This window comes from Qipengyuania polymorpha (assembly GCF_019711435.1).
GTDB lineage: Bacteria > Pseudomonadota > Alphaproteobacteria > Sphingomonadales > Sphingomonadaceae > Qipengyuania > Qipengyuania polymorpha.
This window is the reverse complement of record NZ_JAIGNK010000003.1, coordinates 496075-679837: the sequence shown is the minus strand read 5'-3', so window position 1 is coordinate 679837 and position 183763 is coordinate 496075. Positions and strand designations below refer to the sequence as shown.

Annotated in this window: 181 protein-coding genes and 2 tRNA genes; 85 read left to right on the top strand and 98 right to left on the bottom strand. The window is 63.8% G+C overall.

The features are described 5' to 3' along the window. Positions 1-5226: VCBS domain-containing protein (locus tag K3152_RS12170; protein ID WP_221574356.1), on the bottom strand; the 5226-nt coding region annotated here is incomplete at its 3' end. A 1037-nt stretch (positions 5227-6263) separates the two neighbouring features. Here K3152_RS12170 and K3152_RS12165 point away from each other — a divergent pair. The 14 genes from K3152_RS12165 (at position 6264) to K3152_RS12100 (ending at position 18437) form a co-directional block, all read left to right on the top strand. Next, a complete protein-coding gene (locus K3152_RS12165; protein WP_221574355.1) occupies positions 6264-6449 on the top strand; it encodes a Flp family type IVb pilin in 186 nt (61 codons plus the stop codon). A 129-nt stretch (positions 6450-6578) separates the two neighbouring features. After that, the gene (gene cpaB, locus K3152_RS12160) at positions 6579-7505 is read left to right on the top strand and encodes a Flp pilus assembly protein CpaB (RefSeq protein WP_221574354.1); all 927 of its coding nucleotides are present in this window, start codon (positions 6579-6581) and stop codon (positions 7503-7505) included. A gap of 1 nt (position 7506) precedes the next feature. Continuing rightward, complete coding sequence (locus K3152_RS12155) at positions 7507-8964, top strand: type II and III secretion system protein family protein (protein WP_221574353.1); 1458 nt, start codon at positions 7507-7509, stop codon at positions 8962-8964. Then, positions 8954-9247, top strand: a complete 294-nt coding sequence (locus K3152_RS12150; RefSeq protein WP_221574352.1) for a hypothetical protein — start codon at positions 8954-8956, stop codon at positions 9245-9247. Before K3152_RS12155 ends, K3152_RS12150 begins: the two co-directional genes overlap by 11 nt. 22 nt (positions 9248-9269) lie before the next feature. Next, positions 9270-10835: a TadE/TadG family type IV pilus assembly protein gene (locus K3152_RS12145; RefSeq protein WP_221574351.1), complete on the top strand. Its 1566-nt coding sequence runs from the start codon at positions 9270-9272 to the stop codon at positions 10833-10835. Beyond that, positions 10832-11326 (top strand): TadE/TadG family type IV pilus assembly protein, encoded by a 495-nt coding sequence (locus K3152_RS12140; protein ID WP_221574350.1) that lies wholly within the window; start codon positions 10832-10834, stop codon positions 11324-11326. Before K3152_RS12145 ends, K3152_RS12140 begins: the two co-directional genes overlap by 4 nt. Beyond that, complete coding sequence (locus K3152_RS12135; protein WP_221574349.1) at positions 11323-11928, top strand: TadE/TadG family type IV pilus assembly protein; 606 nt, start codon at positions 11323-11325, stop codon at positions 11926-11928. The genes K3152_RS12140 and K3152_RS12135 overlap by 4 nt, the downstream gene beginning before the upstream one ends. A 7-nt stretch (positions 11929-11935) precedes the next feature. Then, positions 11936-13120, top strand: a complete 1185-nt coding sequence (locus K3152_RS12130; protein ID WP_221574348.1) for a CpaE/TadZ family protein — start codon at positions 11936-11938, stop codon at positions 13118-13120. Positions 13121-13124: 4 nt separating this feature from the next. After that, a complete protein-coding gene (locus K3152_RS12125) occupies positions 13125-14513 on the top strand; it encodes a TadA family conjugal transfer-associated ATPase (RefSeq protein WP_221574347.1) in 1389 nt (462 codons plus the stop codon). Between the two features lies 1 nt (position 14514). Next, positions 14515-15516, top strand: a complete 1002-nt coding sequence (locus K3152_RS12120) for a type II secretion system F family protein (protein ID WP_221574346.1) — start codon at positions 14515-14517, stop codon at positions 15514-15516. A gap of 1 nt (position 15517) precedes the next feature. Beyond that, the gene (locus tag K3152_RS12115; protein WP_221574345.1) at positions 15518-16489 is read left to right on the top strand and encodes a type II secretion system F family protein; all 972 of its coding nucleotides are present in this window, start codon (positions 15518-15520) and stop codon (positions 16487-16489) included. 2 nt (positions 16490-16491) lie between these two features. Next, positions 16492-17271 (top strand): hypothetical protein, encoded by a 780-nt coding sequence (locus tag K3152_RS12110; protein ID WP_221574344.1) that lies wholly within the window; start codon positions 16492-16494, stop codon positions 17269-17271. A 6-nt stretch (positions 17272-17277) separates the two neighbouring features. Next, the gene (locus K3152_RS12105; protein ID WP_221574343.1) at positions 17278-17739 is read left to right on the top strand and encodes an A24 family peptidase; all 462 of its coding nucleotides are present in this window, start codon (positions 17278-17280) and stop codon (positions 17737-17739) included. 5 nt (positions 17740-17744) lie between these two features. After that, positions 17745-18437, top strand: a complete 693-nt coding sequence (locus K3152_RS12100; RefSeq protein WP_221574342.1) for a hypothetical protein — start codon at positions 17745-17747, stop codon at positions 18435-18437. A 25-nt stretch (positions 18438-18462) separates the two neighbouring features. On the opposite strand, the gene K3152_RS12095 is transcribed toward K3152_RS12100, so the two are convergent. Then, positions 18463-19149, bottom strand: coding sequence for a PilZ domain-containing protein (locus K3152_RS12095; protein WP_221574341.1), 687 nt, complete (start codon positions 19147-19149; stop codon positions 18463-18465). Positions 19150-19402: 253 nt separating this feature from the next. Here K3152_RS12095 and K3152_RS12090 point away from each other — a divergent pair, with 253 nt between their 5' ends. From K3152_RS12090 to groL, 4 genes are all read left to right on the top strand, one after another. Beyond that, positions 19403-19768: a hypothetical protein gene (locus tag K3152_RS12090; protein ID WP_221574340.1), complete on the top strand. Its 366-nt coding sequence runs from the start codon at positions 19403-19405 to the stop codon at positions 19766-19768. 124 nt (positions 19769-19892) lie between these two features. Then, on the top strand, positions 19893-21317 hold the full coding sequence (locus tag K3152_RS12085; RefSeq protein WP_221574339.1) for an MATE family efflux transporter: 1425 nt from the start codon (positions 19893-19895) through the stop codon (positions 21315-21317). Positions 21318-21458: 141 nt separating this feature from the next. Continuing rightward, positions 21459-21746, top strand: coding sequence for a co-chaperone GroES (groES, locus tag K3152_RS12080; RefSeq protein ID WP_040966275.1), 288 nt, complete (start codon positions 21459-21461; stop codon positions 21744-21746). 54 nt (positions 21747-21800) lie between these two features. After that, the gene (gene groL, locus K3152_RS12075) at positions 21801-23450 is read left to right on the top strand and encodes a chaperonin GroEL (protein WP_221574338.1); all 1650 of its coding nucleotides are present in this window, start codon (positions 21801-21803) and stop codon (positions 23448-23450) included. 111 nt (positions 23451-23561) lie between these two features. On the opposite strand, the gene K3152_RS12070 is transcribed toward groL, so the two are convergent. From K3152_RS12070 to K3152_RS12060, 3 genes are all read right to left on the bottom strand, one after another. Then, a complete protein-coding gene (locus K3152_RS12070) occupies positions 23562-25421 on the bottom strand; it encodes a hypothetical protein (protein ID WP_221574337.1) in 1860 nt (619 codons plus the stop codon). 129 nt (positions 25422-25550) lie between these two features. Continuing rightward, positions 25551-26111, bottom strand: a complete 561-nt coding sequence (locus K3152_RS12065; protein ID WP_247713365.1) for a DUF305 domain-containing protein — start codon at positions 26109-26111, stop codon at positions 25551-25553. 18 nt (positions 26112-26129) lie between these two features. Continuing rightward, positions 26130-26741: a DUF2231 domain-containing protein gene (locus K3152_RS12060; protein WP_221574336.1), complete on the bottom strand. Its 612-nt coding sequence runs from the start codon at positions 26739-26741 to the stop codon at positions 26130-26132. A gap of 58 nt (positions 26742-26799) precedes the next feature. Here K3152_RS12060 and K3152_RS12055 point away from each other — a divergent pair, with 58 nt between their 5' ends. Further along, a complete protein-coding gene (locus tag K3152_RS12055; RefSeq protein ID WP_247713364.1) occupies positions 26800-28608 on the top strand; it encodes a copper resistance system multicopper oxidase in 1809 nt (602 codons plus the stop codon). Then, on the top strand, positions 28605-29561 hold the full coding sequence (locus K3152_RS12050; protein ID WP_221574335.1) for a copper resistance protein B: 957 nt from the start codon (positions 28605-28607) through the stop codon (positions 29559-29561). The genes K3152_RS12055 and K3152_RS12050 overlap by 4 nt, the downstream gene beginning before the upstream one ends. A 3-nt stretch (positions 29562-29564) precedes the next feature. Here K3152_RS12050 and K3152_RS12045 read toward each other — a convergent pair whose 3' ends face one another. The 3 genes from K3152_RS12045 to K3152_RS12035 all read right to left on the bottom strand — a co-directional run bounded on the left by K3152_RS12045 (position 29565) and on the right by K3152_RS12035 (position 34502). Further along, positions 29565-31760: a DUF305 domain-containing protein gene (locus tag K3152_RS12045; protein ID WP_221574334.1), complete on the bottom strand. Its 2196-nt coding sequence runs from the start codon at positions 31758-31760 to the stop codon at positions 29565-29567. Positions 31761-31851: 91 nt separating this feature from the next. Then, positions 31852-33144, bottom strand: coding sequence for an acyl-CoA dehydrogenase family protein (locus K3152_RS12040; protein WP_221574333.1), 1293 nt, complete (start codon positions 33142-33144; stop codon positions 31852-31854). Between the two features lie 5 nt (positions 33145-33149). Then, on the bottom strand, positions 33150-34502 hold the full coding sequence (locus K3152_RS12035; RefSeq protein ID WP_221574332.1) for a phosphotransferase: 1353 nt from the start codon (positions 34500-34502) through the stop codon (positions 33150-33152). Positions 34503-34605: 103 nt separating this feature from the next. Between K3152_RS12035 and K3152_RS12030 the strand changes: the two genes are divergently transcribed. Next, entirely contained in the window at positions 34606-35013 is a 408-nt protein-coding gene (locus K3152_RS12030; protein WP_221574331.1) for a host attachment protein, read from the top strand. 132 nt (positions 35014-35145) lie between these two features. Further along, positions 35146-36180 carry a serine hydrolase gene (locus K3152_RS12025; protein WP_221574330.1) on the top strand — a complete coding sequence of 345 codons (1035 nt, stop codon included), beginning with the start codon at positions 35146-35148 and terminating at the stop codon, positions 36178-36180. A gap of 96 nt (positions 36181-36276) precedes the next feature. Here K3152_RS12025 and K3152_RS12020 read toward each other — a convergent pair whose 3' ends face one another. Then, positions 36277-36516, bottom strand: a complete 240-nt coding sequence (locus K3152_RS12020; RefSeq protein WP_221574329.1) for a hypothetical protein — start codon at positions 36514-36516, stop codon at positions 36277-36279. Positions 36517-36761: 245 nt separating this feature from the next. Between K3152_RS12020 and polA the strand changes: the two genes are divergently transcribed. Genes polA through K3152_RS12005 form a run of 3 tightly spaced genes read left to right on the top strand, consistent with a single transcriptional unit; the run spans position 36762 to position 41994 of the window. Further along, a complete protein-coding gene (gene polA, locus K3152_RS12015; RefSeq protein WP_221574328.1) occupies positions 36762-39596 on the top strand; it encodes a DNA polymerase I in 2835 nt (944 codons plus the stop codon). Positions 39597-39598: 2 nt separating this feature from the next. Then, a complete protein-coding gene (locus tag K3152_RS12010; protein ID WP_221574327.1) occupies positions 39599-40903 on the top strand; it encodes a sensor histidine kinase in 1305 nt (434 codons plus the stop codon). An 11-nt stretch (positions 40904-40914) separates the two neighbouring features. Continuing rightward, complete coding sequence (locus K3152_RS12005) at positions 40915-41994, top strand: mechanosensitive ion channel family protein (RefSeq protein ID WP_221574326.1); 1080 nt, start codon at positions 40915-40917, stop codon at positions 41992-41994. Positions 41995-42020: 26 nt separating this feature from the next. Here K3152_RS12005 and K3152_RS12000 read toward each other — a convergent pair whose 3' ends face one another. Next, on the bottom strand, positions 42021-44345 hold the full coding sequence (locus K3152_RS12000) for a CDC48 family AAA ATPase (protein ID WP_221574325.1): 2325 nt from the start codon (positions 44343-44345) through the stop codon (positions 42021-42023). A 294-nt stretch (positions 44346-44639) separates the two neighbouring features. Next, on the bottom strand, positions 44640-45092 hold the full coding sequence (locus K3152_RS11995; RefSeq protein WP_221574324.1) for a hypothetical protein: 453 nt from the start codon (positions 45090-45092) through the stop codon (positions 44640-44642). A gap of 72 nt (positions 45093-45164) precedes the next feature. On the opposite strand from K3152_RS11995, the gene K3152_RS11990 reads away from it, so the two are divergent. From K3152_RS11990 to K3152_RS11975, 4 genes are read left to right on the top strand one after another with little or no spacing between them, the layout of a single operon-like run. Continuing rightward, positions 45165-45872, top strand: coding sequence for a CoA transferase subunit A (locus K3152_RS11990; protein ID WP_221574323.1), 708 nt, complete (start codon positions 45165-45167; stop codon positions 45870-45872). Further along, a complete protein-coding gene (locus tag K3152_RS11985) occupies positions 45872-46771 on the top strand; it encodes a 5'-nucleotidase, lipoprotein e(P4) family (protein ID WP_221574322.1) in 900 nt (299 codons plus the stop codon). The genes K3152_RS11990 and K3152_RS11985 overlap by 1 nt, the downstream gene beginning before the upstream one ends. Before the next feature lies 1 nt (position 46772). Then, on the top strand, positions 46773-47438 hold the full coding sequence (locus tag K3152_RS11980) for a 3-oxoacid CoA-transferase subunit B (RefSeq protein ID WP_221574321.1): 666 nt from the start codon (positions 46773-46775) through the stop codon (positions 47436-47438). Positions 47439-47445: 7 nt separating this feature from the next. Beyond that, entirely contained in the window at positions 47446-48597 is a 1152-nt protein-coding gene (locus K3152_RS11975) for a CaiB/BaiF CoA transferase family protein (protein ID WP_221574320.1), read from the top strand. Here K3152_RS11975 and metK read toward each other — a convergent pair whose 3' ends face one another. The 6 genes from metK to hisS form a co-directional block, all read right to left on the bottom strand. Beyond that, the gene (metK, locus tag K3152_RS11970) at positions 48598-49836 is read right to left on the bottom strand and encodes a methionine adenosyltransferase (protein WP_221574319.1); all 1239 of its coding nucleotides are present in this window, start codon (positions 49834-49836) and stop codon (positions 48598-48600) included. 33 nt (positions 49837-49869) lie between these two features. Then, positions 49870-51465, bottom strand: coding sequence for an apolipoprotein N-acyltransferase (lnt, locus tag K3152_RS11965; RefSeq protein WP_221574318.1), 1596 nt, complete (start codon positions 51463-51465; stop codon positions 49870-49872). 64 nt (positions 51466-51529) lie between these two features. After that, positions 51530-52189 (bottom strand): DUF4167 domain-containing protein, encoded by a 660-nt coding sequence (locus K3152_RS11960; RefSeq protein WP_221574317.1) that lies wholly within the window; start codon positions 52187-52189, stop codon positions 51530-51532. 239 nt (positions 52190-52428) lie between these two features. Next, positions 52429-53247 (bottom strand): peptide chain release factor N(5)-glutamine methyltransferase, encoded by an 819-nt coding sequence (gene prmC, locus K3152_RS11955; RefSeq protein WP_221574316.1) that lies wholly within the window; start codon positions 53245-53247, stop codon positions 52429-52431. Then, positions 53244-54311: a peptide chain release factor 1 gene (prfA, locus tag K3152_RS11950; protein ID WP_221574315.1), complete on the bottom strand. Its 1068-nt coding sequence runs from the start codon at positions 54309-54311 to the stop codon at positions 53244-53246. Before prfA ends, prmC begins: the two co-directional genes overlap by 4 nt. A gap of 4 nt (positions 54312-54315) precedes the next feature. Continuing rightward, complete coding sequence (gene hisS / locus K3152_RS11945) at positions 54316-55551, bottom strand: histidine--tRNA ligase (RefSeq protein WP_221574314.1); 1236 nt, start codon at positions 55549-55551, stop codon at positions 54316-54318. 221 nt (positions 55552-55772) lie between these two features. Here hisS and ppa point away from each other — a divergent pair, with 221 nt between their 5' ends. Further along, complete coding sequence (ppa, locus tag K3152_RS11940; RefSeq protein WP_221574313.1) at positions 55773-56312, top strand: inorganic diphosphatase; 540 nt, start codon at positions 55773-55775, stop codon at positions 56310-56312. Positions 56313-56357: 45 nt separating this feature from the next. Here ppa and K3152_RS11935 read toward each other — a convergent pair whose 3' ends face one another. From K3152_RS11935 to K3152_RS11925, 3 genes are all read right to left on the bottom strand, one after another. Beyond that, positions 56358-57746 (bottom strand): mechanosensitive ion channel family protein, encoded by a 1389-nt coding sequence (locus tag K3152_RS11935; RefSeq protein WP_221574312.1) that lies wholly within the window; start codon positions 57744-57746, stop codon positions 56358-56360. Then, a complete protein-coding gene (locus tag K3152_RS11930; protein WP_221574311.1) occupies positions 57743-59089 on the bottom strand; it encodes a TldD/PmbA family protein in 1347 nt (448 codons plus the stop codon). Before K3152_RS11930 ends, K3152_RS11935 begins: the two co-directional genes overlap by 4 nt. 67 nt (positions 59090-59156) lie before the next feature. Next, complete coding sequence (locus K3152_RS11925) at positions 59157-59540, bottom strand: hypothetical protein (RefSeq protein WP_221574310.1); 384 nt, start codon at positions 59538-59540, stop codon at positions 59157-59159. Between the two features lie 176 nt (positions 59541-59716). Between K3152_RS11925 and lptB the strand changes: the two genes are divergently transcribed. From lptB to K3152_RS11890, 7 genes are all read left to right on the top strand, one after another. Continuing rightward, entirely contained in the window at positions 59717-60502 is a 786-nt protein-coding gene (lptB, locus tag K3152_RS11920; RefSeq protein ID WP_040966310.1) for an LPS export ABC transporter ATP-binding protein, read from the top strand. 159 nt (positions 60503-60661) lie between these two features. After that, positions 60662-62116: an RNA polymerase factor sigma-54 gene (gene rpoN / locus K3152_RS11915; protein WP_221574309.1), complete on the top strand. Its 1455-nt coding sequence runs from the start codon at positions 60662-60664 to the stop codon at positions 62114-62116. A 143-nt stretch (positions 62117-62259) separates the two neighbouring features. Continuing rightward, positions 62260-62955 carry a response regulator transcription factor CtrA gene (gene ctrA / locus K3152_RS11910; RefSeq protein ID WP_006833027.1) on the top strand — a complete coding sequence of 232 codons (696 nt, stop codon included), beginning with the start codon at positions 62260-62262 and terminating at the stop codon, positions 62953-62955. A gap of 293 nt (positions 62956-63248) precedes the next feature. After that, positions 63249-63659 (top strand): response regulator, encoded by a 411-nt coding sequence (locus tag K3152_RS11905; RefSeq protein WP_221574308.1) that lies wholly within the window; start codon positions 63249-63251, stop codon positions 63657-63659. A 65-nt stretch (positions 63660-63724) separates the two neighbouring features. Next, positions 63725-64426: a tRNA (guanine(46)-N(7))-methyltransferase TrmB gene (gene trmB, locus K3152_RS11900; RefSeq protein WP_221574307.1), complete on the top strand. Its 702-nt coding sequence runs from the start codon at positions 63725-63727 to the stop codon at positions 64424-64426. 62 nt (positions 64427-64488) lie between these two features. Continuing rightward, entirely contained in the window at positions 64489-65856 is a 1368-nt protein-coding gene (locus K3152_RS11895) for an NAD-dependent succinate-semialdehyde dehydrogenase (RefSeq protein WP_221574306.1), read from the top strand. Positions 65857-65882: 26 nt separating this feature from the next. Further along, positions 65883-66530: an SDR family NAD(P)-dependent oxidoreductase gene (locus tag K3152_RS11890; protein WP_221574305.1), complete on the top strand. Its 648-nt coding sequence runs from the start codon at positions 65883-65885 to the stop codon at positions 66528-66530. Between the two features lie 12 nt (positions 66531-66542). Here the strand turns inward: K3152_RS11890 and K3152_RS11885 are convergent, their stop codons facing one another. The 3 genes from K3152_RS11885 to K3152_RS11875 form a co-directional block, all read right to left on the bottom strand. Next, positions 66543-67148 (bottom strand): outer membrane protein, encoded by a 606-nt coding sequence (locus K3152_RS11885; protein WP_221574304.1) that lies wholly within the window; start codon positions 67146-67148, stop codon positions 66543-66545. A 115-nt stretch (positions 67149-67263) separates the two neighbouring features. After that, positions 67264-68403, bottom strand: a complete 1140-nt coding sequence (locus K3152_RS11880) for an aminotransferase class V-fold PLP-dependent enzyme (RefSeq protein ID WP_221574303.1) — start codon at positions 68401-68403, stop codon at positions 67264-67266. 7 nt (positions 68404-68410) lie between these two features. Continuing rightward, positions 68411-70675 carry an NADP-dependent malic enzyme gene (locus K3152_RS11875; protein WP_221574302.1) on the bottom strand — a complete coding sequence of 755 codons (2265 nt, stop codon included), beginning with the start codon at positions 70673-70675 and terminating at the stop codon, positions 68411-68413. 129 nt (positions 70676-70804) lie between these two features. Between K3152_RS11875 and mutS the strand changes: the two genes are divergently transcribed. Then, positions 70805-73423, top strand: coding sequence for a DNA mismatch repair protein MutS (mutS, locus tag K3152_RS11870; RefSeq protein WP_221574301.1), 2619 nt, complete (start codon positions 70805-70807; stop codon positions 73421-73423). A 32-nt stretch (positions 73424-73455) separates the two neighbouring features. After that, entirely contained in the window at positions 73456-73830 is a 375-nt protein-coding gene (locus K3152_RS11865) for a hypothetical protein (protein ID WP_221574300.1), read from the top strand. Between the two features lie 18 nt (positions 73831-73848). Here K3152_RS11865 and K3152_RS11860 read toward each other — a convergent pair whose 3' ends face one another. From K3152_RS11860 to gluQRS, 5 genes are read right to left on the bottom strand one after another with little or no spacing between them, the layout of a single operon-like run. Further along, a complete protein-coding gene (locus K3152_RS11860; RefSeq protein WP_221574299.1) occupies positions 73849-74196 on the bottom strand; it encodes a hypothetical protein in 348 nt (115 codons plus the stop codon). A 50-nt stretch (positions 74197-74246) separates the two neighbouring features. Further along, positions 74247-75119 carry a 3-hydroxyacyl-CoA dehydrogenase NAD-binding domain-containing protein gene (locus tag K3152_RS11855; RefSeq protein WP_221574298.1) on the bottom strand — a complete coding sequence of 291 codons (873 nt, stop codon included), beginning with the start codon at positions 75117-75119 and terminating at the stop codon, positions 74247-74249. Positions 75120-75178: 59 nt separating this feature from the next. After that, on the bottom strand, positions 75179-75757 hold the full coding sequence (locus tag K3152_RS11850) for a cob(I)yrinic acid a,c-diamide adenosyltransferase (RefSeq protein ID WP_221574297.1): 579 nt from the start codon (positions 75755-75757) through the stop codon (positions 75179-75181). Positions 75758-75769: 12 nt separating this feature from the next. Continuing rightward, positions 75770-76000: an HIG1 domain-containing protein gene (locus tag K3152_RS11845; protein WP_221574296.1), complete on the bottom strand. Its 231-nt coding sequence runs from the start codon at positions 75998-76000 to the stop codon at positions 75770-75772. Positions 76001-76009: 9 nt separating this feature from the next. Beyond that, positions 76010-76840, bottom strand: a complete 831-nt coding sequence (gluQRS, locus tag K3152_RS11840) for a tRNA glutamyl-Q(34) synthetase GluQRS (protein WP_221574295.1) — start codon at positions 76838-76840, stop codon at positions 76010-76012. 129 nt (positions 76841-76969) lie between these two features. On the opposite strand from gluQRS, the gene K3152_RS11835 reads away from it, so the two are divergent. Together K3152_RS11835 and K3152_RS11830 are read left to right on the top strand one after the other, a co-directional pair. Continuing rightward, entirely contained in the window at positions 76970-77578 is a 609-nt protein-coding gene (locus K3152_RS11835; protein WP_221574294.1) for an HNH endonuclease, read from the top strand. A 33-nt stretch (positions 77579-77611) separates the two neighbouring features. After that, a complete protein-coding gene (locus K3152_RS11830) occupies positions 77612-78091 on the top strand; it encodes a hypothetical protein (protein ID WP_221574293.1) in 480 nt (159 codons plus the stop codon). Positions 78092-78112: 21 nt separating this feature from the next. Here the strand turns inward: K3152_RS11830 and kynU are convergent, their stop codons facing one another. The 7 genes from kynU to dksA form a co-directional block, all read right to left on the bottom strand. Then, entirely contained in the window at positions 78113-79330 is a 1218-nt protein-coding gene (gene kynU, locus K3152_RS11825; protein WP_221574292.1) for a kynureninase, read from the bottom strand. Continuing rightward, entirely contained in the window at positions 79323-79970 is a 648-nt protein-coding gene (gene kynB / locus K3152_RS11820) for an arylformamidase (protein ID WP_221574291.1), read from the bottom strand. The genes kynU and kynB overlap by 8 nt, the downstream gene beginning before the upstream one ends. After that, complete coding sequence (locus K3152_RS11815) at positions 79967-80758, bottom strand: tryptophan 2,3-dioxygenase (RefSeq protein ID WP_221574290.1); 792 nt, start codon at positions 80756-80758, stop codon at positions 79967-79969. Before K3152_RS11815 ends, kynB begins: the two co-directional genes overlap by 4 nt. A gap of 36 nt (positions 80759-80794) precedes the next feature. Beyond that, positions 80795-81277, bottom strand: a complete 483-nt coding sequence (locus K3152_RS11810; RefSeq protein ID WP_221574289.1) for a DUF4112 domain-containing protein — start codon at positions 81275-81277, stop codon at positions 80795-80797. 5 nt (positions 81278-81282) lie between these two features. Then, complete coding sequence (locus K3152_RS11805) at positions 81283-82746, bottom strand: ABC transporter substrate-binding protein (protein ID WP_221574288.1); 1464 nt, start codon at positions 82744-82746, stop codon at positions 81283-81285. A gap of 47 nt (positions 82747-82793) precedes the next feature. Then, the gene (locus K3152_RS11800) at positions 82794-83162 is read right to left on the bottom strand and encodes a PilZ domain-containing protein (protein WP_221574287.1); all 369 of its coding nucleotides are present in this window, start codon (positions 83160-83162) and stop codon (positions 82794-82796) included. Positions 83163-83282: 120 nt separating this feature from the next. Beyond that, positions 83283-83741, bottom strand: coding sequence for an RNA polymerase-binding protein DksA (dksA, locus tag K3152_RS11795; protein ID WP_221574286.1), 459 nt, complete (start codon positions 83739-83741; stop codon positions 83283-83285). Positions 83742-84038: 297 nt separating this feature from the next. Between dksA and K3152_RS11790 the strand changes: the two genes are divergently transcribed. Next, on the top strand, positions 84039-84368 hold the full coding sequence (locus tag K3152_RS11790) for an SEL1-like repeat protein (RefSeq protein WP_221574285.1): 330 nt from the start codon (positions 84039-84041) through the stop codon (positions 84366-84368). A 1-nt stretch (position 84369) separates the two neighbouring features. Here K3152_RS11790 and K3152_RS11785 read toward each other — a convergent pair whose 3' ends face one another. From K3152_RS11785 to K3152_RS11765, 5 genes are all read right to left on the bottom strand, one after another. Next, positions 84370-85506 (bottom strand): GNAT family N-acetyltransferase, encoded by a 1137-nt coding sequence (locus K3152_RS11785; protein ID WP_221574284.1) that lies wholly within the window; start codon positions 85504-85506, stop codon positions 84370-84372. Further along, entirely contained in the window at positions 85503-86270 is a 768-nt protein-coding gene (locus K3152_RS11780) for a glycerophosphodiester phosphodiesterase family protein (RefSeq protein ID WP_221574283.1), read from the bottom strand. Before K3152_RS11780 ends, K3152_RS11785 begins: the two co-directional genes overlap by 4 nt. A gap of 88 nt (positions 86271-86358) precedes the next feature. Beyond that, positions 86359-86814: a RidA family protein gene (locus tag K3152_RS11775; RefSeq protein ID WP_221574282.1), complete on the bottom strand. Its 456-nt coding sequence runs from the start codon at positions 86812-86814 to the stop codon at positions 86359-86361. Next, positions 86811-87440: an HAD family hydrolase gene (locus tag K3152_RS11770; RefSeq protein WP_221574281.1), complete on the bottom strand. Its 630-nt coding sequence runs from the start codon at positions 87438-87440 to the stop codon at positions 86811-86813. The genes K3152_RS11775 and K3152_RS11770 overlap by 4 nt, the downstream gene beginning before the upstream one ends. After that, a complete protein-coding gene (locus K3152_RS11765) occupies positions 87437-87673 on the bottom strand; it encodes a DUF3572 family protein (RefSeq protein WP_425594678.1) in 237 nt (78 codons plus the stop codon). The genes K3152_RS11770 and K3152_RS11765 overlap by 4 nt, the downstream gene beginning before the upstream one ends. A gap of 108 nt (positions 87674-87781) precedes the next feature. On the opposite strand from K3152_RS11765, the gene K3152_RS11760 reads away from it, so the two are divergent. The 5 genes from K3152_RS11760 (at position 87782) to K3152_RS11740 (ending at position 91921) form a co-directional block, all read left to right on the top strand. Then, positions 87782-88150 (top strand): response regulator, encoded by a 369-nt coding sequence (locus K3152_RS11760; RefSeq protein WP_221574280.1) that lies wholly within the window; start codon positions 87782-87784, stop codon positions 88148-88150. Positions 88151-88260: 110 nt separating this feature from the next. Further along, the gene (locus tag K3152_RS11755; protein WP_221574279.1) at positions 88261-88506 is read left to right on the top strand and encodes an acyl carrier protein; all 246 of its coding nucleotides are present in this window, start codon (positions 88261-88263) and stop codon (positions 88504-88506) included. Beyond that, the gene (spt, locus tag K3152_RS11750; protein WP_221574278.1) at positions 88503-89759 is read left to right on the top strand and encodes a serine palmitoyltransferase; all 1257 of its coding nucleotides are present in this window, start codon (positions 88503-88505) and stop codon (positions 89757-89759) included. The genes K3152_RS11755 and spt overlap by 4 nt, the downstream gene beginning before the upstream one ends. 45 nt (positions 89760-89804) lie before the next feature. Next, entirely contained in the window at positions 89805-91427 is a 1623-nt protein-coding gene (locus K3152_RS11745; protein ID WP_221574277.1) for a hypothetical protein, read from the top strand. A gap of 62 nt (positions 91428-91489) precedes the next feature. Further along, positions 91490-91921: an OsmC family protein gene (locus K3152_RS11740; RefSeq protein WP_221574276.1), complete on the top strand. Its 432-nt coding sequence runs from the start codon at positions 91490-91492 to the stop codon at positions 91919-91921. A 13-nt stretch (positions 91922-91934) separates the two neighbouring features. Here K3152_RS11740 and K3152_RS11735 read toward each other — a convergent pair whose 3' ends face one another. Together K3152_RS11735 and K3152_RS11730 are read right to left on the bottom strand one after the other, a co-directional pair. Further along, on the bottom strand, positions 91935-93569 hold the full coding sequence (locus tag K3152_RS11735; RefSeq protein ID WP_221574275.1) for a hypothetical protein: 1635 nt from the start codon (positions 93567-93569) through the stop codon (positions 91935-91937). A gap of 89 nt (positions 93570-93658) precedes the next feature. Continuing rightward, positions 93659-94309, bottom strand: a complete 651-nt coding sequence (locus tag K3152_RS11730) for a YqaA family protein (protein ID WP_221574274.1) — start codon at positions 94307-94309, stop codon at positions 93659-93661. Between the two features lie 353 nt (positions 94310-94662). Here K3152_RS11730 and K3152_RS11725 point away from each other — a divergent pair, with 353 nt between their 5' ends. Both K3152_RS11725 and K3152_RS11720 read left to right on the top strand, forming a co-directional pair. Next, complete coding sequence (locus tag K3152_RS11725) at positions 94663-95148, top strand: hypothetical protein (protein WP_221574273.1); 486 nt, start codon at positions 94663-94665, stop codon at positions 95146-95148. Beyond that, on the top strand, positions 95132-96469 hold the full coding sequence (locus K3152_RS11720; RefSeq protein ID WP_221574272.1) for a DNA-packaging protein: 1338 nt from the start codon (positions 95132-95134) through the stop codon (positions 96467-96469). Before K3152_RS11725 ends, K3152_RS11720 begins: the two co-directional genes overlap by 17 nt. A 5-nt stretch (positions 96470-96474) precedes the next feature. Here K3152_RS11720 and K3152_RS11715 read toward each other — a convergent pair whose 3' ends face one another. Beyond that, a complete protein-coding gene (locus K3152_RS11715) occupies positions 96475-96879 on the bottom strand; it encodes a hypothetical protein (RefSeq protein ID WP_221574271.1) in 405 nt (134 codons plus the stop codon). A 149-nt stretch (positions 96880-97028) separates the two neighbouring features. On the opposite strand from K3152_RS11715, the gene K3152_RS11710 reads away from it, so the two are divergent. The 17 genes from K3152_RS11710 to K3152_RS11630 all read left to right on the top strand — a co-directional run bounded on the left by K3152_RS11710 (position 97029) and on the right by K3152_RS11630 (position 110873). Beyond that, positions 97029-98183, top strand: a complete 1155-nt coding sequence (locus K3152_RS11710) for a phage portal protein (protein ID WP_221574270.1) — start codon at positions 97029-97031, stop codon at positions 98181-98183. Continuing rightward, positions 98180-98488 (top strand): DUF6127 family protein, encoded by a 309-nt coding sequence (locus K3152_RS11705; protein ID WP_221574269.1) that lies wholly within the window; start codon positions 98180-98182, stop codon positions 98486-98488. Before K3152_RS11710 ends, K3152_RS11705 begins: the two co-directional genes overlap by 4 nt. Further along, on the top strand, positions 98485-98886 hold the full coding sequence (locus K3152_RS11700) for an HK97 family phage prohead protease (RefSeq protein ID WP_247713362.1): 402 nt from the start codon (positions 98485-98487) through the stop codon (positions 98884-98886). Before K3152_RS11705 ends, K3152_RS11700 begins: the two co-directional genes overlap by 4 nt. A gap of 78 nt (positions 98887-98964) precedes the next feature. Beyond that, complete coding sequence (locus K3152_RS11695) at positions 98965-100101, top strand: phage major capsid protein (RefSeq protein ID WP_221574267.1); 1137 nt, start codon at positions 98965-98967, stop codon at positions 100099-100101. 76 nt (positions 100102-100177) lie between these two features. Next, complete coding sequence (locus K3152_RS11690) at positions 100178-100717, top strand: head-tail connector protein (protein ID WP_345719807.1); 540 nt, start codon at positions 100178-100180, stop codon at positions 100715-100717. A 163-nt stretch (positions 100718-100880) separates the two neighbouring features. Further along, a complete protein-coding gene (locus K3152_RS11685) occupies positions 100881-101279 on the top strand; it encodes a DUF3168 domain-containing protein (RefSeq protein WP_221574265.1) in 399 nt (132 codons plus the stop codon). Between the two features lie 6 nt (positions 101280-101285). Continuing rightward, on the top strand, positions 101286-101693 hold the full coding sequence (locus K3152_RS11680) for a phage major tail protein, TP901-1 family (RefSeq protein WP_040966375.1): 408 nt from the start codon (positions 101286-101288) through the stop codon (positions 101691-101693). Then, entirely contained in the window at positions 101690-101995 is a 306-nt protein-coding gene (locus tag K3152_RS11675; protein ID WP_221574264.1) for a gene transfer agent family protein, read from the top strand. The genes K3152_RS11680 and K3152_RS11675 overlap by 4 nt, the downstream gene beginning before the upstream one ends. 1 nt (position 101996) lies before the next feature. After that, the gene (locus tag K3152_RS11670) at positions 101997-102191 is read left to right on the top strand and encodes a phage tail assembly chaperone (RefSeq protein WP_221574263.1); all 195 of its coding nucleotides are present in this window, start codon (positions 101997-101999) and stop codon (positions 102189-102191) included. Further along, positions 102181-102753 (top strand): tail tape measure protein, encoded by a 573-nt coding sequence (locus tag K3152_RS11665; protein ID WP_221574262.1) that lies wholly within the window; start codon positions 102181-102183, stop codon positions 102751-102753. The genes K3152_RS11670 and K3152_RS11665 overlap by 11 nt, the downstream gene beginning before the upstream one ends. Before the next feature lie 11 nt (positions 102754-102764). Next, the gene (locus K3152_RS11660) at positions 102765-105071 is read left to right on the top strand and encodes a DUF2460 domain-containing protein (RefSeq protein WP_221574261.1); all 2307 of its coding nucleotides are present in this window, start codon (positions 102765-102767) and stop codon (positions 105069-105071) included. Continuing rightward, positions 105068-105883, top strand: coding sequence for a DUF2163 domain-containing protein (locus tag K3152_RS11655; protein ID WP_221574260.1), 816 nt, complete (start codon positions 105068-105070; stop codon positions 105881-105883). Before K3152_RS11660 ends, K3152_RS11655 begins: the two co-directional genes overlap by 4 nt. Then, complete coding sequence (locus K3152_RS11650) at positions 105880-106296, top strand: NlpC/P60 family protein (RefSeq protein WP_221574259.1); 417 nt, start codon at positions 105880-105882, stop codon at positions 106294-106296. Before K3152_RS11655 ends, K3152_RS11650 begins: the two co-directional genes overlap by 4 nt. 3 nt (positions 106297-106299) lie before the next feature. Beyond that, positions 106300-108474: a GTA baseplate fiber-binding domain-containing protein gene (locus K3152_RS11645; RefSeq protein ID WP_221574258.1), complete on the top strand. Its 2175-nt coding sequence runs from the start codon at positions 106300-106302 to the stop codon at positions 108472-108474. Positions 108475-108497: 23 nt separating this feature from the next. After that, positions 108498-108950, top strand: a complete 453-nt coding sequence (locus K3152_RS11640) for a DUF2793 domain-containing protein (RefSeq protein ID WP_221574257.1) — start codon at positions 108498-108500, stop codon at positions 108948-108950. Positions 108951-109149: 199 nt separating this feature from the next. Then, positions 109150-110256, top strand: coding sequence for an OmpA family protein (locus K3152_RS11635; RefSeq protein ID WP_221574256.1), 1107 nt, complete (start codon positions 109150-109152; stop codon positions 110254-110256). Positions 110257-110345: 89 nt separating this feature from the next. Further along, entirely contained in the window at positions 110346-110873 is a 528-nt protein-coding gene (locus K3152_RS11630) for a superoxide dismutase family protein (protein WP_221574255.1), read from the top strand. A gap of 10 nt (positions 110874-110883) precedes the next feature. Here the strand turns inward: K3152_RS11630 and K3152_RS11625 are convergent, their stop codons facing one another. From K3152_RS11625 to K3152_RS14310, 7 genes are all read right to left on the bottom strand, one after another. Continuing rightward, positions 110884-112497, bottom strand: a complete 1614-nt coding sequence (locus K3152_RS11625) for a spinster family MFS transporter (RefSeq protein WP_247713361.1) — start codon at positions 112495-112497, stop codon at positions 110884-110886. A 4-nt stretch (positions 112498-112501) separates the two neighbouring features. Beyond that, positions 112502-113218, bottom strand: a complete 717-nt coding sequence (gene queC, locus K3152_RS11620; protein ID WP_221574254.1) for a 7-cyano-7-deazaguanine synthase QueC — start codon at positions 113216-113218, stop codon at positions 112502-112504. A gap of 37 nt (positions 113219-113255) precedes the next feature. Continuing rightward, positions 113256-113672: a hypothetical protein gene (locus tag K3152_RS11615; RefSeq protein ID WP_221574253.1), complete on the bottom strand. Its 417-nt coding sequence runs from the start codon at positions 113670-113672 to the stop codon at positions 113256-113258. 108 nt (positions 113673-113780) lie between these two features. After that, positions 113781-114674: an Hsp33 family molecular chaperone HslO gene (gene hslO / locus K3152_RS11610; RefSeq protein WP_221574252.1), complete on the bottom strand. Its 894-nt coding sequence runs from the start codon at positions 114672-114674 to the stop codon at positions 113781-113783. A 45-nt stretch (positions 114675-114719) separates the two neighbouring features. Further along, positions 114720-115685 carry an ornithine carbamoyltransferase gene (gene argF, locus K3152_RS11605; RefSeq protein ID WP_221574251.1) on the bottom strand — a complete coding sequence of 322 codons (966 nt, stop codon included), beginning with the start codon at positions 115683-115685 and terminating at the stop codon, positions 114720-114722. Continuing rightward, positions 115685-116875: an aspartate aminotransferase family protein gene (locus K3152_RS11600; protein WP_221574250.1), complete on the bottom strand. Its 1191-nt coding sequence runs from the start codon at positions 116873-116875 to the stop codon at positions 115685-115687. Before K3152_RS11600 ends, argF begins: the two co-directional genes overlap by 1 nt. Positions 116876-117010: 135 nt before the next feature. Beyond that, entirely contained in the window at positions 117011-117787 is a 777-nt protein-coding gene (locus tag K3152_RS14310; RefSeq protein ID WP_221574249.1) for a cold-shock protein, read from the bottom strand. A gap of 258 nt (positions 117788-118045) precedes the next feature. Between K3152_RS14310 and K3152_RS11590 the strand changes: the two genes are divergently transcribed. Genes K3152_RS11590 through K3152_RS11565 form a run of 6 tightly spaced genes read left to right on the top strand, consistent with a single transcriptional unit; the run spans position 118046 to position 122735 of the window. Further along, the gene (locus K3152_RS11590; RefSeq protein ID WP_221574248.1) at positions 118046-118858 is read left to right on the top strand and encodes a TerC family protein; all 813 of its coding nucleotides are present in this window, start codon (positions 118046-118048) and stop codon (positions 118856-118858) included. Continuing rightward, positions 118855-119289 (top strand): protein tyrosine phosphatase family protein, encoded by a 435-nt coding sequence (locus tag K3152_RS11585; protein ID WP_221574247.1) that lies wholly within the window; start codon positions 118855-118857, stop codon positions 119287-119289. Before K3152_RS11590 ends, K3152_RS11585 begins: the two co-directional genes overlap by 4 nt. 33 nt (positions 119290-119322) lie before the next feature. Next, positions 119323-119793: a hypothetical protein gene (locus K3152_RS11580; protein WP_345719806.1), complete on the top strand. Its 471-nt coding sequence runs from the start codon at positions 119323-119325 to the stop codon at positions 119791-119793. Positions 119794-119800: 7 nt separating this feature from the next. Then, the gene (locus K3152_RS11575) at positions 119801-120757 is read left to right on the top strand and encodes a sterol desaturase family protein (RefSeq protein ID WP_221574246.1); all 957 of its coding nucleotides are present in this window, start codon (positions 119801-119803) and stop codon (positions 120755-120757) included. Positions 120758-120784: 27 nt separating this feature from the next. Next, the gene (locus K3152_RS11570; RefSeq protein WP_221574245.1) at positions 120785-122371 is read left to right on the top strand and encodes a GMC family oxidoreductase; all 1587 of its coding nucleotides are present in this window, start codon (positions 120785-120787) and stop codon (positions 122369-122371) included. Further along, a complete protein-coding gene (locus tag K3152_RS11565) occupies positions 122325-122735 on the top strand; it encodes a YkvA family protein (protein ID WP_221574244.1) in 411 nt (136 codons plus the stop codon). Before K3152_RS11570 ends, K3152_RS11565 begins: the two co-directional genes overlap by 47 nt. Here the strand turns inward: K3152_RS11565 and K3152_RS11560 are convergent. From K3152_RS11560 to K3152_RS11470, 19 genes are all read right to left on the bottom strand, one after another. Beyond that, on the bottom strand, positions 122732-123202 hold the full coding sequence (locus K3152_RS11560) for a GNAT family N-acetyltransferase (protein ID WP_221574406.1): 471 nt from the start codon (positions 123200-123202) through the stop codon (positions 122732-122734). The genes K3152_RS11565 and K3152_RS11560 overlap by 4 nt on opposite strands. A gap of 125 nt (positions 123203-123327) precedes the next feature. After that, positions 123328-126135 carry a TonB-dependent receptor plug domain-containing protein gene (locus K3152_RS11555; RefSeq protein WP_221574243.1) on the bottom strand — a complete coding sequence of 936 codons (2808 nt, stop codon included), beginning with the start codon at positions 126133-126135 and terminating at the stop codon, positions 123328-123330. Positions 126136-126384: 249 nt separating this feature from the next. Beyond that, positions 126385-127725 (bottom strand): ammonium transporter, encoded by a 1341-nt coding sequence (locus tag K3152_RS11550; protein WP_221574242.1) that lies wholly within the window; start codon positions 127723-127725, stop codon positions 126385-126387. A gap of 17 nt (positions 127726-127742) precedes the next feature. Further along, positions 127743-128081, bottom strand: coding sequence for a P-II family nitrogen regulator (locus K3152_RS11545; RefSeq protein ID WP_221574241.1), 339 nt, complete (start codon positions 128079-128081; stop codon positions 127743-127745). Positions 128082-128224: 143 nt separating this feature from the next. Next, a complete protein-coding gene (locus K3152_RS11540) occupies positions 128225-128926 on the bottom strand; it encodes an endonuclease/exonuclease/phosphatase family protein (protein WP_221574240.1) in 702 nt (233 codons plus the stop codon). A 42-nt stretch (positions 128927-128968) separates the two neighbouring features. Continuing rightward, positions 128969-129838 carry an alpha/beta fold hydrolase gene (locus K3152_RS11535; protein WP_221574239.1) on the bottom strand — a complete coding sequence of 290 codons (870 nt, stop codon included), beginning with the start codon at positions 129836-129838 and terminating at the stop codon, positions 128969-128971. 37 nt (positions 129839-129875) lie between these two features. Further along, the gene (locus K3152_RS11530; protein WP_221574238.1) at positions 129876-131399 is read right to left on the bottom strand and encodes a peptide chain release factor 3; all 1524 of its coding nucleotides are present in this window, start codon (positions 131397-131399) and stop codon (positions 129876-129878) included. Between the two features lie 7 nt (positions 131400-131406). Continuing rightward, on the bottom strand, positions 131407-132150 hold the full coding sequence (locus K3152_RS11525; protein WP_221574237.1) for an SDR family NAD(P)-dependent oxidoreductase: 744 nt from the start codon (positions 132148-132150) through the stop codon (positions 131407-131409). Further along, positions 132147-134537, bottom strand: coding sequence for a phenylalanine--tRNA ligase subunit beta (gene pheT / locus K3152_RS11520; RefSeq protein ID WP_221574236.1), 2391 nt, complete (start codon positions 134535-134537; stop codon positions 132147-132149). The genes K3152_RS11525 and pheT overlap by 4 nt, the downstream gene beginning before the upstream one ends. Beyond that, positions 134534-135634 (bottom strand): phenylalanine--tRNA ligase subunit alpha, encoded by a 1101-nt coding sequence (gene pheS / locus K3152_RS11515; RefSeq protein ID WP_221574235.1) that lies wholly within the window; start codon positions 135632-135634, stop codon positions 134534-134536. Before pheS ends, pheT begins: the two co-directional genes overlap by 4 nt. 57 nt (positions 135635-135691) lie before the next feature. Then, a complete protein-coding gene (locus K3152_RS11510) occupies positions 135692-136615 on the bottom strand; it encodes a helix-turn-helix domain-containing protein (protein WP_221574234.1) in 924 nt (307 codons plus the stop codon). A gap of 49 nt (positions 136616-136664) precedes the next feature. Further along, positions 136665-137564 carry a helix-turn-helix domain-containing protein gene (locus tag K3152_RS11505; protein WP_221574233.1) on the bottom strand — a complete coding sequence of 300 codons (900 nt, stop codon included), beginning with the start codon at positions 137562-137564 and terminating at the stop codon, positions 136665-136667. Then, positions 137561-138478, bottom strand: a complete 918-nt coding sequence (locus tag K3152_RS11500) for a helix-turn-helix domain-containing protein (protein WP_221574232.1) — start codon at positions 138476-138478, stop codon at positions 137561-137563. The genes K3152_RS11505 and K3152_RS11500 overlap by 4 nt, the downstream gene beginning before the upstream one ends. Before the next feature lie 106 nt (positions 138479-138584). Further along, positions 138585-138944 carry a 50S ribosomal protein L20 gene (gene rplT / locus K3152_RS11495; RefSeq protein WP_221574231.1) on the bottom strand — a complete coding sequence of 120 codons (360 nt, stop codon included), beginning with the start codon at positions 138942-138944 and terminating at the stop codon, positions 138585-138587. Positions 138945-138967: 23 nt separating this feature from the next. Next, positions 138968-139171 carry a 50S ribosomal protein L35 gene (gene rpmI / locus K3152_RS11490; protein WP_221574230.1) on the bottom strand — a complete coding sequence of 68 codons (204 nt, stop codon included), beginning with the start codon at positions 139169-139171 and terminating at the stop codon, positions 138968-138970. 118 nt (positions 139172-139289) lie between these two features. Beyond that, positions 139290-140036 carry an SDR family oxidoreductase gene (locus K3152_RS11485; RefSeq protein ID WP_221574229.1) on the bottom strand — a complete coding sequence of 249 codons (747 nt, stop codon included), beginning with the start codon at positions 140034-140036 and terminating at the stop codon, positions 139290-139292. Between the two features lies 1 nt (position 140037). Next, positions 140038-140802, bottom strand: a complete 765-nt coding sequence (locus K3152_RS11480) for an SDR family NAD(P)-dependent oxidoreductase (RefSeq protein ID WP_221574228.1) — start codon at positions 140800-140802, stop codon at positions 140038-140040. Positions 140803-140913: 111 nt separating this feature from the next. Further along, positions 140914-141573, bottom strand: coding sequence for an outer membrane protein (locus tag K3152_RS11475; RefSeq protein ID WP_221574227.1), 660 nt, complete (start codon positions 141571-141573; stop codon positions 140914-140916). Positions 141574-141700: 127 nt separating this feature from the next. Continuing rightward, positions 141701-142480, bottom strand: coding sequence for an inositol monophosphatase family protein (locus tag K3152_RS11470; protein WP_221574226.1), 780 nt, complete (start codon positions 142478-142480; stop codon positions 141701-141703). Positions 142481-142565: 85 nt separating this feature from the next. On the opposite strand from K3152_RS11470, the gene K3152_RS11465 reads away from it, so the two are divergent. Next, on the top strand, positions 142566-143576 hold the full coding sequence (locus tag K3152_RS11465) for a helix-turn-helix transcriptional regulator (RefSeq protein WP_221574225.1): 1011 nt from the start codon (positions 142566-142568) through the stop codon (positions 143574-143576). On the opposite strand, the gene K3152_RS11460 is transcribed toward K3152_RS11465, so the two are convergent. Both K3152_RS11460 and glpX read right to left on the bottom strand, forming a co-directional pair. Further along, a complete protein-coding gene (locus K3152_RS11460; RefSeq protein ID WP_221574224.1) occupies positions 143573-144508 on the bottom strand; it encodes a ribose-phosphate pyrophosphokinase in 936 nt (311 codons plus the stop codon). The two genes, K3152_RS11465 and K3152_RS11460, sit on opposite strands and share 4 nt — an antisense overlap. Before the next feature lie 126 nt (positions 144509-144634). After that, on the bottom strand, positions 144635-145606 hold the full coding sequence (gene glpX / locus K3152_RS11455; protein WP_221574223.1) for a class II fructose-bisphosphatase: 972 nt from the start codon (positions 145604-145606) through the stop codon (positions 144635-144637). Between the two features lie 119 nt (positions 145607-145725). Between glpX and K3152_RS11450 the strand changes: the two genes are divergently transcribed. Next, the gene (locus tag K3152_RS11450) at positions 145726-146325 is read left to right on the top strand and encodes a hypothetical protein (protein WP_221574222.1); all 600 of its coding nucleotides are present in this window, start codon (positions 145726-145728) and stop codon (positions 146323-146325) included. Here K3152_RS11450 and K3152_RS11445 read toward each other — a convergent pair. From K3152_RS11445 to K3152_RS11435, 3 genes are all read right to left on the bottom strand, one after another. Then, complete coding sequence (locus K3152_RS11445) at positions 146279-147586, bottom strand: homoserine dehydrogenase (protein WP_221574221.1); 1308 nt, start codon at positions 147584-147586, stop codon at positions 146279-146281. The genes K3152_RS11450 and K3152_RS11445 overlap by 47 nt on opposite strands. Continuing rightward, on the bottom strand, positions 147579-147995 hold the full coding sequence (locus K3152_RS11440) for an acyl-CoA thioesterase (protein WP_221574220.1): 417 nt from the start codon (positions 147993-147995) through the stop codon (positions 147579-147581). Before K3152_RS11440 ends, K3152_RS11445 begins: the two co-directional genes overlap by 8 nt. An 83-nt stretch (positions 147996-148078) precedes the next feature. Further along, positions 148079-148900 carry a hypothetical protein gene (locus tag K3152_RS11435; RefSeq protein WP_221574219.1) on the bottom strand — a complete coding sequence of 274 codons (822 nt, stop codon included), beginning with the start codon at positions 148898-148900 and terminating at the stop codon, positions 148079-148081. A 385-nt stretch (positions 148901-149285) separates the two neighbouring features. On the opposite strand from K3152_RS11435, the gene K3152_RS11430 reads away from it, so the two are divergent. The 6 genes from K3152_RS11430 to K3152_RS11405 all read left to right on the top strand — a co-directional run bounded on the left by K3152_RS11430 (position 149286) and on the right by K3152_RS11405 (position 153129). Then, positions 149286-150011 carry an energy transducer TonB gene (locus K3152_RS11430; protein WP_247713359.1) on the top strand — a complete coding sequence of 242 codons (726 nt, stop codon included), beginning with the start codon at positions 149286-149288 and terminating at the stop codon, positions 150009-150011. Between the two features lie 48 nt (positions 150012-150059). Continuing rightward, entirely contained in the window at positions 150060-150863 is an 804-nt protein-coding gene (locus K3152_RS11425) for a MotA/TolQ/ExbB proton channel family protein (RefSeq protein WP_221574217.1), read from the top strand. An 88-nt stretch (positions 150864-150951) separates the two neighbouring features. After that, the gene (locus K3152_RS11420; protein ID WP_221574216.1) at positions 150952-151482 is read left to right on the top strand and encodes an ExbD/TolR family protein; all 531 of its coding nucleotides are present in this window, start codon (positions 150952-150954) and stop codon (positions 151480-151482) included. 52 nt (positions 151483-151534) lie between these two features. Beyond that, positions 151535-151978 (top strand): ExbD/TolR family protein, encoded by a 444-nt coding sequence (locus K3152_RS11415; protein ID WP_221574215.1) that lies wholly within the window; start codon positions 151535-151537, stop codon positions 151976-151978. A gap of 165 nt (positions 151979-152143) precedes the next feature. Then, a complete protein-coding gene (locus K3152_RS11410) occupies positions 152144-152578 on the top strand; it encodes an ExbD/TolR family protein (RefSeq protein ID WP_247713358.1) in 435 nt (144 codons plus the stop codon). A 92-nt stretch (positions 152579-152670) separates the two neighbouring features. Continuing rightward, positions 152671-153129, top strand: coding sequence for an ExbD/TolR family protein (locus tag K3152_RS11405; protein ID WP_221574214.1), 459 nt, complete (start codon positions 152671-152673; stop codon positions 153127-153129). Between the two features lie 7 nt (positions 153130-153136). Here K3152_RS11405 and K3152_RS11400 read toward each other — a convergent pair whose 3' ends face one another. From K3152_RS11400 to K3152_RS11390, 3 genes are read right to left on the bottom strand one after another with little or no spacing between them, the layout of a single operon-like run. After that, positions 153137-155596, bottom strand: coding sequence for a ligase-associated DNA damage response DEXH box helicase (locus K3152_RS11400; protein ID WP_221574213.1), 2460 nt, complete (start codon positions 155594-155596; stop codon positions 153137-153139). Between the two features lie 43 nt (positions 155597-155639). Next, on the bottom strand, positions 155640-157262 hold the full coding sequence (locus K3152_RS11395) for a hypothetical protein (RefSeq protein ID WP_221574212.1): 1623 nt from the start codon (positions 157260-157262) through the stop codon (positions 155640-155642). After that, complete coding sequence (locus K3152_RS11390) at positions 157259-158965, bottom strand: Hsp70 family protein (RefSeq protein WP_221574211.1); 1707 nt, start codon at positions 158963-158965, stop codon at positions 157259-157261. The genes K3152_RS11395 and K3152_RS11390 overlap by 4 nt, the downstream gene beginning before the upstream one ends. Positions 158966-159158: 193 nt before the next feature. On the opposite strand from K3152_RS11390, the gene K3152_RS11385 reads away from it, so the two are divergent. Next, a complete protein-coding gene (locus K3152_RS11385; RefSeq protein ID WP_221574210.1) occupies positions 159159-159416 on the top strand; it encodes a hypothetical protein in 258 nt (85 codons plus the stop codon). On the opposite strand, the gene K3152_RS11380 is transcribed toward K3152_RS11385, so the two are convergent. The 4 genes from K3152_RS11380 to K3152_RS11365 are packed head-to-tail and all read right to left on the bottom strand — an operon-like array spanning position 159413 to position 163295. After that, on the bottom strand, positions 159413-160771 hold the full coding sequence (locus K3152_RS11380) for a hypothetical protein (protein ID WP_221574209.1): 1359 nt from the start codon (positions 160769-160771) through the stop codon (positions 159413-159415). The two genes, K3152_RS11385 and K3152_RS11380, sit on opposite strands and share 4 nt — an antisense overlap. Positions 160772-160774: 3 nt before the next feature. After that, the gene (gene pgmG / locus K3152_RS11375) at positions 160775-162178 is read right to left on the bottom strand and encodes a phosphoglucomutase/phosphomannomutase PgmG (protein WP_221574208.1); all 1404 of its coding nucleotides are present in this window, start codon (positions 162176-162178) and stop codon (positions 160775-160777) included. Next, a complete protein-coding gene (locus K3152_RS11370; protein WP_221574207.1) occupies positions 162175-162477 on the bottom strand; it encodes a J domain-containing protein in 303 nt (100 codons plus the stop codon). The genes pgmG and K3152_RS11370 overlap by 4 nt, the downstream gene beginning before the upstream one ends. After that, the gene (locus tag K3152_RS11365; protein WP_221574206.1) at positions 162474-163295 is read right to left on the bottom strand and encodes a division plane positioning ATPase MipZ; all 822 of its coding nucleotides are present in this window, start codon (positions 163293-163295) and stop codon (positions 162474-162476) included. The genes K3152_RS11370 and K3152_RS11365 overlap by 4 nt, the downstream gene beginning before the upstream one ends. Before the next feature lie 85 nt (positions 163296-163380). Here K3152_RS11365 and panC point away from each other — a divergent pair, with 85 nt between their 5' ends. Then, positions 163381-164235 carry a pantoate--beta-alanine ligase gene (gene panC, locus K3152_RS11360; protein WP_221574205.1) on the top strand — a complete coding sequence of 285 codons (855 nt, stop codon included), beginning with the start codon at positions 163381-163383 and terminating at the stop codon, positions 164233-164235. 3 nt (positions 164236-164238) lie between these two features. On the opposite strand, the gene K3152_RS11355 is transcribed toward panC, so the two are convergent. The 11 genes from K3152_RS11355 to pepN all read right to left on the bottom strand — a co-directional run bounded on the left by K3152_RS11355 (position 164239) and on the right by pepN (position 176677). Next, complete coding sequence (locus K3152_RS11355) at positions 164239-165624, bottom strand: nicotinate phosphoribosyltransferase (RefSeq protein WP_221574204.1); 1386 nt, start codon at positions 165622-165624, stop codon at positions 164239-164241. Positions 165625-165689: 65 nt separating this feature from the next. Continuing rightward, positions 165690-166757, bottom strand: a complete 1068-nt coding sequence (locus tag K3152_RS11350; protein WP_221574203.1) for a bifunctional nicotinamide-nucleotide adenylyltransferase/Nudix hydroxylase — start codon at positions 166755-166757, stop codon at positions 165690-165692. A gap of 314 nt (positions 166758-167071) precedes the next feature. Continuing rightward, positions 167072-167145, bottom strand: a tRNA-Gly gene (locus tag K3152_RS11345). A gap of 49 nt (positions 167146-167194) precedes the next feature. Further along, a complete protein-coding gene (locus K3152_RS11340; protein WP_221574202.1) occupies positions 167195-167830 on the bottom strand; it encodes an OmpA family protein in 636 nt (211 codons plus the stop codon). Then, the gene (locus K3152_RS11335; RefSeq protein WP_221574201.1) at positions 167827-169683 is read right to left on the bottom strand and encodes a cation:proton antiporter; all 1857 of its coding nucleotides are present in this window, start codon (positions 169681-169683) and stop codon (positions 167827-167829) included. Before K3152_RS11335 ends, K3152_RS11340 begins: the two co-directional genes overlap by 4 nt. A gap of 89 nt (positions 169684-169772) precedes the next feature. Then, positions 169773-170309 carry an adenine phosphoribosyltransferase gene (locus K3152_RS11330; RefSeq protein ID WP_221574404.1) on the bottom strand — a complete coding sequence of 179 codons (537 nt, stop codon included), beginning with the start codon at positions 170307-170309 and terminating at the stop codon, positions 169773-169775. A 79-nt stretch (positions 170310-170388) separates the two neighbouring features. Further along, a complete protein-coding gene (locus K3152_RS11325; RefSeq protein ID WP_221574200.1) occupies positions 170389-171237 on the bottom strand; it encodes a cytochrome c1 in 849 nt (282 codons plus the stop codon). A gap of 18 nt (positions 171238-171255) precedes the next feature. After that, on the bottom strand, positions 171256-172551 hold the full coding sequence (locus K3152_RS11320) for a cytochrome b (protein WP_221574199.1): 1296 nt from the start codon (positions 172549-172551) through the stop codon (positions 171256-171258). A 23-nt stretch (positions 172552-172574) separates the two neighbouring features. Next, a complete protein-coding gene (petA, locus tag K3152_RS11315) occupies positions 172575-173144 on the bottom strand; it encodes a ubiquinol-cytochrome c reductase iron-sulfur subunit (protein ID WP_221574198.1) in 570 nt (189 codons plus the stop codon). Between the two features lie 220 nt (positions 173145-173364). Further along, positions 173365-174033 carry a peptidoglycan editing factor PgeF gene (gene pgeF / locus K3152_RS11310; RefSeq protein WP_221574197.1) on the bottom strand — a complete coding sequence of 223 codons (669 nt, stop codon included), beginning with the start codon at positions 174031-174033 and terminating at the stop codon, positions 173365-173367. Next, positions 174026-176677, bottom strand: coding sequence for an aminopeptidase N (gene pepN, locus K3152_RS11305; protein WP_221574196.1), 2652 nt, complete (start codon positions 176675-176677; stop codon positions 174026-174028). Before pepN ends, pgeF begins: the two co-directional genes overlap by 8 nt. 42 nt (positions 176678-176719) lie before the next feature. On the opposite strand from pepN, the gene K3152_RS11300 reads away from it, so the two are divergent. Further along, entirely contained in the window at positions 176720-177511 is a 792-nt protein-coding gene (locus tag K3152_RS11300) for a Rossmann-fold NAD(P)-binding domain-containing protein (protein WP_221574195.1), read from the top strand. Here the strand turns inward: K3152_RS11300 and K3152_RS11295 are convergent. Both K3152_RS11295 and K3152_RS11290 read right to left on the bottom strand, forming a co-directional pair. Beyond that, entirely contained in the window at positions 177495-178439 is a 945-nt protein-coding gene (locus K3152_RS11295; RefSeq protein ID WP_221574194.1) for a DMT family transporter, read from the bottom strand. The two genes, K3152_RS11300 and K3152_RS11295, sit on opposite strands and share 17 nt — an antisense overlap. Beyond that, on the bottom strand, positions 178436-179431 hold the full coding sequence (locus K3152_RS11290; protein ID WP_221574193.1) for a threonine aldolase family protein: 996 nt from the start codon (positions 179429-179431) through the stop codon (positions 178436-178438). The genes K3152_RS11295 and K3152_RS11290 overlap by 4 nt, the downstream gene beginning before the upstream one ends. 54 nt (positions 179432-179485) lie before the next feature. Between K3152_RS11290 and K3152_RS11285 the strand changes: the two genes are divergently transcribed. Beyond that, positions 179486-179782 carry a GNAT family N-acetyltransferase gene (locus tag K3152_RS11285; protein ID WP_221574192.1) on the top strand — a complete coding sequence of 99 codons (297 nt, stop codon included), beginning with the start codon at positions 179486-179488 and terminating at the stop codon, positions 179780-179782. Here K3152_RS11285 and K3152_RS11280 read toward each other — a convergent pair. From K3152_RS11280 to K3152_RS11265, 4 genes are all read right to left on the bottom strand, one after another. Continuing rightward, positions 179779-181296, bottom strand: coding sequence for a PH domain-containing protein (locus K3152_RS11280; protein WP_221574191.1), 1518 nt, complete (start codon positions 181294-181296; stop codon positions 179779-179781). The genes K3152_RS11285 and K3152_RS11280 overlap by 4 nt on opposite strands. Further along, complete coding sequence (locus K3152_RS11275) at positions 181293-181787, bottom strand: PH domain-containing protein (RefSeq protein ID WP_247713356.1); 495 nt, start codon at positions 181785-181787, stop codon at positions 181293-181295. The genes K3152_RS11280 and K3152_RS11275 overlap by 4 nt, the downstream gene beginning before the upstream one ends. A 31-nt stretch (positions 181788-181818) precedes the next feature. Then, positions 181819-182988, bottom strand: a complete 1170-nt coding sequence (locus tag K3152_RS11270) for an acyl-CoA dehydrogenase family protein (RefSeq protein WP_221574190.1) — start codon at positions 182986-182988, stop codon at positions 181819-181821. Positions 182989-183320: 332 nt separating this feature from the next. Further along, positions 183321-183395 (bottom strand) — tRNA-Thr (locus K3152_RS11265). Between the two features lie 114 nt (positions 183396-183509). Here K3152_RS11265 and K3152_RS11260 point away from each other — a divergent pair. Next, positions 183510-183653 (top strand): hypothetical protein, encoded by a 144-nt coding sequence (locus tag K3152_RS11260; RefSeq protein WP_221574189.1) that lies wholly within the window; start codon positions 183510-183512, stop codon positions 183651-183653. Positions 183654-183763 lie beyond the last annotated feature (110 nt).

The window sequence follows — 183763 nt, the reverse complement described above, 5'->3', positions numbered from 1 at the left end:
ATCGCCATCGGTGATGGTCGCCGTCCCGCTCAGCGAGATCACGCCATTGGCGAGCGCTTCAAGCTGGCTGTCGTAATCGCTGTCCGAACCCGGCAGATCGTGATCGATCTCTTCATACTGGGTGAGCGTCACGACACCCGTCGTGTCGTTCACTTCGACGGTGAAGACGAGAACGCCGTTGGCGCGGCCTTCGACGACGTCGCCGTTCATCGAAAGCGTAACCGGAACACCATCGCTGGTGAGACCCGAAGTCGCATTGTCGATGACCAGGCCGTAATCCCAGGCGATCGTGCCTGCGCCGTCGGCGCCGTAGTCGCTCGAGGCAACCGAGAAGGCATCGCTGAAGTTGGCCGTCGACACAGCCACGCTCGTGCCGCCGACGGTCTCCGCGTCGAAGGTCGTCAGCGTAACTGCGTCGCCATCGACAACCGCAGCGTCGATCGAGGGCACGTCATCGATAATGCTGACAGCAATGGTGCCGCTGCCGATGAAATTGCCGAGGTCGTCATAGACCTCATAAGTGAAGCTTTCCTGGCCGGTAACGGTATTGGTGCCATTGTCGCCGCCTTGGCTGGGGACGAGGCTGTCGCCGTCGACATTGCTGGTCAGCGTGTAGGTGTAGGTCCCCGTGTCTTCATTGAGGTCCAGAGTGCCGTATGTGCCGGTGGCCGGGCTCGTCAGGACATAGGTGAAGGTACCGGTGGCGTTGAGGACGGTGATCTGGCCATCGTCATCGCGCTCGCTGTCGCTGTCGGCATCGCTGCCGAAGGAGAGGCCGGCCTCGTTCACCGTCGCGCCATCATCCTCGACCGCGCCCGCGACATTGGTGATGTCGATGTCGAGCGTGGCTTCGGCAACGTCGCCATCGGCATCGACGATGCGATAGGTGAAGCTGTCGGTGACATCCATGTTCGTGGCGTTGGCGAAGCTCTGGTAGGTGTAGTTGCCGTCTGCCTGGACGGTGAGTTCGCCGTAAGTGCCGGTGACCACGAAGGGCGCGCCATCGTCGCTCGAGCCACTGCCGGTGACGTCGAGGATGGTGAGCGAACCGTCGGCTCCGTTCACGTCGACGCCGAAGCCGTCATCGTCGGTCAGCAGATTGCCACCCACGCTGTCGCCCTCGGTCACCGCATTGGTGTTGTCGGTCGCGGTCGGTGCGTCGTCGTCGAAGGTAATGTCGAGTGTGGCGGTAGCTTCTTCGCCTTCGCTGTCGGAAACGGTGAAATCGATGCTGGCGAAGGCGTCGTTCTCGTCGCCGCCGTCCGTGTGCAGGACGTTCTGCAGCAGGGTCACGGTGTAGGCACCGGTTTCGCTGTCGGTGATCTCGACCGTGAAGATATCGCCACGTCCGCTGGATGCGGTCAGCGTGTTGCCGGTGACCGAGTAGGTCACCATCTCGCTGCCCAGCATGACGCTCGATCCGTCGAGCGAGGCATCGAAGCTGACAGTCGCAGGCGTGTCGTTGCCGACATCGAAGCTCAGCGTACCGCTGAAGACGGTCTCATCGGCATTGCCGGTGTCGAGATCGCCCGTGTTCGAAGCCGGGTTCCCGCCGGCAAGTCCGTCGTCGTCGACCGCCGCAGCGACAGTCGCGCCGCTCGGCTCGCTGTCGGGCTGGAGGCTCACGGTGACCGTTGCGGTCGAGCTGTCGCCGTCCTGGTCGGTGATGGTGTAGGTGAAGCTGTCGGTTAGGTTGCCGTCGCTGCCTGCACCCGCGTCCGGCGTGTAGGTGAACAGGCCGGTCGCCGGATCATAGGTGGCGGTGCCCTGCGAACCCTGGGTCGTCACCACGACCTCGACATCTTCCGGGTTGCCGATGGTGACCACCCCGTCTGCGCCAAACACGTCGTTTTCAAGCGCATTGATGACGATCGGGGTGTTCTCGGTCGCCTGACCGGCGGTGTCGTCATTCGCGGTCGGCACGTCGTCGATGACATCGATATCGAGCGTGGCGTTGGCGGGCGAACCGTCGGTATCCGAAGCAACGACAGCGAAGCTTTCCGACACGCCGTCCTGGCCGGCCGCATCGTGGTCGAGCGTGTTGCCTGCCAACACGTATTCGTAATCGATGATCGCTTCGACCACGTCGCCATTGGCGTCGAGGACTTCGGTCACATCGGTGATGCGGACCGTGCCATATGTTCCGGGGATTTCGAGCGGATAGGTTTCGCCAGCGCCCCAGACCTGCACGCCGCCGACCGACAGCGTCGCGAGCCCGTCGGGGCTGTCGACCGTGAACTGGCCGCTCTGGGTCAGCGCAGCCGCATCCGGCGAGGAGCCATCGGCCAGGTCGTCTTCGTCGACCACGAGGTCGGGTCCTTCGGCGGTCAGGCCGTTGATGGTGACACCGTCATCGGCACCATTGACCGTGATCGTCAGCGTCGCGGTGTCGGCATCCTGGTCGCCATCGGTCAGCGTGTAGGTGAAGACCTCGGTCAGGCTCTCGGTCGCATCGAGGCCCTGGACAAACTCGTTCGAATTGTCGAGCCGGTAGACATATTCGCCGTTCGCGAAGATGGTCAGGAAACCGAATTCGGTCGCGAATTCGATGCCCGGATCATAGCTCGTGCCGTCGAAATCGACCGCCGTCACCGCCGCGCCGTCCGCGCCGGTAACATCCTCGCCGCCATTGCCCTCGCGATCGGTGATGACGTTGCCGTCGGCCACAAGCGGACCGTCCTCGGTCACGCTGTCGACATCGTCATTCGCGGTCGGCACGTCGTCGATGACATCGATATCGAGCGTGGCGTTGGCGGGCGAACCGTCGGTATCCGAAGCAACGACAGCGAAGCTTTCCGACACGCCGTCCTGGCCGGCCGCATCGTGGTCGAGCGTGTTGCCTGCCAACACGTATTCGTAATCGATGATCGCTTCGACCACGTCGCCATTGGCGTCGAGGACTTCGGTCACATCGGTGATGCGGACCGTGCCATATGTTCCGGGGATTTCGAGCGGATAGGTTTCGCCAGCGCCCCAGACCTGCACGCCGCCGACCGACAGCGTCGCGAGCCCGTCGGGGCTGTCGACCGTGAACTGGCCGCTCTGGGTCAGCGCAGCCGCATCCGGCGAGGAGCCATCGGCCAGGTCGTCTTCGTCGACCACGAGGTCGGGTCCTTCGGCGGTCAGGCCGTTGATGGTGACACCGTCATCGGCACCATTGACCGTGATCGTCAGCGTCGCGGTGTCGGCATCCTGGTCGCCATCGGTCAGCGTGTAGGTGAAGACCTCGGTCAGGCTCTCGGTCGCATCGAGGCCCTGGACAAACTCGTTCGAATTGTCGAGCCGGTAGACATATTCGCCGTTCGCGAAGATGGTCAGGAAACCGAATTCGGTCGCGAATTCGATGCCCGGATCATAGCTCGTGCCGTCGAAATCGACCGCCGTCACCGCCGCGCCGTCCGCGCCGGTAACATCCTCGCCGCCATTGCCCTCGCGATCGGTGATGACGTTGCCGTCGGCCACAAGCGGACCGTCCTCGGTCACGCTGTCGACATCGTCATTCGCGGTCGGCACGTCGTCGATGATCGTGATGACCAGGTCCTCGGACTCGACATTGGGCTCGCCGTCGAGATCGACGATCTCGATCGGGAAGGTGACAACCGTCCTATCGGGGTCGCCGGTGTTGTCGGTCAGTTCGTAGACATAGGTGATCGTGCCATCGCCGGTCTGATCGTCATAGGTGTAGCCGGTGATCGTCAGCGTACCGGTGTCATCCGCGATGACGACGAGGGGGAGATTCGTGGGATCGAGCAGCGTGGCCGGATCGAACTCGACGCCGCCGATGCTGACTGTCTGCACGCCGTCGAGCGACGTGAACTCGATGACGCCGGTGGCGGTCTCGTCGTTGCCGTCGAATGAAGACCCTTCAGGCTCATCGTCGCGCGTTCCGGTCGTCGGGGGAAGCTGGCCCTCTTCGACGACGGTTTCGTCTTCACCGGTCGGGACGGTCGTGATGCTGGGCCGCGCATTGCCGATATTGATCGTCAGCGTGGCAGTGCTCGGCGTGTCGTCACCATCGACGATGGTGTAAGTGAACTCCTCGCTCACATTGCCGGGGGTGTTGTGGAAACGGGTGTACTCATAGTCCCCGTTGGCAAAGATGGTCAGCTCGCCATAGGTCCCGACAAGGACTTCGCCGGGGTCGGCCGAGCCGCCGTCGTTGGCAAAGCCGGTAACCCTGTCCTCTCCCTGGAAGCCGTCGGCTCCGGGCTCGTCGTTGCTGAGGACCACATTGCCATAGATCGGGCCGAACGTCCCGCCCTCGACTTCGGCGGTATCGTCGCGTGCGATCGGGTTGTCGTCGATGATGTTGATCTGCAGCGTCGCCACCGAGCTGTCGCCGTCAATGTCGGTCACGGTCATCTCGAACGAGCCGTCGACGGTCTCGAACAGGAGGTTGTCGGTGAGAGTGAAGGTAAAGCCGATTTCGCCAGCCGCGACATTGATGCTGGTGATGGTCAGGAAGCCGACGTCTCCGGTGATGGTACCCCCCAGCGTGAACGCGGGTTCGCCATTCGCAATGATATTGACACCGTTGACGCTGACGATGTCGACGCCATCGGGTGCGCTGAAGACGATGGTACCGGAGGAAACTTCGGAGGCGGTTTCCTCGCGCGTACCTTCGGGTTCGTCCGTGCCATCGACGTTGCGCGCGGGCAGGCCGTCTTCATCGACGGTGGCGATGGCATTGATCGCGCCGGCCGGGTTGTCGGGCGTTTCGATGACGATGACGGGATCTTCCTCGACATCGTAAGGAATGATTTCGCGCTCTTCGGGCTGCGGGAACTGCAGCTCGGTATAGGGCAGCAGGTTGCCGATCGCGTAGGCATCCTGGATGTTGCCGGGGTCGACTTCGAAATTGCCGCCCGAGCTCTGCGGGTCGCCAGCAGCCGGCTGCGGCTCGTTGCCGGTCAGCAGCGCGGCGAGGTTGGCGGCAGGAACGGTCACGCCATCGACGACGATCTGCGGGACGATGATGGCACCTTCGGGAATGATGACACGCGAGCCGTCGTCCAGGACGATGACGAGGTCGCGACCTTCGGCGCTCATGTTCTCGAGGCTGGCACCTTCGGGAAGTACCACGACGCCATTGGCATCGGGCTGCAGGATGACATCCCCGGGACGAACCGCCATTGCCGGGGCCGCATTGCCCTGCGCTTCACCCATATCGGCATTGCCGCTGTCCTGGGCGTCGGCGAATTCGTTGTTCGTGTCGAAGCTGTCCATGTCGTCCGTCCTTGCTTTGCCGGGCTGGAAGGGCTGGCCTTCCGGTGCGAGCAGGTGACGGATGGTCGGGCCGGTTGGGCCGGTCTGGTGCCCCAGGTGATTGTCAGGCCGTGGCCTGGCCCCGGGGCTGTTCCGTTCTGTCTCGCGGTCCCGACTTCTTAATTCCCGCCCTCCGACGACTCGTGCCGGAGGAAAGATGTGTCGTTGCACGGAAAGAAACCATTCTCTCGCCCTATATGCAATCGAATTAACTTGCGCGTAGCTCGTGCGAGACACACCTACGCGCAGTTCAGGGGACCAAGAAGGCCACAAGCTACGGAAACGATGAGATAAAACCCTCAAGTCCTGAATTGGGACAACTCCAGATCCGAGAGCGTGCTGCGCGGCTCGGCCAGAAAGGCTTGAAGCGCCGAATCGCGCCGGAGGACTCGTATTTACGCGAGTCGCGGCCCCTTCACCCCTCGCGCGGGACTGGCTGAACAGGATTTTCTCGCAGAAAGTGGGCTTTAGCCCGCAACGAGCGGCGATGCGGAAGGTAGGAATGCGCCCGCTCCCGCGCGCAGGAGTCATCCCAAGACCCCGGCACGAGAAGCAGGGGACGCGCCCGCTCCAGCACCCCGCCAGGCGCCCCGCGAATCACTAAGTCACTAGAAAAAAAGGGCCAATTGTAAAAAACCGTCAAATCGGCCGCACGAATTGCGATTCATCACTGCGCCAAACTGGCAACAGGCGCCCCCGTTAACCGGAAATCTTAAAGCCAAAACTTTTCAACTGACTGTTTTTTCGACATAAAAAAATAGCGTTGCATGAAAGTTGACCGCAAGCTGCATTTGAGGGAAGTTTATTGGGCTTCGAAGGGAGCCAGCGTGAAACGAATTGGCGTGAGCCAGTTAGACAAAAACAGGGTCGCGCCGGTTCCAACACTACCCCCTTCGAGCGGCGGCTATCCGGAAATAGAGGCCGGAGCCATCGACCAAATGAGACGCGGCTTCCCATGGTGGGTGGCAGGGTCTGAATTTAAACTTGGGGTAAATACTATGATCAAGAACTTCCTTCGTGACGAGTCGGGTGCTTCGGCAGCTGAGTACGCTCTCATCCTCGCCATCGTCGGCGCAGCCATCGCAACTGCAATGCTCCTGCTCGGCGGCGAAATCCGCGACTCGATCGTGAACGCAGAAGCACAGATCGAAGCTGGCCAGGGCGACCTCGCACCGGCTGACTAAGATCAGACTTCGGAATCCGCCCCTCCCCACTTTCGGGCGAGGGGCGGTTTTCGGCTGCAAATACAGAATAATTAGTGTATTGGTGGCCCGGGCGCAGACGAGTTCTATTGCTCAAAGGGGGGCGGAACGATGCGAGGACGTAATCTCGTAATTCTCGGAATTGCCGTAGTCATCGGACTAGTGGCGGTCTTCTTGGCCAATTCCTATTTCAGCGGCATCCAGGAGCGTGAAGAACGCAGGGCCGACGAATTGCGCATGGCGCGCATTGTCGTTGCCACACAGGACGTGGCATTCGGAACCCGGATAACCGACACCAATACCAGGCTGGTCAACTGGCCAGGAGACTCGGTGCCGCAAGGCGCCTTCACCAGCATTCAGGAAGCAGCGGCCGGCGGCCGTGTCGCACTCCGCCCCATGACTGTGGGCGAGCCTGTCCTTGCCAGCAAGGTCAGCGGTGCGGACGGGCGGGCCACGCTTGCTTCCAACCTTCCCGAAGACATGCGCGCGGTCGCCATTCCGATCGATAGCGTCGCAGGCGTGGGCGGCTTCGTTCGCCCCGGCGACGTGGTCGACGTGATCCTGACCCGCCAAATCCCCGGAGAAGGTGCGGCCGCGCAGGACAAGATGTCCACCGTGGTCCTCGAAAACGTGCTCGTTCTGGCGACCGGACTTGTTGCCGACGAGCAGAATACCGAACCCGCCGTCAATCCCACCGCCACGCTGCAGACCGATCTGTTCGGCGCGCAGAAACTGGCGCTGGCACGCGAGGTCGGGACGTTCACTCTCGCACTACGCAATGTCGAAAACCAGGAAGTCGGCGCGACCGAAACGGTCGTGGCGCGCGACCTCGGCGGCGAGAACCTGCGCATCTACGGTCGCCGCGGTGGCGGCAATGCCGTCGCGCCGCAGTCGCAGCCGGTCATCAACCTCACGCCCGCCATGCTCGGCGGCCAGTCGCAGGCAACTCGCCGGACGAGCACGCCCAGCCGCCCTCGCGGCCCTACGATGAGCATCGTACGCGGCACCGAGGCCCAATCCTATGAAGTGGAGCGTTAAGATGAAACAGCTCAAAACGCCCATCACCGCCCTCGCCCTCGCACTTGCCGGAACCGCCTTGGTCCCGACTGCAGTGCAGGCCCAGGTCTCTGGCGACAACGGCATGTCGATGCACGCCGGAACCGTGGAAATCGCCGTCAACAAGAGTCAGGTGCTCACCGCCGATACGGCCATTGACCGTGCAATGATCGGCAATGACGAAATTGCCGACATCCTCCCGGTCTCCACCAATTCGATCTACGTTCTCGGCAAGGAAGTCGGCACGACTTCGCTTACGCTTTACGACCGTAACAATCGCGTAATCGCGGTAATGGACATCTCGGTCGGTCCCGATGTCGCAGGCCTGCGCGAACAGATGACGCAGCTGATGCCCGGCCAGCCGGTGCAGACGCGCGTATCGAATGGCGCCATCGTCCTCTCGGGGACGGTCAGCGACGCCGGCGTGGCAGACCGCGCGGTGCAACTTGCCCGCGCATATGCTCCGGACGAGAAAATCGTCAATCTGATGCAGCTTGGTGGCAGCCAGCAGGTCATGCTGGAAGTGCGCTTCGCGGAAGTTTCGCGCAGCGTGGGCAAAGACCTTGGTGTCAGCAGCTTCATCACCGGCGGCCGCGTTGCCGGCGCGACCGGTAATGGCGCAGGCCTCCCGGGAGGTGGCTACAGCATTGGCGGAGGCAACAACCCGTTCCAGATCGACAGCATCCAGGGCGGCTTCGGCATCGTCGGCCGCGCGTTCAGCGACGTGCTCGGTGTCGATATCGACCTGTTCATCGATGCGCTGGAAGAAAAGGGCATGGCCAAGACCTTGGCCGAGCCGACCCTGATCGCCTTGTCGGGCGAGACGGCTTCCTTCCTTGCCGGTGGCGAATTCCCCATCCCCGTCGTCCAGAATGGCGGTGGTGGCGGCCAGGACGGCGGCAATTCGGTTACGGTCGAATTCAAGCCCTTCGGCGTCAGCCTCGGCTTCACGCCGACGGTCCTGTCGGACAAGGTGATCAACCTTGTCGTCCAGCCCGAAGTGTCCTCGATCGACCCGACGGCTTCGATCAACATCAACGGCCTGCAGATCCCCGGGCTCCAGACCCGCAGGGCAAATACGGTCCTCGAGCTGCGCGATGGTGAAAGCTTCGCGATTGCCGGTCTCCTGCAGCGCGATTTCAAGACCACGGTCAACCAGGTACCGCTGCTGGGCTCGATCCCGATCATCGGTTCGCTGTTTCGCTCGACTTCGTTCCAGCGCGGAGAAACCGAGCTTCTCATCGTGGTGACGCCGCGTCTGGTGGCTCCGATCAAGCCCGAACAGGTTCGCCTGCCGACCGACCGGGTCTACGACCCCAGCGAGGCCGATGTCCTGCTTCTCGATGGCGAAGGCTACAAGCCCCGCCCGCTCGATCCCATCACCGGCGACGTGCCGGCGGATGCCACTCCCGCTACGGAAGGTGACGATTATGACTATTGAGCCCAAACGCCTTGCCCTGCTCGGCCTCGCGGCCATGTCGGTCAGCGCCTGCATGAACAACGATGGTCGTCTCGACCTCACGCAGGCCGACCCTTCCTGGGGTGAAGCCAATCGTGCAACCATGGCAGCGCAGGTCGTGAACCCGTCGCCAGAGTACGAAAACCCCATTCCGCCCACTTCGGCCAGCAACGCCGTGCGCGCAGCAGATGCCTATCGCGCAGGCGAAGTCGAGGAGGTCCAGGAACTCAGCACGACCGAGACCATCAGCGAAGGCGGAAACTAAGCTAGTTCAGCGAGCATGTATCATGAAAGCGGCACCCCTTAGGCATTTCAGGAGCGACGAGAGCGGCGCGGTGGCAGCCACCTATGCGCTTGCTCTGATTCCGCTGATTGCCTTTGCGGGTCTCGCTTTCGATTACGCCCGATTGATGGGCGTCGACAGCGAGTTGCAGAACGGGGCCGACCAGGCCGCGCTGGCAGGAGCTACCCAGCTCGACGGGCAGGCAGGCGCTTGCGAGCGCGCGGCCAATGCGGCCTCGGGCATGCTCCAGAACCTCGTCATGATGGCGGCAGAGAGCAACCTCGTCACGCTGACGAGCGAAACCGCCTGCGATGCCGCCGGCCAGATCCGGTTCTACCAGGACAAGGAAAAAGCCACCCCGGCGACCACCGACGCCAATGCGCGCTTTATCGAGGTGATCGTCGATACCCGCTCGGTCGATTATGCGCTCATCCCGATAACCGGTCGCCTTGCCTCCGGCCAGATCGGCGGCGTTGCTTTTGCGGGCCTTGGCTCGGCCATCTGCAAGGTGCCGCCGGTCATGATGTGCAACCCGAACGAAGGCGATGACCCGCAGTTCACTACTGCCAATTACATTGGCAAGGGCATCCGCCTCATCACGCAGGATGGCGGCGGGACCTATGGCGAAGGCGTCTTCGGCTATCTCGAGACCGATTCAGGCTCGGGCGCGAATGTCACCAAGGAACTGATCGGTTCGCGCGAGATACCGGGCAACTGCGTCCCCACCGACGGCGCCGACATCAAGCCCGGGCTCCAGGTCGTCGTGATGGATTTCTTCAACACGCGCTTCGACATTTACGCCAGCGGCCTCAATGTCGTGTGCGGAACGGGCAACACCAATTGCCCGCCGTCCGCCAATTCCAAGAACGATTTCCTTAAGGGCAGCGGTGCCGGCTGCGGTATCGTGAACGGAGGCGGTTCCAACGGCTGGGTGCAAGGCGCGGTGCCTTATCGTCCGACCTCGAAGGACGTGCCGCTAGACCCGACCGTAGCTGCCGGCCTTTCGCCGATGGGCTACCCGCGTGACATGTGCCACGCGGTCAGCAAGCTGGGGCAATGCGCAGGTGACAAGATCGGCGACGGCAACTGGGACCGGCGCGCCTACTTCCTGTCGAACTCGGCAAACTGGAGCTGGCCGTTCAGCATGTCGTCGGTTTTCGGAACCGAGACGCCGACGCGCTATCAGGTCTATAAATATGAAGCGGAAAATCCGACCACGAGGATGCAGCAACAGTCGGATGTTGGAACGTCTGCGCTGACGGCGCACAGCGCACCTGTCTGCGTAACTCCGGGTGTCGAGGTTGCAGGCGCCGTCCCCGACCGCCGTGTACTCTCGGTCGCTGTCATCAATTGTGTGAGCAACAATGTCGGTCCCAGCACCGACGACGCTCCCATCCAGAAATATGTCGACGTCTTCCTCGTTGAACCCAGCGCCAACCGCGGAAGCGGCGCGAATGCCATCACCGAAAAGAGCGACGTCTATGTCGAAGTCATCGGCGAAACCTCGCTCGGTGGCGGGGCAACCGAAGGGCAGAACATCAAGAAAGATGTTCCGTACCTGATCGAATGAGGAGCTTCTTCGCCTTTCTCCGCGACACGCGCGGCGCAGCAGCGGCCGAGATGGCCATGCTGATACCCTTTCTGGTGTTGCTGATGTACGGCGCCTTCGAGGCAGGACATTTCTTCTACACCGAACAGAAGGTCATCAAGGCGGTGCGCGAAGGTGCGCGCTTTGCCGGGCGCCTGCCTTTCTCCAGCTTCCCCTGTGGCGGGGCTGCCGACACCACGGCCGTGGGTCAGGTGCAGACCGTCACCCGGACAGGAACGCTGACCGGGACCGTATCGCGCGTTCCCAACATGGTCGATGCAGACGTGACGGTGACCCATCGCTGCGATGCGAGCTGGGACGGCCAGGGCATTTACAAGGGCACTTCCGGAGGCGCGCCAATCGTCCGCGTACAGGCGCGTGCCGACTACGCCTCGCTCTTCAACACGCTTGGCTTCATCGACAGCACCTCCAGCGTCTACGCGAGCGCCGAAGCAGCGGTGAACGGCATATGACGCGTTTTGCATCATACATGTGCGACACGCGCGGTGCCGCCGCTGCCGAGTTCGCCCTCATCGTGCCGCTGATGGTCATTTTCCTGCTCGGCATCATGGATGTCGGCTTTTACGCCTGGACCATCAATCGTGCGGAAAAGGCCACCCAGATGGGCGCGCGCTGGGCCGTTGCGACCGACATGGTTCCGCAGGATCTCTACAGTTACAGCTACGCCGTCAGCGGAGGCGTCCCGCAGGGGACCACTGTACCGGCAGACAAATTTCCCGGCGTGACCTGCACGGATACGTCCTGCACCTGCAAGGCGGGGGGCACCTGCTCCTTCGGCCTTACCCGCGATGCTGCGGCATTCACCAGCATCGTCGAGCGCATGCAGACCTTCCAGAACGGCATCAACGCCGACAACGTCCAGATCGACTACGATTGGTCCGGACTAGGATATTCAGGAGACCCCAACGGTCCCGACGTCGCACCCATCGTCACCGTACGCCTTACCGGCATGCAGCACACACCAATCTTCACGCTGCTGGTGGGCACGGTCGACCTTCCCGAATTTGCCTATTCGCTGACCTCTGAAGACAGCAACGGCACCTTTTCGAATTGATAACAACATGAGCAATTTCCAGAACATCAACTCCATGGGGACGGACAACATGACCGGAACACCGGAACAGGTCTTTGTCTTTGCACGCCCGGGAGCTTTGAGCGGGCTTGAACAGCTCGCCGACACGGTCACGCTGGTCGAAATCGGCCCCGCGCGCGACCTGCCTGCCGAACTGGTATCGCGCGCTCGCATTGCCGTCATCGAGGTAGACCCTGCCGACAGCCGCTCGCTCGCGCGCCTCGATACGCTGCGCGCGGCTCGGCCGAACCTGGCAATCATCGCCGGCCTTCCGGAAGTCGATCTCAAGATTACCCGCCTCATGCTGCGCAAGGGCATTGGCGACGTCGTAGCGATGCCCTTCACTTCGGACGAACTGCTGACCGCCATTCTCGAAGTCGACCGTGAGCTTGTCGGCACGGCAGAAGACGTGGCTGTCGAACTCGCGCCTACCTTTGCAGTGCAGAAGTGCTCGGGCGGTGCAGGCGCGACCACCCTCGCCACCCATCTTGCCGACGCCATGGCTCGTGATTTCGGAGAGGGTTGCAGAGCCTGCCTGATCGATCTCGACCTGCAGAGCGGGGACGCCTCGTCCTACCTCGACCAGCCATCGCGCAAGTCGCTGGTCGATTTGCTCGAGGCCGGAAACCGCCTCGACGATGAGCTTTTTCGCGCGGTTGCGACCGAGTTCAACGACCGCGTCGACGTGATTGCCGCCCCAACCGATATTATGCCGATCGAGGAGGTCGAACTGGCCTCGCTCAAGAGCGTCATTGCACTTGCCCAGCGCAAGTATGACCTCGTCATCTTCGACATGCCGTCATCGCTGACCAATTGGGCGATGTCGGTCATGCTGGCCGCCGACGCAGTCCTTCTGGTTTCGCAAAATTCAATTGGCGCTCTCAGGCAAGTCAAAAGACGCCTGCAGCTGCTGCGCAGTTTCGATTATCACCCCCGCAAGGTCGCGATTGCGCTCAACAGGGTGCAGGGCGGCATGTTCAAGAAAGTGGACCGCTCGGGTATCGAGGATGCACTGCATCATCCCATCGCAGGCCTGGTCCATTCTGAAACACAGCTAATCCAGGAAGCGCAGGCGCAGGGCGTTTTGTCTACAACACTCGAGCGCCGGAGCCGGTTTGCTTCGGATATCGAAGCGCTTGCAGACCACCTGCTCGCGCTGGCCGAGGAGGGTTGAAGCCATGTGGAAGATCCGCAATTCGGAAGAGCATGAAGGCCACCAGGAAATAGAGCCGACCCAGATCGTCGACGAAGACGAACAGGAGCGCATCCTTTTCGGCGAGAAGGACAAGCAGCGCGAAGCGATGCTCGACCTCAAGGTCTCGATCCACAAGGCGCTGCTCGACCGGCTCAATCTGGGCATGCTCGACAAGACGCCTGTCGACCAGATCAAGAGCCAGATCGCGGCCATCATGCCTGAACTGGTGGCCGACTACGACCACCCGCTCAACCGCCAGGAACGCGAAAACCTGATCCAGCAGGTCGTCGATGAACTGCTCGGCCTCGGCCCGCTCGAGCCGCTGCTGCAGGACGACACGATTACCGATATCCTGGTGAACGGCCATGATACGGTGTTCATCGAGCGCCGCGGCCAGCTCACCCGCGTGCCGACCCGCTTCCAGGATGAAAAACACCTGATGCGTGTGATCCAGAAGATCGTCAGCGCGGTCGGGCGCCGTGTCGACGAGAGCTCCCCTTTCGTAGACGCTCGACTTGCCGATGGCAGCCGCGTGAACGCCATCGTTGCGCCGCTCGCCATCGACGGTTCGCTGCTGTCCATTCGTAAATTCGCCAAGCAGCCCATCAGCATCCGCAAGATGATCGACCTCGGCTCGATCCCGGAGGATATGGCGCAGGTTCTCGAGGCGATCGTGGCATCGCGCCGCAATGTCCTGATTTCGGGCGGTACGGGTTCCGGTAAGACGACGCTGCTCAACGCCATGTCGACTTTCATCGACGAAAAAGAGCGTATCGTTACCATCGAGGACTCGGCCGAACTCCAGCTCCAGCAGAGCCACGTCGCCCGTCTCGAGACACGCCCGCCCAATATCGAGGGCAAGGGCGAAGTCACCCAGCGCGACCTCGTGAAGAACGCGCTGCGTATGCGCCCCGACCGCATCATCGTGGGCGAAGTCCGCGCCGGCGAGGCGTTCGACATGCTGCAGGCAATGAACACGGGCCACGATGGTTCGATGACCACCGTTCACGCCAACACCCCGCGCGATGCCTTGAGCCGTGTCGAACAGATGATCGGCATGAGCGGCATCGACATCACCTCCAAATCGTCGCGCGCCCAGATTGCCGCTGCCATCAATGTCGTGGTCCAGGTCGGACGTCTCTCGGACGGTCGCCGCAAGGTGAAGAGCCTGTCGGAAATCACCGGGATGGAAGGTGAAACCATCACGATGCAGGAAATTTTCCGCTTCAAGATGACCGGCCGCGAGGAAGACGGCAGCGTCAAGGGCCATTTCGAAGCAACGGGCATCCGCCCCAAGTTCCTCCAGGAAGCCGAAGCGCATGGCATCATCCTGCCTTCCGAGCTGTTCCGCCCGGAAGTGAGGATCGGATAAGATGACCGAAGCCGCGATCCGCATCATGTTCCTGGTGGCCGTGTTCGTTGCGGTCTTCCTGCTGGCGCAGACATTCGCTCGCTCCGCGGCCCAGAAACGCTCATATTCAACCGCCGTGAACCGGCGTATGTCGCTCATCCAGTCGGGTGCCGACCGCGACGAACTGGTTGCACAACTCCTCAAGAACAGCCCGACCGAGCACACCCATTTGCCGCCGATCATCCGCGGCATCGTCGAAGGTTTCCAGCGCACGATCTTCGCTGCGGCGGTCCCCTACACCGTGGGACAGGTCGCATTGGTCATGGCCGTCGCAGGCGTGGTCATCTTCGGCCTGGTGCTCCTGACAGCAGCCAGCCTCGGCGCTGCAATCGGTTTCGGGGTCATCCAGCTTGCGCTGATATTCTCCGTCGCGGTGGCGTTCGGCCTGCCCTACCTCTTCCTCCAGCGAAGTGCTGCGAAGCGCCGCGCGAAGGTGGAAAAGCAGTTCCCGGTGGCTCTCGACATCTTCGTGCGCGCCCTGCGCTCGGGCCATCCGGTCGCATCGGGCATCGAACTGCTCACACGCGAGATGGAAGATCCGATCGGCACCGAGTTCGGCATCGTCGCGGACGAGGTCACTTACGGCGCCGACCTGGTTTCCGCGCTGAATGCCATGGCCGACCGCTGGGACCTCGAGGACATGCGGATGTTCGTGGTCTCGCTCGCCGTACAAAGCGAGACGGGCGGCAACCTTGCGGAAATCCTCGAAAACCTCGCCAATGTCATTCGCGAGCGTCACTCGATGTACATGAAGGTGCGCGCGCTCTCCTCCGAGGGCAGGATGACCGGATGGATGCTCACTGTGCTGCCGGTCTTTGCCTTCGTGATGACATTCCTGGGCGGCCCGAGCTTCTATCTCGACGTGATCGAGGACCCGATTTTCATCTTCGGCTCGATTACCCTCGTCGTGCTCTATTTCATCGGTGTTTTCACCATTCGCAAAATGATCGACATCAAGGTCTGACATGCTCGAACTAGCCATCTCGAACTGGGTCGTCCGCCTGCTGGTCCTTGGCCTGATATTCGCCCTCGCCGTAGGCATCGTCTTTTTCGTGTCGAGTTGGGCGGCGCGCAAGCGGCTCTCGCAATCGCAGCTTGCCAAGCTGGGTCGCGATGGGTCGAGCGGTTACTCGGGCAGCGTTCTCGAGGAAGAGCGCGAGAGCCGCTGGGCGCAGATTGCAAAGTCGATCGAGTCCTCCGGCATCAAGCTGACGGACATCAACGACGACAAATTGGTCAAGCGTTTGAAAGCGGCCGGCTATCGCAAGGCGTCGGCGCCGCGCGTCTACACGCTGGTTCGCGTCGTGATGGTATTTGCCCTGCCGGTTTTTTATCTTCTCGTAGCTTCCGCCTCGGCTGAACCGCCGGGACCGCTGCAACTGTATCTCTTCTCCGCACTGGCGGCGATTTTCGGTTTTATTCTTCCGGCGGTATTCGTTCGCGCCAAGGCAGACCGGCGCCAGAATGACATCATCAACGGCTTCCCCGATGCGCTCGACCTGCTGCTGGTGTGCGTGGAAGCCGGTCTTGGCCTCGAAGCCGCGATGGAACGTGTCGGACGCGAACTGGCAACAACCCACCCACTCGTGGCAGAACTGTTCAGCGAAACCACGCTCATGATGCGCGCCGGTGCTTCGCGTGAAGAGGCCATGCGCCGGATGGGCGAAACCTCGGCAGTGGACGAGATCCGCTCTTTCGCAACGCTGATGATCCAGTCGGACAAGCTCGGGACCAGCATCGCGAGCACGCTGCGGGTCTACGCGGCCGAGATGCGCGAGGCACGTCGCATGCGGGCCGAGGAAAAAGCCTATCGACTGCCCGTCCTGATTTCTATCCCGCTGGTGGCCTGCATGTTGCCCACCATGATCGGCGTGCTGGTGCTGCCAGCCGCAGTCCGCACGATACGGGACGTGCTACCCGCTCTTGGAGGAGGATGACCATGAAACCTGCAACCACACTCGCGCTTGTAGCGCTGGCGACCAGTCTCGGAGGCTGCAAGAGCTTCGTACAGGCGTTCGACTTCTCGAAGCATTCCAACACGCCGCAATACGCGATTGGCCCTGCCGACCTCGAAGAAGGCCGCGCGCAGTTGAAGGCGGGCAATCCCGGGAACGCCATCGCCCCGCTCCACCGCGCAGCTCTCGACCCCGCCCTGCGCGGCGAGGCACTCAATGCCCTGGGCGTCGCTTACGCCAAGCTTGGGCGTGCCGACCTGGCAGAGCGCTATTTCGTGTCGGCTACGAGGATCAACCCCGAGCGTTTCGCAGCCAATCTCGACCGTTTCTATCGCAGCGATCTGGCGCAGAGCGCGCGTTTCGCCTTCCATCAGCGCCAGCAGGCGGCCGAGCAATATGCCGAGTTCGCCCGCAGCGAAGAGGCCTTGGCAGAAGACGCCGCCCCTGACCGCCGTGTGGTGATGAGTGGCGGCGAAAAGCGGACGATTACGCTTTCGCAGGCAACCCCTTCGCGGCGTGTCTCGGTCGGCAAACTCGCACCGGTCGAGGCCGATGCGCCGGCGCCTGCGAAACCGCGCGTCCAGCTTTCGAGTGGCCAGCCGTTGACTGCTCCGCAGATCACCGCGCGGCCAGCTGAAATCCGCCTGCAATCGCGCACTCCCGAACCTGCAGCGCGTGTTCGCGTCGGCGAGGCGGGGAATGCACTCTCTTACCCGCTCCGCGTGAGGCTTGCCCCCCGCAAGGCGCCTTCCAGCAAGGACTGACGACCCATGGCAATTGCCACGCTGTGGCTTGGTGCACTTGGATTGTTCACCAGCACGGGCGCCTTGCTCGACATTTTCACGAGGCGCCTGCCGAACATCCTGTGCGGCGTGATGCTGCTGGCCGGGTTCGGCCTTGCCTTTGCCAGCGGTGGCTGGACTGCGCTCGGCTTGCACGCCGCACATTCAGTGCTCGCTCTTGTCGTGGGTTACCTGCTGTTCCTTGCCGGCGTGTTCGGCGGAGGGGACGGCAAGTTCTACGCCGCTGCTGCTTCCTTTTTCCCGCTGTCGGGCATGCTGATGCTGTTTGTTGCCATTACGGCGGCAGGACTTTTGCTCTATATTTTCTGGTCTCTCCTCACGCGCATCATGCCCAGCCGCATTGGCAAGGGAGGAGACTTCGGGAAGCTGCCATACGGCGTTGCCATCGGCGGCGGCGCGCTGGCCTATGCAGGTTTTCTCTTCCTATGATCGTGATGCGTCGCAGCAAGGAGCGCTGGGCTCCGGTAGCCACGCGCGATTATGCGCGGGCAGCTGTTGTCATCATCACGCTCGTCGCGATCGCGGCCTTTTCGCTCGCCATGCGTCCCGCGCATGAAAACCGTGCTGTCGTGCGCGTATCGCTCGACCGCATCCCCGAAGAGCGGGTGGTCGAATTCGGCCATGAGATGCCCCGCATCACCCTGATGTCGCCAGTCGAGCCCGAAGTGCCGCTGGCCGAGGTGACGATACCGTCCACCGGTACGGCCCCCGCTGCAGCCCCTTCGGCCCCTCCCAGGCCTGCGCTGGCGGCGGCAGCGCCTCGCCGGCCTGCTGCCAGGCGCGCCGAAAGGCCGGATCTGGTGCCCGATGCCAACGGAGTGCTGCCGATCGATTTCAGCCTGCCCGAGGGTGTTTCCGCGCGCGATGGCGGGGTCGGCGTGGCCAAGACGCTCGCTTCTGAAGGCGGTGCGGCAACCGGGCTTACGATTTTCCTGATCGGCGGTTCGCTGATCGAAGTGGACCGGGCGGAACTGCTCGCAGCCCTCGCGCAGCTTGGTGCAGCGGACAAGGCTGGCAGGGTTCCGCCGGCGGGGGAAAGCGGACGGCTCTCGCTCGATCGGGTACGCACCGCGGGGCTCGACCTGCGCTATGATGCCATCCACGACCGCCTCGTCCTGCGCCCCTGAGAGAGCAGGACCGCGGCAGCGCTGCCTAATTGCTGTCCCAGTTGATGTTGATTTCGACGCAGGCCTCGTCGACCCCTGCCGCACGGGCAATGCGCTTGCGGCTGGCACGCACGATATCGGCGAGCGAGCCGGTTGCCGCGTCCTCTTCGGCGATCATCGCCGCCTCGCCGAGGCCAGGGGCGCCATAGACGAGTTCGAGTTCGCTCACGTCGAGCTCTTCGGCAAGGCGCTGCATGGTTTCGTGGCGCGGGCGGACCTGGTCCCCTTCCCACTTCCACAAGGTCGGCTTGCTGACCCCGACATTCTCCGCCAGCCCGCGCATGGTGAAGCCGCGCGCAGTGCGCAGGCGCTTGATGCGGCTGCCGAGCGTTTCATGGTCGACGCCGAAGCGCTTGCCGTCCTCGGGTTCTTCCTTGGCAAGGTCGTTGGCGGCCTGCAGCTCGTCTTCGGAAATCGTTTCCGCAAAGCTGCAGCCATACATGCCGTCGGCCGACCACACGACAGTCGCCTGCACGGCCCCGCTTTGGGGCAAAACGACTTCGATCGGTTCTTCGATGGTCAGCTCGGCCTGCGTTCGCACCAGCATGCCATCGCGCGACAAATTCATGATTTCCGCGTCGAATGCCTGACCGCCCTGCCCGACACCGGTATTCAGTTGCAGGACGAGGCGCGGCTCGCGGCGCTCGATGCCGTTTTTTTCTTCCATTCGCATAATGCGAACAATCCCTCTCTCGCGCCCTGACCGTACTTTAGACAATTCTACTGGAAAAGAAAGACATGCACGCGATTACAGGGCTGGTGGCGTGGCGTGGCCAAATTACCACACCTTGTGGGGCTGAAACCCGATATTAACCCAAAACCACCGGAATTCGCGAAATATCCAGATTCCGCTAGCATCCTGTTTACCTCTAGGTGGCACTACTGATGCCGGACTTAAACAATAAGTCGCTTAACGGGATCGTCCAATGAACACTGCACTTCTTGCGGTGCCAGCCTACCTGCTCGGCACCTTCATCCTGAGCGCACTGATGGTGCGGATCGCGCCCAAGGCGCACAGCTCGCGCCAGGTTCGCAAGCACCTGAGCCTGTTCATGGTCCTGCCCCTGTTGCTGGTAGTGGACGCCCTCATGTCGATCGATGCCATTCGCCGCTTCGGCATGCGCATCGCACGCGGCACCTTCGAGTTCATCTCGGGCCGTCGCCTCCACTCGTCGGAAGAATACGCCTATGCCTATTTCGGCTACAGCCGTCGGCGACAGAACCGTCGGCGCAGCGACCGCCGTGCACGCGCGCTCGGGAACAAGGGCAAGGTGGCCTCGGTCAAGGGCTGAGCCCGGTCTGCCCGGCATGGCGCCTGTCGGAGGGCGCCGCCGGGTTCTTACATTCCCGTTTGAGCCGAAGAGCCGATCCGCCTAAGCGGGTCGGCTCTTTCCGATTCGGGGGGAGCGTGATGCCATGAGTGAAGCAGCTCCCTCGACGCCCCTGCCGCAATCCGGCAGCGATGGCTGGCGCGACGAATTCGCGGCCACCATGAAGCTCAGCTGGCCGCTGGCGGCTGCCAACCTGCTGCAGATGCTGACCTATGCCATCGACGTGATTTTCATCGCGCGGCTGGGCGAGGCGCAACTGGCCGCTTCGGCGCTTGCCATCGCCTTGTTCGGGCTGGTCATGTGGGCTCTGTCCGGGCTGACGGGTGCGGTTGCCCCGGTCGCCGCGGCAGAACTCGGCGAGCGCGCACCCGCCCTGCGACCGGTCCGCCGCGCGGTCCGCATGGCCTTGTGGCTGGCGTCGATTTCAGGCGTGATGGGAATGGGCCTCTGCCTCCTCCTCGGCCCGCTGATGCGCGCCACGGGGCAGGAGGCGGCCATCATCGGCATGGCCTTGGAATACAACACCATCCTCGTTTTCTCGATGGTGCCGATGTTGTTCAACAACGTCCTGAGGAGCTTCGTCTCGACGCTCGACCGGCCCATCTTCGCCACCGCCATCACGGCGGGCGGCATCTTCGTGAACGCCTTGGCAAATTACGCCTTCATCTTCGGCAATTTCGGCGCACCCGAGCTTGGCCTGCGCGGCGCGGCGGTGGCGACCATCATCACCTCGCTGGTGACACTGGCCGCTTACGTCATCGCCATCAGGCTCGACCCGAAGCTCCACCGTTATCGGATTTTCGGCCGCTGGTGGTCGCCCGACTGGCCGCGTTTCTGGCACATAACCCGCGTCGGCACGCCGATTGCGCTCACCATTACGGCAGAGGCAGGCATCTTCGGTGCAGCCGCCTTCCTGATGGGCAATATCGGCGCGACCCAGCTCGCGGCCCACACGGTCGCACTGCAGATTGCCGCGCTGGCTTTCCAGGTTCCGTTCGGAGTCGGGCAGGCAGCCACCATCCGCGTGGGCTATTTCTACGGCGCGCGCGATACCGAGGGCATGAAGCGCGCGGGCTGGACGGGCATCGCCATCGGGACGGGCTTCATGGCCGCCACCGCCCTCGCAATGGTGCTCATCCCAAAGCCCCTGCTCGCCATCTACATCGACCCGTGGGACCCGAAGAACGCCGTGCTGGTGAGCTTCGCGCTCAAATACATCGTCGTGGCCGCCGCTTTCCAGCTGGCCGACGGAATGCAGGCAGTGGCCGCTGGCGCGCTGCGCGGATTGCAGGATACGCGCATCCCGATGTGGATTGCCGCTTTCGCCTATTGGGTGCCGGGCATCGGCACGGCGGTATGGCTGGGCTTCTATACCAGCCTCGAAGGCGTGGGCGTCTGGATCGGCCTAGCCACCGGCCTTGTTGTGGCCGCCGTCCTGCTTACCTACCGCTGGGCAAGGCGCGAGAAACTGCAGCTTACCAGCCGTCCGGCACGCGCTGCCCAGACCTAGCCACGCCTCGGCGAAATTTGCGGAAATTTTTTCGCTTCGCACCCGTTGACTTAGCGCAAGCGCATCAACATATCCGCGCCACTGGCACTCTCACCCCGGGAGTGCCAACGAACATTTCAACCTAACTGAAAGGTCATCATCATGGCATTTCGTCCGCTGCACGACCGTGTACTCGTGCGCCGCATCGAAGCAGAAGAAAAGACCGCCGGCGGGATCATCATTCCCGACAGCGCCAAGGAAAAGCCGAGCGAAGGCGAAGTCGTCGCCGTCGGCGCAGGTGCGAAGGCCGAAGACGGCACTGTCACCCCGCTCGACGTCAAGGCTGGCGACCGCGTTCTGTTCGGCAAGTGGTCGGGCACCGAGATCAAGCTCGACGGCGAAGACCTGCTGATCATGAAGGAAAGCGACATCATGGGGATCATGGGCTGAGCCCTGACCACCTCACGCTTTCACTAACCACAAAGAATTCCAGGAGAAACACCAATGGCAGCCAAGGACGTTAAGTTCGGCCGCGACGCGCGCGAAGGCATCCTGCGCGGCGTCGACACCCTCGCCAATGCCGTCAAGGTTACGCTCGGCCCCAAGGGCCGCAACGTCGTGATCGACAAGAGCTTCGGCGCACCCCGCATCACCAAGGACGGCGTTTCCGTCGCCAAGGAAATCGAACTGAAAGACAAGTTCGAGAACATGGGCGCGCAGATGCTCAAGGAAGTCGCTTCGAAGTCGAACGACGCCGCCGGTGACGGCACCACCACTGCAACCGTTCTTGCCCAGTCGATCGTGACCGAAGGCATGAAGTCGGTTGCTGCGGGCATGAACCCGATGGATTTGAAGCGCGGTATCGACCTCGCTGTCGAGAAGGTCGTCGCAGACCTCGCCGGCCGTTCGAAAGAAGTGTCGGGCAGCGAAGAAATCGCGCAGGTCGGCATCATCTCGGCCAATGGCGACCGTGAAGTCGGCGAGAAGATCGCCGAAGCCATGGAAAAGGTCGGCAAGGAAGGCGTGATCACCGTCGACGAGAGCAAGGGTCTCGAATTCGAGCTCGAAACCGTCGAAGGCATGCAGTTCGATCGCGGCTACCTCAGCCCGTACTTCATCACCAACCCGGAAAAGATGACGGTCGAACTCGAAAACCCGTACATCCTGATCCACGAAAAGAAGCTCTCGAACCTGCAGGCGATGCTCCCGGTTCTCGAAGCGGCTGTCCAGTCGGGCCGCCCGCTTCTGATCATCGCGGAAGACATCGAAGGCGAAGCGTTGGCGACCCTCGTGGTCAACAAGCTGCGCGGCGGCCTCAAGGTTGCAGCGGTCAAGGCACCGGGCTTCGGCGATCGCCGCAAGGCCATGCTGCAGGACATCTCGATCCTGACCAAGGGCGAGATGATTTCCGAAGACCTCGGCATCAAGCTGGAAAACGTCACGCTCGGCATGCTCGGTGAAGCCAAGCGCGTCACCATCGACAAGGACAACACCACCATCGTCGACGGTGCCGGCTCGGAAGACGACATCAAGGCCCGCGTTTCGGAAATCCGCACGCAGATCGACAACACCTCGAGCGACTATGACCGCGAGAAGCTGCAGGAACGCCTTGCCAAGCTCGCTGGCGGCGTGGCCGTCATCAAGGTCGGCGGTGCAACCGAAGTCGAAGTGAAGGAACGCAAGGACCGCGTCGACGACGCGCTCCACGCCACCCGCGCAGCCGTTGAAGAAGGCATCGTCCCGGGCGGCGGTACCGCGCTGCTCTATGCTTCGAAGGCTCTCGAAGGCCTGACCGGCGGCAACGACGACCAGACCCGCGGCATCGACATCGTCCGCCGCGCGCTGACCGCTCCGGTCCGCCAGATTGCCACCAACGCCGGCCATGACGGTGCGGTCGTTTCGGGCAAGCTGTTCGACAGCAATGACGAAACCCTCGGCTTCAACGCAGCTAACGACACCTACGAGAACCTCGTGGCTGCCGGCGTCATCGACCCGACCAAGGTCGTGCGCACCGCGCTGCAGAACGCTGCCTCGGTCGCCGGCCTGCTGATCACGACGGAAGCTGCCGTCGTCGACAAGCCGGAAGACAAGGCTGCAGCCCCTGCGATGCCCGACATGGGCGGCATGGGCGGTATGGGCGGCATGGGCTTCTAAGCCTTACCGACCAGCCGACAGGCACATACAAAGAGGCCCGGCAGGAGCGATCCTGCCGGGCCTTTTGTCGTTCGAGGGCAGGAGCGCGAGGCCCCTGCTGTCCCGTAATCGTCAGCGCTGCTTGCGCGCTTCCTTCTTTGCGAAATACTCGTCGAAGCGCGGCATGAGATTGGCCTCGATATCCGACGCGAGGATGATACGCTCGGGCGTGCTCGCAAACAGTGCGGGCGGGTTGGCGCTGTCGATGAGCTGGATACGCGCCTGCGATTCAAAGCCGGAGTCGCTGGTCCAGCTGCCCCCGTAATAGGAGGTGGTCGTCGTGTACCGCTTGAAGGTGCGGTTCGACAGGATGACGAAGCCATCCTTGCCCTTGTCGCGCGCGATACCCGCAGCAGCAATGAGGAGCATTTCCTCCATCATCGGCTTGCTGCCCTTGGTCGTTTCGTAGCGCACCGTCATGATGTCGGTGCCCTTCTCTTCCGCCTTGGACCAGCCCGAGTTGCCGCCGAACAGCCACTTGCTCGCGGTCGAGGAGAAGTCCGGGACGGCATTGAGGAATTCGGTCGTCGGGAGCATCGCGCCAAATTGCGCAGGCTTGATCTCCGACCCTACGCGGATGAAGCGAGCAACCAGCGCATCGGCCCGTTTGGCGGCCATCTCAGCGTCGTCGTCACCTGCAAGGCGCAGCTGCTCGACGAGGACCGGAAGCAGGACATTCATGCCGCCCAGCTCCCTCAGGTTCGACGCGATCTCGTCGAACGGTTTGCCCTTGTTGGTTTCGCGAACCGGAACCGCCGACATGATCGTGGCGAGGTCTGCCGTGACCTTGGACGCCGTCTCGGCCCGTGCGAGGTATTCTCTGACCTTCTTCTTGCGGATCTTGCGAGCGTCTGATTCACGCGGGTCGGGTCCGCGGTAATCGTCGATCATCATGCGCGTCTCGGCAAGGATCGCCTCGCTCTTTTCGGCATTGCCAAGCACGGCCGCGGTATAGGCGCGCAGTCCCTGGAAGGTCACTTCGACGTCGAGCTTTTCCCAGGGCTGGGCATCGCCCTGGACCGTCCAGCCACCGCGCATCTTGGGCTTGGTGAAGCTCATCGCGTCGCCGAGGCTGTCGGCATCTTCAAGACGGCCGGACATGAGGTCCATCAGGAAGGCCATCTGCTGCACATCGGGGTCGAGCGGGATGCGCGCATAAAGCTGCTCGCGCTGGACTTCGAGGTCGTCCTTGTTGAGCGCCGACTGCAGGTTGTTGGCGACAATCGCGATGCTGGTGGAATAGGGACGCGCCGCGCGCAGCGCATCGATGGCCGCTTGCGCCTTGTCCTGTTCGCCCAGCCGGACCAGCGCGTAGGCGCGGATCATCTGGTTGGCGAGCCCGCCGCTCAGCTCGTAGAGCGAGTTGTTGGCTTGCACGCCCCATTCATCCGCCTCATCGGCAGCAGCAATGGCGAGGCGGTTGGCATCGAGCGCGAGCAATGCGAGCGCACGGCCTTGGAGCAACTCGGCGCGGGCTGCGGCAGCCTCGTTCTCGTCGAGCGCACGGTCGACCGAGAGGAAGCCGCGCGTGGTCGGAGCGTCCTCCGGCTCCGGCCCGCCGAGCAGCGCGTCACAGGCAGCAAGTTTCTTCTCTGCAAGGCTCCATATGACGTTGTCGCGCTTGGTGCAGATGCTGCGCTGGCTCTCACGCTCGCGGCGGAAAGCCTTCACTTGCTTCTTGTCGGCAGGCCAGACGCCCGAATAGGTCGGCGTTGCGCCAAACTCTGCCACTTCCGCCTCCAGCGAGGGGAAGCCGCTCACGCGCACCATGGGGGCCGGCGGCGGAATGGTCGGCAAACGCGGCGGCGACGGCACGGCGCGGACGGGCGGCGGTACAGGCGGGCGCACCTGCTGCACCTCTTCGGCCTGTTCCTGCGCGATGGCAGGCATGGCCAGACCCAGCGCAATGGCGCTCACCAACAACTTCTTCATGTAATACGACCCCTGTTTCGATCCGCCTTCGATATATTCCAAAGGCCAAATCCAGCGCAACGTCCATTTGCGCTGTTACAGGGTCATCATCGCCGATTTTCTTAAATTATTCGTTGCGACGACTGGCGCTTATGGTGTCGCGCCACCGTCCTCGTTGAGGAAGCCTTCGAACTTGGGCACGGGCCGCGCGGCTGCCTCTTCCTCGGTGGTGGCAGTGCCGTTCTTCTCGATATCGTCGATCAGCCATTTCATCTCGGCGATTTCCTTGCGCTGCGCCTTGATGATGGAATTGGCGAGTTCCTGCACCCGCTTGTCCTCGATATGCGCGCGTTCACTGGTCATCACGGCAATCGAATGGTGCGGTATCATCGCCGACATCCATTCATTGTCGTAAACCGTCTCCTGGCTGCGCACGAGCCACAGGGCGAGCACGAAGGTCACCACCGACACACCGATGATGATCCAGTTCTTCTTCGTGTTCTTGTACATGCCCCACATGAAAAGCAGCATCACCACCGCCATCACCGCGCCCATGACAAAGGTCATCCAGAAGCGCGTCTCGCTCCACATGACGTGATCGAGCGCATAGGTGTTGAGATACATGAGGCCGAACATGATGGCGGTCGATGTGCCGACCATCGCCATGAACTTCTTGTAGTTGCCTTCGTGCCCCTTGTGAGCGTCTGCCATCGGTAATTCTCCCCTGATTTACTGCCACAAATGCCCGGCGCCATGGCCGAGTTCCGCGCCGAGCCAGCCCTGGGCGAGGAGAATGAGGGCAGAGAGCGCGAGCAGGACGCGAAGCGCGCCGCGCCGCTCGCCCGCAGAAAGCGCGACCCAGGCTATGAGCGGGCCGGCAATGCCGAGACCCGTCCCGAGCCAGCGGTGCCATTGCATCGCGCCGTCGCCGCCGAGCCAAATCCCGGTGTGTATCCAGCCGAACAGCGCCGCGAGGCTGGCGGTAATGCCGCCAGCGATTGCCGCGATTTCCGCAGCGTGACGCATGCGCTGGGTGCCTCTTGCGGCGAAGAGAAGCTCCGCAAGAGCAGCGAACAGCAGCAGGGCGATAGGAAAGTGAACAGTCGCCGGGTGGAGATTATTGAGCAGGTTTGCATATTCGGGCGAATGCGCCGCCGGACCGGGTTCCGACGGTTCGGCTGGGGCGACATCTGGCGATGCATCTTCCTTCGCTTCAGCCACAAGCTCGGCCGCTGCCGGTTTCTCCTCCTCGTGCGATTCCGGCCCATGCGCCAAGGCTGTGGCAGGTTGGACGAGCAGGGCTATGGCGGCGAGCAGGAGGGTGAATGCAGATTTCGTCATGATGCCTTCTTGCCTTTTCGCCCTTTGAATGCACGCGCGCGTTTCCTATAATCGGGGCATGATTTCCAGACAGATGGGCCTCGGGCCGGTTTCCCGCCGCAACTTCATGCTCGGCACCGCCGGTGTCGCAGCGAGCGGATTGGCTATGCCCGCATGGGCGAAGGGCGAGAGCCTGACCCATGCGAAACAGGGCTACGGCGAGGTGTCGGGCGAGCGTATCGCGCTGACCGTCGACAACCACCATTTCACCGTCGGCGGGCGCAAGGGCCATGCCATCGCCGTCAACGGGACCGTCCCCGGCCCGCTGGTGCGTCTGCGCGAGGGTCAGAACGTCCGCATTGACGTGACCAACAACCTCGCCGAGGACACTTCCATCCACTGGCACGGGTTGCTGCTGCCGTTCCAGTTCGACGGCGTTCCGGGGGTGAGCTTTCCGGGCATCCGGCCGGGCGAGACCTTCACCTATGAATTCCCCATTCGCCAGAGCGGCACCTACTGGTGGCACTCGCACTCGGGCCTGCAGGAGCAGGAAGGGCATTACGGCCCCATCGTCATCGAAAGCGCGACACCCGACCCGCGCTACGACCGCGACTATGTCGTCCTGCTGAGCGAGTTCACCCCGCGCCACCCGCATGAAATCGCGCGCCTGCTCAAGGTCGGCGAGCACTATTTCAACCGCCAGATGCAGACCGCTACCGAGGGCGACATGCCGCTGAAGGAGCGGCTGATGTGGGGCGGGATGCGGATGAACCCGCGCGACATTTCGGACGTGACGGGCGACACCTATACCTTCCTCGTCAACGGGCACGGGCCGATGGACGGGCTCGAATATCTCTTCACCCCCGGCGAGCGCGTGCGGCTGCGGGTCATCAACGGCTCGGCAATGACCTTCTTCAATATCCGCATTCCCGGCGTGCCGATGACGGTGATTGCCGCCGACGGGATGGATGTGTCACCGGTCGACGTGGATGAATTCCAGATCGGAACGGCGGAGACCTATGATGTCATCGTGACCCCGCCAGCGGGCAGCCATGCGCTGGTGGCCGAGGCGATGGACCGGAGCGGCATGGGCCTTGCCTCGCTCACCTCGCACAAGGGCCACCGCGCAACACCCCCGCCCCTGCGCGAGCCGGTCACGCTGACCATGGCCGATATGGGCATGGGCTCGATGGACGGCGCAAGCGGCGGGGCGATGAACCACGATGCGCATGGCGGCGGTCATGGCGGGATGGACCATTCGGGCATGAACCACGGCGGCGGTGATGCGATGGCGGGGATGGACCACGGTTCGATGGACCACTCGATGCGCGATACCTCGAAGCTACCGCCCGATGTGAAGGTCGGACCCGGTATCGACATGGTCTCGCCCATGCCGATGGACCGGATGGGCTACCCGGGCCTCGGCCTCGACAATGTGGACCACCGCGTGCTGCGCTACACCGACCTCAAGGCCGCGCGCATGAACCCGCACCGCATGCCCACGCGCCAGATGACAATCCACCTGACCGGCAACATGGAACGCTACATGTGGAGCTTCGACGGCAAGAAGTTCTCGGCCGTCACCGACGATCCCATCCGCTTCGCCTATGACGAGCGCGTGCGGGTGAAGCTGGTCAACGACACGATGATGGCGCACCCCATCCACCTGCACGGCCACTTCTTCGAGCTGGTCAATGGCGCAGGGATGATGAACCAGCCGCTGAAGCATACGGTCGTGGTCCAGCCGGGCAGCACCGCAACCTTCGACGTCACCGCCAACGAGCCGGGTGACTGGGCCTTCCACTGCCACCTGCTCTACCACATGCATGCAGGCATGATGCAGACCGTGACCGTGCGGCCCTTCCCGGAAGCCGAGGTGGAGGCATGAGCGCGCGCCTGTTCCTCGCCGCGCCGCTGATGCTGGCCGCTCTCCCTGCCGCCGCGCAGGATCATTCGCGACACGCGCAGCCTGAGACCGAGAAGCCCGCCGAAGACCATTCGCAGCACGCCCCCAGGAAGAAGCCCGCGCCGCTGGTGCTGCCGCCCAAATCCGACCCGGCGCCGATGGATCATTCGCTGCACTCCGTACCGGAGCTTCCCGAAGGACCGCCGCCGCCCGAGGCTCTCGAAGGCCCCGAGCACGCCGCCGACGAAATCTATGGCGCAGACCGGATGGCAAAGGCGCGCGCGACCAACCACGCCACGCATGGCGACATGCTGACGGGCACGCTCATGGCCGAGCGTCTCGAACTGCGCATTGCCGACGGGCACGAGGCCTATCTGTGGGACCTGCAGGGTTGGTACGGCGGCGATATCGACAAATTCGTCATCAAGTCGGAAGGCGAAGGCGAATTCGGAGAGGGTCTGGAGGACGCTGAGGTGCAGGCGCTATGGGGTCACGCCATCGGCCCCTTCTTCGACTTGCAGGCGGGCGTGCGGCTCGACCTCGAGCCGGAAACGCGCAGCCATCTCGTGCTGGGCGTGCAGGGCCTCGCGCCCTATATGTGGCATGTCGACGGCGCCGTCTTCCTCTCCGACCGCGGCGATTTAACCGCGCGGCTGGAAGGCGAATACGACCAGAAGATAACGCAGCGCCTCATCCTGCAGCCGCGCATGGAGCTTGAACTGTCGGCGCAGGATATTCCCGAGCGCGAGATTGGCGCTGGTCTCACCAAGATCGAGACCGGCCTGCGCCTGCGCTACGAAATCGCCCGCGAATTCGCGCCCTATGTCGGCGTGGGATACGAGGCCATGATCGGCCAGACGGCAGATATGGCAAAGGCCGCCGGAGAGGACCCCGACGGCCTTGCATTTCTTCTCGGCATTCGCGCCTGGTTCTAGGCCTTAACCGCCCTTGCGGCTGTCTTCAGCCGCGCGGACCACTTCGTCGGGCCAGGTGACCTGCGTCTGGGTCTGCGGATTGAAGACATTGCCTTCATAGGTCGCCGCTTCTGCCGCCGCGATTTCCTCTGCGGTGAGGAATTCGCTCGGCTCCAATGCAAATACATCGAGCCCGCGCGCGATTTCGGTCGCGTAGATGCGGCCATTGTACCAATAGGCCGACCAGTAACCGCCGGTAATCAGCTGGTCCTCGTCCACCGGTCCGCGGTCGAAATAGGCGATTTCGAACGGGTTGGTCGCATCGGTGAAATCGATGACCGAGATGCCGCCTTGGTACCATGCCTGCACGAAGATATCGCGTCCCGGCACGGGGATGATGGAGCCGTTGTGCGCGACGCAATTCTCCTTGTCGCCTTGCGGCGCGGGGAGCTTGTACATGCCGCGATATTCGAGCTTGCCGTCCTCGATGGCGTAGAACGCATCCGCGCCCCAGTTCTTGGGGTCGCCTGCCTGGCAACGCGGACGTCCGCCCCCGCCCCATTCGTCGGTGAAGAGGACCTTGGTGCCGTCATTGTTGAAGGTCGCCGAGTGCCAATAGGCGAAGCCCTTGTCGGTCACATCGTCGATGCGCTTGGGCTTCATCGGGTCGGAAATGTCGAGGATGATGCCATTGCCCGAACAGGCCCCTGCGGCAAGGTTCTTTGCCGGGAAGACGGTGATGTCGTGGCACATGTTGGTGATGTAAGTGTCCTGCGTGCCCTCACCGTGGTCGCCGCCCTTCCACAGGCCGGCAATCTGGCCGTCGGCGGCAAAGATGCGCGGACTGTCGATGATGCGTGAGGCCGCCGGATTGGCGACGGGGATTTCGACCACGTCGATGCTGAACAGCGCGGTCTCGTCACCCGCGCTGTCGAAACAGCCTTCCAGTTCCGCATTGTCGCGCACGTAGCTGGTGCCCGAATTGTAGACCACGATGCGGTCCGCATCGGCGCTGACGATGGAATGCGTGTGGCTGCCGCGGCAGGTCTGCACCTGCCCGACCTGGCGCGGGCGGGTGATGTCGGAAATGTCGAAGATGCGCAGGCCACGGAAGCGCTCGGCGTTGACCTTGCCGGCCACGCCCTGGAGGCCGCAGTCGACGCGCGCGCGGCTGTCCTGAACGCTCATGACAAGGAGGTCGCCGACAATCGAGACGTCGCCCTGCCCGCCGGGGCAGACGGTCGAGCTAAGCAGGACCGGCACGCCGTCCTCGCCGAGGCGGTATGCGTTGAAGCCGTGATAGCTGCCCGCCACCATCAGGTCGCCCGAGAAAGCGATGTCGGTGTTGGCGAAGTCGAGCAGCGAGCCGCGCTGGCCGAATTGCGGCTCGTCTTCCTCGTCTTCCTCGCGCTTGGCGGAGGTGTCCTTGTCTTCCTCGTCCTTCTCGATGAGCGGCTGCAGCTGGGCGGGGTTTTCGGGATCGAAGAAACCGGCCGGCTTGGGCTGCGCGACCACGAGGCGCAGGTTGGAAATCGCCTCGCCCGCATCGCGGAAACCGGCGGCCAGCGTCGCGCGCGGGTCGGTCGAAAGGGCGGCAAGCACCGCGTTCATGCGGTCGATTTCGGCCTGCTGGTCGCTCACCACCTCATTGGTGAATTCGAACATCACCGGGTCGTAGGCGCTGCCCGGCGAATTGTGCAATTCTTCGACCATGTCGAGCGCGCCCTGGTGGTGCGCCACCATTAGCATCAGGAACTGGCGGTCAAATTCGGTGCCATTGGCAGCGGCCAGCGCCTTCATCTGTTCAGGGCTCGCCATGCCCTTCATCGCGCCGTGGCCATGCGCACCGTGATGCATCGAATGCGGCATGGCGGTCTTCTCGCCACGCGCCTCGAGCCATTCGCGCATGAATTTCATCTCGTCCTTCTGGCCGGCCTCGATACGGTCGGCGGTCTTGAGGACAGCGTCGTTATTGGTGCGCGCCTTGACCAGCTTGGCCATGTCGACCGCCTGCTGGTGGTGGACGATCATGCTTTGCATGAAATTGACGTCGGCGGGCGAATAGCGCGTGTCAGACAGGGCAATCGCCTCGGCCTCGCCAATCACGCGCGGCGCTTCTCCCGGTGCGCCCGGAAGCACGATGGGCACCTCCTGCGCCAGAGCTGCGGTGGAAGTGGTCGCAAGCAAGCCGGTTGCGGCAAGGCGGAAGAAATTCGTCATGTTCTCAGTCCCCAACAGTAATCGTGGCGAATGAGACGCATGCGAGGGCCGAGGTCAAGCATTCACTCGACCAACGACTTCTCTTTAGGGTTCAGGGGTAAGCGAACTTGCCCTTTCGCGGGCCGAGATAGCCGAAGAGATAGGCGCCCACCTTGCGCATCTGGATTTCCTCGGCGCCCTCGGTGATGCGATAGCGGCGGTGGTGGCGGTAGATATGTTCGAAGGGCTTGTGGCGCGAATAGCCGATGCCGCCGTGCACCTGCATTGCGCGGTCGGCGGCTTCGCAAACGAGCCGGTTCGCCTGGTAATTGCACATGGAGACCCTGTCCGAGATGGTCTTTTCGATGTCCTCATGGGCCATGTTGTCCATCTCCCACGCGGTTTTGTAGATGAGCAGACGCAGCATCTCGCACTGGGTGGCAAGCTCGACCAGCGGGAACTGGATGGCCTGGTTGCGTGCCAGTTCCTGCCCAAAGGGTTTGCGCGCGCGTGCATATTTCACGCTCTCCTCGACACAATAGGTCGCCGCGCCAAGGCTGCTCGCCGCCTGCCTTATGCGGTTCTGGTGGACGAAGCTCTGCGCCAGCGCGAGCCCGCGTCCCTCGCTGCCGAGGATGGCGCTGTCGGGCACCCAGACATTGTTGAAGGACAGGCGCGGATGGTCGGTGGGCATGTTGAAGGTCCACATCCATTCCTCGATTTCGAGGCCGTCCGTGGGGTTGGGCACGAGGAAACAACTGATGCCCCTCGCATCGCCCGCCTCGCCGCTGGTGCGGGCGAAGGTCGCGCAGTGCGTCGCGACATGCATGCCGGTGATCCACATCTTCTCGCCGTGGATGCGCCAGCCGTCCACGCCATCGCGCGTCTCGCGGACCGCGGTGGTTTCCATGTGAGTGGCGTCGGAGCCGTGGTCGGGCTCGGTCAGGCCGAAAGCGACGCGGCGGCTCCCTTCGAAGCCGCCGAGGATGAATTCCTGTTTCTGCTCCTCGGTCCCGAAGGTCTCGAACATGGCGACGAAGGGGAAGTTGCCGACAATCGAATGCTCGTTCTGCAAGTCGTTGTGGAGACCCAGCCCCCTTTGCGCAAACCGGTCGCGGATGACGGCCATCCAGAGGTTCGAGCCGTCCTTTCCGCCATACTTCTTCGGCGCGGAAAACCGCCAGTGACCCGCCTTGTCCGCAGCCTTGCGCGCCTGTCGCAGCAGGTCTTCCCATTCGTGATTGGGCAGCCCGCCGCGCTCCCAATCGGTCCGCGCATTCTCGCGGCGGTGGTCGAAGAAACGGATGTTGTCGTCTTTCGCGACCAGCGGCTCGATTTCTGCCTCGATGAAGGAGACGAGTTCGGCGTAATAATCCTCGAGGTCCTGCGGGATTGTGAAGTCCATGCGAGCTATCCCATCCATCTTGCGCGGGCGATCGGAATCGAAGGGTATTTGGGCGAATCCACCCGGCACTTTTCCAGAGCGTTGTGCCTAATAAGCCGCAGCCGCTCGCCACTTGAGAAAATATCGGTCTCGCCGGCGAGGATGGATTCCGAATAGCCCACGTCGGCGGCATACCTCGGACAGACGAGGTCACGGGTCACGATAGCGAGCGCATTTCTCGCAACAGCCAATTGAAACCGGTCGTGCCCCTCGACCTTGTCCTTGAGCGTGGCAAGCCATTCGGCAACGGCCTCTACGATTTCGCGGTCGAGTGCCTCGCCCTCGGCCTTGCTCTCGGGCATGCTCCATTTCGGAAGAGCGTCGGGCCATTTGATTGTGACGCCCTTCGCCTCTTCGATCAGCAGCAGCAAATCCAGCTCCTGCTCACTGGTCCGCCGCGAAATCACGACCCGCTCGAGCATCCGGTCCTGTCCCTCGCGCCAGACCCTTGCATTCTTCAGGCACCCCAGCGCCCACCAGACGGTCCGGTAGATCGTCCAGAAGCGGAAGCGAGCGGGGTCGACCGGCCTTCCCCCAGCCGCCTCGTAGGCAGAAAAATATTCCTCCAGCGACCCCAGCCCCAGCGCTGGCTTGTCATAGGCGCCGAAGCGCCAGACCGGCATGCAGCCGAAGGCGAGGTCTTCGTGCCAGTCGCCGAAATGGGCGAGCTCCCAATCGAGCACTCCGGTCAGTTCGGAATCCTCGACCAGCAAGTTGCCAAGCCGATAGTCGCCATGGTTGAGCACCGGATCGACCGGCTCAGGCACATTGTCCACCAGCCAGCGAAGACCCAGCGCGATGATGGGCCGGTCGCCACCTGCCTCCTCGAATTGCTCGCGCAGTTTCTCGATGCCCTCGCGGTATTCGAGAGTCGGAATCTCGTCGGGCAAGTCGGCGGCGTCGAGGGAATGAATGCGTGCCAAGTCCTTTGCGGCCTGTTGAACCGATTGTGCAGGCGATGCGCTGGCCAAAATCGCGCGCGGGTCGGGAGTGCCGGGAAGAGCGCGCATCACGAAGCCGCTGCCGATACCGTCGGCCTCTTCCAGTTCGACCACCACCTCGGGCGCAGTAACGCCTGCAGCCCGCGCGGCCCTGATGATGGCTGCTTCGGTAGGATGTCCAAAGGGACGGTCCTCCATCATCGCAAGGCTCGGCGCGCGGCGCAGGACGCAATCCTCACCGTCCGCCGAGAAGCGCCAGCTCTCCATGGTCGCCCCGCCGGTCAGGCGCACCAGCCCCGCCGCCTCGCCGAGCCCCGCCCGGCCAAGCGCCCTGTTCAACCCGGCCTGCAATTGGCTCGCGCCGTCGTTCTCTCCCATGCCCGGCACTGTGACGCATGGCGATGCGGCTCACAAGTCCGGACCCCTTCGCGCTCTCGCCCGTTGGTTTGGCAAGTAGACAATTCATACAGGAGACCAGCCCATGAAGCTGCCGCACAAGGCCCATGTCGCAATCGTCGACGGAGAACATTTCACCGTCATGCAGAACACCGGCCAGCCGTTCGAACCCAAACTCGGCAATGCGCAAAAGCCCGACCTCACCGCGACCAATTTCAGTGCGGGGGTCAAACATCAGGACGACATCGGCCAGGAGCGCGGGCGCACCGACCTCAACGAACTGGCCCATGGTGCAGCGGCGACCGAATGGCTGAACGCCAAAGCCATATCCGGCGAACTCACCGATGTGCTGGTGATCGCCGACCCAAAGACTCTTGGCGAAATGCGGCGGCACTATCATTCCGAACTCGAACGGCGCCTTGTCGGCGAAATCGACAAGACCGTGACGGGAGAGCCGACCGCGAAGATCGAGCAGGTCATCGCGTCGGCATGACGGCCTAAGGAAATTTCATTGCCGCGAAAGCCTCTGGCGCAGGCGCGACACATTTCGTCGCGCCTGCGCTTGCGTATGATTCGTGCTTAACGTTAATGTTCCGACAACCATAAATGTGGTATCGGGAGAACCATGCGGATCATGAAACTTACGAGTGTGCTGGCAGCGGGCGCAATGGCGCTGGGCTTGCCGGTCGGGGTGCAGGCCCAAAGTGCGGGCAGTCAGGACGCAGGCTACACGGCGCAATTCGACCAGCTGCTCGGCACCGAGGTGCGCGCTCCCCAGAGCTTCGACGCCGTTTACGACAGCCATCTCGAGAAGACCCTGGCTTCGCTGGCAGATGGCTCGCGCGGGCGCATCGGCGTCTATGCGATAGACCTGACGACCGGGCGTGAAGTCGGTGTGCTCGAAGACCAGCGCTTTCCGATGGCGAGCACCAGCAAGGTCGCCGTCGCAGCCGTTTATCTCGCCGGAGTCGATGCCGGCAAATGGAGCCTGACGAGCGAGTGGCGCCTACCCCGTCGTGGCGGCGCCTACCTCACCGGGCTCGAACATCTGAATCTGATGATTTCCAAGAGCTGCAATGCCTGCACCGACGCCCTGCTCGATGCGGTCGGCGGTCCGGCGGCGGTCAACAAGTGGATGCGCGACGCAGGTATCAGCGAATTCCAGCTGACCCGCGATATCGCGACGCTGGTGCGCGAGGACGGCCGGATCGATCCGGCCTCTTCGGTCGACGTAAGGGATAGCGCCACTCCGCGTGCCATGGGCCAGCTGCTCGCCGGGATTTACCAGGGCAAATGGTTGAGCCAATCCTCGCGCGCTGTCCTGATGGACGCAATGCGGGCGACGACGACCGGCAAGAAGCGCATGCGCTCGGCCCTTCCGACCAGCGCGGGGCTTGCTCACAAGACCGGCACGCTCAGCCGCACGGCCAGCGACATCGGCATTTTCCATACGCCCGACGGCCGCCCGATTGCCGTGGCGATCTATGTCACCGGACAAAGCAGCTCGATGGCGGCGGAAAACGGCAACCGCGCACGCAAGCTCGAAGCCCGCCAGATGCGCGATGCGCGTATCTCGACCATTACCGGCGCGCTTTATCGCGGCTTTTCTAACCCGGACGACAATCGCCGTGTCTGGGCCGACGCCGATTACGGCGGTTGAACCTGCGCCATCGCTCGAAGGCATAAGAAAAGGGCGGCGCCTCGCGGCACCGCCCTTTCCTGTTTCGAACGTAACGCGTCCGAAGCGTGCGACTAATTAGTCAGCAGCAGCTTCGTCGACGGTTTCGCCTTCGACTTCAGCTTCGACTTCAGCCATTTCGCCGTCGACTTCAGCAGCAGCTTCTTCAGCACCAGCTTCGACAGCTTCAGCGTTTGCTTCTGCGTCGGCTTCAGCCGATTCAACGGTTTCTTCAGCTGCGTCTTCGGTAGCTTCCGAGCAAGCAGCGAGCGAGAGAGCAGCGGCCGAAGCGGCGGCGACGAGTGCGATCTTGCGCATAATAATAATCCTTAAACAGCGAGTTTTGAGTGCGGTCGGAAACCCGAAGGCTCTTCCCACGCAAGGTCCGGCAATTCCGGCCTTACAGTGTCTAAATAGTGGCAGGATTGTGACCTAGCAAGCAGATTCGCCACAATTCGCGGCTCATTGCCCTCAATTCGCCGCATTTCCGCCACTTTTTCGGCCACATTTTTTGCGCTGCAAACGCTCCCCTTGGCCGCGACTCGCTGCTAGTGCGGTCAATAATGGCCGACAAAAAGCACCTCTACCTCGTCGATGGCTCCGCCTATATCTTCCGGGCCTACCATCGCCTCCCCCCCCTCACCAATCCCGAGGGCACACCGGTGGGCGCGGTTTACGGCTACACGACCATGCTGTGGAAGCTGGCCGACGACCTCGACAAGGCGGATGGCCCGACGCATCTCGCGGTGGTCCTGGACAAGTCGAGCCATTCTTTCCGCAACGAGATTTACGACCAGTACAAGGCCAACCGGCCCGACCCGCCAGAGGACCTGGTCCCGCAATTCCCTCTCATCCGCGATGCGACGCGCGCCTTTAGTCTCCCCATGATCGAGGAAGAGGGCGTCGAGGCCGACGACATGATTGCCTCCTATGCGCGCGCTGCGCAGGCGGAAGGGTGGGATGTCACCATAGTCTCCTCCGACAAGGATTTGATGCAGCTGGTGGGCGAGAAAGACGGCGGGCGCATCGACATGCTCGACACGATGAAGAGCGCACGCATCTATATCGAGGAAGTCGAGGAGAAGTTCGGCGTGCCGCCCGAAAAGGTGGGCGACGTCCTCGCGCTGATGGGCGATTCGGTCGACAACATCCCCGGCATCTTCGGCGTCGGACCGAAGACAGCGAGCAAGCTGATTGCCGAACATGGCGACCTCACCGCCGCGCTCGATTCGGCAGAGGACATGAAGAAGAGCAAGCTCAAGGAACGCCTGCTCGAACACCGCGAGGATGCCGAACTCAGCCGCGTGCTCGTGACGCTCAAGGAAGATTGCCCGCTTCCCATCGACCTCGAGGACATGAAACTCGATGGCGTGCCGAGCGAGCCGCTCGCCGCCTTCCTCGAAAAGCACGGTTTCACCAGCCTGCTGCGCCGGCTCGATGCCGGGACCGGTAGCCCGAACCGCGCGACCGACCTCAACCCGCCCAAGCAGCAGACCGCCAGTGCGGACGCGATCGACGAGGGCAATGCCCAGCCGCTGCCCGAAATGCCCGCGATCGACCGCTCGGCCTATGAATGCGTACAGACGCTCGAACGGCTGCAGGAATGGGTGGCGCGTGCGCAGGCTGCGCGGCTGGTCGCGGTCGACACCGAGACCGACAGCCTCGATTCAATCCGCGCGCGGCTTGTCGGAGTGAGCCTTGCGCTTGGCCCCAACGATGCCTGCTACATCCCGCTCGCCCATGGTGGCAGCGACATGTTTGCCGAGAAGCCCGACCAGATCGACAAGCAGGCCGCGCTCGATGCGCTGAAGCCGATGCTGGAGGACGAGGCGGTCCTCAAGGTCTTCCAGAACGGCAAGTACGACCTCAACGTGCTGGCGCGCGAGGGCATTGCGGTTTCGCCGATCGACGACACGATGATCATCAGCTTCGCGCTCGATGCCGGACGCAGCGAAGCGGGCATCGGCGGCGGGCACGGCATGGACGAGCTGTCCGAACGCCACCTCGGCCACACCTGCCTCAGCTTCAAGGAAGTCTGCGGGACGGGCAAGAAGGCCATCCCCTTCCCCGAAGTCCCGCTCGACAAGGCGACCGAATATGCCGCCGAGGATGCCGACGTCACCTGGCGGCTTCACGCGCATCTGAAGCGCCGCCTGCCCATCGAGGGTGGCACGAAAATCTACGAACGGGTCGATCGCCCGCTGGTCCCCGTGGTTGCCGGGATGGAGCGCCACGGCATCAAGGTCGACCGTGCACGGCTGGCGAAACTGTCGGAAGAGTTCGCGACCGAGACCAAGCGCCTCGAAGGCGAAATCCATGAAATCGCCGGGCAGGAATTCACTGTCGGCAGCCCCAAGCAGCTTGGCGAAATCCTGTTCGACAAGATGGGATACAAGGGCGGCAAGAAGGGCAAGAGCGGGCAATATTCGACCGACCAGTCGGTGCTCGAACGCCTCTCTGGCGACGGCGCGGAGATTGCCGACAAGGTGCTCGAGTGGCGCCAGCTCGCCAAGCTGAAGTCGACCTATACCGACGCGCTGCAGGAAGCCATCAATCCGGAAACGGGCCGCGTCCATACCAGCTACAGCCTCGTCGGCGCGCAAACCGGACGCTTGTCTTCGACCGACCCGAACCTGCAGAACATCCCCATCCGCACCGAAATCGGCCGCCAGATCCGCGATGCCTTCGTGGCGGAAGAGGGCAATGTCCTGCTCGCCGCCGACTACTCGCAGATCGAGCTGCGCCTCGCCGCGCATATGGCCGATGTCGCCCCCTTGCGCGAAGCCTTCGAGCATGGCGAGGACATCCATGCGCGCACCGCGACCGAAATGTTCGGCGAGGTGACGCGCGACACCCGCGCTCGGGCAAAGACCATCAACTTCGCGATCCTCTACGGCATTTCGCGCTGGGGGCTTGCCGGGCGGCTCAAGGTCGAGCCGGACGAGGCGCAGGCCATGATCGACACCTATTTCCAGCGCTTCCCCGGCATCCAGAAATACATCCTCCACACGCTCGAAAGCGTGCGCGAGAAGGGCTTTTCGGAAACGCTCTTCGGCCGCAAGACGTGGTTCCCGCGCATCAACTCCAAGAACCAGGGCGAACGGCAGGGAAGCGAGCGCGCGGCTATCAATGCGCCGATCCAGGGCACCAGCGCCGACATCATCAAGCGTGCGATGGTGCGGATGAACCCCGCGCTGGAAGAGGCAGGGCTCGACCATGTCCGCATGCTGCTGCAGGTGCATGACGAACTCGTCTTCGAACTGCCCGAAGGCGATGTCGAGGCGGCATCGAAAGTCATCGAAAACGTCATGGCGACCGCCGCTCGGCCCGCGGTCGAACTGTCGGTCCCGCTAGGCGTCGACATCGGCACGGGCAAGAGCTGGGGAGCCGCGCACTAGCCATGGAGGCGAAGCGCCCCCTCCTCGGCCTCAGGCTGTCCAATGCCGCGGTGCTTTTGTTCATCGGCGCGGCGATGCTGGGGCTCATCTTCCTCGTCTACCAGACGGTGGAAGCCGAGCGCCTCCAGCGCGAACGCTCGCAGCTGACCGCGCAAATCATCGAGGAGCTCGAGCGCGTCGATACCGCTGCGCTCAACGGCGAGACCGGCCAGCGCGGCTATCTCATCACGCTCGACCGCCGTTATCTCGAACCCTACCGGCAGGGCCGCGAACAGATCGAGCCGGCCTTGCGCCGCCTGCGCGAATTGATCGGCAATGGCGCCACGACGCGGCAGGAGGAGCTGCTCGACCAGATCGATTCGCTCGCCCGCGCGAAGTTCTCCGAAATGGAAGGCACGGTGATCCTCCTCGAAGACGGCCGCCTGCTCGATGCCCGCCGCGCGGTGCTGACCGACGAGGGACAGGAAACGATGGAGCGCCTGCGCCGTGCGCTCGACGAGATGGAAGAGATCGAGCGCGAATTGCTGGCCGAACAGGCCGAGGAAACCGCGCGCATCGAAGGACGCGTGCTGCCGCTGCTGGGCACGCTCATCATGCTGCTGCTGCTTGCGATCCTGCTGGGTTCGCGTCTCGTCTCGCGCGCGGCCCGGCATGAGGCCGAAGCGGCTCAGGCTGCCGCCGTGGGCGAAGCGCGCGACCGGGCCGACCTGCTGGCGCGCGAGCTCAACCACCGGGTCAAGAACATCTTCGCCGTGGTCCTTGCCATCGTCCAGATGAGCGCGCGCGACAAGCCGGAGGCCAAGCCGGTTACCGACGCCATCGCCCAGCGTGTGCGCGCGCTGCTTACGGCGCATGAGGTGAGCCAGGGCGAGCTCGACCGCGAACTGGCCTCGCTCGAAACGCTTATCGAGACGACGCTCGCACCCTATCGTTCGCAGAAGCAGACCGCGACGATCGCGGGACCGGAAGTGCTGCTGCCGGCAAAGCGCATCACGCCGCTCGGCCTCGTTTTCCACGAACTGACCACCAATGCGGTCAAGTACGGTGCCTGGGCCAAGGGCGGGACCATCGATGTCTCGTGGAAATGGGTCGGGGATAGCGTGCACCTGACCTGGCGCGAGGAAGGCGTCCCGCTCGACGGACCGCCCGAACGCAAGGGCTTCGGCAGCCTGCTGATGGAGAGCGCCGCGCGGCAATTCGGCGGCAGCGTCACGCGCGATTTCACGCCCGACGGGCTCGTCGTGACTATCGACCTGCCACAAGCGAAAAGCGCCACAAAACTTGCCAGCGAACCTCCCGCCGCATAGAGCGCGCGCCAATGTTCGATCGCTATCATCCGAGCAACTGGCCGGTTTCCTATGAGGGCCTGATCCACACGGGAGTGGCTCTTGGCGGCGCTATCCTTGTTGCCCTTGTCGCGCATTGGGCCATCTTCAAGGTCCTGCGCAAGATAACGAGCAAATCATCCAGCCAGATGGACGATGTGGTGGTCGCCAAGGTGCGCAAGCCCGTTCGCTGGGCGATGATTGCGTTTGCCGTTTCCATCGCAGCGGAACATGACGCGCTGGTCGGCGATGGCTGGGACCTCTTCGTCAGCTTCCTCACCCCCGCCGTCATCGGCTGGGTCGCGTTCGCGTTCGTGAAGGGCCTTGCTGCGGGCTACGAACACCAGCTCCAGGTCGAAGGCGAAGACGTCGGCAATCGCGGGCACCGTACGCGTATTGCCATCCTCTCGCGTACGGCCCGCGTGGCGATCATCATTATCGCGGTCTCGCTGATCATGCTCAACATCCCGGGCGTACGCGACATCGGCACGACCATGTTGGCCTCGGCCGGTCTGGCCGCCCTCGCCGTGGGTGCGGCCGCGCAGCCAGCCTTGAAATCGCTCATCGCGGGGCTCCAGATGGCGCTCACCCAGCCGCTGCGCATCGGCGACCTCGTCAAGGTCGACGGACAGGCGGGCCGCGTCGAGGAAATCCGCATGAGCTTCGTGACCGTGCGCACCTGGGACGAGCGCGTGCTCGTCGTGCCGACCAGCCGCTTCCTCGACCAGAGCTTCGAGAACTGGTCGCGCGTCAGTGAGAAGCTGACAGGCCCGGTCATGCTCCACCTTGACCCAATCGCCGAAGTCGAGCCGATCCGCGAAGAATTCGAGCGGTTCGTGAAGGGCCACGAATTGTGGGACGGGCGCAACCTCGCGCTGCTGATGACCGAGGCTTACCCCGAAAGCATCGAACTGCGCCTTTCGATGAGCGCCGACACCATCGGCGACCTCTGGACCCTGCGCTGCGCGGTGCGCGAGCACATGCTGGCGTGGCTCAAGGAAAACCAGCCCGACGCGCTGATCCGCCATCGCCTCGAGGTCGAGGCAGCGAACCAGCGCGCCAAGGGTGGCTAAGGCTCGTAGCTAGCCAATGCGGCTAGCTAGCTCTCGACATTGCCGTGCTTGCGGTCGCGCGTGGGCTCGACCATGCCTTCGTGGATGAAGCCGATAGGCTGGACCTCGGCCGCACGCTTTTTCAGCTCGCCGCGCATCTTCTTGTATTCGGCTTCCATCTTGCTGGTTACCGTCGCGCGGCTGTCCTTCAGCGCCTCGGCAAAGTCGGCAGCGGTCACTTCCTGCACATCGCCGCCCGCACGTTGCAGCGCGTTGAGACCGGCGCGGCGGACCACGTCTTCGAGATCGGCACCGGTGAAACGCTCGGTCTTGCCCGCGATGTCCGCAAGGCTGACATCTTCGGCGAGCGGCATGTTCGCCGTGTGGATGCCGAGGATTTGCTCGCGCCCCGGCTTGTCCGGCGTGCCGACATAGACCAGTTCGTCGAATCGACCCGGACGCAGGAGCGCGGGGTCGACCAGCGTCGGACGATTGGTCGCGCCGATGACGACGACCGACTGCAGCTCTTCGAGCCCGTCCATCTCGGCGAGGATGGTGTTGACCACCCTGCCCGTCACCTGCGGTTCGCCCTGCCCTGACCCGCGTGCAGGCACGAGGCTGTCGATTTCGTCGATGAAGATGACGCAAGGCGCGACCGCACGGGCACGCTTGAACATCCTGGCAATCTGCTGCTCGCTCTCGCCATACCATTTCGAGAGGAGGTCCGAGCTTTTCATCGAGATGAAGTTCGCCTCGGCCTCCTTGGCGACGGCCTTGGCCAGCAGCGTCTTGCCGGTGCCGGGAGGGCCATAGAGCAGGAAGCCCTTGGCCGGACGGATCCCGAGCCGGTGGAAGGCGTCGGGGTTCTTCATCGGAAGCTCGATGCCTTCCTTCAGTTTCTCGATCGCATCGCCCACGCCGCCGATATCGGACCAGCCGACATTGGGGACCTGCACCATCACTTCGCGCATGGCGCTGGGCTGGATGCGCTTGAGGGCGGAGAGGAAGTCTTCGCGGCCCACATACAGATCGTCGAGAACACCGGGCGGAATGGTCCGCTCGTCGAGATCGATTTTCGGCATGATACGGCGCACGGCATCGATGGCCGCCTCGCGCGCGAGGGCGGCGATGTCCGCGCCGACGAAGCCGTAGGTCGCCTTGGCCAGTTCGGTAAGGTCGACCTTGTCGCCCAGCGGCATGCCGCGGGTGTGGATGCCGAGGATTTCGCGGCGACCTTTCTCATCGGGTACGCCGACCACGATTTCGCGGTCGAAGCGGCCCGGACGGCGCAGCGCCTCGTCGATGGCATCGGGGCGATTGGTGGCCGCGATCACGACGAGGTTCGAGCGCGCCTCGAGGCCATCCATCAAGGTCAACAGTTGCGCGACAAGACGCTTTTCAGCCTCGCCCGGCACACGGTCACGCTTGGGGGCGATGGAGTCGATTTCGTCGATGAAGATGATGGCGGGCGCAGACTTGCCTGCCTTCTCGAACACCTCGCGCAACGCCTTCTCGCTCTCGCCATAGCCCGAGCCCATGATTTCCGGGCCGTTGATGGTGAAGAACTCGGCATCACTTTCATTGGCCACCGCCTGCGCAAGGCGGGTCTTCCCGGTCCCCGGCGGGCCATGGAGAAGCACGCCCTTGGGCGGATCGACGCCGAGGCGGGTGAACAGTTCGGGATAGCGTAGCGGCAGTTCGACCATCTCGCGCAAGGCCTGGATGGTATCGTCGATGCCGCCGACATCGTCGTAATTGACCACCGCACGCGCATCGCGCGGGGCTTCGAATTCGGCGCGCAATTCGACTTCGGTGTTCTCGTCGATATGGACGATGCCTTTCGGCGTGGTCGAAACAACCGAGAGGCGGATTTGCGTGAGTGCATAGGCAGGCGCGTTGAACATACGGCGCACTTCGGGCGGCATATTCTGCACCGGCTGCTGGCCGGTGGTGGCGACGAGGTCGCCTGCCGTGAGCGGCTTGCCGGCGAAATTGCGCTTCAGCGCTTGCGCGGGCCCTTGCAAACGCATGTCGCGATTGGCGGGCGCGAAGACGACGCGTGTCGCAGGGCGGCTTTCGGCGGCGCGCACGATCACATGCTCGCCCGAACCGACCTCGGCATTGCCACGCTGGAGCCCGTCGAGCCGGACCACTTCGAGCGACTGGTCCTCGTCATAGGCGGACATGGCGATCGCCACCGTGGCGCGCTTGCCGGTGATTTCGACAGTATCACCTTCGGTAATGCCGAGCGCCTGGAAGGCAGATCGGGGCATGCGGGCGATGCCCTGACCGCTTTCTTCCTGCCGTGCTGCGGCGACCTGAAGCCTGACTGTGTTCTCTTCTACCGGCGTTGCAGTTTCCGCATCGGCCATATGGGCTTGGCTCCCTCGCAATATCGTCTTCAGTGCTCCCGCAGATGGGGACACATGTCAGTGATGCAATGAGCGAGGGAGGCGAGAGGTCCGCGCGACAAGGATTTCGGGCAAGAAAAAAGCCCGGCTGGAAAACCAACCGGGCTGGAAAAGTCTTGGGAGAGGATGCCTGAAAGGCAGGGAGACATATGCTCGCGACCAGCTTTTTGTGCAAGTGCGAAAAGAACAAGGTTTGTTGCGTGAGGCGCAACCTGTCCGTTTAAATGCTTGATTAACCTTGGTGCAGGTTCGGCGTTACCTCGCAGGTGCAGCACAGGACTGCAGGCGGCGCGGCTCTGCATCGGTGCCGAGCCAGGCCGTGTATTGGGTCCTCTCGCCGGAAAAGGAATCGCGGCAGGCCTTGGGCGCGATGGTGAGCACGAAGGGGGCCTCGCCTGCGTTCAGTCCCTCCTTTGCGCGAAAGACATAGCCCTTGCCCTCTTGCGTCCGTGTCGACGAGACGACCTTGTAGCCGCCCGATTGCGAGATGCCGATTTTCTCCCCGCGCACGTCGAGCGACATGAAAGGCTCCCCGAAGCGGACATCGAAATCGCCCTTTTTCGCCACATCTCCGAACATCTCGCGCCGATCGACTTCGGCCTTCACCACCACCGGGTCGGCCGTCGCGCGCGGGGTCGGCTGCGGCGCAGGCTCTGCTTCGCAGGCCGCGAGCAAGGACAGCAGAGCCAGCAGGGACAGGGCGCGCATCGGGTATCTCCTTGTTGCGGGGGTGACTTATCGCAAACTCGGCGCTAGCAGCCAAGCCGTAACGGAGGTTCGATGAACAAGCTTTATCCCGATGCCGCTGCCGCCCTCGACGGGCTGCTGAAAGACGACATGCTGATTGCCAGCGGGGGTTTCGGCCTTTGCGGCATCCCCGAGCGGCTGTTGTCCGCCATTCGCGACAGCGGGGTGAAGAACCTCACCTTTGCCAGCAACAATGCCGGGATCGACAATGAAGGCATCGGCATGCTGCTGCGCACGCAGCAGGTGAAGAAGATGATTTCGTCCTATGTGGGCGAGAACAAGGAATTCGAACGCCAATTCCTTTCCGGCGAGCTTGAAGTCGAGTTCTGCCCGCAAGGCACGCTGGCCGAGCGCATGCGCGCAGGCGGAGCGGGCATTACCGGCTTCTACACCAAGACCGGCGTCGGCACGCAGGTGGCCGAGGGCAAGGAAGTGAAGAATTTCGACGGGGAAGACTACATCCTCGAGCGCGGCATCTTCGCCGACCTCGCCATCGTCAAGGCGTGGAAGGCGGACGAGACGGGCAACCTCGTCTTCCGCAAGACCGCGCGCAACTTCAACCAGCCTGCCGCAACCTGCGGCAAGGTCTGCGTCGTCGAGGTCGAGGAAGTGGTGCCGACCGGCAGCCTCGACCCCGACTGCATCCACCTGCCCGGCGTCTACGTCCAGCGCATGATTGTCGGCGCGCCCTACGACAAGAAGATCGAATTCGTGACCACCCGTAAGCGGGAGGAGGCGTGATGCGCGCGGCTCTCGTTTCGCTCGCTGCCCTCGCGCTCGCCGCCTGCCAGACTACGCCCACAGCAGAAGCGCCGGTCGCATCGGCCGATGCGCCCGACACCATGCAGTGGCTCTATGGCTCTGGCGAGGCCGCCGGTGCCTCGATCCAGGCGTGGCGCGGCCTTGCCGATTACGCCATCGCCCGCAGCCGCGAGCGCAAGGTGCCGACTTCGGTCGCCATGGGTATCGGCGGCGAAGTGGCCGAGCCGCAGTCCTGTGCCATCGGTGACAGCTGGAAGCCGCTCGCCGTGGTTTTCGATGTCGACGAGACCGTCTTGCTCAACCTTGGCTACGAGTATTGGTCGGCCAAGACGGGCAACAGCTATTCGCGCGAGACCTGGAAGCTCTGGGAAGAAACCGGCGCCTCCTATGTGAAGCCCGTCCCCGGCGCGGTCACGGGGCTGCGCCGCCTGCGCGAAGCAGGCATCACGCCCGTCTTCAACACCAATCGCCAGTACAGCCCCGAAGGCGCGGCCAAGGCGATTGCAGCAGCAGGCCTCGGCGAGACGGTCCACCGCGACACGCTGTACCTGCGCGGTGACGACGGCACGACCAACGGGGGCAAGGATGGTCGCCGCGCGCTTATTGCCGACCGTTACTGCGTCGTCGCACTCGCCGGAGACAACCTCGGCGACTTCGCCGACATCTTCAACGACGACGAACTGCCCGCTGCCGAGCGCCGCGAACTGGCAGCGCGCGGCGATTTGGCGCAGCTGTGGGGCAATGGCTGGTTCGTCCTGCCCAACCCGGTTTACGGCGATTCGCTCAAAGGCACGGTGGACGAGGTCTTCCCCGAGGGCACCCGCTGGTCTCCTGAAACCGCCCCCGCCGCGCCCGCAATCATGAATGAAGGCAACTGACATGACCGACACGACCGCCCGCACCGGCTGGGACCGCAACCAGATGGCCGCCCGCGCCGCGCAGGAGCTGGAGGACGGCTATTACGTCAATCTCGGCATCGGCATCCCGACGCTGGTCGCCAACCATATTCCCGAGGGCATGCATGTCACGCTGCAGAGCGAGAACGGCATGCTCGGCATCGGTCCCTTCCCTTATGAGGGCGAGGAGGATGCCGACCTCATCAATGCGGGCAAGCAGACCATCAGCGAGCTTGCCCACAGCGCCTATTTCGACAGCGCGCAGAGCTTTGCCATGATCCGCGGAGGGCATATCGACCTCACCGTGCTGGGCGCGATGGAAGTGGCCGAGAATGGCGACATCGCCAACTGGATGATCCCGGGCAAGATGATCAAGGGCATGGGCGGCGCGATGGACCTCGTCGCAGGCGTGAAGAAAATCATCGTCGTCATGGACCACAATGCCAAGGACGGCAGCGCAAAGTTCATTCCCAGCTGCACCCTGCCGCTGACGGGCCAGAACGTGGTCGACATGATCATCACCAACTTGGGCGTGTTCCGCCGCAAGGACCACGAAAGCCCCTTCCAGCTCATCGAACTGGCGCCGGGCGTGAGCGAGCAGGACATCGCCGACAGCACGACGGCAAATTACGAGGTCGCGCTCGGCTGATCCGACCATGGCCGACTGGCTCGAAAACCCGCGCAACGAGAATAGCCCGCTCGCCGGGCTGAAGGTGCTCGAGCTTGCCCGTGTCTTGGCAGGACCATGGGCGGGACAAATCCTTGCCGACCTCGGCGCGGACGTCATCAAGGTCGAAAGCCCCGAAGGCGACAACACACGCATCTGGGGGCCGCCATGGGTCGAGCATGGCGGCGAGACAACCAGCGCCTATTACCACGCCTGTAATCGTGGCAAGCGCGGCATCGTCGCCGATTTCCGGGACGAAGCGGACCTTGCACGCGTTGCGGAACTGGCCGCTGGGGCGGACGTGGTGCTGGAAAATTTCAAGCCGGGCGGACTGGCGAAGTTCGGGCTCGATTACGAAACGCTGGCCAAGGCCAACCCTGCCCTCGTTTATTGCTCCATCACCGGCTTCGGCCAGGACGGTCCGCGCCGCAACGAACCGGGGTATGATTTCGTAGTGCAGGCTATGAGTGGCTTCATGGCGCTGACCGGCGAGCCCGATGGCGACCCCATGAAGATGGGAGTATCGATCAGCGATCTGTCCTGCGGTCTATGGGCAGCCAACGCCGTGCAGGCCGCGCTGCTGATGCGCTATCGGACCGGCAAGGGCCAGTGGATCGACATGAGCCTGCTCGACAGCTCGGTCGCGCTGCTCGCCAACCAGGCGATGAGCTACCTCACCACCGGCGAGAACCCGCCGCGGATGGGGAACGCCCACGCTCAGGTCAGCGCTTATGGCGTGTTCCCGACAAGCGACGGCAAGGTCGTGCTCGCGCCCGCAAACGACGCCCTCTTCCGCAAGCTGCTGACCCTTCTCGAACGCACCGACCTGCTTGAGGACGAGCGCTATGCGACCAATGCAAGCCGCGTGGCGAACCGCGCCGAAGTGGACGGAATGATAGCCGAAGCAACTTCCAGCTGGTCACGCGAAGCGCTGCTCGACGCTTGCGCCAAGGCCGGTATTCCAGCCGGCCCCATCAACGAACTGGACGAGGTCTTCGCCGACCCACAGGTCAAGGCGCGCGGTCTGCAGTTGGACATCGATGGCATGCCATCGGTGCGCAGCCCCTTCGTATTTTCCGATGCCGAACTGGCGATCCGGAAAGCCTCGCCTGCCAAGGGCCAGGACGACCTCTCCGGATAATCAGCCGATAGCGGCTTTCAGGTCATCGACGAGGTCGGTGCGCTCCCACGGGAAGTCGTCGCCGTCCGCCTGCCGCCCGAAGTGACCATAGGCCGCGCTCTTGCGATAGATGGGCTTGTTGAGGCCGAGATGCGTGCGGATGCCGCGCGGGGTCAGGCCGCCCAGCTTCTCGATGCCGCGGATGGCATCTTCCAGCGCCTCGTCGGTCACGCCGTCGGCGCAAGTGCCGTGCGTGTCGACATACAGCGAGAGCGGCTTCGAAACGCCGATGGCGTAGCTGAGCTGAATGGTGCAGCGCCGTGCGAGACCGGCCGCGACGATGTTCTTCGCAAGGTATCGGGTAATGTAGGCGGCAGAGCGGTCGACTTTGGTCGGGTCCTTGCCGCTGAAAGCCCCGCCGCCATGCGGGGCAGCACCGCCATAGGTATCGACGATAATCTTGCGGCCCGTGAGACCCGCATCGCCATCGGGACCACCAATCTCGAAGGCACCGGTGGGATTGATGTGCCATTCGGTCGCATCCGAAACCCAGCCGTCGGGCAGGATATCGGTGACCACGCCCTTCACATAGGCCTTGAGCTCGGCTTCCTTCTCGCCCTCGTGATAGCCCTTGGCGTGCTGGGTCGAGACCACGATGGCTGTGCAGGCCACCGGCTTGCCGTCTTCATAGCGAAGCGAGAGCTGGCTCTTGGCATCGGGCTCGAGGAAGGGCGCCGCACCGCTCTTGCGGTCTGCAGCGAGCCGTTCGAGGATCTTGTGGCTGTAGTCGAGCGTCGCCGGCATGAGGTCTGGCGTCTCGTCGCAAGCGAAGCCGAACATGATGCCCTGGTCGCCGGCGCCCTCGTCCTTGTTGCCGCTGGCATCGACGCCCTGCGCGATTTCGGAAGACTGGCCGTGAAGGTGGTTTTCGAAGGTCAGCGTCTTCCAGTGGAAGCCGGTCTGCTCGTAGCCGATATCCTTCACCGTCTTGCGGACGGCCTGCTCGATTTCGTCCTTCGCACCCGGTGCCCAGCCGCCGTTCACGGCCCACTCGGGATTGTTCATGTCGTACATGGGCGCGCAGCGGATTTCGCCCGAGAGGATGACGCGCTGGGTGGTGGTCATCGTTTCGCAAGCGACGCGCGATTCCGGGTCCTTGGCCAGCATCAAATCGACGATGGCGTCGGAGATCTGGTCGGAAACCTTGTCCGGATGCCCTTCGGAAACGCTCTCGGACGTGAACAGGTAATTGGTGCGCATGAAGGACCCCGATAGAAAGATATAAAGAAGACTTTATGTGTTGTCCGACACGTAACGGGGCCGCAGGCGCATGGCAACCAGCGATACACCCAGAAGAACTATCGCCCAGACAAGCGTGAGCCAGTGTCCGGCCCGCGAGAACAGCGTGGCCGAGCGGGCTGGCGGGACGAGCGTGTCGATGCGGTCGGCCTCTCCGCGCCCGATATGGTCGCGCACCACGCCGCGCGCGTCGATGATGGCGCTGATGCCGGTCGTGGTGGCGCGCAGGACCGGCAGGCCCTCCTCGATGGCGCGCATGCGTGCCTGCGCGAGGTGTTGTGGCGGGCCCCATGCCCCGAACCAGCCGTCGTTCGAAGGATTGAAGATGTAGTCCGGCCTGTTGCCACGTTCGGCCACCTCGCCGGAGAAGACGATTTCGTAGCAAATCTGCATGCCCGCCTTGCCGTGCTGTCCAAGATCGATCGTCTGCGGCCCCGGACCCGGGATGAAATCGATGGAGCCTGCTACCAGTCGCGACAGGCCAAGCGGCTCGAGGATGTCGCGCATCGGCAGGTACTCGCCATAGGGGACGAGATGAGCCTTGGCGTAGCGCTGGCCGAGATTGCCCTCGGCATCGATTGGCGTGACAGTATTATAGGCCCCGACGGCCCGCTCGCGTCCGTCCACCGTGCCGATTTCGAGGTCGGTCGCACCGGTCAGCAGCAAGCTGCCTTCGCCGATGGTCTGGCCGATGCGATAACGCGCAAATGCCGGGTCGGCTGCGGCTGTCATCTGGAAATAATAGCGCTGCGGATAGCCGTCGCGCAGATAGTCGGGGACGCCGCTTTCCGGCCAGAGCACCAGGCGGCGCGAGAGCGGGCGCTCGGGCTTACTTAACGCGGCGATGCGCTGGAACTGCTCTTCGAACTTGGTCGGATCGGCGAGTTCCTCCTGCCGCAGGTTCGGCTGGACGAGAGTGACGGGCAGGAAGCCCTTTTCTTTCGCACCAGCGGGCCAAAACATCCCGGCCAATGTGATCGCTATCAAAGCACCTGTTGGAAGCCAGCGCTTGGCGGCGACGAGCGCCGCCAGAATGCCAGCGAGGGCGACTGCGATCCCGGACAGGGCGTAGGTTCCGATCCACGGCAGGACGAGCGCAGCGCCCGGCCGCGACCAGTCGCCCAGCAGCATCATCGAGAAGGGGCCCCAGGCATAGCCGGTGAAGACCCAGCTCTTGAACCACTCCGCGGCAATCCAGAATGCACCAAGTGCGAGCGCAAACGGCACCAGCCCGCGCCCGCGCGCCAGCTTCCACGCTGCGAGTACGGCCAGCCCGGGCCAGACAGCGAGATAAAGGGAGAGAAGCGGGACCGCCGCCCAGCCGAGCGCGGGCGGCATCTCGGCCTGGAAGGTGAAGGCCGTCGCAATCCAGTTGTTGGTCAGCGTGAAATGCGCGACGCCGAACAGCCAGCCGGTGAGGAAGGCGCTCTTGCTGCTATCCTGCCGGGCAGCCAGCCATACGAATACGGCCATGGCGGCGAGACCAATGGGCCAGAGATGCAGCGGCTGGAAGCCGGTCGCCGCAAGCGCGCCGAGCAGCAATGCGCTCCATCGCGGATGTGAGGCGAGAATTGCTGCGATACGATCCATCGCCTGCGCCTGTTAAATCAGGGCGCGGCGATGGCAAGGAAAAGTGAGGCTTTGCAAGCGCGTGTCAGCCGACAGCGCTTGCATCCTCGGCATCCTCGGCCTTGCGGCGACGACGGCGCGGTGCGGGCTTTTCATCATCCGCGCCAATTGCCGGCGGCAGGACCGCCACGTCGATTTCGCCCTCATTGCCGGGCACGCCTTCTTCGCCCTTCTTCGCCTTGCGCGGCGCACGGCGCTTCTTAGGCGCTTCGTCCTCGTCATCCTTGCGGGTGAAGGGGTTGTCGTCCGGCTCGAAATCGCCAGATTCGCCGTCGTCGTTCGAAGAGCGACGCGGCTTGCGGGCACGCTTTTCCTGCTGGCCGTCGTTGTCGTCGCGGCGGCCGCGGGGCTTGCGGCCCTTGCGGTTGTCGTCGCCGTCATCGTCCGAATTGTCGTCGTCCGACTGGTTGCCGCGTTCTTCCTGGCGCTTGGCCTTGGCTTCTTCCTGGCGCGCCTTGTTGTCGGCGATGACGCGGAAATAGTGGTCGGCGAACTGGAGATAGTATTCGGCTTGCACTCGGTCGCCATTGTGCTGGGCGTCCTGTGCGAGCTTCTTGTACTTGTCGAGCAGCTGCGGCGCATTGCCGCGTGCCCGGCTGTCGATCCGGTTAGCCGAGTTGCCGCCACCCTGGTTCCGGTTGTTGTTCCGGCCGCGACGGCGGTTGTTGTTACGGTTATTGTTCAAGGAAATTCCTTACCTTTATGGCGCGGCGCGAACCCGCGGTCCGCCTGATGCCTGCGTAATCCATCGATCATGCTGCGCCCTCCCGCAGTATGAATGCCCCGGTCTGTGCATGGTATGCGGGGCCTATAGCCTCGCACCGTAACTGCCATGTCGGAGCTGCAGACCCTTGGGGCAGACACTGCCGCGCACCACTGGCCTGAGGCCAGAGTTAAAGCCTCCAGCCCGCTTTGCCAACCCCCTTATGTCAGAATTAGGGCACGTGGCCGCTTTGCGAGGTCTTTTCGCAAGCTTACGTCGAAGCCTTCGCTCTGCGCAATTTCACTCACAGGCACCGATTGCTCATGTCCGATTTCGAGAATCACCATGCCTCTATCCGTCAGCAACTTACGCAGCTGAGGAATAATGATGCGATAGTCGTCTAGCCCCTCCGGCCCTGAAAACAGCGCGGAGTGCGGCTCGTGATCCCGGACATCGACATCGAGCGCGGCGTCTTCCTCGACATAAGGTGGGTTGCAAAGAATGAGGTCGAACTGGCCCAAGCCATCCGCCCAGCCCTTCTCGCGCCAATCCAGAAGGTGGAAACGCACTCGGTCCTCCACGGCGAGGCGATCGGCATTGTCATGCGCAACCGCGAGGACCGCAGGCGAGCAATCCGTTCCAACCCCGGTGGCCCGCGTCTCGGCAATCACGCTGAGCAGCAGGGCCCCGGTCCCCGTACCCATGTCGAGCACGCGGGCCGCATCCGGCTTGAGTTCGAGCGCCGCCTCGACCAGCACTTCACTGTCGCCGCGCGGGATAAGGGTGTCCGGGGTAACCTTGAAGTCGCGTCCGAAGAATTCCTGTCGCCCAAGGATATGAGCGACAGGCTCGTGCCGGGCACGCCGCTCCACCAGCCCGTCGAAACTTTCGGGCGCAGGGTCCCGCATCGAGCGTAGCAGCATGGCGGACCGTTCCGTCCCCAGCGCATGCGCCATCAGGAGTTCGGCATCGAGCCGCGCCGTCCCGCTGGTGGCGGTAAGGCGCTCGGTCGCGGCGCGAATGGCCTCGGCGACGGTCACTCGCTCATCGCGGCGAGCCGCTTGGCCTCGTCCTCGGCAATCAGTGCGTCGACCAGTTCGGCGAGACCCGGTCCGGCGATGATTTGCGGCAGCTTCTGCAAGGTCAGCCCAATGCGGTGGTCGGTCACGCGGCCTTGCGGGTAATTATAGGTGCGAATGCGTTCGGAGCGGTCGCCCGTACCCACCATCGCCTTGCGCGCCTCGGCCTCCGCACCCTGCGTCGCCTCGCGCTGCGCGTCGTAAAGGCGCGTGCGCAGGACCTGCATCGCCTTTTCCTTGTTCTTGTGCTGGCTGCGCCCGTCCTGGCAGGTGACGACCGTATTGGTCGGCAGGTGCGTGATGCGGATCGCGCTATCGGTGGTGTTGACGTGCTGGCCGCCTGCCCCGCTTGCGCGATAAGTGTCTATCTTCAATTCGGTCGGGTCGAGCTGGATATCGACCTCGTCCGGCTCGGGCAGCACCGCTACCGTCGCCGCCGAGGTATGGATGCGCCCGCCGCTCTCGGTCTCCGGCACGCGCTGGACGCGGTGGACCCCGCTTTCGAACTTCAGCTTGGCGAAGACATTGGGGCCGGTCACGCTGGCGACGATTTCCTTGAAGCCGCCGACCTCGCTCGCATTCATGCTGACGGGCTCGACTTTCCAGCCCTGCTCGGCGGCATAGCGTTCGTACATGCGGAAGAGATCACCGGCGAACAGCGCCGCCTCGTCACCGCCCGTGCCGGCGCGGATTTCGAGCATGGCGGGCTTGTTGTCGGCACTGTCGCGCGGGAGCATGGCGACGGCGAGCTTGCGCTCGGCCTCGGGCAGCCGCTTCTGGAGCTCGGCAAGCTCCTCCTCTGCCATCGCTTTCATTTCGGGGTCGGCGAGCATTTCTTCGAGGCTCGCGATTTCCTCGCGCGCTGCCTTCACCTCGGCGGCGACTTTCGCCACCGGTTCGAGCTCGGCATAGTCGCGGCTCGCCTTGACGAACTCGTCACCTTCGAGCGTGCCCGAAGCCATCCGCGCCTCGAGTTCGGCGAAGCGATGGGCAATCTGGTCGAGGCGTTCGGCAGGGACCTGCATTGTCTCAGCCGAGCACTTCTTCGATGCGTGCCTGACCAGCCTCGTCGGCCTTGATGCGGCGGTTCTCTTCGCCATCGCGGATGTCGAAGGCGACGATGGCATTCGAGCCCGCCTTCACCGCCTTGTCGAACCGCTTGCGCGGGCTTCCCGACGCAAACAGCTCCGCCGACAAGCCCGCAGCGCGCAGCTTGCCGAGCGCCTGGATGGCCGAGGTCATTGCATCGTCATTCTCGACCACGACAATGGCATCGGCCTGCGGTTCGCCCTTCTCGCCGACCAGCATAGCCAGCCGCTCGATACCGGCGGCCCAGCCTACCGCAGGTGTAGCCGTGCCGCCGAGACTTTCCATGAGGCCATCGTAACGACCGCCGCCGAGGATAGTGCTCTGGCTGCCGAGCTTGCCTGCCGCCTCGCTGCCCTCGTCGGGAATGAATTCGAAGGCGGTGTGGCGGTAATAGTCGAGACCGCGCACAAGGCTTTCCGCGCGGGTCCATTTCACGCCCGCCGCGTCGAGGCCACTGGTGACCGCGTCGAAGAAGGCGCGCGCATCGTCGGAAAGGAACTGGTCGATTTTAGGTGCGTCGGCGACGAAACGCTGGTCGCGGCGGTCCTTGGAATCGAGGATGCGCAGCGGGTTCTTCTCCAGCCGCTCCTGCGAATCTTCCGAAAGCTCGTCCTTCACCGCGCGGAAATGCTCGACTAGCGCCGCGCGCCAGGCCTCGCGGCTGTCGCCATCGCCCAGCGTGTTGAGGTGCAGCGTCACGCCTTCGATGCCGAGCTCCTTCAAGAGCTGGTCGGCCATGGCGAGCAGTTCGACATCGGCCTGCGGCTCGGCGGCACCGATGATTTCGGCGTCGATCTGGTGGAACTGGCGATAGCGGCCCTTTTGCGGGCGCTCGTAGCGAAACAGGGGGCCATGCGTCGCGAGCTTTACAGGCGCATATTGCTGCCAGCCGTTCGAGAGATAGGCGCGTGCGATGCCGGCGGTAAATTCAGGCCGCAGGGTGAGCGATTCGCCGCCGCGGTCGTCGAAGCTGTACATTTCCTTCGACACGATATCGGTCGTCTCGCCGATCGAGCGGGCGAAAACCTCGGTCTTTTCGAATACCGGCATTTCGGCCCGGCGGAAGCGATAGAGCTTGCGCACGCGCTCGAAGGTTTCGACGACGAAGGCGAAAGCCTCGGCGTCGGGTCCGAAAATGTCCTGCGTTCCACGGATTGCTTGCGGTGTCTTGGCCATAGGCCGCGCGCTTAGTCGAGAGAACAGGTTGCCGCAATATCGCTGGGGCGCTATCGGGCCGCCAAGTCTTTCTGGGGAGAGGGGCTAACATCCTTTTCCGCCTCACGGCGGGACGGTTCCAGCCCACTCCCCCTCCCAGCCACCCGATACGCTATCAGGGCATGATCGGGTGGCTGGGAGGGGGAGTGGGCTGGAACCGCCAACCACTAACGAGAGCATCTATGCGCATCGACATGATCCCCGTGGGCGACAATCCGCCCGAAAGCCTCAACGTCATCATCGAAGTCCCCACCGGCGGCGAACCGGTGAAGTACGAATTCGACAAGGAATCGGGCGCGCTGTTCGTCGACCGCATCCTGCACACGCCGATGCGCTATCCGGCGAACTACGGCTTCGTGCCGCATACGCTGTCGGACGACGGCGACCCGCTCGATGCGCTGGTCATCTCGCGCTCGCCCTTCATCCCGGGCTGCGTGGTCCGCGCCCGTCCCATCGGCGTGCTCAACCTCGAAGACGAGCACGGCGGCGACGAGAAGCTCATCTGCGTGCCCGTCGACACCACCTTCCCCTATTATTCCGACGTCGGCCAGACGAAGGACCTGCCCTCGATCATCTTCCAGCAGATCGAGCACTTCTTCACCCACTACAAGGACCTCGAAGCCGAGAAGTGGGTGCGCATCGGCAATTGGGGCGACGCCGACGATGCCAAGCGCATCGTACGCGAATGCATCGAACGCTACGAAGCGAACAAGAAGAAGTAAGGACGAGGGGGCGCTGCGAGGCGCCCCTTCTTCTATCTCGCGAGATTATTCGACCGGGCGCGAGTGGTCGAGAAGGTCCTTTTCCTGCTCGCCGCCGGTCTGGCGCCGTTCCTTTTCGACCATGTCGGCAATCTCGTTGACCGGGCGCACGTCTTCGTCCGCTTCGGTGACGGTGATTTGCGGGGCTTTCTTCGGCGTCTCAGCAGCGCCCGCATCCCCCCGTTTGCCCTCGGCAATATTTTCGAACGGCAACGTCGCCGACCGCGGGTCGAAGCGCAGGCGGTAGATGGGTTCGGGCAGGCCGAAGCCGGCATGTTCCAGCGCTTCCTTGACCGCCGGGATGGCCTGGCTCTGCGCCTTCCACCAGTCGGTCTCGTTCTGGTTTATCCAGCCAAGGAAGCGGATCACGACGTTGGAATCGCCCACTTCCATGATGCGCGCCTCGGGCGGCGGGTCATTCAGGATGAAGTCGAGCGACGCCAGCGTATCGCGCCCGAGCTTGCGCGCGGCGCGGGCATCGTCGTCGGCATCGACACCCAATTCGAATTCGAAGCGGCGCTGGGGATTGCGGGTGAAATTGGTGATGATGGCCTTGAACACCTGACTGTTGGGAATGCGCAGGTGATTGCCGTCGAGCGTCATCATCACCGTGGCGCGGCTGGTCAGGCGAATGACGCGGCCTTCGAGGTTGTCGATCTGTACCCAGTCGTTGGCACGGAAGGGCTGGCGCAGGCTCAGCATCAGCGAGGCGACATAGTTCTCGATTGTCTCGCGCAAGGCAAAACCCAGCGCGAGGCCGATGACCCCCGCCCCACCCAGCACCGCGCCGAGCAAGGCGCTCGCCCCGATAATGTCGAGCGCGACCACCAGCCCGCCTACCACGAAGGCGAAACGGATGGCGCTGGCGATCAGTTCGGCGAGGAAGCTGTTGGGGGCAAGGCGGTGCCAGAGCGCGCCGAGACCTGCGATGAGATAGCCGACGAGCGAAATCCCTGCCCACACCAGGAACGCCAGCCCGATGAGCGGGAGCATCGCGACGAACCCGCTCCACTTGTCGGCAAGGCTGGCGATGCCGGTTCCTTCGGCGGAAATCGAGACGTCGCGTTCGAGGCCGTTCTCGACCGTGACCACGCCGCTCACGCGGCCCGCAATCGCTTCGGCGCGGGCGATGTCTTCCCTCTGCGGGACCACTCCCGAGAGCGTGACCACGCCCTGGCTGACAGCCACCTCGACCGCCTCGAATGCGGGCAATTCGGCGAAAATGCCTTCGATGCGTTCGCGCATGCGTTCGTCCGCGCCGGCGTCCTGCGTGTCCTCGATAGTCTGCGCAGGGGCGGCGGGTTCGGGCGGGGCCTCGGTCTCCGGCGCGCTCGGCAAGAGGGCGGCAGCGGGAACTGCGGCCATCAGGGCGAGTGCGGCGAAGAGCTGCTTCATTCGCCGGCCACCGTCATTCCGTCGATGCGAAGGGTCGGCACGTTGATGGAGCGTATCATCTCGAGGTCGTCGGCAGGGGTGAGTGCGCGGAACATCTCGAGCAGGTTACCGGCAATCGTTATCTCCGCAACCGGCTCGGCGATCTCGCCCTTGCGGATACGGAAACCCGTCGCCCCGCGGCTGTAATCGCCCGTGACCGTATTGACGCCCTGCCCGAACAGCGAGGTGACATAGAGGCCGTCCTCGATATCCCCCATCAGGGCTTCGGGGCTGACGCTTCCCGGCTCCATGTGCACATTGCTCGCCGAAACGCCCGGCGATCCGCCGCCGCTGCGCGACGCATGGCCGGTAAGGCCCAGGCCGAGCTGGTCGGCCGAAGCGACATTGGTCAGCCAGCCGAAAATGCGGCCATTCTCGACCAGCGTGCGGTTGGTGCAGGCAAGGCCTTCGCCGTCGAAGGGCCGCGAGCGCTGTCCGCGTTTGCGCAAGGGTTCTTCGACGACACGGATGGCCGGATCGAACAGTTCATCGTCTTCGTGGCCGAGCAGGAAGCTGGCCTTGCGCGCAATCGCTGGCCCCGACATCGCGCCGAGAAGATGGCCGACGAGCCCGCCCGCGATGCGCGGCTCGAACACGACCGGCAGCTTGCGGCTCGGCATCGAGACCGGGTTCAGCCGCGCAACTGCACGCCGACCGGCCTCGCTACCGACCATTTCGGGTGACGGAAGGTCGGCGCGGAAACGGGCGCTGCGCGAGGCATAATCGGTCTGCATGCCCCCTCCTTCACCGGCAATCACGCTCGCCGACAGCGAAAACCCGCTTCCAGCATAGCCGCGGCCGAAACCGGTGGAGGTGGCCAGTGCGACCACTGCCCGGCTGGCGCTGGCACTGCCACCATTGCTGTTGGTAACGCCAGCAACGCCCCGCGCTGCATCCTCGGTCGCCAGCGCCGCTTCGCGCAGGTACTCGGGAGAAGGCTGGTCCGGATCGTCGAGTTCGAGTTCGGGCAATTCACCGGTGAACAGGGCCTCTTCGGGAGCCAGCCCGGCGTGGCGATCTTCCGGCGCATGACCCGCCATCTGCACCGCACGTTCGGCCAGCGCCTTGAGGCCGTCTTCGGCGAAATCGCTGGTGTTGATGGAGGCGGAGCGCTTGCCCACGAAGACGCGCAGGCCGATTTCCTCGCTTTCGGAGCGCTCGACCTCTTCGAGCTGGCCGAGCCGCATGCTGACCGATTCCGAAGCATTGGCGCGCGCCACGGCATCGGCCGCATCGGCCCCCATCCTGCCAGCAAGCGCGACGAGGTCCTGGCAGCGCGCCAGAGCGGTTTCTTTGTCAATCATGCAGCAATACTACTCCGCAAACCCGGTGAAGGGTCCGGCTAGGGAGCCTAAGCTGCGGACGCAAGTCTCAGGAGAAGGCGAAGAAGAGCGCCTTGAACAGGCCGGTGAAAACCAGCGGCAGGCCGATGGCAGCTACCCACAAGACGGCCTGGTCACGCCGGAACTGCCATTTCAGGGTTTCGTCGCACGACTCTTCGGCCGACAAGTCCTTCCACCGTTGTTCGGCCCAGCGGCACGCCGGGATGATCGCTGCCACGAGGATAATGAGGGCGAAATAGGGAAGCGTCGAGGATACGCCCTGACGCAGCGCCTCCACCGTGACGAAAATCTGCAGGCCGGTATAGACCACCAGCGCGAGCGCCACATTGTCGCTCATCGCCTTGCACCAATTGCGCTTGTGCTCATGCTGCGCCGAAGCGAGCTTGTGCCCCTTGCCGATAGCCTCACCCATGGTGTGTCTCCCCAGACATCCTCAAGCCTTTATAGTTTCAAAATTATTGCCTCTTGGCAAGCCACGCACCGGGAATTACCCAAGTCCATGTTGTCTATGCAGGAATCTTGCCAATTCATCGAAATTGGGCGCGCATCGGGGGTTTTCCTCGCGCATTCGCATGCTATGGCCCCCGCATGGCCGAAGACGTACTGAGCCCCGATAACGAAGCGGTGCACGACGCTGCACCGCCCATCCCGCAGGGCGGGCTGGAAGTCATTTCCATCGCCAAGAGCTACGACAAGCGGCAGGTGCTGACCGACATCTCGCTGACCGTCGGCAAGGGCGAAGTGCTCGGCCTGCTCGGCCCCAATGGTGCGGGCAAGACGACTTGCTTCTATTCGATCATGGGCCTCGTACGCCCCGATGCCGGCCGCATCCTTATGGACGGCGAAGATGTCACCAAGCTACCGATGTACCGCCGCGCCATCCTCGGCCTTGGTTACCTGCCGCAGGAAACCAGCATCTTTCGCGGCATGACCGTCGAACAGAATATCAACTGCGTGCTCGAAATGGTCGAGCCCGACAAGGAAACGCGCGCTGCGGAACTTGATCGGCTGCTCGACGAGTTCGGCCTCACCCGCCTGCGCGAAAGCCCCGCGATGGCACTGTCGGGCGGTGAACGCCGCCGCGCGGAAATTGCCCGCGCGCTGGCCGCCAAGCCATCGATCATGCTGCTCGACGAACCCTTTGCCGGCATCGACCCGCTTTCCATCAGCGACATTCGCGACCTCGTTAAGGACCTGAAGACACGCGGCATCGGTGTGCTCATCACCGACCACAATGTGCGCGAGACGCTCGAGATCGTCGACCGCGCCTGCATCATCTATGGCGGACAGGTGCTCTTCGCCGGAACGCCCGAAGCTCTGGTGGCCGACGAGAACGTCAAGCGGCTCTACCTCGGCGAGAACTTCACATTATGATTATCCGGCGGGCGGAAACCTGATGTTCGTTGGCGGATTCCGGTCCGCCGGGGCCGCTCCGGCCCACACCCCCTCCCGGCCAACCCAGCAGCATAATCCCATGGGTTGGCCGGGAGGGGGTGTGGGCTGGCACCGACCGAACGTGAGCGAGCAAGAATAGTGGCGCTGACACCGCGCCTCGACCTACGGCAAACCCAATCGCTGGTGATGACGCCGCAGCTGCAGCAGGCGATCAAGCTGCTGGCGCTGTCCAATCTCGAAATCGAAAGCTTCGTTGCCGAGGCGCTGGAGAGCAATCCGTTGCTCGAAGTCGGCGAGCTAAGCCGCGAGAAGGGGGAAGACGCTCCCGATACGCCGCCCGCCGAACACGAGGCGACGCCGGACTTCGACGGCGATGGCGCACTCGATATTGCCGAGTATGCCAAGGACCCCGAAGCCGCGCCGGGCGACCGCGGCGACTGGTCCGAGGCAGGCGGAACGGGGCTGGGCGGTGAAGATCTTCCCGACCTCGAAAACCGCTCGAGCGAAGGTGTAACGCTTCCCGAACACCTCTCGGCGCAGATAGGCGCGCTGGCCCATGATCCCCGCGAAGCCGTGATTGCAGCACGCATTGTCCACGAGCTCGACGAGGCCGGATACCTTCATACCGACCTGCGCGAGCTCGCCGACGATTTGGGCGCCCCGCTGGCCGAGGTCGAGCGCGCGCTGGCCCTCGTCCAGTCCCTCGACCCCACAGGCGTGGGGGCACGCAGTCTCTCGGAATGCCTCGCGCTGCAGGCGAAGGAAGCCGACCGCTACGATCCCTGCATGGCGCGCCTCATCGACCACCTCGACCTGCTGGCTGGTGGTGAAATCGCGCGGCTCAGGCGCTTGTGCGATGTCGACGAGGAGGACTTCGCCGACATGCTGGCCGAACTACGCAGCTACGACCCCAAGCCCGGCTGCGCCTATGGCGGGTCGAGCGAAGCGGCGATCGTGCCGGACGTTCTCGTCACTCCAGGCAAGGGCGGCGGATGGGAAATTCGTATCAACGAGACGAGCCTGCCACGCCTCGTCGTGAACCGTGAGTATTATGTCGAACTGGAATCGGGCGCGCGCGACAAGGCCAGTCGCGCATGGCTGAACGAACAGCTGGGAGAGGCCGACTGGCTCATCCGCGCGCTCGACCAGCGGCAGAAGACCATCCTCAAGACCGCGAGCGAAATCGTGACGTTGCAGGAAGGCTTCTTCCGCGAAGGCGTCTCCGCGATGCGTCCACTCACCTTGCGCGAAGTGGCCGAGCGAATCGAAATGCACGAATCGACCGTCAGCCGCGTGACGAGTAACAAATACCTTTCCTGCCCGCGCGGAACCTTCGAAATGAAGTATTTCTTTTCCAGCGGCGTGGCGGCCGCCGACGGCGAAGGCGCCAGCAGCGAGGCTATAAAGGCTCGCATCCGGGCACTCTGCGATGCGGAAGACCCGAAGAAAGTCCTGTCCGACCAGAAGCTTGCGGACATGCTCAACGAAGAGGGCTTCGATCTCGCCCGCCGCACGGTAGCCAAGTATCGCGAGGCCATCGGTATCGGCTCCAGCGCCCAGCGCCGCCGCCAGAAGAAGCTCAGCAGTCTTTGATGCAAAGCTGCCACAGGAAAAAGTGTTAACGGTTTTTACCTCACGTTAACCTTTTCCGTTCAGACCCTAAATGGTTAACAAAGGGACATCGCCTTTTTCTCAGGGGGAGAGGGCATCGGAAACCAGGGCTAGGGGGACGACCCATGCGTGTACTGCTAATTGAAGACGAGCCGACAACCGCGAAAGCGATCGAGCTCATGCTGACCACCGAAGGCTTCAACGTCTACTCGACCGATTTGGGCGAGGAAGGCCTGGATCTGGGCAAGCTGTATGATTACGATATCATCCTGCTCGACCTGAACCTGCCCGACATGCACGGCTATGACGTGCTCAAGAAGCTGCGTGTCGCCAAGGTGCAGACGCCGGTTCTCATCCTCTCGGGCGTTGCCGAGATGGACAGCAAGATCCGCAGCTTCGGCTTCGGCGCCGACGATTACGTCACCAAGCCGTTCCACCGTGAAGAACTCATCGCCCGCATCCACGCCGTGGTGCGCCGTTCGAAGGGCCACAGCCAGTCGATCATCCGCACCGGCAAGCTGGCCGTGAACCTCGATGCCAAGACCGTCGAAGTCGACGGCGCCCGCGTCCACCTCACCGGCAAGGAATATGCGATGCTGGAGCTGCTCTCGCTTCGCAAGGGCACCACGCTGACGAAGGAAATGTTCCTCAACCACCTTTATGGCGGCATGGACGAGCCCGAACTCAAGATCATCGACGTCTTCATCTGCAAGCTGCGCAAGAAATTGAGCCATGCATGCGGCGGCGAGAATTACATTGAAACCGTCTGGGGCCGCGGCTACGTGCTGCGCGACCCGAACGAAGAGGCCGAAGCGGCTTAATTTGTTTGCCTCAAGCGCCGGCGGGGCTATCCGGCCCCTAAGGCTTCCGCGCTAACCGCGCGACGGCCGGTCGGCTTTGCGGACCGCAAGCGGCCCGAAAAACAAATCCTCCTTGGATGGGACAGCGAGACGCCCGGATGCTTCGGCTTCCGGGCGTTTTGCGTATCCCTAAGCGCGCAGGATCAAGGGGCTTTTGGTTCCCGCCTAGGTATTCGTCCGGAGGGCAAAATCGCGCCATTTCGGGCTAGGGAATCGCAAGCGGGACTGGACCGCACGGGAACCCGGGGGCACTGATGACGAACAACGAATTTCCGACTGTCTGCATCGTCGAAGATGACCCGGTCCTGTGCTTCCTCATGCGCGAAATCTGCAAGGCCGCAGGTTTCAAGGTCCTGGCGACCGCAAGCGATATCGCAGGCGCGTCCTGCATGCTCGACAACCGCCTGCCCGACATCCTTCTGCTCGATTACTCGCTCGACGGCGGGGACGACGGCATGGAACTCCTCTCCCGCATAAAGCGCGACTATCCCGGATTGGCCACTGTCCTCGTCACCGGGTGGGACCTTCAAAAACTCGCGGCACGGCTCGATTACGTCGCGCCCGATTACCATATGCAAAAGCCGGTACTGCCGCGGGAATTGTCCCGCTTGCTGATACAAATTGACGAAGCAAAGCTGCAGCCGGAGCTAGCCGAAGCGGCCTGAAGCGGGCCACGAAGCCTTTTTGGATACTGGACACGCGACCCGCTTTTCGCCTAGCGGCCCTGCCCATGTCAGCATTCAAGGAAGGCGACCCGACCACGTTGAGCCGGCTCTATGGCCGTAGCCAGGGCAAGCCCCTGCGCGCCGCCCAGCAGGAGCTGGTCGACAAGCTGTTGCCGCAGATTGCCGTCCCCGCAGAGGGGCCGGTCACGGCAGAGACGCTGTTCGGCTTCGACCGACCGCTTCATTTCGAAATCGGTTTCGGCGGCGGCGAGCACATGGCCTATCGCGCCGACATGCTGCCCGACCACGGCTTCATCGGCGCCGAGCCGTTCCTCAACGGTGTCGCACAGGCGCTCACCCATGTGCGCGACGGGGGGCTTGCCAATATCCGCATCCACCATGGTGATGCGCTCGATGCCCTTACCCGCGTGCCCGATGGCGCGCTGACCATGCTCTACCTGCTCCATCCTGACCCCTGGCCCAAGAACAAGCACGCCAAGCGCCGGATGATGAACGACGGGCCGGTGCGCATGTTCGCCGATAAGCTCAAGCCCGGCGGCGAGTTCCGCTTCGGCACCGACCACCCGGTCTACCTGCGCCACGCGCTGATGGTCATGCGCCGCTTCACCGATGTGTTCGAATGGGTGGTCGAGGACCGACACAGCTGGGAAAACCGTCCCTCGGGCTGGTGCGAGACCCGCTACGAGCACAAGGCGCGCAACACCTATGGCCACGAGGTCTGGTATTTCCGTTTTCGCCGAAAGTAGCCTTGCGGAACGCATCGACTAGCTTCGCGCTTGAAGGGTAGACCTTCATCCGGAGCCAGCGTTTGATTACCACCACCAACCCCGCGACCGGCGAGACCATCGCCACCTACGAAACACTCGACGAAAACGGCATCGACCGGAAACTGGAAGCAGCCACCCGCACCTATCGCGAATGGCGCACCTCCCCGCTCCATCAGCGCGCTAAACTGCTCAGCGCGCTCGGCGGCCTTTACGAGGCTAAAAAGGAAGACCTCGCCCGCCTCGCAGTGACCGAGATGGGCAAGCCCATCACGCAGGCGCGCGCCGAGGTCGAGAAGTGTGCGAGCCTGCTACATTATTACGCCGAGCATGGCCCGCCGATGCTGGAGTCGAAATTCTGGGATCTCTCGGACGGCGGACGGGCCGAAGGGCGCTGGCTATCGCAGGGTCCGGTCCTCGCGGTGATGCCGTGGAACTTCCCCTATTGGCAGGTCATCCGCTTCCTCGCGCCGACCATCCTTGCGGGCAATGTCGGTGTGCTCAAACACGCGAGCATCGTGCAGGGCGTCGCCGCGCGGATGGAGGAACTGGTGCTCGAGGCCGGCGGTCCCAAAGGCCTGTTCCAGAACCTATGCGTTTCCTCCGACCCCATCGGCAAGGTCATCGACGACCCCCGCATCGTCGCCGCCACCCTGACCGGCAGCGAGGGCGCCGGCAGCGCCGTGGCCGAGCGCGCGGGCAAGAATTTGAAGAAGGTCGTGCTCGAGCTGGGCGGGAGCGACCCGTTCATCGTGATGCCCTCGGCCGATATTGAAGAGGCGGTGAAGGACGCTGTCACCGCGCGCATCCAGAACAACGGCCAGTCCTGCATCTGCGGCAAACGGACCATCGTCCATGCCGACATCTACGACGATTTCGCGGAGCGTTTCACCGCCGCGCTCAAGGACGTGAAGCTGGGCGACCCGATGGATGACGATACCGAACTCGGCCCGCTTTCCAGCGAGGGCCAGCGCGACACCGTACTCGAACAGGTTGAGAAGGCGAAAGAGGAAGGCTGCACCCTGCTCTTCGGTGCGGAGAAACTCGACCAACCCGGCGCCTGGATGACGGCGGGCCTTCTGACCGACGTCCCCCTCGCCAGCGAAACCGGAACGGATGAAATCTTCGGCCCAGTAGGCCAGCTCTACAAGGCGAAGGATATCGAGCACGCGACCACCATCGCCAATGCCATTCCTTATGGCCTCGGCTCGGCGGTGTGGACCAATGACGAGGACGAGAAAGAGCATTTCGCCAATTCCATCGAGGCAGGCATGACCACCTTCAACGCGGTCAACGGCTCGAAAATCGAAGCGCCGTTCGGCGGCATCAAGCGCTCGGGTCACGGGCGCGAACTGGCCGAGTTCGGCCTCCACGAATTCATGAACCTCAAGACGCTGGTCCACCCGGCTTAGGGTCAGGACCCTTAGGAGAACCCCACATGTCCAAGCACATTCTCATCGTCGGCGCATCGCGCGGTATTGGTCTCGGCCTGGCCGAGGAATTTAAATCGCGCGGCTGGCAGGTCACCGGGACCGAGCGCTCGCAAAGCGACGAACTTCACGCACTCGAGGGGGTGGATGTGGCGACACTCGACGTCACCGACCCGTCCACTTTCGATATCGAGGGCGAGTTCGATGCGGTCATCGTCAATGCCGGGATTACCGGCGCGAAGCATCAGTCGAGCGAAAAGGCAACTTCGGACGAGGTCGCCAAGGTCATGATGACCAACGCTTTCGGCCCCGCCCATCTTGGCAAGAAACTACTGCCTCAAATCAAGGAAGGCGGCTCGCTGTCCTTCATGAGCTCGCTGATGGGCTCTATCGAAGACAGCTCGGGCGGTTATGAACTCTACCGCACCAGCAAGACCGCGCAGAACATGCTCGCCAAGGGCATCGCCGAACAGGATGCGAAGGAGCGCGGCGTGGCTGTCCTCTCGCTCCATCCCGGCTGGGTGCAGACCGACATGGGCGGCCCCAATGCCAAGATTACGGTCGAGGAAAGTGCAAAGGGCCTCGCCGATGTGGTCGAGAATGCGAGCGCTGGCTACGCATATGTCGACTACACCGGCAAGGCCCTGCCGTTCTAGCGTTGTGCGCGCTTAGAAGCGCAGGCCGACCCCGGCCACGACCTGGTCGGTCGTCACTTCGCCGAATTCGCCCGAGGCGGAATCGTCATAGTTCGAGCGGCGGTATTCGAGGCGCGCTTCGAGCGGTCCGGGAAGCTGGAACTGGAGACCGCCGCCGAAGCGGAAGCCGCTGCTGTTTTCGTCCAGTTCGTCGAGCGAACCGGCCGATGTGAAGGCGCTGGTGTCGAGCGAGGTGTAGCCCGCCTTGCCGTAAGCGGCGATGCCCGAGGTCAGCGCGAGACCGGCGCGCGCGCCGATGTAATACTGGCCGCCGGCCTTGAGGCCGTCATAGGCAGCGCCGGCGCTGTCCGGGAATTCAGCCGAGTTGTCGCTGGTCGAAAGCTCGCCCTCGACGCCGACGAAGGCGCCGCCGAGCGACAGGTCGTAACCGACTGCCACGCCGTAGACCGCAGCGTCGCTGTCGAGCGTGACGGTGGAACCGGCGGTCTCGACACTGGCGCCTTCATAGCCAGCGAGCGCGCCGATATAGAGGCCGCCCGGGGCTTCCTTTTCCTGCGCCATGGCGGGGGTTGCTGCGAGGCCGGCGCCAAGCGCGGCCAGTACGATGATTTTCTTCATGGATTGTCCTTTGCTGTGTGCGATCCCTTGCACGCGGGAAGGCCTAGACACAGCGCGGGCTTGCCAAGGAATTAACCGGCGGCGGCGCGGTCGATGAAGCGTTGCGGAGGCCCGCTCAGGCGAGGCAGTCGCGCAGTGTCTGGACGAGCGCATCGCTGTCGGACGGAGTGTTGTAGAGGTGCGGCGTGACCCTCAGGGAAGTCCCGCGCAGCGAGACATGCACCTGCCGTTCGGCAAGCTTTTCGGTGAGGCCGTCCGGCACGCCTTCGGGGAAACCAAGCGCAAGGAAATGCGGCGCGCGCGTACCGATTTCGGCAGAGGTGAGGCCCAGCGCCTGCGCTTCTCTCGCCAGCGCCTCGGTACGTCGGCCAAGCTCTCCGGAAACCGTTTCGATCCCGAATTCGAGCAGGAAGTCGATGCCGGCGCCTGCCCCTTTCAGCAGCGGCGCGTTGGATTTCTCACCCATGTCGAAGCGCCGCGCACCGGGCTGGAAATCGCTACGATAATCGACCAGTCGCGCAAAATCTTCCGAGCCTGCGCGGTTGATCCAATTGTGTTCGATCGGCTCGCCCTCGTGGTATTTCGGGTCCACGTAGAGCATGCCGATACCATAGGGCCCCATGAGCCATTTGTAGCACGCCGCGACCGCGAAATCGGGTTTCACGGCGTCGAAATCGAGCGGCATTGCGCCCAGCGACTGCGTGAGGTCGAGCACGAGCGCAGCGCCATGCTGGCGCGCCTTTTCGCCGACCGCGACGAGGTCGACCAGCCGCCCGTCGGCCCAGTGGTTATGCGGCACGGCGACGACGGCGGTTTCCGGCCCGATGGCACTCAGCACCGCCTCACTCCAGCAGCTTTGCGAGGGGCGCTCGACGGCAATAACCTTGCCACCGCACCGCGCCGCCTTCTCCTGCCAGACGTAGACATTGGAGGGGAACTGGTCGCCCAGCGTCACCACCGTCTGGCCCCCTTCCATCGGGATATTCTTCGCGGCAATCGCGAGGCCATAACTGACCGAGGGGACCACCGCGATGCAGTCAGCTGGCACTCCCGCCAGCTGTGCGGCTTTCCCGCGGAATTCCTCGGTCACGGCGAAGAAGTCCGCCGGGCGGAAGTCCCACGGCTGTTCCTTCAGCCGCGCGCCTGCGACCATTGCCGCGCTCACTTCGCGCGACAGCGGCGCCATATAGGCGCAGTTGAGGTAGTGAACCTCCGCCGGGATTGCGAAACGTGCGCGCTGGTCGGCGATGGTCATGCCTGCCTCAGCCGACCACCCCTGCACTTGCGAGCACCGCCAGCGTCAGCAGGTCGGGCGCAATCGCGGTCATCGGGGCAATCTGCACCGGCTTTTCACTGCCAATCATCATCGGGCCGACCATGGTCTCGCCGCCCAGTTCGCGCAGCAGTTTGGCCGAGAGGTTGGCCGATTGGAGGCCGGGCATGATGAGGACATTGGCGGGGCCGGACAGGCGGCTGAAGGGATAAAGCTCCATCACCTTGCGATTGAGCGCAGCGTCTGGCGCCATTTCGCCTTCGTATTCGAAATCGACCGTATCGTCGGCATCGAGCAGTGCCACGGCATCGCGCAGGTTTCCGAGCCACTGGCCCGACGGGTTGCCGAAGGTCGAATAGGACATGAAAGCAACGCGCGGTTCATGACCCATGCGGCGCGCGACGGCAGCGGTTTCCTTGGCAATATGCGCCAGCTCGGCCGCGCTCGGGCGCTCGTTGATGGTCGTATCGGCGAGGAAGGTCGTCTGGTTCTTGCCGATCATCATGTGGATGCCGAAAGGCGTTGCGCCGGGTTTCGGGTCCAGTACGCGGGCAATTTCGCGCGCCGTCTGCGCATAGGTCCGAGTGAGACCCGTTATCATGCCCTCGCCATGGCCAAGAGCGACCAAGAGCGCAGCGAAGACGTTGCGTTCCTGGTTGACCATGCGGCCCACGTCGCGCTCGGTATAACCGCGGCGCTGCAGGCGCTTGTAGAGATAGTCGTTCATGGCCGGCACCTTGTCCGACACGTTCGAATTCTCGATGATCCAGTCGTCCGGATCGTCCACGCCCAGCTCCTTGAGCTTGGCAAGCACCTTGTCGGTGCGACCGACGAGGATGGGCTCGCCATAGCCGTAGTCGCGATACTGGATGGCGGCGCGCAGGGCGACGTCTTCCTCGGCCTCGGCAAAGACCATGCGCTTGGGATTGGCCTTGGCCTGCTCGTAGATATTGGTGAGCGCGCCGGTCGTCGGGTTGAGGCGGGCCTTCAGCTGGTGGCGATAGGCCTCCATGTCCTCGATGCGCGCCTGCGCGACACCGCTGTCCATCGCCGCCTGCGCCACGGCGGAGGAGACCACCTCCATCAGGCGCGGGTCGAAGGGGGCGGGGATGATATATTCCTCGCCGAACTGGTGGGTCACACCGTAAGCTGCCGCCACTTCCTCGGGCACGCGTTCGCGGGCGAGTTCAGCGATGGCGCGGGCGGCGGCAATCTTCATTTCCTCGTTGATGGCAGTAGCCTGCACGTCGAGTGCGCCGCGGAAGATGAAGGGGAAGCCGAGCACGTTGTTGACCTGGTTCGGATAGTCCGAGCGGCCCGTGGCGATGATGGCGTCAGGCCGCACGGCCTTGGCATCCTCGGGCATGATTTCGGGCACCGGGTTGGCCATGGCGAAGATGATGGGCTTATCGGCCATCTTCGCGACCCACTCGGGCTTCAGCGCACCTGCCGCCGACAGGCCGAGGAAGACGTCGGCGCCCTCCAGAGCTTCTTCGAGGCTGCGATGCGGCGTCTCGACCGCATGCGCGCTCTTCCACTGGTCGACATTGTCGCGGCCCGGGTAAATCGGCCCTGCGCGGTCGCAGACGATGACGTTTTCGTGCCGCACGCCCATCGCCTTGATGAGCGCGGTACAGGCCAGCGCCGACGCGCCCGCCCCGTTGACCACCATCTTGACTTTGTCGAGGTCACGCCCCGTCAAGTGGCAGGCGTTGATGAGGCCGGCAGCCGAGATGATGGCGGTGCCGTGCTGGTCGTCATGCATCACCGGGATATTCATCTTCTCGCGCAGCGCCTGCTCGATGATGAAACATTCAGGGGCGGCAATATCCTCGAGGTTGATGCCGCCGAAGCTCGGCTCCATCAGCGCGACCGCATTGATGAAGGCTTCGGGATCTTCGGTATCGAGTTCAAGGTCGATGGAATCGACGTCGGCGAAGCGTTTGAACAGCACCGCCTTACCCTCCATCACCGGTTTGGAAGCCAGTGCACCAAGGTTGCCGAGGCCGAGAATGGCGGTTCCGTTGGAAATGACCGCGACGAGGTTGGAGCGGGCAGTATAACGCGCCGCATCCTGCGGGTTTTCGGCAATCGCCTCGACCGGGGCGGCGACGCCGGGGGAATAGGCAAGCGCGAGGTCGCGCTGGGTCGCCATGGGCTTGCTGGCGATGATCTCGATTTTACCCGGACGGATGGTCTCGTGGTAGAAGAGCGCCTCGCGCGTGTTGAAACCGGTCTGCTTTTCTTCGGCCATGTGGGTCCCTTGGATTGGTCCTCTGCTGTCTTGGTCAAAGCCCCTAAGAGCATTTTGCGCCAAGTCATAGGGGAAAGGCTGGCCCGCCCGACTCCCGAATCGCCCGCGCCCTCGCTAGGCGGGAGGGGCATGGCCGACAAACCCACCCCGATGATGCAGCAGTACCTTGCCCTCAAGGAAGAGGCAGGCGACGCGCTGCTGTTCTACCGGATGGGCGATTTCTTCGAGCTGTTCTTCGACGATGCGAAGGTGGCGGCGCAGGTGCTCGACATCGCGCTGACCACGCGCGGCGAGCATGGGGGCGAGCCGGTGCCGATGTGCGGCGTGCCGGTGCATTCGGCAGAAGGGTATCTCGCGCGGCTCATCAAGGGCGGCTGCCGCGTGGCGATTGCCGAGCAGACCGAAACGCCCGACGAGGCGAAAGAGCGCACCAGGCGCGAGGGCAAGCCGGTGTCGAAAGCGCTGGTCTCGCGCGACATCGTGCGTTTTGTCACTGCCGGCACACTGACCGAGGAAGCGCTGCTCGAGCCGCGCCGCGCGAACCTGCTGGTGGCCGTGGCCCCGGTGCGCGATGGGGTGGGCATTGCCTCATGCGATATCTCGACCGGGCGGATGGAGCTTGAGGACTGCGCCCCCGACAGGGTCGACGCCGCCCTCGCCCGGCTCGGGGCAAGCGAAGTGGTCGCTCCCGAGGATTGGGACGATGCCCCTTCCGATGTCATCGCCCGCCCGCGACAAGACTTCCGCAGTGACGATGGCGAAGCGCGGCTGAAAGCGCTGCACGGCCTCGCCACGCTCGACGGGCTGGGCGATTTTTCTCGGCCCATGCTGGCGGCGGCGGCGGGACTTGTCGCCTATCTCGACCACGCCGGGCGCGGGAAACTGCCTTTCCTCCTGCCGCCTGTCGCGCGCGGGAGCGGCGCGCATCTGGCGATGGACGCGGCGACGCGGACCAGCTTGGAAATCCTCTCCGCGCAGAATGGCGGGCGCGACGGGAGCCTGATTGCCTGCATCGACCGCTGCGCGACCGGGGCCGGAGCAAGGCAATTGTCCGAGGACCTGTCCGCGCCGCTGGCCGACCTCGCCGATATCGAAATGCGGCTTGCCAGCGTGCAGCATTTCCACGCCGACCCGCTGCTGCGTGCCGATTTGCGTGCCATGCTCCGTCAGGCTCCCGACATAGGCCGCGCGCTCGGGCGGCTCGTCGCCGGACGTGGAAGCCCGCGCGACCTCGGCCAGATACGCGACGGCCTGTCCGAAGCCCGCCGCGTGCGGGACATGCTGGGTGCGAGTGCCGACCTGCCGCCGCTGCTCGCCATGATGTGCGAGAAGCTGGGGGGCCACGCCGCGCTGGTCGACCACCTTGCCCGCGCGCTCGTGCCCTCGCCGCCGACCGAGCGCAGTCAGGGCGGCTTCATCGCGAGCGGCTACGACCACGCGCTCGACGCTTTGCGCGAGACCAGCGGCAATGCCCGCAAAGCGATTGCCGCGCTGGAGGCCAAGTACCGAGAGGAAACCGACACCGCCTCGCTGAAAATCAAGCATAACAAGGTGCTCGGCTATTTCATTGAGGTGCCTGCCAAGCACGGCGACAAGCTGATGGCGCAGGACAGCGGCTTCACCCACCGCCAGACCATGGCGGGCGCAGTACGCTTCAATTCGGTCGGGCTGCACGAGGAAGCCAGCCGCATTGCCGAGGCAGGCGCACATGCGCTGGCGGCAGAGGAATCGCATTTCGAGGAACTGATCGGCGAAGTGACTGCCGCGCGCGAGGCAATTGCCGCCACTGCCGCCGCGCTTGCCCGCATCGACGTGTCGGCAGCGCTGGCTGAACGCGCGGTCGAGGGCGACTGGGCGCGTCCCGAAATCCTGGACGAGCCTTGCCTCGAAGTGACCGGCGGCCGCCATCCGGTGGTGGAACAGGCGCTCGCAAAGACCGGCGAACGTTTCGTGGCCAACGATTGCTCGCTCGGTTCGGATGACCGGCTGTGGCTCATCGGCGGCCCGAACATGGGCGGTAAATCGACCTTCCTGCGCCAGAACGCACTCATCATGCTGCTGGCACAGGCAGGCAGCTTTGTCCCCGCAACAGCGGCCCGCATCGGCATCGCCGACCGCCTGTTCAGCCGCGTGGGCGCATCGGACAACCTTGCGCGCGGGCGCTCGACCTTCATGGTCGAGATGGTCGAAACCGCTGCCATCCTTTCGCAGGCCACCGACCGTAGCTTCGTCATCCTCGACGAGGTCGGACGCGGGACATCGACCTATGACGGCATGGCACTGGCATGGGCGGTGGTCGAGGCGGTGCACGAGCAGCTCGAATGCCGCTGCCTCTTCGCCACGCATTACCACGAGCTCTCGCGCCTTGCCGAAACCTGCGATGCGCTGAGCCTCCACCATGTCCGCGCGCGCGAATGGAAGGGCGACCTCGTCCTCCTGCACGAACTCGCCAGGGGCGCTGCAGACCGCAGCTACGGCCTGTCGGTGGCGAAGCTGGCCGGTGTCCCGTCGCCGGTCATCAAGCGGGCCAGGGCCGTGCTCGACAAGCTTGAAAAGGGCCGTGCAGAAACCGGCGGTCTTGCGGCCGGTCTTGGCGACTTGCCGCTCTTTGCGGTGACTGCGCAGGCCGAGGAAGAAAAGTGCGACACCCTACGCGATGCCCTCGAGGCGCTCGATGTGGATTCGCTGTCCCCACGCGAGGCGCTGGACGAACTCTACCGGCTTAAATCGGAAGCGGCGAAAAGCTGATTTTAACCATTGCGAGCGCATGAGTCGTAGCCATGTCGCTACGCTCGACCTTCATTGCGCTCGCCGTCATCATCGCCCTGTGCGGTGGTGGCCTGTACCTGCTCAACAATGCGTTCAGCCGCGAGGCGCAAATTCGCGACGCCGAGCTGGGCTTTGCCGAAACGCACAGGGATGAAATCGCCTCCGCGAACGCGCGGCTGAACGCCCGGCGGGGCAGCGGCGACACCGAATACCGCGAGGTAACGCAAACGGCTCCTGCCGACGAAGGCGAGGAGCCGCTTAGCCTTGATGCGTGGTATGCGGATGCCGGGTCATCGAGCGGTCCTACGGAACCGACACCCGAAGATTACAGCTACCTCGTCAACGATACAGAGCCCTATTCGGACGCCGAGCCCATCGACTGGTGAATTCCCGCGCGGTGCGCGTCAGTCGTTTTCGTTGGGCAAATCCGGGTCGACTTCGTTCTTCTTCCCGTATTTTCCTTCATTATCATCGTGGTTGGGCTCACCGCGGTACGCATTCATATCGATGCGACCGGAACTTTCCATGTCGCGCATATGGTCGACGGTGTCCTGCGTGGAATCGCCCATCAGGCCTGATGAATTGTCGCCTTTCACGCTCTCGGTAGGCGAAGTGGTCTGGCTTGCCACATTCTGCGCCTGCTCGGCCACTTCCTGAGCCTGGCTGCGGTGGTCGTCCTGTTCGTCATTGTGCGTTTCGGGCGCAAGGCCCGCCTGACGCATTTCCTGGCTTTCGGGCTTACGGTCGGTCATGCAAAATCTCCTTTGCCTGACCAACGGGCAGCCTCGACGACGTGTTCCCGTCAGCGCGTCGGTACAGGCTCCTCGCCCGAGTAATCATAGAAACCGCGGCCGGTCTTGCGGCCGAGCCAGCCGGCCTCGACATATTTCACCAGCAGCGGCGCAGGGCGATACTTGGTGTCGCGGGTGGTCTTGTAGAGCACCATGAGGATGTCGAGGCAGGTGTCGAGACCGACGAAATCGGCCAGCTGCAGCGGCCCCATCGGGTGGTTGAGGCCGAGACGGCAGCCCTTGTCGATATCCTCGATACCAGCGGTCGACTGGCCGAGCACGAAGACGGCTTCGTTTATCATCGGCAGGAGGATGCGGTTGACCACGAAACCGGGCTCGTCCTGGCTCAACACCACTTCCTTGCCGAGCGCCTCGGCGAAAGCCTTGGTGCGGTCGGTGGTGGTCGGCGCGGTGGCGAGCCCGGGGATAACTTCGATGAGGCCCATCACCGGCACCGGGTTGAAGAAATGCAGGCCAATGAACCGCGCCGGGTCGGGCGAGTAATTCGCCATGCGGGTAATCGGGATGGAGCTGGTGTTCGAGGCCATGATGGCATCGGGGCCGAGCTTTTCGCCCGCCTTCTCGAAGATGGCCTTCTTGATTTCTTCCTTCTCGGTCGCTGCCTCAATGATGAAATCAGCCTCGGTCATCCGGTCGTAATCGCCGACGGGTGTGATGCGCTTCATCGCAGCCTCGGCCTCGGCGATTTCGATCTTGCCGCGGCCCACCAGCTTGCCGAGCGCCTTGTCGATACCTGCGACCGATTTCTCGGCGACGTCGAGGCTGACATCGGCCAGCAGCACATCAAGCCCGTGCTGGGCAACCGTCTGCGCGATGCCGGAACCCATCTGGCCCGCACCGATGATGGCGATAGTCTTGCTCACTCAATTTCCCTTCGCACCTGCAGCAAAGCGGGCGGTCTAGCGAGGGGGCAGCGGCTTGGCTAGCGGTTAGCGCCGGGAATCCACTTCACGTCGCCTTTCCCCCCGTCATTCGCCACGCGGGCGAGCACGAAGAGGTAGTCGGACAGGCGGTTGATATAGGCGAGCGCCTGCGGATTGGTCGGCTCGGCCGCGGCCATGGCAGTCATGCTGCGCTCGGCACGGCGGCAGGCGGCCCGCGCGACATGGAGGCGGGCAGCGGCCTCGGTGCCGCCGGGCAGGACGAAGCTGGTGAGCGGCTCCAGCCCTTCGTTGGCCGCATCGATGGCATCTTCCAGCCACTCCACCTGCGCGGACACGATGCGCAGGACCATTTCCGACGGCGCGAAATCCTCGCCCTCGCCAGCCGGCGTGGCAAGGTCCGCGCCGAGGTCGAACAAATCGTTCTGGATGCGGAACAGCGCCTTGGCGTGGTCCGACCCTTCGAGCGCCACGGCAGCGAGCCCCAGCGCCGAATTCGCCTCGTCCACCGCACCGATGGCTTCCATGCGGCCTGCGTGCTTGGGCAGGCGCGAGCCGTCGACGAGGCCGGTGGTCCCGTCGTCGCCCGTGCGGGTGTAAATCTTGTTGAGCTTTACCACCTGGAACGCGCGTCAGGTCGCGACGCCGAGCAGGATCGCGATGATGACGATGGCAACCGCCTGCCACTTCACGCGCGCCATCATGGCCCTGTTCTGCTTCAGCTGCATTTCGGTCGCATCGACTTGTTCGCCGGTTTGCAGATCCACCTTGGTGCTTTGCAGGAAAGCAACGACACCGCGAATGAGCGAGAAGAGGACCATGGCCATGGCCGCGACGAGCAGGATGACGAGGAAAGTGTTCATGGCCTCTATCTAGGCACTCGCCAGCGTAATTCCAGCGCCGAATTCCCCGCGCCGCAACCGGTCGGCCAGTACGCGCCCGTCCTCGCCAGCGCGGCGGCGGTCGGCAAGGCTGGGCGAGTTGCGCCGCTTGGCGAGCTTCTCGCCATCCTCGCCCAAGAGGATGGGGTGGTGGTGCCACATGGGCACGGGCAGGCCGAGCAGTTCCTGCAGCACGCGGTGGATGTGGGTCATGGCGTAGAGATCCTGCCCGCGGGTCACCAGCGTCACCCCGTCAGAGGCATCGTCGAGCGTCGAAGCAAGATGATAGCTGGCTGGCGCATCCTTTCGCACTAGTACGACGTCACCGAAAGGGCGCGGATCTGCGATTTGCGTGCCATTGACCTCGTCTTCCCAGAAAAGCTCGGGCAGTTCCGCCATCGCGCGGTCGACATCGAGGCGTAAGGCTGCGGGCTTCTCGGGATCGAGGTTACGCCCCTTGCAGGTGCCGGGATAAATCGCGCCTTCCGGACCCATGCGCGGTTTCATCGCCATGATGTCCTTGCGCGTGCAGGTGCAGGGATAAAGATATCCTCGCGAGAGGAGGTTGCGGGCGAAGGCCTCGTAGGTCTCCAGCCGCGTCGATTGGGCGGGCATTTCCACCCATTCCAGCCCCAGCCACTCAAGGTCCTCGCGGAACTCGTCGGCCTTCTCGGGGAGCGAGCGGACCCCGTCGATATCCTCGATGCGTAGCTGGAATGTGCCGCCCCGCTCCTTCGCCAGATCATGCGCAGTGATGGCCGAATAGGCATGGCCAAGATGCAGCGAGCCGTTAGGGCTTGGGGCGAAGCGGGTGACCACCATGATGCCACCGTACCCTAGCCCATGTGGATATCAACGGGACAAGCCTGTGGATAGGCAGTGCGTAACAGTCTTGACGCTTTGCCGTGCAAGTGGATGTATCACACCCAAGAGTATCGGGAGGGACGCGACGTGTTCAGGGCCGAACTGCTGGAAAGAGCCGCGAGGTTTCGCAGCGCCGAGGATGACCCCACGCGCAACCTGCAGAGCTGTCCGTCGCTGGTCCTCAACGCGGACTATACCCCGCTTTCCTATTACCCGCTGAGCCTGTGGCCCTGGCAAACCGCCATCAAGGCAATTTTCCTCGACCGTGTGGATGTCATCGCGACCTATGACCGCGAAGTGCATTCGCCCAATCTCGACATGAAAATCCCCAGCGTGATTGCGCTGAAGCAATATGTGAAACCGAGCGAGTTCCCCGCCTTCACCCGCTTCAACCTGTTTCTGCGCGATAGGTTTTCCTGCCAGTTCTGCGGCGACCAGCACAATCTCACCTTCGACCACGTGACCCCTCGCCGGCTAGGCGGCAAGACCACGTGGGAGAATATCGCCACCGCCTGCGCACCCTGCAACATGAAGAAGGGCGGCCGCACGCCGAAACAGGCGGGCATGCAGCTCTACGCCGAGCCCATCCGCCCCACCCACTGGCAGCTGCAACAGCACGGCAAGATGTTCCCGCCGAACTACCTCCACGAGACGTGGCGGGACTGGCTCTATTGGGATATCGAGCTGGAGGAGTGAGTTCGAATCCCAAGAGCTTGAGGATATGTTTGTGTGCCGCTGACATCTGAAATCATGGTTGCCGAGGACCGAAGCGACTTATTGGCACTACTTTTGTCGCGGGAGAACATTGCCACCGATATCACGATGAGCAACCACGCAACGCTAAGTCTGCTTGAAGGTTGGCATATCGACCAATTTCACGATGGCGATGGCACAGAGCGTATGGCAATTGAGTCCGGAAATACGCGGACCGACTTAAACCTTTCGGAAGTCGTGCGCGTGAATGATGCACGCTCAGGTGAATGGTTATGGGAAACGCAGCGAGGCCAATTCGTCACGCTCCCTTCCGCTCATGACAAGAAATTTAAAATCGCGGCGGCAATCTGGCTAGCTACTTTCATCCCAGTTGCCGTAAACAAGTATCTTGGTTGGGGAATATTTGGCACCTGGGACAACATTTTTTTCACCGCCGTAATGTTCGCCGGCCTCGCACTTGTGCAATTTGCACCAACATCAGCCGAAGTTGTCTAGCGTGAGCACTCGTCGGGGTCTCTAGGTTACAGTAGCCCGCTTGTTAAATTCGTTACTCTGCCATTCATTGCTTTCGAGCACTTCAGCCAAGTGCCGCGCCGCCTCGGCCATGTCTTCGAAGTGCAGATAGGCGGGCGCGAAGCCGAAGCGGAGGATGTCGGGGTCGCGGAAATCGCCGATGACGCCGCGGGCGATGAGGGCCTGGCAGATGGCGTAGGCCTCCTCGTGGCGGAAGGAGAGCTGGCTGCCGCGGCTTGCCGGGTCGGTTGGGCTGACGAGTTCGATTTCCACGCCGCTTTCGGCGAGGCACTGGCGGAAGAATTCGGAGAGTTTCTGCGACTTGGCATAGAGCCGCTCGACCCCGGTTTCGGCGATGAGGTCCACGCCCACTTCCAGCGCGGAAAGGCCGAGGATGCCGGGTGTGCCGCAAAGCAGGCGCTCGATACCGGGCGCGGGGGCGTAGTCGTCGCTGAAGGCGAAGGGTTTGGCGTGGCCCATCCAGCCGGACAGCGGCTGCTGCGTGTCCTCCAGATGCCGCTCCGCGACGAAGGCGTAGGCCGGGGCACCGGGGCCGCCGTTCAAATATTTATAGCCGCAGCCGACCGCGAAATCGGCCTCGCAGGCGTTCAGATCGACCGGCAGCGCGCCGCCCGAATGCGAGAGGTCCCACAGCACCAAGGCGCCTGCCTCATGCGCAGCGCGGGTCAGTTCGCCCATGTCGAACAACTCGCCGGTCTTGTAATGCGCATGGGTGAGGAGGAGGAGCGCCACATCCTCATCCAGTGCCTCGTGCAGTTTGTCGCGGGCGGCCAGACGCCTTGTCGCAAGGTCCCGCTTTTCCAGCCCTTCAATCATGTAGATGTCGGTCGGGAAATTGCCCGGCTCGCTGAGCACCACCTTGCGGCCCGGCCTCATGGCAAGCGCAGCGGAAATCAGCTTGAACAGGTTCACCGAAACGCTGTCGGCGACGATGACCTCATGCGGCTTCGCCCCGATGAGCGGCGCTATCTTGCCGCCCACTTTTGCGGGCAGGTCAATCCAGCCAGCCGTGTTCCAGCTGCGGATGAGGTCGCGGCCCCATTCCTCGCGCACCACCTCTTCCAGCCGCGCAGGCGTGGCCTTGGGCAGGCAGCCCAGCGAATTGCCATCGAGATAGATGACACCCTCGGGCACAAGGAACCGCTCGCGATATTCGGCCAGCGGGTCGCCCGCGTCGAGTTGCCTTGCGCGCTCAATCATCGGGAAGCTCCCGCAGGATGGCGCGGCATAGCCCCGCATCGCCCCCGCCCACCTTCAGCGGCAAAGCGATGAGCTCGTAGCGCCCTTCTTCGACATCATCGAGCACCAGCCCTTCGAGGATGCGCATGTCGTGTTTGAGCACCGCGTGGTGCGCGTCCATGGTCTTGCTCTCCTGCGGGTCGACACTCGGCGCGTCGGTGCCGATGAGCTTCACGCCCTGTAGCGCGAGCCACTCGATAGTCTCGGCGGCAATCGGCAGCCAGTCGCTGCGCCATTCGTCATGCGGGAAGGCATCCCATGTGCGAAAAAGCACGCGGTCGACGCTGTCGATATGCGGCAGGTCGGCGACATCGACTTCACCATTCACCCCGCGCGCATCGACCACGAGGCAGGTGCCGATATAGGGGTCGAGCGCCATGCTGGCCGCATCGAGCCCGTCTTCGGCATAGTGCAAAGGCGCATCGGCATGGGTGCCCGAATGCGTGCTCATCGTCATCCTGCCGACATTGACCGGCGAGCCTTCGTCCATCCGCCATGTCCGCTCGAAAGCGAATTCGGTATCGCCCGGCCATACGGGAAGGCCCGGACGCAGGACCTGGCTGATGTCCCAGATGCGGCGCTTGCTCTTCCAGCTGCTCACAGCGCGGTCCTGACGCTCAGGAGTTCGGGGAAGAAGGCCGCCTTCAGCACGCCGGCGAGATAGGGCACGCCGGGGGTCCCGCCAGTCCCCTTCTTGAAGCCGATGATCCGCTCGACCGTCTTCAGATGCCCGAAACGCCAGCGCTGGAAGTGGTATTCGAGATCGACCAGCTTTTCGGCCAGTTCGTAGAGGTCCCAATATTCCTTCGGGTCACGGTAGACTTCCGCCCATGCCGCCTCGACCGCAGGCGAGTGCTCCCACACGCTGGCATGGTCACGCTCCAGCACATCGGCAGGAATGTCGAACCCGCGCCGTGCGAGCAGCGCGATGGCCTCGGCATAGATGCTCTTGCGGGTGAGTTCGGCGCGCAGGGCCGCAGCCACATCTGGCGTCGCCTCGTGCATGGTAATCATGTCCGGATTGCGCCCGCCGAGGAGGAATTCCATCATCCGGTATTGCGCGCTCTGGAACCCGCTCGATCCGCCAAGGAACGGGCGAATGGTAGAATAGTCATGCGGGGTCATGGTGCTCAGCACATCCCAGCTCTGGATGAGTTGCCCCTGCGCCCGCGCCACCCGCGCCAGCATCTTGAAGGCCGGGCGCAGCCGGTCGGCCTTAATGCACTCGCGCGCTTCGGTCAGTTCGTGGAGGCAGAGTTTGAGCCACAGCTCGCTCGCCTGGTGGACGATGATGAACAGCATCTCGTCATGCGCCTCGCTCGCCGGGTGCTGCGCGGAGAGGATGCGGTCGAGGTCGAGATAGCTCGAATAGGTAACGTCGGATGCCATGCGCGCTGCCCTAGCGCGCATTGGTGACGGATGAAACTACTGGTCGATCACCTTCGTTTCGGGGTGATGCTTGTCGAGGTGCTTGCGGATGGTCTTCAGGTTCTTGGTGTTCGACCGGTAGAGCAGGTCGAAGGCATCACCGACCAGCGGAACCGCGCCCAGCGCCGTATCGAAGCCGACGCGGCCCATCATGTGCCACAGCTTCCATTTCGGGATGCCGAGATTGCGCGCTTCCCACACGATATAGCTGCCCATGGCGGCGGTAATGATGTCGCCGAGCACCGGCACGAGCCCGACAACGGTGTCGAGACCGATGCGGTAGTTCGTCCCCGGCAGGACCATGCTGCGCTCGAGGATGACCTCCATCGCCTCGATACGGCGGCGGATGGATTGCGGGTCGTTTCCGGTGGGAAAATCGAAGCGCAGCGGGCCGGTGGAGCCTTGGGTGGAGCCCTGCGAACCGAAACCCTCGTTATGCGAAGTCTGCGGCTCGAGGGGCGTGAGGCGTTTGTCTTCCATGCTGCCTAGATGGGGGCACGAGACAGCGGGAACAAGGGATGGAAAGCATAGGCGTTTTCCGAAAAGCCCTCCACGCCAGCGCGCACTTGCGACCAGCGGATGGGCGAGCCTAGCGGGATATAGAGATTGGTCGCCGTCAGCGTCTGCTCGGCTTCGGAGAGGTAGGAGGCCTCTTCGGCCGGATTGGCCGCGTCGAGCGAAAGCTGCACGAGGAAATCCGCGTCGGCCGAGCAAACCGGCGCCGAGATCTCGCAATTGAACTGGTTGAGGAACCAGCGCGCCCCCGGATAGCGGGCCACGCTGTCACGCAGGCGAAGGTCGGCGTCGGGCGCAGACTGCGCCCGCGCAAGGCGTATGCCGATTAGCGCCATGTCGCGTTCCAGGGCGCGGAAGATATAGGTCGAACCCGGCCCCCGCGGCAGGTAGACCGACAGCTGCGGCCCCGCCCCGTTCGCATCGCGCCAGCGCTCGACGGCCGCCGAGGCGCGCGCACGGCGCTGCTCCAGCGAGAGGTCCTGCCAGCGCTCGGTCACCGTGCCGTCGTCGCCGGGCAGGCCGGCCGCTACGATGCGGCTGGAGCCGGCCCAGCCACCGAGATTGAACTGCTGCGCCAGCGTGGGTCGGTCGATGGCCATGGCAAGCGCTTCGCGGTTTGGGGCCGAGGCGAGGAAGCCTTCGGGCTTGGCCACATCGAGGCCGTAAAGGCCAATGGCGGAATCGAGCCGCACCGTCCCGCGCGACAGGGCGCCCGTTATCGCCAGCGGAAGCGTCTCCAGCCGCCCGCCGAGCAGCACGTCGACTTCCCCTTGGGCAAAGGCACGGGCCGCATCGCGCGGCGCCAGCGGCCTGATGAGTACCGTATTGACCAGCTCGTCCCAGTCATCCTGCTCGGACAGGCCGCGCTCTTCGGGGCGCAGTGCCTCGAACAAGGCGGTGCCATCCGCAATTTGCGCCTTCATCGGTCCGACATCGCCTTCGCGCAGGGCAATGCCGAGTTCGGGCTGGGCCAGCAGGCTGAGGAACCCCGGCATGGGGCGGCGCAGTCGGATTTCGATGACACGGCCGGTCATCGCGCGGATATCGAGCACTTTCTCCAAATCGAGGCCGAGGCTCGTGCCGTCGAAGCGTGACAGGGTCCTGCCGAGTTCCTCGGCGACCGCCCGGGCCGTCAGTCGGCTGCCGTCGGGCAGGTCGAACTCCCTGATCCGGAAGATGTAGCTGGTGCCGTCGTCGGTGATGATCCAGCGCTCGGCCAGCGCGGGCACGACCTCGCCCTGCTCGTTGAACCGGACCAGCCCCTGCCGCTGGGCAGAGCGCATCAGGGCCGCGCCCTCGGAAAGCTCACGGTCTGCCGAATAGAGCGATGCGGCATCGCCCAGATAGGCGATCTCCACCAGGCCATCGTCGTCCGCGCCGGAACAGGATGCGAGCGAGGCGGCAATCAGGGGAAGGAGAAGGGCGCGGCGCATGGCCTTGCCCTACACCCATGGGCCGCGCGTTCAAGCGCGCGCGGCGTTCAAATCTTTCGCGGGGCCCACTTGCTAGGCTCGGCAGGCGCAACAGCCGGGCGTGCATAGCGCGGTGCTTCGGGCATCTCGCCGTAGAGGCTCGTGCGTGCCTTGCTCGCGTCGATGGGTTCATCGAAGGAAATCCCGACCCGCGCGCTCTGGCTCCATGCCACCACACCGCCCACGTCACCGATCTTCTTGATTGTCACGACAACGCGCTGGCCGGTCGCGGCAATGATCGCGCCTTCGATCATCATGCCCTTGTCGGAAAGATTGCGAATTTTGACCCGGTCGCTCGCGACCGAGCCCTCGAGCCGGACATCGGCCATCTGGAAAATGCTATCGCGTTTGAAATCGCGTGTGTCGATTGCAGACATGACGTTCGCTTCCCGTTTTTATAGCTTTCCGTCCGACCCTGGACGCATCGCTTTAAACACGGATTGATAAGCAATCGTTTATGCAAAAGGTTAATTCGCTAACCTTTCGACACAAGCACCTCAATCGTCGCGGGAAATCTTCTCGCGGCGCTCGTGCGCTTCCTGTGCCTCGACGGTCATGGTGGCGACCGGGCGGGCAATCAGTCGGCGCAGGCCGATGGGGTCCCCGGTAACCTCGCACCAGCCGTATTCGCCCTGGTCGATACGACGCAAAGCCGCGTCTATTTTCGAGATCAGCTTGCGCTGGCGATCGCGGGTGCGCAGCTCGATGCCCCAGTCGGTTTCCGAAGAAGCGCGGTCGTTGAGGTCGGGTTCGCGGATGGGGCCGTCCTGCAGCGATTGCAGCGTCTGCCCGGCGGCATCGTGGATCGATTTCTTCCAGTCGAGCAGCAGGACCCTGAAGTAATCGAGCTGGCGCTCGCCCATATATTCTTCGTCGTCCGAGGGCGTGTAATCGGGGTCGACGGCAGCTTTTGCTTGCGCGAGCTTTTCCGAAACATTCGAAGCCGATGTGGCCATTGAGCTTGGTACCCTTCTTCCCAACTCTCGTGTCGATCGGAGAGCCGCCCTACCCGCCAGTCCGGGTTTTCCCGGTACCGGAAGCGCTCCGATGGCGCGGCCTATAGGCAGGGCACCGAAACCCCGCAAGCGGCTTTGCCGGAATTATCCTTACCCTGTGACAGATTAAGCGCAGCCTACCGGCTTCACGATATCCGCAAATAGTTGCTGCCGACGTTAACCAATTATTGACCATAAGGGCGCAGCTTCCAACTCACCGGCAGGGGAGCCGGGCCAGGAAATCGGGGGAGTTTTGACATGGAACTCAAGGCTATCGAAGGCGGCAACGGCCGTATCGAACAAAGCGATGAAGCGATGGTCACCATCGCCGAATATCTCAACAATTACGAGAACGGCAGTATCGACGCGCTCTACGATCTGGGCGTCGCCTTCTCGACCGGCAGCCACGGCTGCACCACCGACATGATCGAAGCGCACAAATGGTTCAACATCGCGGCCAGCAAGGGTCACGAGGAAGCCGCATGGTGCAGAGCCGATGTCTCGGACGAAATGACCGCTCGCGAAATCGCCGAGGCACAGCGCCGGGCGCGCCAGTGGCTGATGGATGGCCAGCGCAAGGTTGCCTGATTCACACGGACTTTTTGAAGGGCGTTCTTCGCTCGAGATAATTGCGGTCGGCGGCCACGCCTTCGCGCTCGCGCTCGAGGAACTCCGCCACGGCCGACTGGAAGCCGCTGTCGGCGAACCAGTGGGCCGAAGTGGTCTCGGCCGGTTCGTAGCCGCGGGCAAGCTTATGCCCGCCCTGGGCACCCGCCTCGACTTTCGGTAGGCCGAGCTCGATCGCGGCATCGATGGCCTGGTAATAGCACAGCTCGAAATGCAGGAAGCGCACCTGCTTCGTGCACCCCCAATAGCGGCCGTAGAGCGCGTCTCCCCCGATGAAATTGAGCGCTCCGGCAATCGGCTCTCCGTCGTCCAGCGCCAGCACCAGCACGATTTTCTCGCCCATCCGCTCGCCGAAGAGGTCGAAGGCGGCGCGGGTGAGGTAGGGACTGCCCCATTTGCGCAGGCCTGTGTCCTGATAGAATTCCCAGAATGCGTCCCAGTGGTGAGGCTTGATGTCGTCGCCGGTCAGGCGGAGGATTTCCAAACCCTCCTGCGCGGCGGCCCGTTCTTTCCTCAAATCCTTGCGCTTGCGCGACGTGAGCGTAGCGAGGAAATCCTCGAAGCTGGCAAAATCATGGTTGAGCCAGTGGAACTGGATGTCCTTGCGAAGGAGCCAGCCGTGCTCCTCGAACAGCGGGACCTGCTGTGGCTCGATGAAAGTCGCATGGGCGGAAGAGAAATCGTTCTGCACGCATAACTGCTCGGCAGCCGACAGCAGCGGCGAAGCAAGCGAAGGGTCGGAAAGCAGCAGCCTCGGCCCTGTTGCGGGCGTAAAAGGCGCGGCAATCTGGAGCTTGGGATAATAGCTTCCCCCTGCCCGCTCAAACGCATCGGCGAAGGCGTGGTCGAAGACATATTCGCCCTGGCTATGGCCCTTGGCATAGGCGGGCATGGCCGCAAGCGGGGGGCCGCCCTCGGTCGAGATGACCAGCGGGACGGGTTGCCAGCCGGTGCCGGGACCGACGCTGCCCGAATCTTCCAGCGCGGTGAGGAATTCGTGGCTCATAAAGGGATTGCCCTTCGCCAGCGCGTTCCATGCCGCACGGTCGAATGCCCCGACCGAGCCGGCAATCCGCGCGGCAAGTCCCTCCCCGTTCACGCCAGCCCGTCTCCTTCGGAAATCAGCGCATCGGCATGGACCTTTGCATGAGCGCGGCTCTCGGGCGAATTCACCGTCCAGGTCAGGACGGGCATTCCCCGCTTGCGCAAGCCTGCGACCATCGGGTTCGGCAAGGCGGCCACGTGATAGGCGATGAATTCGGGTCGCGCCGCCCAGAGCGCGACGTGCCGCTGCCAAGCCTTTTGCGTCATCCCGACATCATCCTCGCGCATGACGAGACCGCGCAGCGTTTCGGGCGAGTATTTCGCAAACCATGTGCACACGCGCGGGTCGAAACTCATCACTGCATGGCGGCCGGCATAGTTTTCGAGCGCATTGGCCACCGCGCGGCAGCTGCGCCGCACGTCGTAACCGCGCTTCGACTTGATTTCGATAAGGATGGGGACCTTGCCGTCTAGGAGCGGGAGCAAGTCGTCGAGCCGCGCCAGCCTGTGCTCGCTGTCGAGCAGGGCGACCTGCGCCAGTTCTTCCGCCGAATGGCTCGCCGTTGGCCCGCTCAGCCCCGTCAGCCGGTCGAGTTCCCAGTCATGCAGCAGCATCGCACAGCCATCGCGGCTGCGCTGGATATCGCATTCCACGCCCATGCCGCGCTCTACCGCCAGCCCGAAAGCCGCCAGCGAATTTTCCGGCACGCCCGGACCGTGAAGGCCGCGGTGGGCATATTCCCAATCGCGCAGCCAGCCGACCCGAGCGGGGTTGGGTGCACCGACAATCAGTTGGTCGATAAGAGTCGCGGTTGACACAGCCACACCCTATCCGTTCGGTTCGAGCGAAGTCGAGAACCGTTGGCGCAGGCGTGTCTCGACTTCCCTCGACACGAACGGCCTTAGGTCATTCCTTCAAGGCAATAATCGCGTCGACCTCTACCGCGGCGTCGAGCGGCAGCACCGGCACGCCCACCGCGCTGCGGGCATGGCGTCCTGCCTCGCCGAAGACTTCGAACATCAGGTCGCTGGTGCCGTTCACTACCTTGGGCTGGTCGGTGAAGCTCGGGATGCTGGAGACGAAACCGCCCAGCTTGACCACCTTCTCGACCCGTTCGAGCAGGCCCGCTGCCTTCAACTGCGCAAGGATCATCATCCCGCAAGCGCGCGCGGCTTCCTGCCCGCGTTCGAGCGTGACGTCCTGACCCAGCTTGCCGGTGACGAGCTGGCCGTCGACGAAGGGCAGCTGGCCCGAAACATACGCCGTATCGCCCGACACGACGAGCGGCTGGTAGCTCGCGACCGGAGCCGCCGCTTCAGGCAATTCGATACCAAGTTCTTCGAGTTTCGCCTCGATGCTCATACTTCTTCCTTCTGCAGTTGCTGGCGCAGCCACGGCAGCGCTTCGGCCCAAGTGTCGATCCGCGCATCGGCATGGCCCGAGCTATGGGCGCAGTCGATATGCGGGGCGAGCATGGGTTCGCCGCACAAATGGAGCGTGGTGATTTCGCCGAGAGTTTCTCTCGCCGAGCGGTGATGCTGCGCGAGGTCGTCGATGAAAATGGCCTTCGAGGGCCGGTATTCGGCAAGGATGTTTTGCAGCGCCGGACCCTTCGGCCCCTGATTGGTGAAAACCCGCGCATTGAGGCCGTGACCTGCCAGTTGCTCGGCGCGCATTTGCTGGCGCTTGTCGACGAGATTGGTGAGGATGACGACATCCGCCTCCTCGGCCAGCGTGTTGATGCCCTCGATGGCGCCGGGAATAGGGTTCTGGCGATACATCTCGGTATCGAAAAACAGGCCGAGCTTGTGCCAGATTTCGTCCGGCGCCAACACCTCGCCGCTGTCCTGCCAGCGCAGCGCCTGCGCAAAATCATTGCCATTCATGCGAAACTCGACGCCCTGCGTCTCGGCGAGCCAGTCCTTGAAGGGACTGACCATGTAGAGCAGCACCTCGTCGCAATCGGAGATAATCAGCGGACGGCTCATGCGTTCAATTCCCTCGCGGCGGCGACCAGTGTTTCGGGTGTCGTATTCAAAGCGTCTGCGGCGGCAATCAGGTCCGGCTCGTAATTGGCAAGGAATTCGAGCACGGCGGCCTGCACGCTGCGGTCGTCGAGGCCATGGCGTAAGCGGTCGGGCGTGAGGCCCGTCAGCGAAAGGAGCCGCTCGGCGCGTTTCTCGTCGGTCAGCGCCCAGCCGAGCGCTTCCAGCGCCAGCACTTCGGGCGCCCTTGTGTCTCCGTCTGCCGATTTATTCCGTTCGAGAATTGTCAGTCCTTTCGCTTGGCTCTAGGCGTGCCGTTCACATTCGCAGGAGTGACCCGCCCCGTGGCAAAGAGAATCCTCGTTGTCGAGGACAACGACCTCAACCGTAAGCTGTTTTGCGACGTCTTGAAGGCCAACGGCTACGAGGTGGTGCCGGTTTCGGACGGAAACAACTTTCTTGCCACGGCCAAGAAGTCCGACCCGCAGCTGGTTATCATGGATATCCAGCTGCCGAATGTCAGCGGTGTGGACCTGATCGCCCAATTGAAGGCCGACAGCGGCATGGAAAGCGTGCCCGTGCTCGCGGTCACCGCCTATGCCGGCAAGGGCGACGAAGAGCGCATCCGCGATGCCGGGGCGCAGGACTACCTCGCCAAGCCGGTCAGTATCGGCCCCTTCATGGCGGCTGTCCGCAAGCTGCTTTCCGACTAGGCGCGTTGCGCCAAAAACTTGACAAACGGCGGCGGAAACCGCTTTGCCGCCCCATTCGTTGACCCCGCAAACCTGCGGGTCGCACTGCATTTGAAGAACTGGACCCCGATATGGACCGTGCCGAGGTAGACACGAAAATCCGCGAACTCATCGAACCTTTCAACAAGAAGGGTGTCGAGCTGAAGGATGAGACCACCTTCCAGAACGACCTCGAATTCGACAGCCTGACGGTGATGGATTTCGTCGCCGAGATCGAGGACGAGTTCGACATCATCATCTCGATGAACCAGCAGGCCGAAATCGAGAATTACGGCCAGCTCGTCGATGCGGTCCACAAGCTGCAGGCCGGCGCATGAGCGAAGGTATCAGCCAGCCGGACCAGCCGCAGCCGCTCGAAGCGCATGCCGGCGACAAGGACCTCTTCTCCAAGTTCGACGACATCATCGCGCTGCGCGAAGGGCTTCTCTCGCAGGGGCGCGAAGACCCGTTCAACCTCGTCATGGAAAAGGTCCTCTCGCCCACCCGCGCGATCTGCAACGGGCGCGAGACCATCCTGCTCGGCACCTACAACTACATGGGCATGACCTTCGACCCCGACGTGGTCGAGGCGGGCAAGCAGGCGCTGGCGGACTTCGGCACCGGCACGACGGGAAGCCGCGTTCTCAACGGCACCTACCAGGGCCACAAGGAATGCGAAGAAGCGCTGCGCGAATTCTACGAGATGGACCATGCGATGGTCTTCTCGACCGGCTACCAGGCCAATCTCGGGATTATCAGCACGATTGCCGGCAAAGGCGATTACATCATCCTCGACATCGACAGCCACGCCAGCATCTGGGACGGCTGCGCCATGGGCCAGGCCGAGGTCGTGCCGTTCAAGCACAATGATATCGAGGCCATGGAAAAGCGCCTCAAGCGCATCCCCGAAGGCGCGGGCAAGCTCGTAGTCCTCGAAGGCGTCTACTCGATGCTGGGCGACATTGCGCCGCTCAAGGAAATGGTCGCCATCGCCAAGAAATACGGCGCGATGGTGTTGGTCGACGAAGCGCATTCGATGGGCTTCATCGGCGAGAACGGCCGCGGCGTGGTCGAGGATGCGGGCGTCATCGACGATGTCGATTTCATCATCGGCACCTTCTCCAAGAGCGTCGGAACGGTCGGCGGTTTCTGCGTGTCGAACCATCCCAAGTTCGAAATCATGCGTCTCGTGTGCCGCCCTTATGTTTTCACCGCTTCGCTGCCGCCAAGCGTGGTGGCGACTGCGGCGACCAGCATCCGCAAGCTGATGCACGGCTCGAACAAGCGCGCGCATCTGTGGGAGAATTCGAAGAACCTCCACGCTGGCCTGCGCGACCTCGGCTTCAAGCTGGGTACGGAAGAGCCGCAGAGCGCCATCATCGCGGTCATCATGCCCGACCTCGAAAAGGGCGCACATATGTGGGAAGCGCTTATCCGCAACGGGCTCTATGTGAACCTCGCGCGCCCGCCGGCAACGCCTGCAGGCATGACCCTGCTGCGCTGCTCGCTCTGCGCCGAGCATAGCGAGGAAGAGGTCGGCCAGATCCTCGAAATCTTCGAGAAATCCGGCAAGGAAACCGGGATTATCTGACCCGCAGAGCGATGATGAAGAGCGCATGAAAACCGGCACTCCATCATGAAGGCGGTGTTCGGCTGGCTCGGGCGCACGGGGCTACTGTACCTCGTCCTGTGCCTCGCCTTTGCGTTCTACATCCTCGCCTGGCCGCAGATCAAAGCCGAGTTCGGCGATGGCTCGCTGCGCGAAGATGCGATGAGCGTCGAGCAAGTGCGCACCGCGCTGGCCGCCGATACAGCCGAGACTCGCGAATTGCTGCGCAAACGCACCTCGGCCTTCGAGGACGAGAGCCGCGCGAATCTCGAACAGCGGCTGGAAGAGGTCCGAAGCAAAAGCGCTTCGATTGAGGCACGACTGAATGAGGACGGCGGTTGGTTCGACTCTGTCCGTCCTTCGCGCATCCTGGAAACCAAGCGGCTCGAACTACGCAAGGCAGCGCTCGACGCCGAGGCAGGCGTGCTGACCGAGGCGATTGACCTTGCCGAAGCGCGCGAAATCCGCGCCCGCTACCCCCAAATGCCGACCGAGGCTTCGATTGTCGCCGCAACACGCACCTGCCGACTATGGACCAACCGGCTGCGGGACTTCGAGGCGCAGAACCCGGTCATCCGCGAGGTCGATGCATACCTTCGCGGCGAGCGCGAGAGGCTTGAGGCGGGCAAAACGCGCGAATGCGGCAAGCAGCAGCGCTGGACCACGCAGCGCAAGACCGCACTTGCCGCGACCAAGGCACTGGCTGATGCGCGCGAGCAATTCACGGCGGCGCAGGACAAGGTCCTCGACGACCTTCCTGACCCTGCCCAAGGCATCGCCGACAACACCTTGCGCGACGTTCTCGTGTCGGCCGCCTGGGCGCTGCTGGGCATCTTGCTGCTGCCTTACTTCGTCCGCACGCTTCTCTACTACGTCGTTGCCCCCTTCGCCGCGCGCCGCAGGTCCATTCGCATCAAGGTACCCGGCGCCAACCGCGTGGCCGTCGAACCACCCGCAGAGCAATCGCGGGCCTCCTTCCCGGTCACACTGGGCGAGGGTGAGGAACTGCTGGTGCGGCAGGGCTTCCTCCAATCGAGCCCCGACGGCGCCAGCCTCAGGACCCGCGCCATGCTCGACTGGACAAGCCCGCTCACCAGCCTCGCCAGCGGCATGACCTTCCTCACCCGCGTTCGCGGCGCTTCAACCACCACGGTCATCTCTGCCGACGAGGACCCCTTCGCCGAGGTCACCGCCGTGGACCTGCCCCAAGGCGCGGCGATGGTGCTCCAGCCCCGCGCGCTTGCCGCCGTGGTCCAGCCGCAGGACCAACCTTTACGCATCGAAAGCCAGTGGCGATTGTTCAACCTCAACGCATGGCTGACCCAGCAATTGCGCTTCCTTGTCTTCCACGGCCCGGCACGCCTCATCCTCAAAGGCGGGCGCGGGGTGCGGGTCGAGCGGGTCGACGAGGGCCGCCGCTTCGGACAGGACCAGCTCGCTGGCTTCAGCGCCGACCTCGCCTATTCGGTCGCGCGCAACGAGACCTTCCTGCCTTACCTCTTCGGCCGCGAGCCGCTGCTGCGCGACAAGGTCGAAGGCGGCTCAGGCATCCTCGTCATCGAGGAAGCGCCCTATGCCGGTCGCCGCAAGGGCCTGCGCGGCGGTCTGGAAGGCGCGTTCGACGCCGTGCTCAAAGCCTTCGGTATCTAGCAAATCGCCGGAACGAATTTCCCGCCGCAGCCGTCTCCTGAAGTGAAAAGGAGATTTGACTGATGAAGACCATCAACAACGGCAGCGCGACTTACGAAGGCCTCGGCAAGGACGGCAAGGGCCATGTGTCCACCGGCTCGGGCGCGCTGTCCGCCCAGCCCTATGGCTTCAACACGCGCTTCGAGGATGCGCCGGGCACCAATCCCGAGGAACTCATCGGCGCAGCGCATGCCAGCTGCTTCACCATGGCGCTTTCGTTCAAGCTCGCCGAAGCAGGGTTTACCGACGGCAGCCTGACCACCGACGCCGAAGTGACGCTCGAAAAAGAAGACGGCGGCTTCACCGTCACCAAATCCGCCCTCTCGACCAAGGGCAAGGTCGAAGGCCTCGACCGCGCGAAGTTCGAGGAACTGGCCGAGGACGCCAAGGCCAATTGCCCGATTTCCAAACTGCTGAACTGCGAAATCACCCTCGAAACGAAATTCGAGGGGTGATCCCGGGCTAGGCTCAGTCGCCGTAGTAAATCGGCCCCAGCGCATCGATGATTTCGACCGCGTCGATGGCGTGCGGCTGGTCTTCCGGGCTGTCGAGCAGCCTGATGGTCATGTCGGTCTTGTAGCCGGTCAGTGTGCGCGATTGCTCGACGCCATATTGCGTCATGGTGAGATAGCGCTGGAAGTCCTTACGGCCCGAAATATGGAAATGGCTCTTGCCGGCGGCCTGCGCGATTTCGGCAGCGCGCAGCAGGGTCATTTCCTGCACCACGGCACCGGAAGTGGTGTTGCCGGTGTATTCTACCTTGATGCTTCCGTCCTCGTTCTCGGTCTCCTCGAAACCCGAGGTCCGCGGGATACCGCCCAGGAGGCCGATGCCCATGGTCGCCGCCCCGCCGATGAGCGCTCCGAGGATATTGGGGCGCGATTTTTTGTAATCGATAAGCTTGCGCTCCGATTCCGGGCGCATCAGCAGGCTGTCGGCAAGCTGCGCCAGCTTGGGTGCCTTGCGCTCCATTTTCTCGCCCAGTTCGGGAAGTGCCGGAACCTCGCCTTCGGCCGACGATGCGGCTGCGGCATAGGCAGCATAAAGTTCGTCGGTAACGACGGCGGAGCGGAACTGTTTTCCATCCAGCGCAGCCGCCGCGTCGGCGAGCCTCCCTTCGCTGACTGCGATACGCGCATCGACGAGCGCCTCCATCGGCTGGAACACCGAACTCTTCGCCAAATCGGTCAGCATGTTCTGGAGGCCGATATTGTTGTTTTTCTTCTCACCTTCGGCAGGTGTCGCAGGAGCGATTGCCGCGCGGGTGGCCTCGACCCATCCCCGCGCAGCTTCGGTCTCGCCATTGGCGGCGAGCGCATAGGCGGTCTTCATCGCCATTGCGACCGGCGCGGAATATTCTCCGATGAGCGCGGTGACATTGCCACCGTTCTGCATGATGGACTGCATCGAAGGCGCCGTGGGCATGGTCACCGAGGGTTCTCCCGCCGAGGTTGCCAGCGAGGCGAGGTCTTCGGCATTCTGCGCGAGATTGCCGGCGAGTCCCCGCGTGGCCGGGTCGATTTGTCCGAGCTTCAGCCAGATCTCGCTGTCCGCGGGTGTCTCGTCGTTTCCGGCGCGCAGCATGGTTGCGACACGCTGGACCGCCAGCGCGTAGGGCCGCGTGGCTAGCGCCTTGTCAGCGAGGACCAGCGCTTCTTCGCGTCTGCCAGTGTCGTTGAGCACGATCGCCTTCAGCAGGTCGAGCGAGACGCCCATCGAGCGCTGGTAGAAGAAATCACCCGCATATTCGGCACCCGCTTTCTCGGCAGCTAGGAAATCGGCCAGCGCGCCTTCGCTGTCGCCGAGTTCGAGCTTCGCCGCCCCGCGGGCGCGCATCACATGGGCGCGGCGCAGCGTCTGTTCGGGCCGCAGCTTGCCGCTTTCCAGCGCGCGGTTGCAGCTGTCGATGGTCTTTTGCGGATTCGACATATTGCCGAAGCGCCAGGAAGAGATACTCGCTTCGCCGCGCATGCCGTCGTCGCTGCGCTTGGGTTTCTTGAGCCCGTCGCAACCGGCGAAATCAGCGCTGGTCCCGGCATGGGCCGGAGCGACGATGGCAAGTGCGAGCGAAGCAAGGCCGAGGCCTGCGAGTGACTTTTTCATGGATACGACCCCCGGTTAGCAAATCCGAGGACGCACCCTTCCAGAAATCGCTGAACGCCGGATTAATTGGGGCCCGAAAGCGGCGCTATTCAGCCGTTCTGTTGCATTTCCGCAGCGATGCAGGCGTCGGTTTCCTCGTCGCCCTCGCCGCCAAGCTGCGTGAGCACCAGCACGCCGCCGACCACGAGCACGACGAAGACCGTCGTCACCGTGCCCAGATACTTGTCGATGACGCGCTTGATGGGTGCACCGAAGGCGCGGAACAGGATGCCGACGGTCATGAAGATGAGCGCGCGGGCGAACAGGCTGGAGAGCACGAAAGTCACGAGGTTCATGCCGACGAAGCCCGCCGTGATGGTCAGCAGCTTGAACGGCACCGGCGTCGCGCCTGCGATAAGGATGGCCTCGAAATCGTATTTCTTGAGGTGGCACGCCGCGACCGGGAAGCTGTCGGTCAGCCCCAGCGTATCGATGAGCCACACGCCGACCGTGTCGTAAAGTCCGTACCCAATGGCATAGCCCAGCAGCGCACCGGCAACCGAGGACAGCGTTGCTACGGTCGCGAACTTCAGCGCTTTCTTCGGCTCGGCAAGGCACATCAGGCCCAACAGAGGATGCGGCGGTATTGGGAAAAAGCTCGACTCGACGAAGCAGAAGAAGGCCAGCCACCACACGGCATGCGGGTGCGCGGCCTTGTCCATCGTCCAGTCGTAAAGCCCGCGCAGCGGTTTCATCAGCATTTGGGGGGTGAGTCCTCGCGTCCCGGTGAAACGTCCGATTAGGGGAGGCGGGCGTACGGGGCAACGCGGGATTGTTTGTTTTTCGAACCCGCATCCGCGGGTTCGTCCTCGCTAGACGTGCAGCAAGCTGCACACGCTGCGGGCGGGCGGTCGCCCTTGCCTCGCCTGCGGCTCGGGATTTCGCTTGTTGGCAACGCTCTCGCGTGAACCTATTTGGTTCTTTTTTCTTGACATCGTAACGCTATTTGGCTAGCAATAAAGAACATCGCGATAGTGTGTAACGACGAGGCGGGGCCGGTAAGGCCGCCGCCTTTTTCGTGTCCGCTATCGGCTTGAGTGTTCGGGAGGGACCCATGGCGAAGCCGAAGAAGCGCAAGAAATCTCTGCCCTCCAACTGGCGCGACCTGTTCCTTGCAGAACTGGCGGTAACGTCCAACGTCTCGGCCGCCGCGCGCAAGATCGGGGCAGAAACCTCGAAAATCTACAAGGCCCGCCGCGAGGAGCCCGAATTCAACCGCAAGTGGCAGGAAGCGCTGGCAGAAGGGTACGACAACCTCGAAATGGATCTTCTCCGCCGCTTGCGCACCGGCGAGCTGACCGGCGGTGGCCCGACCAAGAGCCGCCGCAAATACGACAATGCCATCGCCTTCCGCCTGCTCGCCGCGCACCGCGAGGCGGTCGGCCGCCAGAAGGCCATGCGGGCGAGCGAGGACGAGGACGCCATCATCGCCTCCATCAACGAGAAGCTGTCCAAGATGCGCGACCGGCGCGAGGCGATGGAGCGCGATGCCGCCGAACAGGGTGTCTATCAGGTGGACGGCGATGCCGGAGAGGAATGACCTGCTCCGCGCGCTCCTGAAGATAAAGGACGACAACGAACGCTTCGCCGAACTGGCGAGGCTTACGAAAATCGAACGCGAGGAACTTCGCTATCACTGGAAACTGTGGGCGCGCCGCAGCCAGCTTGCACCCGAAGGCGACTGGCATTGCTGGCTGGTCAGCGCAGGGCGCGGTTTCGGCAAGACCCGCGCCGGGGCCGAATGGGTGCGCGACGAGGCGCGGCGCAATCCGGACATGCGGATTGCCCTAGTCGGCGCTAGCCTTGCCGAGGCACGCAGCGTCATGGTCGAGGGCGAAAGCGGGTTGCTTGCCGTCTGCCCGCCGGAAAACATGCCAGTGTTCGAACCGTCCCTGCGCCGCGTGTGCTGGCCTAATGGCGCGCAGGCGACGCTCTATTCGGCAGGCGAGCCCGAAAGCCTGCGCGGCCCGCAGCACCACATCGCCTGGTGCGACGAAATCGCCAAATGGGACAACGCCAGCGAGCGGGCGATGCGCGCCTGGGACAACCTCATGATGGGACTGCGGCTGGGCGAGACCCCGCGCGTGGTCGCCACCACCACGCCGCGCCCGGTGCCGCTCATCCGCCGCTTGTGCTCAGAGGAGGATGCGGGACAACTCATCGTGACCCGCGGGTCGAGTTACGAAAACGGACCGAACCTGCCCGAGCGTTTCATCAAGACGATGCGCCGCAAATACGGCAGCACCGCGCTGGGGCGGCAGGAACTGGACGGCGTGCTGCTCGAAGATGTCGAGGGCGCGCTATGGTCGCGCTCGATGCTGGAGGCCTGCCGCGAGGAACTGCCGGTCGAGGCCATGACCCGCATCGTCATCGGCGTCGACCCGCCGGTGAGCGCAAAGGGTGACGAATGCGGCATCGTGGTCTGCGGGGTGAGCGAGAGCGGCGTAGCCTGCGTGCTCGCCGATTGCTCACTCGCCCGCCCCAGCCCCGAACGCTGGGCGCGCAAGGTGGCGGAGGCCGCGAGCGCATGGAACGCCGACCGCGTAGTCGCCGAGGCCAACCAGGGCGGCCAGATGGTCGGCAGCGTGCTGCGCGCCGCCGACGTATCGCTGCCACTGAAGCTGGTCCACGCCAGCCGCGGCAAGGTGGCCCGCGCCGAGCCGGTCGCCGCACTCTACGAAGCAGGCCGCGTGCGCCACGCCGGCATGTTCGCCCAACTGGAAGACCAGCTCTGCGGGCTGATGGCGGGCGGCGGTTACGAAGGGCCGGGACGCTCGCCCGACCGCGCCGACGCGCTGGTCTGGGCGCTTACGGAGCTGATGCTGGGGAAGACCAAGAGACCGCGCGTGCGGCAGGTTTAGACGGGCTATTCCAGAGTGTAATCTGGATATCCGCCGACCTCCCACACGAGCTCTTTGTCAATAATTCGTTCCACAAAGAACGTTGGAGGAATCTCAGGGAACAGATTGCAGGTTTGTTCGCGGCCCATGAAAGTCACCCGCCACAATCGTACTTTCCCATCGCGACCATCGGGCCTTTCGACCCCAGTCTTGAATGCCAAATTGGGCGGGAGATAATCCTTCGGGAATGCTTCTCTCGGGGTCGGTTCCTTGTTCTCAAAGAAGGCATTCCATTCGAAGTCCAAAGCCCATGATCCTCTTATAACCTTGGGTTCCGAATGCGGAATGCACGCATACCACATCGGCTCGAAGCTATCGTCGCTCGAGGTGGCATACCGCTCATAGCAATCGTCAAACTGTGCGAGCGCCAACTCACAGTCTTGCGGCGCTCTTTCTTGGTGCTCGGTGCATGACTGCAAGAGAGCAACGCCAAAAAACATAAAGGATAGCCGCATCAGCTAATCCTATCTCGCGTTAGCGCAATCGCCAAATTGTTGATCAAATTCTCTCGGAGAACCCCATGTCCTTCCTCACCAGTCTCGCCACCGCCCTCAAGGGCGGGGGCGGCTCGCGCGTGCCTGTCTCGCGCGGCTTTGTCTCGCCCTGGGCTGCGGCTTTCGATGCTGCTCCGGGTCGCTCGACCTTCGATTACTCCCGCGAGGTGGGCGAGGCCTATCTTGCCAATCCGGTGGCGCAGCGTGCGGTGCGCATCGTGGCCGAGGGTGTGGGCGGCGCGCCTGTCGCCTGGAGCGATGCGAAGCTGGAGCGCCTTGTCGAATGCTCCTGCGGGTCGCAGCCGCTCTTGGAAGTGCTCGCCGCGCATCTGGCTCTGCATGGCAATGCCTATGTCCAGATCATCAAGGACGGCGCGGGCGTACCGGTCGAGCTCTACCCCTTGCGGCCCGAGCGGGTGCAGGTGGTGGCGGGCGAGGATGGCTGGCCTGCCGCCTATCGCTACATCCTCGCCGACCGCACGCTGACCATTGCGCTTGAGGACGAGAACGGCTGGCCGAATATCGTCCACCTCAAGGGCTTCCATCCAACCGACGACCATTACGGCGCAGGCTGCCTCGCCGCTGCCGCACCGGCGGTCGCGATCCACAACGCGGCCTCCGAATGGAACCGCGCGCTGCTCGACAATGCGGCGCGTCCCAGTGGCGCGCTGGTCTATGACAGCGGCGATGCGGCGGGGCTGTCTGCCGAACAATTCGACCGGTTGAAGGCCGAACTCGCCGCTGCTTTTCAGGGCCAGGGCAATGCGGGGCGGCCGATGCTGCTCGAAGGCGGGCTCGACTGGAAAGCGATGAGCCTTTCGCCCGCCGACATGGATTTCGCGACGCTCAAAGCCGCCGCCGCGCGCGATATTGCGCTCGCTTTCGGCGTGCCGCCCATGCTGCTCGGTCTGCCGGGCGACAACACCTATGCCAATTACCGCGAGGCCAACCGCGCGCTGTGGCGGCTGACGTTGCTGCCGCTGCTCTCGAAGATCCTGAAGGGCCTGCAGGCGGGCATGAGCGACTGGTTTGCCGAGGCGCCCGGCGTCGACCTCGACCGCGTGCCTGCGCTTTCCGAAGACCGCGAGAAGCTGTGGGCACGCGTCACCGATGCCGATTTTCTCGGGCCGCAAGAGAAGCGCGAACTGCTCGGCCTGCCACCCAGAAAGGATGCCCAATGACCCGTGAAGACATGCTCGCGCGGCTGGTCGCGCAGGCCGATACGCAAGGCGCGGACCTCGTGACCCTGCGCGCTATCGTCGAGGAAAGCTCCGAGCTGGGCGCGCGCCGCGTGCTCGGGCGATTGGGGCTCGAGGACGAGAACGCGCAGGGCGATATCGACGAGCTGCGCGAACTCCTCTCCGCCTGGCGCGATGCCAAGGCGTCTGCATGGAAGGCCGCGGTAGAATGGATGGTGCGCGGCGTGCTCGCGCTGCTGCTGGTCGGCATCGCGGTGCGGCTGGGTGTCGGGGAGATGGTCTCTTGAGCGCGCCTTTACGCATTGCCGGATACGCCGCGCTGTTCGACATCGCCGATGCCTCGCGCGACACCATCCGCCGCGGAGCCTTCGCCCGCACGCTGGAAGAAAAGCGCGGCCCCTACCCGCTCTACTGGCAGCATCGCCCCGACCAGCGCATCGGCTGGGTCGAGACCGCTGGTGAGGACGAGCGCGGGCTTCGCGTGGTCGCGAGTATCGACAACCCGGCCGGACGCGCCGCAAAGCTGCTCCGCGAGCGGGCCGTCAACGGCCTCAGCTTCGGCTACCGCGCGCGGAGCTATCGCCACACGCCGCAGGGCCGCGAGCTCGCCGATATCCAACTGTTCGAGGTCAGCGTCGTGACCCACCCGCTGCAGGACAATGCGCGGGTGCACTTCGTGACCTGAGCACCCCCCCACAAACCCTTTCCCCCTCGCCGCCTTCCGGGCGGCTTTTTTGTGCCCCGTGAAGAAAGAGGAATACCCATGGATAACACCACTCCCACCGACCCGGCTGAAGCGAGCTTCGACATCGTAGCCCGCCAGGACAAGACCGAGGCCGATGTCGCCGCCCTGCGCAGCGATGTCGACGAGGTGAAGGCCCGCGTCGACAAGATCGGCCGCGCTGCCGCTCGCCCCGCCATCGGCGGCACCGACGAGCCTGCCCCCGAAGTGAAAGGCTTCGTCGACAGCTACCTGCGCCGCGGTGCCACCAGCGAGTACAAGTCCATCAGCGGCGCAGTTCCGTCCGACGGCGGCTATGCCGTGCCGCGCCAGATTGACGCGATGATTGCCCGCGAACTCACCGAAATCAGCCCCATCCGCGCCATTGCGCAGGTCGTCCAGACCGGCAGCGCGGGCTATCGCAAGCTGGTTTCGACCGGCGGCACGGCCTCGGGCTGGGTCAGCGAGGCTGCGGCACGCCCCGAAACCGATACGCCGAACTTCGCCGAAATCGCCCCGCCGACGGGTGAGCTTTATGCCAACCCCGCTGCCTCGCAGGCCATGCTCGACGATGCGGGTTTCGACCTCGAAAGCTGGCTGGCGAGCGAAATCGCGATGGAGTTTGCGCGTGCGGAAGGCGCAGCCTTCGTCGGCGGCAATGGCACGAACCAACCGATGGGCTTCCTCTCGGCGCCGGTTTCGACCAGCGAGGACGGCGCGCGCAGCTTCGGCACGCTGCAATATGTCGGCTCGGGCGATAGCGATGGCTTCGACGCGAACCCCGACGCAAAGCTCATCGACCTCGTCCACACGCTGAAGGCAGGCCACCGCCAGGGGGCGAGCTTCGTGATGAACTCGGCGACGCTGGCCGAAGTGCGCAAGCTCAAGACCGCGGACGGTGCCTTCCTGTGGCAGCCGGGCCTCGTCGAGGGCCAGCCCGACCGCCTGCTCGGCTATCCGGTGGTCGAAGCCGAAGACATGCCCGACATCGCGGCGGGCGAATATCCCATCGCCTTCGGCAACTTCCGCCACGGCTATCTCATCGCCGAACGCAGCGCGACGCAGGTCCTGCGCGACCCCTTCACCAACAAGCCCTTCGTCCACTTCTACGCCACCAAGCGCGTGGGCGGCCAGGTGCTCGACTCCAACGCCATCAAGCTCCTCAAAATCGAGCTCTGATGCGTTCGCACCCGCGCCGGTCCACCCCTGCCGGCGCGGGTGCGCCTTTTTTCCTGCCGACGAGAGCGAGCAGTTTATGAAGATGATATCCGCGCCCGCCGGTTTGAGCGGGGAGCCCTTGACCGAGCTGAAACAGTGGCTCGCCATCACCACGACTACGGACGACAATTTGCTGGTGGACCTGCTCGGCGCAGCGCACGCAATGTGCGAGCGCTTCACCGGCCTGGTCGCTTACAAGAGCGAGGTGCGCGAGCGGTTTGCCGCGACCGGTCTCGAATACGCGCTCGGCGCGCAGCCGGTGCTTTATTTCCTCGACGCGTCCGCCATTGACCATGGCCTCGGCAAGAGGTTGCTGACCGATAGCGAGGCAAGCTTCGAGCGAACCGGAACCGACAGCGGCAAGCTCACGCTCTCCGCCTCCATCCCCGAGCAGCAGGTTGAGGCCCGCTACTACGCGGGTCTGTCCGACGAATGGGCCATGGTCGAGGAAGGCCTGCGCCATGGCATCATCCGCTATGCCGCACACCAGTATCGCGAGCGCGATGCCGGGCCTGCCGACGCCCCGCCCGCCGCCGTCGCCGCGCTGTGGCGCCCCTATCGCCGGATGCGCCTGTGAACCGCGCTTCGCCCTTTGAAGCCGTTGCCGGACAACTCGTCCGGTGCGCCGAGACGCTTGCCCGCACGCATGGCGAAAACGCGCTTCGCCGTCGCAAGGGTGACGGCAGTAGCTGGCGCATCCCGCGCTTCGTCTGGCCCACATTCACTAGGGAGAGCCGCTGATGGAAAGCGCCTTTCGCACCCTGCTCATCGCGTGGCTGGCGAGCGACACCGAACTGGCCGCCAGCCTCAACGCCATCGTCGAGCAAGGCCCCTCGCCCGCGCCCGCTCCGACCCTGTCCATAGCCGCCAGCGCCTCTGCCGACTGGTCGACCAAGACCAGCGCCGGACGCGAGGTGCGCGTCGCCTTCGAACTGCTCGACCGCAGCGATTCCCTCATCACCACGGCCACCATCGCCGCACGCATTGAGCAGCGCATCGCCACGCTCGCCCCCGACCATCCGGGCTTCCGCGTGGTCGTCACCCAGTTCCTGCGCAGCCGGGTCGAGCGTCGCCCCCGCAACCTGCGCGCGGCGCTGCTCGAATACCGCTTCAAGCTTCTCGAAAACCCCTCGGAGTAAACCATCATGACAGCCCAGAAAGGTGCCGCCTTCCTCCTCAAAGTCGGCGATGGCGGCTCGCCCGTCACTTATGAAACCGTCGCCGGACTGCGCACGACGCAGATGTCGGTCAATGGCGACACCGTCGTCGTCACGCACAAGGAAAGCGGCGGCTGGCGCGAGCTTTTGTCGGGCGCAGGAACACGCTCGGTCTCGGTCAGTGCCTCGGGCATTTTTTTGGGTTCGGACGCCGAGAGCACCATCCGCAGCCATGCACTGGCGGGTACGCTCGATGATTACGAATTGAGCTTCGAGGACGGCGCGAAAATGCGCGGCTCCTTCCTCGTCCAGCGCCTCGATTACGCGGGCGATTTCAACGGAGAGCGCACCTATGCCATCCAGCTCGAAAGCTCGGGCGAAGTGGTGCCTTCGTGACCGCAAATGCCGTACGGGGTGAGGCCGCCATTCATGTGAAGGGCCGCGAGGTCCTGCTCCGTCCGACCTTCGACGCGCTGGTGCGGGCCGAGGAAGAACTCGGCTCGCTCTTCGCGCTGGTCGAGCGGGCGGGCGAGGGTCAGCTAAAGCTCACCGAAATCGCGGCGCTTTTCTGGTTCTGCCTTGCCCACCCAGGCCCGCTCACGCGCGAGGACATCGGCGACGCGGTCCTTGCGATGGGCCTCGCCGAAGCGGCCAAGCCCCTGAAGACGCTGCTCGGCCAAATCCTGCGCGGGCAGTGACATGGGCACCTTCTCCGGCAACGCCCGCACGCTCGCCGGATTGAGCGCGCGGGCGCTCGGCTGGACACCCGACACTTTCTGGAATGCCACGCCCGAGGAACTCGCCGCCTCGCTGGGCACCGGAGATACTCCGATTTCGCCGCCCACCCGCGCCGAAATCGCGGCACTCATCGAAAGGGACGCAAATGGACGATGATTTCGACGAACTGGTGGTCTCGGTCCGCGCCGACACTTCCGGTTTCGCCTCCGACGTGCAGCAGATGAAGCGCGAATTCGACACGGGCCTTCTCAGCGGTTTCGATGCGGCGGGGAAGATACTCGAACGCAGCCTTTCGACCGCGCTACGCAACGGCAAGTTCGAATTCGAGGATTTGAAACGCATAGCGCTCTCTGTCCTCGACCAGATTGCGAGCAAGGCGCTCACTTCGGGGCTCGATGCGATATTCGGCGGTCTCGGCAAGGGTGGTGGGAGCAGCGGCATCGGCGGGTTGATCGGCAGCGTCCTCGGCCTGCCGGGCCGTGCGACGGGCGGCATCGTCTCGCCCGACCGGCCCTTCCTCGTCGGAGAGCGCGGCCCCGAACTCTTCGTCCCCACTACCGCCGGACAGGTCGAGCCGACCAACCGGCTCGGCGGCACGAGGAACGACGTGCGCGTCTCCATCAACCTTGCCCAGCCACGCGGCGCCAGCACACCGACCGCGCTCCAGCGCTCCTCGCGCCAGGTAGCCAGCGCCGTGCGCCGCGCGTTGTCGGTTTAGGAGCATCCACCATGGCATTCTGGCTGGCGTCCAAGCGCCGCAAGCAGCATTCCGACTGGATACCGCGCTTCGACCCGCGTTTCTGGACGGTGAACTTCCCGCGCCCGATGATGGCGAGCGTCGTTTCCACCTCGCATAACGCGATGCGGGTGGATTGCGAGTTCCATTACGAGGGCGAACTCGCCGGCCTGATCTGGGAGAGTGAAGACACGCTCGACCACCCGCTGCTCGCTTACGAGACCCGCCGCGATTATGCGCACACCGTTCTCAGCTTTCGGTGGCGTTCTTCGGACCTCGTTGCGCTCGACCAGCCGCATGGGCCGACACTGACCATCGAGGGCCGCGATGCCAGCGGGACGGAGCGGGCATGGTACGTCCGCCTGTGGAACTACGCTGAAGGGTCGCCCACCGACGCCGTCGTCACCCTGCCCTTCTCACAACTGCAGTCGGGTTACGTCCTGCCGGGCGAAACCGTGCACCCCGCCGACATCGACCGGATGTTCATCAGCCTTGCCCCGCAAGGCTATGTCGAAGGATCGACCGAGCGCCTCTCGACCCTTGTCACCGCATGGGCAGAAGTTTCCGATTTGCTCTGTGAAGGCGACCACGCCATGCTTGAGGTGGGCGACATTATGCTGCCGGCTCACGGCGAGCAGATGGCGACCGCCTATGACGACAGTTTCAACCAGACCCCGGCGCGACTGCTGCGGCAGGTCGAAGGGCTCGGCTACCGCGGACGTATCGTCCATTATGTCGGCATGAGCCATTATTACCGGCTCGCAGGCAATGTCGAGCGGGTGCAATATGGCGGGCAGCTGTGCGGCCCCTGCGAAGCGTGGCACGCCGATTTCTTCGCCCGGGCGGTCGGGATGGGTTTTGCCCCGATCACTTCGCTGTCGTTCGAATTGCTTGCGCAGCATTGCCCGAACTGGTGGAAACAACGCGACTGGAGCTGGAATTTCGCAGAGACCGGTTGGGACCCGCCATCGGCCCTGCTCTCGCCTCTCATCGGCGATGCGATGACCTTCCTTCAGTCTATCGCCGCGCAATTCGTCGCGCTGATGGAAGCTGCCGGGGCCGAGGTGCTGTTCCAGATTGGCGAGCCCTGGTGGTGGGTCCAGCCCGATACGCGCGCGCCGTGCATCTTCGACGGGCCTTCTCGGACCGAATGGGGCGACGACCTCGTCGCCATCACCGATATGCGCGAGCCCATGAATGACGCGCAGAAGTTGCTGCTGGACCGCGCGGGCGAAGCGCTTGCCAATGCCACTTCGGCTTTGGCGCAATCAGTCCGCGATGCGGCGACTGGGGAGGCGGAAATCCTGCTGCTCGCCTTCACGCCGACCGTGCTCGACCCCGAAATGCCCGAGCTTTACCGCGCCAACATGCCGAGCGACTGGGCCTATCCTGCCTTCGACCGCCTGCAATTGGAAGATTACGATTGGCTCACCGCAGGCGCAGATGCCGCGCGGCGGACAGCACTCGACTTCACCGACCAGCGGCTCGGATACCCGATAGAGAAGCAGGACTATTTCTCGGGTTTCGTGCTCGACCCTGCCGACGCACATGAATTCTGGCCGCTCATCGACACCGCACTCGATGAGGCGCGCGAGAGAGGCGTGACGCAGCGCTTCGTCTGGGCGCTGCCGCAGGTCTCGCGCGATGGTTACACGCGGCTGCCCCGATACGAGGAGGATGAAGTGAATGCTTTCGACGATGTCGCCTATCCGTTGGCGCTGGGGCGCGACGCCTCGGTCAGCCCGGAATTCTCGACCAGCGTAGCGGTCACTTCCTCGGGGCACGAGCGCCGCAATGCGCTGTGGAGCGATGCGCGGATGCGTTACGATGTCGGGCCGGGCGTCCGCTCGCAGGCCGAGATGCGCGTGCTCATCGATTTCTTCCGCGCGCGCTATGGCCCTGCCCGCGGGTTTCGCCTGCGGGACCCTTACGATTACAGTTCCAACGGCGGTGATGGCGAGCCTACCGCGCAGGACGAACTTATCGGTACAGGCGATGGCCTTGCGGCGGACTTCCAGCTCTGCCGCAACTACGGTGAGCAGAAACGCCCCATCACCCGGCCCGAAGCAGGCAGCATCCTCGTCAGCGTCGATGGCGTGCCGGCGAGTGGCTGGAGTCACCTCGGCAAAGGCATCATCCGCTTCGACGCGCCTCCTGCTGCCGGGACTGAAATCCGCGCAGGCTTCCGCTTCGATGTACCCGTGCGCTTTGCCGAGGACCGCCTCGATGTCTCTGGCGCAACCTTTGCCGCGGGCGAAGCGCCGTCTGTCCCGCTCATCGAAATCCGCGAGGCATCATGAGCCGCACCTTCTTCGCCGCAGAGCTGGATACCGCCGCCAGCTGGTGGCGGATCCACCGCGCCGACGGCGTGACGCTCGGCTTCACCACCCACGACCGCGACCTGTGGTTCGGCGGCGTGCTCCATCGTTCGGCCCCCGGCATGCTGCCGTCTGCCATTCGCAAGTCGGCCAGCCTCGCGGATGACGAGGCCGAGGTCGAAGGCGCGCTCGGGCACGACACGATCCGCCCGAAAGACATCGGGACGGGACGCTTCGACGGCGCGCGGATCGAGAGCGGCATTGTCGATTGGGAGACGCTGGAGAACGCCGCACTCTACGCCGGCTCCATCGCTGCGGTGAGCCAGGACGCAGCCGGTTTCTCGGCGCAGTTGCAATCGGCCAAGGCAGCGCTCGATATCGATCCCGTGCCGCGCGCCAGCCCCTCGTGCCGTTCGCGCTTTTGCGGACCGGGCTGCGGTTTGTCTGCGGTTGGATTCACGGTGCGAACCGCCTGTGAGGGTGTCGACCACGACGCCAATGCGGTGACCCTCCCACTTGACCAGCCGAGCCTCTACCTGCGCGGCGAATTGCGGTGGCTGGACGGTCCGCAAACCGGCCTGACGATGAAAATCATCGGTCAATCGAACGGCGAACTGGAACTCGATACAGCGCTCGATGCAGCGATTGCTCCCGGCCACCGCGTCCTCCTTCGCCAAGGCTGCGACAAGACCATCGCCACTTGCGCCTCGCGATTCGACAACGCGATAAATTTCCAGGGCGAGCCGCACCTTCCCGGCAACGACCTCCTGGCCCAATACCCGCAGCCGCGATGACCGGCCTCGCGGCGCGCTTCGCAAATCATGCGGAGCAGCTCGAAGGAACGCTCTTCCGCTTCCATGGTCGCAATCCCGAGACGGGCCTCGACTGCATCGGTCTGGCTGCCTGTGCGCTCGAACGGGCAGGCGTCAAGAGCGATGCACCGAGCGGATACCTGCTCCGCAACAGCGACATTTCCCGTCACCTGGAGAAGATTCTCGATGCGGGGTTCGCTCCTGTCACTGGCAAGCCCCTGCGCGGCGACATCCTGCTCGTGCGGCCCGGCCCTTCGCAGCAGCACTTGCTCATCGCCCTCGGCAAGCATCGCTTCGTCCACGCCCACGCGGGCCTGCGCCGCGTCGTCATACAGACCGGCCTTTCGGGCTGGTCCATCCTCCACCACTGGCGCCTCGCCGCCGTACAGGAATAGCCCATGGCAACCATCGTTCTTTCCACTCTCGGCAGCATGCTCGGGCCGCTTGGCCAGGTCGTCGGAACGCTGGCCGGAAATGCCATCGACAATGCGCTTTTCGCGCCCGAGCCGCGCGAAGGTGCGCGCCTCAAGGAACTCACCGTCACCGGCTCGAGCTATGGCACGCCGATTGCCCGCCAATATGGCAAGATGCGCGTGCCCGGCACGATCGTCTGGTCGACCGACCTCGAGGAACATCGCGACAAGCAGAGCAACGGCAAGGGCGCGCCCAAGACGGTTACCTACAGCTACACCGTTTCCTTCGCCGTCGCCCTGTCGAGCGGCCCCATCGACAACATCGGCCGCATCTGGGCCGACGGAAACCTCCTTCGCGGAGCAGCCGGTGACCTGAAGAGCGCCGGTACGTTACGGGTTTACAAGGGCCACGGCCACCAGCCGCGCGACCCGCTGATGGAGGCGGCGCTCGGCAGCCAGTGCCCTGCGTTTCGTGGCTGCGCCTACGCCGTTTTCGAAGATCTCGACCTGACCGATTTCGGCAACCGCATCCCGGCGCTGACCTTCGAGGTTCTTGCAGGCGACGCGAGCCGGCTCGTCGAAACAATGCTGGAGGATAGCGAGGTCTCGGCGGACGAGACGACCCGCTTTGCGCAGCTGGGCGGTTTCAGCCATGAAGCCGGCAGCCTGCGCGATGTCGCCCGGCTGGTCGACCGGCTCCATCCTGTCGCACCCGTCGTAAACGACACCGGAATGAAGCTTGGCGCGGCGTCAGCCAACGCGGCGGCGCCCATCACCCTGCCGCAAGCCGCTGCATGGGACGACGGCGACTTCGGAAAGCAAGGGGGCGTGACTTCCGCCCGCAACAGCGCCCGGTCGAAAGCCTTTGCCTCGCTGCGGTATTACGACCCTGCCCGGGAATACCAGCCCGGCCTGCAGCACGCGGAAAACAGCGAAGCGGGCACCACCACCTTCCAGTTTCCCGGAGCGCTCTCGGCGAGCGATGCGCTGGGGCTTGCGCGCGAAGCCAACGGGCGCGCGGCCATCAACCGCGACCGCCTCCTTTGGCGCTGCTGCGAACTCGACCCGCGAATCCAGCCCGGCTCGGTGGTTATCGCGCCGGGACGACCCGGCCTCTGGCTGGTCGATGGCTGGGAATGGCGCGAACGGGGCGTGGAACTCGACCTCGTGCGCCATCGCAGCGGCTTCGGACAGGGTGGCGCAGCGGATGCCGGCAGCGGCTGGAGCCCTCTCGATCGCGGCGCCAGCACCACGCAGCTGAGAGTTTTCGAAACGCCGTGGGATGGCTCTGGCACCGCCAGCCAGCGCAGCATCTTTGCGGCCGCCAGCGCGGCCACCGGACGCTGGTCGGGCGCGGCACTCTACGCCGAACGCGACGGCGGCCTCATCGCCCTCGGCCAGGGTGCCGGCGAACGCGCCGTGAGCGGTGTACTGGCGTCTCCGCTCGGCTCCTCCATCGCGATGCGGCTCGAGCCCAGCGCAAGCCTGCGCGTCCAATTGCTCGATGACGAGGCCGAGCTTTACGGCTCGACGCTTTCCGGCATCGCCCAGGGCGACAACCGCCTTCAGGTCGGCAACGAGGTGGTGCAATTCCGCGCTGCCGAACCGCTTGGCGCAGGGCTGTGGGAATTGACAGGCCTCCTGCGCGGGCGAGGCGGCACGGAAATAGAGGCGGGGACCGGACATGCCTCGGGGACCCTGGTCACCCTGCTCGACGACCGCCTCGTCCCGCTCGGGGCAAACCCGCTTGCCCAGTCCGAATCCCAATTTGCCGCAATCGGCTTGTGGGACACCGAACCCGCCCGGGCTTCACTGGAAAACGCGAATGCGAGCCTACGTCCGCCCGCGCCGGTCCATTGCCGGATGGAACGAGCCGCAGATGGTAGCATCCGTCTCAGCTGGCGCAGGCGCGCTCGCGGCCAGTGGCTCTGGCTCGACGAGGTAGCCCAGCCGCTGGTCGAGGAAGTCGAACACTACAAGGTCGGTTACGGCCTCATATCCTCACCCCAAGCAACCTGGCTGATTTCTGCTCCAGAGCTGTCGCTTGCCGCCGACGAGGTCGACGCCTTGCGCGCGGCGCAGGCGGGGGAGGCCTTCTGGGTGCAGCAATTCGGTAGCTTTGCCCAATCCCCTGCCAGCGTTCTCGGAACTCTGGCCTGACACATGCCCCAAAGGACAAATCCATGAGCGATCCTGCAAGCTTTACCGATACCAGCGCCCGCCACGGCTTGCCGTACCTTTTCGCCGGACAGGCGCAGAAGGAATTCACTGTCAACGAGGCACTCGCGCGGATCGACGCGCTCCTCCACCCGGTCGTGACCGGGCGGCTCACTTCGGAACCCGCTGCGCCTGCAGCTGGAGACTGCTATATCGTCCTGGCCCCTGCGACCGACGAATTCGCCGGTCATGAAGACCGGATGGCCTCATGGGACGGGCAGCAGTGGACGTTTCTCGATCCCGCCGAAGGTATGATGGTTCGCGATGCATCAACCGGGACCCAGCTTGTTTACACCGCCGGCTGGCTAGAAGCTCCGTCATTTGCCGATCCGGCCGGAGGCACGACTGTCGATGTCGAGGCGCGTGACGCAATTACCGCACTTGCCGACGCATTGCGGAATTTCGGCATAATTTCCTGACCGCACCGGAACCTTGGCACCCGAACGACGTTAGGGCGGCATCAAAGGAGGGACCACAAACCCGGAAATCTTTGTTTAAACATCGGGATTTGAGACATTCTTGCAACAGTTCCCGATGAATGACGCTTGCCAGCCTCGTGAGGCGACTATAGATAAGTTTCACTCGGTGGCTCCAATTCGCAAAAAGGGGAAATAAATAATGCGGAAATTAGTCATAGGGATGGCAATGGCCTCGACGGCCATGGCTTCTCCCGCCCTTGCCAGGGATAATTCGTGGTACATCGGTGGCGAATTCGGCCCGATGCTCGTCGAAAACACCGAACTGACCACCGTCGACGAAGACGACAACAGCATGGTCACCCTCGAATTCAACGAGGGCTTCGATGGCGGCGGCTACGTCGGTTACGATTTCGGTGCGTTCCGCCTGGAAGCCGAAGTCAGCTATCGTGAAGCAGATCACAATGAAGCCGCAATTGGCTCGCCGGTGCTCGCAGAATTCCCGGCTGACGGTTCGACCAGCTCGCTGGCATTCATGCTCAACGGCCTGTTCGACTTCGGTCCGGACGATGGCCTCCAGGCCTATGCCGGTGGTGGTCTCGGTATCGCACGCACCAGCGTCGACGGCGAAATCTTCATCCCGCGCGCATCGAACGCCGTAATCGACGATTCGTCGAGCGGCCTCGCATGGCAGCTGCTCGCAGGTGTCCAGGCACCGCTGACCGACACGATCGACGTCGGCCTGCGTTATCGCATGTTCACTGCTGAAGATGTCGACATCGTCGACGCAGCCGGCACGGCATGGGAAGGCAAGCTCCGCAGCCACTCGCTGATGGGCACGCTGGCATTCAACTTCGGCGCTCCGGTTCCGCCGCCGCCGCCGCCGCCGCCGCCTCCCCCGCCGCCTCCGCCGCCCCCGCCTCCGCCGCCGCCGCCGCCGCCTCCGCCGGCTCCGGTGTGCCAGCAGGGCCCGTACATCGTCTTCTTCAACTGGGACGAATCGGACATCACGCCTGAGGCAGCAACCATCCTCGACAACGCGGTTTCGGCATACGCCAACTGCGGCACGGCTTCGGTCATGCTCGCTGGCCACACCGACACCTCGGGTTCGACGCAGTACAACATGGGCCTCGCCCAGCGTCGTAACTCCTCGGTCCGCGACTATCTTACCGCTCGCGGTATTCCCGATGGTCGTATCAGCAGCGAAGCCTTCGGCGAAAGCCAGCTCCGCGTGCCGACTGCCGACGGTGTTCGCGAACTGCAGAACCGTCGTGTGGAAGTTACCTACGGCCCGGGTTCGGGCATGTAATTCACTCTCCGGAGTTGAACACCGAGAAGGGGCCGGAGCAATCCGGCCCCTTTTTCGTTGGTGGTGCGAAACCCAGGAGGAATTTCCGTATGCGCATTGCTTTGACCGTCGCCACTTCTGCCCTCGCACTGGCGGGATGCACCAGTCTGGATAGCATTCCGACCGAGCGCGTAGGGGAAGTCAGCCTGTCCTTTGCCAACGGCCTGCCCGCCGGTACAGGTCAGCTCCTCTCGGATGGCAGGACCATTTCCCTCGCCGTTGCAGCGACCGGGCTGGAACCGGGTGAGCACGGGTTTCACCTGCACACGACTGGCAAGTGCACCGCCCCCGATTTCAAGAGCGCCGGCGGACACCTCAATCCCGCCGGGAACGAACACGGTTCGCTTAATCCGCAAGGCAAACACCTCGGCGATTTGCCCAACCTCGTTATCGGCGCATCACGCAGCGCAAGCACCGAAATTGACCTCGGTGCCGATACGCGCGCGCTGAGGGAAACGCTGTTCGATGCCGACGGCACGGCTGTGGTAATCCACGAGGGTGCCGACGACTATCGCAGCGACCCGGCTGGCGATGCCGGGTCACGCGTGGCTTGCGGAGTTCTTCGCCCGGCGAGCTAGAGAACCGGCCTCAGACGTTCTCGCCTGCGGCTCTGGCGCGCTCGACAACACTCGCGCCGGCTGACGGCACGAGCTTGATGGCCAGCAGCAAGAGCACCAACCCGACCGGCACGGCGACAAGTGTCGACAGGACGCCGGTCGACAGGTCGTCGCCATTCGTTGCCGAGACGTAACCCGCCATGAAGGGCCCGAGGCCGAGGCCGATGAGTGTCGTCGAAAGGAAGAAGGTAGCGGTTGCCAGTCCGCGCATACGCGGGAGTACCAGCGCCTGGCTGCTCGCCGCCGCTGCTCCCAAGGCCGCTGCCGAGAACATGTTGGCGAAGAAACTGGCGATGTAGAACACCGTCAGTTCGGGTGTCGTATAAGCCACCCAGATGGCCGGAATGGGAGCGAGCAGGCCGAACAGCACGACATAGAGGCGCCCCTCGGGTCGGCGCTCGAGCAGGAAGTCGGCCATACGCCCGCCCAGGATGACGCCAAGGAAACCAGCCACTGCGGCGGGCGCGCCAAGGAACCAGCCGAGGTCCGACTTGTCGGCGCCAAGAGCGCGCTCTGCATATGGCGCGCCCCAATAGGATCCGGCATAGGCCATGAAGGCGACCATGCCGTAGCCGAGGATGACGGTCAGGAAGGCGGGCGAACCCCATGTCAGGCGGAAGGTAGGCAGGTCGCGCGCCTTCAGGCCCATCGCCCAGCTGTAAACTGCGTAATAGCCGATGCCGAGGAACAGCCACTGGTCGGAAACGAAACCCGGCAGCAAGGAAGCGCTGGCGGGAGCGATTTTTGTCATTACCCAAGCGAGGACGGCGAAGCCAACAAGTCCTGCGAGGTTGACCAGCAATGCTTTCGTGCCGCGTGAAGCAGCGCCGAAAATCGTGAACGGCGGGATGACCTGGAAGAGTTCGCGCAGGAAACCGCGAAAGGGTTCCGGATCTTCGGGGGTCGGGATGCCGTCGATTTCACCGCGTACCGGCTCGCGCAGGCTGAGCACCCAGATGGCGAGCAACAGGCCGGGAATACCAACGGCAAGGAATGCTGCCTGCCAGCCAACGAGGCCGAGCGGGCCACCCCCCGGATAAGCCTCGTTCCATGCCTCGACCACCATTGCGCCAATCAGCAGGGAGATACCGCCGCCGATGTAGAGGCCGGACGAATAGATGGCCAAGGCCGTCGCGCGCAGGCGGGCGGGAAACCAGTCCGAAATCAGCGAATAGGCCGAAGGGCTGGCCGTCGCCTCGCCAACGCCAACACCAATGCGAGCAAAGGTCAGAGTGGCTGCATTCTTCGCAAAGCCCGAAAGCGCAGTCATTGTCGACCAGAGCGTCAGGCCGATCGCCATGAGGCGCACGCGTTTCCAGCTATCGGCCAGCTTGCCCAGCGGGATACCGAAAAGTGCGTAGAAAACCGCGAAGGCCGTCCCATAGAGGAAGCCCAGATAGTCGTCCTCGACCCCGAGGTCGGCCTTGATATCGTTGGCCAGGATCGACAGGATTTGCCGGTCGATGAAGTTGAGCATGTAGACGACGACGAGAACACCGAGCGCATACCAGCTGTAGCTAGGGACCTTCGCTTCCGCGCCCCCCACTGGTGTCTGTTCGGCTTCGGCGGGCGTCGGCTGGGTCAAATCTCTACTCCGTCAGGGCAGGTGCGTCCTTGGAATAGGCAGTCGTATCGACAAGTCCCGCTTCTTCAAACCCTTTTCGGCGAAGACGGCAGGAATCGCAGGCGCCGCACGCCATGCCGTCGTCGGTCGGGTCATAGCAGGACCAGCTCCACGCCGGATCGAGACCAAGGCGGTGGCACTCGCGTGCTATATCCGCCTTACTCATGTGCTGGAGCGGCGCATGGATGGTAAAGGGCTCGCCCTCGACGCCCTGCTTGGTCCCCAGCCGGGCGGTTTCTGCAAAGCTCGCGATAAATTCCGGTCGGCAATCGGGATAGCCCGAATAATCGAGCGCATTCACCCCGATAAAGATATCTCGCGAGCCCGAAGTCTCGGCAAAGGCGGTGGTCAGGGCGAGGAACACGAGATTGCGCGCCGGGACATAGGTAACCGGAATATCGTCACCCACGCCATCCTTTGGCACTTCGATATCGGCTGTGAGCGCCGAACCGCCGAACTTGCGCAAGTCGAGTGGCAGTTCGACATGCCGCGCTACACCGAGCCTTTGCGCAATCGCCCGCGCGGATTCCAATTCGCGCACATGCCGCTGGCCATAATCGATCGTGAGGGCATGCACGTCATGCCCCTGTTCCCTCGCAAGAGCAGCGGTAACCATCGAATCCAGCCCCCCCGAAAGCAGGACGACGGCGGGACCGGGCTTTGCAGGAGTAAATTCGCTCATGCGGCGCAATTATGCGCTCGCAAGGGCGGGGGCAAGGCTATCGGCAGCGACCGGTGTGCCGCGCTTCGGCCGAAAACTGGAACGGGCGGCCATCGACGATGCCCTGGCTGTCGATTTGGACGAGTCCATTGCCTTCCTTGCGGATGCTCGTGCGGCCGTAGCCGTTCCCGCGACAGGTATACTGCACGGTTACCTCATCCTTGCCATCCTCGACGACGAAGCGATTGCACCCGGTTTCGCTATGGCGAAGCTGGATGAATTCCCGCCCGCTGCGGACGCACAGGTTCCGAGACGTAGAGCCATCACGATAACGCAGTTCCCAGCCGCCCTTGTCGAGCGAATCGAGCATCGCCAGCGAGCCTTGGGCAAGCGCAGCGCCGCCCAAGAGAACGGCGGGCAAGCCTGCCACGAGGGCCGCTGTGCGGATAAACTTACGGTTCGGCATCGGTTTCATGTCTCGACTATTATCACATCCGGAACGCAGATGATTTACTGCTTATGGTATATTTCGTCGATGAACCGTTCCGGAACAGCGCCGAAATGAAATCTCGTCCGAGAGCGCTCACGCCTCGATAGGGAACTTGCGCGAGCAGAACGCGCAATCGACCACAATCTTTCCCTTCTCATCGCGCATGTCTGCGCGGTCGGCCTCGGGGAACTTGGCAAGCACATCCTGGTAGTGCTCCACCGAACAGCGGCAACCGCGCTCAATCGCTGCGCCGCCTTCGATCCGAACCTCCTCTTCCTCGTGGAACAGGCGCCACACAATCGCCTCGAGCGATAGCTCGGCGTCGAGCAATTCCTCGTGCTTGACCGTGCCACCCAGGATGGCGACGTGCTCCCATTCGGGATGGTCGAGCCGGGCATGGAGGCGTTCGCGCCCTTCCTCCCCATCGGGCAAGTGCTGGATGAGCATGCCTGCAGCGAGGCATTTCCCTCCTTCCGATCGCACGGCCGAACGCATGAGCGTAGGGACCTGCTCGGACTGGAGGAAATACATTTCGCACGCCTGGGCCAGTGTTTCGCCTTCGAGCGGGACAATGCCCTGATAGCGCCCCTTCCCCTTGGCAACGTCGAAGGTGATGGCGAGATAGCCCTTCCCGAACAAGGCGAAAAGCGAGGGGTTGGCCCCGAGCTCGGTCAGCTTCTCCGCGTCGAAATCGACGTATCCGCGCAATTCCCCGCCGCGATAGTCGCACACCAGCAGGTTCACCGCCCCCGCTTCTGTCTGCGCCTGCATGGTGACTTGCGAGCCGTCGTCTTTTAGCAGCGACCCCATCAGCGTCACCAGCACCAGCGCTTCGGCGAGGAGGTGCTTGATGGGCGCGGGGTAATCATGCGCGGAAAGGATCGCATCCAAGGTCGTGTCGAGCCGCACAATGCGGCCGCGCGTGTCACGCGAGGGGATGGTAAAGCCAAGCGTTTGGCCGGAGTAGGTTTCTGCAGTCTCGGTCATGCGCAGGCATATGGGAAGGCGCTTTGCCCATTTACAGGGGTGAAATCAGGGCGCGATTTTCCCGAAGCACCAGAGCAGGACCGACTTCTGCGCATGGATACGGTTCTCCGCCTCGTCGAAGACCACCGATTGCGGTCCTTCGAACACTTCCCCGGTCACCTCGTCGCCGACATGCGCGGGCAGGCAGTGGAGGAATTTCGCGTCCGGCTTGGCGAGGCCCATCAGTTTCGAGCCGACCTGGAAGGGCGCCATCGCCGCAATCTTGTTGTGGGCATGGTCCTGCCCCATCGACACCCATGTGTCAGTGACGATGATGTCGGCCCCGCGCGCGGCTTCTTCGGCATCGTGCGTCAGCGTGACATTCGCACCGCCCTTGCGGGCCATCTCGATGAATTCGCTTTCCGGTTCGTAGCCCTTCGGCACACCAACCCGGACGTTGAACTTGAAGATGCCCGCTGCCTCGAGAATCGAATGCAGCACGTTGTTGCCGTCACCCAGCCACGCGACTTCGAGGCCCGGCAAGGCCTTGCCATGCTCGACCATGGTCAGGAGGTCGGCAACGATCTGGCAGGGGTGCGAGCGGTCGGTCAGGCCGTTGATGACCGGGACATGGGCATGATGCGCCAGTTCTTCGGCCTTGGCGTGGTCATCGGTACGAATCATGATGGCATCGACCATCCGGCTGAGCACTCGGGCGGTATCGGCGATGCTTTCGCCGCGGCCCAACTGGCTCGTTCCAGAATCAAGGATGAGCGTCGAGCCACCCAGCTGGCGCATGCCGACATCGAAGCTGACGCGAGTGCGGGTCGAGTTCTTCTCGAAAATCATCCCGAGCACGTGCCCTGCGAGCGGCGCGTCGGTATCAGCCTTACCCTTCGACCAGCCCTTGCGCGCAGCCTTGCGGTCCTGCGCATCGGCGAGCATGGCGGCAATCGCGTCCCCGCCCGCATCCGATAGGTCGAGGAAGTTCCTCACCACCGGGGCCAGGTCGAGCGCGTCGCCGCCTGCCATCAGCTTGCCGCCGGGTCGAAGCTCGCCGCGCCGGCGGAGAGCTTGTCGAAGAACTCGTCGAACTCCGCATCGCCTGCTACCAGCGGCGGCAGGACGCGCAGCGTCTGGTCGCCCGCAGCCACGGTGAGCAGCTGGTGGTTGTCGCGAAGGTGGACGAAGAAAGGCCGGCTTTCGACCTTCATGCGAATGCCGAGCATCAGGCCCTTGCCGCGCACGAAGTCGAACAGGTCGGGGTAGTTGCCGATGAACTGTTCGAGACGGCTGCGCAGGCGCTCGCCCTTCTCGGTCACTTCGGCGAGGAATTCCTCATTCGCCACCGCGTCCATCACCGCCATGCCGGCCGCCATGGCGAGCGGATTGCCGCCGTAGGTCGAGCCATGCGTGCCGAACCCCATCCCGCGTGCCGCCTTTTCGGTGGCGAGGCAGGCGCCGAAGGGGAAGCCGCCGCCGATACCCTTGGCGCTGGCCATGATGTCGGGCTCGATGCCGTAATGCTCATAAGCGTACAGCTTGCCGGTGCGGGCCACGCCGCACTGGACCTCGTCGAACACGAGCATGAGATCGTGCTCGTCACAGAGCGCCTTGAGGCCTTGGATGAATGCGTCCGACGCCGGGCGGATGCCGCCCTCGCCCTGAATGGGTTCGACGAGGAAGCCTGCCGTCTTGTCGCTGACGAGGGCCTTGGCGCTTTCGAGATTGTCGAACTCGGCATACTGGAACCCGGCGAGCATCGGGTAGAAGCCCTTGTGCATCTTTTCCTGGTTCGAGGCGCTGATGGTGGCCATCGTGCGGCCGTGGAAGGCGTTGGTGAAGGTAATCAGCTCGGTGCGGTTCGAATCGCCATCTTCGTGCTGGTGATAGGCACGCGCGGTCTTGATCGCGCATTCGACCGCTTCTGCGCCCGAGTTCGTGAAAAAGACCGTGTCGGCAAAAGTCTTGTCGACGAGCCTCTGCGCCAGTGCCTCACCCTGCGGGCTGCCATAGAGGTTCGAGACATGCATCAGGGTCTCGGCCTGCTTCTGGATCGCGCCGATGAGGCCCGCATGGCTGTGCCCGAGCAGGTTCACCGCGATACCGCTGGCAAAGTCGAGATAGCGGGTGCCGTCTTCGTCGATGAGGTGGCAATGATCGCCCTTCACGGGGCGCACACCGCAGCGGGGATAAACGGGCATCAGCGGGCTGATCGACATGTTCGTGGGCTCTCCTCAGGAAATAAAAGACAAATGGCGGCCCCGGATATGGGAACCGCCATCTGCGTGTTTGCCAGCGATCTATTCCTTCGCAGCGCTTTGGTCAAACGCCTCGCGAAGGTACCGGTCCGTGCCTTATTCGGCGGGGGACAGGTTGACCGCGGAATACTTGCCGCGTCGGTCGACTTCGAGGTCGAACTCGTAACGCTCGCCCTCGTTGATCTGCGAAAGGCCCGAACGCTCGACAGCACTGATGTGCACGAATGCGTCGGGCTGGCCATCGTCGCGGGTGAGGAAGCCGAAGCCCTTCATCGAGTTGAAGAACTTGACCGTCCCGGTCGCCTTCTCGCCGGTCAGCTCGCGGCGCGGCGCTTCGCTACGCGATTCGACGGCAATCACATCGCCGACAATCTGCAGGTCCTGAGCCGAAACCTTGCCGCCACGGTCGACGAGGTTGAATTCGAGTTCCTGGCCTTCTGCCAGGCCTTCGAGACCCGCACGCTCGACAGCGCTGATGTGGACGAAGATGTCTTCGCCGCCGGTTTCCTGCTGGATGAAGCCGAAGCCCTTCTGGCTGTTGAAGAACTTCACCGTGCCCTTGCCGGTGCCGACAACCTGGGCTGGCATGCGGTTGCCACCACCGCCACCGCCACGCGGACCGCCGCCGAAGCCGCCTCCGCCACGGTTGCCGCCGCCGAAGCCGCCGCCACCACCGCGGTTTCCGCCGCCGTAACCACCGCGGTCACCGCCGCCGAAGCCGCCGCGATCGCCGCCGCCGAAGCCGCCACGGTCACCGCCGCCGAAGCCACCGCCACCGAAATCGCCCGGAGGACCACCGAAGGGATCGTAGCTGTCCTCGCCGATATTGTCGCGCTTGTCCCGTCCGCGGCGCCGCCCTTTGTCGTAACCCATAAGTCGTAAAATACCTTGTCGCGCAGCCCGGGTAATCGCGAGCGCCGACACGTGGGCCGCAAGGCGTGCCTGGCGCGTGCGGGCATGAGATTTCAAAAAATCCTCCCGCATCAGCTTCGTGCATAGCGCGAAAATTCGCGTCATGCGAATAATTTAGCGCGAGGCCTCCTTGTAGGGCTCAAATGTGACATTTTCGCATGGCACGCGACGGGCGGTTTCACTTGTCAGAACGCGCCCGGCTTGGCATCGCACTCGCCCATGGATTACCTGATAACCCTGTTCTCCGACCCTGCAACATGGCTCGCGCTGCTCACGCTCATCATGCTCGAGGTCATTCTCGGGGTCGACAACCTCATCTTCATTGCCATCCTTTCGAACAAGCTGCCCGAACACCAGCAGCAGCGGGCAAGGCGTATCGGCCTCTCGCTGGCGCTCATCATGCGCATCGGCATGCTGATGCTGATCGGCTGGCTGGTGACCTTGCAGACACCCCTGTTCGATCTCGGCATCGAGGGACAGCCCGGGCCCTATGGCGAGCCGACCTTCGAAACGGCCTTCTCGGGCCGCGACCTCATCCTGCTCGCAGGCGGGCTGTTCCTGCTGTGGAAGGCGACCAAGGAAATCCACCACTCGATGGAGCCGGAAGACAATTCGGGTGACCTGCTCGACAAGACGCCCGGTACGGCCGATGCGGTCAAGGCAACATTCGGTGCGGTCATCGCGCAAATCGTCGCCATCGACCTTGTCTTCTCGGTCGATTCGATTCTCACCGCGGTGGGCATGACCGACGAGATACCCATCATGGTGATCGCCGTGGTCATCACCGTCGGCATCATGATGGTCGCCGCCGACCCGCTGGCGAAATTTATCGAGAAGAACCCGACACTCGTCATGCTGGCGCTGGCGTTTCTCGTGATGATCGGCCTCGTGCTGATTGCCGACGGCTTCGGCTTCCACGTCCCCAAGGGCTATATCTACGCGGCGATGGGCTTTTCGGTGGGGGTGGAAATCCTCAACATGGTCCAGCGCAAACGCCGCGTGCCAGCCGCAACAAAGGGATTCGACACATGAGCCAGTTCAAGCAATTGACCGAGAAGTTCTGGGCTTCGCCGCAAATCGACGTCGCCGATGTCGAGACGGCCAAGGCAGAAGGTTTCACCCATATCATCTGCAATCGTCCGGACAGCGAGGCACCTGACCAGCCCAGCGCCGCCGAAATCGGCGCGGCGGCAAGGCAGCTCGGAATGGGTTTCAGCGAAGTGCCGGTAAGCTCGGCGGGCTTCAGCCTGCCGCAGGTCGACGCGATGCAGGACGCGCTTGCGAAGGGCGGCGATAAGGTGCTCGGCTATTGCCGCTCGGGCACGCGCTCGACGCTGCTGTGGGCCATGGTGCAGGCAAAGGCCGGGGCGGACCTCGATGATATCGAGCAAAAGGCGTCTGCGGCCGGCTACAGCACCTCTGCCATTCGCCCGACGATGGAAATGCTCGCCAAGGGCGGGTGACCGCTGGCGGCTGTCGCGCAGCAGCAGGCTTGCGTGGATCTCGAACCTGCGGGTCTCGTCCACATCTGCTTGCTGGAAAGCGCGCCCCGTGCCAATCCGCTATGCCTCATGGACCCGCAACTGCTGCAATTCTTCGGCTCGCTTGCCGCTATCCTCCTCCTCGCAGGCATTGCCTGGAGCCTGAAGCTCGGCCCCGAGCGCAAGCTGGAAAGCGAGGAGGACGCGCGCCGCGCTGCCGGTGAGGCGGTCGACGGTTTCGACGCCGAGAAACTGTCGCTCGACAGCGAAGGCCGCGGTGCCTTGCTGTCAGACGCATCGGGAAACATCCTGCTGCTGCGTCCGCACGGGACGCATTTCGCAGGCCGCATCCTCACCGCCGCAGCCAGCGCCGCAATCGAGGGCGACACGCTCGTCATCGACACCGCCGAAAAGCGTTACGGCGCAGCCAGACTGGTGCTCGATGATGCGCCAGCTTGGGTTCAGCGAATTGAGGCTATAAAGTAGCGCGACCATGCCCGATTTCTCGCCCACCGAATATGCCGTGCCCGGTTTCGTCGCGCTCGTCCTCATCGAGATGGTGTGGGCGTGGCGCAAGAACCGCCATGCCTACGAGCCGAAGGACACGCTCACCAGCCTCGCTTTCGGCCTCGGCAGCACGGTTTCGGGCCTGCTGTTCGGCGGACTGTTCCTCGCGCTCTACCTGTTCGTGTGGGAATACCGCCTGTTCGACTTCGGCCCCGAATGGTGGGCCGTATGGTGGGCCTGGCCGCTGTGCTTCGTGCTCGACGACCTCAAATATTACTGGGTCCACCGCTTCGGGCACCGCGTGCGCTGGTTCTGGGCGAGCCATGTGAACCACCATTCGAGCCAGCACTACAACCTCTCGACCGCGCTCCGCCAGACATGGACCGGCTTCCTCACGCTGGGCTTCGCCTTCGCGCTGCCGCTGGTGCTGCTCGGCTTCCACCCGGTGATGATTGCCATCTGCGGCGGCTTCAACCTCATCTACCAGTTCTGGATTCACACCGAGGCCATCGACCGCATGCCGCGCTGGTTCGAGGCGGTGATGAACACGCCGAGCCACCACCGCGTCCACCATGCGACCAACCCGCGCTATCTCGACCGCAATTACGCGGGCGTCTTCATCGTCTGGGACAAGCTGTTCGGCACGTTCGAGCCGGAAACACGTGACGAGAAAATCCGCTATGGCATCGTCAAGCAATTGGGCAGCTTCAACCTCCTGTGGGCGGTCTTCCATGAATGGATCGGCATCGCGCAGGACATGTGGCGCAGCCCCTGGAAACACAAGCTGTCCTATCTCCTGCGCGAACCGGGCTGGACACATGACGGCAGCCGCCAGACCAGCGACCAGATTCGGGCTGCCTGGCTCGAACGGACATCGGGCACAGCGGTGGACAAAACGGTTGCGGATGAAAACCCGATTGCAGGCGAGGCCGAGCCTGCCTAACCTCTCGAATCGAGAGGAGTTTCATTGATGGACGAGTTCGACGTTATCGTCGTCGGCGGAGGCAGCGGCGGCAGCGCGGTTGCCGGACGGCTGGCTGATTCCGGCAAGAAAGTGTGCCTGCTCGAGGCCGGAGGGCGCAACAACGGCTTCCGCATCACCATGCCCGGCATGCTGGCCATCCCGAACAAGGCCGCCAACTACATGTACGAGACCGTACCGCAGAAGGGGCTCAACGGCCGCGTCGGCTACCAGCCGCGCGGCAAGGGCCTTGGCGGCTCCTCGGCCATCAACGCCATGGTCTACATCCGCGGCAACAAATGGGATTACGACAATTGGGCGGAACTTGGCTGCACCGGCTGGGCCTATGACGACGTGCTGCCCTACTTCAAGCGCGCCGAACACAATGTGCGCGGCGAAAGCCAGTATCACGGGCAGGACGGCCCGCTGTGGGTCAGCGACCAGAAATACGCCAACGAAGGCAGTATGGCTTTCGTCGAAGCGGCGCAGGAATTGCAGCTGCCGCTTAATGCTGATTTCAACGGTGAGAAACAGGCCGGTTTCGGACTATACCAGGTCACGCAGAAGGACGGCGAACGCTGGTCCGCCGCGCGTGCCTATGTCGAGCCCAAGCGCGGTTCGGAGAATCTCGACATTCGTATCGGCGTGACCGTCCAGCGGCTGGAAATCGCAGAGGGGCGGGTGACGGGGGTCACCTATTCGGTCGGCAAGCGCGAGCGCACGGTCAAGGCGCGCGGCGGCGTCGTGCTGTCGGCGGGTGCGTTCAATTCGCCGCAAATCCTCATGCTATCGGGCATCGGCCCGGCCGAGCACCTGAAGGAGCATGGCATCGATGTCGTGCTCGACAAGCCTGCCGTGGGTTCGGACCTGCAGGACCATATCGACTACGTATCGAGCTGGGAGACGGAGAGCGACCAGTTCATCGGCAGCACGCTGAAAGGCACGGTGCGCATGGCCAAGGCCATTATCGAGCATCGCCGCCACCGCAGCGGACCGATGACCACGCCCTATGCCGAGGCCGGCGGTTTCTGGACCGTCATGCCCGATGCGCCCGCGCCCGATATCCAGTGGCACTTCGTTCCTGCCATGCTCGAAGACCATGGCCGCACGACAGTCAGGGGCTACGGATTCTCGCTCCATGCCTGCGTACTGCGCCCCGAGAGCCGCGGCACGGTGCGCCTCGCCAGCCGCAAGGCGGAAGACGCGCCGCTCATCGACCCCAACTTCCTCGATGACGAGCGCGATATCGCCACCTTGCGCGAAGGGGTGCGCCTGTCGCACCGCATCGCCGAGGCGCCTGCGCTGCAGGCCTATGGCCCGCAGGACCGCTATCCCATCGACCTGCAGGACAACGACCAGCTCGACGCACTCATCCGCAGCCGCGCGGACACGGTCTACCACCCGGTGGGCACGTGCCGCATGGGCGCGGGCGAGGACGATGTGGTCGACCCCACGCTCAAGGTGCGAGGGATCGAGGGGCTCTGGGTGGCCGATGCCAGCATCATGCCGCGCCTCGTCTCGGGCAACACCAACGCGCCCTCGATCATGATTGGCGAGCGCTGCGCCGATTTCGTCAAGGAAGCGCTCGCTGGGTAGGCTTGCCGACTGGGCGAAGACGCTCAAACGTGATGTGCTGGCCTTGTGGCTGGCTGCCCGCGATGCACGGACGCCGCTTGTGGCCAAGCTCTTGGCAGGCGCGGTGGCGGCCTATGCGCTCAGCCCGATCGATCTCATCCCGGACTTCATCCCGGTGCTGGGCCTGCTTGACGATTTACTCATCGTGCCCCTCGGTATCTGGCTGGTACTGAAACTGATCCCGGCAGCGCTCATGGCTGAATTCCGCGAGCGCGCGGCGCGGCTGGCCGAGCGGCCCAACTCGATGGTCGGGCTCCTGTTCGTGGTCGCCATCTGGCTGGCAATGGCCGCGCTCTTGGGACTGTTCCTGATCCGCGAGGCCTAAAGGGTCTTCGCCATCGTCGCGAGCGGGACCGGGACCGCGCCATTGGTGTCTTCCCATTCGCTCTCGACGGCATAGCCGCAGCGTTCGTAGAACGGTTTCCCTGCCATCGTGGCGGCCATTTCGATGGCCGTGAAGCCGTCGGCCTTCGCGGCTTCCTCCGCTGTGTCGAGGATGAGCCGCCCCACGCCCTTCTTCACATGGTCCGGATGAGTGTACATCGCCCTTATCCGTGCCCGCTCGGTTGCGGGATCGAGCAGGCGCGCATCGCGGCCCGCCGAGTGGTTTCCGCCGTAAAGCGTAGCGCGGCGCGACCAGCCACCGCAGCCTGCCAGCGCGCCATCGTCCTCGACACAGAAATATGTCCCGTCCTCGATGAGTTGGCCATCGAGACCCATGCCCGCCTTCGATGCCTCGACTTGCTCCGGGGTGAGATAGCCTTTCTGGAGTTCCTCGATAGCGAGCACCATGAGTTCGGAAATCGCTTCCTCATCCTCGCGCGTGGCCGTCCGGATTGTGAGCAATTCACCTCTCCCCAAAACAAGAGGGGCGACCAATCCGGCCGCCCCTCCCGATTACAACTTGCGTGCTTCGCTTACCACTGGAAGCGGGCGCGCAGGTAGTAGTTGCCGCCGTTGAAGCCGAAGGGCGAACGCTCGCCATACTTCGCGCCGACGATGCCCGAATAGGGGTTCAGCTCGGGATAGTTGTCGAGCACGTTCTGTGCACCGACAGCCAGTTCGAGCCCGTCGAGGACTTCATAGGCCGCTTCGACGTCGAAGGTCAGCTCCGCACCAGCATCAATCGGCAGCGTGCTGTCTTCGAGGTGTGCCTCGTAATAGCTGCCGAAGTAGTTGGCGCGCAGCAGGCCGCGGAAGCGGCCCTGTTCGTGCGTCAGGTTGAGGAAGCCCTTCCACTGCGGCAGCCCTTCTTCCAGCTGGCGCTGGCGGGTTGCCGAGATGGTCGAACCGGCATCGGTGACCTTGGTATCGGTCCAGTTGATCGCCAGCGTTGCCCGGGTCGTGCCGCTTTCGAACGGATAGAGCCGCGCATTCGCCACGAAGTCGAGACCCTGCGTGCGGGTGTCGAAGTCGTTGTTGAAGTAGCTGAACGATACGAGGTCCTCGAACCCGGTGAAGTCGCCGCGGTTGAGCGAGCCTGCCGCATCGAGCTGGGTCAGCAGCTCGGCCGGCGACGGCAGCGTTTCATCCGGGTCGTTGTAGTTCGCCGGACAGCCGGTTGCCACGCCGTCGACATCGGCGAGGTAGCAGAGCGCTGCGGGGAAGCTGATGGCCGACGAGCGCGAGATACGGTCGCGCAGCTTGATGTTGAAATAGTCGAGCGTGACGGTGAAATCACCGAAATCGCCCGCCACGCCAAGCGTGAAGCTGTCGGACTTTTCCGAGCCCAGCGTCGGACGCACGCCGCCGGCACCGGTGCTGCCATCACCCAGCAGGATGACATCATTGCCCGCGACATAGTCGGACACGATGAGGCCCGCCGCGCTGTTGAGCGGGAAGGTGCCTTCATCCTGCAGCTCGCCATTGGAGAACTGCGTGGTGATGTTGATGACGTTCGCCTGTCCGGCGGTCGGCACGCGGAAGCCGGTCGAATAGGTGCCGCGAAGGCGCCACGCATCGGTCAGCTTGTAAAGCGCACCCAGCTTCCAGGTCACCGTGTCGCCGAAGCTCTTGGTGTCCTCGTAGCGGACCGCACCCTGCAGGGTCAGCGCGTCGACGAGGTCGGCTTCGATATCGATATAGGCCGCCTTGTTGTCTTCCTTGCTCGAGCCTGCGGCATTGGTCGCAAAGCCCGGGAAGCCGTTGGAGCTGGTCGAGAAACCCTGCCCGGTCGGATAGGCCGCGCTCGGCTGGGCGAGCGGGCCCAGCGCGAAGGAAGCCGGATCACCAGCGGTGATGGTGAACTCCTCGTCGCGATATTCCGCGCCCGAGGCGATATAGATGCTGCCGCCACCGACAGGGATTTCATAACCCAGGTCGAGGTTGACGACATTCTCGGTCTGCGCATAACCGCCGGGGTTGAACTCGGTCGGCGTGTTGGGGCCGAGCGAGGCGTTCACCGTGTTGCGGATGCTGAACGAGGTCTTGTTCCGGCCGTGGCGATAGCTGAGGTCGAAATCGAGCCCGCCGAACAGCTGGCCGCGGATGCCGGCTGCTGCCGAATAATCCTCGACATCGCCGCCGAAGCGCGGGGTGAAACCGCCCGGGAACAGTTCGACGAAGCTGAAGCAGTTCGCGTCGGCGCTGACCTGGGCGAGGATGGTGGGATCGGGAATCAGGCCACCATTCGTAAGCGGGATACCCGCCGGGCAGTCGCCCGCGGTGTCGATAGAAAGGTCGCCGACGAGAACCGAGGGCACACCGCCATCGGCTGCAGCGAGCGGCTGTCCGGTTGCCGGATCAACGGTCGGTCCTTCATAAACACCGCCGCGGTTGGTCGGGTTGCGAAAGAAGAAGCCACCATCGACATTGCGCTCGGCATAGTTGCCGAAGGCGTAGAAGCTGATTTCCGGCGTGAAGTCGACGCCCATGTTGGCATAGAACTTCATGTCGTCATTGACGTTGGGCTGCCCCCAGATCTGCGCCGGATCGGCGACATCGGTGTTGCCGGCCGCAATCAGCGCTGCAGCGTCATCGCGCTGGACCGAGCGGACGGTCGCATCCTGCTCGCCATATTCGCCCGACAGGTTGAGGAAACCCGTGCTGCCGAGGCCAATACCGACATTGCCGGCAATCGAATATTTGTCGCCGTCACCCTCGTAGGTCTGGCCCCATTGTGCAGAAACCGTCCCGCCGTCAGGCGCGTCCTTGAGGATGAAGTTGAGCACGCCCGCGATGGCGTCCGAACCATATTGCGAGGATGCACCGTCGCGCAGCACTTCCAGCTGCTTGATGGCGATCGAAGGGATGACCGAGATGTCGGGCCCCTGCGAACCGTCCGAAATACCGCCGCCGAGGAAGGCGATGACCGCGGCGCGGTGCATGCGCTTGCCGTTGACCAGCACCAGCGTGTTGTCGGGCGAAAGGCCGCGCAGGTTGGCCGGGCGGACCAGCGTCGCAGCGTCCGAAATCGGCTGGGTGCCGACGTTGAACGAGGGGACCGAGACGCGCAGCACATTGCCGATGTCGGCGTCTGCGGTGTTGTTGAGTTCGGCCGAGCCGACCACGTCGACCGGGGCCACCGTGTCTGCTGCCGAACGGTCGCTCTGGCGCGTACCGGTGACGATGATGGCCGGCGCGTCGGCCTCGGCAACCGCTTCGGCATCGGTCTCGATCCGGGTTTCGGTGTCCTGCGCATAGGCGGGCGATGCGATCGCCAGTCCGGCGACGCTCGACAAGAAAGCCGGGCGCACGAGTGTTTTCAACGTGTTGGCACGAAGCATGTGGTTCCTCCCTGATGCTCTCGCCACATCTGTTAATGTGACAGAAGGGTTTCATGCGCCCGTCGCGAAACAAATGCAACGCCGGCTATTCACAGGCTGCCGTATAGTTGCTTCAGCTGAGCATGAAAAAGGGGCCGGAACTTCTTCAAAAGTCCCGGCCCTTACAAAGGCTTTGTTCGCAGGAGGAACAAGGTTGGGCGGGGCCACTCCTCGAGAGGAGAGAGAAAAGGGGCGGCCCCGCCGAACTGGTTAGTTGTAGGCGCGCTCCCCGTGTTCGGAGATGTCGAGCCCGTCGACTTCGGCTTCCTCGGTAACCCGGAGGCCGATTGTCAGCTTGACGAGATATCCGGCGATGAGGGTGCCAACGGTTGCCCAGACAATCGTCACGACAACGCTGAAGACCTGGATACCCAGCTGGGTACCGAGTGCGGTCGAGCCATCGCCCGGGCCGCCGATCCATGGCTGGTAGACAACCGCCGTACCGATAGCGCCGACGATGCCGCCGATGCCGTGGATGCCGAAAGCATCGAGGCTGTCGTCATAGCCGAACTTGGCCTTCACCTTGGCGACGAAGAAGTAGCAGACCGCTGCCGAGAGGATACCGAGCAGGATGGCGCCGAAGGGCCCCGAATTGCCTGCTGCCGGAGTGACGGCAACGAGACCGGCAATGACGCCCGAACAGAAGCCGAGTGCCGAACCCTTGTGGCCCGCCAGCTTCTCGATGACCATCCAGGCCAGCGCACCTGCTGCCGTGGCAACGAAGGTGTTGATCATGGCAAGGCCAGCCGAGCCGTCGGCTTCGAGTGCCGAACCGGCGTTGAAGCCGAACCAGCCCACCCACAGCAGGCCCGTGCCGACCATGGTCAGCGTCATCGAGTGCGGCATCATCGGCTCCTGCGGCCAGCCGCGGCGCTTGCCGAGGAGGTAGGCAAGGACGAGGCCCGAGACACCGGCGTTGATGTGCACCACGGTGCCGCCGGCAAAGTCGAGCGCGCCGTCTTCGAACAGCAGGCCGCCGCCAGCCCAGACCATGTGGGCAATCGGGAAGTAGACGATGGTCAGCCAGATCGGCACAAAGGCCATCACTGCGCTGAACTTCATGCGCTCTGCCGTCGCACCCAGGATCAGGGCGGCGGTAATCGCGGCGAAGGTCATCTGGAAGCTGATGAACACATATTTGGAGATGACTTCATCGGTGAAAGTGGCGGCCGTGCTGCTCGCATCGGTGCCGGCGAGGAAATAGCTGCCCCCGCTGATGAAGAGGCCGAGCGTGCCTTCGTAAGTGGTGTCGCCGAAGGCGAGACTGTAGCCCCACATCACCCAGATGATCATTGCGAGCGCCGCAGTGGCGCCGATTTGGGTCATGGTGGAGAGCATGTTCTTCGAGCGGGTCAGGCCGCCGTAGAACAGCGTCAGGCCCGGGATGATCATCAGCAGCACGAGGATCGTGGCGGTCATCATCCAGGCATTGTTGCCGGGGTTGGGTACGGCCGCGGCAGCTTCGGCTGCCTCCTGCGCATGCGCGGCAGTGGCGGTGAAAAGCGCGGTACCGGCGATAGCGGCGGCGCGCATGAGATTACGCATGGTCATGGTGTCCCTCCAGGATGTCACAGCGCGGTGTCGCCGGTTTCGCCGGTGCGAATGCGGGTGGCGCTGGCGAGGTCGAAGACGAAGATCTTCCCGTCGCCGATCGCTTCGGTGCTGGCGGCTTGCTGGATGGTTTCGACCACCTGCGGCGCGAGATCGTCGCCAACCGCGATTTCGAGCTTCACCTTGGGCAGCATATTGGTCGAATATTCGGCCCCGCGGTAAATTTCCGTCTGTCCCTTCTGACGGCCGAAGCCCTTGACTTCGGTAACGGTCATCCCGGCCACTCCGATTGCCCCGAGTGCTTCGCGCACCTCGTCGAGCTTGAATGGCTTGATGACGGCGATGATGAATTTCACAGCCACACCCCTTCGTGTTGCGCACCGACCCAAGCGCCGGCTTTCGCACATGCAGCAAGGGGTGTGCCAAACTAGCAAATGGGCGATTTCGGGGGTTTGGGAGAGCAAAAGCCGCGAATGATGCTCGATTTTTAGGCTGTCGCTTATTTTTTAATCAGCTCGAGTGTCGCCACGACGGGCAGGTGGTCTGAAGCGACCGCCGCGAGGCCGGTATGGTGGACCTTGGCGTCGACGCAGCCCCAGTGCTTGCTCGCCACGATCCGGTCGAGCGTGGCGACCGGCTGGCGCGAGGGGTAGCTCTTGCCCGGGGTCACGACCATCCAGCGGTCCGAGAATTCGCGCATGGCCCCGGTCGCACGGCCCCACTGGTTGAAATCGCCCATGATGACGGTCGGCAGATTGCGCGTGCAGTCCTCGACAAAGCCCACCAGCGAGCGGATCTGGTCGCGCCGCCTCAGGCCCGACAAATCGAGATGCGTGCCGATGACGCGCATGCGATGGCCTTCCACGGTGATTTCCCCGCAAGCCGCTCCGCGCGGTTCGAGCGTCGGCAGGTCGAGCGGTTCGCCTTCATGGACTTCGATATTCCGGCGCACCAGCAAGGCATTGCCATGCCATCCGATGGAGCGCGGGCGCTTGGCGACCTCGATCAGCCGCCAGTGCGTATCGTCGATTTCAGCGCGGGGAATACAGGTCTCGCGCGCACCGATGCGGCGGTCGGCCTCCTGCAGGGCGATGATGTCGGCGTCGATCTCGTGGATGACAGACAGTATGCGTTCGGGGTCGCGCTTGCGATCCAGACCGACGGCCTTGTGGATGTTGTAGCTGGCGAAAGTCAGGCGCACATCATCACCAATGGACAGCCTGCGCGCTTGTGCCGGATGTCCCTAGAGAAAGTCGCGAATGGTCTTCATGAAACGGTCGAACTGGTCGTGGTGGAGCCAGTGACCGGCGTTCTCGAACTCGATGACTTCGGCATTGGAGAAGTGATCCAGCCGGCCATCGCCCTCGGGGTTCGAAGCCCAACTGTCGGCGCCATATAGGAGCAGCGTCGGTGCGGTGATCGCGGCCCAGGTCTGGTGGAGGAACTGGTCGGCGATATCCTCGATGTGCCAGACGTTGAGATGCGGATCGAACTTCCAGCTATAGGTGCCATCCTCGTTGCGGTTCACCCCGTGTATGGTCAGATGGCGCGCCTGTTCCTCGGTGAGGTAGCTGTTCTCCTCGATCATGCGGGCGAAGGCGGCCTCGATGCTTTCATACTTACGCGGAGTGCGGCCAGAGGCCGAGCGCTTCTTGCCGATCCATTCGGCCATACGCTCGGGATAGCTCTTCTCGCGCATCTCCGCCTGCCGCTTGGGGCTGGGGCCGAGGCCTTCGATGGCGACGATCTTGCTGACCATCTCGGGGAAGGTCCCGGCGTAACGCAGCGAGACATTGCCGCCCATCGAATGGGAGACGATGGTAACGGGTCCGACGCCGAGCTGGTGGACGAGCTGCGCGAGGTCGTAGACCATGTCGTTGACCTGGTAATTGCCGTCCGAAACCCAGTCACTGTCGCCATGACCGCGGTGGTCCATCGCCACCACGTGCCAGTCCTCGCGCAGTTCTTCCGCCACCCAGTCCCAGCTTCGCGCATGGTCACGGCCACCATGGACCAGCACCAAAGGCGGCTTTCCGCGATTGCCCCAGTCGAGGTAGTTGAGGCGCAAGCGTTGCGATATGAAGGTCTGGGAAGTGGGGCCGGTGAGCGTCATGGGCGCGCTTTGCATCGGCTCCACAATTGATTCAACCTCAGCGTTCCTTCGTCGCCGAGAAGGTGAGGTCGGGATTCTTCTCTTCCTGGTAATTCACGTCCCACGGGCTCTTGGCCATGAAGACGAGATCGCCGTCGCGATCCTTGGCAAGGTTTGAGAGATTGAACTTCTCGAACTCGGCCATCGCCTTTTCATCGCCCTTGATCCAGCGCGCGGTGGCGAAGGGGGAGGCCTCGAGTTTGGCCTCGACCTTGTATTCGGCCGAGAGCCGAGAGATCAGCACGTCGAGCTGCAGCTGGCCGACCACGCCGATGATCCACTGGCCGCCGATCTCGGGATAGAAGACCTGAATGACGCCCTCTTCCGAGAGATCGTCCAGAGCTTTCCGCAGCTGCTTGGTCTTGGTCGGATCGACCAGCGCGACGCGGCGCAGGATTTCGGGGGCGAAGTTCGGCAGGCCGGTGAAGCGAACCTGGTTCTTCTCGCTCAATGTATCGCCGACACGCAAGGTGCCGTGGTTGGGAATGCCGATGATATCGCCCGGCTCGGCGGTGTCGGCGACTTCGCGGTCCTGTGCGAAGAAGAGGATCGGCGAGTGGATCGCGACCGGCTTGCCGAGGCCTGAAGGCGTCAGCTTCATGCCGCGTTTGAAGGTGCCCGACACCTGCCGCATGAACGCGATGCGGTCCCGGTGATTGGGATCCATGTTGGCCTGCACCTTGAAGATGAAGCCGGTGACCTCGTCACGATCGGGCGAAATCTGTTCCTCGCCGGCGGGCTGCGGGCGCGGCGGCGGGGCATGTTTTGCAATGGCCTCGATCAACTCGGTGACACCGAAGTTCTTGAGGGCCGATCCGAAATAGACCGGGGTCAGGTCTCCATTGCGATAAGCCTCGAGATCGAACTCAGGATAGCCGATCTGCGCCAGTTCGACATTCTCGGCGATGTCATCCGGCAAGTCGAAATCGGCGACGCGCTTGCCCTTGAATTCCTTCGAGGGGCCTTCGGGCACAACGACTTCGCCGCTCTCGAAATCGAGAATACCCTGGAATTCACCGCCCATCCCGACCGGATACATCTGCGGGCTGACATCCAAAGCCAGCATGTCGGCAATCTCGTCGAGCAGTTCGAACACCGGACGGCCCTCGCGGTCGACCTTGTTGACGAAGGTGATGATCGGCACGCTGCGCAAGCGGCAGACCTCAAACAGCTTGCGCGTTTGCGGCTCGATACCCTTGGCCGCGTCGATCACCATGATGGCGCTGTCGACTGCGGTGAGCGTGCGATAAGTGTCTTCGGAGAAGTCCTCATGCCCCGGCGTGTCGAGCAGGTTGAAGGTGATCCCGTCCCGCTCGAAGGTCATGACCGAGCTGGTCACCGAGATTCCGCGCTGCTGCTCGATCTTCATCCAGTCGGAGCGTGCGCGGCGCGCAGCCCCGCGCGCCTTGACCTCGCCCGCGAGATGGATAGCGCCGCCGGTCAGCAGCAGCTTTTCGGTCAGCGTGGTCTTACCCGCGTCAGGGTGCGAGATGATCGCGAATGTACGGCGGTCTGAAGTCATGGTTCTCTTAGGAGCGCGCGACGCGGAAGCCGGCGAAGTCCTGGCTCACCGGCATCAGCTCGATGCGGTTGATGTTGAGATGCGGGGGCAGTTCGGCGATCCACATAATCGTGTCGGCGATGTCCTGCCCGGTCATCGGGTCGGCACCGCGATAGAGGTCGTCCGACGCCTGCTGGCTGCCGGTGCGCACGACGGTGAATTCGGTCTCGACCATGCCCGGCTCGATGCTGGTCACGCGCACGCCGGTGCCGTGGAGGTCCGCGCGCAGGGCGAGCGTGAAGTGGTTCGCGAAGGCCTTCGAACCGGCATAGACATTGCCGCCCGGATAGACATAGCTGCCCGCCACCGAGCCGATCGCGATGATCGCGCCTTTGCGCGCGATGAGCACGGGCAGCAACTTGCGGGTGAGCACCACCATGGCCGACACATTGGTGTCGATCATGGTCTGCCAGTCGTCGAGATTGGCTTCCTGCGCGGGCGCGAGGCCCTGCGCGAGCCCTGCATTGTTCACCAGCAGGTCGATGCCCGCGAAGTCTTCCGGCAAGGCAGCTATTGCCGCATCCATCGCCTCGGTATCGCGCACGTCGAAACAGGCGGGATGGACCTTGTCCGCACCAAGTTCCTCGACCAGCGCATCGAGCCGTTCCTGGCGCCGCCCGGTGGCCACGCAGCGCCAGCCGCTCGCGACCAGCGTGCGGACGGTGGCCTCACCAATGCCTGCGGTGGCTCCGGTGACGAAGGCGGTCTTCATCCGCGAAGCTCCGCGCCCTGCTTGGCGGCGTTCTTCACGATGTTGTCGGAAATCGCCTTGATCTCTTCATCGGTAAAGCTCTTTTCGCCAGGCTGGAGCACGACTTCGACTGCGACCGACTTCTTGCCTTCGGGCACGCCCTGTCCGGCGAAGACGTCGAAGACGCGCGCGTCGACGATGGCCTTCTTGTCCGAACCGCGCACGGCCTTCACGAGGTCGCCAGCCGCAAGGTCGGCGGGGACGAGGAAGGCGAAGTCGCGGGTGATCGCCTGCAATGCGGGCGGCGAATAGGCCGAGCGGGCAAAGCCGCCGCCCTTCTTGGCGGGGATCGCGTCGAGGAAGATCTCGACCGCCATCACCGGCCCGTCGATGTCGAAAGCCTTGAGCGTATTCGGGTGGATCGCTCCGAAGCGGGCGAGCACGTTCTTGGGGCCTAGGCGCAGCGTGGCCGACTGGCCGGGGTGAAACTGGTCGCCAGCCTCGCCCATCACCATCAGGTTTGCGACCGGCGCACCGGCGGCTTCGAGCAGCGCCATGGCTTCGGCCTTGGCATCATAGGCGTCGAATTTCGCCGCCTTTCCGCTGGCCCAGCCGCGCGGGGTCTTCTCGCCCGATAGCACCACGCCCAGCGTCGGCTTCTCGTCGCTCGCGCCGTCTTTACCGCGGAAGTAGCGGCGGCCGATTTCGAACAGGCGCGCACCGTCGGCACCGCGGTCGGCATTGCGCTTTGCAGCCGAGAGCAGGCCGGGGATGAGCGAGGGACGCATCGCCTTCATGTCCTCGCTGATCGGGTTGTCGAGCACCCACAGCTCCGCGCCATCGGCGAAATGTTCCGCCTCGGCGGTCGGCAGGAAGGACCAGGTAATCGCCTCGTTCAGACCGCGAGCAGCCGCAGCACGGCGCAGCTTCCGCTCGACCTGTTGGAGCGGCGTGGCGGTCGGCAGCGCCACGCCGGGACGGCGCGGCAGCGGGGTGCTCTCGACATTGTCGATGCCGTGGATGCGAACCACTTCCTCGACGAGGTCGGCCGGGCCTTCGATGTCGTGGCGGCGCGGCGGGCAGGTTACCGTCCAGTCGTCGCCGACCGTGAAGTCGAGCGAGGTCAGGATGGCGCGCTGCTCGTCCTGCGAAACCGCGATGCCGCCAAGACGCTCGGTCAGCTCGGGGTCGAACTTCACGGTCTTTGCTTCGGTCGGCGGGGTGCCTGCCCGCACCACCTCGGTCGGCGTGCCGCCGCAGGTCTTCACGATGAGGTCGGTCAGCAGCGCGAGGCCATCGTCGAGGAAAGCCGGATCGACGCCGCGCTCGAAACGCGTGCGCGCATCCGAGGCGAGGCCGAGCTTGCGGCCCGTCACGCCGATGCGCTCGGGATCGAAATAGGCGATCTCGAGGAGGACATCGGTCGTGCTTGTCGTCGCGCCCGAATGTTCGCCGCCCATGATGCCGGCAATATCGTGCACGCCATTGTCGTCGGCGATCACGGTCATGGTGTCGTCGAGCGTGTAGGTTTTCTCGTTGAGCGCTTCGACCGTCTCGCCGTCCTTTGCGCGGCGAGCGACGACTGCGCCCGACAGCTTGGCGAGATCATAGACGTGTGCCGGACGCCCGAAGGCAAGCATGAGGTAGTTGGTCGCATCGACCAGTGCCGAGATAGGGCGCTGGCCCGCCGCGATGAGGCGGCGCTGCATCCATTCGGGCGAAGGCTTGGTATTGTCGACCCCGCGAATGACGCGGCCGTAGAAGGCCGGGCAGCCTTCCGGATCGTCGGTGCGGATTTCGACCGGGCACTCACCCGACGCCACGATTTCCGAGGCTTCGACCGGCTTGAACGTGCCGAGGCCGGCAGCGGCAAGATCACGCGCTATGCCCTGCACGCCCATGCAATCGGGGCGGTTCGGCGTGATCGCCACATCGAATACAGGCGAGGCATCGTGATATTCGGCGAAGGTCTGGCCAACCGGCGCGTCCTCGGGCAGCTCGATAATGCCATCGTGCTCTTCGCCGAGTTCGAGCTCGCGCACCGAGCACATCATGCCGTTCGATTCCACGCCGCGGATGGCGCTCTTGCGCAGTTCCATGCCGTTGGCCGGGACCACCGCGCCGGGAAGGCCCAGCACGCCTTTCATACCCGCACGCGCATTGGGCGCGCCGCAAACGACCTGCAGCGGGTCGCCCTCGCCGGTATCGACAGTGAGGACCTGCAGCTTGTCGGCATCGGGATGCTTGGCGGCAGTCAGCACCTTGGCGACGCGGAAGCCGGAAAGCTTCTCCGCCGGGTCCTCGATGCCTTCGACCTCATGGCCGATGCGATTGAGCGCAGCCGCGATGTCCGCCGCGCTTGCGTCGGTTTCAAGGAAGTACTTCAGCCATTCGAGCGAGAACTTCATGCGCCTGCTCCCACGCCTGCGGAGAGGGTCGGCTGGTCGAAGGGCGAGAAGCCGTAGTGGTCCAGCCAGCGCTGGTCGCCGTCGAAGAAGGCGCGCAAATCATCCATCCCGTATTTGAGCATGGCGAGGCGGTCGACGCCCACGCCGAATGCGAAACCCTGCCATTCGTCCGGATCGAGCCCGGCGAATTCAATTACGCGGCGATTGACCATGCCGCTGCCGAGAAGTTCCATCCAGCCATGGCCCGGCGCATCGCCGTCACCGCCGAGCACGCGGCGACCACCGACGTCCTTCCAGCCCACATCGACCTCGACCGAAGGTTCGGTGAAGGGGAAGTAGGAGGGGCGCAGGCGCAGCACGATATCGTCGCGCTCGAAGAAAGCCTTGAGAAAGGTCTCTAGCGTCCACTTGAGGTGGCCGAGGTTGATATCCTTGTCGATGACGAGGCCTTCGACCTGGTGGAACATCGGCGTGTGCGTGGCGTCGCTGTCCGAGCGGTAGACGCGGCCCGGCGCGATGATGCGGATCGGCGCACCCTGCTTCATCATGCTGCGGATCTGCACCGGCGAAGTATGCGTGCGCAGAAGCATGCGGTTGCCGTCGGCATCGCGGTCGGGGAAGTAGAAGGTGTCGTGCATGGCGCGCGCGGGGTGCGTTTCGGCCATGTTGAGCGCGGTGAAATTGTGCCAGTCGTCCTCGATCTCGGGTCCGGTGGCGACCGAGAAGCCGAGGTCGGCAAAGATTTCGGCCAGCTCGTCCATCACCTGGCTCACCGGGTGCACGCTGCCCTTGGGCGCTTCCGGCGCAGGCAGGGTGAGGTCGAGCCGTTCGGTGGCGAGCTTGCGCTCCAGTTCCTCGGCCTCGAAAGCCTCTTTCCGCGCAGTAATCGCGTCGGCGACCGCCGTACGCGCGCCCTGGATTTTCGGGGCCTGTTCCTGCCGCTCTTCGGGCGTCATCTTGCCCAGCGTCTTCATCAGCGCAGAGATGCTGCCCTGCTTGCCGAGGAATTCGATACGCAGCGCCTCAAGCGCCTCGGCGTCGTCCGCCGCTTCGATGCGGGCCAGCGCATCGGATTGCAATTGTGCCAGATCGGTCATGCTACTCTCGACAGGGATTCGTCTTCGCGGCTGCCTCTAGCGGCAAGCGGCGCAATGCTAAACCCCAGTTTCGTCCTCGAGCACCTGACCCGGCCCTTGGAGCGCCTGATGCGGAACCCCCGCAGTAGCGCTGGTCACCGCAACCGCCGCCCTGACGATCGGGTGGTCGCGCTCGGCATATTCGCTCGGGGTCATTCCCATCACCGCCTTGAAGTCGCGGATGAAGTGGGCCTGGTCCCAGTAATGCGTGTCGAGCGCATTTATCCAGTTCATCGAGGGGTCGAGCATGTATTTGCCGAGACTGCGCAGGAAACGTTGCTTCTTGAGCAGCGCGCGCGCGGGAAAGCCGAAATGCCGCTTGCAGAAACGCTCGAACGTGCGCGGGTTCTTGCCCGCCATCGCGGCCAGCGGGGCAACCGCGGTGGTATCTTCCGACAGCAGGCTGAGATGGACGGCATGGATGGTGCTTTCCTCGCGCGGGCGGCTGCCCAGGAGGGCGCGGAAGCATGTCGTAATCCGCTCGGCGCAGGCAACCATGTCGTCGCCATCCTCAAGCAGCGAATCCAGCAGGTCGGCGAGTGGTTCGAGCCCCTCAACCTCGTTGATGTCGCGGAAGCTGTTGGCCATTTCGAAGGCCGGATAACCCACCAATCGCGCCCATCCGGCGGGGGTGAGGCCGATACCCCAGAACTTGCCGTTGCTGATGCGCAGCCGGGTGACGCGGTTGGTGGCACCGGAAATGACGGCGGCAGGGACATCGACCAGCGGGTCGTCCCCGATGCAGGCCTCGTAGATGTCGGCCGTCCCGGTGCGCAAATTGGCCTGCTCGGGAGGCAGCCAGTCTTCTACCAGCGTGTCTTCGGCGACTTCGGTGCGATAGCAACCCAGCGTGTAGGGGGCGAGGTCGGGCGCGAGGCCGATGACCCGCAGGCGCAGGCCGCCGGAGTTGAATTCGCTTATCGCAGGTGCGGAGTCGCCCATGGACGGCCCCTATCGGCGCAATTGTGCTTTAAAAGCAAGGGGGAGAGCCTCAACCGCCCGGCTTGCCCGGCCTGTGCAGCACCTGCATCGCCGCGCCCGCCGTGGCCATGCGCGCCCCGGCAGCCGCCGACAGCACCGGATGGTCGAGCGCGGCATATTGGCGCGGTGTCATTTTCATGAAGTGCTTGAAGTCGCGCACGAAATGCGCCTGGTCATGGTAATGCGCGTCGAGTGTCTCGATCCATTTCATCGACGGATCGAGCATGAATTGCGCAAGGCTGCGCAGGAAGCGCTGGCGCCGCAGGAGCAATTGCGGCGAGAAGCCGAACACGTCGCGGCTGAAACGCTCGAGCGTGCGCACCGACATTCCGGCAGCTTCGGCAATTTCGGCGACCGTGTGGACAGCAGGGTCGACCAGCCTGCGCTGCACCGACAGGATGGCCTTCTCGCGCGGTGCGGCGCTTGCGAGCGCATCGAGGAAATGGTCCGATAGCGAGGCGCAGACTGCGTGCGCATCCTCTTGCGCATCGCGCAGGAGCGGGGCCACGCCGGCCAGCACGGACAATTCGGGATGGGCTGCCGGGTCGCTGATCCGGTCGCTGAAATCGCTGGCCGACGCAGAGGTCAGCCGTGCCCAGCCCAGCGGCAGGATACCGATACCCCAGCTTGTCCCGTCGGTCGCCTCGAACAGGTTGGTGAGCGTGGTGGGTCCCGTCAGGCTGAGCGCGGGGATGGGTTCGGGGTCGCCCGCCCCGATGGCCGCCTTGACCGAACCTTCCGGGAAATACCGCAGGTTGGTCCACTCGGGGTGCAGGTAATCGACCACCGGGTCATCCATCGCACCCGAAATGCGCATGCGATAATAGGTCGTGATGAAGGGGCGCAATTCTTCCCGCGGAAGAAAGAATTCGAGGTCGACCCTGTGACGCGCAACCCGGCCCCGGTTCATTCGGCCTCGTCGTCCGGTTCGAAATGGCGCGGCGTGTCGAGCGTCTGCACAGGCGAACCCCAGACCCTTTGCCGCTCTTCCATGAAGGCAGCGAGGACAGGATGCGGCATTGCGGCATATTGCGTCGGCGACATGCCCATGAAGGTGTGGAACTCGTGCACGAAATGCGCCTGGTCGTGATAGTGCCGGTCGATCGTTTCGGTCCAGCTCTTGCCGTCCGACAGCATGAAGGCCGCAAGGCTGCGCATCATGCGCTGGCGGCGCAGGAGCAACCTTGGGGGGAAGCCGAAGTGCCTGCGACACAGGCGTTCCAGCGTGCGGGTGGTGATGCCGACCCGCTCTGCCAGCGTGCCCACCTCGATGAGATAGGGATCGACCATGGCCTCGTGGACCTTGAGGATACGGGACGCGTCGCGCGGCATCGGCGCAAGGTCGCGGAAAAATTCGGTGATCAGCGCAAATTGCGCCGCGTCGTTTTCACCTCCCGAGCACAAGGCGTTGTGAAGCGGCGTGAAGCGGGAAAAGACTTCGCTCTGGTGCCCGTCGCAAATCGTATTGGCAAATTCGTCCGCCGGAGCGGCCATATAGCGCGCCCACCCCAGGGGCAGGAGGCCGATGCCCCACATGCTCGTGGCAGGCAGTTCGAACCGCATCGGGAGCGAACTGGGTCCGGTGGCCTGGAAGGAAGAGGTCACCGCATCACCGCCCTCGGGCGGGTAGGCATGCGGAGGTTCGCCCATGAAGAAACGCAGGTTCGACCATTCGGGCTGGAGGTAGTCGGACAGGATTTTGCCCCTGGGGGGCCTCACCTCCATCTTGTAGAATGTCGTGAAGCACGGCGCGAGGTCGTCGGGCGGAGCGAAAAAACGCACCGCGACCTGGGGCACTGCACCGGTTGTATTGCCCTCGCTCATTCAGCGCAGCCTAGCGCATTTTGGAGGGCTTCTCCATCTGCGATAAAAGAAAACGGGCACTCCCGTTGCCGGAAGCGCCCGTTTTACTTGCAATCGGACCGGCGAATTAGGCGGGAAGCGCCTTCTTGGCCTGTTCGATGATCGTCTTGAAAGCAGCGCCTTCGTTCATGGCGAGGTCTGCCATGACCTTGCGATCGAGTTCGATGCCGGCGAGCTTGGTGCCGTGCATGAACTGCGAATAGGTCAGGCCTTCGGCGCGAACCGCAGCGTTGATGCGCTGGATCCACAGGGCGCGGAAGTTGCGCTTTTTGACCTTGCGGTCGCGGTATGCGTACTGGCCGGCCTTTTCGACCGCCTGGCGCGCGACGCGGATGGTGTTCTTGCGGCGACCGCGATAGCCCTTGGCCTGGTCTAGGAGCCGCTTGTGCTTCTGGCGCGTGGTAACGCCGCGTTTAATGCGAGGCATATCAGTATCTCCTTAGTTCGCGATCAGTTGAGGCCGTAGGGCGCCCAGCTCTTGACGGCTTTCCAGTCGGCTTCGGACAGGACAGTCGTGCCGCGGTTCTGGCGGATATACTTCGCATTGTGGCTGGACAGGCGGTGGCGCTTGCCGGCGACACCATGCTTGACCTTGCCGGTTGCAGTGATCTTGAAGCGCTTCTTCACACCGCTCTTGGTCTTCAGCTTGGGCATTTTCATCTCCTTGTCAGAGACACGTCGCGCCAGCCCTGGCAGCCCTAATGGCCAGACCGGCGGGGAATCACGTGTCGGTGAAGGGCGCGCAAATAGCCGTTGTGCGCGATATTGCAAGTCAGAAATGGGCGAGATAGCCGCCGTCGACCGCGATACTCTGCCCGGTAATGTAGCTTGCATCACCCGAGGCGAGAAAGGCCACCGCGCCTGCTATCTCGTGCGGTTCGCCCCAGCGACCGAGCGAGGTGCGGCGTGCAAGGTGCCGGGCGATGGCTTCGTCCGCGACCATTTCGGCATTGGCCTCGGTGGCGAAATAGCCGGGCGCAACAGAATTGACCGTAATCCCGTCGGCCCCAAGTTCCGCCGCCAGCGCGCGGGTCAGGGCGGCCAGCCCGCCCTTGCTCGCAGTGTAGGCGGCATCGCCGCGCGCGATCTCGGCCGCAATCGAGGTGATATTGATGATCCGCCCGTAGCCGCGTGCGCGCATCAGCGGCGCGGCGCGCCGGGCCAGGTCGAAGGGCGCGACGAGGTTGGTATCGAGCAGCCGGGCCATGTCGGCCCGCGAAATATCCCCCAGCTCTCGCCGGTCGCGCTCTCCGACATTGTTGACGAGGATGTCGAGGCCGCCCTCGCCGAAAGTGGCGAATGCGGCGCAAGTGGCTGCCTCATCGCTGACGTCGAAGGGGAGCGGCTGCGCATTGCCGCCGATGGCTTCGCAGGCTTTGCGCAAGGCGTCTGCGTCCCGCCCTCCCATGAATACGACAGCCCCGTCGCCCGCCAGGCGCTTGGCAATTTCGAACCCCAGACCGCGCGCTGCGCCGGTCACGAGGGCCACGCGGCCTTCCAGTTTTCCCCCTGCACTCATGTCAGTGCTCGTAGATCATCTTTACCGTCATGCCACCATCGATATTGAGGTGTTGCCCGGTTACGAAACCGGCACCGTGCAGATATTCCACTGCCCCAGCGATATCTTCGGGCCTGCCGATGCGTCCGACGGGATGTTGCTCGCGGTCTTTGTCGCGGTGCTCGGGATGGCTGCGCGCGCCGCGTTTCTGCCACGGGCCGGTCTCGATCCAGCCCGGACGGATGGCGTTGACGCGAATGTCCGGCCCGAGCGTCACGGCCATCGAGTGAGTCAGCGCATCGAGCCCGCCCTTGGCCGCGGCATAGGCGAAGGTTTCAGGCTCGCTCATCACTGCGCGCGTCGAGGAGATATTGGCAATGCTCGCCTGCCCTGCCCGCCTGAGGTGCGGCAGGCTGGCGCGCGACACGAGGAAGGCGGCGGTCAGGCTTGCGTCGAGCCACGCCTGCCAGTCGGCGAGGTCGAGGTCTTCGAGTGGCCCGCAATAGGGATCGGAAATGCCCGAGTTGTTGACGAGGCAATCGAGCCCGTCGTCGCCCAGCCATTCGGCGATGCGTTCGAAAGCGCGCGAAACCTCGCCTTCCCTGCCGGTGTCGCAGGTCAGCAGCAGCGCCTGTTCGCGCGGCAAGGCATCGCGTAGCTGGGCCAGCGCCTCGCTATCTATGTCGAGGCCGATCACCCGCCAGCCGAGGCCGGCGAAGTGCATCAGGATGGCGCGGCCGATGCCATTGCCCGCCCCGGTCACGCATATCGTCTTCGCTCTATCCATGGCGCTGCAACGGGTGCGGCGCGGTGAAGGTCCGGGAAGGCCCATGAAAAAGGGGCAGCAGGGCCAAAAGCCCGCCGCCCCTCATCTGGTCGTTCTTGCGAACGGCGCTGTTTAGAAGCGCGCGCCGGTCGAAATGCCGAAAATCAGGCGCTGGAGGTCATAGCCCCAGACGTCGTTGTTTCCGCTGACGCCGAACTCGCCGCGAGCGTAAATGGTCTCGGAGAAACCATGCTCGTAGCCGATGGCGAAGTTGTAACCACCGAAGGTGTCACGTGCGTCGACGTCGTAGATGACACCGCCGTCTGCGAAGCTGCCCTCGAGGGCCGCGGTCTGCTGGCCGTAGCCGAGCTTGCCGTAAAGCAGGCCGGTATCGCCGCTGGCGAGGCCAACCTGCAGGCCGGTCGCCCAATATTCGGGGGCCGTGAAGCAGACGCCTTCTTCACAGGTTTCAAGGCTCGAGAAATCATAGGTGAAGTACGGACCGACGGTCACGTTTTCGCCGACGGGGAAATCGTAGCCTGCTTCGAAGCCGACACCGATGCCGTTGCCGAATTCGACGGTCTCGCCGACCTGGTAGTAATAGATACCTTCGTAACGGATCTCTGCCGGATCGCTGATGGTTTCGTAGAACACGCGGCCTTCCACGCGGAAGCCCGACTTGTATTCGGCTCCGGTGACGTAGTCGTCGGTTTCTTCATATTCGCCCTGCGCGTGTGCCGCGACAGGCATGCAGGCACCGGCCATGGCCAATGCGAGAACAATCTTCTTCATAATAATACAGACCCTGAATTAGCCCTTGAATTGCCGTCCAATCGGCGGCTGCGCTTTAAAAGCCAATCGTTGGAATTCTATAAACAAAGACATTCAGGTCACAGAAGCGGGCGGGACTGTTGCTTATTTACCCCAGCCCCATGGCCTCGAGCACATCCTCGAGCCGTGCCGGGTCGCCGATGGCGAGCGCGGTACCGTCGCTTCCGGCGTGAAGCGGCTCGCCAGACCAGTCGCACATCAACCCGCCCGCCCCTTCGACGATGGGAGCCAGCGCAGCGAAATCGTGCAGCTTGAGGCCCGCCTCGCATACGAGGTCGATATGCCCGCTCGCGACGAGCCCGTAATTGTAGCAATCGCCGCCATAGATGATCTTGCGCTCGGCCACCGCCTTGGCAAGTCCCATGAAGTGGTCGGCCTCGCCCTCGGTAAAGGCATGCGGGCTGGTCGTGCCCAGCACCGCGCCCGACAATTCGCGGCAGGCAGCGGTGCGGACGGGCTTGCCGTTGAAGGTCGTCTCATGCCCCATGCGTCCGGCCCAGCGCTCGCGCCCGATCGGCTGGTCGATGATGCCGAGCACGGGGAAGCCGTCCTGCAGCAGGGCGATAAGCGTACCGAAAATCGGCCGACCGGCGATGAAGCTGGTGGTCCCGTCGATGGGATCGAGCACCCACTGGCGCCCCGCACCCTCGTTGCGCGTCCCGTATTCCTCGCCGATGATGCCGTCATCGCCGCGCTCGGCCTCGAGAATCGCGCGCATGGCTGCCTCGGCGGCGCGGTCCGCTTCGGTGACGAAGGTGCGGTCCTCCTTCTGCTCCTGGTCCCAATCGCCGCGGAACAGCGGGCGGATAGCGTCGCCTGCGGCATCGGCGAGGCGGTGGGCGAGGTCGAGATCGGAACGTGTAGCCATGGGTGCGCATTTGACAGGTGCGCGGCATTGGTCAAGACGCACTGCACGACCGACGTCGCCCTTCGGGTCGCACTGAAGGGAACAGATGATGAGCCTTAACCGGCGTCCCCCTCCCAAGCCGCACCGCGCAAATGGCCGCTCTGCTGCGCTCGCTTCGTCCACCGGGCTGACGCGCGACGGCTTGCCGCTTGCCTATAGCCGCGCGCCCGCTCGCGATATTGCTCCCTGGGTCCAGTCGCTCGCGGTGGTGGACATCGAAGACGGGACCGGTCGGCGCCGCTGCGGCTTCTTTTCCGACAATCCGGTCATCCGGGTCCCCTTACGCGGCCAATGGCGTTTCCAGACCGCCGACGGACCGCGCGATTTCGACGCAAGGCACGGTAGCCGGACGCTCTACTTCGGTCCCCAGACCAGGGAAATGGAGGTCGAGGTCAGGGGGCCCATACGATTCCTCATGGTGCAGTTCCATCCCGGTGCCCCGTCGTTCGACCAGTCGAAAACGCACGAGGAGACACTCGACCGGATCGAATGCTTCGATTCCGACATTCCCGGTGACATCCGGCGCGCCGACTATGACGTGAACGAGAGCCGGGAAACCTGGCTCGACCAGTTCGAGGAGCGATGCCGGCAGGTCCTGTTCCAGCGCGTCAAGACACCGCCCGAGGAGATGTCGCTGGCAATCAGCCAGCGCCTGTTGACCGACGTCGATTTCGATCTCGACGAGGTGGCCGAGCAATTCGGCGTGAGCCGGCGCACGGTCGAGCGCCATGTGAGGACCAGCTTCGGAATCAGCCCCAAGCAGGCCGTCCGCCGCGCCCGCGCCCTCGACATGGCAGCAGCGCTGCTGGGAGTCGCCATGCCGGAAGAGGAAGCCGATTTCCGCCTGCGCTATTTCGACCAGTCGCACATGACGCGCGAGATCCAGCACTTCTTCGGGACCTCGCCCGGAGCGCTTGCCCGTATGGAAGCCGTACTGCTGCGCATCGACCTCGAAATCCGCCAGATGCGGCGGCTCGAGGCGATGGACGAACTGGGCGTGGCGCAAGTGCCCTGGCGCGACCCGGAGGCCGAACCGCCGACCAACGGCGCGGCTTAGTCGAACAGCGAGCTGACCGAGCTTTCGTCGGCGATGCGGCGCACGGCCTCGCCGATCAGCGGGGCGATGGTGAGGATACGGATTTTGTCCGAATCCTTGGCTGCTTCGGTCGGCTTGATGGAATCGGTAATCACCAGTTCCTTCAGCGCCGAACCGTCGACACGCGCGACTGCGCCGCCCGACAGCACGCCGTGGGTGATATAGGCAGTGACCGAAGCCGCACCCTCGTCGAGCAGCGACTGGGCGGCGTTGCACAGCGTGCCGCCCGAATCGATGATGTCGTCGATCATGATGCAGTGGCGGTTTTTCACGTCGCCGATAATGTTCATGACCTCGCTCTCGCCCGGACGGTCGCGGCGCTTGTCGACGATGGCCAGCGGCGCGTTGTCGAGACGCTTGGCCAGCGCACGCGCGCGGACTACGCCGCCGACGTCGGGCGAGACGACCATCAGATCCTGGTCGCCATAACGCGCCTGGATGTCGGCTGCCATGACCGGCGCACCGAAGAGGTTGTCGGTCGGGATGTCGAAGAAGCCCTGGATCTGGCCTGCGTGGAGGTCGACGGCGAGCACGCGGTCGGCGCCGGCCTCGGTGATGAGGTTGGCGACCAGCTTGGCCGAAATCGGCGTACGCGGGCCGGGCTTCCGGTCCTGCCTTGCATAGCCGAAATAGGGGACAACTGCAGTGATGCGGCGGGCCGAGGCGCGCTTCAGCGCATCGATGCAGATGAGCAGTTCCATGAGGTTATCGTTCGCGGGATAGCTCGTGGACTGGACCACGAAGACATCCTCGCCGCGCACGTTCTCGTGGATCTCGACGAAGATTTCCTCGTCCGCGAAGCGGCGCACCTGCGCATCGACAAGCGGCATTTCAAGATAACCCGCAATCGCGCGTGCGAGCGGCAGGTTCGAGTTGGCGGCCATGATTTTCATGAAAGCGAATCCCCGTCGGAAGCTGTGACCCCCGCCTAGCCTAGCGTCACGGGATTGCAACATGGCCAAGCGCGGTTTTGCGCCCCTTTGCCGAAAATTTGGCCGGTAGCAGTTACAACCTGCGCCTTAGACGCGATGTTCGCCCTTGATCCAGCGCACCGTGCCGGAGCTGGCGCGCATGACCACGCTTTCGGTCGTCATCTTGCCGCCGCGCAGGTACTTCACGCCGTCAAGCAGCGATCCGCTGGTCACGCCGGTTGCGGCAAAGATGCAGTCGCCTTTCACGAGATCATCCCGCGTGTAGATGCGGTCCAGGTCCTCGATGCCCCATTTGGCGGCGCGAGCCTTTTCATCGTCGTTGCGGAAGACGAGGCGGCCGTTGAACTGACCGCCGACGCAGCGCAGCGCTGCTGCCGCGAGCACACCCTCGGGTGCGCCGCCCTGGCCCATGTACATGTCGATGGTGGTGTCCTCGTCGGTCACCGCGATGACGCCGGCCACGTCGCCATCGCCGATCAGCACCACGCCGCAACCGATGCCGCGCAGTTCGGCGATGAGGTCGGCATGGCGCGGGCGGTCGAGCACACAGACGATGATGTCGGAAGGTTCGACGCCCTTGGCCTTCGCCACCGCCTCGACATTCTCGGTCGGCGACTTGGCGAGGTCGATGATGCCTTCGGGGTAGCCGGGGCCTACAGCGAGCTTGTCCATGTAGACGTCCGGCGCGTTGAGCAGGCAGCCTTCCGCGCTGGCGGCGAGCACGGCAAGCGAGTTGGGGCCGGCCTTGGCGGTAATCGTCGTGCCCTCGAGGGGGTCGAGCGCAATGTCGATCTTCGGTCCGCGGCCGGGCGCGCCGCCGACCTTTTCGCCGATGAAGAGCATGGGCGCCTCGTCGCGCTCGCCTTCGCCGATGACCACCGTGCCGTCGATTTCGAGCGTGTCGAAGGCCTTGCGCATCGCCTCGACCGCAGCGGCATCGGCGGCCTTCTCGTCGCCGCGTCCGATGAGCTTGGAAGCGGCCACGGCAGCAGCCTCGGTCACGCGGACCATTTCGAGGACGAGGACGCGGTCGAGCGGATTGCCGGGAGTCGAGTTCATGGGGGGTTCAGTCCTTGAAAGCATGGGTGCGACGCGAACGAAGGCGCGCCTGTGAATTCGTATGCGCGGGCCGATAGACAGGGAGGGCCGGATTGTCGAGATGGAGCCTGCGATTTGCGATGTCCGCCCCGCTGATGGTGGTCGCCATGCCGCTGGCAGCGCAGGAGGCCGCTGAGCCGAAGGACGCGCTCGAGGCGCAGACCGGAGAGCCGCCGCTGACCATCGACATCCTCGCCGCGCGCGAAGAGGCCGAGGACGAAATCTATGAGGACTGCGAAGACGATCAGGATGCAGCCGTCCTCATCGGCGAAATTGTGGTCTGCCGGAAGCGCAGCGGGGACGAGAACCGGCTCTACGACAAGGAAACCGCCGAGCGGAAGCATGCGGAGCGGACGATGCATCACAACGACCCGCAGGCGCCCGAGGCGTTCGGTATACCCAACCACGGCTTCGTGGCAGCGCGCGGGTGCTTCCTCCCGCCTTGCCCGCCGCCGCCAGCCTATATGATCGACTTCGACGAATTGCCCGACACACCGGTCGGCTCGGATGCCGACCGCATGGCGCGCGGCCTCGCGCCGCGCGGTTATTCGGCCAACCCCGATGGCTCGGTGACAGTCGCGGACGAACCGCGCCTGCAGGGCAATGCCGATGAACTCGGCCTGCCCGAACCGCTCAATCCTTCAGGATCGGCATCACCAGCGGAGGAGCCGTCAGGCTAGGCGAGCCGTCGAGCAGTTCGAGCGCCTTCGTCACGCAGCGTTCGGGGCCCTCATGCGTGACCATCGCCACCTGCACGTCACCTCCCTCGTGGTCGCGCCCGCGCTGGATGAGGCTTTCGATCGAGACATCGGCATCGCGCATCGCGGCGGTAATTTCCGCCAGCACGCCGGGACGGTCGGCCACGGTGAAGCGGATGTAGTCGCGCCCCACGCGGTTGCCCGGGTCGGCGGGCGGATAGGTGACGAGGCTGGTTGTCGGCACCGAGAAAGGCGCGCCGCTCTGCCCGCGCGCGATGTCGATGAGGTCGGCTACCACGGCGCTGGCCGTGGGTTTGTCTCCAGCACCTGCACCCTGGAACAGCAGGCGTCCGGAGAAATCGCCTTCTGCCACCACCGCGTTGGTCGGGCCTGTCACCGCGGCGAGCGGGTGCCGGAAAGGTACGAGGCAGGGCCGCACGCGCTGGAGCAGGCGGCAATCGTCGCCCTCGCTGACAAGCGAGGCGATGCCGACGAGGCGGATGACGTAGCCAAGACTGTCGGCCTGCGCGATGTCGCTTGCGCGCACCTCGGTGATACCTTCGGTCCGGACGTTCTCGAAATCGATACGCGTACCGAAGCCGATGGCGGCGAGGATGGCGAGCTTGTGCGCCGCGTCCACGCCCTCGATGTCGAATGCGGGGTCGGCCTCGGCATAGCCCTTGTCCTGCGCGGCAGCGAGCATCTCGTCGAAGTCCGCGCCGGTCTGCTCCATCTCGGAGAGCACGTAATTGCAGGTGCCGTTGAGGATGCCGTAGATGCGGGTCAGCGCATTGGCCGCCGTGCCTTCGCGCAGCCCCTTGAGAACCGGAATGCCGCCCGCCACTGCGGCCTCGAAGGCGAAGGGCGAGTTATGGATCGCCGCCGCTTCGGCAAGTTCGAGGCCGTGATGCGCGACCATCGCCTTGTTGGCCGTCACCAGCCCCTTGCCCGCATCGAAGGCAGCACGCGCGAGGGTGAGCGCAGGACCATCCGAGCCGCCGACGAGTTCGACCACGACATCGACATCGGCGCGCTCCGCCATGGCGTGCATGTCGTCGACCCAGGCATAGGGCGAGAGGTCGACGCCGCGGTCCTTCCCGCGCTCCCGTGCAGTGACGGCCGTGATTTCGATTGGCCGCCCGGCGCGCGCGGCGATCATGTCGCGATTGGTCTCGATGAGGCGGATGACGCCGACACCGACCGTACCCAGCCCGGCAAGGGCTATGCGAAGCGGCTCAGCCATCGACCGTCTCCCGCGCGGGGAAACCGAAGGCATAGCGCACCGCATCGGGCACAGGTGTCGGGCGGCCTTCGGGCAAGTCGACATGGACCGTCAGCAGGCGAATCTCCGCGCGCAGCGAGCCGTCGTCGGCGCCATGCAATGTAATCTGCGTCCGCATGCTCGAATTGCCGATGCTTTCGATTGTCAGGCGGCCCTCGATAAGCTCGTCGAGACGGATGGGAGCGAGGTAATCGACCTCCGCCTTGCGCACGTGGAATTCGACATCCTTGGGCATGCCATTGGCGCGCGCCTCGCGGAAATGCTCGCTGACGAGGACATCGGCATATTCGAGATAGCGCGAATTGAAGACGACGCTCTGCGGGTCGACTTCGGCATAGCGCACGCGGAAAGTGTGTCGGAACGGTTCCATGCGCCCCCGCCTAGCGCATGGGCGGCGGGGGCGTGAACCAGTTTGTCTTGACCCGCCCTAAGCTGGGCGTGTGCGGCTGCTTGTCAGAGCGAGCGGTCGCAACTGCCCAGCTGCTCGACCACATAAGCATAGTCGCGGGCAGCCATCGCCCGCGCCCGCGGATCGCGCGACAGGTTCGCCTGCGCAGGCAGGTCGGACGGCAGCGAACAGGCAAGGCGGTACCATTCGAGCGTTTTCTTCGCAGGCGGACGCGCCGACTGGTCGACGATCTCGCTCCAAGAGACACCCCAGCGCACCGGCTGGTTGGGGCGGCGGACCACGGTAATCGAGACCGGGCCGTCGTTTGCGGTATCGAGGAAAAGCTGGGTTTCGGATTCGCCAACCAGCGTGCCCTCGACCGCCAGCGCATCACCGACGCGGACGATTGCGGGGGGCGCATCGGGTGCCACGAGCGCGGTCAGGACCGGGCGCAGCCGTTCTTCGAAAGCGGCGCTGTAAGGCTGCTGCGCGCCCTTGCCGACGAGCTGGAGCATGCCCGGCCGTCCGGGTACGGACCGCGCGAACAGGAGCACTTCGCTCTTCTTGAGCTTGGGGGCCTTGCCCTTTGAATTGAGCGGGACATCGACAAGATATTCCAGTTCCTGCCCCAGCGGCGCATTGCCCGCGATCAGCGCCAGCGTCTCGGCTTCTATATAAAGGCGCACATGGCCCGGTGCGACATCGGGGGCGCGCTCGGGCTTCAGGGCAACCTGATCGACGATTCTCGCGCGGATAACGAGCGGGGCGGCCTCTGCGAGATCGACCATATCCGCATAAGTGAGCGCGGCAGGGGGAGCCGGTTGTGCGGCCAGCGGAGCGGCCAGCGCAAGGCCTGCAGCTGCAGCGAGAATCGGCAATTTGGACATGGCGTTGAAATAAACCTTTCGTAAAAACCGTCTCTTGGTTCCATCCGGAAACTTTGGAGCATGTCAAAGCGTTCCTTGGAGCAGAGGCCGTGAATCGACCGTGAACCGATAAAGCGCTTGCCCCGTGAAGCCCTCCACCGCTAAGGGGTGCACCATAACCGGGTTAATGATACAATATTGCCTGAGAGTTGCCATTGGCGATTTATTCGGGAACAAGCCTGGCCCAGCGCCGACGTTCCTCGAAGGGTTCGCCAAGGTGTAATAGGAATGCGGTGCCGGGGTACGGATACGTACCTACCCCCCAAACGGCGCCATGAACTGGCCCGGTGCGAATCGGGCAGACACGATGGAGTGATGCAACCGAATGGCTTATGCTGACCAACAGATGAGTAGTAATCGCGTTATCGCGATCGTCATCGTTGCCCTCATTCACATTGCCCTCGGTTACCTGCTCGTCACTGGACTCGCTATCAGCGCAGTCAAGGAAGTGGTCGAGCGCGTAACTACGGTCGATGTGGAAGAGCCCCCGCCGCCCGAGCCCGAGGACGAGCCTCCGCCGCCTCCGCCCGAACAGGAAGTGCCCGAATTCACGCCTCCGCCGGTCGTGCCGCAGCCGAAGCTGAATCCGAAGCCAAATCCTGTCTTCGACCGGACGACGACACAGATCACCGATCGTGAGCCTGATCCGTTGCCGACCAAGACCTGTCCCGGTGGCCAGACCGTCTTCGCGTCGATGGCCTGCCCGGAAGCGACCAAGACCTGCCCGAACGGTTCGACCGTTGCGGTTTCGGCCTCGTGCCCCGTGCCTTCGAAGGCACGCGGCGTGTCGCCCGACAACCTCAACCGCTGGGCCGCGCGTATCCAGGGTGACTATCCCTCCAGCGCCCTGCGCCGCGAGGAACAGGGCACCGTGACCATGCGCATCACGGTTGGTGCCAACGGCCGCGTGGAAGCCTGTTCGGTTACCGGCAGCTCGGGTTCGAGCGCGCTCGACCAGGCAGCCTGCCGCGGGATGCAGCGTTATGCTCGCTACAACCCGGCGCTCAACGCCGCCGGCGACCCGATCAGCGAAACCACGTCGCAATCAATTCGGTATGTCCTGCCCGACTAGGGACCAGGGCAAGGACTACAGATAAATTTTCTTAGAGGACTACTCGCTATGACTTTCACTCTTCTCACCGCGGCTCCCGCAAACGAATTCGGCTTCATGGAAGCCATGGAACAGGGTGGCCCCGTCGCCTGGACGATCCTGGGTATCATGGTCATCATGTCGGTCGGTTCGTTCTACATCCTCTTCACCAAGCTGTTCGAACAGCAGAAGGTGATGAAGCAGTACAAGGACGTGCGCACCGCGTTCTGGCGCCAGAACACCCTGAAGGAAGGCGCAACCAAGCTCGAAAAGAACAGCGCATGGCGCCAGCTCGTCGACGATGCGCTCATCGCCGAAGAAAAGCACGCCAAGCTCAGCGACCAGATGGAAGCGCATGACTGGATGCACGGTTCGCTCGCGCGTTCGGAGCACAGCATCAACGCCAAGCTCGCCGGCGGCCTGCCGTTCCTCGCGACCGTGGGTGCAACCGCTCCGTTCGTCGGCCTGCTCGGTACGGTTATCGGTATCTACCGCGCACTCATCAACATCGGCATGGCCGGCTCGGCATCGATCGACAAGGTCGCAGGCCCGGTTGGTGAAGCACTCATCATGACCGCCATCGGCCTCCTGGTCGCTGTTCCGGCCGTGTTCGCCTACAACTGGCTGCAGAGCCGCAACCGTCGCATCGCCGAGATGCTGAGCGGCTTCTCGACCGACCTGCTGGCGAACATCAACTCGAACGGTTCGATCAAGCCCCCGGCGATGACCGCAACCTCGACGCAGACTGCCGGCAAGGCCGCTGCTGGCCGTACCGTCCCGGGCGCCAAGCCCGCTGCCGGCACGACCACCACGACGACCACGACCAAGCGCTAAGTCATTGGCCGGTGCGGGTGGGCAGCACCCGTCCGCACCGGCAGACTTTAGCAACGTTGTGAATATTTGAACGGATAGGATGTAAGCTATGGCGATCCAGATGGGCGGCGGCGCAGAAACGCCGATGTCGGACATCAACACCACGCCGCTCGTGGACGTGATGCTGGTGCTCCTGATCATCTTCCTCATCGCGGTCCCGGTCGCGATCCAGACCATCGAGAAGCTGGAAATCCCGGTCCTCGAGTCGCAGGAATCGAAGGACAAGGTCGAGAATCTGCTGCTGACGGTAAGCACCAGCGACGATGCCGGCCTCAGCGCAGGCGACACCGGTTTCGCGGGCGCATCGCGCAATGGCGAATGCCGGATCTACTTCAACAATACGACGCCGGTAACGTCGGACGAGCTCTACGACATGGCCTTCGAACGTCTCGACACGATCGTGACGCGTGCAGGCGGCCCCGATGCGATCATGCAGGACCCCGAGAAGATCCCGCAGGTCCATATTCGCGGGGACGTGAATGCACCCTGGTCGTGCGTTGCAGGCGCGATCTACAACGTGCAGGCGGCAGGCTACCCGACCGTCGGCTTCATCTCGAACCCGGTCGACCCCAACGGCTGATAGCGCTTTCGAGCGCTCTGGCCGGCAGGCAATTTTTCAGGAGTAACCCACCATGGCAATGTCAGGCGGCAAGGACGATGGCAGCCCGATGATGGAAATGAACATGACGCCGCTCATCGACGTCCTGCTCGTTCTCCTCATCATGTTCATCATCACCATTCCGGTCGCGACCCACTCGGTCGATATCGACCTCCCGACTCCGCCGGAGAACCCGCCGGACGTCATCGTGGAGCCGATCAAGAACAAGCTCATGATCACGCAGGATGACCAGCTGCTCTGGAACGGCAACCCGATTTCGGACGGCGAACTGGTCCAGCTGCTGCAGGAATCGACCCGCATGGATCCCGAGCCCGAGCTGCAGTTCGAACCCGAACAGCTCGCCAGCTACGATCGTTCGGTCCGTGTCCTTGAAATCATCAAGGCCAGCGGCGTCACGAAGTTCGGCTTCGTCGGCAACGAGCGTTACCGCAGCTTCGGCAAGGCCGGCATGCAGTAAGCCTTCATCGGCTACAGACAAACGGAACGAGGGGCGGGGAAATCCGCCCCTTTTTCTTTGCCTGGCGTAAGTCCGCTGAGCCCGCTGCCCGACCCTTCAATTACAGCCTCTTGCCAACATCAAATATTTGTGATGTTATCACATCAAGCAACGAGGAGACTGCCCATGCCCTTCGCCGCCCGTCGCACTTACGACCACCGCACCATGTTCAGCGACATGAACGTCACGCCCTTCATCGACGTACTGCTGGTCCTCCTCATCATGTTCATCATGGTCATTCCCATGGCCACCCATGCTTTGCTCATCCCGCTGCCCACCGACACGCCGTCGCTGGAAATCCGCGCGGAGAACACGGTCGGCATCGACGCCGCAGACCGCCTTTACTGGAACGGCCAGCAAGTCGACCGCCAGATCCTGCTCAACCAGCTGGCCGGCGCGGCCACGATGACCCCCGAACCGCTCGTCCGCTTCCAGCCCGATGCGAAGGCCAGCTACCAGACCTCCGCGCGCACGATCGCGCTCATCAAGGATGCAGGCGTCGAGAAGTTCGCCTTCATCGGCAACCATCACCATCGCGAATTCGGACGTTCGGGGGAGTGAAGCAAATGAGGCGGCGCAGGAGGCCCTACCCCAAGTTCGACCACGGCGAGCCCATCCGGCGACCCAATGTCGCACCGATTGCCGGAGTACTCATGCTGCCTGCCGTATTGTCGATGGCAAGCTACCCGACGCCCACACACGCGGTGATGATCGATCTGCCGGCACCATACCCCCATATGACCCCGACCCGAGAAGGGAGCGTGCAGCGCATATCGGTGTCCTCTTTGGGCGAACCGATGGTCAATGGCATGGTGGCTGATCGAGCCCAGTTCGCCAACCATCTCGAGTGGATTGCGCAGCAGCCTATCGCTGCGGAAGTCATCTTCGAACCAGCCGCGGACGCCCCTTATGGCGCGTCGCTTCAAGTTCTCGCCGCTCTGGCCGATAAGGGGCTGACTCGATTTTCGTCGTTCTGCTTCGGCGGAATTGAACAACACCGCAAATTCGACAAGGGCGATGGCACACCCCTCGGCATATTGTGGCACCCGCCGGAGCCCGACGTGTCCCCCCTCTCGAACAAATGCAGCGAGTTGCTGCAGCCCGTGCCCTGACCGGGGCCTAATCGGGCAATTCTTCCACCCGCATGGCCGCGCCCGCGAGGCTTTCTGCCTCCAGCAACAATTCATCGTCGACTGCACCCTGCGGCGTAGCCTCGCGGCCGATCATCACCATGACCGGCACGGCGAGCGGGCTCACCCGGTCGAGTTCGACATGCACCAGTTGCTCCGCCGAACGGTCGAGCAGGTCGCCCAGCCTCCCCACATCGGTCATCCGCGTGCGCGCATCGGCCCATGCAGCCTCCAGCAGCACATGGTCGGGCTCGTACTTTCGCAGCACGTCGTAGATGAGGTCGGTCGAGAAGGTGACCTGCTTGCCCGTCTTGCGCTTGCCGGGATGTTGCCGCTCGACCAGCCCGCCGATGACCGCCACCTCGCGGAATGCGCGGCGCAGGAGGTGCGAGTTCTGCACCCACTCGATGAACTCGTCCTGCAGGATGTCGGGCGAGAGCAGCGGTGCCGGGTCCTCGACCGGCTTCAGCCCCCACACCGCGAGGCTGTAATCATTCGCCACGAAACCTCCGGGTAGCAGCCCCCGGTCCTCCATCCGCCGCGTGATGAGCATGCCGAGGCTCTGGTTCGCGTTCCATCCCTCGAAGGTATAATAGACCGAGTAATGCCGCTTGGCGTGGGGGAAGCTCTCGACCAGTAATTGTCCCGGCCCCGGCATCTGGCTGCGCCAGTCCTGCACCTCCAGCCATTCGCGCACATCATCGGGGAAACGCGCCCAGCCAGCGCGGTCGACCAGCATGGTCCGCACCCGCTCGGCAAGGTGCGTGGTCAGCGGCATGCGCGCGCCGCCATAGCTCGGTATCATCGCGTTGGAAGTGGCGGCCTTCACCAGCACCTCCATGTCCTGCAGCTTGACCACCTCGAGGCTCATACCGGCAAAGGCGAAGGTGTCTCCAGGCGATAGCTGCGCAGCGAAGCGCTCCTCTATCTTGCCGAGGCTGCGCCCGCCCCGCCCGCGACCCGAATTGATGCGCACCTCCAGCATCTCGCTGTCGATGATGATGCCTGCGTTGAGCCGGTGCCGCGCGGCCTGTTCGGGATGCGTCAGCCGCCACACGCCCTGCTTGTCGCGCACAATGCGCTTGAACTTGTCATAGGCCTGCAGCGAATAGCCCCCAGTGGCGACAAAGGTGAGCACACGCTCCCACACCTCCTCGTCGACCCAGGCATAGGCGAGGCTGGAGCGCACCTCGCGCAGCAATTCATCCTCCTCGAACGGCGCGGCGCAGGCACAGGCCATGACATGCTGGGCGAGCACGTCGAGCCCGCCGGGCCGGAAATCCTCGCCGTCGCGCTTGCCTTCGTCGACCGCCTCCTTGGCTGCAGTCGCCTCGAGGAATTCAAACCGGTTGCCCGGCACCAGCAGCGCGCGGCTGGGCTGGTCGAGCCTGTGATTGGCGCGCCCGATGCGCTGCAGGAGGCGGCTGGAGCCCTTCGGAGCACCCATCTGCACCACGAGGTCGATATCGCCCCAGTCGACCCCGAGGTCGAGACTGGCGGTCGCCACCAGCGCGCGCAACTCGCCCCGCGCCATCGCCCCTTCCACCTTGCGCCGCGCCTCTTTCGACAGCGAGCCGTGGTGGATGCCGATGGGCAGGTTCTCCTCGTTCACATCCCACAGGTGCTGGAAGATATATTCGGCAAGGAAACGCGTGTTGGTGAAGACCAGCGTCGTGTTGTTGCGCCGGATCTCCTCGTAAAGCTGTGGGATGGCCCAAGTGGCCGCATGACCGCCCCAAGGCACGCGCTCTTCTTCGGGCAGGAGGATTTCGACCTCGGCAGGCGCGCCCTGTTCGCCCTCGACGAGCTGGACGCTGTCGATATCGCCCCACGGCGCGAGCCATTCGCGAAAGCCCTCCGGCCCGGCCACCGTCGCCGAAAGCGCCGCGCGCTGCATATCTGGCGCGATTCCCTGCAATCGTGAAAGGGCGAGCGCGAGCAGGTCACCCCGCTTGCCGGTGGCGAAGGCATGGACCTCGTCGATGACGATGCGCTTGAGGCCAGAGAACATCTCGAAACTGTCGGGATAGGACAACAGCAGCGAAAGGCTCTCGGGCGTGGTCAGAAGTACATTGGGCGGCTTTGTGCGCTGGCGCTTCTTGCGGTCTGAAGGCGTATCCCCGCTGCGCGTCTCGACGGTGAGCCGCAGGCCCATCTCCTCGACCGGTGTGAGGAGGTTGCGCTGCACGTCATGCGCCAGCGCCTTCAGCGGCGAAACATAGAGCGTGTGAAGGCCTTCCGGTGGCTCGCCCCCGGTGCGCGACGGCGCGAAGGCAGCCAGCGTCGGCAGGAAGCCCGCCAGCGTCTTGCCCGCTCCCGTATCGGCGACCAGCAGCGCATGGTGGCCTGCGTCGCTCGCGGCCAGCATTTCGGCCTGGTGCCGCCGCACGCGCCAGCCGCGGCCGGAGAACCAGTCGGCAATCTCGGGCGGGATATCGGCGGCGCTCACGCTGTAAGAGCGCTGGAGCGCGGTCCGCGTTCCACCACCTCGCTCACAGCCCGCGCAAAGCCTCCAGAGGAGCGCGCGCAGGGTCCTCTAGCAAGCCGCGCAAGAGCGCCGCCTGGACCGCGCATCGCTCCTCGTGCTTCGGGTCCTGCAGGGCCTCGTCGAAGCGCTCGTAAGTCAGCCCGGTTTCCGCCATCGCTTTATCCATAAGCCATGGCGGGATTGTCGTGGATGATGCACCTTGCGTTTCGTAATCCGAGAGCAATCCCTTCTCCAGCAGCTGGCGCGACAACAGCTGCTCGGCTTCGGCCTGCTCGCCCGCAAGTTCGGGGCCGCCGTTCTTGAACGAACCATCGAGGACGACACCGCACAGATCGCGGTCGTCTTTCGCCGCATCGAGCCAGCTCAGGCGAACCGACTGAAGGGAGACGAGCGTATCGAAATCGGCCTTGAAGCGCGCGAACAGCATGCGGTTTCGCGTGATTGTCCGCGCATATTCGCCCGCCTCCCCTTCGGGAGCCTCAAAGATGTAAGCTTCGTATTCCTCCGCGAAGGCCTCATCCTTGCCCTTGACCCACCAGAATGTCGCATCGAAGACTTCGGCGCTGCCTTCGTGGAGCTGTTCCATCTGCGTTGTCGCGAACCGGTCGGCAAGTTGCTCGTCCATCGGGGCCGGGTCGGAAAAGAACACCAGTCGCACGACCTGAACGAGCAAGAAGGCGATAAACAGCCGCTGCACCGCCCACGAGACAATGTCCGAGGCAGGCGTCTCCCAGCTCTGCACGCGCTGCGCATCGAGCAGACTTTCGAGCTCGGGGAAACGACCACGGATAGTCTGCAACAGCCGCTCGATATCGCTGCGGTTGCCCTTGATGCGGCCGAGGACCGAGACCTTCCCCGGCTGCTGCAACTCGCGCCACGCGGCGTGCAGCGGGTGCCCGTCATGCTCCACCGCATCGTGGAAGCGCATGCCTTCGGTTCGTGCGTTGAGGAACTGAAGCGCGGGGCGCTCGTCCAGCCCTCCGGCCTCGCCCAGCCAGTGGAAGGCGGTGTTGGCCTTGTCGACCACCGGCGCGCTGCGCGGCCAGCCCCCTGCGAGCATCTCGGCAAGATTGTGGTCGAGCGTGGTTTCGCGTTCGAGGTCGCCTTCCTCGGCCCAGGCAATCAGCCGGTCGAGCGCGGCATCGGCCTCGTCTGCCTCTTCAGGCGTGAATGGCTCGTTCGACTGCATCCCGCCGGGAAAGACGAGCGCGGCAAGTTCGGCCCAGCCATCGGGCAGTTCGGGTTCTTCGCGGCGCGCAAGGAACGGGTCTAGCTGGCCCGGCCGCGTGCCCAGCGAAAGGTCCCCGCCATATCCGTCATCCGCCAGTTCGCCGTCGCGGATTTCCCATTCGAAATCGTCGTCGCCGTCATAGGTCGTCGGGACGGGTGCATCTTCGAAATCGCCAAAGTCGTCATCGTCGAGCGAACCAAGGCCGAAATCATCGTCCTCCTGCTGCGGGTTGGCCGCCAGCCACAGCGCATGGTCGCGCGCCTGCCTGAGCTGGGCATATTCGGCAATCTGATGGTCGAGGTCGAGTTCCTTCAACCGCGCGGAATAGGCGCGGCGAATTGCGCCCTTGTCGGACGTTTCGCCGATACCGAGGACATTCCACGGGAAGCCGCTCATAGCGGCTCGTCTTCCTCGAGCTTGTCGAGCGCTTCGGTCAACTGCGCGCGGGCATCGGCGATGGTGCGGCGGTCCTGTGTCTCGAGCGCGGAATTGAAGTCGCCGATCCAGCGCCCGATGATCTCGCGGTCGAAGCCGGTGAAGCCTTCATAGGCGCGCTCGACCCGTGCCAGCAGAGCGACGTTCTCGGCCTCCTCGCGCGGGTGGACCTTGAGCGCTTCCAGCGCCTTGCGGCTCTTTTCCATGTCCTTGGCGCTGCGCTTGTCGTCCTCGTCGACGATGACGAGATTGCGCTTGAGGCCCGATGCCGGGACCTCGACATCGACTTCCAGCAGGCCGCTTGTGTCGTAAGTGAAGCGCACGTTGATGAAGACCTCGCCCGCCGGGCGCGCGGGCACGGGGACCTTCAGTTCGCCCAGCTTGACGTTGTGCGCCACGTCGCGCGCCTCGCCCTGGTAGACGCCGAAACGTATTTCGCGCTGGCCGTTTTCCATCGTGCCATAGGTCTGCACGCGGCTGACGGGTACGGGCGTGTTGCGGTCGATGATGGGCGAGAAGATGCCGGTATAGTAATTGCCCTTGGCATCGCGGTCGGCGACGTCGATACCCAGCGTGAAGGGCGCGACATCGGTGATGCGGATTTCCTCCAGCCCTTCGCCGCCCGAGAGCAATCCGGCCTGGATGGCCGCGCCCAGCGCCACGGCGTGGTCGGGATGGACCGAGGAATTGGGGAAGCGCCCGAACATTCGGGTGAGCGCTTTCCTCACCACCGGCATTCGCGTCGCCCCGCCGACGAGCACCACGTCGGACAGGCTCTTCACATCGATATTGCTGTCCCGCAGCGAGCGAATGACCGGGTCGCGCAGGCGGCGCACGAGCGACGCGGCGGCTTCCTCGAACTGCTCGGTGGTTATCATGGCGGTGAGTTCGGTGTCATCGACCGTGACCGAAAACGGCGCCTCGGCCTTGGTCGACAGCTCGCAGCGCGTCTTCTGCGCCGCCAGCTGGAGCAGCGCCTTACGCCGGTCGCCGGGCAGCGTTTCGAGCGCCTCGTCATTTTCGAGCATGGGCCGGGCGAGCTTGACCATGACCTGGTCGAAATCATCGCCGCCGAGGCGGTTGTCGCCCGCCGAAGCGCGCACTTCGACGATGCCGTCGAACATCTCGACGATCGAGACGTCGAAAGTGCCGCCGCCGAGGTCGAATACGAGGAAGGGCTCGCGGTCGCCCCGGTCGGTGAGGCCGAAAGCAAGCGCGGCAGCGGTCGGCTCGTTGATGAGCCGCTCGATTTTCAGACCCGCGATCTCGCCCGCGCGGCGGGTGGCGCGGCGCTGGCGCTCGTTGAAATAGGCCGGCACTGTGACGACGGCGCCTTCGGGCCGCTCGCCGGTCGCGGCTTCCACGTCGTCGGCAAGGCTGCGCAGGATGACCGCGGACATCTCTTCGGCGCTGAAATCACGCTTGTTGAGCGTGACGCTCGCCTCGGTGCCCATCATGCGCTTGAAGCTGGTGACGGTCTGGTGCGGATGCGTGGCGAGCCTGTCGAGCGCCGCGCGGCCGACCCAGGTCTGGCCGGTCTCGTCGATGGAGACGGCCGAGGGCGTGAGCATTTCGCCCAGCGCATTGGGCACCAGCTCGCTCTTTCCGTCACGCCAGATGGCAACGGCACTGTTCGTCGTGCCGAGGTCGATACCGATATACACTTGCAACTCCCTGTCCGGGCGCGGTTTATGCCGAGGGCTGCGCGGCCAATCAAGCGACCGAAGGGACAGGCTCACGCGTTCTTAGCGCTGGCTGCGAAAGTGTGGTAAGCATGCCGCAAGCATAACGCATTGGAACGGGCGCAATCCGGGTCGCAGCTTTGTCGAAGGGGCTAGCTTCAACGGAGGTTTTCGCGTGCCATTCATCGAACTTGCAACACAGGGCGAGAGCAGCAACGCCATCGTCAACACCGACCACATCGCCTTCGTGACCGAGGGCGTTTACGGACCATGCATGCATTTCGGCTCGGGCGAGCATATCGTCTGCGTGGCCGAAATGGACGAACTCAAGACCCTGCTCGACAGCACGCCGTTCCAGGGCAAGGCGGCAGAAACCTTCCTGCTGAGGGAGACCGAAACGCCGCAAGCAGCGAGCGCTCCCCTCGAGACCTAAAGAATTTCGAGCACCGGGAGCACGTCGTCGTCCGGCTGGGCGAGGATGATGTCCACGAAGGCAATCACGACATCGCATCGGGCCGGGCTGGAGACATCTCTTAGAGCATCGAACAATTGCCTGTCGGCAAGGCCGGTGCGTTCTTCGGCGGCGCGGATAAGCCATGCGGGGAAGTTGATGCTCGACCCGCCCTCGGTCGGACGCGAGAAGTTGCGCTTGGCGACGAAATCGCGGGCAAGCGCGCGTTCGGCCTCCATGGCTTCCTCGCCCATGGCCGGCGCGCCATCCTTGAACATCCGGCCATGGACATTGCGGCAGCTGTCGGTGCCTTGCGACCGCGCCTGCTGGAGCCATCCAAGGTAAAGGCGGCTTGCATCCAGCAGGTCTTCTTTTGCCACCACCGGGCGCACGCGCATGATTTCATGCCGCAGGTAAGCGCGGCCCGGCTCGGAGTCGAAACCGTCGATGCTCAGCTGGAAAGCGAGCGTTTCGGCAAATTCGCGGTCTTGGCGAGCAAGGCTGTCGTAAGTCGTGCCTTCGCCGAACAGCTCGACCAGCACCGGTCCCAGCGCAGGCTCCTGTGCGAGTTCGGCAATCGATGGCGGCGGGAGGACGCGCTCGGCAATGACGCGCGTTTCCGGCTCGGGTTCGGGCTTGCTGGTCTCGTCATCGAAGATGCTGCAGACCGCTAGGAAGAAAACGAAACCCAGTACCCAGTAATTGGCGCGATTTTCGATGCCGTAGCGTTCGAAGAAGGTCGTCGTCTGTTGCTGGCCGAAGCTATAGTCCTCGGGCGAATATCCAGTCCCGGGCTCGTAGGGTGCGTCTTCGTAGGCCGGGTCGGTGTAGACCGCGGGCGAGGCCTCGAAATACGGCTCCGGCTCCGGCTCCGGCTCCGGCTCCGGTTCGGGTTCGGGTTCGGGTTCGGGTTCGGGTTCGGGTTCGGGTTCGGGTTCGGGTTCGGGTTCGGGTTCGGGTTCGGGGAGGTCTTGCTCCAGCACGCCTGCGTCAACCGGCTCGGGACGGAAATCGTCCGGGTCCAGCTCCTCGTAGACAGGCACCTCCATGCGCGGAGGTTCCGGAGCCTTGGGAAGTTCGGGAACCGGCGGCGGGGCGACAATGCTGGGCTTGCCCGCTGCCCCCTCATCCCCGCGCTCGGCAGCGCGTTGAAGTTCGGAAGCCAGGAACAGCGCCTTCTCGCGCGCTTCGGTGAGGCGCGCGAAAGCGGAAATCTGCATCGAGCCGTCGAGCGAGGCTTTCTTCGCAGCAAAGGCAGCGCGAATGGCTTCCTTGTCAGCCGTCTCTTCGATGCCGAGGTCGGACCACGGCCAGTTTTCCTGCGACCCGAATGGCAATCCTCAGTGTCCCACGCTTTCCCCGCGCTCGAGGCCGGAGAGCGACAGTTGCTCGTCGATTTGCCCGACGAGACGCTCCAGCCCGGCCTCGCTGTCGCTCTCGGCGCGCGCGACGAGCACATCCTGCGTGTTCGAGGCGCGCAGCAGCCACCAGCCGTCCGAAGTGTTCACGCGCACACCATCGGTGCCGTTCACATCCGCATCGGTGCCCGAGAGGCGCTCCTTCACTTCTTCGATGGCAGCGAACTTGCGGCTCTCGTCGACCTGGAAGCGCATCTCGGGGGTGTTGATCATCTGCGGCATGTCGCTGCGTAGCTGGGTCACCGATTTGCCCAGCCGGGCCGAGGCCGCCATCAGGCGCACGCCTGCGTAAAGCGCATCGTCGAAACCGTAATATTCGTCGGCGAAGAAGACGTGGCCGCTCATCTCGCCGGCCAGCGGCGAACCCGTTTCCTTCATTTTGGACTTAATGAGGCTGTGGCCGGTCTTCCACATCAGCGGCTCGCCTCCGCAGGCCGCGACATGGTCGTAGAGCGCGCGGCTGGCCTTCACGTCGGCGATGATGGTCGCACCCTTGCGGCTTTGCAGCAGGTCCTCGGCGTAAATCATCAGCAGCTGGTCGCCCCAGATGACCCGCCCCTCGCCGTCGATTGCGCCGATACGGTCGCCGTCACCGTCGAAGGCCACTCCGAAATCGAGGGACTTTGCGGAGACCAGGCTTTTCAGATCTGCAAGGTTTTCCTCGACAGTAGGATCGGGATGATGATTGGGAAAACCGCCGTCGACCTCGGTGAAGAGGACATGATGCTCGCCCGGCAGCTTCGCCACGAGCTTTTCGAGCGCGGGGCCGGCAGCGCCATTGCCCGCGTCCCAGCCAATGCGCATGCCTTCGAGCGAAGTAGCGTCGATACCGTCCAGCGCGGTCAGCATGCGAGCGACATATTCATCGAGGATTTCGCGCTCCTCGACTTCGCCCGCCCCGTCGGTCCACTCGCCAGCAGCAGAGCGCCTACCGAGTTCCTGGATGTCGCTGCCGAAAAACGGGCGCCCCTGGAATACCATCTTGAAGCCGTTGTAATTGGGGGGATTGTGGCTGCCGGTTATCTGGATGCCGCCGTGCACATCCTCGTCGCTGGCTTCGGCATAGTATAGCATCGGCGTCGCGCCCAGCCTGACGCGGACCACGTCGCAGCCGCTCGCCGTCAGCCCTTCGACCAGCGCATGTTCGAGCATGGGCGAGGAGCGCCGGCCGTCATAGCCCACCGCCACGCGGCTGCCGCCCTCTTCGCGCAGCATCGAGCCGAAGGTGCGGCCGATGGCGCGGGCATCGTCAGCCCCCAGTGTCTCCCCGATGATTCCCCGTATGTCGTATTCGCGAAGGACGGTGGAATCGAATGTATGGGTCACTGGGGAGGCTCCGGCGTCTCGTAGGGGAGTTCATCTAGAAGAAGGTCGCGCGCAGCGTTGAGTTCCTGCATCTGCGCCTTGCTGCCGCCCTTATCGGGATGCGCCATGGCCGACAAGCGCCGGTGCGCCTCGCGGATTTCCCTGTGATCGGCGCGGGCCGAGACATTGAGCAGGCTGCGCGCACGGAAGATGGCCTGCTGCCGGGTCGGAGTGGGCCGCAGGTAATCCCACGGCCACTTGCCCAGCGCCCATCGGCAGAAGAACGACAGGCCCACGGCCAGCATCAGGAATTTAATCACGCGTCGACTTTCTCTTCGAGCGGCAGCTCTTGTTTCTTCGGTTCGGGCAGGCGGAGTGCGGCCATCAGCTGGCGCAATTCCTGCCTTGCGACGAGGTGGCTGGTGCCGAGGTCGCCCAGATGGCCCTTGTCCAGCAGGGTCAGGCCCGAGGGGAACAGTTCGCGGTAGATGACGCGCTCGGAGAGGCCATGCGCCACGCGGAAGCCGACGCGCTTGGACATTTCCTTCAAGGCCTGTTCGATACGGCCGCGGTTGCGCGCCTCGGTATGGCCGGTGCGGTTGCGCACCACGACCCAGTCCATCTCCGGCCGGTTTTCCTCCAGCGCCTTACGGCTGCGCTTGATGCGCGCTTCCCAGATGAGTTCGGCATAGAAGGACAGCTTGCGGACCTTGAAATTCTCGCCCTCGACCTGCCCGATGAGGTCGAAATCGACGAAGCTGTCGTTCATCGGCGTGACCAGCGTATCGGCATGCGTCGCGGCAAAACGCGCCAGCGGATCGTCACGGCCCGGCGTGTCGATGAGGACGAAATCGGCATCGCGCGCGTGCTTGTGCACCAGCTCGCCGAACTCCTCTTCGGGAATGGGCGGGACGGTGTAGCAATCGATGGTCGGCAGGTTGATGAGCCGGCGATGCGAAGTTTCGGCGCGGTTTTCGATATAGCGGTCGAAGGTGCGCTGGCGGTGATCGAGGTCGAAACCGACCACTTTCGCGCCCTTGTAGGCGAGTGCGATCGCCACATGCACCGCCGTGGTCGACTTGCCCGTGCCGCCCTTTTCGTTGGCGAAGGTAATCCAGTGGGGCGCGGCGTGGGGCAAGTGGTCAGCTCTTCTTGTCGTTGTATTGCCCCGACCGAAATGGTTAGGGCTGGCTTTACGAAACCATATCCGAGGGGATTCCGCGTTGCAAACCGCTGGCACACTGGAAGTGTTGAGGAATTCGCTGGCTGTCCTGAGACGGGACGGCGGCAGCGTGGCGCTCGTGCCTACCATGGGCGCGCTGCACGAGGGTCATCTGACGCTTGTGAGGCGCGCGAAAGAGGCGGCCGACCATGTCGTTGCCAGCATTTTCGTGAACCCGCGCCAGTTCGGTGCGGGCGAGGACCTCGATGCCTATCCACGCCAGTTAGCTCGGGATTCGGAGCTGCTGGAGAGAGAGGGTGTGGCGCTGCTGTGGGCGCCGAAGCCCGAAGAGGTCTACCCACAAGGCTATGCCACGAATATCTCGGTCGCCGGTGTGAGCGAGGGTCTGTGTGGCGGCGACCGGCCCGGCCATTTCGACGGCGTAGCGACGGTGGTCTGCAAGCTGTTCAACCAGGTCATGCCCGACATGGCATTCTTCGGGGAGAAGGACTGGCAGCAGCTCGCCGTCATCCGCCGCATGGCGCGCGACCTCGACCTCACCCTGCCGCATGTCGATGCCATCCACGGCGTCGCCATCGTGCGCGAGGATGACGGGCTCGCGATGAGCAGCCGCAATGCGTACCTTTCGGCAGAGCAGCGGGCGCAGGCCGCCAGCCTGCCCGCTGCGATGAAGGATGCGATTGCGGTGCTGGCGGAGGGCGGCAACGCCGACCGCCCGCTCGGCAATTTGCGCGAGGTGCTGCAGGTCTCCGACTTCGACAGTGTCGATTATGCCGAGATACGCGATGCCGACAGCCTCGAGCGGCTCGAGGCGGACAATGGGAATGCCCGCCTCTTCGTCGCCGCAAGGATTGGGGGGACGCGGCTCATCGACAATATGCCGGTGAGCCGCTGAACCTCACTCCCAGCTACGCGCCCGCACTTCGTCGAAGCTGTGGCGGACGAGCAGTTCGCCATTGCGCCACACAGGCTTGAGCTGGTCGGCAGCCGGGTCGATGTCGTCGAGCTTCCTCGCGACCAGCCTGCCGCCTTCCTCGACCACCGCCTGACGCCCGGCCTTGCTGGCCTTGCTCGGGTCGGTCGCGGGCTTCTTCGAAACATCGTGCCAGCTGCCGTCCTCGACCTGCATGGCATTGGCCTTCATCGCGAAGCGCAGCGTGTCGCGATTGACCAGCTGCAGCAGCCCGCCGCCCATGCCGAAGGCGATGTTGTCGACCGCGAACCCGGCATCGCCGACCGCCTGCACGAGGCGCGCGATGCTTTCGACATTCATCCCGTCGCCCTGGATAACGCGGACATGGGGGTCGAGGACCTTGTAGCCCTTGCCATTGGCCTGCCCGCCGAAGATGTCCCACAGCTTGGTGAGCGTGCGCAGCGGCGTTTCGACCGGGTCGCCGCTGTCGGGGCGCACCACCAGCGTGCCCTTGCGGCTCAATACCTTATCGCGAAGGCTGCCACCCCAGATGCTCTCGACCGCGTGGTCGAGGTCGTAGCTGTCCGAGACCACCGCCACGAGCGCGTTCTCGCCCTCGAAGCTGTCGAGCATGTTTTCGTAGGCTGCTTCTTCGCGCTCGCGGCCCCAGCTCGTCATCGTGCTGTGTTCGGCGGCGGGTATTGAGAAGCCGGGCATGTCGGCACCGTAATAGCGCCGCGCGGCGAGGATGCCTTCGAGCGTGTCGGTCCCGCTGAAGTTCACGAGGTGCGCCATGCCGCCGAGCGCTGCGCTCTCCCCGCTCGACACGCCGCGCGCGCCGAAATCGTGGAGCTTGAAGGGCAGCTGGCCTGCGACATCGTCGCTCGTACGCTCGAGCCCTGCGGCGATGACGCTCTTGCATTTGCGGCTGAGCGTGCCGACCGTCGTCGGATACCAGATCGCGCGCAGCAGTGCCGTTTCGACGAAGGTCGTCAGCCACGGCATGCGCGGGTCCGTGTTCACCACCTGGAACAGCGGCACCGAGGTCGGGACCATGCGCCCCTCTTCCAGCGCGCTGATTTCGATGGGGAGGTATCCCCCGTGGTCGTCGAGGATGGCCTGCCAGCCTTTGCGGTTGAAGGGGACGCCATGCGCGGCGCACAGCTCGGCGGCTTCCTCGATATCGTCCTGGCTCAGCGGTTTGCCGAGATAATCGATGAGGAAAGGCTGGAGGCCTAGGAACAGGACTTCGTCGGCGAAATTGTTGGTCCGGCTCTCGCCGTAGGCGCTGATAACGCGCGCTTCGGGCGGGTACTGGAGGAAGTGGCTGTGCTTGTAGCTGTCCGTCGAAAGGATGATGTTGTTTGCCATGGTGTGAACTCCTCACGTTTGGCTTTGCATTTGGCCCGGAACTCCTCCGAACCGGTTAAAATCGCTTACAAATCGGCCATCTGCTCGATGATCGACCAGTGGTCCTCGAACATCTGTTCGGGCCGCAATTCGCCGAGGCGGTACCAGCGGGCGTGCGCCGCATCGTCGCCGCCCTTCACCTGTGCGAGATTGCGGCGCTCGGGCAGGCGGAAGAGGAAGGCGTGGGTAATGATGCGGCCGCGCAGACTGCGGGCGGGAGCATCGAAAATGCGCGTCGCGCTGTCCTCGATGAAGCTCGACAGCATGGCGGGCGGTATCTGGCCCTTGCCGTCCGAAATCGCCGTCTCTTCGCGCAATTCGCGAATGGCGGCGTCGCGGATGCGCTCGTGCTTGTCGACGAAGCCGCCCGGCAGCGCGAGCAGGCCCTTGCCGGGCAATTGGCCGCGCTCGACCAGCAGGATATGCCCGGCCTGCACCACCACCGCATCGGCGGTGACAAAAGGCCCCTCTCCCCACTCCTTCGGATAGGCTTCGAGATATTCTGCTTCGGCCAGAAGCGCCTTGAACTCGTCGCTGCGGGCGAATTCCTCGAGTTGCTCGGCCACGCCTTTCGAGAGCGCCGCATAGGGCACTTCGGGGATGCGGCGGAAGAAGCGCTCGCGGACATCTGTCGCGCCGAAGGTCGAGTTGTTCGTGTCCAGCTGGATCGAGCCCCATTCGGGGAAGAGCTTCAGGTAGTAGCTCGTATTGTCCTTGCCATAGCCCGCCAGCACCACGCTGAAATCGCGCGTTCCGTGGAGGCCCGCATGCTCGGGATTGGCGTCTTCGAGAATGATGTCGGAGACGCGGCGCTGGACCTCGGCCACCCAGGCGATGTCGGAATAGAGGTGGTCGTCGAGCGGTTCGACGATGATGCGCCCCTGCGACATCTCGTAGGCGAAGGAGCCGCGCAGCATTGCCTCGCGCTCTTCGAAGGTGAAGGGATTGCGCGGGTCGCGCGCGACATTGGCCGATCCGACCAGCACGATAAGTTTCCCGACGCGCTCGAGTGCATCGCGGATGATATGTTCGTGACCAAGGTGGAGCGGCTGGAAGCGTCCGATGAAGACGCCGTAATCGGCTTCATATGCCATGATCGAGACTCCCTCGATTGATGTGTGCATCGATAGACTCCCCATCGACGTATACGTATGTGGAATCTTTACCGGCCGGAGTCAATTGTTCCTTGTGCAACAGGGGCTTGCACGAAAATACAGTTAACAAATCCACCATTGTCCCCGCATCGGGTGACTGGCATTTCAGGAATCGCTAAATTAAGTCGAAAGTCCGTTTGAGCCCTCGATCAGGCTCTTCGGGTTGCCTTGGCCGGACGCGCGCACCTCCCCGCTCGCTTCCGGCCATTTGCGTATCTGGCCCGCGCATGAATTCTTCAGCGATGTGAAGGGACTGGAGCGGGTAAGGGGAATCGAACCCCTCTAGCCAGCTTGGAAGGCTGGAGCATTACCACTATGCTATACCCGCGTCTCCGGAAGCGCGGCAGATGCCTCGCGAAAGCGGATTCGTCAACCGGTCATTGCTCGCTGGCGGACGTGCTCGCTGCCGAGCCGGGTGCGCGCGTTTCACCAGCCTCGGGTGTGGTCAGGGTCTCGACGAGCGTCTGCTGCCGCTTTGCGCTGCGGCCCGTTTCCACGGTCACCTCGACTCGGCGATTGGCAGCGCGGCCTTCCTCGTTGGGGCTGCCATCAGGCAAGGCGTTGGGTTCGAGTGGGTTCTGCCCACCGAAGGCAATGACTTCGATACGCTCTTCGGCAATGCCTGCTTCGCGGAGGAAGTCGCGCACGGCCTCTGCCCGTTCGCGGGATGATTCGAGATCGGTCGCCCCCTCGCCGCTCACGTCGGAGTGGCCGCGCAGGACGATCGGGCCACCCGCCGCGACCTGCGGCGATTCGACAATCGTGGCCAGCTCGGCGCGCACCGCTTCGGTCAGCTCGGCGGTCCCGTCGGCGAAGGACAGCGTCATTTCAAGCGGTGCAAGCTGGGTGTCGGGCAAGACCTGTTTGTCGGCGTCACCCTGGAAGATCGAGCGCGGGCCATCGGTTGCCGTCGGCTGTGGCTCGGGGTTTTCCTCCTTTGCCTTGCATCCGGCCAGCACCAGCGCGCCTGCCAGCGCCAGAACCAAGCCACCTGATTTCAACACCCGTCTCATGCCTGCTGGACCCCCTGCTTCTTGCTCGCCTTCTTTGCCGCCTTCTCTTCCGCCGTCTTGGTTTGCGGCGGGGTGAAACTCAGGATGACGTCGCCTGCCCGCGGCTCGGGCTTGGCGGCGTGGGTGAAGAAGCGGATTGTGCCGTTGTCGCGCACCAGCAGCAGCATGTTGGCCGCATCGGGCAGCTTTTCCTGCATCTTGTCGAAGTCGAACTCCTCGGAAAGGCGCGTCTTGCGGAAGACCCAGCCCTGGCGCTGGCGTTCGCTCACGTCCTCGACGCCAAAGCCGCTTTCGAAGAGAGCGCGGCCGCGAAGGCTCTCTGGCAGCGAGTGACGGTCGTCGCCATCGGCGCTCTCGCCCAGCTGGAAAACGCTGTCGCGCCCGATTTCATGCGCGAATTCGTTGCAGACCAGCGTGTTGTAGGCCTCGTTCTCGGTTGCCGCGACGAGGTTCTGGTAGGGCGCCAGTTCGAGATTGTGCTCGGTCGCCTCGTTGAGGATCTCGCCGTGGTAGAACTCAATCCCCTTCTGCCGTGCGAGGCCGAGCCGCTGCCAGCTCGCGTCGACCACGAGGACTGGCGCCTTGAGGTCGCGCATCTGCTCGGCCAACGCGATTGTCCAGGGCGTGCTTCCCACGAGCAGGATGCCGGGCCGCGTGGTGCCTTTCACCTTGAGCAGCTTGGCCACGAAGTCGACCGTAAAGCCATGGGCGACGATCGTGACGACAACCACGGCGAAGCTGAGCCCGATCAGCAGGTTCGCGTCCTCGAATTCGAGAGGCGGCTCGGCAAGGCGCAGGGCGAACAGGCCGGAGATGGCTACGAGCACGATGCCGCGCGGCGCAATCCAGCCAAGGAAGAGCCGCTCGTTCCATGGGATGCTGCTTCCCAGCAGGCTGAGCAGGATCGTCGCCGGGCGCACGATGAACAGCAGCGCGAGAAGGAAGCCGATGATCGGCCAGTTGATGTAGCGGATATCCTCGAGGCTGAGGGAAGCCGACAGCAGGATGAAAATCCCCGAGACGAGCAGGACAGCCACATTCTCCTTGAACGGGTGGATGGACCTGAGGCTCGTCACATTCATGTTCGCGAGCGCCACGCCCATGACGGTTACGGCGACCAGGCCCGCCTCGTGTTCGATGAGGTTGGAGATGACGAACACGCCGATAACCGCGGTCAGCAGCACCGGCACCTTGAGGTACTCCGGCACCGCACCGCGCGGGAAGGACCATGCGATGGCGAGGGCCGCGACATAGCCGATGAGGCCGGCGATGATGGCAGCGATAATCAGCGGCGGGACAACTTCGAACAGCGTTGCGCCAGGCTGCTCGGCTATCTTGCGGAAGTATTCATAGGCAATGACCGCACACAGCGCGCCGGTGGGGTCGTTGACGATGGCTTCCCACTTCAGGATCGAGGCGGGGCGCGACTTGATCGAGCTTTGCCGCAACAGCGGGATGACCACCGTCGGGCCGGTCACCACGAGGATACCGCCGAAGAGGATCGCGACTTCCGGCGCGAGGCCGGCGATGTAGATGCCGGCCAGCGCGCCGAAGGTCCAACCCAGGACGACGCCAATCGTCGCCAGTCGCATGACCGCGCTGCCGGTATGCCTGAGTTCGCGAAAATCGAGACTCAGACCGCCTTCGAAAAGGATGAGCGCAACGCCGACGGCAACCATTGGTTCGAGCAATTCGCCGAAAGCATGTTCGGGATCGAACACGCCGAGCACGGGACCTGCGAGGAAGCCGGCGATGAGCATGAGCACGATGGCCGGAAGGCCCGTGCGCCATGCCAGCCACTGGGCCCCGATACCGAGGATGCCTACCAAGGCTATGACGAGTGTCTGTTCCATGCCCCTCGTTGCGTTACGCCCGCGCGCGGGCCGCTCCCCACACCAATGCCTTAGGTGGGTGTTTTATCCAAGGGCGCGAAGAGAATCTCTCAATCGCCTTCGAATTCCATCAACGCGGCAGTTGCGACACCGCACTCGGAGAGCTTCTTCGCGCCGCCCAAATCGGGCAGGTCGATGACGAAGAATGCATGCTCGACCACGGCGCCGGCCTTGCGCAGCAGGGTGGCGGTCGCACAGGCCGTGCCGCCTGTCGCCAACAGGTCGTCGACCATCGCGACACGCTGGCCTGACACAACCGAGGCGGGATCCATCTCGAGCCGGTCAGAGCCGTATTCAAGGGCGTAATCGACGCCGATGGTCTCGCATGGAAGCTTGCCGGACTTGCGTATGGGAAGGAATGGCAAGGCGAGCTTGGCCGCCACCGACGCGCCGAAGATAAATCCGCGCGCTTCCATCCCGGCAATCGCTTCGGCACCGCTGCCCCGCACCCTTTCGGCAAGCCAGTCGACCGTTGCGGCGAAACCTTCGCCATGCCCGATGAGAGTCGTGATGTCGCGGAACTGGATACCCTCGATCGGGAAGTCGGGGATGGTGCGGACCAGCGATTTCAGCTCATGCGGCGCGATTGTCTCTCTCCCGGATACGAAAACGCCCCTCGCATCGCGTGGATGGAGGGGCGTTTCAAGTCGCTTGTTTCCAAGCGGATTACTTCTTCGGCTTCACCGCCGACCAGATCTGCTTCTTCGACATGTAAGCAAGGACGGTCGCGAAGAGCAGGAAGATGAGCACCGGCCAGCCGGTCTGCTTGCGCTTCACGAGGGTCGGCTCTGCCGTCCAGGTGAGGAAGGCAGCGACGTCCTTCGACATCTGCTCGACCGTGGCTTCGGTGCCATCGTCGTAGGTCACCTGGCCCGTGCTGGTGAGCGGCGGTGCCATGGCGAGATTGAGGTTGGGGAAGTACGGGTTGTGATAGAGACCCGGTCCCGGAGCCGCTTCGGGATGCTCTTCGAGCAGTTCGGCGGAAGGCTCCTGATAGCCCATCAGCAGCGATGCGACATAGTTCGTGCCGTCGCCGCGCGCCTTCGTCATCAGCGAAAGGTCGGGCGGAATGGCGTTGTTGTTCGCCGCAGCGGCCGCAACATTGTTGGGATAGGGCGACGGGAAGTAGTCGGTCGGCAGGCCCGGACGCGTGCTGGCTTCGCCGGTGTTCGGGTCGATGCCCGGAACCGTCTTGGCGGCGGCATAGGCCTTCACCATGGCTTCCGAATAGCCGATCTGCTCGAGGTCGCGGAAAGCGACGAACTTGAGGCTGTGGCAGGCCGAGCAGACTTCGTCGTAGACCTTGAGGCCGCGCTGGAGCTGGGCCTTGTCCCACTTGCCGAAAGGCCCGTCGAAGGACCACGAAAGTTCCTTCGGGTGTTCGTAGGGGACGTGGCCCGCAGCCTCTTCGGTTGCGGCGTTGTAGGCACCGACGAGGAAACCCCACAGGACGGCGACGGTGAAACCGAGGCCGACGAGGATGGCAACAAGGCGGACGCTGAGAAGCTTGGTCATGGGTCTCTCGTTACTCGCTTAGACGGCCGGCGACGTGTTTTCGCCTTTGACGACCTTCTTGTCCGAGCCGAGGACGGCTTCGGTGATCGAATAGGGCAGCGGTTCGGGTTTCTCGACGCTCGAGATGATCGGCAGGATCACCAGGAAGTGGAGGAAGTAGTAGGCCGTCGCAATCTGGCTGAGCATCACATAGGGCTCTTCCGCAGGCGCGCCGCCGCAGATGAACAGGACGATCATCGCGGGGATGAGGCCGAACCAGAAGAACTTGCGGAACAGCGGGCGGTAGTGGCCGCTGCGCACCGGCGACTTGTCGAGCCAGGGCAGGAAGAACCACAGCAGGATCGATGCGAACATCGCGATGACGCCCATCAGCTTCGCGGGGACGAAGAAGAAGTCGACGGTGAAGGCACGCAGGATGGCGTAGAACGGCCAGAAGTACCATTCGGGCACGATGTGCGCCGGCGTCGAGAGCGGGTTCGCTTCGATGTAGTTATCCGGATGGCCCAGAGCGTTGGGCAGGAAGAAGACCATCGCGAAGTAAAGCAGCAGTGCGATGCCGAGGCCGAAGCCGTCCTTCGCCGTGTAATACGGGTGGAAGGGGACGGTGTCGCTTTCGCTCTTCACTTCGACGCCCGTCGGGTTCGACGAACCCGGGATGTGCAGCGCCCAGATGTGCAGGATGACGACACCGGCAATCACGAAGGGCAGCAGGAAGTGCAAGGAGAAGAAGCGGTTCAGCGCGGCATTGTCGGGGGCGAAGCCGCCGAGCAGCCAGACCTGGATGGGCTCACCCACCAGCGGGATTGCGCCGAACAGTCCGGTGATGACCTTGGCACCCCAGAAGCTCATCTGGCCCCAGGGCAGCACGTAACCCATGAAGGCGGTGGCCATCATGAGGAGGAAGATGACGACGCCGAGCAGCCAGATCATTTCGCGCGGGGCCTTGTAGCTCGAATAGAACAGGCCGCGGAAGATGTGCAGGTAGACGACGATGAAGAAGAAGCTCGCTCCGTTGGCGTGGGCATAGCGCATCAGCCAGCCCCAGTTGACGTCGCGCATGATGTGCTCGGTCGTGGCAAAGGCGACCTGCGCGTTCGCCGCATAATGCATGGCGAGCACCACGCCGGTGACAATCTGCACCACGAGGAAGAAGCCGGCGAGAACGCCGAAATTCCAGAAGTACGAAAGGTTGCGCGGAACCGGATAGCCGGCGCCGACGGCGTTATAGACGAGGCGCGGAAGCGGAAGCCGCTCGTCGAGGAACTTGGTCAGACCGTTCTTCGGTTCGTACTGGCGTGCCCAGGGAAAGCTCATGTGTCTGTCTCTCGTCTTCTAACTCAACCGACCTGGATGACGGTGTCCGAGGTGAACTCGTACTCCGGTACTTCGAGGTTGGTCGGGGCCGGACCTTTGCGGATGCGACCGGCAGTGTCGTAATGCGAACCGTGGCAGGGGCAGAAATAGCCGCCGAACTCGCCCTTCACTTCGCCCTCGGCAGCGCCCAGCGGCACACAGCCGAGGTGGGTGCAGACGCCCATGGTGACGAGGATGTCCTCATGGCCTTCCTTGGTGCGGTCGGCGAGGCTCTGCGGGTCACGCAGCGAGCCGGTTGCGGTGGCGTTGGCTGCCTCGATTTCCGCGGGCGTCAGGCGCTTCACGAAGAGCGGCTGCTTGCGGAACACGGCCTTGATCGCCTGGCCCGGCTCGATGGCCGAGATGTCGACTTCGGTCGAACTTGCGGCGAGAACGTCTTTCGACGGTGCCATCTGGCTCACCAGCGGATAGACCACGGCGAGACCGCCGATGCCTGCCGCGCTGACGGCTGCGATGTCGAGGAAGTCGCGGCGACGGATACCGTCTTCGGTCGTCGTCGTCTCGGGAGTAGCGGTTGCAGTCGTGTCTGCCATCAGCGCCTTGCCTTGCCTGCCTTACGAGCCACACCTCGTCGGTGCGGCGGGAAAATGTTGCGAACCATGCCGGAAAGAGGACCGGTTACATTTCGCACAGGCGGATTCAGCCTGCGCAAAAGCCCCCGGGTATTTCCGGTTTGGACGCGCCTCTAGCCGCTCCATCGCATATTGCCAACCGCCATTTTGGCCAGAATGCGACGCTTTGTGACGTGAGCGGTCAGTCCGGTGCAGGCAGGGCGATGGCGCTGAATTGCCGTCCCTGTGTAGGCTCGCCACTGTGCGTAGCGCGCCGATAGGAGTGGAATCGCGCCTCGTCGGCATAGGTATCGAGCGCGAGGTCGGCGATTCGCCCTGTGCCCGCGACTTGGAGCCGATGGGCGACATAGGCGGGCAGGTCGAACTGCATGTGCCCTTCGCGGCCGGGCGCGAAGAAGCGCTCGTCCGCATCTTCGAACTGAAGGCGGAAGGCCTCGTCCACCTCGTAGCTGGCCTGTGCAATGGTGGGGCCGATGGCTGCCGAAATCCGCACGCGGTCCGCGCCCAGATTTTCCATCGCCTCAAGCGTCGCCTCGAGCACTCCGGCACGCGCACCTTTCCAGCCCGCATGCGCTGCGCCCACCACGCCCGCCTCGACATCGGCGAAGAGGACGGGTGCGCAATCGGCGGTCACGATGCCGAGCAGCAGGCAGGGTCGATCGGTGACCATGGCATCGCCTTCGCGCATCTCGCCGCCCGCCTCGCGCATCACCACGACATCGGCGGAGTGCACCTGCTTTAGCTTCACCAGCGGCGCGCCGGGCAGCACGTCGGCGCTCTCCAGCCCCTCGCGGGTGGAGAAGCCGTGCGGGATACCCGCCAGCGCCTCTGCCGTCAGCACCTCAGCCAAGCGAACGGGTGACCTGTTCGAAGGTATCGCGCGACAGCTTGGGCGCCGCCGCAATGCGTTCGAGCTGCTCGCGCATCAGCGCGCTGCGAGCGGGCTCCATCTTGCGCCAGCGACCGAGCGCCGGAACGAAGCGCGCGGCGGTCTGCGCATTGATGGGGTCGAGTTCAAGGATGAGGTCGGCAATCATCCGGTACCCCTCACCGCTCGCCGCGTGGAAGCCGTGCGGATTGGCGGCAAAGGCCATGTAGAGCGAGCGCACGCGGTTGGGGTTCTTCATCGTGAAGTCCTCATGGTCGGCCAGCGCCTTCACATGCTCGATGACCTGCGGGTGCAGCGACATCGCCTGCAGCGAGAACCACTTGTCGATGACCAGCGCATTGCCCTCGTAGCGATTGTAGAAATCGATGAGCTTGCCCGTCCTCTCGGCGCTGTCGATGCCGGTCAGCACCATGAGCGCGCCCTGCCGGTCGGTCATGTTGTCGGCGTGGTCATACTGGTGCGCAGCCAGTTCGGCGGCCTTTTGCGGGTCGCTGGCGGCGGCATAGACGAGGATAAGCGTCTTCAATTTGCGCGCGCCCTTGGCCTCGGCGCTCATCGAATAGGGGACCTTCTCCGCGCGCTCGTAGAGGCGGTGGAGTTCGTCCTTCAATGCGCTGCCGATATGCGCTTTCAGCGCCTCGCGTTCCTCGAAGATACGGCCCGGGTCGGCGGCCTCGATCTGCTCGGAGATATAGGTCTGGCTCGGCATGGAGAGCAGCTCGCCGCGCATGAGGTCATCGAGCGATTCGTCCTCGATCACCGCTTTCAAAGCGCCGACGATGTCCTTGCGCCCCGCCTCGCGGGTTTCATCGGACAATTCGCCCTTGGCTGCCGGTACGAGGTGGCCGACCATCAAGTCCTGCATCGCCTCGTAGCGCGCGAAGGGGTCGTCATCCTTCGCCGCGAGGAAGACGAGGTCCTCGCCCGCGATGTCGCGCTGGATGGTGACCGGTGCGGAGAAGCTGCGGTTGATAGACAGCACTGGCTTTTCGGCAAAGCCGCCGAAACGGAATGTGTCGCTCGCCTTGTCGAGCACGATGAGTTCTTCGCCCGAATGCTTGCCGCTTGTCCGGTCGAACAGGGCAATCTTGAGCGGGATCGGCATAGGTTTCTTGTCCGTCTGCCCCGGCGTGTCGGGCACGGTCTGCGTGAGGGTCAGGACAGCCTCGTCGCCTTCATGGGCAAGCTCGACCGTCACTTTCGGCGTGCCGGCCTGGCTGTACCACAGGCGGAACTGGGTGAGGTCGAGACCCGCGCCGTCCTCGATGGATTTGACGAAATCCTCGCAGGTCGCCGCCTCGCCGTCGTGGCGGTCGAAATAGGTGTCGGTGCCCTTCCGGAAGGCCTCGTCGCCCGCCATCGTCTTCATCATGCGGATGACTTCGGCGCCCTTGTTGTATACGGTCGAGGTGTAGAAATTGCTGATTTCGCGGTAGCTGTCGGGACGGATGGGATGCGCCAGCGGACCGCTGTCCTCGGGGAATTGCACCCCGCGCAGGACGCGCACGTCCTCGATGCGCTTGACCGGTTCGGACCCCATGTCCTGACTGAACAGCTGGTCGCGCAGGACGGTGAAGCCTTCCTTCAGCGAAAGCTGGAACCAGTCGCGACAAGTGATGCGGTTGCCCGACCAGTTATGGAAATATTCGTGGCCGATGACGCCTTCGACCCCGTCATAGTCACCATCGGTGGCGGTTTCGGGGTCGGCCAGCACGTATTTCGTGTTGAAGACGTTGAGGCCCTTGTTCTCCATCGCGCCCATGTTGAAATCGGAGACGGCGACGATGTTGAAGAGGTCGAGGTCATATTCGCGGCCGAAGACCTCCTCGTCCCACTTCATGCTGCGCTTCAGGCTTTCCATCGCGTGCTCGGTGCGTTCCAAGTCGCCGTCGCGGACATAGACGTTCAGCTCGACCTCGCGGCCGTTCATGGTGGTGAATCTGTCGGTGCGCGCAACGAGGTCACCTGCCACCAGCGCGAAGAGATAGGAGGGCTTGGGCCAGGGGTCGTGCCATTCGGCCCAGTGGTTCTCGCCATCCTCGCCCTCGGCCACCTTGTTGCCGTTGCACAGCAGGATGGGGAACAGCGCCTTCGGCCCGCTCATCTTCACCGTATAGGTGGAGAGCACGTCGGGGCGGTCGGGGAAGAAGGTGATGCGGCGGAAGCCCTCCGCCTCGCACTGGGTGCAGAGCATGCCCGAGGAGGCATAAAGGCCCATCAGCTGTGAATTGGCGCTGGGGTCGATTTCGGTCTCGATCGCGATTTCATGCGCATTGTCGTCGAGTGTGAGGATGAGATCGTCCCCGTCCATGACATAGGCGCGCGAAACCTCGCCATCGACCTTCACGCTGGTCGGGGTAAGCCCGTCGCCATTGAGGCGGATGGTGGAGGAGCGCGGAGACTTTTCGTTGTGAACGACAGTCAGCCGCGAACGCACGCGGGTCGAGTCGAGGCCAAGGTCGAAGTCGAGCCGGGTTTCGGGGACCAGCCAGGGAAAGGGCTTGTAATCCTCGCGCCGGATTTCGGGCGGGGCCTTGGGCTCGACGGCGGCGTCGGCCATCTCGATATTGCCATCTGGGTTGGCGGGCGTGCGGGCGATATCCATGCTGGTCCTGTCTTTCTCGAGGCTTTGAGCTAATACGCTGGGATGCCCCGTTTGTTCATCTTCGGCCTCGGCTACACGGCAGGACGTTTTGCGCAAGCGATGCGTGCGCGCGGCTGGCAGGTGGATGCGACGGGAAGCGCGGGCAATGTAGACTTCGCCGACCGCGAGGCGGTGGTGCAGGCGCTGGGCGAGGCAGGCCATGTCCTCTCCTCGGTCCCGCCCGACCGTGAGAGCGGCCTCGACCCGGTGCTGGACGCCTATCGCGAGGACATGGGTGAGGCGTGGTTCGGTTACCTCTCCTCGACCGGAGTCTATGGCGATGCTGCCGGTGCCTGGGTCGACGAGCATTCACCCACCGGCGGTGGACGGCGCACCGCTCGGAGCGAGGCCGATGAAAAGTGGCTCGAACTTGGCGCACGGGTCTTCCGCTTGCCCGGCATTTACGGCCCCGGACGGAGCATTTTCGAGCGGCTCGAGGCAGGCAAGGCGCATCGCATCGACCTGCCGGGTCAGGTCTTCAGCCGTGTACATGTCGACGATATCGTGAGCGGCCTTGTGGCAGCTATCGCGAGCGATGCTCCGCCGGGCGCTTATAATCTCTCGGACGACTTTCCGGCGAGCCAGAACGCCGTGGTCGAGGAAGCGGCGCGGTTGACAGGTGTCGAGCCACCACCACTCAAGACCCTCGAGGAAGCCGACCTCTCGCCCATGGCACGCGGTTTCTATGCCGAGAACCGGCGGGTGGCGAATGGGAAGGCGAAGCGCGTGCTCGGCTGGGAGCCGCGCTATCCGACCTATCGCGAAGGCCTCGCCGCCATCAGGGCTCTGGCGTAGCGCGCCTTGGCGGAGGGGCAGCGCGCCCGCGCATCGCCACGACCATGCCGATGAGCGTGATGGCCGCGCCAGCTGCCGGAAGCGGTCCCCACACAAAGCCTTCGAATAGTGTCGAGAGAATCATCGCGACAATCGGCACGATGACCGAGCTGTAGGCCGCGGTCCCCGCCCCGACCTTGCGCACCAGTCCGTAATAAAGCGGGAAGGTCACCACCGACCCCAGCAGCCCGAGATAGAGAATGCCCAGCCCATAGGAGGGCCGCGGGTCGAATTGCGGCGCTCCCTCGGTCGCCAACGCGAAAAGCGAATTGAGCGCCACCCCGACCACCATCGACCATGCGAGCAAAGTGAGGAGCGGCTGCTTCTTCGCCCCGTCCATCGCCTGCACGATATTGGCCGCGCTGGCTGCAAGGATACCGCCCACGGTCAGCGCCGCGCCGGTAAGGACTTCGGCTAGAGTCGCGGGCGAGGCGCGGTATTCCTGCGCAAACAGCATCGCGACGCCCACGGCAGCGATGGTCGAGCCGAGCACGAATTCGCGCCTTATCGGCTGGCCGAGCACGAACTTGCCGAGCACGGCATTGGGCACGACCAGCAGCGCGAACATCACCGCCACGAGGCCCGAGGTGATGTAGTGTTCGGCGTTATAGACGAAACTGAAGTTGAGGCTGAACTGGAACAGGCCGAGCGCCGCCGCCCATTTCCAGCCGTCACGCGACAGCTTGAACGGCTCGCCGCGCAGCTTCGCCAGAACGAACATGCCCAGCGCCGCCACGACGAAGCGCCAGCTGATGGACCAGCTCGGCGGCACGCTGGAAATCTGGTCGCGAATGACCAGCCAAGTCCCGCCCCAGATGAGGCTGACGAGGAGGAAGGCGGCAAGGTTCTTCGGCGCCAGCAGGCTTTCCGAGCCGGACGAAGCGCTCATAGGTTTGCGATGGCCCCTGCCAGCGCGCGGGCATCCTCCTCGCGCGTGTTCCATGCGGTGACGAAGCGCGCCGCGTCCGCGCCCCAGTCGTAGAATTCGAAGCCTTGTCCGCGCAGCGTCTCACGCTCTTCGGCGGAGAGGCGAACGAACAACTCATTGGCCTCGACCGCGTGCATCAGGCGCTCGCCGCAGGCCCCGGCAATTTCGGCGGCAGCAGCGTTCGCGGAGCGGGCGTTGGACAGCCACACATCGCCATCGAGCATGGCGTGGATTTGCGCCGCGAGATAGCGGCCCTTGCTTTGCAAATGCCCTGCCCGCTTGCGGCGGTATTTCGCCACGTCTGCAAGCCCTTTATCGAAGAACACGATGGCCTCCGCGCTCATCCCGCCGTTCTTGACGAAGCCGAAGCTGAGAGCATCGACCGGCCCAGCCACCTCTCCGGCGGGCAGGTCGAGAAAGGCCGCCGCATTCGCGAAGCGCGCGCCGTCCATATGCAGCCCCAGCCCGCGCTCGTCGGCAAGCGCACGGATGGCGGTGAGTTCTTTCGGGCGATAGACCCGGCCGTATTCGCTCGCCTGCGTAATCGAAATCGCATGCGGCTGGACCTGGTGCACATCGTCGCGGATGGGGTCAATGACGGCACGGATGGCGTCCGCATCGAGCTTGGCCCCCTCGCCCTGCCCCAGCAGCAGTTTGGCCCCGTGGAGGTAGAAGCCGGGCGCGCCTCCTTCGTCCATCTCGATATGCGCTTCCTCGTGACACACGACGCCGCCATGCGGCTGGCACATGGCGGCGAGCGCGAGGCAGTTCGCCGCCGTCCCCGTCGCCACCCACAGCGTGGCGCACTCGCGCCCGAACAGGGCGGACATCCTTTCGTCCAGTTCTGCGCTCAGACTGTCGCCATCATAGGGAGAGTCGGGCGCGTCGGCCTTGCGCATTGCCTCCCACACGTTGGGATGGACGCTGGCGGCATTGTCGGAGAGGAATTTCATCGGAACGCCTCTAGCCGCCAATGCGTTCGAAAGACAGCAAGGAAAGAAAAGAACATGGGTATCGCAGAACTGGAAATAGAACGTCGCGACAGGGTCACTCATGGAGACTATGTTGCGAAATTGGAAAAAAGCGACAGCGTTGCCAAGCTAAGCTGGACCGACCGCGGGGGCGTGCGTCATGCCGAACACACCTACGTCCCGCCGCAAGCCCGTGGAAAGGGCGTGGCCGAGCAATTGGTCAAGGCCATGATCTCCGACGCACGCCAGCACGGATTCAAGATTGCGCCCGACTGCTCCTATGTCGAACGCTATTTCGACCGGCACAAGGATCTGGCCAACCTGCGCGCCTAGGAGCCGCTTCTCTCGAGCAGTTCGCCGAAGTCGTTGCGGGCCATGCTCTCGCACAACGCCTTGCGCCACGCATAGGCCTCCTCGACCGGCATGCCGTGTATACGCAGTCGCCCGCCGGCAAGTCCAAGGTGAAGGCTCGCATAGCCACGCAGGCGGGCAATCGGGCCTTGAGAAACCTCGACCGACTGCAGCTTCACGCGCGAGGCGATGGCGAGGCTGGAAGTGAACCAGCCGTGGCGCGAATAGAGCTGCCGTTCGCCCAGCGCCCGCCAGGCATTGCGCCAGCCCCACCACTGGTCGAGCATGACGAATGCGAGGCTGCCTAAGGGGGCGAGCCACAACCAGCTCTCGCCGATGATTGCCGTTACGAGGGTCGCGGGCAGCAGCAAGAGCGCCGCCAGCACCACCTTGTCGGTGCGGTAGCGTTTGAGCGCCCGCTCCCATTGCAAATCGGCGGGCGGCAGCGCGAAGCCCGTCACACCCACGACCGGCGCGATTTCCTCCATCTGGCCGAAGGGTACGGCATCGTGATTCGCCGCCCCGCTGTCGCTGGCGAGGCTGATGACCTTGAGGCCGTGCCAGCCGAAGTGACGGCGCAGGAATCCGGTCTCCAGACGCAGCGCTTGGACGCGGCGGACGGGCATGACGAGGTCGGTCCGCGTCAGCAGCCCGCGCCGCCTGCGCAGGCCCTTGGCAGTCTGTTCGAGGCGGAAATTCCATTCTCGCAAGCTTGTACGCACGAGACCGGTCGCGACCCCAACCGCGCCCAGTGTGAGCAGGGCGGCAGCGACTCCGACGACCTGCGCCAGCGCGCCGAGCCCGGCAAGCCACTGGCCCGGTCCGGCAAGGCGCTGCTCCCATTCCTCGATATCCCACAGGTCGAACGGCAGGAGAAAATCGAATTGTTGCGCCAGACCGGCCAGCACGGCGACCACCGCGAGCGAAAATTCGAACAGGCCAAAGGTGAGGACACGCTTCGGACCCATGGTGAAGAGCGGTGTGGCTTCTTCGACCGAAGCCTTCTCGGCCCCATCCGCGACCATGACCTCGTCTTCCTGGCGGCTGCGGACCAATTCGCGCAGCCGTTCGCCCTCCGCCTCGGAGAGATAGGTGAGCGACAAATCGTCCTTGCCGCCCGCGCCGGTCTCGAATTTCACCTCGACGAGGCCGAACAGGCGCGGGAGCAGTTTCTGCTCGAGGCTGACATCCTGGATGCGCTCGTAGGGCACCGAGCGCGCGGCGCGCGACAACACACCGCTCTCGACGCGAATGTCGCTGTCGCCGACGGTGTAGGTCAGCCGCGTCCACTGGAGGTAGGCGACCAGCACATTGAACAGGATGAGCGCGACGACAAAGGGCGCGGCCCACGCCAGCTTGCCCGACAGCTCGCCATCGTCGAAAACCGTTACCGCCGCCACACCGAGCGGGATGACCAGCTGCGCGAGCATCGTTGCGGCGCGCACGAGGAAGCCCTTGGGGTCGGTGCGCCGCGCGCCTGTGTCCACGTCGTTCATTGCGTATCGCGGCGGATGGCGGCGCGGATGTCCTCGCGCATCGCCAGCGCATCCTCATGCGCAAGGCCGGGCAGCGAAACCGAGGCATTGTGTGAGCCTGCTGTATGCACCGTCAGCGTCGCCAGCCCGAAGCCGCGCTCGAGGGGCCCTTGGTCGACGTCGATATGCTGGACACGGCCGAAGGGGACAACGGTATCCGAATGGAACAGCACCCCGCGCACCACGCGCAGGCGCTCCTCGGCGAGCGAGTAGCCGCGCGTCGCATAGCGGCGCATCGGCAAGTAAAGCACGATATAGGCGATAACGAGCACTGCAGGCACCCACACCACGCCGGTCCAGCCGTCGATGGCGAATTCGGAAATGGTGGCGGCGATGAACAGCCCGAAGGCGACGATTGCTGCTACGGTCCGCATCAGCGTCTTGTAGCGCGGGTCCAGCGGGGTCAGTTTTTCCGGCGCGCTGGCGCTCGGAGTATCGTGTGTCTCGTCCATACCGCCTTACCTATGCAAGACAGCGCGCGCGTCAACGCCTTTGGTCGAAGCGCCGCCCGACGATGGCCGCCGCGATATTGGTTTTCTGCACATCGGTGGTCCCGCCCGCGATGCCCCAGGCAAAACCGTCGCGCACGCGCTGCTCCATGCCGTATTCCTTGTGATAGCCGTAGCCGCCCATCACCTGCATGCCGTTGGCGGTTACGCTGCGGACGATTTCATTAGCAAAGCACTTGGCGGTCGAGCTTTCATAGACGCTCGGAAGGCCGTCTTCATTGTGTTCGGCATTGGCAGCGGCGCGGTAGATGAGGAGGCGCGCGGCCTCGACCTGCATCGCCATCTCTGCCAGCCGCATCTGCACCGCCTGGAAATCGACGATGGGCTTGCCGAAAGCGGTCCGCTCCTGGACATATTCGGTCGCCTGTTCGAGCGCGGCGGCGGCAAGGCCGAGCGATTGCGTCGCATTCCCGCAGCGTTCCAGGCCGAAGGCGCTCATCAGCTTACCGAACCCGCCCGCGGGCACGATGAGGTTCTCGCGCGGGACCATTACGCTGTCGAAGGTGATGTCACGAGTGTCGATACCGCGGAAGCCCATCAATTGCTCGCGCTGGCCGAAGGAAACGCCTTCCATCGCCTTGTCGACCAGCAGCGCGCCGATGCCCTTCGCACCGGGCGCATCCGAGAGGCGGGTATATACGACATAGTAGCGCGCATGCCCTGCGCCCGAGGTCCAGCGCTTGTTGCCATCGAGGACAAAGTGGTCGCCCTCGTCGCGCGCACGGGTGGAAAGATCGGTGAGCGCGGTCCCTGCATCTGGCTCGGACATCGACACCGCCACCGTCGATTCGCCGCTGACTACCTCGGGAATTATCCGCGCCTTTAGTGCGTCCGAGCCGAACCGCTCGATAGTGCGTGCAGGACCCACCAGCGCCTCGAAAATAGGAAAGGCGACCGCGTTGGAAATCATCGCGAACTGCTCGAGCACCAGCAGCGCCTCGAGATGGCCGAGCCCCAGCCCGCCATACTGCTCGGGCAAGTTCACCCCGAGAAACCCCATCTCGCCATACCGCCGCACCATGTCGGCAGGCACACAGAAGTCCTTCTCCTCCATCTCGCGCGCGAGGTCCGGCAATTCCTTGCGCGCAAAGCTCCGCGCAGCATCCCGAAGCTCGCGCTGTTGGTCGGTAAGGCGGAAATCCATCGATGTCTCCTCTTGTTGCGAGGGGTGCCGTCCTGAGAACGCTGGCGCAAGGGGAGAGGTTTGAGTTTTTGTTTTTCGAACCGGCCTCCGTCGGTTCGTCCTCGCTAGACGTGCAGCAAGCTGCACCCGCTGCGGGCGGGCGGTCGCCCTTGCGGTCCGCTGGTCGCGGACCGAGACATCGCCAGATAGGCTGACCTGTTCTTGGTCACGGCAGTCAGAGGCCGACTGGCCGACCGCAGGTGCTCGACGCGGCACGCGTCGAAACAGCGCCGAGGACGCTCGCACGGAGGTGCGAGCGAAACGCCAAGAAAACCATTTTTTCTTCAAAAAAATGGTGCTGCTGGGGAGGATTGAACTCCCGGCCTCACCCTTACCAAGGGTGCGCTCTACCACTGAGCTACAGCAGCACATGCTGCCCGTCGGTGTTACCGATGGGGTGGAGGCGCGCGCTATTGGCAGACGCGGCGGATAAGTCAACCTTCGCTTGCCCCGTAAAGCGAAATTCGCAAAAGGAATGCGTCATGAGCGCCGCAAACGACAAGATGACACGCGAGGAACGCCTCGCCGCGAAACTTCGTGAGAACCTGCGCCGCAGGAAAACCCAGACCCGCGAAATGCGCGAATCGGGCGCAGACGGGGTTTCCAAGCCAGATTCGGAACGCTAACGCGCACTGCCTATAGTTATCCCGCTTGTGCGGGGATGCGGTGCCAGCCCACTCCCCCACCCGGCCACCCAAACAGTATCGTGCCGTGGGTGGCCGGGTGGGGGAGCGGG

What these genes read in the sequence shown, in the direction of transcription:
- K3152_RS12165 (WP_221574355.1), top strand. Translation starts at nt 6,264, where the DNA reads ATGATCAAGAACTTCCTTCGTGACGAGTCGGGTGCTTCGGCAGCTGAG.
- cpaB (WP_221574354.1), top strand. Translation starts at nt 6,579, where the DNA reads ATGCGAGGACGTAATCTCGTAATTCTCGGAATTGCCGTAGTCATCGGA.
- K3152_RS12155 (WP_221574353.1), top strand. Translation starts at nt 7,507, where the DNA reads ATGAAACAGCTCAAAACGCCCATCACCGCCCTCGCCCTCGCACTTGCC.
- K3152_RS12150 (WP_221574352.1), top strand. Translation starts at nt 8,954, where the DNA reads ATGACTATTGAGCCCAAACGCCTTGCCCTGCTCGGCCTCGCGGCCATG.
- K3152_RS12145 (WP_221574351.1), top strand. Translation starts at nt 9,270, where the DNA reads ATGAAAGCGGCACCCCTTAGGCATTTCAGGAGCGACGAGAGCGGCGCG.
- K3152_RS12140 (WP_221574350.1), top strand. Translation starts at nt 10,832, where the DNA reads ATGAGGAGCTTCTTCGCCTTTCTCCGCGACACGCGCGGCGCAGCAGCG.
- K3152_RS12135 (WP_221574349.1), top strand. Translation starts at nt 11,323, where the DNA reads ATGACGCGTTTTGCATCATACATGTGCGACACGCGCGGTGCCGCCGCT.
- K3152_RS12130 (WP_221574348.1), top strand. Translation starts at nt 11,936, where the DNA reads ATGAGCAATTTCCAGAACATCAACTCCATGGGGACGGACAACATGACC.
- K3152_RS12125 (WP_221574347.1), top strand. Translation starts at nt 13,125, where the DNA reads ATGTGGAAGATCCGCAATTCGGAAGAGCATGAAGGCCACCAGGAAATA.
- K3152_RS12120 (WP_221574346.1), top strand. Translation starts at nt 14,515, where the DNA reads ATGACCGAAGCCGCGATCCGCATCATGTTCCTGGTGGCCGTGTTCGTT.
- K3152_RS12115 (WP_221574345.1), top strand. Translation starts at nt 15,518, where the DNA reads ATGCTCGAACTAGCCATCTCGAACTGGGTCGTCCGCCTGCTGGTCCTT.
- K3152_RS12110 (WP_221574344.1), top strand. Translation starts at nt 16,492, where the DNA reads ATGAAACCTGCAACCACACTCGCGCTTGTAGCGCTGGCGACCAGTCTC.
- K3152_RS12105 (WP_221574343.1), top strand. Translation starts at nt 17,278, where the DNA reads ATGGCAATTGCCACGCTGTGGCTTGGTGCACTTGGATTGTTCACCAGC.
- K3152_RS12100 (WP_221574342.1), top strand. Translation starts at nt 17,745, where the DNA reads ATGCGTCGCAGCAAGGAGCGCTGGGCTCCGGTAGCCACGCGCGATTAT.
- K3152_RS12095 (WP_221574341.1), bottom strand. Translation starts at nt 19,149, where the DNA reads ATGCGAATGGAAGAAAAAAACGGCATCGAGCGCCGCGAGCCGCGCCTC.
- K3152_RS12090 (WP_221574340.1), top strand. Translation starts at nt 19,403, where the DNA reads ATGAACACTGCACTTCTTGCGGTGCCAGCCTACCTGCTCGGCACCTTC.
- K3152_RS12085 (WP_221574339.1), top strand. Translation starts at nt 19,893, where the DNA reads ATGAGTGAAGCAGCTCCCTCGACGCCCCTGCCGCAATCCGGCAGCGAT.
- groES (WP_040966275.1), top strand. Translation starts at nt 21,459, where the DNA reads ATGGCATTTCGTCCGCTGCACGACCGTGTACTCGTGCGCCGCATCGAA.
- groL (WP_221574338.1), top strand. Translation starts at nt 21,801, where the DNA reads ATGGCAGCCAAGGACGTTAAGTTCGGCCGCGACGCGCGCGAAGGCATC.
- K3152_RS12070 (WP_221574337.1), bottom strand. Translation starts at nt 25,421, where the DNA reads ATGAAGAAGTTGTTGGTGAGCGCCATTGCGCTGGGTCTGGCCATGCCT.
- K3152_RS12065 (WP_247713365.1), bottom strand. Translation starts at nt 26,111, where the DNA reads ATGGCAGACGCTCACAAGGGGCACGAAGGCAACTACAAGAAGTTCATG.
- K3152_RS12060 (WP_221574336.1), bottom strand. Translation starts at nt 26,741, where the DNA reads ATGACGAAATCTGCATTCACCCTCCTGCTCGCCGCCATAGCCCTGCTC.
- K3152_RS12055 (WP_247713364.1), top strand. Translation starts at nt 26,800, where the DNA reads ATGATTTCCAGACAGATGGGCCTCGGGCCGGTTTCCCGCCGCAACTTC.
- K3152_RS12050 (WP_221574335.1), top strand. Translation starts at nt 28,605, where the DNA reads ATGAGCGCGCGCCTGTTCCTCGCCGCGCCGCTGATGCTGGCCGCTCTC.
- K3152_RS12045 (WP_221574334.1), bottom strand. Translation starts at nt 31,760, where the DNA reads ATGACGAATTTCTTCCGCCTTGCCGCAACCGGCTTGCTTGCGACCACT.
- K3152_RS12040 (WP_221574333.1), bottom strand. Translation starts at nt 33,144, where the DNA reads ATGGACTTCACAATCCCGCAGGACCTCGAGGATTATTACGCCGAACTC.
- K3152_RS12035 (WP_221574332.1), bottom strand. Translation starts at nt 34,502, where the DNA reads ATGGGAGAGAACGACGGCGCGAGCCAATTGCAGGCCGGGTTGAACAGG.
- K3152_RS12030 (WP_221574331.1), top strand. Translation starts at nt 34,606, where the DNA reads ATGAAGCTGCCGCACAAGGCCCATGTCGCAATCGTCGACGGAGAACAT.
- K3152_RS12025 (WP_221574330.1), top strand. Translation starts at nt 35,146, where the DNA reads ATGCGGATCATGAAACTTACGAGTGTGCTGGCAGCGGGCGCAATGGCG.
- K3152_RS12020 (WP_221574329.1), bottom strand. Translation starts at nt 36,516, where the DNA reads ATGCGCAAGATCGCACTCGTCGCCGCCGCTTCGGCCGCTGCTCTCTCG.
- polA (WP_221574328.1), top strand. Translation starts at nt 36,762, where the DNA reads ATGGCCGACAAAAAGCACCTCTACCTCGTCGATGGCTCCGCCTATATC.
- K3152_RS12010 (WP_221574327.1), top strand. Translation starts at nt 39,599, where the DNA reads ATGGAGGCGAAGCGCCCCCTCCTCGGCCTCAGGCTGTCCAATGCCGCG.
- K3152_RS12005 (WP_221574326.1), top strand. Translation starts at nt 40,915, where the DNA reads ATGTTCGATCGCTATCATCCGAGCAACTGGCCGGTTTCCTATGAGGGC.
- K3152_RS12000 (WP_221574325.1), bottom strand. Translation starts at nt 44,345, where the DNA reads ATGGCCGATGCGGAAACTGCAACGCCGGTAGAAGAGAACACAGTCAGG.
- K3152_RS11995 (WP_221574324.1), bottom strand. Translation starts at nt 45,092, where the DNA reads ATGCGCGCCCTGTCCCTGCTGGCTCTGCTGTCCTTGCTCGCGGCCTGC.
- K3152_RS11990 (WP_221574323.1), top strand. Translation starts at nt 45,165, where the DNA reads ATGAACAAGCTTTATCCCGATGCCGCTGCCGCCCTCGACGGGCTGCTG.
- K3152_RS11985 (WP_221574322.1), top strand. Translation starts at nt 45,872, where the DNA reads ATGCGCGCGGCTCTCGTTTCGCTCGCTGCCCTCGCGCTCGCCGCCTGC.
- K3152_RS11980 (WP_221574321.1), top strand. Translation starts at nt 46,773, where the DNA reads ATGACCGACACGACCGCCCGCACCGGCTGGGACCGCAACCAGATGGCC.
- K3152_RS11975 (WP_221574320.1), top strand. Translation starts at nt 47,446, where the DNA reads ATGGCCGACTGGCTCGAAAACCCGCGCAACGAGAATAGCCCGCTCGCC.
- metK (WP_221574319.1), bottom strand. Translation starts at nt 49,836, where the DNA reads ATGCGCACCAATTACCTGTTCACGTCCGAGAGCGTTTCCGAAGGGCAT.
- lnt (WP_221574318.1), bottom strand. Translation starts at nt 51,465, where the DNA reads ATGGATCGTATCGCAGCAATTCTCGCCTCACATCCGCGATGGAGCGCA.
- prfA (WP_221574315.1), bottom strand. Translation starts at nt 54,311, where the DNA reads ATGCAGGTCCCTGCCGAACGCCTCGACCAGATTGCCCATCGCTTCGCC.
- hisS (WP_221574314.1), bottom strand. Translation starts at nt 55,551, where the DNA reads ATGGCCAAGACACCGCAAGCAATCCGTGGAACGCAGGACATTTTCGGA.
- ppa (WP_221574313.1), top strand. Translation starts at nt 55,773, where the DNA reads ATGCGCATCGACATGATCCCCGTGGGCGACAATCCGCCCGAAAGCCTC.
- K3152_RS11935 (WP_221574312.1), bottom strand. Translation starts at nt 57,746, where the DNA reads ATGAAGCAGCTCTTCGCCGCACTCGCCCTGATGGCCGCAGTTCCCGCT.
- K3152_RS11930 (WP_221574311.1), bottom strand. Translation starts at nt 59,089, where the DNA reads ATGATTGACAAAGAAACCGCTCTGGCGCGCTGCCAGGACCTCGTCGCG.
- K3152_RS11925 (WP_221574310.1), bottom strand. Translation starts at nt 59,540, where the DNA reads ATGGGTGAGGCTATCGGCAAGGGGCACAAGCTCGCTTCGGCGCAGCAT.
- lptB (WP_040966310.1), top strand. Translation starts at nt 59,717, where the DNA reads ATGGCCGAAGACGTACTGAGCCCCGATAACGAAGCGGTGCACGACGCT.
- ctrA (WP_006833027.1), top strand. Translation starts at nt 62,260, where the DNA reads ATGCGTGTACTGCTAATTGAAGACGAGCCGACAACCGCGAAAGCGATC.
- K3152_RS11905 (WP_221574308.1), top strand. Translation starts at nt 63,249, where the DNA reads ATGACGAACAACGAATTTCCGACTGTCTGCATCGTCGAAGATGACCCG.
- trmB (WP_221574307.1), top strand. Translation starts at nt 63,725, where the DNA reads ATGTCAGCATTCAAGGAAGGCGACCCGACCACGTTGAGCCGGCTCTAT.
- K3152_RS11890 (WP_221574305.1), top strand. Translation starts at nt 65,883, where the DNA reads ATGTCCAAGCACATTCTCATCGTCGGCGCATCGCGCGGTATTGGTCTC.
- K3152_RS11885 (WP_221574304.1), bottom strand. Translation starts at nt 67,148, where the DNA reads ATGAAGAAAATCATCGTACTGGCCGCGCTTGGCGCCGGCCTCGCAGCA.
- K3152_RS11880 (WP_221574303.1), bottom strand. Translation starts at nt 68,403, where the DNA reads ATGACCATCGCCGACCAGCGCGCACGTTTCGCAATCCCGGCGGAGGTT.
- K3152_RS11875 (WP_221574302.1), bottom strand. Translation starts at nt 70,675, where the DNA reads ATGGCCGAAGAAAAGCAGACCGGTTTCAACACGCGCGAGGCGCTCTTC.
- mutS (WP_221574301.1), top strand. Translation starts at nt 70,805, where the DNA reads ATGGCCGACAAACCCACCCCGATGATGCAGCAGTACCTTGCCCTCAAG.
- K3152_RS11865 (WP_221574300.1), top strand. Translation starts at nt 73,456, where the DNA reads ATGTCGCTACGCTCGACCTTCATTGCGCTCGCCGTCATCATCGCCCTG.
- K3152_RS11860 (WP_221574299.1), bottom strand. Translation starts at nt 74,196, where the DNA reads ATGACCGACCGTAAGCCCGAAAGCCAGGAAATGCGTCAGGCGGGCCTT.
- K3152_RS11845 (WP_221574296.1), bottom strand. Translation starts at nt 76,000, where the DNA reads ATGAACACTTTCCTCGTCATCCTGCTCGTCGCGGCCATGGCCATGGTC.
- gluQRS (WP_221574295.1), bottom strand. Translation starts at nt 76,840, where the DNA reads ATGGTGGTCACCCGCTTCGCCCCAAGCCCTAACGGCTCGCTGCATCTT.
- kynU (WP_221574292.1), bottom strand. Translation starts at nt 79,330, where the DNA reads ATGATTGAGCGCGCAAGGCAACTCGACGCGGGCGACCCGCTGGCCGAA.
- K3152_RS11815 (WP_221574290.1), bottom strand. Translation starts at nt 80,758, where the DNA reads ATGGCATCCGACGTTACCTATTCGAGCTATCTCGACCTCGACCGCATC.
- K3152_RS11810 (WP_221574289.1), bottom strand. Translation starts at nt 81,277, where the DNA reads ATGGAAGACAAACGCCTCACGCCCCTCGAGCCGCAGACTTCGCATAAC.
- K3152_RS11805 (WP_221574288.1), bottom strand. Translation starts at nt 82,746, where the DNA reads ATGCGCCGCGCCCTTCTCCTTCCCCTGATTGCCGCCTCGCTCGCATCC.
- K3152_RS11800 (WP_221574287.1), bottom strand. Translation starts at nt 83,162, where the DNA reads ATGTCTGCAATCGACACACGCGATTTCAAACGCGATAGCATTTTCCAG.
- dksA (WP_221574286.1), bottom strand. Translation starts at nt 83,741, where the DNA reads ATGGCCACATCGGCTTCGAATGTTTCGGAAAAGCTCGCGCAAGCAAAA.
- K3152_RS11790 (WP_221574285.1), top strand. Translation starts at nt 84,039, where the DNA reads ATGGAACTCAAGGCTATCGAAGGCGGCAACGGCCGTATCGAACAAAGC.
- K3152_RS11775 (WP_221574282.1), bottom strand. Translation starts at nt 86,814, where the DNA reads ATGAGCATCGAGGCGAAACTCGAAGAACTTGGTATCGAATTGCCTGAA.
- K3152_RS11770 (WP_221574281.1), bottom strand. Translation starts at nt 87,440, where the DNA reads ATGAGCCGTCCGCTGATTATCTCCGATTGCGACGAGGTGCTGCTCTAC.
- K3152_RS11755 (WP_221574279.1), top strand. Translation starts at nt 88,261, where the DNA reads ATGGACCGTGCCGAGGTAGACACGAAAATCCGCGAACTCATCGAACCT.
- spt (WP_221574278.1), top strand. Translation starts at nt 88,503, where the DNA reads ATGAGCGAAGGTATCAGCCAGCCGGACCAGCCGCAGCCGCTCGAAGCG.
- K3152_RS11745 (WP_221574277.1), top strand. Translation starts at nt 89,805, where the DNA reads ATGAAGGCGGTGTTCGGCTGGCTCGGGCGCACGGGGCTACTGTACCTC.
- K3152_RS11740 (WP_221574276.1), top strand. Translation starts at nt 91,490, where the DNA reads ATGAAGACCATCAACAACGGCAGCGCGACTTACGAAGGCCTCGGCAAG.
- K3152_RS11735 (WP_221574275.1), bottom strand. Translation starts at nt 93,569, where the DNA reads ATGAAAAAGTCACTCGCAGGCCTCGGCCTTGCTTCGCTCGCACTTGCC.
- K3152_RS11730 (WP_221574274.1), bottom strand. Translation starts at nt 94,309, where the DNA reads ATGCTGATGAAACCGCTGCGCGGGCTTTACGACTGGACGATGGACAAG.
- K3152_RS11725 (WP_221574273.1), top strand. Translation starts at nt 94,663, where the DNA reads ATGGCGAAGCCGAAGAAGCGCAAGAAATCTCTGCCCTCCAACTGGCGC.
- K3152_RS11720 (WP_221574272.1), top strand. Translation starts at nt 95,132, where the DNA reads ATGCCGGAGAGGAATGACCTGCTCCGCGCGCTCCTGAAGATAAAGGAC.
- K3152_RS11710 (WP_221574270.1), top strand. Translation starts at nt 97,029, where the DNA reads ATGTCCTTCCTCACCAGTCTCGCCACCGCCCTCAAGGGCGGGGGCGGC.
- K3152_RS11705 (WP_221574269.1), top strand. Translation starts at nt 98,180, where the DNA reads ATGACCCGTGAAGACATGCTCGCGCGGCTGGTCGCGCAGGCCGATACG.
- K3152_RS11695 (WP_221574267.1), top strand. Translation starts at nt 98,965, where the DNA reads ATGGATAACACCACTCCCACCGACCCGGCTGAAGCGAGCTTCGACATC.
- K3152_RS11690 (WP_345719807.1), top strand. Translation starts at nt 100,178, where the DNA reads ATGAAGATGATATCCGCGCCCGCCGGTTTGAGCGGGGAGCCCTTGACC.
- K3152_RS11685 (WP_221574265.1), top strand. Translation starts at nt 100,881, where the DNA reads ATGGAAAGCGCCTTTCGCACCCTGCTCATCGCGTGGCTGGCGAGCGAC.
- K3152_RS11680 (WP_040966375.1), top strand. Translation starts at nt 101,286, where the DNA reads ATGACAGCCCAGAAAGGTGCCGCCTTCCTCCTCAAAGTCGGCGATGGC.
- K3152_RS11670 (WP_221574263.1), top strand. Translation starts at nt 101,997, where the DNA reads ATGGGCACCTTCTCCGGCAACGCCCGCACGCTCGCCGGATTGAGCGCG.
- K3152_RS11665 (WP_221574262.1), top strand. Translation starts at nt 102,181, where the DNA reads ATGGACGATGATTTCGACGAACTGGTGGTCTCGGTCCGCGCCGACACT.
- K3152_RS11660 (WP_221574261.1), top strand. Translation starts at nt 102,765, where the DNA reads ATGGCATTCTGGCTGGCGTCCAAGCGCCGCAAGCAGCATTCCGACTGG.
- K3152_RS11655 (WP_221574260.1), top strand. Translation starts at nt 105,068, where the DNA reads ATGAGCCGCACCTTCTTCGCCGCAGAGCTGGATACCGCCGCCAGCTGG.
- K3152_RS11650 (WP_221574259.1), top strand. Translation starts at nt 105,880, where the DNA reads ATGACCGGCCTCGCGGCGCGCTTCGCAAATCATGCGGAGCAGCTCGAA.
- K3152_RS11645 (WP_221574258.1), top strand. Translation starts at nt 106,300, where the DNA reads ATGGCAACCATCGTTCTTTCCACTCTCGGCAGCATGCTCGGGCCGCTT.
- K3152_RS11640 (WP_221574257.1), top strand. Translation starts at nt 108,498, where the DNA reads ATGAGCGATCCTGCAAGCTTTACCGATACCAGCGCCCGCCACGGCTTG.
- K3152_RS11635 (WP_221574256.1), top strand. Translation starts at nt 109,150, where the DNA reads ATGCGGAAATTAGTCATAGGGATGGCAATGGCCTCGACGGCCATGGCT.
- K3152_RS11630 (WP_221574255.1), top strand. Translation starts at nt 110,346, where the DNA reads ATGCGCATTGCTTTGACCGTCGCCACTTCTGCCCTCGCACTGGCGGGA.
- queC (WP_221574254.1), bottom strand. Translation starts at nt 113,218, where the DNA reads ATGAGCGAATTTACTCCTGCAAAGCCCGGTCCCGCCGTCGTCCTGCTT.
- K3152_RS11615 (WP_221574253.1), bottom strand. Translation starts at nt 113,672, where the DNA reads ATGAAACCGATGCCGAACCGTAAGTTTATCCGCACAGCGGCCCTCGTG.
- hslO (WP_221574252.1), bottom strand. Translation starts at nt 114,674, where the DNA reads ATGACCGAGACTGCAGAAACCTACTCCGGCCAAACGCTTGGCTTTACC.
- argF (WP_221574251.1), bottom strand. Translation starts at nt 115,685, where the DNA reads ATGGCAGGCGGCGACGCGCTCGACCTGGCCCCGGTGGTGAGGAACTTC.
- K3152_RS11600 (WP_221574250.1), bottom strand. Translation starts at nt 116,875, where the DNA reads ATGTCGATCAGCCCGCTGATGCCCGTTTATCCCCGCTGCGGTGTGCGC.
- K3152_RS14310 (WP_221574249.1), bottom strand. Translation starts at nt 117,787, where the DNA reads ATGGGTTACGACAAAGGGCGGCGCCGCGGACGGGACAAGCGCGACAAT.
- K3152_RS11590 (WP_221574248.1), top strand. Translation starts at nt 118,046, where the DNA reads ATGGATTACCTGATAACCCTGTTCTCCGACCCTGCAACATGGCTCGCG.
- K3152_RS11585 (WP_221574247.1), top strand. Translation starts at nt 118,855, where the DNA reads ATGAGCCAGTTCAAGCAATTGACCGAGAAGTTCTGGGCTTCGCCGCAA.
- K3152_RS11575 (WP_221574246.1), top strand. Translation starts at nt 119,801, where the DNA reads ATGCCCGATTTCTCGCCCACCGAATATGCCGTGCCCGGTTTCGTCGCG.
- K3152_RS11570 (WP_221574245.1), top strand. Translation starts at nt 120,785, where the DNA reads ATGGACGAGTTCGACGTTATCGTCGTCGGCGGAGGCAGCGGCGGCAGC.
- K3152_RS11560 (WP_221574406.1), bottom strand. Translation starts at nt 123,202, where the DNA reads ATGGTGCTCGCTATCGAGGAACTCCAGAAAGGCTATCTCACCCCGGAG.
- K3152_RS11555 (WP_221574243.1), bottom strand. Translation starts at nt 126,135, where the DNA reads ATGCTTCGTGCCAACACGTTGAAAACACTCGTGCGCCCGGCTTTCTTG.
- K3152_RS11550 (WP_221574242.1), bottom strand. Translation starts at nt 127,725, where the DNA reads ATGACCATGCGTAATCTCATGCGCGCCGCCGCTATCGCCGGTACCGCG.
- K3152_RS11535 (WP_221574239.1), bottom strand. Translation starts at nt 129,838, where the DNA reads ATGACGCTCACCGGCCCCACTTCCCAGACCTTCATATCGCAACGCTTG.
- K3152_RS11530 (WP_221574238.1), bottom strand. Translation starts at nt 131,399, where the DNA reads ATGACTTCAGACCGCCGTACATTCGCGATCATCTCGCACCCTGACGCG.
- K3152_RS11525 (WP_221574237.1), bottom strand. Translation starts at nt 132,150, where the DNA reads ATGAAGACCGCCTTCGTCACCGGAGCCACCGCAGGCATTGGTGAGGCC.
- pheT (WP_221574236.1), bottom strand. Translation starts at nt 134,537, where the DNA reads ATGAAGTTCTCGCTCGAATGGCTGAAGTACTTCCTTGAAACCGACGCA.
- pheS (WP_221574235.1), bottom strand. Translation starts at nt 135,634, where the DNA reads ATGACCGATCTGGCACAATTGCAATCCGATGCGCTGGCCCGCATCGAA.
- K3152_RS11510 (WP_221574234.1), bottom strand. Translation starts at nt 136,615, where the DNA reads ATGGGCGACTCCGCACCTGCGATAAGCGAATTCAACTCCGGCGGCCTG.
- K3152_RS11505 (WP_221574233.1), bottom strand. Translation starts at nt 137,564, where the DNA reads ATGAACCGGGGCCGGGTTGCGCGTCACAGGGTCGACCTCGAATTCTTT.
- K3152_RS11500 (WP_221574232.1), bottom strand. Translation starts at nt 138,478, where the DNA reads ATGAGCGAGGGCAATACAACCGGTGCAGTGCCCCAGGTCGCGGTGCGT.
- rplT (WP_221574231.1), bottom strand. Translation starts at nt 138,944, where the DNA reads ATGCCTCGCATTAAACGCGGCGTTACCACGCGCCAGAAGCACAAGCGG.
- rpmI (WP_221574230.1), bottom strand. Translation starts at nt 139,171, where the DNA reads ATGCCCAAGCTGAAGACCAAGAGCGGTGTGAAGAAGCGCTTCAAGATC.
- K3152_RS11485 (WP_221574229.1), bottom strand. Translation starts at nt 140,036, where the DNA reads ATGAGTGCAGGGGGAAAACTGGAAGGCCGCGTGGCCCTCGTGACCGGC.
- K3152_RS11480 (WP_221574228.1), bottom strand. Translation starts at nt 140,802, where the DNA reads ATGGATAGAGCGAAGACGATATGCGTGACCGGGGCGGGCAATGGCATC.
- K3152_RS11475 (WP_221574227.1), bottom strand. Translation starts at nt 141,573, where the DNA reads ATGAAGAAGATTGTTCTCGCATTGGCCATGGCCGGTGCCTGCATGCCT.
- K3152_RS11470 (WP_221574226.1), bottom strand. Translation starts at nt 142,480, where the DNA reads ATGGCTACACGTTCCGATCTCGACCTCGCCCACCGCCTCGCCGATGCC.
- K3152_RS11465 (WP_221574225.1), top strand. Translation starts at nt 142,566, where the DNA reads ATGATGAGCCTTAACCGGCGTCCCCCTCCCAAGCCGCACCGCGCAAAT.
- K3152_RS11460 (WP_221574224.1), bottom strand. Translation starts at nt 144,508, where the DNA reads ATGAAAATCATGGCCGCCAACTCGAACCTGCCGCTCGCACGCGCGATT.
- glpX (WP_221574223.1), bottom strand. Translation starts at nt 145,606, where the DNA reads ATGAACTCGACTCCCGGCAATCCGCTCGACCGCGTCCTCGTCCTCGAA.
- K3152_RS11450 (WP_221574222.1), top strand. Translation starts at nt 145,726, where the DNA reads ATGTCCGCCCCGCTGATGGTGGTCGCCATGCCGCTGGCAGCGCAGGAG.
- K3152_RS11445 (WP_221574221.1), bottom strand. Translation starts at nt 147,586, where the DNA reads ATGGCTGAGCCGCTTCGCATAGCCCTTGCCGGGCTGGGTACGGTCGGT.
- K3152_RS11440 (WP_221574220.1), bottom strand. Translation starts at nt 147,995, where the DNA reads ATGGAACCGTTCCGACACACTTTCCGCGTGCGCTATGCCGAAGTCGAC.
- K3152_RS11435 (WP_221574219.1), bottom strand. Translation starts at nt 148,900, where the DNA reads ATGTCCAAATTGCCGATTCTCGCTGCAGCTGCAGGCCTTGCGCTGGCC.
- K3152_RS11430 (WP_247713359.1), top strand. Translation starts at nt 149,286, where the DNA reads ATGAGTAGTAATCGCGTTATCGCGATCGTCATCGTTGCCCTCATTCAC.
- K3152_RS11425 (WP_221574217.1), top strand. Translation starts at nt 150,060, where the DNA reads ATGACTTTCACTCTTCTCACCGCGGCTCCCGCAAACGAATTCGGCTTC.
- K3152_RS11420 (WP_221574216.1), top strand. Translation starts at nt 150,952, where the DNA reads ATGGCGATCCAGATGGGCGGCGGCGCAGAAACGCCGATGTCGGACATC.
- K3152_RS11415 (WP_221574215.1), top strand. Translation starts at nt 151,535, where the DNA reads ATGGCAATGTCAGGCGGCAAGGACGATGGCAGCCCGATGATGGAAATG.
- K3152_RS11410 (WP_247713358.1), top strand. Translation starts at nt 152,144, where the DNA reads ATGCCCTTCGCCGCCCGTCGCACTTACGACCACCGCACCATGTTCAGC.
- K3152_RS11405 (WP_221574214.1), top strand. Translation starts at nt 152,671, where the DNA reads ATGCTGCCTGCCGTATTGTCGATGGCAAGCTACCCGACGCCCACACAC.
- K3152_RS11395 (WP_221574212.1), bottom strand. Translation starts at nt 157,262, where the DNA reads ATGAGCGGCTTCCCGTGGAATGTCCTCGGTATCGGCGAAACGTCCGAC.
- K3152_RS11355 (WP_221574204.1), bottom strand. Translation starts at nt 165,624, where the DNA reads ATGGCAAACAACATCATCCTTTCGACGGACAGCTACAAGCACAGCCAC.
- K3152_RS11350 (WP_221574203.1), bottom strand. Translation starts at nt 166,757, where the DNA reads ATGGCATATGAAGCCGATTACGGCGTCTTCATCGGACGCTTCCAGCCG.
- K3152_RS11340 (WP_221574202.1), bottom strand. Translation starts at nt 167,830, where the DNA reads ATGAGACGGGTGTTGAAATCAGGTGGCTTGGTTCTGGCGCTGGCAGGC.
- K3152_RS11335 (WP_221574201.1), bottom strand. Translation starts at nt 169,683, where the DNA reads ATGGAACAGACACTCGTCATAGCCTTGGTAGGCATCCTCGGTATCGGG.
- K3152_RS11325 (WP_221574200.1), bottom strand. Translation starts at nt 171,237, where the DNA reads ATGACCAAGCTTCTCAGCGTCCGCCTTGTTGCCATCCTCGTCGGCCTC.
- K3152_RS11320 (WP_221574199.1), bottom strand. Translation starts at nt 172,551, where the DNA reads ATGAGCTTTCCCTGGGCACGCCAGTACGAACCGAAGAACGGTCTGACC.
- petA (WP_221574198.1), bottom strand. Translation starts at nt 173,144, where the DNA reads ATGGCAGACACGACTGCAACCGCTACTCCCGAGACGACGACGACCGAA.
- pepN (WP_221574196.1), bottom strand. Translation starts at nt 176,677, where the DNA reads ATGGATATCGCCCGCACGCCCGCCAACCCAGATGGCAATATCGAGATG.
- K3152_RS11300 (WP_221574195.1), top strand. Translation starts at nt 176,720, where the DNA reads ATGCCCCGTTTGTTCATCTTCGGCCTCGGCTACACGGCAGGACGTTTT.
- K3152_RS11295 (WP_221574194.1), bottom strand. Translation starts at nt 178,439, where the DNA reads ATGAGCGCTTCGTCCGGCTCGGAAAGCCTGCTGGCGCCGAAGAACCTT.
- K3152_RS11290 (WP_221574193.1), bottom strand. Translation starts at nt 179,431, where the DNA reads ATGAAATTCCTCTCCGACAATGCCGCCAGCGTCCATCCCAACGTGTGG.
- K3152_RS11285 (WP_221574192.1), top strand. Translation starts at nt 179,486, where the DNA reads ATGGGTATCGCAGAACTGGAAATAGAACGTCGCGACAGGGTCACTCAT.
- K3152_RS11280 (WP_221574191.1), bottom strand. Translation starts at nt 181,296, where the DNA reads ATGAACGACGTGGACACAGGCGCGCGGCGCACCGACCCCAAGGGCTTC.
- K3152_RS11275 (WP_247713356.1), bottom strand. Translation starts at nt 181,787, where the DNA reads ATGGACGAGACACACGATACTCCGAGCGCCAGCGCGCCGGAAAAACTG.
- K3152_RS11270 (WP_221574190.1), bottom strand. Translation starts at nt 182,988, where the DNA reads ATGGATTTCCGCCTTACCGACCAACAGCGCGAGCTTCGGGATGCTGCG.
- K3152_RS11260 (WP_221574189.1), top strand. Translation starts at nt 183,510, where the DNA reads ATGAGCGCCGCAAACGACAAGATGACACGCGAGGAACGCCTCGCCGCG.